Here is a 227,175-nt window from a genome sequence, read left to right as displayed (position 1 = left end):
CGTTCTCGCGCACGGTCATCGCGGTGCCGCGGTAGTCGCCGGTGACGGGGAAGAAGCGACGGACGAGGCGGACGACCGCCTGGTCGTCGATGCTGACCTGGTGGTCGTCGGAGCGGGCGTCCCGCAGCACCTTGACGGCGGTGACGGCCAGGATCAGCCCGAAGACGAGGAAGGCGGCGGAGAAGGTGGCGATCAGCGTCGCCCCGAGGGCGATCAGGAGGCCGCGCAGCACGAGCGCGCCGGCGATGCCGATGAGCAGCACCCGCTGCTGCAGCGCCTTGGGTACGGCGAAACCGGTCAGCAGCAGCATGAAGATGAACAGGTTGTCGATCGAGAGGGTCTTCTCGACCAGGTAGCCGGTGTAGTACTCGACGCCCAGCTCGCTGCCGTGGCGGCGCCATACCCAGGCGCCGAAGGCCACCGGGATGGCGACGTAGAACGCGGACCAGCCGAGCGCCTCGCGCATGCCCACGGCGTGGGGCCGGCGGGTGATCAGGAAGTCCAGGGCCAGCAGGGCCAGCATCCCGCCGATGGTGAGGGCCCACAGGGAGGGGGTGCCGATGGTGCCGAGGCTGTCGAGCGGATCGGCCGCGGCCAGGGTGGACGGGAAGGAGAGCGCAGGGCTCATCACGGCTCCTCGAGGGGTCAGACAGGCGGTGTCTGAGGTCTCCTTCACCCCTCGCGGGGCGCTCGCCCGAGGCGGTGAGGACCGCCGTCGTGACCGGGTCGAGACTTGGGAAGTACTCCCCTCGCATAACCGACAGTAATGGATAACTGCCAGATCCAGCAAGGCGAGCACGGGCGCCACGCCCCGCGCCGACCACGCCGGGCCGGGAGGGTGGCGCGGGCAGGGCACCACCGTCCGTCGTTCTGGGGCAGGACCTACGCTCCTGACAGCCTTCCGACAGGTCGGACACGCACCGTGGTCGTCGGCGGGACCACCCCGCTGGTGCCCACGGCACCTGACTCTCCAGGAGTGACCATGGCTGAGAACAACCGCATCCTCACCGCCGCAGCGGTGGCCGCTGCCGGGCTCGTGATCGCGGGCGGCGCGGCTGCCGCCAACGCCTCGACCACCCCCTCGCCCCGGGCCACGTCGAGCTCAAGCGCTCAGGCCGGGGCCCAGCCAGGGGACGACGCCCCCGGCGCCGGGACCCCGGACCAGGCCGACCCGGGCTGTCCGGGCGGTCCCGCCGCTCCGGGCGGTCCTGGCGGACGGGGACACCACGGCGGGGTGCACCGGCACACCGCGGTGACCGGCGACGAGCTCGCCAAGGTCCAGGCTGCCGTCCGGGCCACGGACTCGTCCGTCACCGTGCGCGAGGCGCGCAAGGACCCCGACGGCTCCTACGACGTGCTCGGCTCCAAGGCGGGGTCGCCCGTCAGGATCGAGGTCTCCCAGGACCTCAGGACCGTCGACGTCCGCACCGGCGGCCCCCGCGAGCACGACGGTCCCGGCCGGCACGGCCAGCACGGTCGCCCCGGCGAGCACGACGGTTCCGGCGAGCACGACGGTCCTGGCGCGGGGCCCGGTCGACCCGGTCGGCAGGCTCCCCAGGACCGGCCCACCGCCGCCGCGAGCGGCGCGGCCTGACCGGCGGGTGGCCGGTGGCGAGCCGCCCAGCCGCCGACGACACCGACCACCGGACCGCGAGGGCCCGGCGCCCCTCCCCCGGAGGCCGCCGGGCCCTCGGCCGTGCCGGCGCCGACCCGCACGATCCGGCCCACCCGGCACAGCCACCTGCACGTCACGTGAGGGGCTCACGAGAGGTGAGGGAACGGTCACCGACATACCATCGACGCCATGAGCTGGTCACCCCCCGCCATCCCGGTGTCCTGCGGTGCGATCCTGCTGGACGAGCGGGGTCGGCTGCTGATCCTGCGTCCGACCTACAAGTCCGGCTGGACGATCCCCGGCGGGATCATGGAGGCCGACGGCGAGACCCCCTGGGAGGGCTGCCGTCGTGAGGTGCGGGAGGAGACCGGGCTGGTCGTCGACCGCGGACGGCTCGTCGTCGTGGACACCAAGGCCGCCAAGGAGCACGAGCCGCTGGCGATCCGGTTCCTGTTCCACTGCGGCACCGTGCCGGCCAAGGACGCGAAGCGGATCCGGCTGCAGGAGGAGGAGATCAGCGATCACCGGTGGGCGCCGGTGGACGAGGCTCTGGACCTGCTGCGCAAGCGGGTGCGCCGCCGGGTGGCGGTGGGCCTGCGGGCCGACGGGTGCGTCTACCTCGAGGACGGGCGCCCGGTCGACGGCGTCCCCGCCTGACCGTGGGACCCGGCCGCGAGCAGCCGCTCACCCCCGAGCAGGCGCTGCAGCGGTATGACGCGCTGCCGCCCGTGACTCTCCCGGAGGTGCTCGGCCGGTGGCGCGGCAGCGAGGTGCGCACGGGTCACCCGCTGAACGGGGCGCTGACGCGACTGGGCTGGTGGGGCAAGGACCTTCGCTCCGCCGAGGACGTGCACCCCCTGCTCTGGGGCGGCCGCGACGACCTGTGGGAGCTGGACCCCTTGCGGCTGCCGGTGCCGGTGGCCCAGGCACTGCCCTGGACGCTGCGCCTGCCGCTCGCCCCGACGGCGTTGCGTCTGGCCCGGCCGCTGCTGGCCACGACCCGCCCGCGGGCGCGGCTGCGCCCGGTGGAGCACCGTGGCGTGGTCTCGACGGCCATCGCCTACGACCACCAGCCGATCGTGGACCACCTGCGACGGGTCGACGAGGACATCCTGCTCGGACTGATGGACCTGCGGGGCAGCCAGCCGCTGTACTTCCTCCTGCACCGCGAGCCGGACCCTGCCGGACGCCCCTGACCCCAGCCGGGCGGCCCTCGCCGACCACGCCCACCGACCAGCCCGCTGCCCGCGGCCGGGTCGTCGGTGACCGCCGCCTCCCGGGGACCGCCGGGCGGCGGCATCGAGTCGTCCTGCAACGGTTCTCGCCCGTACGACTCCCCTGTGCAAGGGTCGACCCACCCACGACAGGAGCTCGACGATGACGTCTGCCCGCCTCACCACCGGGGCCCTCGCCCTCGCCCTGACCCTGACCGCCGTCGCCGCCCCCACGGCCACCGCGTTCACCCCGGTCACCGACCGCGCCGCCGGCGCCCGGCCTGCCGCGGGCCCGGCCGACGAGGGCGGCTTCCTCGTGGGGCGCGCGATCGCGGACATCACCGGCCCTGCCGCCGAGAACGGGATGATGGGCTACTCCAGGACCGATCAGGTGGCGAGCGGCATCTGGCAGCGGCTGCGGGCGCGCACCTTCGTGGTGCAGGACCGGGCAGGCCACCGGATCGCCTACGTCGTCGCCGAGATGGGCATGGACTTCCGGTCGGTGGACGAGGAGGTCCAGCGGCGGCTGCGAGCCGCCGGGCTGGCCGACCGCTACGGTCGCGACAACGTCGTCATCAGCGGCACCCACACCCACGCGGGCCCCGGCGGCTACAGCGGCAACGTGGCCTACAACCTCGCGACCAACGGCTTCCAGGCCCAGCTCATGGACGCCATCGCCTCGGGCATCGTGGAGTCCCTGGTCGCCGCGGACAAGGACCTGCGCCCGGGTGGCATCACCATCTCCCGCAGCACCCTGGACGACGGCAACGTCAACCGGTCCAAGGTCGCCTTCGACCGCGACCCGGCCGGGGACCGCGCGCCCTTCCCCGACGGCCGCGCGCCGGAGAGCGTGACGCTGCGGTTCAGCCAGGGCGGGCGGGAGGTCGGCCTGCTCAACTGGTTCGCCGTGCACGCCACCTCGCTGCCCGGCACCAACACGCTGCTGTCGCCGGACAACAAGGGCTACGCGGCCTACCACGTCGAGCACGACCTGCACGGCGTGCGCTACCGCGACAAGGACCCCCAGGCCTACGTCGCGGCCTTCGCCGCCGGGGCCCAGGGCGACCAGTCCCCCAACCTCGACCTCCAGCCGGGCTCCGGACCCACGAAGGACCCGATCCGGAACACGCTGATCATGGGCCGGCGCCAGGCCGCCGCAGCCCTCGCCCCGGCCCCCGCCGTGCCGGTGACCGGGTCGATCGACCACCGCAAGCGGTACGTCGACCTGGGCGCGACCACGGTGGCGCCGCGCTGGACCGGGGACGGTCGCTCGCACACCACCTGCCGCGGCGCCGTGAGTGCCTCGATGGCGGCGGGCTCGACCGAGGACGGCCCGGCGCTCGCAGGGTTCACCGAGGGGCTCGTCTCCCCGATCCAGGCGGTCGCCGACGCCCTGCGGACACCCGTGCCGGAGGCGCTGAAAACCTGTCAGCACCCCAAGGCCTCGATCGTCGCCACCGGCGCGCTCGGCATCACGCCGGACGTGCTGCCGCTGCAGACGATCCGGCTCGGCCAGCTGGTCATCGCCACGGTGCCGGGCGAGATCTCCGCGGTCGCCGGGCTTCGCCTGCGCCGCAGCATCGCCGAGACGGTCGGTGCGGACCTGCAGGACGTGATCCTCCAGCCGTACGCCGGGGACTACAACGACTACACGGTCACCCCGGAGGAGTACGACTCCCAGCAGTACGAGGGCGGGTCGACGCTGAACGGGCGATGGCAGCTGCCGGCATACCAGCAGGAGCTGTCGGAGATCGCCGCCGCCATGCAGGCCGGTCGGCCGACGCCGGACAAGGCCCGACCCATGGCGCCACCCTTCGCCAAGGCCGACTGGCAGCCCCGGGTCCTGGCCGACGAGCCGCCCCCGGGGCGGGCCTTCGGCGACGTGGTGACCGACGCGCCCGCGACGGCTCGTCCCGGGCAGACGATCTCGGCGGTCTTCGTCACCGGGCACCCGAAGAACGCGCTGCGCCGCGGCGATACCTTCCTGGAGGTGCAGCGCCTGGTCGACGGGACGTGGCAGACCGTGGCCGACGACGGCGACGTGTCGACGACATACCGGTGGCGGCGGGTGCAGGGCGCCAGGTCGACCGCGACCGTCACCTGGCAGGTGCCGGCGGACACCCCGGCGGGGAGCTACCGACTCGTCCATCACGGCGACGCCCGATCGCTCCTGGGCGCCCGGACCTCCTTCACCGGCACCTCGCGGACCGTCACCGTCAGCTGACCGCTGCGGCTACCCTGCGGGCATGACCGCGCCCCACACCGCCGTCGTCGACGGCGTCATCACCGTGGCCGCCCTCGTGGTGCTCGACGAGGCCGGGCGGCCGCTCACGGCGCGCCAGGAGGGGACCGAGCGGTTCATGCTGCCGGGCGGCAAGCCGGAGCCCGGGCAGACCCCGGCACGGTGCGCCTCCCGCGAGGCCGCGGAGGAGGTCGGCATGGTCGTGCCCGCCGAGTCCCTCCTGCTGCTGGGCGCGTTCACGGCTGCTGCGGCGAACGAGCCCGGCCACCAGGTGCGCTCCACGGTGTATGCCGCGCCGCGCGACCACGGCCACCCCTCCTGGCCTGCGGCGGCGCGCGGCGAGGTCGCCGAGATCCGGTGGCTCGACCTGCGATCCACGCTGCCGGACGACCTGGCCCCGCTGCTGCGCGACGCCGTGGTGCCGGGGCTGCCGAGCCTGCCGGCCCCCGGGCCGCGGGCGTGAGCGGGGACGGCATGGACGTCCCCGGCCCGGGCTCCTTCGACCTCGCCGCGATCGGGGCGGGGCTGCCCTTCGCCGCGGCGCTGCCCGACCTGCAGACCGCGCTCGCGGGCGGAGCGGCCGTGGTCCAGGCGCCGCCCGGCACCGGCAAGACCACCCTCGTGCCCCCCGCGGTCGCGGAGCACTGCACCGCGCACGGCCTGGTCGGCCGCGTCGTCGTCGTGCAGCCGCGCCGCGTGGCGGCGCGGGCCGCGGCGGCCCGGCTGGCGACGCTGACCGGCACCACGGTGGGCGACCTGGTGGGGTGCACCGTCCGCGGCGAACGACGCCGCGGCGACAGCACGCTCGTCGAGGTGGTCACCCCCGGCATACTCCTGCGCCGGCTGCTGGCCGACGCCGCGCTGGAGGGGACCGCCGCCGTGGTCCTGGACGAGGTGCACGAGCGCGGCCTGGAGACCGACCTGCTCGTCGGCCTGCTCACCGACCTGCGCCAGCTGCGCGAGGACCTGGTGCTGGTGGCGATGTCGGCGACGGTGGACGCGGCGGCCTTCGCCGGGCTGCTGGGCGGGGACGAGCCGGCGCCCGTCGTCGACTGCCCGTCCGCGCTGCACCCGCTCACGGTGCGCTGGGCGCCCCCGGTCGGGCCCCGCACCGACGAGCGCGGGGTGTCCCGGGCGTTCCTGCGGCACCTGGCGACCCGGACGGCCGAGGAGCACGCAGCCGAGCTGGCCGTCGACCCGCGGGTGGACGCGCTCGTCTTCGTGCCCGGCGCGTGGGAGGTCGGTCAGGTCGCCGCCCACCTGCGCGAGATCGCCCACGGCACCGAGGTGCTCGAGCTGCACGGGCAGGTGGGCGCCAGGGAGCAGGACCGGGCGGTGGGCGGCCGGGGCCCGGGCGACCCGCCCCGCGTCGTGGTCAGCACCGCGCTGGCCGAGTCCTCGCTCACCGTGCCCGGGGTGCGGCTCGTCGTCGACGGCGGGCTGGCGCGCGAGCCACGCCGCGACGCCGCCCGCGGGATGTCCGGCCTGGTGACCGTCACCTGCTCGCGCGCTTCCGCGGACCAGCGCGCCGGTCGCGCCGCCCGGCTCGGCCCGGGAGTCGTGGTGCGCTGCTACGACGAGACGACGTATGCCGGGATGCCCACCCACGTCACCCCGCAGATCGCGACCAGCGACCTCACCGACGCGGCCCTGCAGCTCGCCTGCTGGGGGACGCCGGGCGGGGTGGGGCTGGCGCTGCCGACGCCGCCACCGGCTCGCGCGCTGGCCGACGCCGTCGCCACCCTGCGCCGCCTGGGCGCGGTGGACGCCTCGGGTGCGGCCACCGAGACCGGGCGCCGGCTCGGACGAGCCCCCGTGCCGGTGCGACTCGCCCGCGCCCTGCTCGACGGATCACCGCTCGTGGGCACCCGGCTCGCGGCCGAGGTGGTCGCCGCGCTGTCCGACGACCTGCGCGCACCCGGCGCCGACCTGACCGCGCTGCTGCGGGAGCTACGGTCCGGGCATCCCGCGTCCGCACGCTGGCGGTCCGAGGTGCGGCGGCTGGCCCGGACGGCCTCGTCAGGTGCCGCTGCGGGCGCCACCGGGGACGCCCCCGCCGCAGGCCCCACCGAGGTGCCGGCCGCCGGGTCTGGCCACCCCACGGGTCTGGTCGTGGCGCTCGCCCACCCCGAGCGGGTCGCCCGCCGCACCGGCGACGGCACCTATCTGCTGGCGAGCGGCACGAGAGCCGCGCTGCCCCAGGGCAGCCCGCTCGCGGGCGCGCCGTGGCTGGCCGTCGCCGAGGTGACCCGCGCGAGCGGGCGGGTCGCGTCGGGGACGGGAGCCGTGATCCGGTGCGCCGCCGCCCTGGACCAGGACGCCGCCGAGCTCGCGGCCGCCCACCTGCTCGTCGACGAGGTCCGCGCCACGCTCGGCAGCGGGACGGTCCGCGCCCGGTCGGTGCGGGCGATCGGCGCCATCGAGCTCACCTCGACCCCGGTGCCCCCGACGCCGGAGGCGGCGCATGCCGCCATAAGGGAGGACCTGCGGGACAAGGGGATCGCCGCGCTGTCCTGGTCCCCCGCCGCCGTCACGCTGCGAGATCGCCTGGCGCTGCTGCACGCCCATCTCGGCGACCCCTGGCCGGACCTGTCCGACGAGGCCCTGCTGGACCGGCTCGACGACTGGCTGGCCCCCGAGATCGACGCCGTCGCCCGCGGACGACGCCGGGACGCCGTGGATCTCGTCGACCCGCTGCGACGCCTGCTGCCCTGGCCGCAGGCCGCGCGCCTGGGCGAGCTGGTCCCCGAGCGCCTGCAGGTGGCGAGCGGCAACCACCCCCGGATCACCTATCCCCCGCACGACGACCCGACCGGTCGTCCGGTGGTGCGGGTCAAGCTGCAGGAGTGCTTCGGCTGGGCGGCGACGCCGACCGTCGTGGACGGCCGGGTGCCGATCACCTTCCACCTGCTGTCGCCCGCGCAGCGACCGCTCGCGATCACCGACGACCTGGCGTCCTTCTGGAGCGGCCCCTACCAGCAGGTGCGGGCCGAGATGCGTGGGCGCTACCCGCGCCACCCCTGGCCCGAGGATCCCTGGTCGGCCCCGGCGACCGCGCGCACCAAGCCCCGCGGCTGACCACGGGGGTCGGTGCGTCGGAGCCGTGCTCGGCCGGGTGGGTCGCCGGGCGCCGGGCTCAGTCGCAGCTGACGCAGACCCCGGACAGCGGCAGCTGCAGGAAGCACCGGGGGCAGAAGGCGTCCTCGCGCTCGGGGATGATCGCCCCGTCGCTCGCCCGCGGCTTGGGCGGCCTGGGCTTGGTCTCGCGGGGAGCCTTGGGCGGGCGCGGCTCGCGCACCGCCCGGGTGGCGGGACGGGTCGAGGCGCGGCCCGCCCTGCCGGACGTGGTGCGGGTCGACTCGAGCGAGGTGATCGGGTGCAGCAGCGGCTGCGCCTCCTCGGGCACGTCGTGCGCGTAGCGTCGGTTGCAGGCCAGGCGCGCCTCGGCGGCCGCCTGCTCGCGCCGCTCCTCGCCGTACGGCTCGGCGCCGCAGGCCGTGCGCACCGCGTCGTACGTCGGGCCGACCGCGCCACCGGGCAGGACCGCGAGCGCGACGAGGTCGGGCTCCCCGGCGGCGGTGGTGCGGTGGTGCACGATCGCGAGCACCTTGCCCAGCCAGCTGTGGGCGGGAACGTCGGTGTGGATGCCGGAGCGCTCCTGGACCTGGTGGGCGAGCTCACCGTAGGTGATGGCGGTCTGGTGCACCGCTGCGGTCTCGATCAGGACGGCGAGCGCGTGGTCGGCCCAGGTCTCGTAGCGCTGCTGGAGGCTCATCAGCCGGGGGTCACCCATGCGGCCATCATCCCAGGTGAGGAGCCCAGCACCGAACCCCGCACCCCCGGCCCCCTGAGTGGCCTAGCGATGATTACGACGCATGGTCGGAGAAATCGTTGAGTGATCAAGGACGCCCGAAACGGGACGGTATCGCCGCTTGATCACCCTCAGTGTCGAATAGAGCACACACTGGCGCGATCGTTGCTTGAACCCTCAAGGAGTTCACTCATGCGTCACCCTCAGCGCACCCTCCGTCGTGTCGGCGCGGCCGCCGCGGCCTTGTCCGCCCTGGCCCTCGCCACCGCCGCCCCCGCCCAGGCGGGCCACCGCGACTACGTCGCCCTCGGCGACTCGTACTCCTCCGGCGAGTCCCTCTCGCCGTACCACCGCGGCACGGACACCGCGATCAACCAGTGCCACCGGTCCGCGTCGGCCTACCCGCACGGCCTGGCCCGCTCCGTCCGCGCCACCTCGCTGACCTTCCGGGCCTGCTCGGGTGCCGTCACCGACGACCTCTACACCCCCGACCACAACGGCAACAAGGTCACCGTCGACGCCCTCGTGCCCGCCCAGCTGTCCCACGTCACCCGGGACACCGACCTGGTCACGCTGACCATCGGGGGCAACGACGTGGGCTTCGCGTCGGTCCTCGGGACCTGCGTGTACGGCGACGCCGGGCGCAGCACCCGCACCGACTGCTCCACCGACCCGGCACTCACCGCCGCCGTCACCGCCCGCCTGGACGCCCTCGCGGGCCGAGGCACCGCCACCACCCCGCACGGCCTGCCGATCACCCCCCTGGCCAAGGTGATCCGCGACGTCCGGGCCAAGGCACCCACCGCGCAGATCCTCCTCGGCACCTATCCGCGGCTCGTCTCCCGGGACCTGACGGGCGCCGAGTGCCGCGTGGGTGGGCTCACGGTCGTCGAGGACCCGAGCCGGACCGTGCCGCTCTACGTCTCCGCGGTCGACGCGGCCTGGTTCGACGACACCGTGACCAGGCTCGACCGGGTCATCCTGGACGCGCCGCGTCAGGCCGGCGTCGTGGGCGCCCGGGCTGCGGACGTGCGCCCGGCCTACGGCGCCCACGCGCTGTGCTCGCCCACCACGACCTCGTGGATCACCCCGGTCAAGGGCACCGTGTCGACCGCGACCGGCGCCGTGACCATGGACGCCTCGTCGATGCACCCCACCGCGCTCGGCCAGGACGCCTACCGGATCGCGTTCCGGGACGCGGTGCGCTGACCCACCGGCCGCCCCGTCCCTTCCACCCCCGGAGCGTCACCCGGCCGCGGCGCCCCCGCCCAGCGCGTCCAGACCGAGGGCGACGGCCCCGAGGACGCCGGCGTCGTCACCCAGACCGGGCGCCACGACGTACTCCCCCGCCCCGCCGAGGATCTCGGGCCGCCGCACGTAGCCACCCAGCCGGTCGACGAGCGCACTGCGCATGGCCTCCAGCGCACCGGCGAGGTGCGGCACCCCGCCACCGACGACGATCCGGTGCGGGGACAGGGTCAGGACGACGCCGGCGAGCAGCTGCCCCACGTAGTAGCCCGCGAGCCCGGCGGCCTGGCGCTGCCGGTCGGGATCGAGCGTCTCCAGCCGGGCCCCGAAGCGGTCGGCGAAGGCCGGGCCGCTCGCCATGCCCTCGACGCACCGCCCGTGGTACGGGCACCGGCCCGGGTAGTCGTCGGCGGGGTGCGGCTCGACCATCAGGTGACCCATCTCGGGGTGGAGCAGCCCGTGGACCGACCGGCCGCCGAGGACGGCACCGCCGCCGATCCCGGTGCCGACCGTCAGGTAGACCAGCGAGTCGACGTCCTGCGCCGCGCCCCAGCGCAGCTCGCCGACCGCGGCGCCGTTGACGTCGGTGTCCCAGGCGATCGGCACGTCCAGGTGGGCCCGCAGGGCGCCCACGACGTCGGTGTCCTGCCAGCCCGGCTTGGGCGTGGAGGTGATGTGGCCGTACGCCGGGTCGGTCGGGTCCAGGCACACCGGGCCGAAGGCCGCGACCCCCAGCGCGTCGATCTGCTCGCCGGCGTCCCGCTGCTCGCGCAGCCAGGTGCCGATCGCATCCAGGGTGGCCCCGGGCTCGGTGGTGGGGATCGAGGTCCGGGCGCGCAGGTCGTCGGGACCGCCGGCGAGCGCGCACACGACCTTGGTGCCGCCCATCTCGATGCCGGCGACGGTGCGCGGGGCGTCGGCGGCGGGACCTTCCGGCATACGTCCTGAAGCAGTCATGGGGACAACTGTGCCGCGCCTGAGCGCGGAACGCCCGTTCGGCGAGCGGGCGTCACGGTGGGCGACGACGCTGGGCCAGGTTCGTGCGCCCGGGGACTCTCTGCGTGTGGATCGTTCAAGGGGGCTTCCGCGGTCGCTACCGTTGAGTCGTGGACTGGACCCGATACGACGCTGCCCTCTTCGACCTCGACGGGGTCATCACCCCCACCGCGATCGTGCACATGCGCGCGTGGAGCGAGATGTTCAACGCCTTCCTCCTGGCTCGGGGAGTGGCCGAGCCCTACACCGACGCCGACTACTTCGCGCACGTGGACGGCAAGCCGCGGTATGACGGGGTGCGGTCCTTCCTCGCCTCACGCGGCATCGTGCTCCCCGAGGGCGACCCCACCGACGGCCCCGACGGCGAGACCGTCGCCGGCCTCGGCAACCGCAAGAACGCCGCCTTCATGGAGGTCCTGCACCGCGACGGCATGCAGGCCTACCCCGGCTCGCTGCGCCTGCTCGACCACCTGGCCGCCCTCGGCACCGCGGTCGCCGTGGTCTCCTCCTCCCAGAACGCCCGCCCCGTGCTCGAGGCCGCCGGCCTGAGCGAGCGGTTCCCGGTGATCGTCGACGGCCTCGTCGCCCGGCAGGAGGGCCTGCCCGGCAAGCCCGCCCCCGACACCTTCCTCGCCGCGGCCGCCCGCCTGGGGGTGGCCAGGGAACGCGCCGTCGTCCTCGAGGACGCCGAGTCCGGCGTCGCCGCCGGACGGGCCGGCGCCGTCGGTCTGGTCATCGGCGTGGACCGCGGCGCGGGCGTCGAGGCGCTCACCCGCAACGGTGCCGACCTGGTGGTCCGCGACCTCGACGAGCTGGTGCCGTGATCCCTCACGACCTCGGCGAGGACCCCCTCGACCGCACCCGCTTCCCGGTCGACCCCTGGCGCCTGGTGGAGACCGAGTACTCCGGCGAGGACCTGGGCACGACCGAGACCCTCTTCGCCGTCGGCAACGGCTACCTCGGCATGCGGGGCAACCCGCCCGAGGGGCGGGACGCCCACACCCACGGCACCTTCGTCAACGGTTTCCACGAGACCTGGGACATCCGGCACGCGGAGGCGGCCTTCGGCTTCGCCAAGGTGGGCCAGACGATCGTCAACGTCCCCGACAGCAAGCTGATGAAGCTCTACGTCGACGACGAGCCGCTGCTGCTGTCCGTGGCCGACCTGGTGGAGTACGAACGAGCCCTGGACTTCCGGACCGGGCGCCTGAGCCGGGATCTGGTGGTGCGCACCGCGTCCGGCAAGCGGGTGCGCGTCTCGGCGACCCGGATGGTGAGCTTCACCGAGCGCCACCTGGCGATCATGACCCTCGAGGTCGAGATGCTCGAGGGGGACGCCCCCGTCGTCATCTCCAGCCAGATCATCAACCGCCAGGACGGCAAGGACGAGTACCACGTCCCCGGCTCGGCGATGGGCGAGGGCCGGGACCCGCGCAAGGCCGCGGCGTTCACCGAGCGGGTCCTGCTGCCACAGTCCCACTGGCACAGCGACCGCCGGATCATCCTGGGCTACAAGACCGCTCGCTCCGGGATGACCCTCGCCGTCGGCGCCGACCACGTCATCGAGACCGAGGCGGCCTACGAGGAGCTCATCGACTCCGACCAGGACCGCGGCCGCAAGATCTACCGCGTCGACGCCCGCGAGGGGCACACGATCACGGTGACCAAGGCCGTGACCTACCACACCTCCCGCGGCGTGCCCGTGCGCGAGCTCGTCGACCGCTGCCGCCGCACCCTGGACCGGGTCCGTGAGCACGACGCGCAGCACTACGTCGACCAGCAGCGCGAGTGGCTGGACCGTTACTGGGCCAACACCGACGTCACCATCGAGGGGCAGCCGGCGCTGCAGCAGGCCGTCCGCTGGAGCCTGTTCCAGCTCGCCCAGGCCTCGGCGCGCGCCGACCAGCTCGGGATCGCCGCCAAGGGCGTGTCCGGGTCGGGCTACGAGGGCCACTACTTCTGGGACACCGAGGTCTACGTCATCCCCTTCCTGACGTACACCTCCCCCGAGGTCGCCCGCAACGCCCTGCGCTGCCGGGTGCAGATGCTGCCCAAGGCCCGTGAGCGCGCCCGCGAGCTCGCCCAGCGCGGCGCGCTGTTCCCCTGGCGGACCATCAACGGCGACGAGGCCTCCGCCTACTACGCCGCCGGCACCGCGCAGTACCACATCGACGCCGACGTGGCCTTCGCCTTCAGCAAGTTCGGCGACATCACCGGCGACGTGGGCTTCATGGCGCGCGACGGCATCGAGGTGCTCGTCGAGACCGCACGGATGTGGGCCGACCTCGGCTTCTGGCGCGAGAACGGCACCCGGTCCTTCCACATCCACGGGGTGACCGGGCCGGACGAGTACACCACCGTCGTCAACAACAACCTGTTCACCAACGTCATGGCCCGCGACAACCTCGAGCGGGCGGCTCACGCGGTGCGCGAGCTGGGGGCCGCCGATCCCGCGGCCTACCTGCGCCTGAGCCGCCGGCTCGACCTGGACCCGGCCGAGATCGACGAGTGGCAGGCCTGCGCCGACGGCATGCACATCCCGTACGACCAGACCCTGCAGATCCACCCGCAGGACGACCAGTTCCTGGACCGCGAGGTGTGGGACCTGGCCCGCACGGACCCGACCAAGCGGCCGCTGCTGCTGCACTACCACCCGCTGGTGATCTACCGCTTCCAGGTGCTCAAGCAGGCCGACGTGGTGCTCGCGCTCTTCCTGCAGGGCGACCGGTTCTCCCTGGAGGCCAAGCGGCGCGACTTCGACTACTACGACCCGATCACCACCGGTGACTCCACCCTGTCCGCGGTCGTGCAGTCGATCATCGCGGCCGAGGTGGGGTATGCCGAGATGGCGCTGCGCTACTTCCGCGCCGGCCTGTACGTCGACCTGGCCGACCTGCACCGCAACACCTCCGACGGGGTCCACATCGCGTCGGCCGGTGGCGTCTGGGCGGCGCTCGTCTACGGCTTCGCCGGGATGCGGGACTACCACGGGCAGATCACCTTCGACCCGCGACTGCCCGAGGCCTGGCCGGAGCTGTCGTTCCCGATCCGGGTGCGTGGCACCCGGGTGCGGGTGACCGTGCGGCAGGAGTCGATCGGGCTCGAGGTGGAGGAAGGCGACTCGCTCGAGGTGACCGTGCGCGGCGAGCGTCACGTGGTGCGCGCCGGCGACCCGGTGACCGTGCCGCTGGCCGGGCAGGGGCCGCGCCTGCGGTCGCTGGAGGGAACCCACCCGGTGATCGGCGACCTGCGGGCCGACGGCACCATCATCACGGCGGGCGTCCCCGACCCCGCCCTGCCGCGGCGCGAGAGCAGCGCGCCCGGCGACCCGCGGGTCAGCGACTGACGGGCCGCATCCGCGCCGCCCACGGGGCGCGCCGACCCGCACCGGGCGAGTCGGCGCGCCCCCGACGTCCTCGACGCGGCATACCGTGGGGTCATGCGCGTCGACTACCCCGCTGCCGGTGACCAGGGCCTGCCGGCCGCCGCGATGTACCGCCTGCTCACCTCGGTGGTCGTGCCCCGGCCCATCGCCTGGGTGACCACCCGCTCGGCGGCCGGGGTCGACAACCTCGCGCCGCACTCCTTCTACACCGTCTCGTGCGTGCGGCCGCCGATGGTGCAGTTCACCTCCGTCGGGGTCAAGGACACCCTGCGGAACGTGCGGGAGACCGGCGAGTTCGTGATCCACCTGCTCGGCGAGGGGCAGGTCGAGGCGGGCAACGCGACGGGCACCGACTATCCGCCCGAGGTGAGCGAGCTCGACGTCCTCGGCCTGACGCGCGAGCCCGCCGCGACCGTCTCCGTCCCCCGCCTGGCCGAGTCCCCCGTGGCCATCGAGTGCCACCTCCACCAGGAGCTCACCCTCGGCGACTCCACCGTCGTCATCGGCGCGGTCACGCACGTCGCCGTGGACGCCGCGGTGCTCGACCGCAGCGACCCGGACGCGCCCCACGCCCGGATCCGAGACCTGGCCCCGATGGCGCGGCTGGGGCGGGACGAGTGGTCCACCATCGGCGAGGTCTCCGAGCGTGCCCGCATCCCCTGGAGCGCCATACGTCCCGGATGACCTGCGCCGTCCCGCCCAGACGAGGTGTCCGCGGCACCGTCCGCCGTGGCGGGCACCGAGGTGACCGTGACGCCGGGTGCCGGCGGCTCAGCTCGGTGGGGCACGTGCGGGACGCGCGCCACGACTGCACGGCGGCGATCCTGTCCGACGGGTGGCGCTCGACCGGCACGGCATCCCCCGGCTCGACGCCGTGGGGTGGGCGGTCTGCCGGATGACCGGCCACCGACCCGGCCGCCTACCGCAGGGGGACCCAGGTGCGCATCGGGCGTTCGTCCAGGCGCGCCGTGGTGGGGATCAGCGGGTGAGGTCGGCGAGGAGGGCGTCGCGCTGCTCCGGCGGTATGGCGCCCGCCGGCACCGGGGTGCGGGTGTTGTCCTTGCGCTCCAGCACGAGCAGGTCGCCCACGAGCCGGGCTCGGCGGAAGCGGTCGAGCGGGTGCTCGGTCCCCGTCAGCGGGAACCGCACCACGCGCCCGTCGGTGTCATAGCGCACGGCCAGCCGCTCGATCCGGGACAGGCTGCGGACCAGGGTGCGGCGTCGGCCGAGGTCGGCGAGGACGAGCACGGCCGCCAGCACGATCGGGGTCACGGCGGCGCCCCACCCGATCGCGCCGTGGGTGACCGGCACCGCGACGGCAGCGATCGCGGCCAGCCCGACGAGGGCGGCCTCCAGGAGGCGCGCCTTGCGGCGGGTGGGCCCGTCGAGGGCTTCCGCCATGAGGCCGACGAGGTCGGGGGTCACGGTGACGACCGGGCCGCCGTCGTGATCGAGCGTCTCCATGGTCGGTCAGCGTAACCGGGCGCACGACGAGGGTGCGCCGCCCCACCACGGGACCAGGATCGTGTGCGTCAGCAGCCGGATTCCGGCGGCTGACGCACACGATCCGCCGAGGGTGAGGCGGGGTGGGGCGAGGGGGGCGCGGGACTGCTCAGTGCTCGAGCAGCGCCACCAGGTGGGTCAGCTCGGGCTTGGACCCGTGCCGCAGCGCGGCGACCTGGCGGCCGGGCTGCCGGTCGGTGACCAGCTCGACCGAGCCGGGCAGGAGCACCGGCTTGCGGAACCACACGTGCGACCGGCTCGCGTCCTCGCTCGCCGGGCCCAGGGCCGCCAGGGTGCGCGCGCCGGTCCACATGCCGTGCGCGATGGCACGCGGGAAGCCCATGGCCTTGGCCGTCCACGGGTGCAGGTGGATCGGGTTGACGTCCCCGCTGACCCCGGCGTACTGCCGACCGAGGTCACCGGCCAGCCGCCAGCGGGCGGACGCGACCCCGTCCGGTATGCCGGGGGCCTTCGCCCCGGGCTGCGCCTGCGGGTGGGAGCGGCCGCGCTGCAGATAGCTGCTGGACTCCTGCCACACCGTCTCGCCGTCGGCCTCGACCAGGGTGACCAGGTCGACGAGCTCGCCGCGCGGGTGGGGACGCTTGCCCTCGGCCCACACGGTGACGTCGAAGGTCTCGTCCGCGCCGAGGCGGCGGTGAAGGGTCGTGACGTTCTCCACGTGGACCAGCCCGGGCATCGGCATGGGGAAGTCCGGGTCGGACATGAGCCTGGCCGCGAACGGGAAGCCCAGCAGGTGGGGATACAGGTGCGGCAGGGTGTCGCCGACGGGGGCGCCGACGAGGCGCTGGTAGTCGGCGAGGTGGGCCCGGTCGACCGTCACCCCGCGGCGCACCAGGCGACGGGTGGTCAGGTCGCCGGAGCGGCCGCGGGCGGTCAGGGCGCCGCGCAGCAGGGAGCCGGCCAGCGACGGCGCCTGCTCCAGCTCCTGCGCGGGCACGGCGGCGCACGGGTCGGTGGCGTGGTCGGTCATCAGGCCCCCAGGAAGTTCTGGCCGCAGACCCGCACGACCTGGCCGGTGATGCCCGCCGAGCCGGGCTGCGCGAGCCAGGCGATGGTCTCGGCGACGTCGACCGGCTGGCCGCCCTGCTGCAGCGACGACAGCCGACGGCCCGCCTCGCGGGTGGCGAAGGGCATCTTGGCGGTCATCTCGGTCTCGATGAGGCCGGGGGCGACGCCGTTGACGGTGATCCCGCGGTCGCGCAGGCCGGGGGCCAGCGCCGACACCAGGCCGATGATCGCGCTCTTGGTGGCGGAGTAGTTGGTCTGCCCGCGGTTGCCTCCGAAGCCGGACTGCGAGGACAGGCAGACGATGCGGCCGCCGTCGGCCAGGCCGCCCTCGCCGAGCAGCGCCTCGTTGATCCGCAGGATCGACTCGAGGTTGACCGCCATGACCGAGTCCCAGCGGGCGTCGTCCATGTTGACGAAGAGCTTGTCCCGGGTGATCCCGGCGTTGTGCACCACGATGTCGAGGCTGCCGTGCCGGCCGCGCGCGTGCTCCACGATCCGGCGACCGGCGTCGGGCGCGGTGACGTCGAGCTGCAGCGCGGTGCCGCGGATCTCGGCGGCGACGGCGGCGAGCTGCTCGCCCGCGGCGGGGACGTCGACGCAGACCACGGTGGCGCCGTCGCGGTGCAGGGTGCGGGCGATGGCGGCGCCGATGCCGCGGGCGGCTCCGGTGACCACGGCGACCCTGCCCTCCAGCGGCCGGTCCGCCGAGGGGTTCACCGGCGCGGAGGTGGCGTCCACCCGCACGCTCTGACCGTCGACGAAGGCCGAGCGACCGGACAGGAAGAAGCGCACGGCCTCCCCCACATTGCGGTGCGCGGCCTGCGTCTCGGCACCCTGGGCGTCGTCCGCCAGCGGCGGGCCGTAGACCAGGTTGGCCGTGGCGCCGGCGCGCAGCTCCTTGGCGAGCGAGCGCACGAAGCCGTCCAGGGCCCGCTGGCTGGCGACCGCGACCGGGTCGCTCAGCACCGTGTGGTCGGTGCCGAGGACGACCACGCGGGCGTTCGGCGCCAGGCGCTTGACGGCCGGGGCGCCGAGCTCGCGCAGGCGGGCCAGCGCCGCGGGCTCGCGCACCGCGGAGAGGTCCAGGACGAGGCCGCCGAGGCGCTCGTCCCCCGCCTCCTCGAGCGAGGAGACGGCCCGGACGCCGGCCGCGGCGAGCATGGCGCGCAGGCCCTCGCCATACGGTCCGTCGCCGGCGACGAGGACGGGACCCTCGACCAGGCTGTCGCCCGGGGTATGCCGGCGCAGCCGCGCGGGGGCGGGCAGGCCGAGCTTCTTCGCGACATTCCTGCCGAAGGGCGAGTTGACGAAGTCGGTGTACTGGTCCGCCATCTCAGGCCTCCACGATCGCGACGACGCCCTGGCCGCCCGCGGCGCAGATGGAGATCAGGCCGCGACCGGAGCCGCGCTCGTGCAGCATCTTGGCGAGGCTGGCGACGATGCGCCCGCCGGTCGCGGCGAAGGGGTGACCCGCCGCCAGCGAGGAGCCGTTGACGTTGAGCCTGCTGCGGTCGATCGAGCCGAGCGGCGCGTCCAGGCCGAGCTGCTCGCGACAGAAGTCCTCGTCCTCCCAGGCCTTGAGGGTGGCGAGCACCGTGGCGGCGAAGGCCTCGTGGATCTCGTAGAAGTCGAAGTCCTGCAGGGTGAGGCCGTTGCGGGCCAGGAGCCGCGGGACGGCATACACCGGGGCCATCAGCAGACCCTCGTCGCCGTGCACGTAGTCGACGGCCGCGGTCTCGCCGTCGACGAACCAGGCCAGCGGCTCCAGGTGGTGCTCGCGGGCCCAGTCCTCGGAGCCGAGAAGGACGACGGACGCGCCGTCGGTCAGCGGCGTCGAGTTGCCGGCGGTCATGGTGGCGTCCTCGCCCTTGCCGAAGACCGGCTTGAGCCTGGCGAGCTTCGCCACGGAGGAGTCGGGGCGCAGGTTGTCGTCCTTGGTGACCCCGAGGTAAGGCGTCATCAGGTCGTCGAAGAAGCCGCGGTCGTAGGCGGCGGCGAGGTTCTGGTGGCTCCTGGCGGCCAGCTCGTCCTGCGCCTCCCGGGTGATGCCCCAGCGCTTGGCGGTGATCGCCATGTGGTCGCCCATGCCCAGGCCGGTGCGCGGCTCGCTCGTCGACGGCGGGACCGGCTGCAGGTGCTGCGGGCGCAGGGCGGTCAGCGCCTTGGCGCGGTCGATCGAGGTCTTGGCGCGGGTGGCCGCGAGGAGGGTCTTGCGCAGGCCCTCGGTCACCACGATCGGGGCGTCGGAGGTGGTGTCGACGCCACCGGCGATGCCCGACTCGATCTGCCCGAGGGCGATCTTGTTGGCGACCAGGATGCAGGCCTCCAGGCCGGTCCCGCAGGCCTGCTGCAGGTCGTACGCCGGGGTCTGCGGGGACAGGTGGGAGCCGAGAACCGACTCGCGCACCAGGTTGAAGTCGCGGGAGTGCTTGATGACGGCGCCGGCGGCGACCTCACCGATGCGCTCGCCGGCCAGGCCGCAGCGGGCCACGAGGCCGCCGAGGGCCGCGGTCAGCATGTCCTGGTTGGACGCCCTGGCGTACTTGCCGTTGGACCGGACGAAGGGGATGCGGTTGCCGCCGAGGATGGCGACGCGACGCGTGGTCGTCATGGATGCTCCTCGTTGATGGATCGTGACGCTGCGACCAATCTAACCGACACCTTCGGTATCCGATACTGGTTGGACCTGATATTTTCTCCGGTATGACGAGTGCCACCCCACCCCCCGCCGAGCCGGGGGACGCGCCGCGGGCAGCGCCGCCGGTCGACGGCCGCTCCGCCCGCTGGGAGACGCACCGCCGCGAGCGCCGGATCACCCTGGTGGACGACACGATCCGCGCGATCCGCAGGCACGGTGCGGGCGTGGGGCTGGACGACGTCGCCGCCCAGGCCGGCACGTCCAAGACGGTGCTCTACCGCCACTTCGAGGACCGCGCGGGGCTCTACCGCGCCGTCGCCGAGCGGGTGGCCTCGCGGATCGTGCGCCGCGTCGAGGAGTCGCTGAGCGGGGACGAGGCGCCGCAGGAGGTGCTGCGCTCCGTGGTCGATGCCTACCTGTCCCTGGTGGAGCGGGACCCCGAGCTCTACCGCTTCGTGGTGCGGCACCCGCTCGTCGAGGGCTCGCTGGACGAGGACCCGGTCCGCGGGATCTCCACGCAGGTGGCCGATCTCGTGACGGGGGCGCTCGCGGGCTCCGCCCCGGACCCGGAGGTGGCACGCACCTGGGCGATCGCGCTGGTGGGGGCGGTGCAGGCGAGCGCCGACGCGTGGCTGGCCACCGAGCCCGGCATACGTCCGTCTCGGACCGAGCTCACCGCCCGCCTGGTGTCCTTCGCCTGGCACGGAGCCTCCTACCGGCGGTAGTCGGATCCGCCGGGCTTCGTCGAGCAGGCGGATCCGACTACCGCCGGTAGGTCTCGCCGCTGGGCGGGCCGAAGCGTCTACGGTGTAGGCCCAGCCCCAGCCCGAGGAGCCCGATGCGCCGGCACACCGTGGTCGACTCCCCCGTCGGCCCCCTGACCGTGATCGCCGACGGCGACGCCCTGATCGCGATCTACTTCGCGGACCACGGCCGGACGCCGGTCGTCGCGGAGCACGGGCCGCGCCGCGACGAGGACCCCCTCCTCGCCCGCGCCCGCACCCAGCTCGGGGAGTACTTCGCCGGCCGGCGGCAAGACTTCGACCTGCCTCTTGCCCCTCCCGGCGACGCCTTCCAGCAGCGCGTATGGCGCGCGCTCCGCGCGATCCCCTACGGGCAGACCCGCTCCTACGGCGCGCTCGCGGCGCAGCTCGGACAGCCCGGAGCCGCCCAGGCCGTGGGCCACGCCAACGGCGCCAATCCCCTGTCGATCGTCGTGCCCTGCCACCGGGTCGTCGGCGCCGACGGCTCCCTCACGGGCTATGCCGGCGGCCTGGCGCGCAAGCGATGGCTGCTCGCCCACGAGGAGCCGGCCGCGGGTGACGCGGGCCGACTCTTCTGAGGGGGCGAGATGACGGACCACGGCGACCGGACGACGCGCCCCGCCGGCGATCTCGTGGTCGGCGACGACGGGCTCGCCCGCCCGCCGTGGGCCGCGCGGGACCCGTTGCTGCGCGACTACTACGACACCGAGTGGGGGATGCCGGTCCGCGACGAGCGGGGCCTGTTCGAGCGGCTCTCGCTGGAGGCCTTCCAGTCCGGGCTGTCCTGGGCCACGATCCTGCGCAAGCGTCCGGCCTTCCGGGCCGCGTTCGCCGGCTTCGACCCCGATCTCGTGGCGGCGTATGGCGAGTCCGACGTCGAACGGCTGCTCGGCGACGCCGGGATCGTCCGCAACCGCCGCAAGATCGAGGCCACCGTCACCAACGCCCGGGCCACGGTGGCGCTGCGCGCGGAGGGTGGCCTGGCCGAGCTGATCTGGTCGCACCGCCCGGACGCCACGCCGGCCCCGCGCTCCCACGCGGAGGTCCCCACCACCTCACCGGAGTCCGCTGCGCTCGCGACGGCGCTGAAGCGCAGGGGCTTTGCCTTCGTGGGCCCCACGACGACGTACGCCCTGATGGAGGCCGTCGGCGTCGTCGACACCCACCTCGTGGGCAGCCACCGCCGCGGCTCCTCCGGCGTGTGGTCCTAGCGCGCCACCTGGCGCCACCGAGCGCCCCTCGCGCCACCGAGCGCCCCTCGCGTCACCTCGAGACCGGCCCTCGGCCAGGTCAGGCGCCCGGCCAGGTCAGGCGCGCGGGCCCTCGATCACGGTGCGCGGCGCGTAGGCTCGTCCGCCGTCCGGCACGTCCCGGGTCACCACCGCGTTGGCCCCCACCTGGGCGCCCTCCCCGACGACGATGGGTCCGACGATCACGGCTCCCGCCCCGAGCGAGGCGCCCGCCCCGATCCGCGGGGCCACCTGGGCGTCCTGCGGCTCGTCGCCGCGCAGCCCGATGGTGACGCCCTGCCGCAACACCACCCCGTCCTCGACGACCGTCGCGTGGTGCAGCACGATGCCGCCCTGGTGGGCGAAGGTCACCCGCCGCCCCAGCTCGACCGAGCCGGGGATCTCGATGCCGTAGACCGCGCGCGCCACCCACTGCCCCACCGCAGCCGCCCCGCCGACCGGCCGACGCACCCACCCCGGCGCCGCTGCCTCGTCCCGGGCCCACCTGCTGAGCCGGTGCGCCGCCACGGCCTGGAAGCCCGGCGCCATGAGCCCCTCGTTGCACTGCCGGTCCTCGCGCAGCTGGTCCACGATCGACAGCCGGCGCGCCAGCAGCTCCACCCACCCTCGACGCGCGGACACGCGTGCCTCGGCAGAGGGGCGGACGTCACGGTCGCGGTCATCGCTGGGGGCGGGCATGCCTCACGCTAACCAGCAGGTCGCGTCCACGGCCAGACCCAGCCAGCCGGTATGACGCGATCACCGCTCCGCCGCACCCGGCTGCGCACCCAGCACCGCGTCGACCAGGGCCGGGAGCGCCTCGGCCGCGGTGGCGCGCCATACCTGCTCCACCTGGCCGCTCAGGTCCGTGACCGCGGGGTTGATCTCCACCGTCGGCACCCCCGCGTCCCGTGCCAGCAGCGGCAGGCCCGCCGCCGGCCAGACCAGCCCGCTCGTGCCCACCACCAGCACGAGATCGGCTGCACGACAGGCCTCCTCGGCCCGACGCAGCGGCCCCTCGGGCAGCATCTCGCCGAACCACACCACGCCCGGCCGCACCCGCCCACCGCACGAGCGGCACCGAGGGGGCGCCAGGCGCGCCACGGGCTCCACGGGCAGGTCACCGAGATCCCCCGGCCGCGAGCACGACTCGCACCGGGGCGCGAAGAGGCTGCCGTGGACGTGCGCCAGCACCCCGCTGCCCGCCCGCTCGTGCAGGTCGTCGACGTTCTGGGTGACGATCTCGACCGCCGTGCCCGACCCGTCGGCCCAGCGGGCGAGGGCCCGGTGCCCGGCGTTGGGCTTGACGGCCCGCACCAGGGCGGCTCGCCAGGCATACCACGCCCACACGAGCTCGGCATCGCGCGCCCAGGCGTCCGGCGTGGCCAGCTCGGCAGGGTCGAAGCGCTCCCACAGTCCGGACTGCGCGTCGCGGAAGGTCGGCACCCCCGACTCCGCGCTCATCCCCGCGCCGGTCAGCACGACGACGCGGCGGGCAGCGCGGGCGAGGTCCAGGACGGCCGGCGGGACAGGGATCTCGGTCACCCAGCCATCGTCCCACCGCACGGGCGGGCCCGGACCTGCGTGCAAGCAGGCCCGAGACCGTTTGTCTGGCGCCATCGTCACGTCGGTGCCACACTCGTCCGTGTCCTTCCCCCACGTCGCCACGGTCGCAGAGGATTGGGAGCGGATGGAGCGTCTGGCGGACGCGCCGCAGTGCCGCATCATCGACTTCATCCCCTATGTCCCCGTCGGCACCTCGTTCTCGCGCCTCGAGGACGACATGGAGGTGCACTACCGGCCGGCGCACGCCGACAAGATGGTCCTGCTGCTCCTCGTCCTGATGTACCGCTATCCCGACTGCGTCGTCTACGTCGAGGACGATCTCGGCCAGATCTACCAGGATCATCCCGGGCTGGAGCGGGATCGCGACGTGCGTGACTTCCCCCCGGAGCAGGTGGCGGCCTACGTGCGCGACATCATCGTCAACGAGCGCGCGAGCATGTCCTTCTTCTTCCCTGACATCGACTGCCTCCTGCGGCTCACGGGTGGTTTCCGCAACGAGATCTTCGGGAGCTCGCCGGAGTTCGACGAGCTGCTGGCAGCCCTGGTGCACCAGCACGGGCTCTACCTCAAGACCGTCACCGACGAGCGTCCAGACCCGCGGCCGTGCTGACCGCGCGGCCGTCACTGTCCGTACGAGAACCGGAGGTCCGCGAACAGGAGCTGGTTGAGCCGCCGCCTCAGGTGGCCGGTCCTGCTCGCGTCAGGCAGCGCGCCCGACGCCTCGAGGCGGAAGCGCAGCAGCGTGCCTCCAGCCCGTGCGGTCAGCTCGAGGTGGACGACGTCGTCAGGTCGCGAGGGCCACAGCGAGGACCAGCAGACGTATGACGCCTCGACGGCCTCCACGACCTGAGGCCGCACCTCGTCGGGAAGCAGCACCAGCCACGGACGGGTCCGCGGATCCTGCAGGTGCGTCAACGACCGCCACACCACGGCGGGCGGGGCCGGGAGCGGACGCGCCCGCTCCGCGAGCACGGCAGGCGGGACGGGCGGTGGCACCCCGCCATCATGGCACCACGTGCCGATCGCGGCGCCGCGAGGCGGGATCCCGGGCTCAGCCGGCCGTCCGCACCGGCGGCGCCGTCTCGGGGGCGCGCAGCCACGGCAGGATGGCCAGCAGCGTGATCAGCCCGGACAGCCCGAAGGCCCACGGGTAGCCCGCGTGGTCGACGATCACACCCGCGAGGACCGGCCCCACGATGGTCCCCGCGTCCTGCACCATCTGGAAGGCCGCCACCGCCTGCCCCGCGGACCGCTCGGTGCCCACGACGTCGGCGACGGCCGCCTGCTGGGCGGGGTTGAACATCCCCGCGCCCATGCCCGCGATCACCGACGCGGCAAAGAGCAGCCACAACGCGGGCGTGAGCCCCAGGACCAGCGTGAACGCGCCGTTCACGGCCAGCCCCGCGATCACGAGGGGGCGGCGGCCGCGGAGGTCCGTCAGCCGCCCCGCCACGGTGAGCGCCAGGGCGTTGCCGACGGCGAAGGCCGCGAGCGCCATACCGGCGATGCCCGGGGAGACACCCAGCACGGTGACGGCGAGCAGCGGCAGGAGCGCCACCCGGACCCCGAAGTTCGCCCACCCGTTCGCAAAGCCGGCGGCGAGGATCGCGCGATAGGTCGGGTGCCCGGCCGCCTCGCCGAGGGTCATCGGGGGCAGGGGCGTCGACCCGGGCGCCGGCCGCAGCGCCGCGTCCTTGAGGAAGACCGCGACGACCAGGGACGCGATCAGCAGGGCGACGGCATAGATCATGAAGGGCGTCCGATAGCCGAGCCCGGCGAGCAGTCCCCCGACGACCGGTCCGAGGATGTTGCCGACGAGGAAGGCCGAGGCGTAGGCCGACGAGGCCCGGCCGCGCATCGACGGGGGCGCCAGCCGCACGATCAGACCCGCCGCCGATACCGTGAACATCGTCGAGCCGATGCCCCCCAGCGCCCGGAAGACCAGCAGCTGCCAGTAGGACTGGGCGAAGGCGCAGGCCCCGGTGGACAGGGCGACGATGAGCAGCCCGGCGAGGTAGACGGGCCGCTCGCCCCAGCTGCCGATGAGCCGGCCGCCCACGGGCGCCCACAGGAGCCGCATGAGCGCGAACGAGCTGACCACGACCGAGGCGGCGGTGACGCTGACGTCGAAGGAGCGGGCGTAGGCCGGCAGGACCGGCGCGATCAGCCCGAAGCCGAGCGCGATGAACAGGGCGGCGGCGACCAGGACCCAGATCTCGCGAGGGATGTGGTCCGCGTCGGGGGCGGTGGGCAGGGTGGGCACGGCGGCGGGGGTCGATGGCATGACCAGGCAAGTATGACGGTTCGGCCACGACGACCGCCCTCACCGGGGGTCCTCGTCCGGACCGGTGGTCGGACCGTCTAAGGTCCACGGGTCCGACTCTCCGACGACGTAGGGACAGCCATGGCTGCACTCGTTCCCGCGGCGCTGGTGGGCAAGGAGACCCTGATCACGGCCACCTGGGTCGACTACCTGCTCATCGCGCTCTACTTCACCTTCGTCCTGGGCATCGGCTTCGCTGCGCGTCGCCAGGTGTCGAGCTCGATCGACTTCCTGCTCTCCGGCCGGTCCCTGCCCGCGTGGGTCACCGGTCTGGCCTTCATCTCGGCGAACCTCGGTGCCGTCGAGATCATGGGCATGAGCGCCACCGGCGCCCAGATGGGTATGCCGACCTTCCACTACTTCTGGATCGGCGCCGTCCCCGCGATGCTCTTCCTCGGCGTCGTGATGATGCCCTTCTACTACGGCTCCAAGGTCCGCTCGGTGCCGGAGTTCATGCTCCGCCGGTTCGGGCCGGGCGCCCACCTGGTCAACGCGATCTCCTTCGCCGCCGCCCAGCTGCTCATCGCCGGCGTCAACCTGCTGCTGCTCGCCAAGATCGTCGAGGCCCTCCTCGGCTGGCCCCAGTGGGTCTCCCTGGTGGTGGCCGCGGCGATCGTGCTGTCCTACATCACCTTCGGCGGCCTGTCCGCGGCGATCTACAACGAGGTCCTGCAGTTCTTCGTCATCGTCGCGGCCCTGCTGCCGCTGACCCTCATCGGCCTGCACCGGGTCGGCGGCTGGTCCGGCCTGGTGGACAAGGTGACCCACGGTCCCGGTGGCGCCGAGCAGCTGTCCAGCTGGCCCGGTCAGGCGCTGTCCGGCTTCGACAACCCCGTCCTGTCGGCCCTCGGCATCGTCTTCGGCCTCGGCTTCGTGCTGTCCTTCGGCTACTGGACGACGAACTTCGTCGAGGTCCAGCGCGCCATGGCCTCCAACTCGATCACCGCGGCCCGCAAGACGCCGATCATCGGGGCCTTCCCCAAGATGTTCATCCCCTTCATCGTGATCATCCCCGGCATGATCGCCGCGGTGCTGGTCAAGGAGATCGCGGCCGTCAAGGCCGTGGGCACCGGCGAGTTCACCTACAACGACTCGATGCTGCTGCTGATGCGCGACGTCCTGCCCAATGGTCTGCTCGGGCTGGCGATCACCGGCCTGCTGGCGGCCTTCATGGCCGGTATGGCGGCCAACATCTCCGCCTTCAACACCGTCTTCTCCTACGACCTGTGGCAGACCTACGTCGTCAAGGACCGCGACGACGCGTACTACCTGCGCATGGGCCGCATCGCCACCGTGATCGCCACGGTCGTCGCGATCTTCACCGCGCTGATCGCCGGTGGTTTCGGCAACGTCATGGACTATCTGCAGACGTTGTTCGGTTTCTTCAACGCCCCGCTGTTCGCGACCTTCATCCTCGGCATGTTCTGGCGCCGGATGACCCCGACGGCCGGCTGGGTGGGCCTGGTGGCGGGCACGCTGTCCGCGATCGGGCTGTGGTCCGCCTCGACCTTCGGCGGGGCGTTCACGCTCAAGGGCCAGGGGCTCGCCTTCCTGTGCGCGTCCACGGCCTTCGTCGTCGACATCGTCCTGAGCGTCCTGGTGTCGCTGGCGACCCGGCCCAAGCCGCGCGAGCAGCTGGTCGGGCTGGTCTACTCCGAGACGCCCAAGGAGCACCTCACCGACGCGGAGGCGGTCCACCTGCCGCTGCTCGCCAAGCCGGTCCCGCTGGCGGCGATCGCCCTGGTGCTCGTCATCGCCCTCAACACGATCTTCGCCTGAGGAGGCAGACATGAGCACCAGCACCTCCGCCCGCGACGGGCACGACGGGCGTCGCCGGGGCCGCGCCGGCCGCGGCCCCCGCAAGGCCGGCGCCTTCGACATCCGCAGCTTCATCGGCACCCTGCTCGGGCTCTACGGCGTGATCCTCACGCTCCTGGGCCTGTTCGGCGACAAGGAGCTCGCCAAGACCGGTGGCATCAACGCCAACCTCTGGGTGGGTCTGGCGCTGCTCGTCGTCTCGGCGGTCTTCCTCGGCTGGGCCAAGGCCCGTCCGATGATCGTCCCCGACGCCGTCGAGCAGACCGGGGAGGGCACGGGCCACGGCGTCCACTGATCTCCTCGCACGTCACGGAGCCTCGCACCCCGTCCTGGGGTGCGAGGCTCCGTGGCGTCCGGGCTGCAGGTCCTCAGACCCAGGTGCCGCCCTGCATGACCCGGGTGACGCACAGGTCGGCGTCGAGCACCGCCAGGTCGGCGCGTGCGCCCGGCACGAGCACCCCCCGGTCGTCGAGGCCGTGGACCCGGGCCGGGTGGGCCGTGGCCGCGAGCAGCGCCGTCTCCAGGGGGACCCCCGCCTCGGTCACGGCGTAGCGCACCGCCCGGTCCAGCGTCAGGGTGCTGCCGGCGATGGCGCCGCCCTCGCGCAGGCGGGCGACCCCGTCGACGACAGCCACGTCCAGCGGCCCGAGCAGGTAGTGCCCGTCCGGTGCCCCCGCTGCCGCCATCGCGTCGGTGACCAGCACGAGCCGCTCCGGGCAGGTTCGCGCCACCAGGTCGACCACGGTGGGGTGGACGTGCACGCCGTCGCAGATCAGCTCCACCGCGACGGCGTCGGACGTCAGGCAGGCCCCGATGATGCCGGGCTCGCGGTGGTGCAGCGGCCGCATCGCGTTGTACAGGTGGGTGGCGACGGTGGCGCCCCGCCCGATCGCGGCGCGTGCCACCTCGTCGGTGGCGTCGGAGTGCCCGATGGCGGCGATCACGCCGTGCTCCACGCAGGTCTCGACGGCCTCGAGCCCTCCCTCCAGCTCGGGGGCCAGGGTGACCATCTGCACCACGTCCGTATGCCGGGTCAGCAGCGCCGCCAGGTCCGCCCGCGTGGGCGCCCGCAGCAGGGCCGGGTCGTGGGCGCCCTGGTGGCAGGGGCTCAGCCAGGGACCCTCCAGGTGGACGCCGGCCAGCTCACCGGACGCCACCAACGGCGCGAGCACGTCCAGCAGCTCGCCGAGCCGCGCGACGGTGTCGGTCACCAGGCTGGCCACCATCGTCGTGGTGCCGTGGGCCCGGTGGGTGGCCAGGGCGGTGCGGGCGGCCTCGGCGGTGCCGTCGGTGAACGCCGCTCCCCCGCCGCCGTGCGAGTGGCTGTCGACGAACCCCGGGGCGAGCAGCACGTCCCCGAGGTCGACGTGCTCCTCCCCGGCGGCCGTGCCGGCCCGGGCAGCCTCGACGGCCGGGCCTGCGGAGGCGGCCTGGGCCACCTCGACGACGCGGTCGCCGGACACCCGGACCCACCCGGGCCCGCCGAGACCGGCGGGCCCGAGGAGGCGGGAGGCGGAGACGATCATCGGCGGTCGTCGTCGAGGACCATGCTGGACTCGCCCTCGTCCTCTCGGCCGGGGGTCCTGAGGTTCCAGCGGCGGATGACGAAGCGGAACAGTACGTAGTAGATCGCGGCATACACCAGCCCGATCAGCAGCAGCAGGTAGGGCTGGGTCGCGATGCCACGGTTGATGAACCAGTCGATGAAGCCCGCGGAGAAGCTGAAGCCGTCCTTGATGCCGAGCGCGTTGCAGATGGCCAGCGAGGTGCCGGTGAGGACCGCGTGCACGACGTAGAGCGGCCAGGCGACGAACATGAACGCGAACTCGAGGGGCTCGGTGATGCCGGTGAGGAAGGCGGTGAGGGCGACCGAGATCATGGCGCCACCGGTGACCTTGCGGGCGGCCGGCTTGGCCTCGTGCCAGATCGCCATGGCGGCGGCGGGCAGCGCGCACATCATGATCGGGAAGAACCCGGTCTGGAAGGCGCCGGCCGACTTGTCGCCCGCGAGGAAGCGCGGGATGTCGCCGTGGACGACCTTGCCGGCCGCGTTGGTGTAGTCCCCGAGGATGAACCACGGCACGGAGTTGAGGATGTGGTGCAGGCCGAGCGGAATCAGCAGACGGTTGAGCGTGCCGTAGACGAAGCCGCCGAGGACGGCGTTGCTGGCGACCCACCGGCCGACGGCGGTCAGCCCCGCGTCGAAGGTCGGGTAGACGAAGGCGGTGAGCACCGCGAGGACGATGCCGGCCAGGGCGGCGAGCATCGGCACGAACCTGCGGCCGCCGAAGAACGCGAGGTAGGGCGGGAGCGAGACGCGGTAGAACTTCTGCCACAGGGCCCCGGAGATCAGACCCATGAGGATGCCGCCCAGGACGCCGTAGTTGATCAGCGCCGGCTTGGCGGTCGGGTCGGTGGGCTGGGCAAGCACGATGAGGGACATGGCGTCGCCGACGCCCTTGAAGACGAGGTAGCCCACCACGGCGGCGAGGGCGGTGGAGCCGTCGGCCTTCTTGGCCCAGCCGATCGCGACGCCGACGGCGAAGAGCAGCGGCAGGTGGTCGAACAGCGCGCCACCGGCAGCGGCGACGACGGGCGCGACCTTGGTCCAGCCCAGGCCGGTCTTGCCGAGCATGTCGTCCTGGCCGAGCCGCAGGAGCAGGCCGGCTGCCGGGAGGGCGGCGATGGGCAGCATCAGGCTGCGACCGAACTTCTGGAGCGCGGCCAGGCCCTTGCGCTCCCGTGGCGGCGTTGCCGCGGTGCTGGTGCTCATGTGGGGTGTCGTCCTTCCGTGGCGTGCCGGCCCGGATGCCGACACGGTGGTGCGGTCAGGGGATCATGCTGCGGTCGAGGGACATGTGGATCTGGTAGCGGTCGCCGCGGTACCAGCTGCGCACCCGCTCCAGGGGACGTCCGCCGACACGCGACAGACGGTCGAACACCATGACCGGCGCGGTCGCCGGAAGATCCAGGTGGGCCGCCACGGCGCCCGCGTGGTCGGCCCAGGCGGTCTGCTCGGCGGTGTCCACGACCAGGCCGTAGGTCCGGGCCACGAGGTCGTAGAGCGACGAGGCCAGGTCGTGCTCGTCCAGGCCGGGCAGCAGGTCGAGGGGGTACCACGCCCGTTCGAAGGCCATGGGTCGGCCGTCGGCCAGCCGCACCCGCTCGACGAACCACGCGGCATCCCCCTCGGCAAGCCCCAGGTCGTCGGCGACCTCGACCGGGCACACCCGGCTCTCGACGCAGAGGACCCGCGTGGTGGGGGTCAGGCCGCGGCGCCGCATGTCGTTGGTGAAGGACGCGAGGTGCAGATGGGACTGCACGCGGGGGTGGGCGACGAAGGTGCCCTTCCCCTGGATGCGGTGCAGCACGCCGTCGGCGATGAGGGCCTCGATGGCGCGGCGCACGGTGGCGCGGCTGACGGCATACGCCTGCATGAGCTCACGCTCGGAGGCGATGGCGCTGCCGGGATCCGCGGAACGGGCGGCTCGGGCGAGGGCGTCGCGCAGCTGGGCGTGCTTGGGGACGGGCCCTTCGCTCAACCGCGGTGCGACACGCCTCGTCGCCATGGGCAACCCCCTCATCCGTTCGGGCTAGGCTCATTTGTGCTGGTCAGTACTGGTGGTCCGTACCAGTACGGACATGTATGATCCGCTGCTGAGGGATGGTCTGTCAACGAGTCCTGGGGGACGTTGTGGACTCGTGACCCGTCCATGCGCACGCGAGGAGAGCCATGACGTCGGAGCTGATCTGGACGGGCCGGAGCACCATGCTCCGGGAGATCCACGAGGGCCCGGAGGCCACGGCCCGGACCCTGGAGCGGCTCCTGCCGCTCCAGGACCAGATCGCCGGGATGGCCCGGGGTCGACGACACGTGCTGTTCTCCGCCCGCGGGTCCAGCGACAACGCCGCGATGTACGGTCGCTACCTGCTCGAGACCCGTGCCGGGCTGCCCGCCGCGATGCTCGCGCCCAGCGTCTTCACGCACTACGACGCCCGCCCGGACCTGTCCGACACCCTCGTGGTCTCGGTCTCCCAGTCCGGCGCGACCAGCGAGCTCGTCGACGTCCAGGAGCGCGTGCGTGCCTGCGGGGCGGCGACGATCGCCGTGACCAACGTCGCGGACTCTCCCCTCGCCGCGGCCGCCGACCTCGCCCTGGTCACCCAGGCCGGCCCCGAGGTGGCCGTCCCGGCCACCAAGACCTACCTGACCCAGACCGTCGCCATGGCGGTCCTGGGAACGGCCCTGTCCGCACGAGCTCCCTCCCTGGACGCCGACCTGCGCCGCGTGCCCGACCTGGTGCGCGACGCCCTGGGCCGGACCGCGGAGATCGACGAGGCGGCCTGCACCCTCGCCGGGGCGACCGGCGCCACCGTGGTCACCGGCCGCGGCATGATGCTGGGCACCGCCCTGGAGACCGCCCTCAAGATCGAGGAGACCTGCCTGCGGGCGGTCCGCGGATACTCGTACGCCGACCTGCGGCACGGCCCGATCGCGGTCGTCCGCCCCGGCACCGTCGCCGTGCTCGTCGCCGCGGCCGACGGCCCGATGGTCTCCGCGATCCACGAGCTCGCCACGGACCTGGCCGAGCGAGGCGCCGCCGTGGTCGCCATCGGCGGCGACGAGCAGCTCGCCCGCACCGTCCACGTCCACGTCCCGGCGCCTCCCCTGCCCGAGGCGCTGGCCCCCGTCGGGACCATCGTGCCGGCCCAGCTCATGGTCGAGCGGCTGGCCGCCCGACTCGATCTTGACCCGGATAGCCCACGTGGTCTGGCCAAGATCACCCAGACTGATGCCCATGGAGCCCAGTCAGCCAACGACGCGCCGGTCCCAGCTCAGGGGACGGCACCGACCCGAAGGATTGTCGAAAGTGAATAAGGCACAGAAGATCATCGCCGGGCTCGGCGGGTCGGCCAACATCGTCGAGATCGAGGCGTGCATCACCCGGCTGCGCACCCAGGTCGAGGACCCCTCCGCCGTCGACCAGGCCGCCCTCAAGGCTGCCGGGGCCCACGGGGTCATCGTCGCCGGCACGGTCGTGCAGGTCGTCGTCGGACCCGAGGCCGACAACATCTGCGACGACATCGAGGACCTCCTGTGACCGAGGTGCTCTCCCCGGCGTCCGGGACCGTCCGGCCCCTCGCCGAGGTCCCGGACCCCGTGTTCGCGGCCGAGATGGTCGGCCCTGGCCTGGCCGTCGACCCGACCCTGCAGGTCCAGACCGCGATCGCCCCGATCGCCGGCCGCATCGCCAAGCTGCACCCGCACGCCTACGCCATCGCCGGCGACGGTCTCGCGGTCCTGGTCCACCTCGGCATCGACACCGTCCAGCTGGCCGGCGCCGGGTTCGAGCTGCTCGCGGACGAGGGCGCCGAGGTCGTCGCCGGGCAGGAGCTCGTCCGCTGGGACCCGGCCGAGGTCGCCGCGGGCGGCCGCTCGGCGATGGTGATGGTGTGTGTCCTGGACCAGCCGGCCGGAGCGGTGCCCGCCGATCGGGCCGGCGACGCCGTCTCGGTCGGGCAGACCCTGCTCACGTGGTCGACCTGACCGGGCATACCTCGCCGGAGGACTACCCCCGACCCGGGCCGATCGGCCGGCCACCTGCGCCGGCCGGTCTGACCGGGCTGCGACCGGAGGTGGCCGGTCACCCGGCCGACGCACTCCTGCTCGACCTCGACGGCACCCTCGTGGACTCCGAGCCGATCCACCGTGAGGGCTACCGTCGTGCCTTCACCCGCCGGGGGTGGCCCTGCACCGACGAGGACCTGGCGGTCTTCACCGGCCGACGTGCCGACGACGTCTTCCGCACGATCCCGGGCCCGTGGGACGGACTGGACCCGCAGGCGCTCTACCAGGAGCTCGTCGCCGCCGTGCCCACCGACCTCACCCCTGAGCCGCTCACCGGCGCGGTCGACCTGCTCGACCAGGCCGACCGGCTGGGCATCCCCTTCGCCCTCGTCACCTCGGCCGGGCGCGCGTGGGCCGAGCCCGCGCTGGCCGCCCTGGGCGGCCTCGACCGGTTCGCCGCGGTGGTCACCCGCGACGACGTCGAGCGCGGCAAGCCCTCGCCCGACTGCTACCAGCTCGCTGCTCACCGCCTCGGTGTCGCTCCCGCCCGCTGCGTCGCGGTCGAGGACGCGCCCGCCGGCGTGAGGGCCGCCGTCGCCGCCGGGGTCGGGCGGGTGGTGGCCGTGCCGAGCACCCACACCCCCGGGCTGCTCCGTGAGGCGGGCGCCCACGAGGTGCTCCCCGACCGGTGACCCCGGCGTGTCCCGGCCGTACCACGGACGGCCCGCCACCCCACCGGGGTGACGGGCCGTCCGTCGTCGTGAGTCGGCCTCAGCCAAAGATCACTTCGGGTCGAGCGTGACGAGCACGTCCTTGACCGGGGCACCGGCGTTGCCCAGCGCCACGGCGCCCAGGTAGTGCTGGCCGGCCGTCAGGCCCTTCCAGTCCACCTTGACGGTCGCGGGCTTGCCGCTGGTCACGGCCTGGCTCGCCGGCGTGGCGGTGAGGTTGCCCTCCGCCTTGTCGGTGAGCACGAAGGAGTGCTGCTTCAGGGACAGGCTGGCCGCCGGGCCGGCGAAGTACTTCGCCTCGACGGTGTAGGAGCCCGCAGCCGGCTTGAGCAGCGTGACCGCCTCCTCGGCCGTGGCCTCCCCGCTGGTGCCGACCTCCTTGCCGTCCTTGAGGACGGTCAGGTCGATGTCGGTGCCGGCCGGGTAGTCCGCGTCGAAGGTCGCGAACCGGACGGCCTTGGCGCCCTCGGGCACCTGGACCGTGGTGCTCAAGGACTTGCCCTGCGCCACCTCACCGGCGTTGACCTGCGACGGGACGGCCCCCGCGGGCTTGGCGGTCAGCGTGCCCGAGAACCCAGGCTTGACCAGGAGGCTGGCCGAGCCGGAGGTGGTCGTGCCCTTGACCTCCCCCGGCGTCGCGGACAGCGCGACGGACCGGATCGCCAGGGGGCTGCGGACGACCTGACCGCGGTTGCCGGTCCAGGTCAGCGCGCCGAAGGCGTACTGGTCGAACTGCGCGGCGGTGCGGCGGAAGGTGACCTTGTAGGTCTTGCTCTCGCCCGGCTTGATGGTGAACATGTTCGGCTGGACCGACACGGCCACGCCGGTGGGCTGCTGGACACGGACCTTGTAGACCGAGGTCTTGTCCTCGACGTTGCGGACCGTGCGGGTGACCGTCTGCGTCCCGGCCAGGTCGCCGATGGCGATGCTGGGGTAGTTCAGGTCGCTCGGGTCGATGGTGCCGACCTTGGCGCAGGTGCCCGGGTCGGAGATCAGCTCGAGCTGGTTGATCCCGCAGAGATACTTCAGCCAGTCCGGGGCCGCCGAGTCGTAGACCAGACCGGGCGTGACCATCTTGGGAGGAGTGACGTGACCCGCGCCGAAGTCGAGCGGGGTGGCGTTCTCCGAGCCGCGCTGGATCGGCTGGCTGTGGTCGTCGAGCACCGACGCGGTGGTCATCATGGCGGACTTGACCGCCATCGGGGACCAGTCGGGGTGCAGCTGCTTGAGCAGGGCGCCCAGACCCGCGATGTGCGGCGCCGACATGGACGTGCCGGACATCGAGCCGAAGTTGTTGCCCTTGTACTCCTTCGGCGAGACCGCGGCGATGATGTCCACGCCGGGGGCGGTGATGTCGGGCTTCAGCAGGTCGCCGCCACCGGCGAGGGCCGGGCCGTACGACGAGAAGCCCGCCATCTGCGGGTGCCGGGCGTTGGGGTCCCGGAAGGGGTCGCTCAGCGTGGCGGTCGGGTTGGGGTCGCTCGCGACGTACGCCTTGACCTCGGCGCCCTGCTTGGCGTCCAGGTGCGCCATCGGCACGGTCATGAAGTCGGCGTTGGTCGACTGGGCGTCCGTCGTGTTGACCTGGATCATGCCGATCGCGCCGGCGTTCTTGGCCGCGTCACCCTTGTCGGTGCGGGCGTTGCCGCCGCGCTCGCAGAGCAGGATCTTGCCCTTGATCTTGGCGGCGTCCAGGACCGCGGTGACGCCGTTGGTCGGGTCGTTGTCCGCGTCGGAGTAGCACTGCCTGGCCTTGGTGGCGTCCGCGCCGGGCAGGGCCGCACCGGCGGCGCTGACGACAGGGGCCGGGCCGACCTTGGGGCCGGTGCCGACACCGGTGTAGACCTTGCCGTTGCCGAGGGTCACGGTCTTGGCGACCGCGTGCGGGGCGGTGCTGGCGGCCACGGTCATCTCCCAGGGGGAGTTGTGGGCGACCGAGGAGGTTCCGACCGTGTCGCCGGAGTTGCCGGCCGAGGCGGAGACGAAGACGCCGGCATCGGCGGCGTTGAAGAACGCGATCTCGTCCGGGGTCACCGAGTAGGTGCTCGAGCCGGAGACCGAGTAGTTGATCACGTCGACGCCGTCGGCAACGGCCTGGTCGATGGCCGCGACCAGGTCGACCGTGGCACCGCTGGCGCCGCTGTTGTCCGGCTTGGTCCACAGGGCCTTGTAGACCGCGATGCGCGCCGCGGGCGCCATACCGCTGATCTTGCCGACGGGCTGGCCGTTGACGACGGCGTCGACGCCGTAGTTGCCGGCCGCCGTGCCCGCGGTGTGGGTGCCGTGGGCGTTGTAGCCGCGCGGGTTCTTGAACTCGAAGTCCGGCACGGTCGCCGCGGAGTAGTAGGCCCGGGCCCCGATGAGCTTGTTGTTGCAGCTGACCTTGTCCGGGCCGGTGCCCCCGTCGCAGACGCCGTTCCAGTTGGCGTCGACGCGGTCCTGGCCGACCGGGTTGGCCAGCGGCGCGAAGGAGGGGTTCTCCGGCCAGATGCCGGAGTCGATGACGCCGACGATCATGCCGGCGCCCGACTTGGCGTTGCCGCCGAACTGCTTGCGCCAGACGCCGTTCGGGCCGTCGAGGCCGAGGAACTGCGGGGTGGTGTTGGTGTCGGCCTGGCGCTGCTCGTCCTTCCAGACCCGCACGACGGACTTGGACTTCTCGAGCTTGTCGGCCTGGGCCGGGGTGAGGCGCACCGCCATACCGTTGAAGGTGGTGGTGTAGTCACGGGTCTTGGCGGTGGCCGGGACCCCGATCTCGGCGAGCGCGTCCTTGTGCTCGGAGACCAGGTGGCGGGTGTAGGCCTGGCCGTTGGCGGAGCGGACCTTGACCTTGCCCCCCTTGGCGGGCTTGGTGGCCGGGATGCCCTTGACGCCACCGGTGTAGGTGCTCAGGGGGTTGCCCGCGACCTGGACGATGTAGAGCGCGGTCGAGCCCTCGCCCGCGGCCTGCGCGGGGGCGCCGGCCAGCGCGACGGGCGCCAGCACCAGCGACATCGCCGCGGTGGAGATGATGACCGATCGTCCTCGACCGGTCGGAGAGTGCTTGTGCACGATTCCTCCCAAAGATGGCTGCGGTCGATGGGTGACCGCATCGCGAGGATATGTCGGCTACGACCGGTCCGCTATGCGGGAGACCGAATGGAACCGATATGCCACGACTGCCGCCGCCGAACGCCCGGGAGATGACGATCGGCCGACCGTCGGTGGCGATACGCAACCGACCCGGAGGTCAGCGCGTCCCGGCAAGGAAGGCCTTGAGGATCGGCCCGGCGGTGCGCGATCCCCCCTCCCCCTCGTCCACGAAGACGGCGACCGCGAGGTCTCCCCGTGCTGCCACCATCCAGGCGTGGGTGCGCGGCGGTGCGGTCGTGCCGAACTCCGCCGTGCCCGTCTTTGCGATCGGCGCCCCCGGCAGGTCGGCGAGGAGCGCGCCGCTGCCGCCCGTGACGACGCCGCGCATGAGGGCGCGCAGGGCCATGGCCTCGGCCGGGGTGACCGGGCGGGCGGGCGGGGCAGCGGCGCTCGACGGCTTACCCGCGTCCGGCACCACCATCCGCGGCGCCACCGGGTGCCCCGCCACCACGCTCGCGATCACGGTGGCCATGCCGAGCGGGCTCGCCGTGATCGCGCTCTGGCCGATCATCTGGGCGGCGTGGTCGGTCTGGCCGGTGGCGGCAGGCACCCCGCCGAGAAAGACGGGCAGGCCGACGCGCGGCTCGGAGCTGAGCCCGAGGCCCGCCGCGGCGTCGGCGAGGGCGGCGGACGGGGTTTTGTCCCGCAGCCCGATGAAGGCCGTGTTGCAGCTCTTGGCGAAGGCCGTCGCGAGCGGGACCTGCCCGAGCCCCTCGTCCGGGTAGGCGTCGTAGTTCTCGAAGCGGCGACCGTCGACGACCACCTGGGCCGTGCACGGTGTCGGCGTGGCCGCGGTCACCCCGGCCCGCAGCAGGGCCAGGGTCGAGACGATCTTGAAGGTCGAGCCCGGGGCGTACGTGCCGAGGGTGGCCGTCGACTGCCCCTGTCCCCCGGGTCCGCTCGCAGCGACGAGCACGTCACCGGTGGACGGCCGTATGGCGACGACGGCGCTGGCCGGCTTCACCCCGGCGAGCAGCGCCTCGGCGCGCGTCTGGGCGGGGACGTCCAGCGTGGTCGCCAGGTCCCTCCCGGCGACCGGGGCGATCGTGTGCAGCTGCCGGGCCTCGCCGCCGCGGACCAGGGAGACCGTCATGCCCGGGGTCCCGCGCAGGGTCGCGTCGTGGACTCGCTGAAGTCCGCCCTGCCCCACCAGGTCTCCCGGGGCGACGGCCCCGCCGGACTGCTCGACGATCTCGGCGGTGGCCTCCCCCACGCCGCCCAGGACGGGCCGGGCGAAGGTCTTGGTGGGCGCGAGCGGCAGCTCCGCGGCCGCCCCGGCCACGGTGGGGTTGGCGGCCGCGACCTTCGGGATGGCTGCGACCTTGGGGTCCTCCCGCCGCAGGACCACGGCCTCGACGAAGGCCTTGGGGCCGGCGGCCTGCACCCGGGCGGTGTAGCCCGCCACGTCGGTGAGCCCGGCGAGCGCCGCGACCTGCGGTGCCGCGGACAGGGCCTGCGCGGGCGTCCCGTGCGACTTGTCGATCCCGAGCCGGACCACCTGGCGCAGCTGGACGATCGGCGTGCCACCCGCGCTGAGGATTCGACCGCGGACCGCCGGGGTGCGGGTGACCGTGACCGTGTCGCCCGCCTGCGCCCCGGGCAGCGCGGCCGCCGGGCTCCAGCGGGCCCGCCAGGACCCGTCCTTGCGCACCAGCGGGACGGAGGTGTCGTACTCCCAGAGCCGGCCCTCGGCGAGCGGCCAGCTGACGTGGTAGCGGGCAGTGGCGGCCCCCTGGTCGTCGGCCTTGGGCTCGGCCAGCAGCCGCACGGTGGGCCGGCGGTCGCCGAGGCCCGCGAGCAGCCCCTTGGCCTGCGCGGTGGCGGTGGCGGCGTCGATCCCGTCGAGCGGCACCCCGGTCAGGTCGGCCGAGGCGAGAGCCCGGCCCACCTGGTCCGCGGTCCCCTGCGGTCCCGGGTCACCCGTGCAGCCGGCCACGAGGGCGCCGGCCGCCAGCACCGCGCACGCCCGAATCGTCTTGCCGCTCATGGAGCCTCCTCGCTCGACGTCGCTCGATCCTAGGCGGTTGGGGCGCCCTCGCCGCGCCGGCCACGCCCAGCGCGCAGAGCCCGCCCCCGGAGACGATCGACTGCCACGGGCAGGCGACAAGAACGATCACGCATCCTGCCCGATGTGGTTCATTCCCCCTCGCCCTGCCCCCGCTCGCGACGTTCTCCGCCTGCGCGAGCGAACCGGGGGCTCCGCGGGAGCAGCAGGGTTCCGGTCAGGATGTTGGGTCCTTTGTGCGACGGTGAACAGCGCCGACCAGGACCGATCGGCCCGACGTAGGCGCTCGGGACGGTACGACGATCGCTGGTCAGGTGCGCACCACCGCAGGAGGGCGCCTGGACCGTCACCGAGATCCGTCCGCAGAGCACGCCACCGCAGATCTGGTTCGCCGACGTCGCTGTCCGACGGGGACAGGTCAGCCGTGACTGGAAGCTCCCCTTCGCGGTCGACGGGACCCATTCGTCTCACTGAAGCGTCCCGGGTTTCGTGCCGCTCCTATGCGGGTGCCAGGTCTCGGTTGAGGGTGGCGTAGCAGGCGGTCTCGTACTCGGCCGGGGTGGCCATGGCCAGGGACGAGTGGAGCCTTCGATTATTGTACCACTCGACCCATCCGGCGGTGGCGTACTCGACGTCGGCGATGGTCTTGTACGGCCCGTCGTGGAAGATCGCGGTGGTGATGCACTCGGTCTTGTACAAGCCGATGACGCACTCCATGAGCGCGTTGTCGTACGCGTCGGCGACGGTGCCGATCGACGCGGCGATGCCCTCGGCGGCCAGGTGCTCGGCGAAGCGAAGACTGGTGTACTGGGCGGGTTCAACCGGTCGATGCAACACCGGCTTGTTCCAGCGATCGTAAGTGCTCGCCGAGCACTTCTGCGGGTGTCTTCCATCCGAGGACCTTGCGGGGCCGGTTGTTCAGGGTGTACGCGATGGCCTGTAGGTCGGTCGCGGTCCAGCGGGACAGGTCGGTGCCCTTGGGGAAGTACTGGCGCAGCAGCCCGTTGGTGTTCTCGTTCGTGGGCCGCTGCCAGGGCGAGTGTGGGTCGGCGAAGAACACCCGGGTGCCGGTCGCCATCGTGAACGCGGCGTGCCCGGACAGCTCCTTGCCGCGGTCCCAGGTGATCGTCGTGCGCAGCTGCTGCGGCAGGTCGCTGATCGCGGCCGTGAGGGCCTGGTTCATCGCGACGGCGCCGTACCCGCCCAGTGAGGTGCCGTTCTTGGCCGGGGGCTGCTCGCCCCACCCTTCCAGCCGGGGTAGGTGGACCAGGATCGTGGCGCGACTGTGCCGCTCGACCAGCGTCCCGATCGCCGAGCGGCCCGTCCCGATGATCAGGTCGCCTTCCCAGTGCCCCGGCACGGCCCGGTCGGCGGCCTCAGGCGGCCGCTGGCTGAGGACGACGTCGGGGGTGACGTGTCCCTGGGCCTTGTTCCGGGACCGCTCGCGCGGGTGACGCAGCGCTCGGCCGGTACGCAGGCAGGCCACCAGCTCGCGTCTGAGCGCGCCACGACCCTCGATGTACAACGCCTGGTAGATCGCCTCGTGGCTGATGCGCATGCCTTCATCATCGGGGAAGTCGATCGACAACCGTTGGCTGATCTGCTCGGGGCTCCACGCCCTCGACCAGCGCCGGTCAGCGCGTCGGGGCTTGTTCAACCCTTTCCACTCGCCGGCGTCCGGGCCGGCCACGACCGTGCCGTCCGGGTGGCAGACCTGCCCGGCGAGCCGGTCCTGGACGTAGGCGCGCAGCCGCGGGTTCGTGACCATCTTCGCGACCTTCGGCCGCTTGGCCGCTTCCTGAGCCTTCCACTGCGCCACGACAGCCCGGTACTCCAACCGATGACCACGGGTAACGGCGTTGCGGCGCAGCTCACGACTGATCGTGCCCGGGTCGCGCTGAAGCTGTCGGGCGATCGAGCGCACCCCCGCCCCCTGGGCACGCAGGATCGCGATCTCCTCACGTTCCTCGAACGACAGATACCGCCCGGACGGGGCACCAAGACTCAGCGGTGGCATCCCCCCAGCGTGACGAAACCACCGCATCCCCACCGGCACGGACACGCCCACCACCAACGCGGCCTGCGCGGTCGTGACCCCCGTCGCGATCACCCGCCAGAACTCCCGCTGCACCGCCCGCGACGGCTGCGGACGGCCCGGGGAACGCATCGGCGGCCGCAACGCCCGATCAGCACGCCACTGCCGACGCACCCCCTCGGGCACATCGCCGGTCCTCATGCTCCAATGCCCGGTCGCCACGACCCGCACCACCCTCCTGCTCAGGGTGTTGCGACGACCAGTTGAATCCGCCCTGCGACCCGGCATCGCTGTGCGCGATCAGCTCCCCGGGCCGGACGGGATGCCCTGACCGGTCGCGATCCCACAAGGCGATTCGCAGCGGTGTCAGGACCAGCGGTGTCGTCTTGGTCGTCGCGGCGTGCCACGCCACGATCTTCTGCGAGTAGCAGTCCAGGACGAACGCGACTGGGGGCACCTCCCGCTTGCGGGGGAACACAAAGCCCGCCCACGTGCGCACATAGGTGAAGTCCGCGACCCACTTCGTGTTCGGCGCTGCCGCGGTGAAGTCCCGGTTGAGCAGGTCACCAGCCCGGCACCCGTCCTTGGCCGGGATCGTGGTGCGCACCGGCCGGCCGCGACGAACCCCGTTCATCCCCGCGACGCGCAGGAGTCGGTCCACGCGCCCGGCGCCGACCTGGTAACCCTGCCGGCGCAGCCACGCGGTCATCTTCCGCCGCCCGTACAACCCTTCCGGGGTGCCGGCCAGGTCGTGCAGGACGTTGAGCAGGACCGCGTCGGACGTGTCGCGAGTCGATGCCCCGCGGTGGCGCCACGCCCGGTAGGTGCGTGCGGCGATCTGACACCCCCTCCTGACGGAGGACCCGACAGACCGACTCGACCGCATGCCCCTCGGCGCGCATCTGATCGATGAATCCCATGATCATCGGTTGCGGGGGTCGAGCTCCCCCGCGAAGAAGATCGAGGCCTTGCGCAGGATCTCGTTGTCCTCGCGCAACCGCTTGACCTCGCTGCGCAGACGCCGCAGCTCGGCCAGGTCGTCGCTGGTCGGCCCGTCCTTCAGCCCGGCGTCGACGCGATGCTGCGAGACCCACCGGCGCAAGGTCTCACGACCCACATCGACCTTCGGCGATACCAACGCCACGGCCCTAGGGCGTGTCTCCCAAAGGTGAGCGTGGTGACACGCGATTGTCGGTGTCATGTCGCGGATGCAGGTGCTCTCGGATAGCGAGTGGGAGCTGATCGAGCCGTTCATGCCGTGCGCGGACGGAAAGCGGGGCAGGCGGTTTCGTGACCACCGGACCGTGGTCGAGGGGATCATCTACCGGTACCGGACCGGGATCGCGTGGCGGGACCTGCCGGGCGAGTTCGGGCCCTGGCAGACCGTGTGGAAGCGACACCGCCGGTTCGCCGGTGACGGGACCTGGGACCGGGTGCTGACGGCTCTGCTGGCCCGTGCGGACGCGGCGGGGGTCATCGACTGGGACGTCGCGGTCGACTCCACCATCACCCGCGCCCACCAGCACGCGACGAACACCACCCGCCTCGCGGGGGGATCGGTCGAATCACAAGAATCAGCGGATCGAGCCGGCTGACCACGCCATCGGCAGGTCACGCGGCGGGCTGTCGACCAAGGTCCACCAGCTGTGCGACGGCCAGGGCCGCCCGATCGTGGTGCTGCTCGGTCCCGGTCAGGGCAGCGACAGCCGGATGTTCACCAACCTGCTCGACGCCGTACGGGTCCCGCGCCCAGGCCCGGGCCGCCCACGCACGACACCGGACGCGGTCATGGCCGACAAGGCCTACTCCAGTCGAGCCCACCGCGCGCTGCTCCGGCGGCGCGGGATCACCACCGCGATCGCCGAGCCCCGCGACCAACGCGCCAACCGCACACGCCGCGGGTCCAAGGGCGGACGGCCCCCGAAGACCGACCCTGGCCTGTACGCCAAACGCCACGTCGTCGAGAACAGCTTCCAACAGCTCAAGCAATGGCGCGCCATCGCCACCCGCTACGACAAGCTCGCCCTCACCTACCGCGCCGCCATCCTCCTACGCGCCATCACCCTCTGGCTACCAGCATTAAGAGACACGCCCTAGTCGCGGCTGGTGAGGGCGGCCAGGGGGGTCCCGGTGGTGGCGCGGCGGGCGGTGAGGGTGGTGGTGGTGATGGTGAGGGCGCCGGCCAGGAGGGTGAGCAGCCCAAGGAGGGGCCAGGGGATGGCGATGACGGGGGTGCCGTAGGTGCGGTAGGTCGCGACCCACAGGCCGACGAGGGCGAGGGTGGCGGCCAGGGCTCCGAGGGCGATGCCGATCCCGGCGGCGGCCAGGGCTTCGAGGGTGGTGACCCGGGTGACCTGGGTGCGGGTGGTGCCGGTCAGGCGCAGGGTGGCCAGCTCGCGGCGTCGTCCGGTGGTGGCGATGGCCAGGGTGCCCAGGACGTTCAGGAGGGCGTAGACCGAGCCGAGGCCGACGATGGCGGCCATGACGCCGCGGTTCTCGCGGTCCTTGACGGCGTCGTCGGTGCGGGCGGCCTGGGCGGGGGTGGTGACGGTGGTCGCGCCGGCGGCGCGCAGGCCCTGCTCGACGACGTGGGGGTCTGCGGTGTGGTCGAGCTGGACGAGCAGGGTGGTGGGTCCGTCGAGCAGGTCGGCGGGGACCAGGGCCCGGTCGATGTAGGCGCCGTCGGTGCCGGCGAGGGTCTCGCCCAGGCGGGCGGCCTCGGTCAGGTGCGTGGTGGTGCCGCCGGTGGTGAGGGTGATGGTGTCGTAGCGGGGTTCGATCATGGTGGCGTCCAGGCCGGGGCCGAGGACGACGGTGGCGCGGGTGAACGCGGCCAGGGTCCCGGTGGTGGGGTGCTGGGTGTGGGTGGCGCGGAAGGCGTCGGGGTCGACGGCGACGACGGTGCCGGGCAGGGTGCTGCTCGCGCCGCGGGCGGTCAGGCTCAGCTGGACGGGGACGGTGGTCTCGGGGGCAGCCAGGCGCACGCCGGGGGTGCGGCGGGCGGCGTCGAGGTCGAGGCGGGTGCCGGTGGCGACCAGGTCGGCGCGCAGCAGGTGGGTGGCCTCGGCGGCGCCGGCGGCGGTCTGGGTGTCGAGGATGCCCTGCAGGCCCATGGTGAGGCTGACCAGGACGATCATGGGGGCGGCGCAGGAGGCGCTGCGGCGCACGTCGTCGCGCAGGTTCGCCACGGCCAGTGTCGCGACGGGCCCGCGGGCCAGCGGTGCGAGCAGGGCGGCGGCGAGGGGGACGAGCAGCGGGGCGAGGCGGCTCAGGGCGACCGAGGCGGTGATGACGATGCCCAGGCCCAGCAGGATAGCCAGGAGCATGCCGCCGGCGGTGGCGGCGAACCAGGTCTGCACCACGGTCAGGGCGCCCGCGACGAGGGCGGTGGCCCAGCGCGCGCGGGTCATGACTCGTGCCTGGGCCCCGGAGCGGCGGTGCGCGTCCAGGGGGCGGATGCCGGTCGCGGCGCGGGCGGCGCCCCAGGCACCGAGCAGGCACACCCCGGCCGCGGTGACGGCATCGACCGCGAGGACGACGGGCCGCTGCGGGGCGGCCAGGCCGGGCGGGTAGATCCCCAGGTGGGTGAGGATCGCCGCCTGCGCGTAGGTCAGGGCGACCCCGCACGCGGCGCCGAGCAGTGTGGACAGGACGGCGACGAGAGCGGCCTCGGCCAGCAGCAGCCCGCGGACCTGGCGGCCGGTGACCCCCGCGAGGCGCAGTGCGGCCAGGTCGGGGCGTCGTTCGTCGACGGCGAAACCGAACGTGGAGGAGACGACGAACACGGTGAGGAACGCGGCGAGCATCACCGTCATGCCGGTCAGGGTGGAGGCCCCGGACGCGGCCTGGGTGAACGCGTCGGCCTGCGCGCGGGTGGATCCGGCCGGGGGGTGGGCGTTCTCGACGCCGAGGACGATCGTCATCCCGGCGTGGACGAGGGCCACCCCGAGGGTGGTGGCGAGCAGGGTGCCGACGAACAACGGCCACCGGTCGGCGAAGGTGCGCGCGGCGAGGCGGATCATGCGCGCGCCCGCCCGTGCGTGCCCTGCCCGGACGGGTCAGAGCCGACGCGCCCGATGGCGACTTTCGCGTCCTCCAGGTGGGCGAGGGTGGCGGCGATGCCGGGCGCGTCGCCGCCGGTCGTGGTGGTGACGACGTGCCCGTCCTGGAGGAAGACGACGCGGTCGGCGCGGGCCGCGGCGGCAGGGTCGTGGGTGACCGTCAGCACGGTCTGGCCGCGATCGTCGACCAGGGTGCGCAGCAGGTCCAGGACGACGCCCGCGGAGCTGCTGTCCAGGGCGCCGGTGGGTTCGTCGGCGAAGAGCAGCTCGGGGCGGGTGGCCAGGGCCCGGGCGATCGCGACCCTCTGCTGCTGCCCACCGGACAGCTGGCGGGGCTTGTGGCCCAGGTACTCACCCAGCCCGAGGTCGCGCAGCGCCGCCGCGGCCGCGCCCTCGGCACCCCGCTGGCCGGCCAGGTGCAGGGGCAGGGCCACGTTCTGCACCGCGGTCAGGGCCGCGACGAGGTTGAAGTGCTGGAACACGAACCCGATGTCGGTGCGCCGCAACCGCGTCAGGGTGTCGTCGCTGAGCGCGGCGATGTCCCGCCCGCCCAGGACGACCTGACCGGCCTCGGGGCGGTCCAGACCGGCCGCGCACGCCAGCAGCGTGGACTTGCCCGACCCGGACGGGCCCATCACCGCCGTCCACGTCCCGGCGGCGCAGTCCAGGCTGACCGCGTCGAGGGCGGTCACCGTGGTCTGCCCCATCGGGTACGTGCGGGTGACCTCGCGCACCGACAACGCCACCCCGGCCGGTGGGACGCTGCCGGGTGCGTGGGCACCGGTGGGCCCGTCGGCAGCGTGGGGTGGCGGGCTGGACGTCCTCGTGGTTCTCGTCATGGTCCCAGCACACCCGCGCCGGGCGCGGTTCTCACGGGGTCTGGCCGCCGACCTCGAGGTAGGGCCAGCCCTACCGCGCCGGCCGCGCCGTCCCTTTACGCTGACGACGGTGAGCACACCGCTACCCGCCCCGACCGGCGCGCTGACCGGAGCCTGCGACCAGACGACGGCGCCGGCGCGACCGGCCCGGGCCGCTGCGACGGCCTACCTGGCGGGGCTGACGGTCCGGACCCTGATGGCCCTGACGGCCCTGGTGGTGGCGTGCACCCCGTTGACGGCGTGGGCCACCGGCCGACCCGGCGCGACCGACGGCCCGGCCGGGGTGGCGGGCCTGGTCGCCGGGTTCCTCGCCCTGCTCGGCGTCGCCCTGCCGGTCGTGGCCCTGGTCGTGGCCCGGGCGGACTGGTCCGCGGCCGCCCGACACACCCGCCGACAGCCTGCCGGCCAGCTCGTGGCGCGGTGGGACCGGCCCCGCACCTGGGCGCGGCCGCTGGCCTACGCGGCGGTCCAGCTCACCGCAGGAGGGGCAGCCGCCCTCACCGCGGCGCTGGTGGCCGTCGCCGCCGTCGTCGCGATGGCGTGCCCGGTGCTGGTCGCCACCGGTGACACGGCCACCGTCGGCCCGGTCGTGGTGCGCACCCTGCCGGCGGCGTGGGCGGCCGCCGCCGTTGCCGCACTGACCGTCACGGCCGCGGTCCTGACCAGCCCACGAGCCGCGGCATGGCACGCGCACCTGGTCTTCTCGCTGCTGAGCAGCCCAGAGCAACGCCTGCAGCGCGACCTGGCCGCCACCACCTTGTCCCGCCAACGCGTGGTCCAGGCCTTCGACCTGGAGCGGCGCCGTATCGAGCGGGACCTGCACGACGGCGTCCAACCCCAGCTCATGGCGGTGAGCATGACCCTCGGGCTGGCCCTGGCCGCCATCCCGGACGACACCCCGGGCCGCGACGACGTCGCCCGGGCCCAGCAGCAAGCCCGCGCCGCGGTGCAAGACCTGCGCCGCTTCGTGCGCGCCATCCACCCCCAGGTCCTGACCGACCACGGGCTGGGCGCGGCTACCGGCGAGCTCGTCGACAACCTGGCCCTCCCGGCCACCGTGACCGACCTGCTGACCACCCGGCCGGCAGCCCCGGTCGAGTCGAGCCTGTACTACTGCCTCGCCGAGCTGCTCACCAACGCCGTCAAGCACGCCCACGCCCGGACCGTGCACGTCACCCTTGCCCGACCCGCCACCGCCACGACCACCACCGTGATCGTCCAGGACGACGGCATCGGCGGCGCCGGCCTGCGCCCCGACGGGGGCCTGGCCGGTATCACCGACCGGGTCGCCGCCCTGGGCGGGACCCTCACCCTGTCCTCACCCGCCGGCGGACCCACCCGCGTCGAGATCACCGTCCCCGACCTGCCCACACACCCCGACCACGGCGCCAACCATGGTCTCCAGGAGTACCCATGAGCCCCCGCACGCCACCGGCCGCAACCCCCGGCCGCGACCCCCACGGTGAAGCAGACGGACCAGGAGACGGCCGGGTGGGCGCCCCCTCCTCCGCCGGGCCGCGGGTCGTCCTGGCGGAGGACAACGCGCTGCTTCGAGAAGGCCTGCAGATGGTCCTCGAGCGCAACGGGTTCGTCGTCGCAGCCACCGCCGGGAACGCTGAGGACCTGCTCGACGTCGTCCGCAGCCAGCGCATCGACCTCGTGGTCACGGACGTGCGCATGCCGCCCGGATACGCGGCCGAGGGCCTGGAGGCGGCGACCCGGCTGCGCACCGAGCAGCCCGGCCTGCCCATCGTCGTCCTGAGCCAGTACGTCGAGCAGAGCTACCTGGCGGACCTGCTCGACAGCGGCTCCGGCGCCGCGATCGGCTACCTGCTCAAGGACCGCGTCGCCGACGTCGCGGACTTCGTCGACACCCTGCACCGTGTCCTGGCCGGTGGCACCGCCGTCGACCCCGCCGTGATCGCCCAGCTCATCGCCCGACGACGCGACCCCCTCCAACGACTCACCCCCCGAGAGACCGACGTCCTGGCCACCATGGCCGAGGGCCACTCCAACGCCGCCATCGCCCGCAAGCTGTTCATCACCGAGGCAGCCGTGGTCAAGCACGTCGGGAACATCCTCATGAAGCTCGACCTGCCCCCCAACGACGAGCAGAACCGCCGGGTCGCGGCCGTCCTGGCCTACCTGCGAGGACGACCCGCCTGACCCGGTGGCCCTGCCCGCCCCTGCACCGGCTGGGGCCAGCGGTCTCAGCCGGCGTTGACCGGCTTGCCGTTGACCGACACCGACACCCCCTGGGGGACCGTGACGGTGAAGCTGCCCTCGCAGTACCCCACCCAGCCCTTCCCGCACGGGGACGCCAACGTCAACGTGTCCTTGGACAACGACCACGCTGGCGTCGACGCGGACTTGCCCATCGTCTGCGTCGTCACCGACACCTTCACCTCCTCTCCCTTGGGGGCGACACCGTCGCGAACAGACACCGACACCGGCATGTTCGCCGTCTCGCTGACCACCGACAACGACCGCCCCGAGTAGGAGAACGACTGCTCCTGGGCAGACTTGCCCGATCCGCACGCCGAGACCACCGACGCCGAGCCCAGGACCACGACAACAGCAGCACTACGAAGGAAAGAGTTCATGCCTCCATCCCACCGAGGTAAGCAGGTCCGATCGAGGCGTCTACCCACACACCTCAGGTAGGGCTACCCCCACCCACTCCTACGACGGGGACTGCTGTCGTTCTGGTTGACGGTGGTGGTGTGGTGTTTCAGGCCGTGTGAGCGGTCTGGTTGATGGTCTCAAACTCGATGGGGGTGAGCTTGCCGAGGGCTCGCTGCCGGCGTCGGCGGTGGTAGGTCTTCTCGATCCAGGTGACGATGGCCAGGCGTAGCTGGTCACGGGTAGCCCACCGCTGCTGGTTGAGGACGTTCTTCTGCAGCAGGGCGCAGAACGACTCCATGGCGGCGTTGTCCGCGCTCGTCCCGACCCGCCCCATCGACCCGGTCAGGCCGTGCGCTGTCAGCGCGGACACGTAGGTGCGGGCACGAAACTGGCTGCCGCGGTCCGAGTGGATGGTGCAGCCGGTCACGGCACGAGTGCCGCCCCTGCGCGTGACCGCCGTGGTCAGGGCGTCCACAGCGAGGCTGGTGGTCATGCGGTCGCTGATCGAGTACCCGACGATCCGGCGTGACCACACGTCCTTGACCGCGCACAGGTACAGCTTCCCCTCGCCGGTGGGGTGCTCAGTGATATCGGTGAGCCACAACCGGTTCGGGGCGTCCGCAGTGAAGTCACGCTCGACCAGGTCGTCATGGACCGGTGGTCCCGGACGGACCGCCCGGCCTCGCTTGCGCGAGTGCGCGCTGGTGATGCGCGCCTGGCTGCACAGGCGCCACACCCGTCGCTCGGACACCTGGTAGCCGGCCGCGGCGAGCTCGTCGGCGATGAACCGGTACCCGAGCCCCGGGTCGTCGGCGTGGACGTCCAGGGCCGCGTTGATCGCGTACGCGTCGACCAGGTCCCTGTCACTGACCGGGTCCGCGAGCCAGGCGTAGTAGGCCTGGCGGGAGAACTTCAGCACCCCGCAGGACACCGCGACCGGGACGCCATCGGCGGCGAGGTCGGTGACCAGCGGGAACATCATCTTGGGGACTGGCCCAGCCTCAGGTTCGCCTGTGACAGGTACGCGGCCGCGCGGCGCAGGACCTCGTTCTCCTGCTCCAGCAGGCGGATCTTGCGGCGGGCTTCCTTCAGCTCAGCGTTCTCCGCCGCGGTCGTACCGGGACGGACACCGGCCTCCACGTCGGCCTTCGCAAGCCACTGGCCTAGACATGACTCGCTGATCCCGAAGTCCTTCGCAATCTGAGCGATCGGCGCCTCGCCCCGACGCGCGACCGCGATCACGTCGTCACGGAACTCCTTGGGGTGTGGTGCCGGCATGCTGACATCCTTCCAGCAGGGCCCGAAGGCCCCACAAGTCGACTGTCAACCAAATCTTCAGCAGTCCCGGTACGCCAGCACCGGCACATCGAGAACCACCTGCACCGGGCCCGCGACGCCACCTTCGACGAAGACCGCTCCCAGGTCCGCACCGGCAACAGCCCCCACGTCATGGCCTCTTTACGAAACACCGCCATCACCCTCCTACGCCAGTCCGGACACACCAACATCGCCGCCGCCCTACGCCACCACGCACGCGACCCCAACCGGACAGCAGCCTGGCTCCTCACCCGCTGAAACACGACCTCTCCTCAGCCCTGCCTCGGCGACACGGCGTGGCAGCGCGATGCTCTGCATGCTCTCGGTGCGGGGCAGTCCAACTACATCAACCCTACGGTCGTAACCGTGAGCGACGGTGCCATCCAGACGCGAGCAGGGTACCCTACTGCCCCTGCTCGCGTCTGGATACTTCAGACGTACGGGCCACAAGTGCTGCCTACCCAGGCGGCCCAAGAGTGCGTCATTGGGTCGAGCGAGCGCATAGACGAGACATATATCAATCGACTCGATTGCCCTGGATGACGGGCCCGTTTGCGACTCCGCGCAAGAGCTTTGCCCTGGCACGACCCATGCGCGGGACGCAGACTCAGCGCCGGGTATTCGATACCCCCAAATCTCCCTTCCATCCACCTACCGGGGGTGGTCGGAATCGCCTGCGCCACCAGGCGCGGCGGATCCGACCACCCCCGGTAGGTCAGCGCTGCTGAGCGCGCAGGGCTCGCAGCACGTGGTCGCGCTGCTCGACCACCAGCCGACGCAGGCCGCCGGGCGCCGAGGGGTGCGCGTCGAGCCAGGCCTGCGCCGCGACCGGCACCGGGTGCTCCTGCGGCGTCTGCCCCTCGGCCAGGTCGGCGTCGCGGGGGAACATCCCGAGCACCATCCGGGAGGCGAGCTCCTGCGAGCGCGAGGACCACACGTGCTCCAGAGCCCCGAAGTAGTCCGGCACCAGGTCGGCGGTCAGCCCACCCTGCCCGGGCTGGGCATAGCCGGTGGTCCACGCGGACACCATGTCGTTGGTGAGCGAGGTGTCGTCGACGACGGTGCGGAAGGCCTCACGCTTCAGCTCGGCCCGCGGGAACGACGCGGACGCCGCCCGGTGGCGAACCGGCGCGAGGGAGGTGTGGTCCCGCTCCAGCTCGGCATCCAGGGTCGCCTGGTCCACCGCGTCCTGGGCGGCGAGCGCCTGCAGGAAGGCCCAGCGCAGCTCCGGGTCGAGGGTCAGACCGTCGACCTGCAGGCTGCCGTCGAGCAGGCGGGTGAGCTCTCCGGAGCGGGCGTCGGTGGCGGCGCTGGTCGAGGCGAGCACCCGGGCCCACACGAGCTGGTTGCCCGAGCCGGGCCGGGCGGCCTGCAGCTGGCGCCACACGCCGTCGAGGTAACGGCTGCGCAGGTCGGCGCGCTGGGCGACCGGGGCGTAGGCCTCCACGGCGGTCGAGGCGTTGGCCGTCACGTTGGCGAGCAGCGCGACGTCCTCCTCCTGCGGCGCGTGCCGCAGGACGACGTCGACGTAGTCGGCGGCGGGCAGCTCGCCGTCGCGGCAGGCGTTCCACAGCGCCGACCACAGCACCGCGCGGGTCAGCGACGAGGAGATCGTCGACAGGTGCTCGCGCACCGTCACGAGCGACCGCTCGTCGAGACGGACCTTGGCATAGGTGAGGTCGTCGTCGTTGACCACGACCAGGTCGGGCGTGGCCAGCCCCGCGGCGACGTCCACGGTGAGCGACGCGTCGGCGAGGTCGACCTCGAGCCGCTCGGTGCGCTCCAGCGATCCGTCCTGCAGGGAGTACAGACCCACGACCAGGCGGTGCGGGAGCGCGATCGGCTCGCCGGTCATCGCGTCGGTGCCGCTCTGGTGCACGACGAGTCGCTCGACGCGGCCGTCGCGCTCGACCACCTCGGGGGTCAGCGTCGAGATCCCGGCGGTCTGCAGCCACAGCCGGCTCCAGCCCCCCAGGTCGCGGCCGGACGACGACTCCAGCGCCGTCAGCAGGTCGACCAGCCCCGTCGAGGAGAAGGCGTGGTCCTTGAAGTACGCCCGGGCGCCGGCGAAGAACTCGTCCTGACCGACGTACGCCACGAGCTGCTTGAGCACGGACGCACCCTTGGCGTAGGTGATCCCGTCGAAGTTCTGCTTGGCCGCCTCGACGTCGGGGATGTCCGCGACGATCGGGTGCGTGGTGGGCAGCTGGTCCTGCAGGTAGGCCCAGGCCTTGCGACGCGCGCAGAAGGGGGTCCAGGCGTCGGTGAACTCGGTGGCCTTCGCGTTGGCCTCGGTGCCCATGTAGTCCGCGAAGGACTCCTTGAGCCACAGGTCGTCCCACCAGCGCGGCGTCACCAGGTCGCCGAACCACATGTGGGCCATCTCGTGCAGGATCGTGTTGGAGCGCAGCTCGTACTGCGAGCGGGTGGCGGCGGACTGGTAGACGTAGGCCGCGTCGTTGAAGGTGACCAGGCCCGGGTTCTCCATCGCGCCGAGGTTGTACTCCGGCACGAAGATCTGGTCGTACTTGCCCCAGGGGTACGGGAACTCGAAGGTCCGGTGGAAGTAGTCCAGACCGTTGCGGGTCGTCTCCAGGATCGTGTCCCCGTCGAAGGCCGGCACCAGGGACCGGCGGCACAGCACGCCGAGGGGGATCTCGACGCCGCTGCCGGACCACGAGCCCTCCTGCAGGTGATAGGGGCCGGCGGCGACGCAGGTGATGTAGGTCGACAGCGGCGGCGTCTCGGCGTGCACCTGACGGACCACGGCCTGGCCCGCGGCGTTGGTCCCGGCGTCCTCGCGGGACACGACCGGCTGGTTGGACCGCAGCTGCCAGTCGGCCGGCCCGGTGATGACGAAGGTGAAGCGCCCCTTGAGGTCGGGCTGGTCGAAGCCCGCGAAGACCCGCCGGGAGTCGGTCGGCTCGTAGTGCGTGTAGAGGTAGACCAGCTCGTCCACCGGGTCCTGGTAGCGATGCAGACCCTCGCCGGAGCGGGAATAGATCCCCTCGGCGCGCACGGTCACGACGTTGTCCCCGTCGGTGCGCAGCCCGTGCAGCTGCACCCGGTTGCCGTCGTGCTCGACCGGCACCTGCTCGCCGTTGACCTCGACCTCGTGCACCGTCTCGCCGAGGAAGTCCAGGAAGGTGTCCGCCGCGGTGGACGTGAAGGTCACGGTGGTCCGCGTCGGGAAGGTCGCGCGCGTCAGGTCGGCGGCGTCGGACAGGTCGAGCTCGACCTCGTAGGTCGCGATCTCGAGCTGGGCCGAGCGGAGCTGCGCCTCGCTGCGCAGGAGGTTGCGGGTGCTCATGCCGCGACCATATCCAACCTCCCGCCCAGGCCGTTCCCGGGGTGTGCAGGCTGTCACGGTCACCTAGCGTGGATAGGTGACCACCGCTCCCGAGACCCGCCCCGGCCGTCCCGACCCCACCACGCTGGACGCCGCGCCGTCCTGCTACTACAAGGCCCTGGGCGGGGGGCGCTACGAACCGACACTGCACGCCCAGGGCGCCTGGAACGACTGGGAGCAGCACATGGCTCCCGCCTCGGGCCTGCTCGCGCACGCCCTGGAGCGGCACGAGCCGCGCGCGGAGATGCAGCTCGCCCGCATCACCTTCGAGATCCTCGGCCTGATCCCTGCCTCCCCCGTCCGCGTCGAGTGCCGCACCGTGCGCCCTGGGCGCACCATCGAGCTGGTCGAGGCCACGATGGTCGCCGAGGAGCCGCAGCCGGACGGGTCATACGCCGGCGGCCAGGCCGTCGTCCGCGCCACGGCCTGGCGGCTGGTCACCCAGGACACCGCGGAGGTGGCCGGCGGCTTCCACCCGGACCTGCCCCACCCCGACGAGGCGGACCCCTGGGACGGGACCGCGCTGTGGGGCGGGGGCTTCATCCGGTCGCTGGAGTTCCGGTCGGTGGCGGGCGGCGAACCGGGGCGCGGCCAGGCCTGGCTCACCACGCGCACCGGTCTGGTCGACGGCGAGGAGTCCTCCGAGGTCGCCCGCTTCGTCGGTCTGGTGGACACCGCCAACGGCATCGCGGTGCGCGAGCACCCCGGTGAGTGGATGTTCCCGAACGTGGACCTGACGATCCACCTGTTCCGGCGGCCGCGGTTCGGCTGGCTGGGGCTCAGCACCGAGGTGACCTTCGGCGAGACGGGGCTGGGGATCACCAGCTCGGACCTGTACGACGAGCACGGACCGGTCGGTCGGGTCGAGCAGATCCTGACGGTGCGTCGGTTGCCCGGACGCTGAGCAGGGCCTCACCCCGACAACGGTCAGACCATATTTCATGCACCGTCGGTGACCCAATCAGCCTTCCGGCATACCCCCACCTGCACACTCATGCACCCCGCGTTGGTCGCTCCGTGGTGCCCGTGGTGCAATGACGACGATCCAGGGGAGGGCGCCTGCGCGGCCCCTCCCCACGGTCGTTACAGTGCGACGACGAGCCTCACGAGGGCTTCGTGCGCTGTCAACGACGACACACACATCGCGAAGGAGACGCAGCCATGGCGCTGGCCAACCGTCTGTCCCGACTCGGCACCGAGACGGCGTTCGCCGTCTCCGCGGCAGCCGCCGCGTGGGGGGCCGAGGGCAACACCATCTATCCCTTCCACCTGGGTGACATCGACCTGGCGACCCCCGGTCACATCACCGAGGCCATGAACAAGGCGATCGCGGACGGGCGCACGGGCTACTGCCCCGGCCCCGGCATCCCGCAGCTGCGCGAGGCCATGGCCGCCGACATCAACGGTGCCCGTGGCACCGACTACACCGCCGACAACGTCGCCATCCAGCCCGGCGGCAAGCCGGTCATCACCAAGTTCGTCCAGGCCGTGATGAACGAGGGCGACGAGGTGCTCTACCCCAACCCCGGGTTCCCGATCTACGAGTCCCAGATCGAGTACTTCGGCGGCATCGCCAAGCCCTACCGCTACGTCCCCACCGAGCGCGGCTTCGCCATCGACCTGGACCAGGTGCGTGCGCTGATCACGCCCAGGACCAAGGCGATCATCTACAACGACCTGCAGAACCCGATCTCGGCGGAGTCCACCCAGGCCGAGCGCGAGGCCGTCGCCCGGCTCGCCATCGAGCACGACCTGTGGGTGCTGTCCGACGAGGCCTACTTCGACATGCGCTACTCGGGCACGTCGACCTCCATCGCCTCCATCGATGGCATGAAGGACCGCACGGTCATCCTCTACACCTTCTCCAAGAAGTACGCCATGACCGGCTGGCGCCTCGGGGCGGGCATCGCGCCGCTCGAGATCGCCAAGGTGTTCTCGACCATGAACACCAACAACGAGTCGTGCACGACGCACTTCATCCAGTACGCCGGCGTCGCCGCCCTCACCGAGAGCCAGCAGCCCGTCGCCGACATGCTGCAGGTCCTGCGCGGTCGGCGAGACACCGCCTGCGAGATCACCAACTCGATCCCCGGCATGTCCGTCGCCGTCCCCGAGTCGACGTTCTACCTGTTCCCCGACGTCACCGAGGCCGTCCAGCGCGTGGGCGCCAAGGACGTCGACGACTTCGCGACGCAGGCGCTGCACGCCACGGGCGTGTCCTTCTGCACCCGCAACCACTTCGGGCGCCGTCAGGACGACGAGACCCGCGACTACATCCGCTTCGCCTACTCCGGCATCTCCGAGGACCGCATCCGCGAGGGCCTCGGCAAGCTCAAGGATTGGATCGAGAGCAAGTGAGCAAGGTCGTCATCACCAACAAGATCCCGCAGTCGGCCGTCGACGCCCTCGAGGCCGAGCACGACGTCGTCTTCTACCACGACGCCGACGAGTGCATCACCCGTGAGGCCATGCTCGAGGCCGTCAAGGGCGCCGACGCCGTCGTCACCCTGCTGACCGAGCGCGTGGACGACGAGTTCCTCGACGCCGCCGGCGACCAGCTCAAGGTCGTCGCCAACGTCGCCGTGGGCTACAACAACATCGACGTCCCGGCCCTGGAGAAGCGCGGTGTCACCGGCACCAACACCCCCAAGGTGCTCACCGAGACCACCGCGGACACGGCTTTCGGCCTGATGCTCATGGTGACCCGCCGGTTCGGCGAGGGCGAGCGGGTCATCCGCTCCCGCACCCCCTGGCAGTGGGGCATGTTCTACATGCTCGGCATGGGCCTGCAGGGCAAGACCCTCGGCATCGTGGGCATGGGCCAGATCGGCATCGCCATGGCTCGCCGCGCCAAGGCCTTCGGCATGGACGTCATCTACGCCGACGCCTACGAGCTGGACGCCGAGATCGCCAAGGAGCTCGGCGCCCGCAAGGTCGAGATGGACGAGCTGCTGGCCGAGTCCGACGTGGTCTCGCTGCACTGCCCGCTGCTCGACTCCACCAAGCACCTGATGGACGCCGACGCCTTCCGCAAGATGAAGAAGACCGCCTACCTGGTCAACTCCGCCCGCGGCCCGATCGTCGACGAGGGCGCCCTGGTGGCCGCGCTCGAGGCGGGAGAGATCGCCGGCGCCGGCCTCGACGTGTTCGAGGACGAGCCGACCGTGCACGAGGGTCTGCTCGAGCGCGACGACGTCGTCCTGCTGCCCCACCTGGGGTCCGCGACGATCGAGACGCGCACCGCCATGGCCGACCTGGCCGCCGAGAACGTCCTCAACGTGCTCGCCGGCAAGGCCCCCGTCACCCCGGTGACCAAGGCCTGATCCGCCGTACGCCGAGACCCCCGCCGCTCACCGCGGCCCGGGGGTCTCGGTGTGCCGGGGGTCGGGTGGCGGGGGCGCGAGATCTCGGCCTGCCGACCGGCCTGCGGTCAGACGCGGCCGTCCAGCAGGTCGCGGGTCACCAGCGCCGCGAGCTCCTGCAGCAGCGGCCCGGCCTCGGTCATGCAGCGCGCCGTGTCCGGCTCCAGGTGGGTGAGGGCGTAGACGCGCCGGATGCCGGCTGTCTCCGCCTGGCCCTCACCGAGCAGGCTGCGGCCGCAGACGGCGACCACGGGCACGCCCGCACGGGCCGAGGCATGGGCCACCCCCACCGGGGTCTTGCCCATGAGCGACTGCTCGTCCAGGGAGCCCTCCCCGGTGATCACCAGGTCGACGCCCCGCGCCAGCTCCGGGAAGCCCACCAGGTCCAGCACCAGCTCCACCCCGGGGCGCATCGTCGCCCCCAGCACCTGCAGCGCGGCGTAGCCGACGCCCCCGGCCGCACCGGCTCCCGGCCGGTCGCGCTCGTCACGCCCGGTCGCCCGGGTGAGCAGGTCGGCGAGGCGCTCCAGGCCGGCGTCGACGCGCGGCCGCAGCTGGGCGGTCACGCCCTTCTGCGGGCCGAAGACCGCCGTCGTGCCGCGATCACCCAGCAGCGGGTTGTTGACGTCGCAGGCCACGGTGACGGCCACCTCGTGGACCCGGGGGTGCAACCCGGACAGGTCCACCGACGCCAGGCTGTCGAGTCCCTCGGCCCCGTCGGGGATCTCGTGGCCGTCACGGTCGAGCAGGCGGACCCCGAGAGCGGCGAGCATCCCGGTGCCACCGTCGGTGCTGGCAGACCCCCCGATGCCGAGCACCAGCTCCGTGCATCCCTCGTCGAGCGCGATCCGCATGGCCTCGCCCAGGCCCCGGCTGGAGGCCGTGAGCGGGGCGAGCTCACCGCGCGGGAGGTGCACGATGCCGCAGGTCTCGGCCATCTCCACGACCGCTGTCCCACCACGGCGTGCGTAACGGGCACGCCGCGGGTCGCCCGTGGGCCCCGTGACGGTGATCTGGCAGGCCTCGAAGCCGGCCGCCAGGGCGGCGTCGACGGTCCCGTCGCCCCCGTCCGCCACCGGCACGCGCCGGACCTCTGCCCGAGGTGCCGCCGCCAGGACCCCGGCGTGGATCCGCTCGGCGACCTCCGTGGCGACCAGGGTGCTCTTGAACTTGTCGCACGCCACCAGCACCACCGGTGCCGTGACCTCGGGTGCGGTGCCACTCATGCCGGATGCTCCTTCGCGCGAGGGGAGGGATCCTCAACCTAGCACCGCAGATCACAGGCTCTCCGGGAGGGCGCGGTGCACCGGACCGGCGCTCGGCGAGGTCGCGAAGCGGGGCGGCCGGCGTCATCTCTCGCGGCGCCGCACGGGTTTTGGCAGGATGCACGGCGACGTTGCACCCACGCAGCGTGACGCCCCCACCCGATCGAGCCGTGCGTCGTTCCCTGACGCCGGGGCGGAGTCCGCATGTCCGAGCGCACCGACCGGCAGCCGCCCGCCGAGCTGGTCGAGCGCGCCTGGCAGCTGCGCAACCGCGACGGCGACACCGCGGCGCTCCTCGCCGCCGAGGCCTTGCGTCGCGAACCCGGGCTGACGGGCCCGGTGGCCGTCGTCCGGGCCTCGCTGGCGTTCGGTGAGCAGAACTTCGAGCACGCGCTGGCCACGGCCAACTCGGCCCTGCCCTCCCCGGGCGGTGGAGCCTGGCCAGCCAGGCTCCACCTGGTCCTGGCCAACGTCTTCGCCGAGCTGGGCGAGCCGCTGCGCGCCACCGGCCTGTTCGCCCAGGCCATCAGGGGGGCGGACGAGGCGGGCGACGAGCAGCTCGTGGCCCAGTGCCTGCTCGACGCAGCCCTGGACGAGGACGACGCGGAGGTGCAGCTGCGCACCTTCCACCGGGCGCTGAGGATCTTCGAGCGCCTCGGGGACGACGAGGGCATCGCCTACGCCCGCATCGACGTCGCCCACGCGCTGGCCGACCGTCAGGACCTGGTCGAGGCCGCTGAGCAGGCTCGCCTCGCCGGCACCGCAGCCGATCGGGCGGGCAGCACCGTGGTCCTCGCCCACGCCCGGGTGCTGGAGGCCCACGCCTGCGCCCAGCTCGGCCTGCGGCTGCAGGCCATGGCGCTGACGGGTGAGGTGGCCCGCCTGGTCCAGCACGACGCCCGCCCCGGCCTGGAGATCGACGTGACCGTGGAGACGGCACGCGTCTGGCAGGCCCTGGGCGACGCCGACCACATGGTCGCCCTCCTGGAGCCGCTCACGCCGCGGGCCGACCTGGCCGACCGTCAGCGCATCGCGATCACCGACCTGCTGGCCGAGGCCTACGCCTGGCGGGGAGACCTGGGCTCGGCATACTGGATGCTGCGTGCCCACGTGGCGCTGCGGGACGACCACGAGGACGCGCTGGCCCGTCGGCGCGCGGGTGCCCTGCTCGTGCTCCACCGGGTGCAGCAGGCCGAGCAGGAGGCGGCCGACGCCCTGGAGCGGGCGCGGCGGATCACCGAGCAGCTCGCCGACCTCAGCGCCGAGCACCGGGCGGCCAAAGAGAGCTCGATCCGTGACGAGCTCACCGGCCTGCACAACCGGCGCCTGCTGGACGAGCGGCTGCGCACCGACGTGGCGTCGGCGACCCCGGACCGGCCGGTGAGCCTGCTGCTGCTGGACCTCGACCGGTTCAAGGACGTGAACGACACCCACGGGCACGTCACCGGCGACCAGGTGCTGCGCGAGGTCGGCCGGATCCTGCTCACCCAGGTGCGGTCCACGGACGTGGCGGCCCGGTACGGCGGGGAGGAGCTCGCGGTGCTGCAGCCCGGGACCGACCTGGACGCGGCGTGCGCGCTGGCCGAGCGGCTGCGCGCCCACATCCGGGAGGCGGACTGGCAGGCGGTCCTCGGCACGTCCGCCCGGATCACCGTCAGCGTGGGGGCCGCCACGTCCCTGGGCGGCGAGTCCGCCCTGGACCTGCTGCGGCGGGCCGACGACGCGCTGTATGCCGCGAAGTCCGCCGGCCGCGACCAGGTCAGGCAGGCCGTGCCCGCGGGATGACCGGGCGGCATCGGCCACCCCGCCCCGAGCCCCCGGCACGCCGTTTGGCAGGATGAGGCCATGGCCACAGAGCAGCGACAGATCGGCGTGACGGAGCTGGCCCTGCGGGACGCCCACCAGAGTCTGATGGCGACCCGCATGGCCCTGGAAGACATGGTGGGTGCCTGCGAGGACATCGACCAGGCGGGCTACTGGTCCGTCGAGTGCTGGGGCGGGGCGACGTTCGACGCCTGCATCCGCTTCCTCAACGAGGACCCCTGGGAGCGGCTGCGCACCTTCCGCAAGCTCCTGCCCAACTCGCGGCTGCAGATGCTGCTGCGCGGGCAGAACCTCCTGGGCTACCGCCACTACGGCGACGACGTCGTCGACCACTTCGTGGAGAAGGCCGCGGAGAACGGGATGGACGTCTTCCGCACCTTCGACGCCCTCAACGACACCCGCAACGTGGAGCGGGCGATCGCGGCGGTCAAGAAGGCCGGCAAGCACGCGCAGGGCACCATCTGCTACACCACGAGCCCGATGCACGACGTCGACGTCTACCTGCGGCAGGCGCGCGAGCTGCGCGACGTGGGCGTCGACTCCATCGCCATCAAGGACATGGCTGCCCTCCTCAAGCCCCAGCCGGCCTTCGACCTGGTCCGGGCGATCAAGTCCGAGATGCCGGACATGCAGATCAACGTGCACTGCCACGCGACCACCGGCGTCACCCTCGTGTCGCTGATGAAGGCCATCGAGGGCGGGGCCGACGTCGTCGACACCGCGATCTCCTCGATGTCCCTCGGCCCGGGCCACAACCCGACCGAGTCGCTGCAGGAGATGCTCGAGGGCACCGGCTTCGTCGCCGACCTCGACAAGGTGCGCCTCGGCCACATCAAGGAGCACTTCGCCGAGATCAAGCCGCGATACACGCAGTTCATGTCGGCGTTCAACGTCGAGACGGACATCTTCGACAGCCAGATCCCCGGCGGCATGATCTCCAACATGGAGTCCCAGCTGAAGCAGCAGGGCGCCGGCGACAAGCTCAAGGAGGTCCTGGAGGAGGTGCCGCGCGTGCGCAAGGACGCGGGCTACCCTCCCCTGGTCACGCCGTCCTCCCAGATCGTCGGCACCCAGGCCGTGTTCAACGTCCTCATGGGCCGTTACAAGGTCCTGACCGCCGAGTTCGCCGACCTGATGCTCGGCTACTACGGCTCGGTCATGGGCGAGCTCGACCAGGAGGTCGTGGAGAAGGCCAAGGCTCAGACCGGCAAGGACCCGATCGACGTGCGCCCCGGCGACCTCATCGGCGACGAGTGGGACAACCTCCGCAAGGAGGCCGAGGGCATCGAGGGCTTCGACGGCACCGACGAGGACGTCCTCACCTACGCGATGTTCCCGAAGGTCGCTCCCGGCTTCTTCAAGACCCGCCCCGAGGGCCCCAAGAACGTCGGCAAGGACCCCGCCGAGCTCGAGGCCGAGAAGGCTGCTGCCGCCACGGGCGACAGCAAGACCGGCCCGGTCCGGGTGCCCATCAAGTACGAGATCACCATCGACGGCAAGAAGCACTCCGTCGCCGTCAAGCCGGCCTGAGCGGCCGAGAGGACTGGTCATCATGACTGACGCACCCAAGACGATGAAGGACCGGATCGCCGAGCTGCGCGAGCGTCGCGCCGCCGTCGAGGCCGGTGGTGGCGAGAAGCGCCACGCCAAGCAGCACGAGGCCGGCAAGAAGACCGCGCGCGAGCGTGTCGCCGACCTGTGCGACGAGGGCAGCTTCGAGGAGATCGGGCTCTTCACCGAGCACCGCACCACGCTGTTCGGGATGGACAAGGCCGTCATGCCGGCCGACGGTGTCGTGACCGGCACCGCGACGGTCTTCGGCCGTCCGGTCCACGTCGCCAGCCAGGACTTCTCGGTGGCGGGCGGCTCCGCCGGCGAGATGCACTCCACCAAGGTCGCCAAGACCCTGCACTCGGCGCTGGAGAACGGCACGCCGTTCGTCTTCATCAACGACTCGGGCGGCGCCCGCGTCCAGGAGGGCATCGACTCGCTGTCCGGCTACGGCAAGGTGTTCTTCCAGAACGTCGCGCTGTCCGGCGTCGTGCCGCAGATCTCCATCATCGCCGGCCCCTGCGCCGGTGGTGCGGCCTACTCTCCCGCCCTGACGGACTTCATCATCCAGACCAAGGGCTCGCGGATGTTCATCACCGGCCCGGACGTCATCAAGTCCGTCACCGGCGAGCAGGTCACCGCCGAGGAGCTGGGTGGCCCCCAGGCCCACATGAACCGCTCGGGCGTCACCCACTTCGTGGCCGACGACGACGAGCAGGCCGTGCTCATCGCGCAGAAGCTCTTGAGCTTCCTGCCGAGCAACAACACCGAAGAGCCCCCGATGGTCGAGGGCTTCGACGAGGTCGAGCCCGACGAGTCGCTGAACTCCGTCATCCCGGACGACCCGAAGAAGGGCTACGACGTCCGCGAGGTCATCGGCAAGCTCGTCGACGGCGCGGACTTCCTCGAGGTGCATGCGGGCTTCGCGCCCAACATCGTGGTCGGCTTCGCCCGCATCACGGGCCGCACGGTGGGCATCATCGCCAACCAGCCCAACGTCATGAGCGGTGTCCTGGACATCGACTCCTCCGACAAGGGCGCGCGCTTCGTGCGCTTCTGCAACGCCTTCAACATCCCGCTGGTGACCCTGGTGGACGTCCCCGGCTTCCTGCCTGGCGTGCAGCAGGAGTACGGCGGCATCATCCGCCACGGCGCGAAGATGCTGTTCGCCTACTCCTCCGCCACGGTCCCCAAGATCACGGTGGTGCTGCGCAAGGCCTACGGCGGTGCCTACCTGGCCATGTGCTCCAAGGACCTGGGCGCCGACCGCGTGTTCGCGTGGCCGACCGCCGAGATCGCCGTCATGGGCGCCGAGGGCGCGGCCGGCGTGGTCTTCCGCAAGGAGATCGCCGACGCCGAGGACCCCGCCGCCAAGCGCGCCGAGCTCGTGCAGCTCTACCGCGACGCCTTCTCCACGCCGTACGTCTCGGCCGCCCGCGGCCTGGTCGACGACATCATCGAGCCCGCCGAGACCCGTCGTCATGTCGCCCGGGCCCTGGAGATGCTCGCCGGCAAGCGCGACATGCGTCCCGCCAAGAAGCACGGCCTGATCCCGCTGTGATCTGCCGCGCTGCGAGGAAGGAACCATCATGAGCGAACCCACCGTCGCCGAGCTCCAGTCGCTCGTCGCAGACCTGACTGCGCGTCTGGAGGCTCTCGAGGCCGTCGTCGGCGCCAAGGCCGACGAGGTGCCCTCCGAGGTGCTCCTCGCGATCTCCGCTGCGGTCGCGGCCTACCTGGGCAAGCGGGCCACCGTGAAGCAGGTCCACCTGCGTCGCGGCTCCGCCTGGTCCTCCCAGGGCCGCTCCGACATCCAGCACTCCCACCAGATCCACCACGGCGTCCGCTGACCGCCGCCGGCAACCGAAAGGACTCTCATGTTGCTCAAGGTGACCGTCAACGGAACGGTCTACGACGTCGAGGTGGAGGTGCAGGAGGAGCCCAAGCCCACCCTGGGTGCGGTGCTCGTCGGCAGCATGTCCGCCCACGGCGTGACTCCCACCGCGGCCAAGGCCCCGGCCAGCTCCTCCAACGCCCTCACGGCCAACATCGCCGGCACCGTCGTCAAGGTGCTCGTCGAGGACGGCCAGGAGGTCAAGGAGGGCGAGACGCTCCTGGTCCTCGAGGCCATGAAGATGGAGACCGAGGTCACGGCCCCCAAGGACGGCACGATCAAGGCGGTCGACGTGGCCGTCGGCGACGCCGTCCAGGGCGGCCAGGTCCTCGTGGAGTGGGCGGACTGAGGTCCCCCACCGCCGAGAGGCGCTAAACGACACGGTGCGGTCCCCGCGGAGGCGGGGACCGCACCGTCGTCATACCTGCAGGTCGTCCCGTCACCCCCGGCTGCGCGGCCGGCCAGGCGTGACCTAGAGTCGGGGCGGAGGGAGCCGTACGACGACGTGCGGCACGCGAGCGGCGACGAGGAGCCACGATGATCGACGTCCAGGACACCGCCGGCCCCGACGCCCAGGAGCACTCGGAGCAGCAGGAGCACCCCGAGCAGCAGGAGCACCCGGAGCCCCGCGCCGACGGGCGCCCCCTGTCCGCGGGCACCACCGTCGACGGGACGGTCCTGGACGCGATCGCCCAGCGGGTGCTGTGGCTGTCCTCCGCGATCGTCGACCACGCGAACCGCGGGCGTCCCAACACCTCCGGGGTCAAGGTCGGGGGCCACCAGGCGTCGAGCGCCTCCATGGTCGGGATCATGACCGCGCTGTGGTTCGGCGAGCTGCGGGCCGAGGACCAGGTGAGCGTCAAGCCGCACGCCTCCCCCGTGCTGCACGCCATCAACTACCTGCTCGGCGACCTCGACGAGAGCTATCTGCCCCGGTTGCGCGACCTGGGCGGGCTGCAGAGCTACCCGAGCCGGATCAAGGATCCCGACCGGGTGGACTTCTCCACGGGCTCGGTCGGCATCGGGGCCACCGCTCCCCTGTGGGCGGCGATGTCCCACCGCTACCTGCGCGACCAGTTCCCCGAGACGCCGCCGGCCGGACGATTCATCTCATTGCTGGGCGACGCGGAGCTCGACGAGGGAGCCGTGTGGGAGGCGATCACCGACCCCGGTGCCCGGGCGCTCGGCGAGGTCGTCTGGATCGTCGACCTCAACCGCCAGTCCCTCGACCGGATCATCCCCGACGTCCAGATCGCCCGGCTGCAGGGGATGTTCGAGGCCGCCGACTGGCAGGTGCTGACCTGCACCTGGGGCTCCCAGGTCACCGAGCTCTTCGGCCGCGGCGAGGGCGGGGCCGACCTGCGCACCCGCCTGGAGGACATGCCCAACGAGGAGTACCAGCGGCTGCTGCGCTCCCGGCCGGAGGAGCTGCCCGACCGGGTCCTCGGCCCCACCCCCTCCGCCGCGCTGCGCGAGCTGGTGGGCTCCCTGTCCGAGCGCGAGCTCGCCACCGCGGTGCGTGACCTGGGCGGGCACGACCTCCCGCGGCTGCTCGAGACCTTCCGACAGATCGACGACACCCGGCCGACGGTGATCTTCGCCTACACCCTCAAGGGGCGCGGCCTGGCCACCGAGGGCCACCCCGGCAACCACTCCGCGCTGCTCACCGAGCAGCAGCTCGGGGACCTGGCCGAACTCTCCGGCATGACCCTGGACGACCCGTGGCACCGCTTCGCCCCGGAGACCCCGGAGGCCGAGCTGGTCGCGCAGACCGCCCGGCGACTGCGGCGGACCCCCCCCGAGCTGCGCCCGGTCGAGGCCGTCCCCACCGAGCTGCCCTGGGGCCACAAGGCCGTCACCTCGACCCAGGCCGCGCTGGGGCGGTTCCTCTCGGACCTGTCGCGGGCCGCGCCCGAGGTGGGCCGGCGCGTGGTCACGGTCAGCCCGGACGTGGCCTCGTCCACCAACCTCGGGGGGTGGATCAACAAGACCGGTGTGTGGTCGCCGGGCGAGCGGCACGACTGGTTCGCCGACGACACCGAGCGGCTCCTGCGCTGGACCGAGGGCTCCCGCGGCCAGCACATCGAGCTCGGGATCGCAGAGGTCAACCTGGTCAGCCTGCTCGGTGAGCTGGGCGCCACCTGGAGCCGTTGGGGCGAGCCGCTCGTGCCGATCGGCACGGTCTACGACCCCTTCGTGTCGCGCGCGCTCGAGCCCTGGTCCTACGGGATGTATGCCGGCGGACAGTCCATCCTCGTCGGCACCCCCTCCGGCATCACCCTCGCCCCGGAGGGCGGCGCGCACCAGTCCATCTCGACGCCGTCCATCGGCCTGGAGCAGCCCGGGTGCACCGCCTGGGAGCCGGCCTTCGCCCAGGACCTGGAGTGGTGCCTGCTGGACGCCGTCTCCCGGATCGGTCGACCCGGTGGCCGGTCGGCGTACCTGCGCCTCACGACCCGACCGGTCGAGCAGGCGCTGGCGGCCGTCCCCGCCGATCCTGCGCTGCGGGAGGAGCGGCGCCGTCAGGTCCTCGCGGGCGGCTACCGCCTGCGCTCGCACGACCAGGAGCGGGTGACGCTCGTGGGGGTCGGCGCGATCATGCCCGAGGTGCTCACCGCGGCCGACCGGCTGGCCGAGCTGGGGATCGCGGCCGGCGTGGTGTGCCTGACCAGCCCGGACCGGGTCTTCGAGGCGCTGCAGGCACGCGACGACCTGGACGCCGACCGGGGCAGCGCGATCCTGGACGTGCTCCTCCCCCGAGACCGGCCGGCTCCGCTGGTCACCGTGCACGACGGGCACCCGCACACCCTGTCCTTCCTGGCCGCCGTGCGAGGCGACCGGACCCGGCACCTGGGGGTCACGGAGTTCGGGCAGTCGAGCAGCGTCGAGCAGGCCTATGCCCTGCACGGCATCGACGTGGACTCGATCGTGCGGGCGGCAGCGGCCCTCGCCCGCTGACTCCGCCGAGCCCGACGCGGGCGGCGCGCTGCACGGCTCAGGCCTCGTCGAAGACCTGCAGCAGCGCCTCCCAGTGCCGCTCGGTCGCCCTGGCGTCGTAGGCCGGCAGGTCGGACATCGTGAAGCCGTGCCGGGCCCCCGGATAGACCTCGCCCTCGTAGTCGCAGCCGGCGTCCTCGGCCGCGAGGCGCAGGGTCTCGATCTCGGCGGCGGTCATCGTGGCGTCCTCGTCGGCGAACCCGAAGTAGAGCCGCGCCTCGACGTCCTCCAGCAGCAGGTGCGGGCTGTCCGCGTCGGCGGTGACCAGGTGCCCCGCGTGGAAGCCGCACACGACCGACACCTCGTCGGGGCAGCGCGCCGCCAGCCGCAGCGCCAGCGCCCCGCCCATGCAGTAGCCCACGACGCGCACGTCCTCGTCACCGATCTCGCCGAGCGCCCGCAGGTGGGCAAGGTAGACCGGCCCGTCCTCGTCCCAGTCCTCGGTGGTCAGGGTGCCCAGCAGCTCGACGATCCGGGCGTGCCGCTCCTCGGTGCGCGCGTCGGACATCAGCGCCGGGTCCAGCAGCGGCTGCCGCCCGACGCGGTGGTAGACGTTGGGCGCCAGCACGGCGTAGCCGTCGTCCGCGAGCCGCAGCGCGATCTCGGCGATCCGGGGCCGCAGCCCGATCGCGTCCATGATCAGCAGCACCGGCGCGTGGGGGCCGGGCTCGTCGGGGCGGGCGAGGTAGGCATCGCAGACCCCGTCGGGCATGGTCAGGTCGATCTCGCGGAGCGTCGCCATACGGCCACTCTCGCACGACCAGGACGGTCCGGCACCCCCACCCAGGGAGTGCCGGACCGTCGGTCCTGCGAGCCGCGCGGCGTCAGACCAGGGCGCCCCGCTCCTGCGCCAGGCGGGCGTTGCGGCGGCCGTAGGTGAGGTAGAGCAGCAGCCCCAGGGCCATCCAGACCACGAACCGGACCCAGGTCGCCAGGGACAGGCTGGCCATCAGGTAGGCGCAGGCGAGGACCGAGACGGCCGGCACGACCGGCGACAGCGGCACCCGGAAGGGCCGCTCCAGGTCGGGCCGGGTGCGCCGCAGCACCGGCACCGCCACGCTGACCACGAGGAAGGCGAACAGCGTGCCGATGGACACCATGTCCGCGAGGTCCTTCAGCGGCACCAGACCACCGAGCAGCATGATCAGGACGACCGTGGCGACGGTGACGCGGTACGGCGTGCCCCAGCGCGGGTGGATCGCGGACACGGAGGCGGGCAGCAGCCCGTCGCGACCCAGGGCGAAGGCGATCCGGCACATGCCGATGATGTCGATGAGGATGACCGAGGTGAGGCCGCACACCGCCGCCAGGGAGATGAGCGTGCCCGCCCAGCCGAGACCGACCTGGCTGAAGGCCGCGGCGATCGGGGCGCCCTCGTCGATCTTGTCGTAGGGCACCATCCCGGTGATGACCAGGCAGACGCCGACGTACAGCGCCATGCAGATCAGCAGCGAGCCGACGAGGCCGATGGGCAGGTCCCGCTCGGGGTTGCGGCTCTCCTCGCCCATGTTGGCCACCGACTCGAAGCCGGAGTAGGCGAAGAACACCACGGCCGTGGCGGTCAGCACCCCGCCGATGCCGAACTGCGTCGGGGTGATCCCGAAGGCCCACTGGGTGAGCGGCTGCTCCAGGCCACCGCCGGCGCCGCCCGCCGCGATCTGCCGCGTGGCCGGGACGAAGGGGTGCCAGTTCTCCGGGTGGACGAAGAACGCCCCGACGGCGATGACGAAGAGGCAGACGGCGACCTTGATGACCACCAGGGTGTTGGTGACCAGGGAGCTCTCGCGCACGCCGATCATCGCCACGACGCCGAGCAGGAGGGTGATCAGCATGGCGCCCACGTTGACGGTGGACCCCTCGCCGAACAGCGACGACGGCAGCCACGGGAACAGGTGCAGCATGTAGCCCGACCAGCCCCGGCTCACCACGGCCGCACCGAGCGCGAACTCCAGCACCAGGTCCCACCCGATGATCCAGGCGAAGACCTCCCCGATGGTCGCGTAGGCATAGGTGTAGGCCGAGCCCGCCGTCGGCACCGACGACGCCAGCTCGGCGTAGCACAGGGCCGCGAGCGCGCTCACGATCCCGGCGAGGAGATAGGCGATGGTGACGGCCGGGCCGGCGTGCTGCTTGGCCTCGATCCCGGTGAGGGTGAAGATCCCCGTCCCGATGATCATGCCGATGCCGAAGCCCATCAGGTCGCGGGCGCGCAGGTGGCGCTTGAAGTGACCGCCGCCCTCGCTGTCCTCGATCTGCTGGGCCCGGATGGTCTCGATCGGCTTGGTGCGCAGCATCGAGTGCCTGCGCCCTGCATGCATGGTCATGCTCCGACGCTAGACCGCATGCGATCCGGAGACGGGGAGGCAGCGGCGGTATGCCGCGACCGACATCACCCCGTGACCTGGCACCGCCGCGGCCCCGGGGGCGGTGCCGGGGCCCGGACGATCACCTCGACGCGTCGGCCTCCAGCTCCTCGATGGCGTCGTGCATCTGCAGCGCGCGCCGCGCCGACTCGACGTGGAGGTTCTCGATCATCCTCCCGTTGTAGGTCACCACGCCGGAGCCCTGGCCGTCCTCCCAGGCCTGCAGGATGCCGCGGGCCTCCTCGACCGCGGCCGGCGAGGGCCGGAACTCCTGGTTGGCGCCGGCGATCTGGCCGGGGTGGATCAGCGTCTTGCCGTCGAAGCCCAGCTGTCGGCCCTGCACGCACTCGGCGAGGAAGCCGTCGGCGTCCTTGACGTCGTTGTAGACCCCGTCGAGGATCGCCTTGCCCGCGGCCCGGGCGGCGAGCAGGGCCAGACCGAGGCCGGCGAGGAGCGGCTGACGGCCGGGCACGTGCTCGGCATACAGCTCCTTGACCAGGTCGTTGGTGCCCATCACGAGCACGCTGAGCCGCTCGGAGGCCGAGGCGATCTGCTCGCAGCGCAGCATCGCGACGGGTGTCTCCACCATGGCCCACAGGGTGGTCCGGTCCGGGGCACCGGCGGCCTCCATGGCGTCCACGAGCCGGCGGACGTCGTCGGCGGAGGTGACCTTGGGCACCACGATGGCGTCCGGGCCCGCCTGGGCGGCGGCGCGCAGGTCGTCGTCGTGCCAGGGCGTGCCGATGCCGTTGACCCGGATGGTGAGCTCGCGGCGCCCGTACTCGCCGGACTGCACCGCGACGCAGGCGGACTCGCGGGCCTCGGGCTTGGCGTCGGGCGCGACGGCGTCCTCGAGGTCGAGGATCAGCCCGTCACAGGCCAGCGTCTTGGCCTTCTCCAGCGCGCGGGCGTTGGAGGAGGGCATGTAGAGCACGGAACGGCGGGGACGGAAGGCGGTGTCGGTCATCGTGGTTCACTTCCCGGTCGAGGCGGTGGCGGCGGCCCGGACCTCGTCGTAGGCCGCCTTGAGCTCGGGATCGATCGCGGCGAGCTGCTCGGCGAGCTCGACCATGACGAGGCACTGCTTGAGCGAGGCGTCGTCCTCCATCTTGCCGTCGACCATGACCGCGCCGGTACCGTCGCCCATCGCCTCCTTGACGACGTAGGCGTGCCGCACGTCCTCGACCGACGGCGAGAAGACGCGGCGGGCGATCTCGATCTGCTTGGGGTGCAGCGTCCAGGTGCCCACGCAGCCGAGCAGGAAGGCGTTGCGGAACTGGTCCTCGCAGGCCACCACGTCGGTGATGTCGCCGAAGGGTCCGTAGTACGCGCAGATCCCGTGCATCGCGCAGGCGTCGACCATGCGGGCGATGGTGTAGTGCCACAGGTCCTGCTGGTAGGTCGGGCGCGCGCCGGTGATGTCGGCGCTGCCGTCGGGGCCCGGGGCCGGGTCCTGCCGCACGAGGTAGCCGGGGTGCCCGCCGCCGACCCGCGTGGTCTTCATCCGGCGGTCCGCCGCGAGGTCGGCCGGGCCGAGCGAGATGCCCTGCATGCGGGGGGAGGCGCCGCAGATCTCCTCGACGTTGGCCATGCCGCGGGCCGTCTCCAGGATGGCGTGGACGAGGATCGGGCGCTGCAGCCCGGCCTTGGCCTCGAGCTGGGCGAGGAGCCGGTCGACGTAGTGGATGTCCTCGGCGCCCTGCACCTTGGGGATCATCACGACGTCGAGCTGGTCGCCGATCTCCCCGACCAGCGTGATGATGTCGTCGAGGAACCACGGCGAGTCGAGGGCGTTGAGCCGGGTCCACAGCTGGGTGGGGCCGAAGTCCGTGGCCTTGGCGATGTCCACCAGGCCCTGCCGGGCGGCCTCCTTGTCGTCGGCCTTGACCGCGTCCTCGAGGTTGCCGAGCAGGACGTCCACGGTGCCGACCATGGCGGGCACCTTGGCCGCCATCTTGGCGTTGCTCGGGTCGAAGAAGTGGATCGCGCGCGACGGGCGGGCGGGCACCTCCCGCAGGGGCGTCGGGGCGCCCACGGCGAGGGGGGCGAAGAAGTCCTTGGCGCTGCGCATGCTGCTGCTCCTAGGGGCGCGGGGCGACGGGGGTCCGCTCGGACGCTAGCAGCGCAGACCGACCAGGCGGTATGACGGAGGCCACGCCCCCCGGACCCGGCGCGTCCGGAGCCCGGCGCGCCACCGCCTATCCTGGGCGCACAGCCACCTCGGGAGGATGCATGTCCAGCTCCACCACAGGGCGCGGCCGCAGCCGCGAGGTCACGATCCTCGCCGCCCTGCTCGCCGTCGCCGTCGCCATCATCGGGATGCTGCTCATGCGCCCCTCCGGCCAGCCGGCAGCCGCCCCCACGGCGACCCCGTCGAGCCGGGGCGCCGGGCAGCCGGGCGCCGCGCCCACGCAGGGCAAGGTCAAGGACACCGCCCGCCGCAAGGAGGGCGACCCCCTCGCGCTCGGCAAGATCGACGCCCCGGTCACGATGATCGAGTACGCCGACTACGCCTGTCCCTTCTGCGCCAAGTGGGCGCTGCAGACCCAGCCCGCGCTGATCAAGAAGTACGTCGACGCCGGGGTGCTCCGCATCGAGTGGCACGACCTGGTGATCTTCGGCGACAAGTCCCGCCGCGCCGCCATGGCCGCCCGCGCCGCCGGCGAGCAGGGCAAGTTCTGGGAGTACCACCACGCGCTGTTCGCCGCCTCCCCCACCTCGGGGCACCCGGACCTGACCGACGACAAGCTGCTGACCTTCGCCAAGCAGGCCGGTGTCGCCGACCTCGCGAAGTTCTCCAAGGACATGGAGTCCTCGACGATCGACGAGGCCATCGGCACCGAGACGGCCACCGCCCAGCAGCTGGGGGCCAACAGCACCCCGGTCTTCATCGTCAACGGCACCCCGCTGGTCGGCGCGCAGCCCGAGGAGGCCTTCGTCCAGGTCATCGAACGCGCCAAGGCAGCCAAGGGCTGAGCCGCGTCGATGGGTGAGATCGGGCTCCTGGGGGCGCTCCTCGGCGGGGTGCTGTCGCTGGTCAGCCCGTGCTCGGCGCTGCTGCTGCCGTCCTTCTTCGCGCTGGCCTTCGACCGGCCGCTGGTGCTGCTGCGCCAGGTGCTCGCGTTCTACCTCGGGCTGGTGCTGGTGCTCGCGCCCCTCGGCGCCGGGGTCGGGTCGGCGGGCGCCCTGCTCACCGTCCACCGGGAGGCCGCCACCCGCATCGGGGGGCTCGTGGTCGTCGCGCTCGGGCTGGTCGTGGCCCTCGGCGGGGGCTTCCACCTGGCGGCGGCCCAGCGCGCGCAGGGCCGGCTGCGGGTGGGCTCCACCCTGTCGGTGGTGGCGCTCGGCGCCCTCAACGGGCTTTCGGGCTTCTGCTCCGGGCCGGTGCTGGGGTCGATCCTCACCATCGCGATGGCAGGTGGGTCTGCCCCCTACGGCGCGCTGCTCATGGCGGTGTATGCCGCGGGCATGACCCTCCCCCTCGCCGTCCTGGCGCTGCTGTGGGACCGCGCGGGGCTGCGCGACCGGCGGTGGCTGCGCGGTCGGGAGGTGCGTCTCGGCCCGATCCGCACCCACTCCACCAGCTTGCTGACCGGCGCGATCATGATCGCCATCGGGCTGGTCTTCGTCCTCAGCGACGGCACCACGACCCTGCCCGCCCCGACCGACACGCAGACCCAGCTCGCCTGGCAGAGCCGGATCCAGGGGTGGCAGGCCCGGGTGAGCGACCTGCACGTGCTGCTCGCGGTGGTGCTGGTCGCGATCGCCGTGGTGGCCGCCCGGCTGCTGCGCCGCGAGCGCCCGACCAACCGCTGACGCACCCCTCCCCTGCGGTGACTTCAGGGCCAGGCTGGTCCCGAAGAGTACGTTGAGGCCCCTCTTCGAACGTGCTACGGGGCCAGCCTGGCCCCGGGTGGGTGGGAGCAGCGGGAGGGGCGGACGGGCTCGGCGCCTCGGGTCGGTCCGACGGGCTCGGCGCTCTGGTGGGCCGGGCGCTCGAGTCGGGTGGGGCGGGTAGCTTCAGCGGCGCTCGAGGACCTCGAAGGTCACGCAGACGATCTCGGTGTCGTCGGCAAGGACGAGGGGCGGGTCGCCGCGCTCCGCCACGCACTCCGGCGAGGTCCAGAAGCTCTCGTGCCCACGCCGCCAGGCGGCGGCATCGACGTGACCCTCCCCCTCGCGGTGCGCGTGCTCGTCGACGACGTCCCCCAGGCGCCGCACCACGACCGCGACATTGCGGGTGACGCAGACGACGCGGCCGGCCGAGTCGAGGACGACCTCCAGATCGCCGACCTGCGGCAGCGGTTCGCCCTCCCGCACGTAGTCCTCCACCAGGGAGGAGGTGGCCGTCTTGCGACCGTCGAGGATGGCGGCGACCAGCTGGTCCCGGAGCGGACCGGGGAAGGCATGCTCCCCGCGCGGCAGCCTGTCGATGTCGTATGCCGGGAGACTCATGAGGCCACCCTCCCCTGCCCGGGACGCGTGCGCGAGCGAGCTCGCCGGTGCGGTGGTGGCGCCCGTCAGGACGCCGGGCAGGGGCGCGCCACGGTGGGCTTGACCACCGGGGGCGGCGGCGGGATCGGCGGGATCTTGTCCCGGGCGATCAGACCCTTCCACTGCATGCCGAGCAACAGGTCCAGGGAGCCGTCCTTGCGACCGTCGAGCTGCAACGTCGACCCGGGCACCTGCTGCTGGAGCAGCTTGGCGTTCAGGTCGCCGTTCTCGCCGTACCGGATGACCGCGACCTCGCGGACCCAGCTCTTCTGCGGGTCGGCCGAGACGGCGCCGCGCCGGAAGCCGCGGGCCACCAGCTCGTTGCTGGTGTTGGTGGCGAGGTTCTCGTAGTACGTCGTGTTGTAGACGTTGACCAGGACCTGCTCGGGCCGGGCCGGCGGGCGCGGGGGCCGGGGAGCCAGGCCCGTGAAGGCCGTGCCCACGACGACGTCCACGGCGCTGTCGGTGCGGTCCGGGATGCGCATCATCTTGGCGCCCGGGACCTGCTGCTGGATCAGCAGCGCCTGGTCCAGACCCTTGGAGCCGTACCGGATCTCGCCCTGGGGTGCGGTGGCGCGCAGCACGGTGTCGTTGCCGAGCGTCGCCATCCGGAAGCCGCGCTTGCCGAGCTCCTGGTAGACCGGGCTGGCCGCGCCCGGGACCCCGCTGGAGTTGAGGACGTTGACGCTGAAGGAGGTGCGCGCCGGGGCGGCGACGACCGTCGGCGAGCACACCGGCTTGCTGTAGCCCTTGAGCCACCCGTTGCCCGCGGCGCTGCCGACGCCGGCTGTGGCGATCAGCACGGCGGGGAAGGTGATGAAGGCGGTGACCTGGCGACGGCGGCGACGGTGCAGCTTGTCTGCCTCGGACAGTGGCGCGGACATGTCGGAACCCCCCAGGATCGCTCACGGCCCGACGACTACCCTGAGTAACCACATCAGGGTGCGTCGGCCTGCCCATGATGGATGTCGGATGATGCCACGAGGAGTGGCACCACCAGTCTGCGGCCTGTCGGGCCTCCGGCGCGCGCTGATGACACCCGCGTGACCCATTCGTGTCCAACTCGTCACCCCTGCGTCAAGGGCCGACACGGCCTGACGTCACCCCTCTGCCCAGGAGACACCCAGGACGACTGCTGCACGCGCCGTCGGACGCCCCCTGCCCCAGGACGCCGGAGCGTCGTCCGACTGCACGACGTGATCACCGACGAGCGCGAGATCCTGCTCCAGAGCAGCGAACTCGTCCTCGAGTCCCCCAACTTCGCTCCTGACGGACGACACCTGGTCCTCAACGGTGGCGGCCGGTTGCGGGTGCTGCCTCTCGACCCCGGGCTGCGACCCGGTGGTCCCCTCGTCGAGGTGGCCACCGACCCGATCCGCGCCGCCGACAACGACCACCTGGTGACCCCGGACGGGTCCGCGCACCTGCTGACCGCGGACGGCCGGGTCTACCACGTCCCCTGGGCCGGAGGAACACCACGCTGCGTCACTCCAGATCCCGGAACTGAGCGGATCAGGTACTACCTGCACGGGCAGAGCGCGGACGGCCGGACCCTGGCGCTGACCGTGCTCACCGGTCGGCTGCACACCGACGACGTGATCCGCACCGACGTGGGCCTGCGGCGTGACGGCGAGGTCCGCCTGCTCACCGACACCGAGGCCTGCGACGGACCCGAGCTCGGCCCGGGTGCCCCCGGCGAGCCCCACGACGCCTGGGTGTGGTTCACCAGCGAGCTGGCGGCCGAGCGCCCCGGGCACAGCCAGGTCTTCCGGATCCGGCCGGACGGCGGGGGCCTGCAGCAGATCACGTACGACGACCGGGTGAGCTGGTTCCCGCACCCCTCGCCCGACGGCCGGTGGCTGGCCCATCTCGCCTACGAGCCCGGCACGCGTCAGCACCCGGCCGACGTGCCCGCGCAGATCAGGCTGATCGACCTGACCGACCCGGCCCTGGGGACCCACGACGTCCGGGTGCGGGTGCTCGCGGACGTCTTCGGCGGTCAGGGGGCCACCAATATCAACGGCTGGGCGCCCGACTTGCGTCGCCTGGCATACGTCGACTACCCGCTGGGTAGGGACCAAGCATGAGCGATGACAAGAAGATCAGCGTCCAGCGGACCATCGACGCCTCGGCCCAGGAGATCTTCGACGTGCTGACCCTGCCGTCCCGCCACGCGCAGATCGACGGCTCGGGCACGGTGCGCAGCGACTCCAAGGCCGACCGGATCACGGCCACCGGCCAGACCTTCACGATGAACATGCATGCCGAGCACATGGGCGGCGACTACCAGACCGACAACCACGTCACGGGCTACCTCGACAACAAGATGGTGGCCTGGCAGACGGCCCCTGCGGGCACCGAGCCCAAGGGCTGGGAGTGGCTGTGGGAGCTGGAGTCCCAGGGCGCCGGATCGACGCTGGTCACCCTGACCTACGACTGGAGCAAGGTCACCGACAAGCAGCTCCTCCAGCGCGTGACCTTCCCGATGATCAGCAAGGACCAGCTCGAGGACTCGCTGTCCCGTCTGGCCGACGCCGTCTCCGGCAGCTGATCCCGGCCCCGCCGCGACGCGGCACGACGAGGCCCCCGACCGATCCGGTCGGGGGCCTCGTCGTGCGGGCCTCGGGCCCGGCGGCGGGCCGTGGGGCCCGGCGCGTCAGTGTCGCTCGACGACCTTGATGATCCGGAAGGGCTTGCCCTGCATGCAGGTCGTCATGACGCCCTTGACGTCCTGCCCCTCCACGGTGACCTTGTCGCCGGGCTTGAGGTCACCGCCCATGGGCTGCAGGGTCTCCCCGATGTGGGTCACCAGGACCAGGCAGTTGGCCTCCACACCCTCCGAGACGGTGCCGGTGACCTTGCGGATCGGGCCGGCCTTGCCGGAGTCGCTAACGTCGGACGAGGGGACGAGAGGTGAGGTCACGGTGCCTCCTGGGGCCGCGGGGGTGGTGGTGGGCGACGCCGCCGGTGACGTCACGGTGGAGGTGGCCACGGCGGTGGTCGTCGCCGCGGTGTCGGTGGTGGCGCTGCCGCAGGCGGTCAGCACCCCGACGAGCGCGAGGGCGGCCAGCGCGCCGGCCGAGCGGGCAGGGAGAGGACGGGTGCTGGTGCTCATGTCCGTATGACGGACGGACGGTCCCGTTCGTTCCCGCCCGGCCCCGTTCGCCCCGCCGCCGCGGCCGGAGGTCACGCCGTCGGACCGTCGTGGGCGGCGTCGCCGGGCCGCGCGCCGCCGATCGGCTCGTCCTCCCAGGACACGCAGGACCATCCGACGGCCGGTCCCCCCTCCACGACGACCACCCCGGTGTTGCCGATGAGGCGGTCCCCCAGCTGGTCCGGCGTGAGGTTGCCGCACCGCACCAGGCTCCACAGCCGCAGGACCGCGCCGTGGCTGACGACGAGCACGTCCTCGTGCCCCGCGGCTGCCATCCGCGCGACGGCGTCGTCGAACCGCTCGAGGACCTGGTGGCCCGTCTCGGCCCCCGGCACACGCACGTCCAGGTCACCGGCACCCCAGGCGACCAGTGCGCCGACGTAGGCCCGGACCGCCTCGGCGTCACCGCGCATCTCCAGCTCGCCCGCCTGCACCTCGCGCAGGCCGCCGAGCTCGACGGGGGTCAGGCCCCGGGCCTGCGCGACGGGCGCCGCCGTCTGGTGGGTGCGGGCCAGGTCCGAGACGTAGATCGCGTCGACCCGCACACCTTCCAGGGCCGCGACGACCGCCCGGGCCTGCTCCTGGCCCCTCGCGGTGAGATCGGCACCCGGGCGAGCCGTGTCGAGCAGGGCGTCGACGTTGGAGGTGGTCTGTCCGTGCCGCAGCAGCAGGAGGCGCATGCTCGCAGGCTACCGACCCGACGAGCGGTCACGACCCGCTGGTGAGGGCGTCGTGCAGCGTCCACGCCTCCCGCGAGCCCGCCCCGTCACCCGCCAGGGTGAGCAACCGCGCCGCGGCCACGGCGTCGGCCTCGGCGCCGGCTCGGTCGCCCCGCCGCTCGCGCAGCCGGGCGCGCTCCAGGTGCAGCCGACCGAGAGGCGCCTCGGGGACGTCCGGGAGCGCGAGGGCCGCCTCCAGCGCGGCCGAGGCCTCGTCCAGGCGCCCTGCCTGCAGGTGCCACCGAACCTCGGTGGTCGCCAGCTCGGCCAGCTCGAAGCTGCTCGCCAGGTGCCCCAGGTGACGCCGGGCCTCGGGCAGCAGCTCCGCCAGCCCGTCGTCGATGCCGTGGCGCACCCGCTGCAGGATCGTCGCCGACACGAACCGCGACCACTGGCGGTGGTCGAGCTCGGGATTGACCTCGGTGGCGGCGACCTCGTGCCAGCGCAGACCCTCCTGGACGTCGTCGTCGTTGAAGGCCTCGTTGCCGAGGGTCCAGGCCACCAGCCCACCGAGGTGGGTGTCCGCCAGCCGGTGGTGCAGGGTCTCCAGCTCCAGCACGAGCGGCGCCGCCGGCAGCCGCCGGGTGGCGAGCGCGGCGATCAGCGCCTCCGCCCGCAGCCCCGCGTCCCCCGCCTCGCCGCTGGCGTCGAGGGCGGCATGCGCGTGGTGGGTCGCCGCCGCGAGGTCCAGCGCCCGGCGGTGGGTGCGGCTGGCGACGGTGTGCGCCTCGGCGGCCAGCGCCGGATGTGACTGGACCCAGGGATGACGGGACAGCGCCTCGGCGGCCGCTGCGGCGTCGGCATACCGCCCGGCCGTCATCAGCGCCGTGACCTGCACCAAGGACATGCCCCACCAGACCTCCGGCCGATCCTGGCGCAGGGCCAGCTCGGCGGTCTCCCGGGCCACGTCGGCCTGCTCCGCCGGGCTCGCGGCGAACCGCGACCGGACCACCCGGGAGGTGAGCGCGGCGAGGTCGCTGGTCCCCCGGTCCTCGCCGGTGTCGTGCGGCGTCCGCCCCCAGTCCCCGCCCGCGAGGTAGCCGCGGGGCAGCGCCAGCCGTCGCTCGAAGACGCTGATCACCCGGGGGCTCGGGTCCCGCCGTCCGGCCTCCAGGTGGGAGACGTAGGACACCGTGAACTCCTCGCCGCCCAGGTCCGCCTGGGACAGGCCGGCCTCGAGCCGGGCCTGCCGCAGCCGCGCGCCGAAGGTCGTGAACCCACCGTCGTCCATGTCCGCCCCTTCGTCATCTCTTCGGTGAACATTGCGGATTCGCCTGGTGCGACCATTGTGTCAAGCGACTTGACAGTGATATCAACTGACGTAGTGGCGCCGTCGCGGCGCGTCGTTGAGGGGCGATTCGCGGCGGCGGCGCCCAGTGCCGCGTATCCGCCCGGCGCGCCGAGATCCCCTGCACCACGCCTCGACCCGCCTCGGAGCAGCGGGTGGGGCCGGCGGCCCGCACCGGCGCGGCCCGGGCTCCCTGCGCGCGTCAGTCGCCGAGCCGCTCGTCCAGGAAACGACCCTGGTCCGAGAGCGTCTGCGCGTCGCCCGCCACCAGCGACCGCCGGACCCCGGCGACCCGTTCGCGCACCGCGCCGAGCTGGTGGACCAGCTCCTGGTCGGCGGTGCGCCCCTGCGGGCCGGGCACCGTCAGCTGGTCGCCCGACAGGTGCAGATAGCCCTCGATGGTGGTCGGGAGGTAGTCGTGGACGGTGCGCTCGACGACGTGCAGGTCGTCCGGGGAGACCGCGAGCCGGGCAGGGCGGGCGAGCACGTCGCGCAGGTCGTCCACGGTGTCCCGGAAGGCCCGGTACCCCGCGGCGGGCATCCGGTTGGCCGCCCGGTCGGTCGAGTCCACCAGCCGCTGCAGGTCGGTGCGCAGCCCCGCGACCAGCTGCTGGGTGCCCTGCGTACCGGTGCGCATGCTCCTGGGCTCGGGCATCACCGCGGCGCCGAGGGCATACACCCCCACCACGGCGGCCGGCCACCAGTCACCGGCCAGATGGGTCGGGACGGTCGCCGCGGCCGTGCCCGCCGCGAGCACGGCGCCCGTGATGTTCTTCCTCGACGCGAGATAGCGCGTCACTGCGTTGCCCGCCACGGTCGTCAGCCTAGCCGGGCGATGTCGCGCTCACCGCGCTGCTGGGCGGCCACGGTGTCGTCCAGCGCGGCGTACATCTCGCCGAAGGCCTCCTTCAGCCGGGCGACCGCCACCTCCGGGGTCTCGCCCGACGCCGCCTGCCGCACCGCGGCCGCCGAGCCGTCGAGCACCCCCGCGGCCGCCCGGTCCGCGCCCGCGACCCGGTCCAGCGCGGCCCGCTGGCCCTGCAGCGCGTCGGACACCACGACCGCGGTCCGCAACGCCGCCATCGTGGTCGTCGCCGCGCGATCGATGCCCGCGACGAGGAGCTCGTTGTTGCCGCGCACCAGGTCCAGCGCCAGATAGCCCTGGACGCACACGGCCAGGTGGGTGAGCAGGTCCTGACGCTTCTGCCGGCAGACGTGCAGGACCCGGTCGCGCAGCACCGCCGCGCGCCCCGGGTCGGTGGTGTCCAGGCCGGCGAGCGCTGCGGTGAGCTGCTCGTCGATGGCGCCGCACAGGACGACGTACTCCTGCAGCTGTCCCAGGAACCGCCACAGGTTGGCGCGCTCACCCGCGATGGCGGCGTTGTCCTTGCGCAGCTCGTCCTGCTGGGTGCGCAGGGCCAGGATCATCATCGTGATCCGGTCCTGGCTGGCGAGGTAGCGCTCGACGTAGTTCCGGACCCGGTCCCCCATCGGCAGGACCCCCAGCAGCTTGCGGGCGGGCCGGTCGAGCTCGGCGGGGTCCAGCTCCTCGACGACGCGGCGCAGCTGCACCAGCTGGTCCGCGGCGGCGCGCTCGGGGCCGCCCTGGATGCGCTCGGCGGACGTGGAGCGGGCCTGCCGGTCCAGCATCCGGCGGCTGAGCGCCGCCGACTCGGCGACCTCCCGGTCGGCCATCGTGCTGAGGTCCCGCACCCGGGCGTCCAGGTCCGGCGAGTGCGGGTCGAGGGCGAGCACCTGCTGCACGAAGCCAGCCGCGTTGGCCCGCAGCGCCTCCTGGACCTGCGGTGCCACGGGTATGTCGAGCCGCCCCGCGCCGGCAGGCTCGGTCTGCCCGCCCGGCTGCGCGGCGGGACGGGGAGCGGGCCGGGCGTCGGGTCCGGCGGGCGGGGTGAGCGCGGGCGGGGTGAGCGCGGGCGCGGCCGCGGCGGCGCCCGCGCCCTCGGGCGGGGTGAGCGGGGTCAGGTCGAGCGAGGACATCGGCGCCTCCCGGGAGCGTGCGTGGGCCCCCTGATCGTGGCACACGGGCCTGCGGGCACGGGACGCGACCAAGGGATGGTCCCTGGTGGCGAGGGTGCGCCATACGGGCTATGAAGGAGCCACACGACGTCTCGAGGAGGAGCCCCCGTGAGCGACCAGACCTTTGCGCCCGACCCGGAGTTCACCGCGCAGGCCAACGGCCGGGCCGAGCTGTTCGACGCGGCGGCGGCCGACCACGAGGGCTTCTGGGCGGACCAGGCCCGGCGCTACGTCACCTGGAGCAAGGACTTCACCCAGGTCCTGGACTGGAGCGAGGCGCCGTTCGCGCGCTGGTTCGCCGACGGCGAGCTCAACGTGGCGTGGAACTGCGTGGACCGCCACGTCGAGGCGGGCAACGGCGACCGGGTCGCGATCCACGTCGAGGGGGCCGACGGCGACCACGAGGCGATCACCTACGCCGACCTGCAGCGCCGGGTCTGCCAGGCGGCCAACGCGCTCACCGAGCTGGGCGTCGCCACCGGCGACCGGGTGGCGATCTACCTGCCCATGATCCCCGAGGCGATCGTGGCGATGCTCGCCTGCGCCCGGCTGGGCGCCCCGCACTCGGTGATCTTCGGCGGCTTCAGCGCCGACGCGATCCGCACCCGCGTCGCCGACGCCGAGGCGCGCGTCGTCATCACCGCCGACGGGCAGCTCCGCAAGGGCCGGGCAGTGCCGCTCAAGTCCGCCGTGGACCAGGCCGTCGCCGCCGAGGACTCCCCCGTCGAGCACGTCGTCGTGGTGCGACGCACCGGCGGCGAGGTCACCTGGGGCGACAAGGACGTGTGGTGGCACGAGCTGGTCGACCGCCAGGACGACCGGCACGAGGCGCAGCCGATGCCGGCCGAGCACCCGCTGTTCATCCTCTACACCTCCGGCACCACCGGGAAGCCCAAGGGCATCCTGCACACCTCCGGCGGCTACCTCACGCAGGTGGCCTACACCAACGCCGTCGTCCACGACCTGCACCCGGAGACCGACGTCTACTGGTGCACCGCCGACATCGGCTGGGTGACCGGCCACTCCTACCTCGTGTACGGGCCCCTCGCCAACGGCGCGACCCAGGTCGTCTTCGAGGGCACGCCCGACCACCCGCACCAGGGCCGCTGGTGGGAGCTCGTCGAGAAGCACAAGGTGACGATCCTCTACACCGCCCCCACCGCCATCCGCACCTGCATGAAGTGGGGCGCGGACATCCCGGCGAGGTACGACCTGTCCTCGCTGCGGGTCCTGGGGTCGGTGGGCGAGCCGATCAACCCCGAGGCCTGGCGGTGGTACCGCTCGACCATCGGCGGCGACCGCTGCCCGGTCGTCGACACCTGGTGGCAGACCGAGACCGGCGCGATCATGATCAGCCCGATGCCGGGCCTGACCACCCTGGAGCCCGGCTCCGCGCAGCGCCCGGTCCCGGGCATCAGCGCGGAGATCCTGGACGACCTGGGCGAGCCGTTCACCGAGCCGGAGAAGGTCGGCTACCTGGTGCTCACGAAGCCCTGGCCGTCGATGCTGCGCGGCATCTGGGGCGACCCCGAGCGCTACCGCGACACCTACTGGAGCCGGTTCGGCGAGAAGTACTACTTCGCCGGGGACGGCGCGAAATACGACGCCGAGGGCAACATCTGGCTGCTCGGGCGCGTGGACGACGTGATGAACGTGTCCGGGCACCGGCTGTCCACCGCCGAGATCGAGTCGGCCCTGGTGGCCCACCCGTCCGTGGCCGAGGCCGCGGTGGTCGGCGCCGCCGACGAGACCACCGGTCAGGCGGTGTGCGCCTTCGTGATCCTGCGCGAGGGGGTCGAGCCGACCGACCGGACGAGCGAGGAGCTGCGGGCCCACGTGGCCACGCAGATCAGCCCGATCGCCCGTCCCCGCTCGCTGACGATCGTCTCCGAGCTGCCGAAGACGCGGTCCGGCAAGATCATGCGGCGCCTGCTCAAGGACGTGGCCGAGGGCCGCGAGATCGGTGACGCGACCACGCTGACCGACGCGTCGGTCATGGACCTCATCAAGCAGGGCATGACCCCGCAGCCCCGCTGACCCCACCCTCGCCGCGCCCGGGCGTCCGGCGTCACAGGTTGCCCGAGAGCTCCTGCGGGTGCCCGTCGGACGCGCCGCGCGGCAGGCCGGTCATCGGGGTCCAGTCGCCCCGGGCGACGAGGACCTCCCGGAGCAGGTCGGGGCGGTCGGAGATGACACCGTCGACCCCGAGGGAGTAGAGCCGGTCCATGGCGACCGGGTCGTTGCAGGTCCAGGTGACGACCCGGACGCCGACGGAGTGCGCCAGGTGGACCACCTCCTCGACGAAGACCGGGACCCGTCCGAGCCGGATCGGCACGTGGGCGAAGTCGGCCGACGCGATCCACCGCGGCACCGGGACGCCGGCCCGGGAGCAGGCGATCAGGGTGGTCAGCGAACGCCACCCCAGGGAGGTCGCCACGCCGGGGACCTCGGCCCGCACCTGATGCAGCCAGCCGTCCCACGCCCCCGCGACGCAGACCCGCTCGCGGTAGCGGCGCTGCCGCAGCACCTGCACCAGCGGACCGATCGCGGCGGCGTCCTTGAGGTCGATGGAGAAGCACGCCTCGGGGAAGGCCTCCAGCGCCTCGACGAGGGTCGGTATGCCGCCCCGCCCGCAGACCCGCAGCCGGCGCACCTCCTCCAGCGTCAGCCGCGAGACCGGACCGGTGCCGTCGGTGACCCGGTCCACCGTCTCGTCGTGGAAGCACACGAGCTCGCCGTCGGCGGTGAGCCGGACGTCGGACTCCAGGTGGCGGACACCGAGCGCCACCGACATCTCGAAGGCCGCCAGGGTGTTCTCGGGTGCGAGCTGGGCCCCACCCCGGTGGGCCAGCGCGAGAGGGCCAGGACCGTCGCCGTACGCCATGCCTCCATGCTCCCCGCCGGACCGGCCGGACGGGCGCCGCGTGCCCGATGCCGCACCGGTGTTCACCCAGGTTTCGCAGCCAGGTCACACCGGGGTCATCCGCGCCCGGCGGGCCCTCCACCTGGGACTCCGGTAGACTCCGACCCTGGTGTGCCGGGAAGTCTGGTCGGCGATCCCCTTGCCGACCCCGCTCCCGAGAGTGAGTCCGTATGCCGCTGCCCGAGCAGCCCGACGCCCCCACCACCCGCGACCCCCACCCCGGCTCCTCCCCCCGGGCCCGCCGTGCCCCGCAGGTCCCGGCCCAGCGTCCCGAGCGCCCGCGGCTGTTCACCCGCGGCACCTGGCGCGAGGCCCAGCGGATCACCGCGGCCCTGCGCACCGAGACCGTCGGCGGCGCCTTGCTGCTGCTGGCCGCGCTGACCGCGATCGTCTGGGCCAACTCGCCCTGGCGCGAGGCGTATGCCGCCCTGCGCGACCTGCACCTGGCCGTTCCGCTGGTGGGGCTGGACCTGTCCCTCGGCCACTGGGCGGCCGACGGTCTGCTCGCGATCTTCTTCTTCGTCGCGGGGGTCGAGCTCAAGCACGAGTTCACCGAGGGCGACCTGTCCGACCGTCGGCGGGCCGCCGTCCCCGTGGCCGCCGCGTGCGCCGGGGTGGCGCTGCCCGCGCTGATCTTCGCCGCGACGGCCCTGCTGCACGGCGGCGACGGCGAGGTGCTGCGCGGGTGGGCGATCCCCACCGCGACCGACATCGCCTTCGCGCTCGCCGTGCTGGCCGTGATCGGCACCCACCTGCCGTCGGCCCTGCGGTCCTTCCTGCTGACCCTCGCGGTCGTGGACGACCTGATCGCGATCACCATCATCGCCGTCGGCTACACCTCCTCCCTGCAGCTGGTCCCCCTGGCCCTCGCCCTGCTCCCGCTGGGCGCCTTCGCCCTCGCCGCGCGTCGCGGCTGGACCTCCCCCTGGCTGCTGATCCCGCTCGCGGTGCTCACCTGGGGCCTGGTGCACGGCTCCGGGATCCACGCCACGGTGGCCGGCGTCCTGCTCGGCCTGGTCACCCCGGTCGACGTGGGCGGCCGGCTGGAGCACGTGGTCCGGCCGGTCTCGGCGGGCTTCGCCGTGCCGCTGTTCGCGTTCTTCGCGGCCGGGGTGACCGTCGTCGGCGGGGGCCTCGGCGAGGCCCTGCGCGACCCGGCCGCCCAGGGGGTGGTCCTGGCCCTCGTCCTCGGCAAGCTGCTCGGCGTCTTCGGTGCGACCTGGCTGCTCGCCCGCTTCACCAGGGCCGAGCTCGACAGCGACATCACCTGGTCCGACCTGCTCGGCCTGTCCCTGCTCGCCGGGATCGGCTTCACCGTGTCGCTGCTCGTGGGCGAGCTGGCCTACGGCACGGGCTCCCCGCGCGATGACCACGTCAAGCTCGCCGTGCTGGTCGGGTCCCTGCTCGCGGCCCTCCTCGCCGGGATCGTGCTGCGCCGCCGCAACCAGCACTACCGCGAGGTCGAGGCCCGGGAGAGCTCCGACGAGGACCAGGACGGTGTCCCGGACGTCTACCAGGCCGAGGGCTCGCACCTGGCGACCCCGCGGGCGGCCGGGCCCACCGCATGAGCCCCCGGGGCGGCCGGCGGCGCTCTCCCGGCTGGGTGCCCCAGCAGCACGGTGCCTGGGCCATGCTCGCCGTCCCCGCGGTCACGGGCACCACGCTGCTCGTCCGCGACCACGGCTGGCGGTGGGCGGCGCTGCCCGTCCTCGCCCTCACCCTGCTCGGCTACCTGCTGCTCAACGCCACGAGCCTGTGGCTCAGGTCCTGGCGCAAGGCCCGATACCTGCCTCCGGTGCGGGCCTACGCCTCCGCCACGGCGATCCTCGGGCTGATCACGCTGCTGCTCGCCCCCGCCCTGGCCGGATGGCTCGTGCCCGCGGCGCCGCTCGTCGGGGTCGCCCTCGTCCTCGCCGCACGACGCCAGGACCGGGCACTGGCGAGCGGGCTGGTCACCGTGACCGCGGCGTGCCTGGTCACCCCGGTCCTGTGGAGCGCCGGGCTGCCCGGCCGCGCCCCGCTGGGCGCGCTCACGGCCGTCGCCGACGCGGTGCGGGACCCGGCCCCGCGCCGGGCCGCCGGCGTGGCGGTCCTCACGACCGTGGCCCAGCTGACGTACTTCGTGGGGACCGTGGCCTACGTCAAGACGATGATCCGCGAGCGCGGCGACCGGGGCTGGCTCGTCGGCTCGGTCGCCTATCACGCGGCATGCACGCTCGCGCTGCTGACGGCGGCCGCGCTCGGCACACCGCCGCTGGTGCACCCGCTCGCCCGCTGGGCGCTGGTGGTGCTGATGGGGGTCACGACGGCACGAGCCGCCCTGATGCCGCGCCTGGCCGCGCGCCCCGGGCGCACCATCACCCCCCTGCAGGTGGGTCTGCTGGAGCTCGGTCTCAGCGCGGCGCTGCTCGCCTGCTGCCTGGCCCTGTGACCGGCGAGCCGGCTCCACGTCGCCGTCCCGAGGTCACGATGCGGACACCCGCGGCGAGCATCACGGCTGGTGGTCCAGCCCGTGGGTATGGTTTCCGGTGAATGTGTGCATGACAAGGTCAGAGCCTGACCTGACGGCGAGTGGCGAACCGGGCATCGGTCGCACCGGCGTCACCGAGCCCACCAGAGGAGCTATCTCCATGTCGACGTCATACAACGAGCAGGAGCACGAGGCCCGCCGCGCCGTCCGCGACCAGGAGGCCCGGTCCTACGCCGACACCCACCCGACCACCGCACGCACCATCGGCCAGCTCGTCGCCGACGCCACGCAGGACGTCTCGAGCATCATCCGCAACGAGATCCAGCTGGCCAAGTCGGAGATGAAGACCGACGTCACCAGGGCAGGCAAGGGCATCGCGATGTTCGCCGTCGCCGGCGTCATGGCCTTCCTGGGCCTGATCTTCCTGCTCCACACGCTGGCCTGGGCGCTCATCGGGCTGGGCCTGGCGGCCTGGCTGGCCTACCTCGTCGTCACGCTGATCCTGCTCGGCATCGCCGGCGCGCTCGCCATGGTGGGCAAGAAGTCGATGACCAAGCTCAACGTCAAGCCCGAGCGCACCATCCGCAACGCGCAGGAGACCGTGCAGGCGCTCAAGCCCGCCAAGCCCACCGCGACCGGCTCCGGGACCAACCCGGCGGCCTACACCGGGACCACCCGCACCACGGGTGCGAGCTCGGCGACGCACGGCACCACCGGCACCGGCTACGACACCCGCACCGACGACACCCAGGTCCTGGACTCCCGGTCCCCCGAGACGGCGGTCTACGACACCACCGGCCAGGACGGCGGAGCCCACCGCGCCGACGTCTGACCGGCATCTCTGCCGAAGGGCCGACCCCAGCACCGGGGCCGGCCCTTCGGCGTCGCCGGGCCCCTCCGGGCAATCACCCGGGTCCCGGCCGTCCTGACAGGATGGTCCTGATGACCGACGGCACCATGCGCGACGCCGCCAGCACCCTCGTGGAGGGCCCCTGGCGGCACCGCTTCGTCTCGGCCAACGGCGCCCGTTTCCACGTGGCCGAGCTGGGGGACGGCCCCCTGGTGGTGCTGCTGCACGACTTCCCCGAGTTCTGGTGGGCCTGGCGGCACCAGATGGTCCCCCTGGCCGAGGCCGGCTGGCGGGTCGCGGCGCTGGACCTGCGCGGCTTCGGCGCCAGCGACAAGCCTCCAGTGGGCTACGACACCTTCACCTCCGCCTCCGACGTGGCCTGCGTGATCCGGTCGCTGGGCGAGGACTCGGCCGCCGTCGTGGGCCAGGGGCTCGGCGCCTGGATCGCCTGGGCCCTGCCCTGCCTGGAGCCGGAGACCACGCGCGCGGTGGTCGCCCTGGGCTGCCCCCACCCGCTGGCGCTGCGGGCCGCGTCGTTGACCCTGCCCACCCAGCTCCAGGCCGGACGCACCTTCGCGGGTCTGCAGCGGCCCTTCGTGCCGGAGCGGCAGATGGGCGACCCCGCGTCGGGCTACGTCGCCCGGGTGCTGTCCGCGTGGTCCGCGCCCGGGGCGACCTGGCTCACCCCCGAGATCACCCGGCGGTATGCCGAGCAGATGGCCCTGCCCTTCGTGGCCCACTCGGCAGCGGAGTACTACCGGTGGATGGCGCGCTCGCAGCTGTGGATCTCGGGGCAGCGGTGGGCCCGGGCCCTGCGCCGCCCGATCCAGGTGCCGGTGCTGCACCTGCACGGAGCCGAGGACCGTGCGGTGCTCCCCGCGACGATCGGGGGCTCCGCGCGGCACACGGCCGCCGGGCTCGACGCGCACGTCCTGCCGGGGGCGGGCCACTTCCTGGCCGAGGAGGTCCCAGAGCCGGTCACCGCCCACCTGGTGGGCTGGCTGGCGCGGCGCGCCCGCTGAGCCCTCGACGGGGCGGGGTCAGCGGGTGGTGCAGGCACCGGTGTCGACCGGCTTGTGCGCCGTGACCGCGGCCGCGATGACCGCACGGGTGGCGGAGGTCGTCAGCGCGTAGCCGGTGCTCGGGTCGTCCACCGAGGTGGCGAAGACCGTGCCCGCGACGGCGCCATCGGTGGTCAGGAGCGGACCGCCGGAGTTGCCGGGGCGCACCGCGGCATACACCGAGTAGACCTGGCGGACCACTCCCGACCGCCCGTAGATGTCGGACCCGCTGGCCGCCATCACGGAGCGGACGCGCCCCGCCCCGAGGCGGTAGGGACCGCCGCCGGGGAAGCCGGCCACCACCACCGACTGCCGGGCCGGCAGCGCGGGCGCGGTCGACAGCGGCGGGGCGGGCAGGCCGGGCACGGCCAGGACGGCCAGGTCCAGCTTGGGGTCGAAGGCCACGACGGTGGCGAGGTAGCGCCGGCCGGTGCCCCCGATCCGCACCCGCACCCGGTCGGTGCCGGCGACGACGTGGGCGTTGGTGACGACCCGCTCGGGGGCCGGCACCCACCCGCTGCCGTCCTGCTCCCGACGGCAGTCGGCGGCGTCGCCGACCACCTGGACGATCGACCGGGCGGCGGCGGCCACCCCCGGGGTCTGGACGACGCGCGGGTCCGGCGGCTCGGCCGAGGCGATGGGCTCCGCCGCGATCCCGTCGAAGACGCGCGGGAACTCCGTCGCCTCCAGCTGCTGCCGGAAGCCGGTGAAGGCCCGGCTGGCCGCCGGGGGCATGACCTCGTCGATCGTGCGCAGCACCCGCGAGGCCGCGACCGTGCGGGCGAGCGCGCCGGGGGCGGCCACGCGCAGGGCGTCACCCGCGAACCACACGAGTCCGGCGACGACGACGAGCGCGGCCACCGCCCCGGCCAGGGCGTCCACCAGCTGCACGGGCCGCAGCCGCACCCGGTCCCGGAGCATCGAGCCGAGCACGGACAGGGCGACCTGGCCCACCGAGCCGAGCAGGAGCACTCCCAGCGACAGCGTGCCGATCCGCAGCGGGACGTTGCCGTGCAGCGCACCGACGTGATCGAGGAGCGGGGGCAGCGCCCACATCCCCACCACCGCGCCGAGGAGGAAGCCGATGGTCGCGCTGGCGGACAGCACCAGTCCGCTGCGCCACCCGGCGACGGCGGTGACCACGAGGAGCAGGACGACGAGCGCGTCGAGGACGAGCGGGTCCACCGGTCAGCCCCACATCCGCTCGGGCAGCGGCTCGTGGCGGGACCGGTCCCAGGGCCGGTCCAGCCCGGCGAGCGACAGCAGCCGGGTGAGCACCCCGGCGGTGAAGCCCCAGACGAGGAGCCCGTCGACCTCGAAGGCCGGGCCCCGGTAGCCGCTGGGGTGGGTGACGGTGAACCGGTTGGCCGGGTCGACCAGCTCGTCGAGGGGTGCGCGCAGCACCGCGGCCACCTCGCCCGGGTCGACCGCGGAGACCGGGTGCGGGTCGCGCCACCAGGCCACGACCGGGGTGACACCGAAGTCACGGTGCGGCAGGTAGAGCTCGGGGACGCTGGCCAGCACCTCCACCGTCTCCGGACGCAGGCCCACCTCCTCGCGGGACTCCCGCAGGGCGGCCGCCACCACGTCCTCGCCCGGCTCCAGCGAGCCGCCGGGGAAGGACACCTGCCCGGCGTGGGAGCGCATGGTGTGGGCGCGCTCGGTGAGCAGCACGTCCTGGCGCATGGGGTCGTCGGCGCAAGGCCCGACGAGCACGAGCACGCCGGCCCGGCGCCCGGCACCGGCCTCGGGCGGCAGGAAGCGGGAGTAGAAGGACGGCGGCGTCGCACCCATCCGGGCCACCAGGTGGTCGAGCCAGGCCGGTCGCGGCGCCGAGGGCTCCGCGCTCACCCGGTCACCTCGGCCCAGCGGGCGGCGAGCCCGGAGGGGGCGGCACCGAGCCGCTCGGGCCACGGGGCTCCCTCGGCCAGCTCGTACTTCGCCAGCCGGCGGGCCTTGACCGGGTCGGTCTCGCCCTCGCCGTAGGCCGGGCACAGGGAGGCGATCGGGCAGACCCCGCACGCGGGCTTGCGGGCGTGGCACAGTCGCCTGCCGTGATAGATGAGGACGTGCGAGAGCATCGTCCACTCCTTGCGCGGGATGAGCGCGGCGACCTCGTGCTCGACCTTGACCGGGTCGTCCTCGCCCGTCCACCCCAGGCGCCGCACGAGCCGCCCGACGTGGGTGTCGACCGTGATCCCGGGGACCCCGAAGGCATTGCCCAGCACGACGTTGGCGGTCTTGCGACCGACACCCGGCAGGGTCACGAGGTCCTCGAGCCGCCCGGGGACCTGGCCGTCGTACCGCTCGACGAGGGCCTGCCCGAGCTTGATCAGGGAGTCGGTCTTGGCGCGGTAGAAACCGGTCGGGCGGATCAGCTCCTCCAGCTCGCTCCGGTCGGCCGCGGCGTACGCCTGGGCCGTCGGGTAGCGACGGAACAGCTCGGGGGTGACCTTGTTGACCCCCACGTCGGTGGTCTGCGCGGAGAGCACGGTCGCCACCAGCAGCTCCAGCGGCGTGGTGAAGTCCAGCTCGCAGATCGCGTACGGATAGGTCTCGGCCAGCTCGCGGTAGGTCCGGCGGGCACGACGGGTCAGCGCCAGCGGCGTCTCCCCGGTCGGGGTCGGCTGCGAGGCGGTCTCCTGGGTGGGCACCGGGTCAGGCTACTCGTCCCGTCCGGGAGACCTCTGCGCGTGCAGCAGTCTGATCCGTCCGCGCCCCAGGGCGATCCGCGCAGGTCGACAGGCTCATCAGGTCGGGGTCACCAGGCACGCGGCGTGACAGATGGCACAATGGCGGCCGTGGACAACGACGTGGTGAGAAGGTCTCCGCTGTTCGCGGCTCTCGACGACGAGGCCGCCGGCGCCCTTCAGGCTCAGATGACCCCGGTGCACCTCGACCGAGGGGAGGTCCTGTTCCACGAGGGGGCGCAGGGCGACGCGCTCTACATCATCCGTGACGGCAAGGTGAAGCTCGGCCGGACCTCCGGCGACGGTCGCGAGAACCTCTTTGCCGTCCTCGGGCCGGGCGAGATGTTCGGCGAGCTGTCGCTGTTCGACCCGGGCCCGCGCACCCTGACCGCCACCGCGGTCGCCGAGACCGAGCTCGTCGGGCTGCGCCACGACAGCCTGCGTGGCTGGCTGCAGGGCCGCCCCGAGGTCTCCATGACCCTGCTCGCCGCGCTGGCCCGACGCCTGCGCCGCACCAACGAGTCGCTCGCCGACATGGTCTTCACCGACGTCCCGGGCCGCGTGGCCAAGGCGCTGGTCGACCTCTCCCGCCGGTTCGGGCGCCCTTGCGAGGACGGGGTGCTCGTCGCCCACGACCTGACCCAGGAGGAGCTGGCCCAGCTGGTCGGCGCCTCCCGCGAGACCGTCAACAAGTCGCTCGCCGACTTCGCGAGCCGAGGCTGGATCCGGCTCGAGGCGCGCGCGGTCGTGCTGATCGACATGGAGCGGCTCTACCGCCGCGCCCGCTGACCTGACCGCTCCCGAGCGGTCCTGCTGCGGGACCGTCCTGCTGCCGGGCCGGGCCCGACCCGGGCCGCATGCCCGGGCGGGCCAGGTCAGGACCCGCCAGCCAGGTGCTCCAGCTGGGCGAGCACGCTGAGCCGGGCCGCCGGCCACAGCTCGCGCGGCACCTCGGCGTAGACCCGCTCGACCACCTCGTCGGCCGTGGTGTCCCCGGCCGCGAGCGCCGCTCGCACCTGGCCGAGCCGCTCGCGACGGTGGTGCAGGTAGTACGCCACTGCCTGCTCGGCCGCCGTCACGGTGGGTCCGTGCCCGGGCAGGATCCGGGTGACCTCGCCCGAGCCGGTGAGCCGGTGCAGCCGCTCCAGCGAGGCGAGGTAGTCCCCGAGCACGCCGTCAGGGTGGGCGACCACGGTGGTCCCCCGGCCCAGCAGGGTGTCGCCGGTCAGCACCGCGGCGTCGGCCGGCAGCACGAAGGAGGTCGAGTCCGCGGTGTGCCCCGGTGTGGCGAGGACCGCCACCTCCAGGGCACCGACCTGAAGCTGGTCGCCCTCGTGCAGGTCCGCGGGCCCGTCACCGATCGCCCGCACGCAGGTGCCGGCCAGCTCGGCGAACCGCCCTGCCCCCTCGGCGTGGTCGGGGTGACCATGGGTCAGCAGGGTGTGGGTGACCCGTCGCCCGCCCGCCGTGGCGGCGGCGAGCACCGTCTGCAGGTGGGTCTCGTCGAGGGGCCCGGGGTCCACGACCGCGACGGCCTCGTCCCCGGGCTCGGCCAACAGCCAGGTGTTGGTGCCGTCCAGGGTCATCGGGCCGGGGTTGGGCGCGAGCACGCAGGTCGCGCGGGGCGTCACGGCTCCCCCGTGCCACTGCCCGAGCGCCGCGGTCGGGGCGGGGGGCCGGCCGGGGGCCGTCATGCCTGCTCCGGCCGTATGCCGGCTGCCCCGGGCGGCGCGGACCTGGTGGTCGCGGCGCCTCGGGCGGTGGCCGGGACCGGGGCGCGGAGCATCACGACGCCGGGCTCGACCTCGACCAGCTCGGGCGAGATCGTCCAGACCTCGGGCCGCTCGGCGACGAGGGCGGCGGCGGCGGTGGCCTCGGCGAGCTGCTCGACGGCGACGACGGTGGGCGGCAGCATCAGGACGCTGCCCTGCTCCAGGCGGGCGAGCACGTCTGCGGGGTACCACCAGCCGGCGGTGTCGGCCTCGGTGGTGCGGTCGTCGGGGTGCTGCCCGGCGGGCAGGAGCGCGGCGAAGAAGGCCGTGTCGTAGCGCCGCGACTCGAAGGCCGGGGTGATCCAGCGGGCGCGGTAGGCCAGCAGGTCCGAGCGCAGCACGAGCCCGCGGCGCAGGAGCAGGTCGGTGAGGCTGAGCTCGCGGGCCTCGAGGGCGACCCGGTCGGCGTGCCACTCGGGGGTCGCGAGGTCGCGGACGACGTCGTCGGGGCCGGTGCCGGCGAGCAGCACCCCGCACTCCTCGAAGACCTCGCGCACGGCGGTGACGACGAGCTGCCGGGCGACGGCGGCGGGTCGGCCCATGCGCTCGGCCCACTGCTGCGGGGTGGGCCCGGCCCAGTGGTCGCGGGCGAGGGCCTCGTCGGCGTCGCGCGGGTCGACCCCGCCGCCGGGGAAGACCATCATCCACGGCGCGAACTCCATGGTCGCGACGCGGCGCAGCATGAAGACCTCGACGCCGGCACCGTCCTCGGCGTCGCGCACGAGCTGGACGGTGGCGGCCTGCCGCACCGGGCGCTCGGCGCGGACCTCGGGGTCGCCGTCGAGCCACCGTCGGGCGCGCTCACCGAGCCCGCCCGACGGGAAGTCCCGCTCGACGCGGGTCATCGGCTCAGTCGTCCTCGCGCAGCGCGACGGTGATCTCGACCTCGACGGGGGCGTCGAGCGGCAGGACCGCGACGCCGACGGCGGAGCGGGCGTGGATCCCGGCGTCGCCGAAGGCCGTGCCGAGCAGCTCGCTGGCGCCGTTGATCACGCCGGGCTGGCCGGTGAAGGAGGGGTCGCTGGCCACGAAGCCGACGACCTTGACGACCTGGGCGACCTGGTCCAGGTCGCCGACGACGGACTTGACGGCGGCGATGGCGTTGAGCGCGCAGGTCTGGGCGAGCTCCTTGGCGCGGTCGGGGCTGACCAGGCCCTCCCCCTCGCCGACCTTGCCGGTGGCGGCGAGGGAGCCGGACACCATCGGCAGCTGGCCGGAGGTGTAGACGCGACGTCCGTCCCGCTGGGCGGGGACGTAGGCGGCCACGGGGGCGGCCACCTCGGGGACGGTGAGGCCGAGCTCGGCGAGACGGTCTTCGACAGCACTCATGGTGGGACTCCTGGTTGCGAGAGGTGGTGCGGCTCAGGCCTGGCGGGGCCGCTTGAGATAGGCCACGAGGTTGCCCTCGGGCGACTGCAGGACCTGCACGAGCTCCCAGCCGTCCTCGCCCCACTGGTCGAGGATCTGCTTGGTGGCGTGGACGATCAGCGGCACGGTGGCGTACTCCCAGGTGGTCATGGCGGCACTCTATCCACGTGTGGGCGAGCCCACCCGGCCGGATCGGCGCTCTGCGCCCCCCGGCGAGGTCCCCGCACTAGCATCGAGGTCATGGCTGCCCCCACGGACCCCCAGGCCTGGCGCTCGGCCCGCCTGCACGTGGTGACCGGCAAGGGGGGCACGGGCAAGTCCACGGTGGCGGCCGCGCTGGCGCTGGCCCTGGCCGACGCGGGCCGGCGGGTCCTGCTGGCCGAGGTGGAGCGGCGTCAGTCCCTGGCGCCGCTCCTGGGCTGCGCGCCCCTGGACGACCGGGAGCGGCTGGTCCGGGCGGGTGCGACCGGCGGGGAGCTGCACGCCGTCGCGGTCGACGCGCACCAGTCGCTGCGCGAGTACCTCGCCACCCACTACCGGCTGGGCGCCGCGGGCGCCGTGCTGGACCAGGTGGGGGCGGTGGAGCTCGCCACGAGCATCGCCCCGGGGCTGGGCGACGTGCTGCTCATGGGCAAGGTCTACGACGTCGCCCGGCGCACCCCCGCCCACCAGCGCCCCAGGGGCGCGCCCGACCACTACGACGCCGTCGTCCTGGACGCGCCGCCGACGGGCCGGGTGGTGCGCTTCCTCGACGCGAGCGGGCAGGTCGCGGACCTGGCCCGGGTCGGTCCGATCCGGCAGCAGGCCGACGCCGTGAGCGCACTGGTGCACTCCGCGCAGACGGCGGTGCACCTGGTGACCCTGCTCGAGGAGATGCCCGTGACCGAGACCGTCGAGGCGGTGGCCGAGCTGCGCCGGGAGGGGCTGAACCCCGGTCTCCTGGTCGTCGACCGGGTGCGCGACGACGGTATGACGGAGGACGACCTGGCCGGGTTCGACGCCGCCGTGGCCGGGGAGGTCACCGAGGCCGACGTGGCCGCGGAGCTGGCGGCCGCGGGGGTGCCGGGTCCCGCGCTGCTGGCCGGGGGGCTGCTCGAGCGGGCCCGGGTCCACGCGTCCCGCCTGCAGGTGGAGGGCGAGCAGCAGGAGGTCCTCGACCGCCTAGGGCTGCCCACCGTGCTGCTCCCTCAGCTCGTGGCCGGGGTGACGCCGCAGAGCCTGCCGGAGCTGGCGGCCCTGCTCACCGACCAGGTGGGCGGTCTGGCGTGAGCACCACCGACGCGCCCCGCCCGCTTCCCCGGCATACCGCCGCAGGCCTGGCCGGGCTCGCCCGCGACCCGGGCACCCGGGTGGTGCTGTGCTGCGGTGCGGGGGGCGTCGGCAAGACGACGACCTCTGCCGCGCTGGCGCTGGCCGCGGCCGAGTCGGGGCGCCGCGTCGTGGTCCTCACCATCGACCCGGCCCGCCGTCTGGCTCAGTCCCTCGGCCTGGTCGAGCTGGACGACGTGCCGCGGGAGGTGGCGGGCGTCGACCGGACGGGGGGCGGCCGCCTCGACGCGATGATGCTGGACATGAAGCGCACCTTCGACCAGGTGGTGGTGACCCACGCCTCGCCGCGGACCGCGGAGCAGATCCTGGCCAATCCGTTCTACCAGGCGGTCTCCAGCTCCTTCGCGGGCACGCAGGAGTACATGGCGATGGAGAAGCTCGGGCAGCTGCGCGAGCAGGCCGACCGCGAAGGCACCTGGGACCTGGTCGTCGTGGACACCCCGCCGAGCCGGTCCGCGCTGGACTTCCTGGACGCGCCCGCCCGGCTCGGGTCGTTCCTGGACGGGCGCCTGGTGCGGCTGCTGACGGCTCCGGCGCGGGTGGGTGGCCGGCTGGGCGCCCGCTCCCTCGTCGGCGGCATGTCGCTCGCGACGTCGGTGCTGAGCCGGCTGCTCGGCGGTGAGCTGCTGCGGGAGGTGCAGACCTTCGTGCTGGCGCTGGACTCGGTGTTCGGGGGTTTTCGCGAGCGGGCCGACCGGACCTACGCGATGCTCGCCGAGCCGGGCACCGCCTTCGTGGTCGTGACCACACCGGAGCCCGCGGCGGTGCGGGAGGCGGAGTTCTTCATGGACCGGCTGCGCGCGGAGGCGATGCCGCTCGCCGGTGTCGTCGTCAACAGGGTCGTGCGCCCGGTGACGGGGTCGCCGGGCGCACGGGAGGCGATGTCGGTCGCGCAGCGGCTGCCGGCACGGGGCCCCGCGGGAGCGACGAGGGCGCTGCTGCGTCTCGCGGCGGCCGACGGCGAGGTCGCCGAGCGCCAGGCCGCGGTGGTGGCGGGGCTGCGTCAGCGGGCGGGAGGGCTGCCGCTGAGCGAGGTGCCGGCCGCGGGGACGGACGTGCACGACCTGACCGGTCTGCGGACGGTGGCCGACTCGCTGTGAGCCGCCGCCGGCGACCCGCAGGTGGGGCCGACGAGCGGGTCAGGCGACCTTGCCGTCCTTGCCGCCGCCGCGCTTCATCATGGCCTCGAGCACCGGTCGCCAGGAGCGCACCTCGGGGCGCCGCTTGAGCAGGGCCCGCCGCTCGCGCTCGGTCATGCCACCCCACACGCCGAACTCGGTGTGGTTGTCCAGCGCGTCGGCGAGGCACTCGGCGATCACCGGGCAGCCCACGCAGATCTGCTTGGCCTGCTGCTGGGCGGCTCCCTGCACGAAGAGGGCGTCGGGGTCCTGCGTCACGCAGTTGCCGAGCGGCGCCCACTCCTGGACCCACTGCCCGGCCCGCTCACCCGCCTGCGTCGTCGGAACAGTCATGTCAATGCCTCCCAGTCTTCACCCAACAGGGTACGTGCCTCGCGATTCGTCTCCCATGGCCCGGTCGAGGGATCTACCGTCGACCTGTCGGACTAGTCAGTGGCAGCTTCCTCGCCGTTCTCGTGCTGTAAACGCGCGCCCGGCCCCTGGGTTACGGCTCTCAGGAAAAAAAGTAGGCTGGCGCCATGAAGCAGGGACGACTACGAGCCATACCCACGGTGATGAGCCTGCTGACGGCGTTCCTCGCCGTCGCCGTCGTGGGTGGTGTGCTCGGCGCGGGGCTGCTGATCCCCGCCACCGCACTCGTGGGCACCGTCGTCAAGTCGGGCACCGAGGTCTATGACTCGCTGCCGACCGAGTTCGCTCCCGTGGTGCCGCAGCAGCAGACCGAGATCCTCGCCTCCGACGGCCGCACCGTCATCGCGACGCTGTACGACCAGCGCCGGATCATCGTGCCGCTCAAGGCCATCTCGCCGTGGATGCAGAAGGCCCAGATCGCCATCGAGGACCACCGCTTCTACGAGCACGCGGGCGTCGACCTGCAGGGCATCGGGTCCGCGGTGGGTGGCGCGCTGGTCGGCGGGACCGCGCGAGGCGCCTCCACGCTCACCCAGCAGTACGTCAAGGTGACGCTGGAGACGGCTGCGCTCTACCGCGACGACTACGAGGCCGCCAAGGCCGCCAAGGCCGTCACCCCGGCGCGCAAGCTCCAGGAGCTGAAGTACGCCGTCCAGGTCGAGAAGCAGATGTCCAAGGAGCAGATCCTCACCAACTACCTCAACCTGGTCTACTACGGGGACAAGCAGTATGGCGTGGAGGCCGCGGCCCGCCACTACTTCGGGACCACCGCCGCCAAGCTGACGATCCCGCAGGCCGCGACCCTCGCGGGCATCGTGCAGTCGCCGGGCGCGAACGACCCGGTGCACAACCCCAAGGCCGCGCTGGACCGTCGTCAGCAGGTGCTGGCGGCCATGCACAAGTACGGCGCCATCGACGCCACGCAGTACGCCGCCGCCAAGAAGGCCCCGCTGGGCGTGGTCAAGACCGACCCGGCGAAGCGCAACTGCGACGGGTCCAGCGAGCCCTTCTGGTGCAACTACGTCCTGACCTGGCTCAAGATGCAGCCGGCCTTCGGCTCCCAGCCGGGCGAGCGGGAGGGCCGGATCGAGCGCGGGGGCTACCGCATCATCACCACTCTCGACCCGGCGCTGCAGTCCGCGGCCCGGGCCTCGATGGGCCGGATCATCTCCCCGCAGGACTACGACGCGGCCGGCAAGCGGTATGGCGCCGCCGCCACCACCGTGGAGACCGGGACCGGCAAGATCCGCTCGATGATCCAGTCGACGGCATACACCGCGACGGGCAAGCGGGAGACCGGCAAGACGCAGGTCAACTGGGCCGCCGACTTCAAGTTCGGCGCCTCGGGCGGGTTCAGCTCCGGCTCGACGATGAAGCTCTTCTCGGTGATCGAGGCGCTCAAGCAGGGCAAGGACGCCAACTACGTCATCCAGGGCATCCGTCCGGCCGGTGCGTCCTGGCGCAGCGGCGAGTTCCAGGAGCCCTGCACCTTCTACAGCCGCGACCCCTGGCAGCCGCGCAACGCCGAGGGAGACGACCCGAGCCCGACCGAGACCCTCGCGCACGCCACCCAGAACTCCATCAACACCGCCTTCGTCGCGCTCGCCCACGAGATCGGCACCTGCAACATCCGCAACACCGCGCTGCAGATGGGCATGCACACCTCGACCCGCAAGGCGCCCGAGGGCAAGGTCGACGGCAAGCCGCTGTCGCTCATCCCCAACCAGCTGCTCCTGAGCACCGACACCAGCCCCGAGACGATGGCGCAGATGTATGCCGTCATCGCCAACGGCGGCAAGCTGTGCCCCAACCTGCCCGTGGAGTCGGTGGTGGACGCCAACAGCAAGAAGGTCAACCTCAAGCTGCCCGGGTGCCGCCAGGTCCTGCCCAAGCACGTCGCCGATCAGGCGGCGGCGATCTTCCAGAGCGTGATGACGACCGGAACCGGTCGGGAGATGCAGTTCGGGCGCCCCTCGCTGGGCAAGACGGGCACCGACTCGGACAACGAGACCTGGTTCGTCGGCGCCTCCCCGCAGTACGCCACCGCGGTGTGGGCCGGCACCCCCGACACCAACGACTTCTCCTGGCAGCGGGTCACCCTGCACGACGTCCAGGGCAAGGCGCACTACTTCGCCAAGACCCAGGGCCGCCTGATCCCCGGGCCGATCTGGCGGGGGATCATGCAGGCCGCCCACGAGGACGAGCCGGTCCGGCACTTCGCGCTCGGCCCGGTGGTCAACCCGGCGCCCGCGCCCGGCAAGCCCGGGGACCCGGCCGCCCCCGGCACCCCGGCCACGCCGGGCACCCCGACCACGCGGCGCGGCTGACGGCTGAGCACCCCCGGCTGACCGCCGGGCCCCGGACCACCCGGTCCGGGGCCCGGCGTCGTCGTCCCGGCACCGGTGCCCGGGGACCACCGCCCGAGCGCGGCGTCTGCGAGCATGGGGGTGATGAACACTCTCGCACGCACCCTCACCGGACTCACGGCGGCCGGGGCCGCCACCGTCGCCTACGCCTCCCTGATCGAGCGGCAGGCCTTCACGCTGCGCCGGGTGACAGCGCCGGTGCTGCCTGCCGGGCAGGACCCGCTCACGGTCCTGCACCTGTCGGACATGCACCTGGTGCCCGGGCAGGAGCGCAAGATCGGGTGGATCCGCGACCTGGCCCGGCTCGAGCCGGACCTCGTGGTGAACACCGGCGACAACCTCGCCCACCAGGAGGCGGTGCCGCTCGCGATGCGGGCGATGGAGCCCTTCCTCGGCCTGCCGGGGGCCTTCGTCATGGGCAGCAACGACTACCTCGCCCCCCGGCCGAAGAATCCGCTGCGCTACCTCACGGCCGACTACGCCCGGTCCACCGGCGAGCGGCGGGCGCTGCCGACCGGCGACCTGATCGCCGGCTTCGAGACCGCCGGGTGGGTCAACCTCAACAACCGCCGCGGCGCGCTCACCGTCGCCGGACGCGAGCTGGAGCTGGTCGGCGTGGACGACCCGCACATCGCCCGGGACGCGTATGCCGAGGTGGCGGGCGCCGCGGACCCGGCGGCCGACCTCACCGTCGCGGTGGCGCACGCGCCCTACCTGCGGGTGCTGGACGCCTTCACCCGGGACGGGGCCGCGCTGGTCATCGCCGGGCACACCCACGGCGGCCAGGTGTGCGTCCCGTTCTACGGCGCGCTGGCGACCAACTGCGACCTCGGGCGCAAGCGGGTCAAGGGCCTCTCGCGCTGGTGGGACGGGTGCGACAACGCCCCCGACGCCCAGGCGCCGGACGAGGCGGCGTGGCTGCACGTGTCGGCCGGTCTGGGCACCTCGCCGTACGCCCCGGTGCGCCTGGCCTGCCGCCCGGAGGCGACCCTGCTGACGCTGGTCGCACGCTCCTGACCGGCGGATTGGTGGCCGAGGGCTCTTGTCGGCTATTCTCGGTCAGTCATCACGGGGTGTGGCGCAGCTTGGTAGCGCGCGTCGTTCGGGACGACGAGGCCGCAGGTTCAAATCCTGTCACCCCGACCAGATGAAGCAGACCGGCTCGGACCTGAGGGTCCGGGCCGGTCTGCTGCTGTCCCCGGACCCGGTCACCCGGCCAGACCCTCCATCGCCCGGGCGTAGGCCAGGCCCGTCGCGACCGCGCCGACCACCAGCCCCACGAGCACCTGCAGCGTCGTGTGCCGCCCGGCCCGCACCCGTGCCCACGCGCACAGGCCGAGCGCGGGCACGAGCACCAGCAGGGCCGGTCGCCCGAGGGTCTGCGCCAGCACGCAGGTCATGCCGGCGAGGGCTCCGACGTGGAAGGACGCCTTGTGCCAGCGGGACACGACGCTCATGGCGGTCAGCCCGGCCAGGATGGCGAGGACGAGAGCCACGACGGGAGCGGGTGCCCCGAGCAGCCACAGCAGGGTGAGCCCGCCGACGACGAAGGCCGCGGCCGCCAGCAGCGGACCGCCTCGCTGCTCGCGGACGACGAGCTGGTGGTCGAGGACCGCACCGGCCCGCACCTGGGCCCGCAGCCACAGCAGGGGCAGCGCGACACAGACCGCGACGGCCAGCGCGGCCCACAGCAGCCCCTGCCACCAGGGCCGGCCGGAGCGGACCGAGACGAGCAGCAGCGTCGCGGACACGCACCAGCCGGGGTGGCAGACGGCCGCGACCCGGTCGGCGGTGCGCGAGGGGCGGGCAGTCCGCAGGCGGATCACGTCCGGATGGTCGTCCCAGCAGGTCATTGCCCCAGTCTGCCCGGATGACAAGCACTTTCGCGCGGCGGCGTGCGGGAGGCCAGGGCCCCGGCGGCGGACGCACCCCCAGGTCGAGGTCCCCGGCACCCCACGGGATACCGCATGCCGGCACCCAGGCCCGCGGTAGGCATGTCCAGCCGGCCGCGCTATCGTGACCGCGGATCCTCTAAATCCTGCTAATGGCACCCTGCGAAGGAGTCCCCGTGCTGTCACCCGAGTCCACCGAGGTCGTCAAGGCCACCGCCGGCGTCGTCGCCGCCCACGCCGAGACCATCACCAGCCGCTTCTACCCCCACATGTTCGCGGCGCACCCCGAGCTGATGCGGGTCTTCAACAAGGCCAACCAGGCCGTCGGCGAGCAGCCCAAGGCACTGGCCGCCTCGGTCGTGGCGTACGCCGTCAACCTCATCGACCCGGACGCGCCCGACTTCAGGCCGGTCATGCGCCGCATCGCCCACAAGCACGTGTCGCTGGGCATCAAGGCGACGGAGTACACCATCGTCGGTCACCACCTGATGTGGGCCATCGGCGACGTCCTCGGCGACGCGGTCACCCCCGAGATCGCCGCCGCCTGGGACGAGGTCTACTGGCTGTTCGCCTGCCAGCTGATCGCCGAGGAGGCCAGGCTCTACGCCCTGGGCGGGGTCGACCCCGAGCAGCCCTGGCGCAGGTACGTGGTCCAGGAGCGCACCGAGGAGGGTCAGGACGCGTTCTCGCTGGTCATCCGCCCGCAGGAGGGCGAGCTGCCCGCCCACCGCACCGGCCAGTACGTCGCGCTCGGCGTCGACCTGCCCGGTGGCGAGCGACAGCCGCGGCAGTACACCATCTCCGGCGTGCCCGGCGGCACCGCCTTCCGCCTGACCATCAAGCGGGTCACCGGCGCCGAGGGCGTCCCGGACGGCCAGGTCTCCACCTGGCTGGCCGAGCACGCGCAGGTGGGCGCGGTCCTGGACGTCTCCCTGCCCTCGGGCGACGTGGTCCTGGACGACACCGACGCCCCGCTGGTGCTGGTCTCCGCGGGCATCGGCATCACCCCGATGGCGGCGATCATGGAGGACCTGTCGCAGCGCCAGCCGGGCCGCACCGTGCGCGCCTTCCACGCGGACAAGGGCCAGGACACGCACGCGCTCTTCACGACGCTGCGCGAGCATGCCGAGAAGATGTCCGACGTCCGGACGCAGATCTGGTACGAGACCGGCGCGCAGGCTCCCGCCCGAGATGGCCTCATGGACCTGACCGACGTCGAGATCCCCTCGGGCGCCAAGGTGTTCATGTGCGGGCCACTGCCCTTCATGCAGGCCATGCGCCGTCAGCTCATCGACAAGGGCGTGCCCGCGTCGGACATCGGCTACGAGGTCTTCGGCCCCGACCTGTGGGCGCAGAACCCCGACGCCGCCGACGTCGCCTGACCGGGTCGCGCCGACGCCCGTCGACCCCGCGTGGAGGATCTCCGCTCCCGTCCGGCCGCTGTCGGGCGGGCGCGGGGCGAGCAGGCCCGAGCCCCCCTCCTGGCCGGCGCACCGGGGGAAGGCACCTGCCCCGGTGCGCCCGCCCGTCCGCGGGCAGCGATGATGGCCCCATGACGATCCACGGCAGCGCCGACCCCGCCGAGGGCGGGCCCTCGCAGGACGAGGACGCAGGCTTGTCCCCGGCGCAGGACGAGGCGGACGAGCGCTTCCGCGCGGAGGGGGACGGCGCCGAGGCGCTGGCCGCTCTCGCTCGCGAACGGCTCGGGGCGGACCGCGCCGAGCGGTGGATCGCCTTGTGGCGCCCGGCGATCCGCCTGGTGCCCGCCCGTGACGACGAGCCCGTGGTAGCCCGCCTCGGTGGTCGCCCACGGGTGCCGGCCGACTTCGCGTGGCCGGCGTGGGAGGGGCATGGTCCGCTCAGCCTGGTCGCCGAGGTCGACCTGGACGCGGTGCACGCCTGCGGGCTGGACGCCGGACGCGAGCTGCCCACGACGGGGCGCTACCTCGCGTTCTGCTACGGGGAGCCCGAGGACCTCGACGGCCTCGTCTGGTCGTGGGATCCGTCCTCCCGTCCGGGCGCGCGGCTGCTGCACCTGCCGGCAGCGGGTCCGCGGGACGTGGAGACGCCCGCGCCGGGGGCGACCGAGTATCCCGGCATACCGCTGACGGGCCGACAGGTCACGACCTGGCCGTGGGACGTGCCCGAGGCCGGACCGATCCTCGGCTTCACGGGGGACGACCTCGACGACGAGCTGTACGACGAGGAGCTCGAGCTGGCCGCCATGGGCGACGACGAGGGCGTCCTGCACCAGCTCGGCGGGTGGAGCCGGGACGTCTCGGGCGACGTCCGGGAGGAGGCCGCGACCTGGACCGACGACGACCCCGCCGGTTGGGAACCCTTGCTGCAGATCGGGTCCGACGACCGGGCCGACATGCTGTGGGGCGACCTGGGCAGCCTCTACTGGCTCACCAAGGGCGACGAGTCCGCCTTCACCTGGCAGAACTACTGACGAGGAGCACCTGATGACTCTCGACGAACGCGTGGCCGCGGCCCGCACCGCCTGCACCGACGCGCTCGCCCACCCGCCCACCACGATGGCCGAGGAGCTGCGCGCGCTCGCCGCGCTGCCCGAGGCGGACTCCTGCGACCGTGACGTGTACGGCGACGGCGGCCCGGTCGCCGAGCTGGAGCGGCGGGTCGCGCAGCTGCTGGGCACCGACACGGCGGTGTTCTTCCTCTCCGGGATCATGGCGCAGCAGGCCGCCCTGCGGATCTGGTGCGACCGCACCGGGAGCCGCCGGGTGGCGCTGCCGGACCTGTCCCACCTGCTCGTCCACGAGGAGGACGGGCCGCGGCTGCTGCACGACCTGGAGGTGGTGCACCTGACGACCGGCGCGCGGACGCCCACGGCCGAGGACGTGCGGGCGGTGCCCGGCCACGTGGCCGCGGTCCTCGTCGAGGTGCCGCTGCGCGACGGCGGCTATCTGGTGCCGGATCTCGACGAGCTGCGGATGCTCTCCGCCGCCTGCCGCGAGCGCTCGATCGCCCTGCACCTGGACGGCGCCCGGCTGTGGGAGGCCGCGGCGGGTCTGGGCTGCGAGCCGAGCGACCTGGCCGCGCTGGCCCACTCCACCTATGTCTCGTTCTACAAGGGCCTGGGCGGGATGGCGGGCGCGGCGGTCGGCTGCGACGAGGACGTCGCTGACGAGCTGCGGCTGTGGCGCCGGCGGCTGGGCGGGACGATCTTCACGGCATACCCCCTGGCGCTGGCCGCGCTGCACGGGCTGGACACGCTGCTGCCGCGGATGGGCGAGCTGCACTCGTACGCCAAGGAGCTCGCCGTCGCGCTGGGCGACCGGGGGGTGCTCACCCGGCCGCAGGACGTGCGCTCGCCGGCCTTCCGCGCGTGGGTGCCGGGCGCACCGGACGAGGTGCGCGAGCGGGCGGCCGCGGTGATGGAGGAGACCAAGGTCCTGGTGCCCGACCGGTGGCGCGCTGCCGACGTGCCCGGCTGGTCGTGGACGGAGATCACGGTGACCGCCCACCTGGCGACCCGCCCGGTGGCGGAGGCGGCGGACCTGCTGGCGCGGCTGCTCCCCTGAGGCCCGGCCGCCGACCCGGCGGCAGCGCCAGATCCGCGCGGCGCGGTGGGACGCGCGCCCGAAGGTGAGACCCGGACCTGCCGCCCGGGGTCTGTCGGTCCGGCTCGCTAGGGTGCGGACCACGGACCTGGGAGGGCTCATGCACCGGATCGACGACCGCTTCGTGATCAGCGCCACCGACCTCACGCGGGCCTCGGCCTGCGAGCTGGCGCTGCTGCGGGACCTGGACGTGCGGCTCGGTCGGCTGCCCGCTCCCGAGGCCGTCCCCGATCCGATGCTGGCCCAGCTCGCGCGGCTCGGCGATGCTCACGAGCAGCTGGAGCTGGAGCGCTGGCGGCGGCTGCACGGCGCGGCGGGGGTGCGCGAGATCCCGCGCCCCCGGCCGACGCACGAGGAGCTGGTCCAGGCCCGGGAGGCGACCTTCGCGGCGATGCACGAGGGCGTGCCCGTGGTCTACCAGGGCTGCTTCTACGACGGCGAGCTGATGGGCTTCGCCGACTTCCTGGTCCGGGCGGACGGGTGGCGGCCGGACCGTCCGGCCTACGAGGTGCACGACATCAAGCTCGCCCGGCACGCCAAGGTGACGGCCCTGCTGCAGCTCGCGGCCTACGCCGACCAGCTCCGGCGCGGGGGCGTCGACCCGACGGACCGGGTGACCCTGGTGCTGGGTGACCGTTCCCGGCCCACCTATCCCGTGGCCGAGATCCTGGCGGTGTATGCCGAGCGGCGGCGCCACCTGCTCGGGCTCGTGGCCGACCGGGTGGCCGCCGACGCGCCGCTGGCCTGGGGCGAGCCGGGCGTGAGCGCCTGCGGCAGCTGCGAGGTCTGCTCGACCGAGGTCGCCGCGCACCGGGACGTGCTGCTCGTGGCCGGGGTGCGGGCGACGCAGCGCAAGCGGCTGCTGGCGGCCGGGGTGCGGACCATCGACGACCTGGCCCGCCACGAGGGGCCGGTCGAGGGGCTGGGTCGGGCGACGCTCGACAAGCTCCAGGCCCAGGCCCGCCTCCAGGTGCTGCAGTCGCCCCCGGACGGCTCGGCGGGGCAGATCTCGGTCGGGGTGCACACGCCGGAGGCGATCCGCGCGATCCCGGCCCCCGACGAGGGCGACATCTTCTTCGACTTCGAGGGCGACCCGCTGTGGGCCGGGGACGAGACCGACGCCCAGGGCCTGGAGTACCTCTTCGGCGTGGTCGAGACGGACGGCACCTTCCGACCCTTCTGGGCGCACGACCGCGCCCAGGAGAAGGCCGCCCTCCTCGCCTTCCTCGCGTACGTCGAGGAGCGCCGGGCCCGCCATCCCGGCCTGCACATCTACCACTACGCGCCCTACGAGCGGACCGCTCTCCTCAAGCTCGCCGGCCGGCACGGGGCGGGTGAGGAGTCGGTGGACCGGCTGCTGCGCGAGGGTGTCCTGGTCGATCTCTACCAGGTGGTCAAACGCTCCATCCGGGTGTCCCAGCCGTCCTACTCGATCAAGAAGCTCGAGCCGCTCTACATGGGCGACCAGCTGCGCGGTGGTGACGTGACGACGGCGGGCGACTCCATCGTGGAGTACCACAAGTGGTGCGAGGCGCGGGCCCGCGGCGACCAGGCCGAGGCCGACCGGCTGCTGCAGGCGATCGCGGACTACAACAAGTACGACTGCGTGTCGACGCTGCGGCTGCGGGACTGGCTGCTCGCGCTGATGCGCGACGCGGGGGTCGCCGCGCGGGAGCCCCGCCGGCCGGAGGAGCTGCCCGAGGACGAGGACGACACGCTCGTGGACCCGCGCACGCAGGTGGCCGAGGCGCTGGCCGCCCTGGCGGGGCCTGCCGAGGACCGCAGCGCCGACGACCACGCGATCGCGCTCGTCGGCGCGGCGGTGGGCTATCACCAGCGTGAGGGCAAGCCCTTCTGGTGGGCGCACTACGACCGGCTCCAGTCGCCGCCGGCCGACTGGCCGGTCTCCCGGGACGCCTTCGTGGTGGACCGGGTCGAGGTGGTCGAGGACTGGGGCAGGCCCCCGGGCAAGCGCTCGCTGCGCCGCGTGCTGTCCGCGGTGGGCCGCCACGAGCCGGGGATGCCCTTCAGGCAGGACGCGAGCGGCTACCTGCTCTATCCCCCGCCCGTCCCCGACGGGCTGCCGCAGCCGACCCCGGAGGCCATGGGAGCCACCTCCGCGCTGACCGTCACCGAGGCCGAGCCGGTGGCGGGTGGTCGGGTGCGGCTGACCCTGCAGGAGCGGCTGGCCAAGGGCTGCGAGGCGTACGACGAGCTGCCGGTCGCCCTCACCGTCGGCCCCCCGCCGCCGGTCAAGGCCGTGCAGGAGGCCCTGCTCGACCTCGCCCAGCGGGTGCGGCGCGAGGGGCTGCCCGAGCACCCCGGCATCGAGATCCTGCGCCGCCGCCCGCCGCGCCTGAGCGGGCTCGACGCCCTGCCCCCGGTCGTGGACGGTGATGCGGTCGCCGCGATCACCACGGCCGTGCAGGCGCTCGAGCACAGCTATCTCGCCGTGCAGGGTCCGCCCGGGACCGGCAAGACCTATGTCGCGTCGCGGGTGATCGCCGCCCTCGTCCGGCTCGGCTGGCGGATCGGCGTCGTCGCCCAGTCCCACGCCGTCGTCGAGAACGTCCTGGACCGGGTGGTCGCCGTCGGCGTCGACGCGAGCCAGGTCGGCAAGACCAAGACCCGCCAGGAGGACGCCCCCTGGACTCCGCTGAAGGACCCGCGCGCCCTGAGGGCCTTCCTCGACGAGCACCGTGACGCCTCGGCGGGCTGCGTGATCGGCGGGACCATGTGGGACTACTGCAATGTCAACGCCGTCGACGAGGGCGAGCTCGACCTGCTGGTGGTGGACGAGGCGGGGCAGTACTGCCTCGCCAACACCCTCGCCGTCGCCCGGGCCGCCCGGCGGCTGCTGCTCCTGGGCGATCCGCAGCAGCTGCCCCAGGTCTCCCAGGGCATCCACCCCGAGCCGATCGACGAGTCGGCCCTCGGCTGGCTGTCCGCCGGCCACGACACGCTACCGCCCGAGCTGGGCTACTTCCTGGAGCAGACCTGGCGGATGCACCCCGCCGTCTGCGAGCCCGTATCCCACCTGTCGTACGCCGGACGGCTGCGCTCGCAGGAGGCGGCCACGCTGGGCCGGTCGCTGGAGGGCGTCGAGCCCGGCCTGCGGGTCGTGACCGTCGACCATCACGACAACGCCGTCGCCTCGGTCGAGGAGGCCGACGAGGTCGTGCGGGTGGTGCGCTCCCTGCTGGGCCGGCCCTGGCGGCCTGCGCCGGCTGCCCCGGCGACCCCGCTGGCGGAGGACGGCTTCGTGGTCGTGGCGCCGTACAACGCACAGGTCGGGACCATCCGCGCCGCCCTGGACCGGGCCGGGCTGCGGGACGTGCGCGTGGGCACGGTCGACCTCTTCCAGGGGCAGGAGGCTCCGGTGGCGATCATGTCGATGACCGCGTCGGCGCTGGCCGACCTGCCGCGCGGGGCGGACTTCCTGCTCGACCGCAACCGCCTCAACGTCGCCATCAGCCGGGCCCAGTGGCTCGCGGTGGTGATCCGCTCGGCCAACCTCACGTCGCTCACCCCCACGACACCCGAGCAGCTGCTGCAGCTGGGCGGCTTCATCCGGCTGTGCGAGTCCGGGAGCAGGCCGTCGGCCTGAGTCGGCCGCGTCGTCCGGGCGCCGCGGCGCGGGGGCGCCGGGTGCCCGCCGCCGACGCGACTCAGTCCGGAGGCACCGCGGCCTGCGCTTCCGGGCCTCGCCGCAGCAGCCGCAGCCCGAGGGGCAGGCAGGGCAGCACCAGGAGCAGGGTGATCACTGCGCCCGCCCAGGGCAGGTCGCCCGCGGCCGGCTCCGCACCCCCGCCGGCCAGTGCGTCCCCCACGTCGCCGATCAGGTCGAAGACCGCGTGCAGCACCGCGACCCCGAGCAGGCTGCCCGTCCGCACGAGGACCGCCCCCAGCAGGACGCCGACCAGGGCGGTGTAGCCGACCTGGGTGAGCACGGCCACCGGCCGGTCCGGGGTCCCGGTGAGGTTCACCAGGTGGAACACCCCGAAGATCGCAGCCGACTGCAGCACGGGGGTCGTCGCGCGCGGCAGGTCGACACGTCCCCGCCCCAGGACGCCCGCCCGCTCCAGCAGGGCGACGAGCACCACCCCGCGGAAGAGCGTCTCCTCGGCGACCCCGGTGGCAGCCGCGTTCAGGACCATGGCCGGCCACCGGTGCACCGGCGGCCGGGTGAGCCCCGTGGTCACGCCCAGCAGGGTGAAGGCCCCGGCGACCAGACCGACCGCCAGCAGCCCCCAGCCCGCTCGCCACGCGCGGCCGACCCCCGCGGTGCGGGTCAGCCACGAGCCCTGGCCGAGCCGCGCCAGGAGCCCGACTCCCAGCACCGCGGCCACCAGGTGCTGCACCGCCGAGGCCCAGGACTGGTCACCGACCGGCCGTGCGACGAGGGCTCCGGCGACCAGCCCGAGGATCGCCATACCGAAGCCCACCGCCACCCGGGTCCGGGGGGAACGCAATGCGTGCGGCGGGTCGGCAGGCGGGATCAGGGGCGGGGTGTCGGCCATCAGGTGTCCCTTCACGATCGTTACGGGCAACCCTACTCTGAGTGACCGTGGCGGGGTGCCACCTCGTCCACCCACCAGGGGCGCTCCGAGATCGAGGCGCCGCTGATCGCGCTCGAATCGCCGCAGACTCTTGTCGCTGCTCCATACGGGGGATAACGTCTGGCTCCTCCCAGCACTGCGTCGAAGGACCCGTCATGACCTACCCCCGCCCCGCCCTGCTCGTCCTGGCCCTCGCCGGCAGCGCCGGCCTGCTCGCCGCCGGCAGCGCCGCCGCCCTGCCGCTCGCCCAGGAGACCGGCTCCCCCCACCCGGTCGCCACGTCGCAGGCCCCGGCCACCTATCTCGTCAGCGGTGATCGCACCGCGCTGCGCGCCGGCCTGTCCCGCTCCGGCGTGGACGTGCAGGGCCCCGTGGGCGACACCGCCACGGTGGCCGGCTCCCCGGCCGAGCTCGCCGTGCTGCGCGGCATGGGCCTGACGCTCACGCCGACCACCTCGTCCGCGGACCGGGCCAACGAGCGGGTGGCTGCGATCGCCGCCCAGCGCCGGGCCAAGGGCGTCGCGGTCCAGGCGGCGGGTGACTTCCCCGCGGGCGACGAGGCATATCACACCTACGCCGAGACGCTGTCGGCCATGGACAGGACCGTCTCGAGCCATCCCGAGCTGGCGAGCATCAAGTCCATCGGCAGCAGCACCGAGAACCGCGACCTGCGGATGCTCAGGCTCGGCAAGGGCGGCGCCGGGGCTCCCGAGGTCGTCATCACCTGCAACCAGCACGCCCGCGAGCACCTCACCACCGAGCAGTGCCTCTACCTGATCGACGAGCTCACCCAGAAGTACGCGACGGACGACCGGATCAAGAAGATCATGGACACCCGGGTGATCTGGGTGCTGCCGATGATGAACCCCGACGGCTCGACGTACGACATCTCCGGCGGCAAGTACCAGTCCTGGCGCAAGAACCGCACCAAGAACGCCGACGGCACGATCGGCATCGACCCCAACCGCAACTGGGGCTACAAGTGGGGCTGCTGCAACGGCTCCTCCGGCACCCCCTCGTCCGGGACCTACCGCGGGCCGTCCGCCTTCGCCGCGCCGGAGACCAAGGCCGTCGCCGACTTCATCAAGAGCCGCCGCGTCGGTGGGGTGCAGCAGATCAAGGCCTACATGGACATCCACACCTTCAGCGAGCTGATCATGTGGCCCTTCGGACACACGAACGACGCGGTCACGACCAACATGACGCAGGACCAGTACGACATGCACGTCGCGCTGGGCACGAAGCTCGCGCAGTCCAACACCTACAAGCCGGGCCAGAGCTCCGAGCTCTACATCACCGACGGCGACTCGATGGACTGGGTGTGGGGTGACCAGCAGATCCCCACCATCGGCATGGAGATGTACCCCAAGGGCTCCTCCGGTGGCGGTTTCTACCCGCCGGCGAGCGTGATCGGCCGCGAGACCACCCGCAACCGTGAGGCGCTGCTGACCTTCCTCGAGCTGGCCGACTGCCAGTACCGGCTGACCGGCAAGGAGGCGACGTACTGCAAGCAGACGCCCACGCCGACGCCGACCAGCACGCCGACGCCCACGCAAACCAGCACCCCCACGGCCACGCCCACCGCGACGCCCACCTCGACACCGACGGCCACGCCCACGTCGACCCCGACCCCGCAGCCCGGAGGCGACGTGATCGTCAACGGCGGCTTCGAGCAGGGTCGCACCGGGTGGACCGGCTCCAGCGGCGTGATCACCGACAACACCGGCCGCAAGGCCCGCACCGGCACCTGGAAGCTGTGGCTCGGCGGCAACGGCAAGACCACCAGCGAGTACGCCCAGCAGACCATCACCGTCCCCACCGGCACCCCCACGCTGACCTACTGGATCGCCATCGACACCGCCGAGACCAGCTCCTACAGCAAGTACGACAAGGCCACCGTCTCCATCGACGGCACCACCGTCGCGTCCTACTCCAACCTGGACAAGACCAACGGCTACGTCACCAAGACCGTCGACCTGACCGCCTACGCCGGCAAGACCGTCACCCTGAAGTTCGCCGCCACCGAGGACTCCGTCAACCAGACCTCCTTCGTCATCGACGACGTCACGGTCCGGTGACCCGCTGAGCGACCACTGCGGACGGCCCGGCCCTCGACACGAACGGCCGGGCCGTCCGTCGTCGGGACCGGAGGGAACACCGGCGTGCGGGACGCGGTTGTCGCCGGGGAGCCCCTCCCGCCATACGACCCCGGAGACCCGATGAGCATCCCCCTGTCGATCCTCGACCTCGCCCACGTGGCGCCCGGCCAGAGCACTCGGGAGGCGTTGCAGGAGTCGATCGCGTTGGCGCGCAAGGCGGATGAGCTGGGCGGCTTCGAACGGCTCTGGTATGCCGAGCACCACAACATGCGCACCATCGCCTCGGCCGCCACGAGCGTGCTGATCGGGCAGGTGCTCGCCGCGACCCGGACCATCCGGGTCGGGGCGGGCGGCGTGATGCTCCCCAACCACTCCCCGCTGGTGATCGCCGAGCAGTTCGGCACCCTCGCCGAGCTGTATCCCGACCGGGTCGACCTCGGTCTCGGCCGGGCCCCCGGCACCGACCAGCAGACCTGGCAGGCGCTGCGCCGCGACCCGCGCGCCTCCGACCGCTTCCCCCAGGACGTGCAGGAGCTGCAGGGCTACCTGGGCGAGCACACCGCCGTGCCCGGGATCCACGCCTATCCCGGGTGGGGGACGCGGGTGCCGCTCCACATCCTCGGGTCGTCGACGTTCGGCGCCCACCTGGCCGCGGCGCTCGGGCTGCCCTATGCCTTCGCCAGCCACTTCGCCCCGGACCAGCTGCGCCCGGCGATGCAGGCCTACCGGGAACGATTCCGGCCGAGCGAGCAGCTCGCCGAGCCCCGCGCCATCGCTGCGCTCAACGTGATCGTGACCGACGACCCGCAGTCCGCCCAGGAGGCGCACGGCCAGGTCATCCGGCAGCGGGTGCGCGCGATGGCCGGGCGGCGCGGAGCCGACCTCACCGAGGCCGAGGTGGACCTGGCCCTGGACTCGCCTTTCGGCGCCCAGGTGCGGCACATGATGCAGCACACGGCGGTCGGCACCGGGACCGAGGTCGCGGTCTACCTGCAGCGTTTCCAGGAGCTCTCGGGTGCCGACGAGCTCATGGTCACCAACGTGGTGCCCGGGCTGGAGCGGCGCGAACGAGCGCTGGAGATCCTCGCCGCCCTGTGACCGCGGCCCCCGCGCAGCAGGTGCGGTCCGGGACCGTCCCGGAGCCGGCGCGCAGCCCGGCGCGGTGCGGACGGTTCCCTAGTCATTTGGAGCTATGGGCCGGCGTGTCGCGGACCCCTAAGGTACTCGTCGGTAGGTGTCATCCGCCCTGCCGACCACCTCTACGAAAAGGTCTGTCAACCATGTCTGCTCATCGCGTCCGCGGGGTCCTGTCCGCGACCCTGGCCATTGCCTGCCTGGCTCTCCCCCAGGCGCCGACGGCGTCGGCGTACACCGCCCAGCCGGTCCGTGGGGTCGCTGCGGTCACGCCAGCGGTCTCGGGCACCGACACGGACAAGCCGCTCGTCCAGCTCCCCCACGAGCTCGTCGTCAAGCCCGGCGGCTGCCACAAGGTCCTGGTCACCAACCCCTTCGGCAACCCCACCGTCCAGCTCTCCTTCGGCTCCCCCGACGGCGAGACCACCGACCGCACCATCTCCATGCCCGCCGGCGCCACCGCCACCATCACCACCAGCCGACCCGCCATCTCCGTCATGGCCACCGTCCCCCAGGGCATCGGCTACCTCGACACCCACACCGTCGACCAGACCTGCGACGCCAAGCCCGCGCCCAAGCCGGCCCCCAAGCCCGCGCCCGCGCCCGCTCCCAAGCCGGCCCCCAAGCCCGCGCCCGCGCCCGCTCCCAAGCCGGCCCCCAAGCCCGCGCCGGGCGGCAACACGGACAAGCCGCTCGTCCAGCTCCCCCACGAGCTCGTCGTCAAGCCCGGCGGCTGCCACAAGGTCCTGGTCACCAACCCCTTCGGCAACCCCACCGTCCAGCTCTCCTTCGGCTCCCCCGACGGCGAGACCACCGACCGCACCATCTCCATGCCCGCCGGCGCCACCGCCACCATCACCACCAGCCGACCCGCCATCTCCGTCATGGCCACCGTCCCCCAGGGCATCGGCTACCTCGACACCCACACCGTCGACCAGACCTGCGACGCCAAGCCCGCGCCCGCGCCCGCTCCCAAGCCGGCCCCCAAGCCCGCGCCCGCGCCCGCTCCCAAGCCGGCCCCCAAGCCCGCGCCGGGCGGCAACACGGACAAGCCGCTCGTCCAGCTCCCCCACGAGCTCGTCGTCAAGCCCGGCGGCTGCCACAAGGTCCTGGTCACCAACCCCTTCGGCAACCCCACCGTCCAGCTCTCCTTCGGCTCCCCCGACGGCAAGACCACCGACCGCACCATCTCCATGCCCGCCGGCGCCACCGCCACCATCACCACCAGCCGACCCGCCATCTCCGTCATGGCCACCGTCCCCCAGGGCATCGGCTACCTCGACACCCACACCGTCGACCAGACCTGCGGCACCACCGCTCGTTGATCCTCGGCAGCACCACCTCGGACCCGGGGTCGCGCCTCCCTGCTCGGGAGGCGCGACCCCGGGTCTCGGGCTGTCGGTCGCCGGGCGCGTGACCGTTCAGGCCTTGCCGAGCTCCTGGGCGACGAGCTCGGCGATCTGCACGGCGTTCAGCGCGGCGCCCTTGCGCAGGTTGTCGTTGCTGATGAACAGCACCAGCCCACGGTCCCCGTCGACGGACTGGTCCTGCCGGATCCGCCCGACGTACGACGGGTCGGCGCCCGCGGCCATCAGGGGGGTGGGCACGTCGACGACCTCGACGCCGGGCGCCGCCGACAGCAGCTCGGTCGCCCGAGCCACGGTGATCGGCCGGGCGAACTCGGCGTTGATCGACAGCGAGTGGCCGCTGAAGACCGGCACCCGCACGCAGGTGCCGCAGACACGCAGCTCGGGAAGCTCGAGGATCTTGCGGGACTCGTGGCGGAGCTTCTGCTCCTCGTCGGTCTCGGCGGACCCGTCGTCGACGACGGACCCGGCGAGCGCGACGACGTTGTAGGCGATCGGCGCGACGTACTTCACCGGCTCGCCCAGGTCGACCGCGGACCCGTCGTGGGTGAGCCCCTCGATGCCACCCTCACCGGCGTCGGTGCCGCGTCGGACCTGACCGGCGAGTTCGTCGACGCCCGCGAGACCGGATCCGGACACGGCCTGGTAGCTGGACACGACCAGCCGCTCCAGGCCGGCCTCGTCGGACAGCGGCTTGAGCACGGGCATCGCCGCCATGGTGGTGCAGTTGGGGTTGGCGATGATGCCCTTGGGGCGGTCGGCGATCGCGTGCGGGTTGACCTCGGAGACGACCAGCGGCACCTGCGGGTCCTTGCGCCAGCCGGAGGAGTTGTCGACCACGACGACACCGGCCTCGGCGAACCGCGGCGCCTGCGCCTTCGAGGTCGTCGCCCCGGCGGAGAAGATCGCGATGTCCAGGCCGCTCGGGTCGGCGGTGGCGGCGTCCTCGACGGTGATCTCCTGGCCCTTGAAGGTCAAGGTCCTGCCCGCGGAACGCGCCGAGGCGAACAGCCGCAGCGAGGCGACCGGGAAGTCGCGCTCCTCGAGGATGCGCAGGACGACGGTGCCCACCTGGCCGGTGGCTCCGACGACGCCGAGGTTGACGCCAGTGCTCATGTCAGTCTCCTTGTGCTGCGTGCGTTTCAGGTATGGCGGCGGGTGCCGGGGTCAGCGGCCGGTGCCGCCATACACGACCGCCTCGCCGGAGGAGGAGTCGAGCCCGAAGGCCGTGTGGACCGAGCGGACCGCGTCGTCGAGCTGGTCGTCGCGGGTGATCACCGAGATGCGGATCTCGGAGGTGGAGATCATCTCGATGTTGATCCCGGCGTCGGCGAGCGCCTTGAAGAAGGTCGCGGACACCCCCGGGTTGGACTTCATCCCGGCGCCGATCAGCGAGAGCTTGCCGATCTGGTCGTCGTACTGCAGCGAGGCGAAGCCGACCCGCTCCTGGACCCGGCCGAGGAACTGCGCGGCGGTGGGGCCGTCGGTCTTGGGCAGGGTGAAGGAGATGTCGGTCAGGCCCGTCTGCACGGTGGAGACGTTCTGCACGATCATGTCGATGTTGACGCCGGCCTGGGACAGCGCCTCGAAGATCTCGGCGGCCTTGCCCGGGTGGTCGGGGACGCCGACGACGGTGATCTTGGCCTCGCTGCGGTCGTGCGCGACGCCGGAGATGAGGGACGCTTCCACGGCTTCTCCTTCGGGTGTGTCGATGACGAGGGTGCCCTCCTTGGGGGAGAACGACGACCGCACGTGGATGGGCAGGTCGTAGCGGCGGGCGTACTCCACGCACCGCAGCATGAGGATCTTGGCGCCGTTGGCGGCCATCTCGAGCATCTCCTCGCTGGAGATGCGGTCGATCTTGCGGGCGGACGGGACGATCCGCGGGTCGGCGGTGAAGACGCCGTCGACGTCGGAGTAGATCTCGCAGACGTCTGCGTGCAGCGCCGCGGCCAGGGCGACGGCGGTGGTGTCCGAGCCGCCACGACCGAGGGTGGTGATGTTCTTGCTCTCGTGCGAGACGCCCTGGAAGCCGGCGACGATCGCGATGTGGCCGCCGTCCATGGCGGCGCGGACCCGGCCGGGGGTGACGTCGAGGATCCGGGCCTTGCCGTGCTGCTCGTCGGTGATGATGCCGGCCTGGCTGCCGGTGAACGACTGCGCGGTGAAGCCGAGGTTGGCGATCGCCATGGCCATCACCGCCATCGAGATCCGCTCCCCGGCCGTGAGCAGCATGTCCATCTCGCGCAGCGGCGGCAGCGGGGAGATCTGCTGGGCGAGGTCGATCAGGTCGTCCGTCGTGTCGCCCATGGCCGAGACGACCACGCACACGTCGTTGCCGGCCTTCTTGGTCTCGACGATGCGTCGCGCGACGCGCTTGACGCTGTCCGCGTCGGCCACGGAGGAGCCGCCGAACTTCATGACCACGAGGCTCACGGGTGGGATCGCCTTCCGTCGGGGATGAGGGGTGCACGGCCGCGGGTGAGGCGGGGTGCGGGGCCCAGGTTACCGACCGGTGCGGGGCGGGATCTCCACCGCCGCTCCGCGAGACGTCCGCGGAGCCGTCCGAGGCGCCCGCGCAGCGGTGGCCTCCGGCGGGGACGGGCGCACCTGAACACCGTTCAGGACCCTTCGCTAGGCTCGGGACATGAGCCGTCCTGTCGTCACCTGGCCCGCCCCCGGAGCCTCCGCCCGCGAGGTGGTGGCCGACCTGTCCGTGCTCGAGGCCGCGATGGCCGGGACCGGCCCGGCCGTGGCGGCGCCCGGGGTCCTCGACCGTCCCGAGGAGGTGCGGGTCCCCGAGGAGACGGCGGTGGTCATCGCCACCTCCGGCACCACCGGCCGCCCCAAGCCGGCGCTGCTCACCGCCGACGCCCTGCGGCACGCGGTCCACGGCCTCGCCGACGTGCTCGGCACCGGTCAGTCGATGCTCGCGGTGCCCCCCACCCACATCACCGGGATCGCGGTGATCCTGCGCAACCTCGCGGCGGGGCGCAGTCCCCTCGCCGTGGCGCCGGGACACTTCGGGCCGGAGACCTTCGTGGAGGCCTGGGCGCGGCGGGACCGCTCGGCGCCCCGGCACTTCTGCACGCTCGTGCCCACCCAGCTGCGGCGACTGCTGGCGTCGTCCGCCGCGGTCGCGGCCGCACGGGAGCTGGACGCGATCATCGTCGGCGCGGCGCCGCTGCCGGCTGCGGATGCGGCGCTGGCGCGACGGCTAGGACTGCGGATCGTGGTCGGCTACGGCTGCAGCGAGACGGCCGGCGGCTGCCTGTACGACGGTCGCCTGCTGCCCGGCCTGTCCGCCGACCTCGACCCCGACGGCAGGCTCCGGATCGGGGGGCCGCAGGTGGCGCTGGGCTATCTCGGCCGACCGGGCTGCGAGGCGTTCACGCAGGACACGGTGGGGGTGCGGTGGTATCGCACGGACGACCTTGCCCGGCGCCGGCCGGACGGGTCGCTCCAGATCCTCGGCCGGGTCGACGACGTGATCAACACCGGTGGCCTCAAGGTCGCGCCCGTCGTGGTGGAGGACGCGTTGGGGCTGGCGCGGGTGCCGGGACTGGGTGCGGCCATGGTGGTGGGAGTGCCCGACCCGGAGTGGGGCGAGACGGTGGCGGTGCTGGCGGTCCCGGCGGGCGAGGCGCCTGGCGAAGCCCCTCGCGGGACGCCTGGCGGACTGCCGGGAACGGGAGCGCACCTGCCAGGAGCGCACCTGCTGGGACCGCGCCCGCCGGGAGCGGCGCTGCCCACCCTGGCGGACGTGCGCGCGGCCCTGGCCGACCACCTGCCGTCGCACGCGCTCCCCCGGGCCCTGCACCTGGTGGGCGAGCTGCCCGTGGTGGGACCGGGCAAGCCGGACCGGCGTCGGGCGCGCGAGCTGGTCAGCGCCCGCTGACCTGGCCGCCGGACCCGCGTCGCAGGAGCACCGCACCGCGACGGCTCGGCGAGGCCACGGCCCCGCTCACCGGACGGCTCGACGCCCGCTGACCTGGCAGAGCACCTCGATCGCCCGCGCGACCTGCGCTTCGGTCAGGTCGGCGTGGCCGGTCAGCCGCAGCCGGGACTCACCGTCGGGGCTCGACGGCGGGCGGAAGCACCCGATCCGCACCCCGGAGCGGCGGGCCGCCTCCACGGCGTCGACCGCTTCCCGTGGGCCCGGCATGGGGATGCTCAGCACCGCCCCCGCCGGCCGCGGCACCGACACCGCGTCCGCGACGGTGGCCATGACCTCACGCAACCGCCCTGGGCGCCAGGGCTCCTCGCGCAGCGCATCGAGCGCCCCGAGAGCTGCCCCGGCCGCCGCGGGGGCCAGGCCGGTGTCATAGATGAAAGGCCGGGCGGCGTTGACCAGGTGGTGGCGGACCGCCTCGGGCCCGAGCACCGCACCGCCCTGGGCGGCCAGCGACTTCGACAGCGTGGCGGTGACCACGACGTCGTCCCGACCCTTCATCCCGAGCGAGGCCACCAGGCCCTCGCCCCGCTCCCCCACGACGCCCAGCCCGTGGGCCTCGTCGACGAGGACGGTGGCCCCGGATCCCGCCGTGGCGGTGAGAATCTCGGCGAGTGGGGCGGCGTCACCCAGCACCGAGTAGACCGACTCCAGCAGCACCAGCACCCGCTCGGTGCGGGCGGAGCCGACGAGCTCGGCGAGGTGGGCGACGTCGTTGTGGCGGGCGACCACGACGGCGGCGCGCGAGAGCCGGGCGGCGTCGATCAGCGAGGCGTGGACGTGGGCGTCCGAGACGATCGTGGTGCCAGCGTCGGCGAGCGCCGTCACCGCGGACAGGTTCGCGTGATAGCCGGTCGAGAGCGCGAGACCGGTGGCTGCCCCGGTCAGCTCGGCGAGGCGGCGCTCCAGCTCGGCGTGGACCGCGAGGGTGCCGGACACGAGCCGGGAGGCACCCGCTCCTCCGCCATACGCCTCGACCGCCTCGATCGCACCCCGCACCACGAGCGGGTGGCGGAGCAGCCCGAGGTAGTCGTTGCCCGCGAGGTCCACGAGGTCGTCGGCGTCGCGATCACGCAGCCGGCGGGTCAGGCCCAGCGACTCGCGACGTGCGTCCTCGGCGGCCAGGTGCCGCAGCAGTGGGGTGCTCATTGCTCGAACCTACCGCCGGTAGTCGGATCCGCCTGGGCAACGTGAGCAGGCGGATCCGACTACCGGCGGTAGGTCTGCAGGGGCTGCGGGAGCGGGTCCGGTGCCTAGGCTGACGTCATGCGCATCCTTCTCGTCGCCTGGGGCTCGCGCGGCGACGTCCAGCCCTTCGTCGCGCTGGGCCTGGGACTGCGCGCCGCCGGCCACGAGGTGACCGTCGCCGCCACCCAGGACTTCGCCGAGTGGATCCGCGGGCTGGGGCTCGGCCACGCGCAGTTCCCCGTCTCGGTGGCGGAGCTGGTGCGCACCGACCTCGGCCGGCGGTGGCTCGGCGGGGCCAGCACCACGACGGTGGGTGAGCTGCGCCTCATGCGCCAGGTCAGCGAGCTGTCGGCCGACCCGCTGGTGACGACCCTGCTCGCCGCGGCGCCCGGCCACGACCTGGTGGTCTCCAGCACCCTGAGCTTCGACGCGTGCTGGTCGCTCGCCCGCGCCACCAGGGTCCGGCACGCCATCGCGCTGTTCGCGCCGGTCCTGCAGAGCCGGCTCGGCTCGTCCTACGTGTATGCCGTCCGGCCGCGACGTCGGTCGCTGGTCAACCTGGTCGCCGGGTCCCTCACCGCGACCGCCGTCCACCCGGTCGTCGCCCCCGTGGGCGCCGAGCTGCGACGACGACTCGGGCTGCCTCGGCCCACGCCCTGGCAGCTGGCCCAGGACATCCGCAGCACGCCGGTGCTCCTCGCGGCCAGCCCGCAGGTCGTCCCGCCCGCGCCGGACTGGCCGATGCCGGTGACCACAACGGGCTACTGGCGCCTGGCCGACGAGGACCGCCCGGCCGAGGAACGAACCCCGGACCCCGTGCTGACCGACTTCGTCACGGCCGGGCCGCCGCCCGTCTACGTCGGTTTCGGGTCCATGAGCACCGCGGCCCCTGAGCAGGACTCACGGCTCGTCGCCGAGGCGATCACCCGCGCCGGGGTGCGTGCGGTGGTGCTGCGCGGGCACGCCGACCTCGATCCCGCACCTCATCTCCCGGCCCAGACCCGCGACGACGTGCTCGTCGTGGACCGGGCGCCGCACGCCTGGCTGCTGCCTCGGTGCGCCGCCGTGGTCGGTCACGGAGGCGCAGGCACCACGGCGGCAGCGCTGCACGCAGGGGTGCCGCAGCTCGTCGTCCCGCACATGGGCGACCAGCCCTACTGGGGACGCCGGGTCCACGAGCTCGGGGTCGGCCCGCAGCCGGTGCCGCGCCGCGCGCTCACGGCGGACCGTCTGGCGGTGGGCATCCGCGCCACCGGGTTGCCGCACCACCGCCGCGCGGCCGCCGCGCTCGCCGCGACCCTGCGGCTGGAGGACGGGGTCGCGACCGCAGTCCGGCTGCTGGCGACCGGCCTGGGCTGACCCGGCACCGGCGAGGACGGGTCCACCCCACGGACCGGCGAGGGGCGTCAGGGGTGCGCCGCCGGGCGGGGGCGTCAGGTGTGCAGGGCGTCGAACTCCGCCTCGGCCACGGTCTCCTCGTCGGCGTCCAGACGGATGTGCGCGAGGATCGACTGCAGCACCCGCAGCGCCGCCGCGGCCCGGTCGCCCCAGGACGAGAGGTAGGAGAACTGCCACCACCACAGCGCCTCGGTCAGTCGGCCGGCGTCGTGGTGGCGCAGGCCGTGGACCAGGTCCACGCAGATCGTGGCCAGGTCGTTGGACAGCGACCCGGAGGCCAGCTCGCCCGTGGTGACCGGGTCGACCACGTCGGCGTAGTCGTCCAGCCCGTCGAAGAGCGTGGCCAGCCCGGCCCGGATGGGGTCCAGGTCGGCGTCCTCGCCCGGGTCTGCCTCGAACTTCTCCGCCGGGACCACGTCCTGGATCGCGCCGAGTCGGGCGCCGGTCATCAGGATCTGGGAGAGTCCCAGGAGCAGGAAGGGGATCGCCGAGTCGGGGGCGTCGCCCCGGGCGACGTCGGTCACCATGTCGCAGAAGGCGCGCACGTCGTGCGCCGTCTGTCGCTCCACCCCGGCGAGATCGTCGGCCATGGTCGGGTCAGACATTGAGCATCCTCCTGCCCTCGAACGCCCTTCCGAGCGTCACTTCGTCGGCGTACTCCAAGTCTCCCCCGACCGGAAGGCCGCTCGCGAGGCGAGAGACCGTGAGCCCCAGGGGGCCCAGCAGCCGGGCGAGGTAGCTGGCGGTGGCCTCGCCCTCGAGGTTGGGGTCGGTGGCGATGATGATCTCGGTGATCTCGGTGCTGCCCAGCCGCGCCATCAGCTCGGTGATCCGCAGGTCGTCCGGGCCCACCCCGTCGATGGGGCTGATCGCGCCACCGAGCACGTGGTAGCGCCCCCGGAACTCGCGCGTGCGCTCGATGGCGACGACGTCCTTGGGCTCCTCGACGACGCAGATGAGCCCCGGGTCGCGGCGCGGGTCGAGACAGATCCGGCACTGCTCGGCCTCGGCGACGTTGCCGCAGACCACGCAGAAGCGCACCTTGGCCTTGACCTGCTCCAGCGCCTGGACCAGCCGCTGCACGTCGGCCTGCTCGGACTGCAGGACGTGGAACGCGATGCGCTGGGCAGACTTCGGCCCGACCCCGGGGAGTCGTCCGAGCTCGTCGATGAGGTCCTGCACCGCGCCTTCGTACACACCCTGCACCCTAGGGCCTGCCACCGACATACCCCCTCGGCGACAGGCGACCACCGCTCACCTGGGTCAGGCTCGGCGGTATGACGACCCCCACGCGACCCGTCACCATCGGCGTCCAGCTCCAGCCCCAGCACGCGACCTACGCCCAGATCCGGGACGCCGCACGCCGCGCGGAGGACCTGGGCGTGGACGTGATCTACAACTGGGACCACTTCTACCCGTTGTACGGCGACCCCGACGGCGCCTACCTCGAGTGCTGGACCATGCTCGCAGCCTGGGCCGAGCAGACCTCGCGCGTGCGTCTCGCTCGCGGCGGCCGTGCCGCGCATCAAGGACCGGTGGAGCAGGCTCAACCCGAGGCCCGTCCAGGACCCGATCCCGCTGCTGGTCGGCGGCGGCGGCGAGGGCAAGACCCTGCGCATCGTGGCCGAGCACGCCCAGGTGTGGTACTCGTTCACGGCCGGCGAGGAGCTCGCCCACAAGATCGAGGTGCTGCGCCGGCACTGCGCGACCGTGGGCCGCGACCCGCAGGAGATCGAGATCTCGTGCGGCGTGGGTGGTCGCGGCCGCGAGGGACGCGAGCCGCTGGCCCCGGAGGAGGAGGGTCGCCCGTTGCTGGACCTCGGCGCGATGGCCTCCACGATGGGCGTCAGCGGCCCCGACCACGACCTGAGTCACATGGCGGCGTGGGTGCGCTGGCGCGACGAGGTCGACGCCGACCGCTGACCTCGGCTCCGCGCGCCTGGCTCCGGCGAGACCGGGGCTCAGGCGGGCGCGGCGGGCCACGGGCTCAGGCGGACGCCGAGCGGTCGTTGACCACACCGGCCAGCTCCTGGCCGGTCAGCGCATGGATCGCCGCCATCACCTCGTCGGTGATCTGGCGGCGGGCCTTGGCCGCGGGCACGCCGTCGAAGCGGCCCACCACCTGGACGGGCTTGCCGAACCGCACGGTCACGTCCGCGAGCCGGGGGAAGCGCGCGTCCACCGGCTGGATGTCCTGGGTGCCGAGCAGCCCGACCGGCACGATCGGGCACTGCGCCTCCAGGGCCAACCAGGCGACCCCGGTGCGGCCGGCGTACAACCGCCCGTCGCGCGAGCGCGTGCCCTCGGGATAGATGCCGGTGGCGCCGCCCGCGCGCAGGACGGCGAGCTGCGCGGCCAGGGAGTCCTGGGCCGCGCGCGGCGAGTCCCGGTCGACGGGGATCGCGCCGACGGCCTCGAAGAACTCCTTGCGCAGACGCCCGCCCAGGCTCGTGCCGGTGAAGTACTCCGCCTTGGCGAGGAAGCCCACCTGCCGCGGCGACGCCAGCGGGATCACCACGCTGTCGATGAACGACAGGTGGTTGCTCGCGAGGATCACCGCACCGGTCACCGGGACGTTCTCGATGCCCTCGACGGTCGGGCGGTAGATCGCGAACGACAGGGGCTTCAGGACGGAGTGGACGATCCGGTAGAGCATGGCGACCTCGAGGCGTCGGTGGGGCGAGGCAGGGCGAAGGGTCGGGCAGGCGACCCGGGCGCGTCAGCGCTGGGTGTCCGAGATGATCGTGCCCCCGAGGACACTAGCGATCACGGCCGGTCCTGCCGAGCCGCCCTCGTCGATCGACTCGTCGTCCTGGGAGACGTCGTCGTCGGACACCACGTGCCGGACCTGCGCCCGTGGGGCCTCCGCCCGGGTGCGCCGCATCGCCCGCTGGAAGGGCGACAGCCCGTCGTCCTCGGGCGGCACCGACTCCTCGTCGACGGGCTCGTCCTCGTCGCGCGGCCAGGGGACGTCCCCCGTCGGCGGCTGCGCGGTGCTGCTCTGCCGAGGTATGCCGGTGGGCGCCGCGGGGTCACCCGCGCGCAGGGGCGCGGCGGGCCGAGGGGCCGTGTCCGTGGCGGACATAGGGGAGGCCGTGTCCGGAGCCGGCCCGCCACGAGTCGTCCCCTCCGGACCTGCCGTGCCCTCGGGGCGGGGTGCCCGCTCGGGACCGGCTGCCCGCTCGGGACCGGCCGGGGCGGGGGCCGCCCAGTCGGGCGCAGGAGCGTCGGCGTCCCACCCTTCCCCGGAGCCACCATCCCCGACGTCGGTCATCCCGAGGGCGTCGCGCATCGCCTGGGAGGGCGCGGTCCGACCCGGCCCGCCCACGGGCCCGGCCTGCGCAGCTCGTGCCCGGGCCGGCGCCTGGCCGCGCGGCACCGCGACGTCGCCCGCCCGGTCCTCGCCCGACGGGGTGAGCGGCACGGACGGCCCGTCGTCGCCGGGCGCGTGCCCCTCGGGCTCGCGCCCGTCCCGCGGGTGCGCCATGACCCCGCTGCCGTCCCGCACGCGACCCGGGGCCTCGCGGCCGTCCGGCGTGGGTCCGCCGGGCCCGGGGTCGCCGGCGCCCGACCCGGTCCTGACGGAGCCGCCCGCGACGGGGTGGCCCGCCGTGCCGTCGGTGGCCCCGGGGCCGGGAGCCCCAGGGCCGGAGGATTCAGGGGCGGCGGCCCCGGTGGACTCCTGGGGGCCGTTGCCGCCACCCTGGCTCCCGCCCGGCCGGGGCTGGACCGCGGGGTGGGCCGCGGGGTGGGCCGGCTGTCGGGGGGCCTCGGCGGCGTGGGAGGCGAGCGGGACGCCCTCGATCCTGGCATCCACCCCGAGCACGTCGATGAGGGCCTGACGGACCACCTCGGGGTGGACCTTGCTGGTCGAGAAGTTGCGGGCCACTCCGGGGTTGTTGATCCCGAGCCGGACCGTACCCCCGTCGAAGTCGAGGATCTGGGCGTGCTCGGAGAGCATCGTCCAGGTCACGCGCTTCTCCTTGAACACCCTGGCCAGGACGTCGGGCCAGGCCCGCCGGAGCATGTCCGCGTCGACCCCGCCCGGGGCCGGCGCACCTGCCGGGGGAGACGCCGCTGGTCGGCCGGGGGGCTGCGCCGCGGGTCCACCTGGGGCCGATGCCGCGGGTCCACCTGGGGCCGATGCCGCGGGTCCGGCCGGGGGGTGCTGCCTCGGGGCCTGCGTGGGCGCCTGGGCAGGCGCCCCTGGATGGGGAGCCGAGCCGTCGACGTCCCCGGCTCGCGCCGGGCCACCGTGGGTGGCACCTGAGTCGGGGGCACCACCAGGGGCGGCGGCCCGGGCGTCAGGGCGCGCGGCCCGCTCGTCGATGCCGCGCTGCTGCACCGCCTCCCGCTCCACCGGACCGGGCCCGCCCGCCGCCGGCACCGGGCCCTCCTGGGGGTCGAGAGCGCCGTGGGTGGGCCGGGCTGCCTGCCGGGCCGCCCGCTCGTGGACGTCGTCCACCTGTCCCTCGCGCGTGGGCGCCGCACCGGCGGCGGCGGGGGCGAAGTCCGGGGCCACGGCGCCCGGGGACGGCGGCGCGGCGGTGGCGTGGCTTCCGGCATACGCCGGAGCACTGCCCGCAGCACCGAGCTCCATCCGCCGCTCGAGCCGGTCGAGCCGGGCGGCGTAGCCCTGCTCCCCCACCGCGCCGGGCAGCAGCAGCCGGGCGCAGATCAGCTCGAGCTGCAGGCGGGGGGAGGTGGTGCCGGTCATCGCGGTCAGCCCGGTGTTGACCACGTCCGCGGCCCGCGCCAGACCCCCGGCACCGAACGCCCCGGCCTGCCCGCGCATCCGCTCCAGCTGGTCCTCGGGCACCCCGCGCAGCACCGCGGCGGCGCCGTCCTCGGTGGCGAGCACCACGATCAGGTCGCGCAGCCGCTCGAGCAGGTCCTCCAGGAAGCGGCGCGGGTCCTGGCCGGACTCGATGACCCGGTCGACCTGGCGGAAGACCGCGGCCCCGTCCACGGCGGCGAGCGCGTCCACGGTGGCGTCGAGCAGCTCGACCTCGGTGAAGCCCAGCAGGGCCGCGGCCCGCTCGTAGGTCAGCCCCTCCTCGTCCGCTCCCGCCATGAGCTGGTCCAGGACCGACAACGAGTCACGCACCGAGCCGCCCCCCGCGCGCACCACGAAGGACAGGACGCCGGGCGCCACCTGCACACCCTCGGCGTCGCACAGCTGCTGGAGGTAGTCGGTCAGGCGGGCGGGTGGCACCAGCCGGAAGGGGTAGTGGTGGGTGCGCGAGCGGATCGTGCCGATGACCTTCTCCGGCTCGGTGGTCGCGAAGACGAACTTCACGTGCTCGGGCGGCTCCTCGACGATCTTGAGCAGCGCGTTGAAGCCCTGCGGCGTCACCATGTGCGCCTCGTCGATGATGTAGATCTTGTAGCGCGAGCGGGCCGGCCCGTAGGCGGCCTTCTCCCGCAGGTCGCGGGCGTCGTCCACGCCGCCGTGGGAGGCCGCGTCGATCTCGATGACGTCGACCGAGCCCGCGCCCCCGCGCGCCAGGGCCACGCACGACTCGCACTCGCCGCAGGGGGTGTCCGTGGGCCCCTGCTCGCAGTTGAGGCAGCGCGCCAGGATCCGCGCCGAGGTGGTCTTGCCGCACCCTCGCGGACCGCTGAACAGGTAGGCGTGGTTGATGCGGCCGTTGCGCAGGGCCTGCCTCAACGGCTCGGTCACGTGCTCCTGCCCGATGACATCGGCATACGTCTCGGGACGGTAGCGGCGGTAGAGGGCTGTGCTCACGGGACCGACCCTAGCCGCCAGGTCCGACAAGGGGTACGGCGTCGCGGCGTGCCGCGCCAGGGTGCGCGGCACGCCGCGCGAAGGGTCCTGCGGGGCACCGGATGCGCTCCCCGCGCCGTGCCGCGCGCATCCTCGCCCGGGCGGCAAAAGACCCCCCGCGCACCTGGAAGAGCTCTCTTACCCTTGCTGCATTCCTGCCCTGGGGGAGTTGGGAGAGGTACCACCACGCGGGGGGCCGACCCTCATCGTAGGACAGCCGGGCCGTCCGGTCCCAATCATCGCTGCGTCGTGATCGGTCCGAGGGGTATGTCGGCCGTCCGGCATACCCTGCGCCCCATGACGGAGCACGCGATGCGACGAGCCCTCGCCCGGGCCCGCGACGGCAAGGCCCTGGACGCCGCCGAGGCGGAGGTGCTGCTCGGCGCGCGCGGAGCCGACCTGGAGACGCTGTGCGCCGCGGCTACCCGGGTGCGCGACGCGGCCATGGAGCAGGCCGGGCGCCCGGCCACCGTCACCTGGTCCCGCAAGGTCTTCGTCCCGCTCACCCGGCTGTGCCGCGACCGGTGCCACTACTGCACCTTCGCGACGACACCGGGGCGGGTCGAGGCGCCCTACCTCTCCCCCGACGAGGTCCTCGCCGTCGCCCGTCAGGGCGCCGAGCAGGGCTGCAAGGAGGCGTTGTTCACCCTCGGGGACCGGCCCGAGGAACGCTGGCCCGCGGCCCGGCGGTGGCTGGACAGCAAGGGTTACGACGACACCCTCGCCTACCTGCGGGCCATGGCGATCGCGGTGCTGGAGGAGACCGGGCTGCTCCCGCACCTCAACCCCGGCGTCATGTCCTGGTCGGAGCTGCAGCGGCTGCGGCCGGTCGCCCCGTCGATGGGGCTGATGCTGGAGTCCACGGCGACGGCCCTGACCGAGCCGGGCGGCCCGCACTTCGGCTCCCCGGACAAGGACCCGGCCGTGCGGCTGCGGGTGATCGAGGACGCCGGCCGCATCGGCATCCCCTTCACCACCGGCATCCTCGTGGGCATCGGCGAGACGCCCGCGGACCGGGTCGAGTCGATCCTGGCGATCCGGCGCCTGGCCCGCGAGCACCACCACGTGCAGGAGGTGATCGTCCAGAACTTCCGGGCCAAGGAGGACACCGCCATGCGGTCGGCGCCGGACGCCGGCCTGGAGGACCATCTCGCCACCATCGCCGTGGCCCGGCTGCTGCTCGGCCCCGCCACCACGGTGCAGGCGCCGCCCAACCTCACCGGGATCGCCGACTGCGAGCGGCTGCTCGCCGCCGGGGTGGACGACTGGGGAGGGGTCTCCCCCGTCACCCCCGACCACGTCAACCCCGAGCGGCCCTGGCCCGGGGTCGAGGTGCTCCGCGCCGCCACCGAGCGGGCCGGGCTGCGGCTGCGCGAGCGCCTGACCGCGCATCCCCGCTATGTCCGCGGCGCCCTGCAGCAGGACCGGCTATGGCTCGACCCGCGGCTGCACCCGCACGTGCGGGCCCTCGCCGACGAGACCACCGGCCTGGCCCGGGAGGACGCCCGGCCCCGGGGCCTGACCTGGCAGGAGCCGGACGGCGGCCTCGCGGGCGGCAGCGCGGGCCGGCTCGGCGACGACCGCTCCGTCGGCAGCGGACTGGTCAGCAGCGGGCGCACCGACCTGCACCTGTCCGTCGACACCACCGGTCGCACCGGGGACCGCCGCGGCGACTTCGACGAGGTGTACGGCGACTGGGCGGCCGTCGGCGAGCGGGCGGCCGCGGCCGGGCACCCGGTGACGGCCGCGGGCGACCACCCGGGGGTCCGCGACGCAGGTGGTGAGGCTGCTTCCCCGGCATACGACCCGCAGGTCAGCCGCCCCAGCGAGGCGCGGGCCGCGCTCGCCCGCGCCGAGGCGGACCCGGCCGGCCTGTCCGACGAGGACTACCTCGCGCTGCTGACCTGTGACGGCGACGACCTCGAGCAGGTCACCCGCCTCGCGGACGACCTGCGCCGACAAGTGGTGGGCGACCCGGTCACCTACGTCGTCAACCGCAACATCAACTTCACCAACGTCTGCTACGTCGGGTGCCGGTTCTGCGCGTTCGCCCAGCGCAGGACCGACGCCGACGCGTTCACGCTCAGCCTGGACGACATCGCGCAGCGGGTGAGCGAGGCCGCGGCCCTGGGCGCCACCGAGGTGTGCCTGCAGGGTGGGATCAGCCCCGACCTGCGGCCCGGCGACTACGCCGCGATCGTGCGCGCCGTCAAGGTCGCCGCCCCCGACATCCACGTGCACGCCTTCTCCCCCATGGAGATCGCCACCGCCGCCGCCAAGGCCGGGCAGTCGCCCCGCGCCTGGCTGCAGGAGGTCAAGGACGCCGGGCTCGACTCGATCCCCGGCACCGCGGCCGAGATCCTCGACGACGAGGTCCGCTGGGTGCTCACCAAGGGCAAGCTGCCTGCCGCCCAGTGGCTCGAGATCGTCCAGACCGCCCACGAGCTCGGGATCCCCAGCTCCTCGACGATGATGTACGGCCACGTCGACCATCCCCGGCACTGGGTCGGGCACCTGCGCACCCTCGCGTCCCTGCAGGACCGCACGGGCGGGTTCACGGAGTTCGTGCCGCTGCCGTTCGTGCACACCAACGCGCCGGTCTATCTCGCCGGGATCGCCCGCCCCGGGCCGACCCTGCGCGACAACCGCGCCGTGCACGCCGTCGCCCGGATCCTGCTGCACGGCCGCGTCGACCACGTGCAGACGTCGTGGGTCAAGCTCGGCGTCGACGGCACCCGGCTCATGCTCACCGGCGGCGCCGACGACCTCGGCGGCACCCTGATGGAGGAGACCATCAGCCGCATGGCCGGCTCCGAGCACGGGTCGGCCAAGACGGTCGCGGAGCTCCGGGAGATCACCGACGGCATCGGACGGCCGCTGCGCGCGCGCACCACGACGTATGCCGTGCCGGTGACCGCGTCCGCCTGATGCCTCCGCGACGTGGTCGCCGGGGCGCCCCCGCATCGGCCCGACGCTCCGGCGACAGACCGGCCGGTCACCCCAGGACGAAGGGCAGGACGACCGAGCCCAGCACCAGCAGCACCGCGACGGCGTGGAAGACCTTGCCGAGAGGGGTGGCGAGGTTGACCGACGAGCCGAGGCCCACCCGTTTCGGGACGAAGGTGCGCGGGTCGTCGGGGTTGTCGTAGACGACACCCCGCCGCCACAGCCGGTCGTCGTCGGGCGAGTCGGCCCCGACCCGCTCGCCGCGCGCCCGCGCCGCCTTGGCCTGCCTGAGGTCCTCCAGCGCCTGGTCCTGCTCGATCGCGGAGGCACGGGCCACCAGCACCACCGCGGGGAGCAGCGTGCTGACGACGAAGGCGCCGAGCACCAGCTGCATGGCCTGCCCCTGCCAGGCGTTCCAGGTCGCTGCCTCCAAGGCGGTGACCCCGACGGCGGTCACCAGGTTGATCAGCCCCATCATCGACTGGACCAGTTGCTGCATCCGGACCGCACGCCGACGCGATCCCTCGACGTCGCCGTCGGGGCGCACCTGGACCGGGGCGCGCGACATCGCCCAGGCGACCCCGGCGAGGAACAGCACCATGGCGACGGCGAGGAGCTGGCCGGAGAGGACGTTCAGGTAGGTGCGCGGTCCCCACTCGTCCGGCATGCCGTCCGGCCCCGTGTGCACGGGGAAAGGGTCGGGCAGCCGGTCGACGACCGCCGCGCCGTACGCCAGTCCGCCGCCCGATACGAGCAGCGCGCCCGCGTGCCATGCCCACCCCACCCTGGCCGGACGCTCTGGGGTGACGTTGGCCGTCAGCCGCACCGGGAGCCCGGCATACCACTGCTGCTCCTGCTTGGCCGCGATGATCGGCCGGCGGTGCCAGACCACCGCGACCAGACCCGGAAGCAGCATGAGCAGCGGTCCTGCTGCGAGGCCCGCCGACTCCCGAACCTGCTCCAACGCGACGGTCAGGCCCAGCACGGCCACCGCACCGACCAGGACCGAACGGCGGTATCCCGCGAGGGCTGCCACGACCGCAGGGTCGGCCACGCGCTCGGCGGGGACCGACACCCCCAGCGGGACGGCCCGGCGCAAGAGGCGCGGGGTCAGGGCCAGCACGACCCCGACCATGAGGACGACGAGCAGTGCGGACCACAGCATGGCGGCCTCCTAGACCGACGGACGGGTGTCGACGGGATCGTCGACGGCGAGCTTGCGAGTGGTGGCGGTGGTCAGCCCGAGCACCCGATCGCCGGTGAGGCCCTGGGCGCGGCCCTCGGCGAGCAGGGTGTGCGGCCGGGCGGTCCAGTCCTCGACGAAGGCCTCGGAAGGTGTCGTCATGGTGACGTCTCGGGCCACGAAGGTCCCGGACTTGGCGTTGGTGGCGACCAGCCCCTCGGAGCGGAGCAGGTCGTAGGCCTTGGCCACGGTCGCCGGGTTGATGCCGAAGGCGCCCGCCACGGAACGCACCGAGGCCAGCGCGTCCCCCCGACGCAGCCGGCCGGAGCCGATCGCCTCGACGACCTGGTCACGGATCTGCTGATAGATCGGCGTGGCCGAGAGCGGGTCGATCTCGATCTCCATGACACCTCCTGCACTCCTTGTACTAGGTACAGCAGTACAGCGGGGTCACGCCGGCCACCCGTTCCCTCCACACGAGGCAGGTGGCGCTGCGCAGACGGGCGCGGACAGCACCCGGACATGCAGCGAGGCCCCGCACCGTGGTGCGGGGCCTCGCTCGTGGCGGAGGATGGGGGATTTGAACCCCCGAGGGTTTTATCCCAACACGATTTCCAATCGTGCGCACTAGGCCACTATGCGAATCCTCCGCCGGAGACCTTACCGGATCCGGGCCCTGGGTCCCAATCCGCCGGCCACCTGCCCGTCAGCGGGAGTTCACCCATCCCGCGGTCACAGGTGAGGTATGCCGCCGACGGCGCCCTCGAGGTCGGGAACGGCGCGGATCCCCGCACCGAGCAACAGGTGCGGGGATCCAGGCGTTCGAGCGCGAGCGAGACCTCAGCGACGGCGGGCGGTCCCGAAGATCGACCGGGTGATCTCGCGGCCGATCTGGGTGCCGGCGGAGCGCATCAACGACTTGAAGGCCGAGGACTGCACGACCTGCTCGAAGATGCCCGGGTCCTCCTTCAGGCTCTCCTGCCTGGCCTCGGGCTTGCCCTCCGCAGCCTTCGCCTCCGGCGCGGGCGCGGCTGGCTGCTGCGCCGTGAGCTTCTCGTACGCCGACTCGCGGTCCTGCGCCTGGACGTACTTCCCCGCCAGGGGCGAGGCCGCGACGAGCTGGTCCAGCGTCGCCGGGTCGCTCGGGCCCATGAGCGACTGCGGCGCCCGCATCCGGGTCCACGCCACCGGGGTCGGCGCGCCGGTCTCGGACAGCACCGTCACGATCGCCTCGCCGGTGCCGAGCTGGGTGAGCAGCTGCTCCAGGTCGTAGCCGGACCTCGGATAGGTCTTGACCGCGGCCCTGAGCGCCTTGGCGTCGTCGGGGGTGAAGGCGCGCAGCGCGTGCTGCACCCGGTTGCCGAGCTGGCCGAGGACGCCCGGGGGCACGTCCTTGGGCGTCTGGGTGACGAAGAAGACGCCGACGCCCTTGGAGCGGATGAGGCGGACGGTCTGCTCGATGGACGCGAGGAAGGCCTTGGACGCGCCCTCGAACAGCAGGTGCGCCTCGTCGAAGAAGAACACCAGCTTGGGCTTGTCGAGGTCGCCGACCTCGGGCAGGTCGTGGAAGAGGTCGGCCAGCAGCCACATCAGAAAGGTCGAGAACAGCTGCGGGCGGTCCTGCACCGCCGGCAGCTCCAGGCAGGAGATCGTCCCGCGCCCGTCCGCGGCGACCTGCAGGAAGTCGGTGGTGTCGCACTCGGGCAGCCCGAAGAACGCGTCGGCGCCCTGGTTCTGGAGGGTCACCAGCTCGCGCAGGATCACCCCGGCGGTCGCCGTCGACAGCCCGCCCACGGCCTTGAGCTCGGCCTTGCCCTCGTCGCTGGTGAGATGGGTGATGACCTCGCGCAGGTCCTTGAGGTCGTCGAGGAGCAGCCCCTGGGAGTCGGCGTAGTGGAAGATCAGCCCGAGGCTGGACTCCTGGGTGGCGTTCAGGCCCAGCACCTTGGCCAGCAGCGTCGGCCCGAAGGACGTCACCGACGCGCGCAGCGGGATCCCCGTGCCCTGGCCGCCGAGGGAGAACAGCTGCGTCGGGAAGCCCGCCCCCTCCCAGGTCTGGCCGACCTCGGTCGCGCGCGCCTGCACCTTGTCGCCGCCCTGACCGGCCGTGGCCAGCCCGGACAGGTCACCCTTGATGTCGGCGACGAAGACCGGCACCCCGCGGTGGGACAGCTGCTCGGCCAGGAGCTGCAGGGTCTTGGTCTTGCCGGTGCCGGTGGCGCCCGCGACCAGGCCGTGCCGGTTCATCACCGACAGGGGGATGCGGACGGGGGCGTCGGGGTGGGCCTGGCCGTCGGCCACGGCGGCGCCGAGCTCCAGGGCGGCCCCGTCGAAGGCATAGCCCTGGCGGATGACGTCGATCTGTGCGGTGCTGTCGGTCACGGTGGTGACTCTAGACGCGCGGCTGCGTCACGTCAGCACCTCCGCACGGGCTCGTCGGCTGGCTCCCGGCGCAGCCGCAGGCAGGGGGCCTAGAGTGCTCGCGTGATCTTCAGGCGCGTGGGCGAGGACCGGCCGTATCCCGAGCACGGCGTCACCGCGCCGCGCGACTGGGCGCGGATCCCCCCGACCCTCGTGCGCCTCGACCAGCTCGTGACCACGCGGAGCACCCTGGACCTGCACCAGCTGCTGTCGCAGGACTCGACGTTCTACGGCGACCTTTTCGCCCACGTCGTGCACTGGCACGGCGAGAGCTATCTCGAGGACGGGCTGCACCGCGCGCTGCGGGCCGCTCTGCAGCAACGTCCGCACCTGCACGCCCGGGTGCTCAACCTGGACTCCCCCGGCACCCCGATCGGCGAGCCGCTGCCGCCGCTGCGCCGCCCCTGATCCTGCCCGGGGGTAGGACGAGGCGGGCCGCCCCTTCGTCCGGGACGTCCCGCTCGCGCCGCGGCCGGCCCGGGAGCGCGGCCGCGGACCCGCCTGTCGCGCGTCAGCGCACCACCACCGAGCCGGTGGAGGTGGCGGCGAGGATCGCCGAACCGGGCACGGTGACCCGATAGGTGCCAGGGGTCACGCCCGTGGCGGTCACGGAGCCGGAGGGCGTGGTGGTCAGGCGCCGCGAGAGCGACCACGCACGGGCGGTGGTGTCGTAGCGCATCAGGTCGACGGTGGTCTGGCGGGGCCAGACGACCGCCGAGACCGAGCGGGTGCCCGCCCAGGCCTCGAGGTTGTATGCCGTCCGGAAGGTCACGACGGAGCTCGCGGCCCGGGCCACGGAGCTGCCCGCGTACCGCACCGTGACCGCCGTGATCCTGCGGGCGGCGAAGGTGGCGTCGATCCGACCGGCCGCGTCCGAGGTCTTGGCGTAGCAGGAGGGGGTGGCCGCGTCGACGTACCGGTAGCAGACCGAGACCGGGGCCTGGGCGATGGCGCCGCCGTTGGCGGTGCGCAGGGTGACGGTGGCGGGGGCGGTGGTTCCGGCGACGGGGGTCCACGAGGGGGTGGACCAGGCGAAGGCCGCCGGGCAGGCACCGAGGTAGCACAGGGCCCGGTTGGGGTTGACCAGGCCGGCGCCGTAGACGTCGTCGCGGCCGACGACACCGAGGTCCGTGGCGGTGGCCGCGAGGACGCCCTGCACGCCCGCGGAGGTCAGGGTGGGACGAACGGCCTTGAGACCGGCCGCGACCGCAGCGATCTGGGGGGTGGCCATCGAGGTGCCGCTCATGGGGACGTAGGAGCCGTACGACGTGCCGGTCCGATAGGTCGACATGATGCCGACGCCGGGTGCGGCGACGTCGACGTAGCGACCGGTGTTGGAGAAGCTCGCAGCGCGGCGGTAGCGGTCCACCGCCGCGACCCCGATCACGCCCGCGTAGTTGGCGGGGTAGGTGACCGGGTTGCCCTCCTGGCGCTCGTTGCCGCCGGCGGCGACCACGACCACGGACCTGCTGACGGCGTACTGCACGGCCTTCTCGACGTTGGCGTCGTAGGCCCCGCCGAGGGACATGTTGATGACCTTGGCGCCGTGGTCGGTCGCCCACACGATCCCTCGTGCCACGTCGGAGGACCACCCGACGCCGTCGCTCCTGAGCACGCGAACCGGCAGGATGCGCGCCCCGGGGGCCAGGCCGGCGACGCCCGTGGCGTTGTTGGCCGTCGCCGCGACGATGCCCGCGACGTGGGTGCCGTGGCCCTGCGGGTCGACCTGGCCGTTCCCGGTGATCGTGGACCGGCCGGACACGTACTCCACGCCGGGCAGCACCGTGCCCCTGAGGTCCGGGTGCGAGGCCTGCACGCCGGTATCGATGACGGCGACGGTCACCCCCGTCGTGCTGACGCGCGAGTGGAAGGTCTCGCCGCCGAGCATGGTCAGGTCCCACTTGTGGGAGCGCAGCGGGTCGTTGTAGGCCGTCGTCTTGACCGGGGTGTCGACGGAGACGGCCACGGCGCCGGGGGTGTCCTGCGCCCTGTCGACGGCAGCCATCGCCTGCCTGGCCGGGACGGTCGTGGTGCTGAGCCGGGGCTTGCCGGCGACCACGGTGGTGGTGACCACGCCGACGGTGGGGGCACCCGTCGACAGGGCCGGCGCGGCGACCGCGGCGGCCGGGGCCGTGACGGAGGGGGCGGGCACCGTGAGCGCGGCGCCCGCGGCCGGTGCCACGGCGGGGCTGGTGGGCACCCGGACCGCGGGGGCGAGGTCGACCGGGGCCGGGTCGACGGGGGCCGAGTCACCGCCCGTGACGTCCCCGACGGTGGGGCCCGGCGTGGCGGCGGGAGCGGCGTGCGCAGCCACCGTCGGGGCGAGCCCGGCCGCCAGGGAGGCGGCGAGGCTGGTGATCACGAAGGCGGAGCGGGGCGAGCGCATGGGGACGGGATCCTCACCGGTCGGGGGTCGGCCCTCGGCGGCGGGGGTCGAACGTTGACTTCTCAACGTGTCCTAGACGTTACGGAGGGTCGCTTCATGGTCCCTAGTGAATCGTGATCACTGACTACCCATAGTCACCTGAAGAGGGGAGACAACCACGGCGAATCTGGCGTGATACCGATGAGTAGCCCGGGATGACTAGGTCGGCCATCACCACCCGTGACCACCCCCGCGCCCGCTCCGCCCGGCGCGCACGTCCCGAGCCCACCGGGACGCCCCTCGTGCCACCGTCGACGGTCAGGGGGGCTCGCCACCCCTCACGCCTGGTGTCGCCACGGGAACAGCGGGGGGCGTCGCTCCTGGAAGGCCCGCACCCCCTCCTGCAGCTCGCCGCAGGCGATGGTCTCGAGACAGCGCGCCCGGGCCGCAGGTTCGGGGTCCTCGCCCTGCAGCAGCAGCCGCACGGTCTCCTTGACGGCCACCGCGGTGAGGGCCGAGCGGGCGCACAGGTCGGACAGCAGCGCCGCGACGACCCCGTCGAGCTCCTCCTCGGTCGCGAGGTGCTCGACCAGGCCCAGGCGCAACGCCTCCTCGGCCCCGATCAGCGCACCGGTCATCAGCAGGCGGCGCGTGGCCCCCGGCCCCACCAGGTCGAGCAGGGTGCGCACCCCCGTGGGTGCGTAGGCCACGCCGAGGCGGGCCGGGGTGATCCCGAGCCGGGCCGAGCTCGCGGCCACGCGCAGGTCGCAGGAGACCGCGATCTCCAGGCCACCACCGATGCAGCTGCCCCGGATGACGGCGACCGTGGGCTTGGGGCAGTCCAGCAGGGCCCGCTGCGCAGCCAGGTCCGCCTCCCGCACCGGCCGCATCGGGTCCTGCTCGTCCGGGCCCGCCAGGAGGTCGTCGATGTCGGCCCCGGCGCAGAAGTGACCACCGACCCCCGCCACCACGATCACGCGCACCTGCGGGTCGTCGACCAACGATCGCAGTGCTGTCGGGAGCCCTCGCCACATCGCCAGGCTCATCGCGTTGCGCTTGTCCGGGCGGTCCAGCAGCAGCCGGCCCACCCCCGCCTCGATCTCGGTACGCACGGTCATGGCCTCAGACCATCACAGACCGGCCCCGACCGCGCGCGCCGGGCCGCGCCGCCGGCTCACGACGCGGCTCGGCCGCCCCACCCGGGTGCGGGAGGAGCGGCCGAGGTATGCCGTCCGGCCGGCCTCAGCGGCCGACGTAGAGCAGCCGGTTCGGCGTTGCGTCGGTGATCCCCTTGAGCACGTCCTTCGTCGAGCTCTGGACCATCCAGTCCAGGACCTCGGCGGGCTTGGCCTGGGGGTGCAGACCGAGGTAGATCGCCGCCGCACCGGCGACCATCGGCGTCGACATCGAGGTGCCGGACTTGGTCGTGGTCTGGTTCTTGGTGTCGTTCTTGGCCGCCACGATGTTGACGCCGGGGGCCAGCAGGTCGATGCACTTGCCGTGACCGGTGAAGCCGGAGATCTTGTCCCCGGTGCTCGAGGCCCCGACGGTGATGACGCCGTCCACGTTGGCCGGGAAGAAGTCGCACGCGTCGTTGCCGTTGTTGCCGGCCGCCGCCGCGAAGGTGATGCCCTGCTCCATGGCCTTCTTGACCGCGACGTCCATCTCGCGCAGGTAGCTGCCGCCCCAGCTGGCGTTGATGACGGCGGGCTTCTCGGCGTTCGCCACGACCCAGTTCACCGCGTCGACCATGCCGGACATGCTCGCCTCGCCCTTGCAGTTGTAGACGCGGACCGCATGCAGGGTCGCCTCCTTGGCCACGCCGTACTGCGTGCCGCCCGCGATGCTCGCGACGTGGGTGCCGTGGGAGAAGCAGTCGCCGGTGCCCCGACCGTCGTCGATGGCCGTGAAGCCCTTGTCCGAGACGCGACCGCCGAAGTCCTCGTGGTCGGCCGTGATGCCGGAGTCGATGACGTAGATGTGGGTCCCCTTGCCGGTGCCCAGCGGGGCATAGCTGCCGTCCAGGGGCAGGGCCCGCTGGTCGACCCGGTCCAGGTGCCACTGCGGGCCACCCTGGCCGGGCGGCACGGGGGCCGGCGGCGTGGTGGGCTGCTGGGTGGGCGTCGCCGTGGGCCGCTGGGTGGGCGTCGCCGTCGGGGTGCTGGTCGGCGTCGCCGTGGGGGTGCTGGTCGGCGTCGCCGTGGGGGTGCTGGTCGGCGTCGCCGTGGGCCGCTGGGTGGGCGTCGCCGTGGGCGACCCGGTGGGCAGCGAGGTCGGCGTCACGGTCGGGACCGGGGTGGGCTGCTGCGTCGGCAGCGGCACCGGGCTCTGCGTGGGGCGAGGCGTCGGAGCGACTCCGCCGGTCATCTCGGTGACCCAGGCGCGCAGGGCGCGGCTGCTCGCGCGCGAGATGTCGAAGGTCCCGACGACCTTGCCGTCGCGATAGGCCACGATCGCCGTGCCCGTGATCCCCGCGGCCTGCCGCACGGTGGCCGCGGCCTGGGGGGCGGTGCGGTCCACCAGGCGGGCCAGGGTCCAGCTGCCGTTGTCCTGGACGTTGAGGTTGCGCAGCTCCATGTCGGCGCGCTGCCAGGCCATCGAGCCGATGTCGCCGACGTTGACCAGGACGGTCCGCCCGGCGCTGGCGTCCACGACGACCTGCTGGAGGTTGGCGTCGGTGACGGTGACGACCGAGGCCGCGAGCGCGGGAGCCTCGGGGGCGAGCACGACCCGGTCGGGCACCACGCGGGCGACACCGGGCTGGGCGGCCACGGCGCGCGCCTGCTCGGGCGTCATGGTGGCGGAGAAGGCACCGACCGAGGTCATCACCCGGTCGGGGACGACGCCGGCGCGCCGGGCGACGGTGGCGGCGGACCGGGTGGCCGTCATCGTGGCGGCGGCGGACGAGGCCGGGGTCAGCATGACGATGTAGCGGTCGGGCAGGATGTCGCCGGACCGGACCGGACGAGCCTGGGCGGCGACGCCGCCGCCGTCACCACCGCTCTGGAGGGCGAGGGCGGGGGTGGCCGAGCCGGCCACCGCGAGAGCTGCCGCGGTCGCGGCCGCGAGCCTGAAGGACGTGGACATGAGTGCCTCTCGGGGGGAGTGTGGGTCACACCTGGCGCAGGGGATGGCGCACCAGATAGATCGTGACCTGTTCGTCCCCGTTCGTCCACCCGTGTGCACTATCGATCTTGGCCGTGAGTAGCGAGCAGCGGAACGGCGTCGCCCGCAGCGGTCGATCCGTCGCAGGAGACGTCACTGCGAGCAACGGAGCGTGAGCACATCCTGACCACCGGCTGGTAACGCCCCGACCTGCGTCCCCGGCCCGCGGGACACCCGCCGGGAGGATCGAGCGACCCACACGAGAAGACCCCCGACCACGTCGTGGTCGGGGGTCTTCGCCGGCGGTGGCGGTGGGATTTGAACCCACGGAGGGCGTCAACCCTCATACGCTTTCGAGGCGTACTCCTTCGGCCGCTCGGACACGCCACCGCCGGACACCTTACACGGAGCGCCGCGACCCGAAGAAATTCGAGAGCACGCGCGAGCAGTCGGCCTCCAGCACCCCGCCGACGGCCTCGACCTGGTGCAGCGCCCGCCGGTCGCGCACCAGGTCCCACACCGAGCCGACGGCCCCGGCCTTCGCGTCGTAGGCCCCCCAGACGACGCGGGCGACGCGGGCGGCCACGAGGGCCCCGGCGCACATGGCGCACGGCTCCAGCGTGACCACCAGGGTGCAGCCCGTCAGCCGCCAGGACCCGACCGCCGCGGCGGCCGCCCGCAGCGCCTCCACCTCCGCGTGCGCCGTCGGGTCGCCCCGGCGCTCGCGCTCGTTGCGCCCCGTGCCGAGCAGGGCGCCGGTCTCGGCATACACGCAGGCCCCGACGGGGACGTCGGCCCCGCAGGACCGGGCCAGCTCCAGGGCGTGCCCCATCCACGACGCCCACCGCTCGTCGACGGGGAAGCCGTCCTGCGGCAGGCCGGTCGGCGGCCGAGGGCTGGTCACGGGATAACTTTGCCTCATGCAGGTTCACGTGGCAGACCACCCGCTCATCAAGCACAAGCTGACCTACCTGCGTGACGAGCGCACGGACAGCCCGACCTTCCGCCGCCTGGCCGAGGAGCTCGTCACCTTGCTGGCGTACGAGGCGACGCGGGAGGTGCGCACCGAGCCCTTCGAGATCCGCACGCCGGTCGCCGAGACCACCGGCGTCAAGCTCGCCAACCCCAAGCCCGTGATCGTGCCGATCCTGCGCGCCGGCCTCGGGATGCTCGAGGGCATGGTCCGCCTGCTGCCGTCCGCCGAGGTGGGCTTCCTCGGCATGGTGCGCGACGAGGAGACCCTGCAGGTCAGCGCCTACGCCAACCGTCTGCCCGAGACGCTGCGGGGCCGCCAGGTCTTCGTCGTCGACCCGATGCTCGCCACCGGCCACACCCTGGTGATGGCCTTCGAGTTCCTGCGCGACCTGGGCGCGGACGACATCACCGCCGTCTGCCTGCTCGCGGCCCCCGAGGGCATCGAGAACGTCCAGGAGGCGGTCAAGGACATCGGCATCCCGGTGACCCTCGTCGTCGGCAGCGTCGACGAGCGCCTGGACGAGCGCGGCTACATCGTGCCGGGCCTGGGCGACGCGGGCGACCGACTCTACGGCGTGGTCTGAGGCGGTATGCCGGGAGCCTGGCCCGGTCGGGTCGGCCGGGCCGCGCCTCCTCGCCCGGCCTGGCGTTACCCAATCTCGACCTGGGCGCGCGGCGAGCCGACACGCCGGACAGCACGACTCACTGGTTGACTGACGGCGACCCATGCCTCAGGCGAACCCTCCAGCAAGGAGCCCTGCACGTGAACCCGAAGGCCAAGAAGGTCCTGCTGTGGATCCTGGTGGCGTTCCTCGTCTACGCGATCATCGTCTCGCCCGATCGGGCCGCCGAGATCGTCCGGACGGTCTGGGACATCCTCGTCCAGGCGGTCGAGTCCCTCGGTCGCTTCTTCGACGCGCTGCTGCAGCACTGACCCCGGGGCGGGTGCCGTGATCCTCACCGACGAGCCGTCCCTGCCGGCCTCCGTCCGCAAGAAGTACGTCCTGGAGGGCGAGAAGCTGGTGATGGCCATCCACCAGCACCCGATCGTGGTGTCCGAGCCGGTGGTCACGGCGCTGGCGATCCTCGCCGGGGTCGTCGCGGTGGACGTCAACGTCGCCGGGTCGGCCTCGGCCCTCGTCGACGTCCTGTGGTGGGTGTGGTTCGCGGCCGTGGCCCGGGCCGCCGTCCTCGTCTTCGACTACCGCCAGCAGTGGATCATCGCCACGGACAAGCGCATCATGCGCACGCACGGCTTCTTCGTCCGCAAGGTCGCGATGATGCCGCTCAGCAAGGTCACCGACATGTCCTACCACCGGTCCATCACCGGACGGATCCTCGGCTGGGGCACCTTCGTCATGGAGTCGGCGGGCAACCAGCAGGCCCTGTCCACGATCCCCTACATCCCCGACCCGGACGACAACTACCGCGCCCTGTGCGCCCAGATCTTCGGGGTGGACGACGAGCGGGTGGCGGTGGCCGACCCGGAGGGACGCCAGGACTGGGTGGACGAGGACGGTGACGGCGTCGACGACCGGCAGAGCGCCTACCTCGTCGAGCCGGGCCCGATGAGCGGACGCTTCGTGTCGGTCCCCCGGCGGGCCCGCCCGCCCCGCGACGGGCACGACACGGCCGACCTGCCGGTGGTCGACCCCGTCGTCGCGGCCCGCGACGCGGAGGCCCGGGACCTGCTGTCCAGCTGGGAGCGGTTCGCCCAGCGGTACGACGAGGTGCGGGCCACCTCCGCCGCCGACTCCCGGGAGGTGCGCACCGCCGAGCACGCGCTCCCCGTGGAGCTGCCGTCCACCCCGGGCGTCCAGCAGGTCCCGCACGGTCGCGACACCGGCAGGACGAGCTATCGCAGCGGGGACGACCCGCTCACCTGACGCGCGCGCCCGGCACCGACAGCGGGTCGAAGCCGTAGGGCAGCTCGAGCCGGTGGGCGTGGAGCAGCTGCTCGTCGGCGAGGACCTCGCGGGTGGGTCCGTCGGCGACGATCCGGCCCTGGTCGAGCAGCACCGAGCGCGGGCACAGCTGCAGGGCGTAGGGCAGGTCGTGGGTGACCATCAGCAGCGCGACGTCCAGCTCGGTCAGGACCTGCGCGAGCTCGCGTCGGCTCGCCGGGTCCAGGTTGGAGCTCGGCTCGTCGAGGACCAGCACGTCGGGCTCCATGGCCAGGACGGTGGCGACGGCCACGCGGCGACGCTGGCCGAAGGACAGGTGGTGCGGGGGGCGGTCGACGACGTCCGTCATACCCACCTGGTGCAGCGCCCGTCGCACCCGCTCGTCGAGCTCCGCCCCGCGCAGGCCGAGCTGGTGCGGGCCGAAGGCCACGTCGTCGCCGACCGTCGGCATGAAGAGCTGGTCGTCGGGGTCCTGGAAGACCACGCCCACCCGGCGACGGACCTCGGCGAGGGTGCGGCGCTCCAGGAGGGTGCCCGCGACGAGGATCGTGCCGGTGCCGACGCCGCCGCTCACCGAGCCGAGGGTCCCGTTGAGGTGCAGCAGCAGGGTGGTCTTGCCGGCGCCGTTGGGACCGAGCAGGGCGACCCGCTCGCCCGCGTCGACGGTGAGGTCGACGCCGTACAGCACCTGCCGTCCGTCGGGATAGGCGAACGCGAGGCGGGAGACCGCCAGGGCGGGTGGGGTCATCGCAGCACCGTCCAGGTCAGCAGGGGTATGGCGGCTGCCGCGGGGAGGGCCAGGCCGTGGAGCCACTCCCCGGCGGTGGCGGCGCGGGCGGAGGAGGCGGAGGGCAGACGGCCGGTGTAGCCGCGGGCGAGCATGGCCTGGTGGACCCGCTCGCCGCGCTCGTAGGACCGCACGAACAACGCGCCCGCACCCCCGGCGACGGCGACGAGGTGTCCGGCCCGCCCGCCCGCGCAGCCCCGCGACTCGCGTGCCACCCGCATCCGGTGCAGGTCGGCCGAGACCACCGCGAGGTAGCGCACCATGAACGACAGGATCGCCACGAAGGTCGCGGGCAGCCGCAGCCGGTCCAGCCCCGCGACGATCTCGCGGGGCGAGGTCGTCGAGGCGAGGATCACGGCGGCGAGCACCCCCAGGGTGGCCTTGGCGAGCAGGGTCCCGCCCGCCAGCAGACCGGGACGGGACAGCGACAGGCCCAGCACGGCCACGCGCGGACCGGTGGCCACGAAGGGCGTCACCAGCGCGAAGACCACGAAGGGGGCCTCGACGAGCAGCCGCCGCAGGACGTGCCCCCAGGGCAGTCGGGCCAGGGCCACGACGCCGGCGAGCAGCAGGGCATCGGCCGCGAGGACCGGCCAGCCGCCCGCCGGGGTGGTGACGACGACCATGGTGAGCGCCACCAGCGCCACGACCTTCACCTGAGCGGGCAGCCGGTGCACGAGGGAGTCGCCGGGGATCACGAGCCCCTCCTCCGGTGCGCCCCCGCCGTGGACGTGTCCGTGCCCGCTCGGGTCCAGCCGGACGGGTTCCGGGTCCAGTCGGCGGATGCCGGTCGGCGCCCCCGCGTCCGACGGCCCGGGTCCGGCCGCGCCGGGAGGCGCCGCGAGCGCGGTCGCCGTCGCACCGTCCTCAGGCATCGGCGCCGGTCCGCCCGGCGAGCCGGGCGAGACCCAGGCCGACGGCGAGGGTGAGCAGCACCCCGATCACGCCGGCGAGGACCGTGGCCCAGGCGCTGCCGGGCAGCCAGGCCAGGGCGTAGTCCGCGAGCGGGGAGGCGGCCACGGCCGACTCGTGCGCCCGGGTCCCGAAGCCCAGGCGCTCGCCGACGTACTCCAGCCCGTCGGGGCGGCTGCTGGCCAGCAGGCTGAGTCCCCCGCCGACGGCCAGGCTGGCTGCGAGCAGCGCGGCCGCGGTCCGGGCGCCGAGCGGGGGTCGGGAGGTGGTGGCGCCCGCTCGGCCGTCGGCCCCGACGACGTGGCGGGTGCCGTCGGCGTCCACGAGCACGAGCTCGGGGGCCAGGTGCCGGGCCGCGTGGATCAGGTCCGGGCGGGAGGCCGCCACGGCCCCGACGACGGCCGCGGTGATCACGGCCTCCCCGATGCCGATGACCAGGTGCCAGCCGAGCATGGCGGTGGCGAGTGCGTCGAGCGGGACCGGCGCCGTCCCGCCGACGGCGTACAGGCCGGTGAAGGCGAGGGCAGCGGCCGGCACGGACAGGAAGCCCCCGACGGCCGCGGCCGGCACCACGCTGGAGGGGCGGCGCGGCAGCACGGCGAGGGTCCCCCGGACCGCGAGGTAGCCGACGAGGACGCCGACGACCCCCATGTCGGTGATGTTGGCCCCGAGGGCGGTCAGCCCGCCGTCGGCGAAGACGAGCCCCTGCACGAGGAGCACGGCGGTCATCACGAGGGTGGCGGTCCAGGGGCCGACGAGGGTGGCGGCCAGCGCGCCGCCCAGCAGGTGGCCGCTGGTGCCGGCCCCGACCGGGAAGTTCACCATCTGCACGGCGAAGACGAAGCACGCCACCAGGCCGGCCAGGGCGGGCCCGGTCTCCCCTAGCTCGGCGCGGGCCCGGCGCAGGGACACGCCGATCGCCCCGGCCGCGACGACCGCGGCGCCGGCGCTCGTGGTCAGGTCCAGGAAGCCGTCGGGGATGTGCATGACCTCATCATGACGGCTGGACCGGGCCGTCCGAAAGTCGTGGGTGGTCCGGCGACCTGGTCACCAGCGACGCACCGACGGCGCGTGGACGGGTGCGCAGTTCCGACATACGGACACTCTCTGCACGATCTGGTCACGGTGCGGCTTCATCGGTGCGATAGGGGTTCCTCGGAACCCCCTGATAAGGCACGCTGTGGGCCGCATCTCCATGCATTCGGACATGGTCTGCGGCTCGACGCCGCGCCGCACACCCCACAAGGAGACCGGATGAGCCTGTTCCGCACCAAGTCGATCGAGGCGTCCATCGCCGAGACGACCGAGGAGGAGTACCTCCTCAAGAAGAACCTCACGGCCCTGGACCTGACGGTCTTCGGCATCGGCGTGATCATCGGCGCCGGCATCTTCACCCTGACCGGCCGCGCCGCGGCCAACTACGCCGGGCCGGCCATCGTGATCTCCTTCGCGGTCGCCGCCCTGGCGTGCGGCCTCGCGGCCCTGTGCTACGCCGAGTTCGCCTCCACCGTGCCGGTGTCCGGCTCGGCCTACACCTTCTCCTACGCCACGCTCGGCGAGATCGTCGCCTGGATCATCGGCTGGGACCTGCTCCTGGAGATGATGCTGGGCGCCTCCGTCGTCGCCCAGGGCTGGTCGCAGTACTTCGTGACCTTCCTCAAGCACATCGGGATCACCTTCCCCGAGGCCGTGGCCCCGGGCGCCACCTTCGACCTGGCCGCCTTCCTGCTCGTCATGGTGATCACCGCGCTGATCGCCTACGGCATCAAGGAGTCCATGCGGGTCAACCTGGTCTTCGTGGCGGTCAAGCTGTTCATCGTCATGTTCGTGATCCTGATGGGCCTGCGCTTCGTCAACACCGCCAACTACTCCCCCTTCATCCCGCCCGCCCACGCCACCGAGGCCACGTCGGGTGCCCTGAAGGCTCCGCTCGTGCAGCTGCTCTTCGGCCTCAACCCGACGACCTACGGCTGGGGCGGCATCCTCGCCGGCGCCTCGCTGGTGTTCTTCGCGTACATCGGCTTCGACGTGGTCGCGACCACGGCCGAGGAGGCCCGCAACCCGCAGCGCGACCTGCCCATCGGCATCATCGGCTCGCTGGTCATCTGCACCATCCTGTACATCGCCGTCTCCCTGGTCATCACCGGGATGGTCCGCTACGACCAGATCAACCCCAAGGCCGCGCTCGCCTCGGCCTTCGAGTCGGTCGGGCAGACCTGGGCCGCCACGCTCATCTCCGCCGGCGCCGTCGCCGGTCTGTTCACCGTGGTGATGACCCTGATGATCGGTGGCACCCGGGTGATCTTCGCGATGTGCCGCGACTGGCTGCTGCCCGCCTCCTGGGGCAAGACCAACCCCCGGACCGGCACCCCGGTGCGGATCACCCTGGTCCTGGGCCTGATCGTCGCCCTCGTCGCCTCCCTCACCCCCATCGGCGAGCTGGAGGAGATGGTCAACATCGGCACCCTGTCCGCCTTCGTCCTGGTCTGCTGCGCGGTCCCGGTGCTGCGCAAGCGCCGCCCCGACCTGGAGCGGTCCTTCCAGGTCCCCGGCAACCCGGTGCTGCCCTACCTCGCGGCGGTCGCGTCGTTCTACCTGATGCTCAACCTGCCGCTGGAGACCTGGATCCGGTTCCTCGTCTGGATGGCCATCGGGTTCGTCATCTACTTCGCCTACTCCCGCAAGCACTCCCGCCTGCACGTGATGGGCGAGGCGGCCACCCCGTCCGCCCACATCGGCAACCCCGCCGTCGGCGGTCGCTACGACGCCCACGGGTCCACCCGGCAGGACTGACCGCCCCGGTCCGGCGGACGGTCCCGCCCCCACGAGGAGCCCCGTACCCGATCTCGGGTGCGGGGCTCCTCGCCGCTCCCGGCGGGGCCCGTGTGGGAGATTGGGGCATGACCTCCTGCCCGCGCGTCTTCGCCACCGACTTCGACGGGACCCTGCTGCGCAGCGACCACACCCTGTCCGCACGGTCGGTCGCCGCGATCGCCGCCGCGGAGGCCGCGGGCTGCCTCGTCGTGGTGGTCACCGCGCGACCGCCCCGCTGGATGGACGAGTTCCGGGCGCAGGTGGGCTCGCACGGGCTGGTGCTCTGCGGCAACGGCGCCTTCGTGTACGACGCGCACCTGGGCGCCGTGGTCGAGGAGCACCCGATCGACCGGGCGACCGTACTGGAGGTCGTCGGGCTGCTGCGGGCGACGCTGCCGGGCACGGCCTTCGCGCTGGAGGGACGCTCGGGGATGGCCGCGGAGGACGCCTTCGTCGCCATACCGGGGCCGGCCGGGGAGCCGGTGCGCGAGACCCGCCGCGTGGGGCCGCTGGAAGCGCTGCTCGACGAGGAGCTGCCCGGCAAGCTGCTGGCGCGGCACCCGGCGATGGCGCTGGACGAGTTCCTGGCGCGGGCGACGGAGGTCGTCGGGGACCGGGTGCAGCTGGCCTACTCCGGGGCGCCCGGCCTCGCCGAGATGACCGCCCGCGGGGTCACCAAGGCCGTCGCCCTGCAACGCTGGTGCGCCGAGCACGAGATCGAGGCGCCGGACGTGTGGGCCTTCGGCGACATGCCCAACGACGTCCCCATGCTCGCCTGGGCCGGACGTGGCTATGCCGTCGGCAACGCCCACCCGCAGGCCGTGGCCGCGGCGTCCCACCGGTGCGGACGCAACGACGAGGACGGCGTCGCCCAGGTCATCGAGGAGGCGCTGCGACAGCGGAGCGCACCCACCCGCTGAGCCGGTCCAGCACGGGCGAGTCCAGCCGCCAGCGCTGCCAGTGCAGGGGCACGCGCACGTCGTGCCCGGGGGCGACCGCGACAAGCCCCTGGTCCGCCAGGGCGTCCGGGCCGCCGCCCAGCTGCGGCACCGGGAGGGCGCCCCACCCGAGGCCGAGCCGCACCGCCCGGGCGAAGTCCTCGGTCGACGGGACCTGGTGCACCAGCGGCGGGTCCGTGAGCCCGAGCCGGCGCAGCACGTCGTGCTGCAACCGGTCCTTGTCGTTGAAGGTCACCATCGGCAGCCCCGACAGGGCCCGGCCGTGGCGCTCCCACAAGGTGGTGGCCGCCACCGGGACATAGCGGGCGGCGGGCAGCGGCTCCACCGAGCAGCCCTGCACGGCCACCGGATCCGCCGTCACCGCCGCGAGCACCCGCCCGGCGCGCAGCAGCTCGGCGCTGTGCCCCTGGTCCTCGACGTGCAGCTCCAGCGCCACGTCGCCCGCCTCCGCCACCAGCCGCAGCAGCTCCCGACCCCAGGTGGCCAGGGAGTCGGCGTTGATCGCGACCGGCAGGGTGGGCGTCCGGCCGTGAGGCTCCAGGGCGGCCCGGGTCTCCGCCTCCAGCAGGTCCAGCTGACGGGCGTGCCGCAGCAGCACCTCTCCGGTCGGGGTGGCCCGGCAGGGGCGGGTGCGCCGCACGACCACCTGCCCGATCCGGGACTCCAGCGCCTTGATCCGCTGGCTGACCGCGGACGGCGACACGCCCAGCTCGTCGGCGGCGCCCTCGAAGGAGCCCTCGGTCACCACCGCGAGCAGTGCTGCCAGCTGGGGCGGGTCGCCATACATGAAGGACTCCTCAGGCAGACGAAGAAAACATCGTTGGACTTCATCATGGCGTCTCCGTAGCGTTCCCGTCATGCTGGGACCCGCACTCACCGGCCTGCTCACCGGCCTCGGCCTCATCGTCGCCATCGGCGCGCAGAACGCCTTCGTGCTCCGCCAGGGGATCGTCCGGCGGTATGTCGGCGTGATCGTCGCGATCTGCGCGCTGTCCGACGCGGTGCTGATCCTGGCGGGCGTGGCGGGGGTGGGCGCTCTGGTCACGGCGCATCCCACGATCGTCACCGTGGCGCGGTGGGCGGGCGCGATCTATCTGGTGCAGTTCGGGATCCGCTCCGCGCTGGCCGCCCGGCACCCGCAGGCGCTGACCGCGGACGAGCGCGGGGTGGGGTCGCTGCGCGCGGCGGTGCTCACGACCCTGGCCTTCACCTGGCTCAACCCGCACGTCTACCTGGACACGGTGGTCATGCTCGGGTCGCTGTCGGCGACGCACGGCGCACGGGGGCGGTGGTGGTTCGGGGTGGGCGCGACGTGCGCGTCGGTCCTGTGGTTCGCGGGGCTGGGCCACGGCGCGCGGTGGCTGCGGCCCGTCTTCGCCCGCCCCCGGTCCTGGCAGGCGCTGGACCTGGTCATCGCCGCGGTCATGATCACCCTCGGCCTGTCCCTCCTCACCTGACCTACCGCCGGCGCTGACCTACCGCCGGTCGTCGGGTCAGCCGGGGTTCGTGGCCCAGGCGGATCCGACTACCGGCGGCGGTCGGATCCGCCTGCCCGACCTAGCCCGGCGAGACCGACCGCCCCCGGTAGGTTGGCAGCATGGAGAGGCTGCACGACACCGGACGGCGCGGGTTCGCGAGCGACAACCACGCGGGAGTCCACCCCGAGGTGCTCGACGCGCTCGCGACGGTCAACGGCGGTCACGTCGGGGCCTACGGCGCCGACCCCTACACCGCGCACCTGCAGACCGTGATGCACCGCCACTTCGGCGAGCAGGCCTCGTGCTGGCCGGTGTTCAACGGCACCGGCGCCAACGTCGTCGCCCTCTCGGCGATGACCGACCGCTGGGACGCGGTCATCGCGACCGGCCACGCCCACATCCACACCGACGAGTGCGGCGCCCCCGAGAAGGTCGCGGGCATCAAGGTCGTGACCGTCCCCACCGCCGACGCGATCATGACGCCGGCGCTGCTGGACCGCGAGGCCCGCGGCTTCGGCTTCGAGCACCACGCCCAGCCGCGCGTCGTCAGCCTGACCCAGTCCACGGAGGTCGGCACGGTCCACTCCCCCGACCAGGTCCGGGCGCTCGCCGACCATGCCCACGCGCTGGGGATGCTCGTCCACGTCGACGGCGCCCGCATCGCCAACGCCGCTGCCGCGCTGGGCGTCTCCCTGCGGGAGATCACCACCGACTGCGGCGTCGACGTGCTCTCCCTCGGCGGGACCAAGGCCGGTCTGATGGGCGCCGAGGCGGTCGTCGTGCTCGACCCCGGCGCGGTGCGGCGCCTGGACTTCGTGCGCAAGCTGTCGATGCAGCTCGGCTCCAAGATGCGATTCCTGTCGGCCCAGCTCGTCACGTTGTACGACGGGGACCTCTGGCTGCGGTCCGGGGAGCGCGCCAACGCGATGGCCCGCCGCCTCGGGGACGCCCTCGACGGGGTCGCCGAGGTGCGGGTGACCCAGCCGGTCGCGGCCAACGCGGTCTTCGCGACGATCCCGCCCGAGGTGACCGTGCGCCTGCAGGCCCGCTATCCCTTCTACGTCTGGGACGAGGCGACCGGCGAGGTGCGGCTGATGTGCTCGTGGGACACCACCGAGGCGGACGTCGACGGCTTCGTGGCGGCGCTGCGCGAGGAGCTCGGTCGTGGCTGAGCGGTCCGCGCCCGTCGACCAGGCCGACGTCCTCGTCGTCGGGGCCGGGCTCGCGGGCCTGGTCGCGGCCTGCGAGGCCGCCGACGGCGGGCGGCGGGTGATCCTGGTCGACCAGGAGGGCGAGCAGTCCCTCGGTGGTCAGGCCTACTGGTCCTTCGGAGGCCTCTTCCTCGTCGACTCCCCCGAGCAGCGGCGGCTGCGGGTCCGGGACAGCGAGGAGCTGGCCTGGCAGGACTGGGTGGGTACGGCGGGCTTCGACCGACCGCAGGACCGGTGGCCGCGCGAGTGGGCCCGGGCCTACGTGCACTTCGCGGCGGGCGAGAAACGAGCCTGGCTGCGGTCGCTGGGGCACCGGCTGTTCCCGGTGGTCGGGTGGGCCGAGCGCGGCGGTGACGACGCGCTGGGACCGGGCAACTCCGTGCCGCGGTTCCACGTGACCTGGGGCACCGGCCCGGGCATCGTGGAGCCCTTCGCCCGTCGGCTCGCGCAGCACCGGGCGTCCGGGCGGGTCGAGCTGCGGTGCCGGCACCGGATGGACGCCCTGGTCGTCCGCGGTGGTGAGGTCGTGGGCGCCCGGGTGTCCGAGCTGGCGCCCGACGACGCCCCCCGCGGGCGCCCCACCGTCCGGACGGTGCTGCGGGAGCGAGAGATCCACGCCCAGGCGGTCGTCCTGACGACCGGCGGGATCGGCGGGGACCACGAGCGGGTCCGTGCCACCTGGCCCGCGAGCCTGGGCACCCCGCCCGCGCGCATGCTCACCGGCGTCCCCGCCCACGTGGACGGCCGCGGCATCGCCGTGGCCCGCGACGCCGGCGCCAGCCTGGTCAACCCGGACCGGATGTGGCACTACACCGAGGGCGTCGGTCACTGGGACCCGGTCTGGCCCGGCCACGGCGTCCGCATCCTCCCCGGGCCGTCGTCGTTGTGGCTGGACGCGACCGGGCGCCGGCTGCCCGGGCCGCTCTACCCGGGGTTCGACACGCTCGGGACCCTGCGCCACCTGCGCGCGGTCGGCGCGGAGCACAGCTGGTTCGTGATGACCCGCACCATCGCGGGCAAGGAGCTGACGCTGTCCGGCCAGGAGCAGAACCTGGACCTGACGAACCGCTCCTGGCGGGAGGTCGCCCGACGTGTCACCACCGACGTGCCGCCCGCCGTGCAGGCCCTCCTCGACCACGGGGAGGATGCCGTGCAGGCCGGGAGCCTGGACGGGCTCGTCGGCCGCATGGCCGACCTGGAGCCCGCTGCCGGCCTGGACCTCGATCGGGTCCGCCGCGAGGTCCGGGCCCGCGACCGCGAGATCGCCAACCCCTTCACCAAGGACGCCCAGCTCACCCACGTCCGCGGGTCGCGGGCCTTCCTGGGCGACCGGCTGGTGCGCACGGCCGCGCCGCACCGGCTGGAGGACCCGCGGCACGGGCCGATGATCGCGGTGCGCCTGCGCACCCTCACCCGCAAGACCCTCGGTGGCCTGGAGACGGACCTGTCGGCGCGGGTGCTGCGGCCCGACGGCGAGGTCTTCCCCGGGCTGTATGCCGCCGGGGAGGCGGCGGGGTTCGGCGGCGGTGGGATGCACGGCTACCGGGCGCTGGAGGGAACCTTCCTCGGTGGCTGCCTGTTCAGCGGGCGGGTCGCCGGGCGAGCCGCAGCCGCCGCCACCGGGTGAGCGGGCCACCGCGTCGGGTCGGGCTCCCTGCGCCGGTCGGTCAGGACGCGAAGAGCGCCTGACCGATGTGCTCGCCCGGGCGCACACCGGGTGGGACGGCGAACAACGCGGACCCGCGGTGCTGGAGGTACTCCTGCAGGGCGTCCTGGCGGGCCATGCGGGTCTGCATCGGGACGTACTGCCGCAGCGGGTCGCGGACGTAGGCGATGAAGAACAGGCCGGCGTCGATGCGCCCGAGGTCGTCCGAACCGTCGGTGTAGTTGTAGCCTCGCCGCAGCATCTGCACCCCGCCGTTGCGGCTCGGGTGGGCGAGGGCGACGTGGGAGTCCGCGGGCACCAGCGGTCGTCCCCCGCGACCGGCCAGGGCGAGGTCGGGCTGCGAGTGCTCCGTGCCGCCGGACAGCGGTGCCCCCTCGCGGCGGTCCCGGCCGATGATCTGCTCCTGCTCGCGCAGCGAGGTGCGGTCCCAGGTCTCCAGGTTCATGGCGATGCGGCGGGCGACGAGGTAGGACCCCCCGGCGAGCCACGCGGCGCGCGGGTCGTCCCGAGGACCGACCCACAGGTGCGTGTCCAGGGCGGCGGGCTCCTCGGCCTTGAGGTTGGCCGTGCCGTCCTTGAACCCGAAGAGGTTGCGCGGGGTGGACTGGCTGGTGGAGGTGGCCGAGGTGCGGCCGTACCCGAGCTGGGACCAGCGCAGGGAGACCACCCCCATGCCGAGGCGGGCGAGGTTGCGGATGGCGTGCACCGCCACCTGCGGGTCGTCGGCGCAGGCCTGCACGCACAGGTCGCCGTCGCTGCGGCGGGGGTCGAGCGCGTCCCCGGGGAAGTGCGGGAGACGGCGCAGGGCGGCGGGCTGACGGGCGGCGAGCCCGAAGCGGTCGCGCCCGGCGGCGTCGCGGAACACGGTCGGCCCGAGGCCGAAGGTCAGCGTCAGCCGGGAGGCGTGCAGGTCCTGGGCCTCGCCCGAGTCGGCGGGCGGGGCGTCGTAGGACGTCGGGTCGCCCCCGACGGGACGACCTGCGGTCAGCTCGGCCGCCGCCGCGGTCCACGCGGTGAGCAGCGCCACCAGGTCCGCGCGGTCGGTGGTGACCACGTCGAAGGCGGCGAAGTGGAGCCGGTCCTGGGCCGGCGTGACGATGCCCGCCTGGTGGGCCCCGTGGAAGGGGTGGCAGTCCGGGGCCGTGGGGGCGGCGGCCGGGTCGGGGTCGTCGGCGCCGGAGGCGCTCGTCATACCTCCGGCGAAGCCCGCGGCCCCGACCGCCGCGGAGGCCGCGCCCCACCCGAGCAGCCCGCGGCGGGAGAGCTTCTCAGCCATCAGACCACCGCCGCCGTCAGCCGCGACAGCGGCTCGGAGAGCGCGTTGACCGCGTCGGAGAGTGCCTTGACCTGGGGGGTGGTGAGCTGGTCGTAGCCGCGGAAGCCGGCCCCGACCTTGTGCTTGTCCAGCTCGGCCTGCAAGGCCCTGAAACGCAGCTGCAGCGTGGCATCCAGGCCGGGGTCCTTGCGCTTCAGCAGCGGGCGCAGGCCCTCCCAGGCGACGCGGGCGCCGTCGACGTTGGCCTGGAAGTCCCACAGGTCGGTGCGGGACCAGATCTCCTCCTCGCCGGTGACCTTGCCGGTCGCGACCTCCTCGAGCAGGCCCTTGGCGCCGTTGGCGATCTGGTCGGCGGTGAAGGTCAGGGAGCGGGTGCGCCCGTGCAGGGTCTCGGTGTCCGTGACCAGCTGCGCGGCGACCTGGGCCCGGCGGGCGGGGGTGAGCGGGGTGTGGCCGGTGCGCGGCGGCCACAGGTCCTTCTCGGCGACGTGCCAGCCGGTCCACCGCTGCCCGGGCTCGAGGTCGGCCTCACGGGCGTCCATCCGCGGATCGAGGTCACCGAAGGACTCGGCGACCGTCTCGATCCGCTCCCAGTGGGTGCGGGTGGGGGCGTAGAGCGCCCGGGCCGTGGCCGCGTCGCCCCTGGCGAAGGCCGCGGCGAAGGCCCGGGTGCCTGCGAGCAGCTGGTCGGCCTGGTCCTTGACGTAGCCCGCGTACTGCTCGTCGGCCGCGGCGACGAGCTCCTTGTCCGCTCCCTGGGCCCCGAGGTCGGCGCCGGAGTCGGTGACCGTGAACGCCGACCGGATGCCCGCGCCCACCATGCCCGGCTTGCAGGCGGTCGAGTAGCTCCCGGCCGGGACCTTGGCGACCAGGTCGCGGGTCAGCCCCGGGCCGATGTTCTCCACCTCGGCGACGATGCGCAGGCCGTCCGACCCGAGCAGGTAGAACTCGGTGACCTTGGTCCCGGCGTTGGTCACGGTGAACCGCAGCGTGCCGCTGGGGGCCTGGTCCGCCGAGACGCGACACTCGCTGTCCGTGGCGGTGACGGTGAGGGTGCCCGGGGTCGTGGCGCCGGAGGTGCCGGAGGCACCGGCGGCCTGGCTCGCGCCGGGGTTGTCGGTGCACGCGGTGAGCGCGAGCGCGGACAGCGCGAGGACGGTGCCGGTGGCGGCGAGGCGGGTCATGCGCGGGCTCCTTGACGGATGGCGGACGGGGCGGGCACGCGCACCCGCAGGACGAACATCGCCATCACCGGCAGCACGTAGGCCAGCCAGGCGGCGACCTCCAGCACGGTCATGGCGGGCGCGAGGTTGAGGACGCCCTTGATCACGGTGGCGACCCAGCCCGAGGGCTCCAGGACGTGGCTCAGGTCGAAGGCCAGGGTGTGCAGCCCGGGCAGGATGCGGGCCTCCTGCAGGTCGTGGACGGCATAGGCCAGCACGCCACCGGCGACGAGCACCAGGAAGGCGCCCGTCCAGCGGAAGAACGCGCCGAGGTCCAGACGCAGGGTCCCGCGGTAGACCCCGACCGCGAGCGCCGCCGCGGTGAGCAGGCCCAGCAGGGCACCGAGCAGCGGGGCGGTGGTGGAGGCGGCGTCGCGGGCCGCCGCCTGGGTGGCCGCCCACAGGAACAGCGCGGTCTCCAGGCCTTCGCGACCGACGGCCAGCATCGCCACGAGCACCAGCCCGCCCCGGGGGCCCTCGGTGGCCTCGTCGACGGCGCCCTGCAGGACGCCGGACAGCGCCCTGCTGTGGGTCGCCATCCAGAAGATCATCCAGGTCACGAGGGCGACGGCGATGATCGACAGGCCCCCGCCGACGGCCTCCTGGGCCTCGAAGGTCAGCCCCTTGGGCCCGAAGGTGAGCAGCGCTCCGAAGGCCAGGGAGATGCCCACGGCCGCCGCCACGCCTGCCCAGATGCGACCGAGCAGGTGCTGGCGTCCGGAGCGCACGAGGTAGGCCACGAGGATGACCACGACGAGCGAGGCCTCCAGGCCCTCGCGCAGGCCGATGAGGTAGTTCGCGAGCATGACTTTCCCCTCGATAAGGCTGACCTAAGCAAGGGAAGGCTAACCTAGAGTGACGGAGGTGGCGAGTCGGGGGTCCCGCGATCCGGGCGCCCTCGGGCATCGCCCCGCAGCGAGCTCGAGCCCCGGGACAGCCGGCTGCCTCAGGACAGCCGGGCCAGTGCCGCCGCCAGCCCCACCTGGTCCAGGGTCGCCTCCCCCGCGGCCGCCGCCTCGACCTGCGCCCACTCCCGCGGCGCCGCCACGGTGGGCCACCGGTGCCTGGCCCGCAACGACCAGGGGCAGATGGTGGTCTTGGCCGTGGTGTTCTGGCTCCAGTCCACGAGGACCTTGCCGAGCCGCCTGGACCTGGCCATGGAGGACACCACCAGGTCGGCGTGCGACTCCTCCAGCGCGAGCGCCAGGCCGCGCGCCAGCTCGCGCACCTGCTCGGCGGGGTGGGTCCCCGGCAGGGCGGCATACAGCTGCATCCCCTTGGACCCGGACGTGACCGGCCGCACCTCGTGAAGGCCCATGCCCCCCAGCAGCTCTCGCGCTGCGAGCGCCACGACCGAGCACTCGCGCAGGCCGGTGCCGGGGCCGGGGTCGAGGTCGACGACGAGCCGGTCCGGCGGCAGGATCGCGCCGGCCTCGTCGACCCGCCACTGCGGGACGTGCAGCTCCAGCGCCGCCACCTGACCCAGCCAGGTGAGCCCGGCGACCGACTCGACGAGCGGATAAGTCACCCGCTCCCGGCCGCGGGAGGAGCCCGGCGTGTCCACGACGACGGTGCGGATCCAGTCCGGCATCCCGCGCGGCGCGTTCTTCTCGTAGAACGACTTCCCGCCCGTCCCGGACGGCCACCGCAGCCGGGTCAGCGGGCGCCCCGCCAGCTCGGGCAGCAGCAGCGGCGCCGCGGCGGCGTAGTAGGCCAGCACCTCGCCCTTGGTCGTCCCGGTCTCCGGATAGAGCACCTTGTCCAGCGAGGTCAGGCGCAGGCTGCGGCCGTCGACCTCCACGGTCACGTCGGCGGCGGGCACGTCAGTCCTCCTGCGCCGTCAGGTCGTCCGGGCCCAGGTCGGTGCGGACCCCGAGGTATGCCGGCTGCCGCAACCGCCCCCCGGCCCCCCGCCCGAGCGAGCGCACCTCGACGACCACCTCGGGTCGCACCCAGCGCGCCCCGGCCGCGTCCTCGCGCCCGAGCGGCCCGGTGAAGGGTGACTCGTCCGCCGCCAGCGGCTCGAGCAGGTCGCGGAGGGTGTCGCCCGCGGCACCCGCCAGCCCCGACCCGACCCGTCCGTCGAGGCGCAGGCCGCCCGCTGCCGGGGTGCCCACGAGCACGGCTCCGAGCCGGTCCCGGGTCCCCGTCTCGGGGCGCCACCCGCCGACGACCACCGAGCGGGCAGCCCGGTGCGGGGACTTGAGCCAGTCCCGGCTGCGCGTCCCCGGCCGGTAGGTCGAGGAGCGGCGCTTGGAGACCACGCCCTCCAGGCCCTGTACGCGCGTGGCCTCGTGCAGGGCCGCGCCGTCGGCATACACCTCGGGGACGATCCAGGGGCCGGCGACGGCGGGCAGGTCGAGCCGGTCCAGCAGCTCGCGGCGCACCGACCACGGCTGGTCGACGATCTCGTGACCCCCGAGCCGCAGCACGTCGAAGACGACGTAGGTGATCGGCCGGGTCGCCGCGAGCGCCGCCGCCGTGGCGGCCGAGGCGACGTGGATCCGTTCGGCGAGCAGCCCGAACGACGGCCGTCCCCCGTCCAGCGTCACGACCTCGCCGTCCAGGAGCACGTCCGCGCCGAGCCCGGCGAGGGCCCCCAGCTCGGGGAAGCGCACCGTGGCGTCGGCACCCGAGCGGGCACGCAGCCGGACGGCGCCCTCGGCCACGGAGGCGAGCACCCGCATGCCGTCCCACTTGACCTCGTGCACCCAGTCGGGGCCGGTCGGCACCTGGGTGGCCGCGGTGGCGAGCATCGGACGCATACCTCATCCTGCCTGGTGGGTATGTGTGACGCTGAGTAAACGTCCCATCACGTTGCGAGGAGACCACCATGCGGGCGATCTGGAAGGGTTCCGTGTCCTTCGGGCTGGTCACCGTGCCGGTGCGGCTCTACACCGCCACGGAGAACCACGACCTGAAGTTCCACCAGGTGCGCAGGTCCGACGGCAGCCGGGTGCGCTACAAGAAGGTCGCCGAGGCCGACGGCGAGGAGGTGCCCCACACCGAGATCGTCAAGGGCTACGACACCGCCGACGGCAGGACGGTGATCATCACCGAGGAGGAGCTCGCGGCGCTGGACTCCCGGAGCGCCAAGGAGATCTCGGTCGAGAAGTTCGTCCCCGCCGACCAGATCGACCCGCTGCTGCTGGACAAGTCCTACTACCTCGAGCCGGACAGGACCGCCGTCAAGCCCTATGCCCTGCTGCGCGAGGCGCTCGCCGCCACCGACCGGATGGCCGTGGTCACGGTGTCGGTGCGCACCCGGCTGTCGATGGCCGTGCTGCGCGTCCGCGAGGATGTCATCGTGATGCAGACGATGCTGTGGCCCGACGAGGTCCGCGAGCCGGCCTTCGACGTGCTCGACGAGATCCCCGAGCCCACCCCGCGCGAGGTCGCCATGGCCGACCTGCTCATCGAGTCCATGGTGGACGACTTCGAGCCCAACGACTACGAGGACGACTACCACGCGGCCGTGCAGGCGCTCGTGGAGCGCAAGCTCGCGGGCGGCGAGGTCCAGGCGGCACCCGCGGCCAAGGGCGAGAGCGATGGCGAGGTCGTGGACCTGCTCGCCGCGCTGCAGCGCTCGGTCGACCGGGCCAAGGCGGCGCGGGGCGAGCGGCCCGGCGCGACGGACGACGGGTCGGACAGCGACGGCGAGGGCGCGCCACCCGCCCGGACCTCGGCCCGGAAGTCCGCCAAGGCCAGTCCCGCCAAGAAGGCCCCGGCTACCAAGGCGTCTGCCAAGGCGCCGGCCAGGAAGACCGCGGCCAAGCGGGCCCCCCGCAAGGCCGGCTGAGGTGCCCGAGGGTCACACCATCCATGCGCTGGCCGGGCGGCTGTCCCGGGCGTATGCCGGCAAGCCGGTGCGGGTCACCAGCCCCCAGGGTCGGTTCGCCGAGTCGGCGGCCCTGCTGGACGGCGCCACCGTCGTGGGCGCCCAGGCGGCCGGCAAGCACCTGCTCGTCGAGCTGACCGGTGACCGCTGGCTGCACGTCCACCTCGGCCTCATCGGCAACTTCGCGGTGGAGGCGGTCGCTCCCGGCCTACCGCCGCAGGACCATCCGGTGCAGGGCGAGGTGCGGCTGCGGCTGGCCTCGGACACGCACGTCGCCGACCTGCGTGGGCCCATGGTGTGCGCGCTGGTCACCGCCGAGGAGGCCGCCGCCGTGGTCGCCCGCCTCGGACCCGACCCGCTGCGTCCCGACGCCGACCCCGAGCCCGCCTGGGCGCGGATCACCCGCTCCCGCAAGGCGATCGCCGAGCTGATCATGGACCAGGCGGTCGTCGCCGGGGTCGGGAACGTCTATCGCTGCGAGGTGCTGTGGCGGCTGCGGCTCGACCCCTTTCGCCCGGGCCGCGAGCTGCGGCGCACCTCCTGGGACGCCATCTGGGCCGACCTGGTGCGGCTGCTCCCGCTCGGCGTGGCCTACGGCCAGATCCTCACCCTGGAGGAGCAGGTGCTCGACGCCGAGGCCCGGCTCGCCGCGGGCGAGGTCCCGCCGGAGCTGACCGGCCGCCACCTCGGCGCGACCTTCCCGAGGGAGTTCGCGACGTACCAGCGCACGGGCGCGCCCTGCCTGCAGTGCGGTTCGCGCATCCGGCAGCAGCGGGTGGCCGGGCGCGAGCTGTACTGGTGCGGCCGCTGCCAGCGCCGCCGCTGACCTGCTCGGGCACCAGGCGCGGTCAGGGGTGGGCGTCCCCCTCGTCGAGCTGCTGCGCGTCGTCCTCGCCCCGCAGGAGCCACAGCGCCCCGGCGAGCGCCAGGACGAGCCCGACGAGCACCTGCACGAGCGAGCCGGGGCGGGTGTGCTCGCCGAGCAGCAGCACCCCGAACGCCGCCGGGAACACCGTCGCCATCCCGTAGTTGCACCCGAGGACGGGGGCGGCGTGCCCGCGGGCCAGGCCCTTGGTGAGGTGGATCTGGCCCAGCGCCATACCGCCGACCACCAGGAGGCCGGCCACCCAGCTGAGCAGCGGCAGCTCCCAGAACCGCCAGAGGGGGTGCGCGTGGTCGCCGACGAGCAGCCGCGCGCAGATCGCCGAGAACGAGAAGCCGAAGCCGGACAGCAGCCCGTTGAGGACCGGCCCGTCCGGCAGCAGCAGCGCCGCGGCACACCCAGCCGCGCACGCCACCAGCACCCCCACGTGCAGCGGACGTATGGCGGGCGGCGCGCCCGGCACCGTCACCAGGCCCAGCGCCGCGATCCCGGCCACGACCGCGACGATCGCGAGCGTGTCCTTGCCCCGGAGCCGGCGGGTGCCCTGCACGTGCTGGATCACGGCGGTCACGGCCAGCGCGGAGGTCACGCAGGCCTGGACGAGCAGCAGCGGCAGGAACCGGCGGGCGAAGAGGGTGAAGAAGAAACCCGCGCCCTGCAGCCCGGTGCCGATCCACCAGCTGGGCGAGCGCAGCGCACCCCCCTCGGCGCGCGAGCCCGTGTGCAGCCGCGCCCCCGACCAGCCGTAGGACAGGACCCCGAGGGCGAGCATGACGACGGCGAAGATCACCCCCGTACGGTACCGGCCCCCACCTGGGCACCCTGGCGACCACGGCGCCGCAGGCCGCCGACCCTGCCCTCGCGCCCACCGCTCGCCGGTTCGCCGATCAGGACGGACGTCGCCGGCGCCACCGTCGTCATGAGGACCTGGCGGGGGCCGACCCGGCGCGCCTCCTTCATGGACTCGCGGAGATGGTGACGACCTCCTCCCAGGAGGTGCTCCTGGACGATGAGCTGGCTCGCACTCGGGTGGACGTCGACGTGTCGCCCGGCGGGAACGGTACGGGCCAGGCTCCGGGGACCGCTCCGGCCCAGAGCTGCCAGACGGCCCGCCACGAGGTCCAGCCCGGTCTCCCGCCACGCGAGGAAGGGGCCCCAGGGGCGCAGGTTCAGGTCGATGACCAGAGGACGCCCGTCTGCGGTCGTGACCGGCTCCACGGAGGCCAGGCGATGTCCGCCGACGACCTGCCGGACCCGGCGGCCGACCGCCTCGAGGTGGGCGTCCGACGGCGACACGGCCCCCACGGGGATCCGACCCGGTGGTGGCCGCGGGAGACGCAGGTGCACTCCTGGACGACGGCGCCCCGGGGGAGAGATCCCGCCGCACCGGGCCACCGCGCGTGAGCCGGTAGGGTCACCGTCGTGGTCACCGTCCTGCACGTCAGCCAGCCCACCCAGGCCGGGGTCGCCAACGTGGTCCTGGGCCTGCTCGCCGATCAGGTTCGACGGGGCTGGGAGGTCCATCTCGCGGCCCCGGCGTCGGACGACCTGCTGGCCCGGGCCCGCACGCTCGGCGTCGTCGTCCACCGGTGGGAGGCCACTCGATCCCCCGGCCCGCGGTCGATCCTGGAGGCGCGCGCCCTGGGTCGCGTCGTCGAGCAGGTCCGGCCCGACATCACCCACCTGCACAGCGCCAAGGCGGGGCTGGCCGGCCGGATGGCCCTCAGGGGAGCGCGGCGCACGATCTTCCAGCCGCACGCCTGGTCGTACGAAGCCGTCGCGGGGCCCGTGGGCCACGCCTCGGCGATGTGGGAGGCCTGGGCGACCCGGTGGACCCATCTCACCATCTGCGTCAGCAAGGCCGAGCAGGACCTCGGACGACGCCGTCGCACCCTGCCCCCCCTCTCGGTCGTGATCCCGAACGGTGTCGACACCGCCCGCTGGACGCCGCAGGACCGCGGGGTCGCTCGGGCCCGGCTCGGTCTCGATGCCTCACCGATGGTGCTCTGCGTGGGCAGGCTGTGCCGGCAGAAGGGCCAGGACGTCCTCCTGTCGGCCTGGCCCGCCGTCCGGGCCGCCCACCCGACCGCGACGCTCCACCTGGTCGGTGACGGGCCTGATCGTGAGGCCATCCTGGACTCCTTGCCTGCCGGGGTCGTCGTGCACGGCAGCGGTGACGCCCAGGTCTGGATGGGAGCCGCCGACGTCGTCGTGGTTCCTTCGCGGTGGGAAGGGATGCCCCTGGTGGTGCTGGAGGCGATGGCCAGTGCGCGTCCGGTGGTGGCGACGGACGTCAACGGATCGCGGGAGGCTCTCGGCGGGGGGGATCTGGTGGCGCCGGAGGACGGCGTGGGGCTGAGCAACCAGATCACCCATCTGCTCCATGACACTACCGAGAGCGACCGCCAAGGACTGATGAATCGGGAGCGCGCAGTGGCCCACCTGGCCCTTGCACGCAGCACGTCGAGTGTCGCAGCCGCTTACGAGGACCTCCTCGCCGCCGGGACATGACCGCTGCCAACGGGTGCACTACGTAATCGATAACGCCCGAATGGCGCAATGGGGTCTAGGACGATCGGGCTAGTTACTGCCACTATGGCTCATCCCGACCCCCACGATGGAGCACCCCCATGACCTCCTTCCCCCACACCGACGCCGGCACGCGCCGCCGTACCCGCACGCGGCTGCTCAGCGCCGCCGCCCTCGCCTGGGCGATGGGCGCCGGCCCTGCCTGGTCGGCGCCCGCGGTCTCGTCCGCCCCCGTCTCGACGGCGTCGGTGCCCGCGCTCGACCTGATCCCACCCGGCTTCGACGCCTCGGGCGCCCCCCGCCCCGCGACCGCCTCGCGGGGACTCAGCCTCGGGGTCCAGACCAACGTCAGCTGGCGGGACTACGCCCACCTGACCCGAGAGCTGGACCTGATGCAGCAGGCCGGCGTCCCGTGGATGCGCCTGGACGTCTCCTGGGCCTCGCTCCAGGAGAGGGGCGCCGGCCAGTACTCGCAGTGGTACGTCGACCGACTGGACCGCATCACCTACGAGGCGTCCCGTCGCGGCATCCGCATCCTGGGGACCATCGCCGGGGCACCGTCCTGGTTGGCCGTCAAGAGCTTCACGCGCTACCGCATCCCGTACGACGGCGCCGCCCTCGAGTCTCCGGCCCGGTTCCTGGCCGCGAGGTATGCCGGGAAGATCCAGGCGTGGCAGATCTGGAACGAGCCCGACTGCGGCCTCGACGCGTGCTCCACCGTGGACCCTGCCGACTACCTGCCGCTCCTCAAGGCCGGATACCGCGGCGTGAAGGCCGGCAACACCGCGGCCACGGTGGTCTCGGCAGGCCTCAGCGGAATCGACCAGGCGTGGCTCAGGCGGTTCTACGCGGCGGGGGCCAAGGGCAACTTCGACGCCCTGGCCCTGCACCCGTACATCGCGCCCGCCAACGGCTCGCCCCGGCTCCAGCCGGCGGGCACCAACCCTTACCGCCTGACCAACACCCCCGCGGCCGTCCAGGTGATGCGGGAGAACGGCGACGGCGGCAAGCCCATCTGGTTCACGGAGTTCGGCTGGACCACGGGCCGCCAGGCAGGGGCCTACGACGGGGTGGACGAGAAGCTCCAGGCGTACTTCCTGCGCGACGCAGCCATCCTCGTGCACGACAACTATCCGCAGGTGACTCACATGTTCTGGTACGACATGCGGGACCGCACCGACAGCAACGTGTACGAGAACAACTTCGGCCTGCTGCGTGCCGACGGTGCCCCGAAGCCCGCCTACTGGTCCCTGAAGGAGGCCGAGGGCTTCCTGCGCTGAACGGTCGAGCGCGATGAGCCGGTCCCCGTGGGGGCCGGCTCATCGTCCGTGGCGAGGCCGGTACCGGATGATCGGGACGAGCCGGAGCAGGAGGAGGACGACCAGGAGGTGCACGCCGAGGGCGGTGCCCAGGGTGGCCCCCAGGAGGGGCGCTCCCACGGCGATGCCGTACGACGTGGCCGCGATCGAGGCCACGCTCGCGGCGACGGCGGACCACAGCATCCAGCGTTCGTGGTGCGTGACCAGCAACGCGGTCCAGATCACGTAGACCACCATGATCGCCGGAGCCGTGAGCGCCACCACCCGGACGGCGGGTGCCGCTGCTGCCCACCGGGGGCCGAAGGCGACCAGGGTGATGGGATCGGCGAAGGTGGCGCCGACCCCTCCGGCCACCAGGCCGACGGCGACACAACGACCCAGGTAACGCCACACGAGGCTGTTGAAGGCCGCCCGGGACTCCTCGTAGGCCGCCGCGAAACCGGGCAGGAGGCCGAAGCCGACGGTGCTGGAGAGAGTGGCCCCCGCGTCCTGGAACCGGGTCGCGACGATGTAGGCCGCGGCGACCGCCTCGGTGGCGTGAGATCCGGTCAGCATGGCGCCCTGACGCCACATGAGAACGATCGCCGTGCTGGCCACCGACAACGTGAAGCTGCTGCTGATCAGCTCGCGCGCCCGGATCATGCCTCGCCGGCGCCGGGGGCGCAGGATCACCAGGCTCGCGAGGAGGATGACCAGCTCCTTCCCCGCCACGACGGCGAGCAGGTCCGCGGTGGTGCCGCCTCGCATGGCGACGACCACGCCGGCCGAGACGAGGAGGACCGGTGACACCGCCTGCAGGATCGCCTCGGCGACCACGTGGCCGTCGGCGCGGATGAGCTCCGCCCAGAGGTTGACCAGTCCGTTGGCGGCCATGAAGGCGAGCGTGAAGACGAGGCTCATGGTGTCCACGCCCACAGGCTTGGCGACGACGACCAGGCCGGCCATCACGGCGCAGGCCCCCAGGATGGTGACTCCCTGGATCGGCAACGCAGCGGCGAGCGCGGCCGAGGCCGTCCACCGCCGGCGGGCGACCTCCCTGCCGGAGACGGCTGCCACCCCGAGGTCGCTGATCGTCAGGATGAGGGAGGACGTCCCCAGCAGGTAGCCGTAGCCGGCCACCGTCGCGTCCGGGCTGGTCCGCGCCAGGACGAAGGTGAACAGGACACCGACCACCCTTCCGAAGACCCGAGAGGCGAGAGCCGCCACCACCCCCAGCCGGGCCAGCCGGCCTGACCCCCGGACCTGGTCGGGCTTCCGGACCCGCGACCGGTCCTGGGGCGCCTGCTCCGGGGCCGACCCCGTCACCCGTCCCGCCCTGACGCGCGAGCGCACTCGGCGACCCAGACCCCGAGGACGTACATGGTCAGGAACCCCGTCGTGTAGCTGGCGAAGGATGCCCGACCCACCCAGTCCACGGCACACGTGAGCAGGAGTGCGAGGGCAGCCCAGGGAGCTGCTCCCTGGGGGAGACGGCGGACGAGCCAACCGGCGAGGGAGACGACGAACCCGACGAAGGCGACGAGTCCGGCGACGCCGGTGTCGGACTGCACCTGCAGGTAGGACGAGTCGAGAAAGGCGTTGCTGCCGGCGAACTGGGCCTTGGACTCAGCCTTGGGGTTGTACTTGCTGGCGGAGGTGATGAGCCCTTCGGCCCCCCGCGTGGATCCCGTCCCGACAGCCCCCACGCCGTTGCCCAGGAGCAGGGACGAGGGGCCCTTGACAGCCAGAGACCACGCGGTGGTTCGGCCGTTGAGCCCCAGCAGCAGAGGCTTACGCACGGCGCCCGGATACTCGGCGGTGCTGGTCGTCAGGCCCACGAAGAGCCCGGCACCGGCCGCTGCCAGGCAGGCCGCCACGGTCAGCGCCCGCCAGCCTCGGCGCCAGGCTGCCATGAGCAGGATGAGGGCGATCTGCACCAGGGCGGTGCGCACGCTCGTTGCCCAGGTGATCACGACGGCAGAGAGCAGCAGCGTCCAGCGCACCCGTCCACGGGCGAGGAAGACGCCGGCCACGGCCGCCACCACGGCCAGCGCCATGAGCTGGAAAGGGTCGTTGAACGTTCCGGACACCCGCAGACCGCCTCCCGACGTCTGCCGCACCTGGGACCCGTAGGCGTATCCCCACTGATAGACGAGCGCCTGAGGTCCCGCCAGCTGCTGGGCGGCGGCGAAGACCGCCTCGGCGGCCGTCATCACGGCCAGAGCGAGCACCATGTGTCGCGCGGTCCGGGCCGGCTGGGGGGCGGACAGCCCGATGATCAGGAGCAGCACGGCCTGGATGAAGAGCCGCGCCCCGAAGACCCAGCCCAGGAGCGGCGATCCCACCGGGTTGACCAGGTAGAGGGCCACGACGATCGCCAGGAAGGTGACGGGGACCCACAGGTCGAGCACGCGACGGCGGACCTCGCGGCTCCGCACGAGGTGGAGGGAGGCGAGGAGCACCAGGCCCATCGTGAGCGCGTCCTTGCTGGCCCCGGCGGACGACGTGACGCGCAGCTGCAGCTCAGCCGTGGTGCAGAAGAGTGGAAGCACGGCCCAGGGCGTGAGCCAGGGCAGGCGGGCGAGGAGCGCGACGCCGCCGGCGCCCACGACGCCGAGCACGAAGAGCGCGGGTGGAAGCAGACCGCGCCCGATCAGAGCGCCGAGCCCGGCAGCCGCAGCACCACCCGCAGCCACGAGGTGCCACGGCTGCCACCTCGGGACGGCATCCCGTGGGGGATCGAGGTGGTCGCCGGCGTAGGCCACGCTAGGACCCAGCCGCAGGACGGGGACTTCGCCCGGCACCGGCGCGTCGACCCCGCACGGCTGCCAGAGCGCTCCAGGCAGTGACCACCACGGCGGCCAGGGCCAGGCCGGTCACGAACCCGGCCGCGGCTGCCCTGGGCATCGAGGACCCGGACCTGGTAGGGGCGGTGGTGCGGTAGACCTGGACCGGTTCGGCGGCCTTGACCGCCAGGGCCCGCTGCCGGATCTCCTCGGTGGGGGCGTGCGCGGCGAGACGCTGCGCCAGCCCCAGGACACGCTGTGCGCTCACCCGGGCGAAGGCCTCGGTCACGGCCTGGGCGCGGCGATCTGCCACCTCCGGCTCGTCGCCCGTCGTCGAGATGGTGATGAAGTTGGAGCCGGGATCCAGCGCGGTCGTGGTCGCTCCCTTGAGATCGTCGGCGCTGCCCAGCTCGGGGTGGGCGACGCTCGCCGCCGTCATCACCTCGTAGGACGCAGCCACGGTCTGCGCGCTGACCCGGTCCTCGTCCGACAAGGGGGTGGGCTGTCCCGAGAGCACCAGCGCATCGACGTTCCAGGAACGGACCATGACGTCTCGCGAGGCAGTCCACACGGACTGCTGTCCCTGGGTCATCAGCAGGGACGCGGCGGCGGCCACCAGGCCGAGCAGCAGTGCCAGACCGAGAGCGGTGACCACGGTCGGCCCAGGTCGGCGGCTCATCGGCAGCCCTCCTTGTCCAGGTGCACGTCTGCCAGGAGGTCGACGGCCCGCCGCGACCAGTCCTCCATCGGGAAGCAGCGGGCGAGGCGCTCCCGGCCGGCTGCACCCATCCTGCGCAGGATGGCATCGTCGGCGACGGACAGCACCGCGTCACCCAGCGCAGCCGGGTCGCGGGGCGGAACCAGAACCCCGGTGACCCGATCCTCCACCATCTCGGGCAGCCCTCCGACGTCGGTGCTGATGACCGGCCGGCCCATGGACATCGCCTCCAGCGCCACGTAGGGGAAGCACTCGATGTTGTACGAGGCCAGCAGCAGCGCCTGAGATCGCGCCAGGAGCTCCATCGGATCGGCGACCTCCCCGAGAAGCTCGACGTTGTCCCCCAGTCCCCGCCTGCTCACCTCGTCCCGCACCCAGGCCAGGTGAGGGCCGTCGCCGGCCAGGAGCAACCGGGCGTCGGGGCGAGACCTCAGCACCCGCTCCCAGGCCGCGAGAGCGTCGGCGTGCCCCTTGTCGGGGCGCATGGCCGCCACCATGGCCACGGTCAACGGACCCTGCGGCCACGGCCCTTCCGGGCACGGCGCGACGGTGTTCGGCAGCACCGAGATCTTCGAGCTGGGGATGCCCAGGGTTCCGGTGAGGTAGCGGACCTGCGTGTGGCACACGGCGCCATACCTCGTGATCAGCCTCCCGCTGGCACGCTCGACGACCCGATCGCGCAGTCCTCGGTGCCCGATGTGCCCGTAGGTGTGCTTCCACACGAGGGTCGGCACGGCTCGGCGCAGCAGCGCCCCGCGCAACCCGAGCTCGACGTTGACGTCGTGCGCCGAGATGACGTCGGGCTGCGTCTCGGCGATGACGGCGGCCAGAGCCGTGGTGATCTGCGGCACCGCCCGGGCACCTCCAGGCAGGTCGAGGACCCGGGTCGGGATGCCGGCAGCGTCGAGCTCGCCGGTCAGGCCGCCACCCTGCAAGGAGACCACGTCCACCTCGTGACCTGCCGCGGCCGCGGCCGTGGCCAGGTATACCGCGTGCCGCTCGGCGCCTCCCCGTCGCAGGGAGGGCATCGCGATGAGCGCGCGCATCACTTGCCCCAGCCCTGGGTCCGGGCGAAGCCCTGACAGGCTCCCCACAGCTTGCCGAGGTCCTTGGTGGCCATGGCCAGCGGGATGGCGGCGACGGCGGCCACCGGCGCCTCCTGGCGGATGGCCCGGCGCACCGGGACGCTGAGGTACAGCAGTCCGCCGAGCGCCACGACCCGGCGGCCCCTCCGGGTGGCGGCGAGGACCGGTGCCAGGACGTAGGCGGCGCCCCGCGCACCGTCGCGCAGGAGCAACCTCCGGTCACCGCCGTCGACGCTGGCCCGCCCGTAGTTGCGGTACATCCTCCAGGTCGCACCCAAGGAGTCCCGCTGGTCCCAGACCAGGCGGGCGTCCGTCGTGCCGGCCACGGGAAACCTCTCCGCGATGGCCAGCCCGAAGGTGACGTCCTCACCCGTGGCGAGGTGCTCGGGGAAACCCCCCACCGCCTCCCATGCCTCCCGGGTGAAGGCCACGCAGCGGCCCACGCAGAAGCGGGGGTCGTAGGCCGTGCCGAAGACCGACGTGTAGAGGCGGGTCCACACGTCGCGGTGGCGGGCCTCGAACTCGTCGGGGTAGCAGGCCAGCGCCTGGGCGCGCTCCACGGCATCGCGGGCACCCACCTGGTAGGTCGCGGACACCAGCCCCGGTGCGTCCTGCGAGCCCAGGGCCGACCGCATGGCCTCCAGCCAGTCCTCGGCAGGGTGGCATCCCGCGTCGGTGCAGACGATGTGGTCGTGGCGGGCTCGCCGCACCCCGATGTTGCGCCCCTGGGAGATGCCTGCACCCTGGTGGACCTCGATGACGAAGCGCTCGTCACCGTGGACCCGTCGGCGTGCCTGGTCGACGCAGTCGTCGGTCGATCCCCCGTCGATGACGATGCACTCGTCGCCTGCCCGCAGCTGCGGGCGAAGGATCTCCAGCAGATCGGCCAGCGCACCCCCCTCGTCGAGGGTGGTGATCACCAGGGACACGTCCGGCCCTGGCTCCTGCGTCGACGCCCCGGCCCGGTTGGCAGCCAGCAGGATCCGGCGGACGCTGTCCGCATCCACGGTCTCGGCACCGTGCACCGGGGCACCGATGACGACGGGGGCGGCGCTGCCGACCCAGAGAACCGGTATCCCTCGGGCACCGGCGAGCAGCGCGCGCACGCGTCCGCCACGCTCTCGGGCGTCCACCACGAGGAAGTCCGGCAACGAGGCCTGGGCCGGGCGCGCCGTCGAGCCCCAGGTCTCGAGCCTCCATCCGGGACGGCTTGCCACCAGCGTCTCCACGGCTGCGCGGGTGTCGACGGGTGCCGCCTGGGACAGGGCGGGGCGGACGGGAGAGGGCATGCGCGATCCTCGTGGATGGGGGGAGGGGTGGCTGAGCCGTTTTGCACAATATCAGGGGGCCCGGTGGTGCACCGGGTGTTCCGGACAGCACGTGCCCCCCGTACGGCGCTGACTAGGATCGCTCACCATGGCTGATCCCGCTGATGCACCCGTCCCGCCGTGGCCCGAGCCGCGGCGGCGGTCCCCGCGTGAGCCGTGGCCGAGAAGGGCCTCCGCGACGACGGCCCTGCTCACGGTGCTGCTGCTCGTCGGGTGCTCCGAACCGGCCCCACGCCACGAGCCCACCGCTCCCGGTCGACGACTTCTCGCCGCCGGCCAGCAGTCAGGCTTCCGGGTGGCCGGGCTCGACCCCGACTCGCCCGATGCCCTGGCCGACTTCCGTCGTGACGTGGACCGGCTGGTCGCGCTGCACCAGCAGTGGATCCGGTATGACGTGCCGTCCTGGGTCATCGCACCCCGCGGGACCGCCACCACCATCGAGTGGGACGACGCGGCCGTCGAGGAGCAGCGCGAGGCGATCCGGTATGCGAAGAGCCGTGGCCTGAAGGTCATGATCGTCACGTCCGGGGCTCCGGACTGGTCGGCGCGGTTCACGACCGAGGAGTACGTCGCGGCGTCCCGCCGCTACTGGGCGGGCCTGCGGGAGGCTGTCGGCCCGTGGGTGGACGTGTGGCAGGTCTTCAACGAGGCCGACACCACCCACCACCGGACCTTCACCAAGGTCTCCCCCACCCCGGCCTATCTCGAGCAGCTGCGGACGCTGCTGGGCGTCGCCCGCGACGTGCTCGCCGGCGGTGACGGTGGTCGCCCGATCACCACGAACGTGACGGGATGGCCGTGCGACGCAGCCGCGGCCCGGCGCTGGCAGAGCTACTTCTCCGTGCTGGGGGAGTATCTCGACGTGGTGTCGGTCGATGCCTACCCCGGCACCGACAGCGCGCTCGTGGGGGCACTGCCGGGGCACCTGGCAGAGCTCGCGAGGGAAACCGGCAGACCCGTCTACCTCACCGAGTTCGGGCTGCAGACGGCACCGGGGACCTTCTCCGCGGCGCAGCAGGAGCGCGCCTATCTCGAGCTCCTGGCGGCGGTGGCGCACGCCGAGGTGCCCGTCGTGCTGGCCTACGAGCTCCGAGACACGGAGCGCCCTCACGCCCCGGCAGGCTTCGGCATCCTGACCGCCCAGGGTCAGCCCAAGCCCGGATACCCGGCCGTGGCCGCCGCCATGGGCGGTTGACGACGGCCGCTCCCGGGCGCAGGCCAGGATCGACGGCGCCCCTCAGAGGGCCCGGGCGGCGGAGTCGTCAGCACACCGCTGCGCTCCCAGCTCCTGGCGGAGCACGGACAGCGCGGTGCGACGGGAGGCCAGGGCGAGCAGGCTGTGGTCCAGAGCGGGCCAGCGTGTGGCTCGTACGAGGATTCCTCGGACCGCGAGGCGGTGGAGGGACTGCCTGCCCCGCGCCGCGAGGAAGTAGCCCGCGTCCTCGTCCCCGAAGTGCAGATGGAACTCGGTGGCAGGCGACGCTCGCCGCCACAGGTCTGCGGGGAACTGCACCAGCTGTGCTCGCGACAGGCTCCGCCAGGCGACGAGAGGAAGCCTCCTGCCCATGGGGACGGTCACCGACTTCACGATCCGCTTCACCGAGCCCCACCACGGCTTGCCCGCACCTGCGCCGGGGGCCTCCGTCGTCGAGCCCTTCTTGCCGTTGACGCGGGCCGTGAGCTGAGCCTTGCGCTCCAGCCGCTGGTAGAAGCCCAGCCCTGGCTGCCAGGCGGCGTTGTTGAAGGCGATCACGCGATCGAGGTCCTCGAGGGCAGACGCCATGGCGAACATCCAGCCGGCGATGCACAAGCCCGTTCCGGTGACCCGGCTGCCGGGCTGGCGCTCTCTGGCCCACCGGATCGCCTGCGCGACGTCGGTGGCGGCGTCCGACCGGTAGGGGTTCGGCTCCGCAGGCTCTCCGGGATCGCTCAGCTCCCCCGCACCCCTGCGCTCGCAGCGCAGCGTGGCGACACCCAGCGGCGCCAGCTCGACCGCCGCCCGCGCCCAGAGCCCACCCGGCCCGGTCTTGGACTCCGCCCCTCCCGCCGTGACGACGGCGGTCTCGCGGACGGCTCGTCCGACGGGGACGGTCCAGACGCCGGGCAATCGGTCGGGGCCTACCTCGACCCATTCCTCCTGCACCTCATCGCCGGTTCCGTCCGGTCGTCGACAGGTCGACAGCGGCGTCCAGACGGGGGACGGAAGGGCAGGATGCTGGACGTGGGGCTCCACAAGGTCGCAGATCTGCTGGATCTGCGACCTGGGGGTCTGGGCGAAGTGGGGCTCGCCGGCCCAGAAGGGTGCGTCCGTGGACGTCGGCTCGACGCTGCACCACCCGGCGTCCTCGTCCGGCAGCGCAAGCGCCCGCAGCGACGCGGCCTGGGCATGGCTGACGTCCCATCCCAGCACCTCGACCCGGTCGGCGTCCGCCGGTGGCAGGTGGCCACCCACCCGTCGCATGACCATCTCGGCGCGCAGCCACGTGGACCCCTTGACGGGGGCCCAGGCGATCTTGGCGCCGTCCCAGACGTCAGGGGTCTGCGCGGCCACCGAGGCACCCAGACGCAGGCCCACGACGCTCAGGGGGACCCCCGGGACCAGGTCGCGCAGCCACCGCGCCACCCCCTCCAGATCCGTCACCCACTGGCGTGCCAGGTCCTCCTCGGTCCGGACCGCGGCAGAGTCCCCGACCCCGCTGAGGTCGGGGCGGCACACCACCAGTCCCTGCCTCGTCAGGGAGACCGCCAAGGCACGCAGCGACCGGAAGGACACCGTCACCTCGCGTCCCGCCGAGGGGACGAGAACGACTGCTCCCCGTACCTCGCACGCCGGCAGATGCACCTGCACCGCGAGGTGTCGATCCGCCACCGGGATCCAGGTAGGGACGCTGCGAGCGGCATGGTCCACCGTCGACGCACCGTGCTGCTGCTGGTTGCTGCTCATTCCCCCGACTGACACGCGGTCAGGCTACACACAACCCGTAGGGCTGGCTGGAGGTAGACGGACATCAGCAGCCCGGAAGGCCGAGGGCCTTCACAAAGGCTCCGGTCTGGTAGAGATACATGTACGCGGCGTCATAGGAGTCGCCCGAATCAGTCATCCTCACGTCCCCGTCGTAGCACCTGGACACCAGGAGCCGCGCACGTGAGAGCTGGGGGCCGAAGGTCACCACCCGCACCGAGCTCCACCCGTGCCGCCGGGCCAGCTCCCTGACGGCCCGCGCCTCCCCCTGGGTGGTGGCCGGGACCGGGTCGAAGCAGAAGACGGGATAGCGGACGTGACGGTCGTCGCAGACGGCAGGACGCTCCCCTCCGAGGTCGGCGGGGTGCGCGGAGACCACCAGGGCTGATGCCTGGCCACGCCGGACGAGATCCTCTCCCAGCCGGACGCGACGGTCCGTCGAAGGTCCCAGCACCACGACGGCGTCCGTGCGCGACGGCCCGTCCACCCGAGGGTGGAAGATGGGGATCGCCGGAGCGGCGAGCACCAGCGCAGCGGCCAGCGCCACCAGCGCCCGCGACCGTCCGCGAGCGACCCGCCGGTCGTGAGGAGATCGGACCGACCCTCGCGCCACCTGCTCAGCCACCCGCGCCCGTCACGACGGCGCTGACCGTCCGCAGGATGATCTTCACGTCCAGCCACAAGGACCAGTTCTGGATGTAGTAGTTGTCGAACCGGGCACGGTCGGCGATCGAGGTGTCACCACGCAGACCGTTCACCGCGGCCCACCCGGTCAGCCCGCACGGCACGCGGTGACGAGCGCCGTACGACGGATACATCTCCTGGAACTGGCTGACGAAGTAGGGCCGCTCCGGCCGAGGGCCGACGACGCTCATCTCGCCACGCAGGATGTTGATCAGCTGGGGCAGCTCGTCCAGGGAGGTCTTGCGGATGAACTTCCCGAACCTGCTGACCCGCTTGTCGTTGGCGATGTTCCAGTTGGTCTGGGACTCGGCCTCGTTCACCGGACGCATGGACCGGAACTTCATGACCTGGACCGGTCGCCCGTCCACGCCCACCCGCTCCTGGCGGAAGATGATGCCCGGGCCGCCGTCGAGCCGGACGCCGAGGGCCAGCAGCGCCATGACCGGTGAGAGGACGAGGAGCGCCAGGCCGGACATCAGGATGTCCGCCAGCCGCTTCACCCGCCACATCGGGGAGCGGTATGCCGCCCGGCGCAGCCGCACCAGGGGGACGCCCCACACCGTGTCCATGTCGCCCTCGACGTGGTGCAGCTCGAACAGACGGGGCACCACGAACAGCTCGGCCTCGAGCCGGTCGCAGGTGCGGATGAGGGGCACCATGTCCGACTCCTTCATGGCGGAGAAGGCGACGATCACGACGTGGATCCGGTGCTCGACGAGGGTCTGCTCCAGCAGCTCGGGGTCACCCAGGACGGGCAGGGTGCTCACCGAGTCGACGACCTTGGGATCCGCGTCGAGGAAGCAGTAGGGGCGCAGACCGTACTGAGGGTGGTCCTGGAGGAGTCGGGCGAGCTCGTGGCCGACGACGCCGGCACCCAGGACGAGCACCCGGTGCCCCACCCGTCCGGACCGGCGCGCCCAGCGGATGACGGCGTAGGTCACGGCCCGGCCGAGGATGATCAGGGTGAGGACGAGCCCAGGCAGCAGGAGCAGCTCGGGCTCGGAGGTGACGTCGGAGATGGGCCGGTCCTCCAGCGCCGCTCCCGTGATGGCGACCAGAGAGCAGGCGATGACCCACCGACCCGCGATCGCCGGCAGGTCGTCCAGGACCGCCATGTTCAGCCGTGAGTCGTACAGCCTCGACCCGAGGAAGAGGCCCACGATCAGCAGGAGAAGCAGGAGCGCCGGTCGAGGTGAGGCGCCGCTGCCGAGCCACCCGAGCAGGCATGCGGTCACGTCCGCGGCGAGAGTCAGGGCACCGACACCACGCACCCGCGTCCACAGGGTGGGGCGGTAGGCGTTGAGCTCCGGGTCGCTGAGGATTCGCGGCCGTGGGCGAGGGTGGGGCTGAGGGTCGCCGGGCGTCGCAGCGCGTCGCCCGCGACCGTCCACAAGGTCAGTCATGGGTATCTCTTCTGGCCTGTCGTAGCCGTCCGTACGCCGAACCGCGCCGGATCCGAGTCCCCTCCCCGGTCCTCACGCCTAGCGTTCCGCACCCACCTGGACAGGGGGTGACGTTCCGTAGAACTCCTCCTACACACCGCCCTTTCGGAGGAACCTGATCACTGCGTGCAGCCGTGGTGCTCGCGTTCGCCCACGCGCTGGTCCGGCCCGGTCGACCACCTGGATCTCGGCCCCGCGGTCGACGCGACACCGCCGGTGAAGCCCTCGGCCGCGATCGCCGCCTCGGTCTCGTCACCTTCCCCGGGCGCCCTCGGCCGGGGACGCCGGCCCACCAGCGAGCTCGGAACCGGCCGGCGGGTCACCCACGTGGCTGCTCGGGAGCCACGTGGGAGCGGAGCCCGCGCGTCAGATCAGGCCAAGGGACCGCAGCGTCTCCCGGTGACGGCCGATTGTGGCCTCGACGACGTCGGGGTGCTCCTGCAGCCACGCCAGGTGGGCCTCGTGCACCACCTCGTGGTCCAGCGGCTCGCCCCGGTGGGTCCACGTCGGTCGCGGCTCCGCGTCGACCCCCAGGGCCGCGAGGACCTCCTCGTCGAGCGGGGCGAAGATCTCGCGCAGCAGGGTCCGCCCAGGCTCGCAGGCGTCGACGGGCACGCCGACGGCCTCCTGGAGGCGACGTGCGATGCCGACGAGGACCGTGTTGCCAGGGTGGTTGACGACGTGCGCGGCGTCCACGCCCGCGCCCGCGATCAGGTCGCTGGCGACGACGGTGCCGTGCTCCTGCTCCTTGGAGCGCAGGAACTCCACGGAGGCGCGGGCGATCTCGCGCACCCCCTCGGCGGGCACCAGGTGCCGGGGGCGCTCCCCCGTGGCGGCGGTGACCAGGGTGCGCAGGTCCAGGTAGGGGACGACGGGCGGGTCGCCGTACGGAGAGCGCGCCTCGACCTGCCAGGGATACAGCCCGTTGTAGCGGTAGGACGGAAACAGGACGACCTGGGCACCTCCCGGCACCAAGGACGCGAGCTGGGCCGTCCCGAGCGGCAGCTCGCGATAGTCGTCGCGCACCGGCTGCGCCACGAGGACGTCCGCGCGGGCGAGCAGGGAGCGCAGGTGGGGCAGGTCGTCCTGCTCGAGCTCGAAGATCGGCGGCACCCGCACGGCCTGCACCGCCTGGGAGGGCGCCTCGGCGAGCAGCACGCGGATCGACTCGGCCTGGCAGTTGCCCACGACGGCGACGACGGGTCGGTCGTCGGCCACGAGCTCCCGCTCGCCGTAGAACTCGCCGTAGTGCAGCCGCCGCCCGTCGACGGCGTCGACCGGGCGGGCCGAGTCGGGAGCGGGCTGGTCGGTCACGGGGGCCTGGGCTGCGTCGTCGCTCACGCGGCCAGCGTAGGGGCGTGGACCGACATACCGGCGCGTAACCAGGAGGCGATCGGTTCGGGGCAGGCGAAAGGCCCCGGTCGGGTGGCCCGGGGCCTTTGCTTCTGTCCCAACACAGAGCGCATCCGAAGGGATTCGAACCCCTCACCTTCTGATCCGTAGGCGGAACCTCCGCCCCGCACCCCTGCTCGTTGAGCACGACGGCGGCCCTTGTGTCTCTTCGCTGGCGTGGCTTTTGCGCCGGGCGGCGGACCGCGTTGCTGTCACCGCTGCTGTCAGGCCCGGAGGGGCGCCTGCCCCGCATGGCTCTCCCCGTGGGGCATCTCGTCGGGTCGGCGCGTCAGCCGTGATCGTGCCTGCCGCGGGGTGGCAAGCCCCTCGTGTCGAAAGGCCGGCTGTCGCATGTGCGGGAGCACGTACCCCGGCCCCGGATGCAGCTCGGGCTTGCCGCCCCGCGGTGGGTGCGATAGCCCGTAGGGGCCGAACCGATGGGGTGCCCCTGGTGAGCTCCTCCCCTATCTCAGAGGAGAGGCCGGGGGTTCGGGGGCGGAGCCCCTGAGTGGTGAGGACTTCTGGACGTTGAGCGGCCCTTCGGACCTGACCGGTTCCGGGGGCCGCTTCGTCATGTGTGGGCCCGGGGAGTCTGCGGTGGCCGAGCGCGAGAACGGCCGCCAGGCCGCAGCGCAGCGCCGGCCGCCGCAGGCGGACGGGCCCGCGCGCCGAAGGCACGCCTTGAAGCAGTACAGAAACTCCTCACTGGCGGCAGACGGATCACATCTGGCGAGGCGGACCAGATGTGGAGAGACCCGGTCGGCATGGCCTGTGACAGTGCATGGATGGGAAGCGGACGAGGACGGCGGCGACCCCCGCCCCGAAATCATAATCTCCACGCCTTGTAGGGCTGGGGCATGACCTCAGTAGCCCCAGCTAGGCATAAACCTCGGACGCCGCCTCCTTAGAACCCTCCGGTGGGGCGTAGCGGAGCTAGGCACCAGAAAGGAAACGTTCGCACTATGCATTTCCTCCCAGGCTTTCGATTCTCCCCAATTTGCTGGAGAGCACCAACCTTGATGACGCAACTCATATGCCAAGAGCCAGTCCTGTGAATCGAGAGCGTCGCTCCTCTCGGCCCGAGCCACGGCGCTATTCATGTCAACGTCACCCAAGAGCGAGGATCGCTCGAAGAGCGCCTCTGCAAGAAGAACAAGCGAGCAATTGTCAGACATTTCAGACACGGCCCTGGCCGTTCCTGCGTCCAATGGCAAGGATAAATCCCGAAGAATCGTCAGGATCCATGAAACTTCGTACCCATGATCGTACCTTGCGTGATATTCGCAGGAGAGATTCAGCGTCTCTGCAATTCGATCTTGGTCCAGCTTTAGGCCTCGCCCCATGGCAAAGAGGAGGATCTCGTAGGCATGCGCTAGCGTGCTCGACTCTTGCGACACGGCCGCGAGGACGAGGTCGCGATAGACAGGCCAACTCTTCTCTCCGGCAGGGAAGGGATCGCAACTCTTAATGGCGTAACTCAGTACGCCTTGCGTCGGATTGTCTCGTCTAAGTTGGAAGGCTTTGGCGAACAAGTCAACGACGTCATTGGCAAGTTTTTGATCACTGTCATCCCGGAGGCGCATCTGCCGAAGATCCGCTACCCAGGGAGTGTGTGGAGGGATTAAGCCGTCGTAAACAGAAACTTTCGCTGGATTGAGCGATAGTTCATAATCAGACAGGTACCGTTGATATGTTGCCAGAACATCGTGCGCCTCCGTTAGCGACTCACTATAGAACGTCATGTCATCAACAATTCTTAGGCCGCGCCTAGCTACGTTTGGGTACTCTTCACATAGCCTTGAATCGATGGGCGCGAGCAAGACCTCAGCGATGAGCCATGACGTATCGGGGCCGATTGATATCCCGACCGTCTGACCTGCCCTGGAGTTCCTCAAGCATTTATCTATGGACGCGCCGAGCCCCTTCCCTCGAATGTCCTTCTTGGCTGCCTCCTTTCCGCGAATCGCCCAATCTACGGCGTGTGTATATATGGATGCATAGAAGTGATTTATGTCCGTGAGAAGTGTAGCCCGCGCGCCTGGCATTTTCGCACTTGCGACAGACGGCTTCTCGCTTAGACGATGCAGTGGCTGCACCGCCCTCCCACTCTTAACGTGTCGAGCGCGAACCGGGCGAGAAAGGCTGATAGGACTTCTTCTCGTTAACCTCTGCAGCTCAGTCCAATTGTCTTCACACAGTTGCACGAGTGCTTTCTGTGCCAATGGGTTGGGTATCTCGGTGGATCTCCGAACACCCCCCGCGCGTGCGAGGCTGAAGCGGACGGGGCTGCACCAGTGGTTCTGCCTCTGATCGGTGAGACTCGCAGCAATTCGGGCGAATGGAGCTGAGGAAAACGAGGGGGGGATCTCCTGTGGAAGGTAGCCGTGACTCAGGGCCCTCTGTAGATGCATTTGCTCAGGTTAGGTGGGTTGGAACTGGCTGCCCGGCAGGCACACCGGAGACACGTGTCGCGGATGGATTCTGATGCAGAAGGCGCACTGCCGTGGTGGGGTGACATGCAGGGCTGAGGAAAGGTCGTCGGTCAAGGCTGTGACCTGGACCGGGGCGGTGTCGTGGTCGGCGTGTCGGGCCGGACGGGTGTGGCCTGTGGGGCTGGGATGGGAGTTCCTACACAACCGTGCCAGCCTGAAGACCACACCCGCCATCTTCCCCAACGCCGCTGCGGGACTGCTGTCGTTCTGGTTGACGGTGGTGGTGTGGTGTTTCAGGCCGTGTGAGCGGTCTGGTTGATGGTCTCAAACTCGATGGGGGTGAGCTTGCCGAGGGCTCGCTGCCGGCGTCGGCGGTGGTAGGTCTTCTCGATCCAGGTGACGATGGCCAGGCGTAGCTGGTCACGGGTAGCCCACCGCTGCTGGTTGAGGACGTTCTGCTGCAGCAGGGCGCAGAACGACTCCATGGCGGCGTTGTCCGCGCTCGTCCCGACCCGCCCCATCGACCCGGTCAGGCCGTGCGCTGTCAGCGCGGACACGTAGGTGCGGGCACGAAACTGGGCGGGTTCAACCGGTCGATGCAACACCGGCTTGTTCCAGCGATCGTAAGTGCTCGCCGAGCACTTCTGCGGGTGTCTTCCATCCGAGGACCTTGCGGGGCCGGTTGTTCAGGGTGTACGCGATGGCCTGTAGGTCGGTCGCGGTCCAGCGGGACAGGTCGGTGCCCTTGGGGAAGTACTGGCGCAGCAGCCCGTTGGTGTTCTCGTTCGTGGGCCGCTGCCAGGGCGAGTGTGGGTCGGCGAAGAACACCCGGGTGCCGGTCGCCATCGTGAACGCGGCGTGCCCGGACAGCTCCTTGCCGCGGTCCCAGGTGATCGTCGTGCGCAGCTGCTGCGGCAGGTCGCTGATCGCGGCCGTGAGGGCCTGGTTCATCGCGACGGCGCCGTACCCGCCCAGTGAGGTGCCGTTCTTGGCCGGGGGCTGCTCGCCCCACCCTTCCAGCCGGGGTAGGTGGACCAGGATCGTGGCGCGACTGTGCCGCTCGACCAGCGTCCCGATCGCCGAGCGGCCCGTCCCGATGATCAGGTCGCCTTCCCAGTGCCCCGGCACGGCCCGGTCGGCGGCCTCAGGCGGCCGCTGGCTGAGGACGACGTCGGGGGTGACGTGTCCCTGGGCCTTGTTCCGGGACCGCTCGCGCGGGTGACGCAGCGCTCGGCCGGTACGCAGGCAGGCCACCAGCTCGCGTCTGAGCGCGCCACGACCCTCGATGTACAACGCCTGGTAGATCGCCTCGTGGCTGATGCGCATGCCTTCATCATCGGGGAAGTCGATCGACAACCGTTGGCTGATCTGCTCGGGGCTCCACGCCCTCGACCAGCGCCGGTCAGCGCGTCGGGGCTTGTTCAACCCTTTCCACTCGCCGGCGTCCGGGCCGGCCACGACCGTGCCGTCCGGGTGGCAGACCTGCCCGGCGAGCCGGTCCTGGACGTAGGCGCGCAGCCGCGGGTTCGTGACCATCTTCGCGACCTTCGGCCGCTTGGCCGCTTCCTGAGCCTTCCACTGCGCCACGACAGCCCGGTACTCCAACCGATGACCACGGGTAACGGCGTTGCGGCGCAGCTCACGACTGATCGTGCCCGGGTCGCGCTGAAGCTGTCGGGCGATCGAGCGCACCCCCGCCCCCTGGGCACGCAGGATCGCGATCTCCTCACGTTCCTCGAACGACAGATACCGCCCGGACGGGGCACCAAGACTCAGCGGTGGCATCCCCCCAGCGTGACGAAACCACCGCATCCCCACCGGCACGGACACGCCCACCACCAACGCGGCCTGCGCGGTCGTGACCCCCGTCGCGATCACCCGCCAGAACTCCCGCTGCACCGCCCGCGACGGCTGCGGACGGCCCGGGGAACGCATCGGCGGCCGCAACGCCCGATCAGCACGCCACTGCCGACGCACCCCCTCGGGCACATCGCCGGTCCTCATGCTCCAATGCCCGGTCGCCACGACCCGCACCACCCTCCTGCTCAGGGTGTTGCGACGACCAGTTGAATCCGCCCTGGCTGCCGCGGTCCGAGTGGATGGTGCAGCCGGTCACGGCACGAGTGCCGCCCCTGCGCGTGACCGCCGTGGTCAGGGCGTCCACAGCGAGGCTGGTGGTCATGCGGTCGCTGATCGAGTACCCGACGATCCGGCGTGACCACACGTCCTTGACCGCGCACAGGTACAGCTTCCCCTCGCCGGTGGGGTGCTCAGTGATATCGGTGAGCCACAACCGGTTCGGGGCGTCCGCAGTGAAGTCACGCTCGACCAGGTCGTCATGGACCGGTGGTCCCGGACGGACCGCCCGGCCTCGCTTGCGCGAGTGCGCGCTGGTGATGCGCGCCTGGCTGCACAGGCGCCACACCCGTCGCTCGGACACCTCGTGGCCGGCCGCGGCGAGCTCGTCGGCGATGAACCGGTACCCGAGCCCCGGGTCGTCGGCGTGGACGTCCAGGGCCGCGTTGATCGCGTACGCGTCGACCAGGTCCCTGTCACTGACCGGGTCCGCGAGCCAGGCGTAGTAGGCCTGGCGGGAGAACTTCAGCACCCCGCAGGACACCGCGACCGGGACGCCATCGGCGGCGAGGTCGGTGACCAGCGGGAACATCATCTTGGGGACTGGCCCAGCCTCAGGTTCGCCTGTGACAGGTACGCGGCCGCGCGGCGCAGGACCTCGTTCTCCTGCTCCAGCAGGCGGATCTTGCGGCGGGCTTCCTTCAGCTCAGCGTTCTCCGCCGCGGTCGTACCGGGACGGACACCGGCCTCCACGTCGGCCTTCGCAAGCCACTGGCCTAGACATGACTCGCTGATCCCGAAGTCCTTCGCAATCTGAGCGATCGGCGCCTCGCCCCGACGCGCGACCGCGATCACGTCGTCACGGAACTCCTTGGGGTGTGGTGCCGGCATGCTGACATCCTTCCAGCAGGGCCCGAAGGCCCCACAAGTCGACTGTCAACCAAATCTTCAGCAGTCCCCACCACCACGTCCCCGAGCCCGCGCCCAACCGCTATCGATTCCGGGACCCCGCCCGGGACCGACGCCCACACATGCTTGCGGGTCCTGGCCCGCGCGGACGCGATCTTCTTCAACCGACCCGAGGTGACCTCGTCCAAGGTCCGCCAGGCCGTCGGCGCGGACGCCACCGGCCCCAGCACGTCCTCCTGGTGGCGTAGCACCGCGATGTCGCTGATCGCCTCGCCCCCATCGACGAGCATCGTCGCGACGTCCACCAGGACCCGCCCCCGGTCATGGACCGGCACGAACCCCCGCCGCGCCATCGCACCCGACAACCCGTCGGTCAGGCCCACCCTGTCCGCCAGCATGCGTACCGCCGCTGCGCCGGCGTGCCCCACGACACCGACACCATCACCGGTGACCACCAACCCCGTAGACCACGACGTACGCTTCACCTACCGAGTGCTTTCTGCTGGGCGACCTGGGACCTTAGACAAGCCCAAGTCTGCCCCGGTCAGGGAGCACTTCGGTGCATCCGGGCCACCTCACGCCCGCCCACACCATGAACGATCAGGGCTAAATGTGATCCGAGAGTCGCCAGAATAATTTCGTCGCCCGGGCTTCGCCTTGCTCGGTGTGATTCAGACAAGGACCCATATGCCCTGGAATAGGCTGCGCAACAACGCCGGCGGTATTTATATCTTCTTGCAGGCGGCATGGGCGCTCTTCTGGGCGCTTGCGTTCACGCTCTCCCTGGTCTTTCAGGTCGACGTGGCGCACCTGAGCCCGATGCAGCTGGTGCTAGTGGGTACCGTCCTAGAGGCCACCTGCTTCATCGCGGAGATCCCAACCGGCATCGTCGCCGACTTATACTCAAGACGCGCGTCGATCATCATCGGGCTCGCCATCCTCGGCGTCGGGATCAGCGTTGTCGGCGTCTTCCCCAGTTTCTGGCCAATCGTCGTGGCCCAGGTGGTATGGGGCGTCGGGTACACCTTCGTATCCGGTTCTTCCGAGGCATGGGTAACCGACGAGCTCGGCGAGGAGAATGTGCAGGCGGTGTTCACCCGGGGCCACCAACTTGCCCTTCTGTTCAACATCGTCGGAATCTTGGCGGCGGGCGCCGTGGCGCTGCTGACGGGTTCCATGCGGTGGTCGATCATTATCGGTGGTGCCGGATTCGTGGCCATGGCGCTACTTATGATCTTCATCATGCCGGAGACCGGCTTCCAGGCGACGCCGAAGGACGAACGTGAATCCTTTGCCCACATGGCCGACATCGCTCGCACCGGGCTGAACGCAGCGAGGAAACCCGGCGTGGTCCGCTCCTTCTTGCTCATCGGGCTGCTGACAGGGCTAACGAGCGAAGTCTTCGACCGGTTGTGGGTGGACCGACTGGCGCGCGACCTTACGCTGCCCCCCTGGTTCGGCGCCAACAGCCTAACCGTGTGGTTCACCGTGATCGCCCTCATCTCGTCCGCCGTCGGTCTGGTAGCGAGCGTGGCCGCGAACAAGCTCGCACCCAAGGCGATGACCGCGGAGCATCCGACCCGGGTGATGGCTCTGTTGTCCTTCTTCCAGGTGCTGGGCGTCGTGGTCTTCGCACTGGCAGGCAACGCCTGGATCGCGCTCGTCGGGCGGTGGGCACGAGCCGCTGCCACCTCCATCGGGACGCCGGTGCGCCGGGCCTGGCTGAATCGTCACGTCGACTCCAAGGCGCGCGCCACCACGGGCTCCATGATGAGCCAGGCTGACGCGCTCGGCCAGGTGGTCGGCGGCCCCGTCTTAGGCGCCCTCGCCGGAATCGCAGGGATCCCGGTCGCCTTGCTCGCCGCCAGCGCGGTGCAGTTGCCGACCGTCGCCAACTACCTGCGTTTGAAGCCCAACGCCACGGAGAAGGCTACCGACGCGGTCGAGGTAGAGACCTCCGGGGCAGAGACTCCTGGTGACGACCTGACCGATAGCCTCTCCGGTAGGGACTCCGAGCACCCCACGATCGATCCGCTGCGCCAGGAGTGAGGTAACTCCGCAGTTAGGAGTCGACCACCGGGGCGCCGGTGGTCGGCCTGCTGCGCTCCCGGTCGAGCACTATCGCAGCAACAACCAACTCGGATGTGGCGCTCCAACGGCCGACCAGCCGCCACAGGCGCACGTCATCCCCCTGTCGCCGGTCAACTAATAACCCGGCTGAGAATCGGCCGACAGCCTCGACGGTGACTATTGCGTCCTCGAAGCCTAGCCCCGGTCTTTCACTAGGGTCGTGAGCCGGTGCTCGGCTGGGGTTGAGGTTGTGATGCGGGGTCGGGGTGCGGCCAGGGGTCGGCTGGCGCTTCCGGGGCGACTCAGACCACGTGCGGGATCTGCTGGCTGCCACGGCTGCCAAGGGCGTCTCGGCCCGGACGGTGCAGCTCACGCGCGCCACGTTGCGGGTCATGCTTGCAGAGGCCGAGCGGGACCAGATCGTGCACCGCAACGTCGCGGCGCTTGTGCGCGGGCCTCGCGTCGAGCGGCAGGAGGTCGAGCCCTGGACGGCTGAGGAGGCCGGCCTCTTCCTGGGCTCGATGCGCGAGCACCGGCTGTATGCGCTGTTCGCGGTCGGGGTCTCCCTCGGGCTTCGCAAGGGCGAGCTGCTGGCGCTGCGGTGGGAGGACGTCGACCTGGTCGGGGGCACCGTGCGGATCCGTCGCACGGTCCAGCGGCTCGGGGCAGGGGCTGGCCTGGTCGTCGGGACCCCCAAGACGGCGCGGTCCCGTCGCACGATTCCCCTTCCGGCGGTGTGCGTGCAGGCGCTGCAACAGCACCGGGCGGCACAGGATGGGGAGCGTCGGGGCTCGGCGTCGTGGATGGATCCCGGGGTGGTGTTCGCGACGGGCAAGGGCACGATGATCGAGCCGCGTAACCTCAACCGGTTGTTCGACGAGCAGATCGCCAAGGCCGGGGTGCGTCGCATCCGCTTCCACGACCTGCGGCATACCTGCGCCTCGCTGCTGCTTGCTCAGGGGGTGCCGCCGCGGGTGGTCATGGAGGTGCTGGGGCACTCGCAGCTCGCCATCACGACGGACCCGTACGGGCATGTCCTGCCGACCGGACTGCGGGCCGCTGCCGATGCGATGGACGGCGTGCTGGGGGATGCGTCGTGATGGCCTACACGAGCCGCGTTGCTGTCATCGCTGCTGTCAGTGGCTCTTCCGCGGGCGGAACCACCGGGGCATGCGAAAAGCCCCGGTTCGCGTTTCCGCTGGCCGGGGCCTTTGCTTCTGTCTCAACACAGAGCGCACCCGAAGGGATTCGAACCCCTAACCTTCTGATCCGTAGTCAGATGCTCTATCCGTTGAGCTACGGGTGCAGTTCGTGCACTTCCCGAAGGGCCGTGCAACGAGGTACGACTCTACCGCAGGACTGGCGCACCCACGAAATCGGTAGGCCTGGTCGGCTAGCGGGCTGGTCGGTCGGTGTGCCGCACGAGCCGCAGCAGCGCCGGCGGCCCCTGCAGCAGATAGCGCCGTGCGAGGCGACGCGGCTCCCGCGAGAGGCGGTAGGCCCACTCCAGGTGGTGGTCCTGCCACCGCTGGGGAGCGCGCTCGACGGTGCCGGCGACGAAGTCCGCCGCCGCGCCGAAGGCCAGCAGCGCCCGGGCGCCCGACTCCACCCCGTGCTCGCGGATCCAGTCCTCCTGGCGCGGCTTGCCGAGGGCCACGACCACCACGTCGGTGCCGGCGTCCTTGACGATCCGCGCCCAGCGGGCGGCCCCCTCCGCGGTGGTGATCTCCGCCCGCTCCGGGGCCCAGGTGCCGGCGATCCGCAGGGTGGGGATGCGAGTGGCGAGCTGCTCACGGAGCGCGCGGTGCATGCCCGGCATACCGCCGAGGAAACCGACCGAGGCGCCCTCCTCCGCGGCCGCCCGCAGCATCGGCTCGAGCAGGTCGGCGCCGGTCAGGCGCTCGTGCCGACGACCGGTCACGCGCTGCGCGGTGAGGACGAAGGGGGCGCCGTCCATGAGGGTCAGCCAGCACAGGCCGCGGGCGGACCGGTCGTGCGACCCCGACGGGAACCAGTGCAGGTGATCGAGGTTCGCCGACTCGACGGCCAGCGGCTCCCCCTCACCGCGCAGCGCCCGGCGGTAGCGGTCCATCGTCTCCTGCTCGGTGGCGAGATCCACCTGGACCCCACCCATGCGCAGCTGCTGCACGTCCCGCACTCCCCTGGTCGTCGGCCGGCCCGGCAGAGCAACGGGCCGCTCCCCACTGTAGGCGCCAGGCGCCTGGTGTGAGGTTGCCCGCACCGGCCCGCCGCCACGTGGCCGGTGCCGGGGGCAGCGGATACGGTGACTGCACAATCTTGCCAACGACGGCATAGAAGGGATGGCCGGATCACGATGTCCACCACTCACCAGAAGCTTGCGGCCTGGGTCGACGAGATCGCCGCGCTCACCACCCCGGACGAGATCCACTGGGTCACCGGCACCGACGAGGAGGCCGAGCAGCTCAACCAGTCCCTCGTCCGGTCCGGCACCTTCGTCAAGCTGGACGACGCCAAGAAGCCCAACAGCTACTACGCCGCCTCGGACCCTAACGACGTCGCCCGCGTCGAGGACCGGACCTACATCTGCTGCAAGGACGAGAAGGACGCCGGGTTCACCAACAACTGGATGGACCCCGAGCAGATGAAGGCCATCATGCGCGACCTCTACCAGGGGTGCATGAAGGGCCGGACGATGTACGTCATCCCCTTCGTCATGGGCCACCTCGAGGCCGATCAGCCCATGTATGGCGTCGAGATCACCGACTCGGCCTACGTCGTCGCCTCCATGCGCGTCATGGCCCGCATCGGCGCGGAGGTGCTGCGGCAGATGGAGCAGACGCAGGCCGACTTCGTCGAGTGCCTCCACTCGGTCGGCGCCCCGATCGCCGACGGCGAGCAGGACGTGCCGTGGCCGTGCAACGACACGAAGTACATCGTGCACTTCCCCGAGGAGCGCGCGATCTGGTCCTTCGGCTCCGGCTACGGCGGCAACGCCCTGCTCGGCAAGAAGTGCTACGCCCTGCGCATCGCCTCCGCCATCGCCCACGACGAGGGCTGGATGGCCGAGCACATGCTGATCCTCAAGCTCACCAACCCCGAGGGCAGGACGCACTTCATCGCCGCGGCCTTCCCGTCGGCCTGCGGCAAGACCAACCTCGCCATGCTCGCCCCGACCATCCCGGGGTGGAAGGCCGAGATGGTCGGCGACGACATCGCCTGGATGCGCTTCGGGCCGGACGGCCGGCTGTATGCCGTCAACCCCGAGTTCGGCCTCTTCGGCGTGGCGCCCGGCACCGGCTGGAGCACCAACAAGTCCGCCATGGAGACCATCGAGCGCGGCAACTCCGTCTTCACCAACGTCGCGCGCACCCCGGACGGCGACGTCTGGTGGGAGGGCATGACCGACGAGAAGCCCGCCCGTCTCATCGACTGGAAGGGCAACGAGTGGACCCCCGAGTCCACCGACAAGGCGGCCCACCCCAACGCCCGCTTCTGCACGCCGATCTCGCAGTGCCCGATCGCCGCGCCGGAGTACGACTCCCCCAACGGCGTGCCGATCTCGGCGATCCTCTTCGGCGGACGTCGTCCCTCGACGATCCCGCTGGTCGCCCAGTCCCGCGACTGGGAGCACGGCACCTACATGGGCGCCACCCTCTCCTCGGAGACCACGGCGGCCCAGGCCGGCGCTGTGGGTGTCGTGCGGCGTGACCCGATGGCCATGCTGCCGTTCATCGGCTACGCCGCCGGTGACTACGTCAACCACTGGGTCGAGATGGGCAAGAAGGGCGACGCCGACAAGCTGCCCAAGATCTTCCAGGTCAACTGGTTCCGCAAGGACGACGAGGGCAACTTCGTGTGGCCCGGCTTCGGCGAGAACTCCCGCGTCATGGCGTGGATCGTCGACCGGCTCGAGGGCAAGGCCGAGGGCGTGGAGTCCCCGATCGGTGTCCTGCCCAGGCCCGAGGAGCTCGACACCGACGGCCTGGACCTGACCGACGAGCAGCTCAGGACCGCCCTCGCCTTCGACAAGGCCGGCTGGGAGGCCGAGATCCCGATGATCGAGGAGTGGTTCGCGCAGTTCGGCGACACCCTGCCCGCCGAGATGCGCACCCAGCTCGACGACCTCAAGGAGCGCATCGCCCAGGCGTGACACCACGCAGGGCCTGCACGGCGGCCCCTCCTTCGGGAGGGGCCGCCGTCCGTCATACCGGCGTCGGAGCACCCTGGGTGCTGGAGGTGTGCGTCATAGTGGTCGCACAGGATCACCACAGGATCACCCTGTGGCCCGCACAGGGAGGGCTCGCACGATGAGATCCATGAGCACGCACGCCCCCTCCGCCCCGGCCCTGCGCCGTCCGGACGGCTCCCCCGTCCGCGTCCTCGTCGTCGACGACGAGGCGAACATCGCCGAGCTGCTGGGCATGGCACTGCGCTACGAGGGCTGGGAGGTCCGCACGGCGGGCACCGGGCTCGAGGCGGTCCGGGCGGCGCGCGAGCTCAGGCCGGACGCGGTGGCGCTCGACCTGATGCTCCCGGACCTGGACGGCCTGGAGGTCCTGCGCAGGATGCGTCAGGAGGACCCGCACATCCCGGTGCTCTTCCTCACCGCCAAGGACGCCGTCGAGGACCGGGTGGCCGGCCTGACGGCGGGCGGCGACGACTACGTCACCAAGCCGTTCTCGCTGGAGGAGGTCGTGGCCCGCCTGCGCGCCCTCATGCGCCGCACCGCCGTGGCCGAGGAGGGGGGCTGCTCGGTGCTGACGGTGGGAGACCTGGTCATGGACGAAGACGCCCACGAGGTGCGCCGCAGCGGCGACGAGATCAGGCTCACGGCGACGGAGTTCGAGCTGCTCCGCTATCTCATGCGCAACCCTCGACGGGTGCTGTCCAAGGCCCAGATCCTGGACCGGGTGTGGAGCTACGACTTCGGCGGCCAGGCCAACGTCGTCGAGCTCTACATCTCCTACCTGCGCAAGAAGGTCGACCACGGCCGCGAGCCCATGATCCACACCATGCGCGGCGTGGGCTACGTGCTGAAGCCTGCCGGCTGATGCGCCCGCGCGACCGGTCCCTGGCGGCCACGCTGGTCGCCGGTGTCCTGGCGCTCTTCCTCGCCGTCACCCTGGCGATCGGAGCGGCGACGGTCCTCGTGATGGAGCGCCGGCTGACCGAGCAGGTCGACGGGCAGCTGGTCCAGCAGGCCCGGATGATCGACCACGGTCCCCGGGGCGGCCACGACGACGTCCCTCGCCAGTGCACCGACCGGCCGCCCGGCACCGGTGAGGGGATGCTGCGGGTGTGCCTGCAGGACGGGGTGGCTCGACCTGCGTACGTCATCAGCGAGGGTGGTTACTCCAGCCTGTCGGCCGACCAGGTGGCGGCGGTGAACCGGGCGGGGGTCGACGAGACGCCCCGCACCGTCTCCGTCGGCGCCCTCGGCGACTACCGCGTCGTCTCGACCTACCGCCCGGACCCGACCGGCGCCGGCACGACCATCGTCACCGGGATCCCGATGACCGGGGTGCGCCAGGCCCTCGGCGAGCTGCTGCGGACGATCACCCTCGCCTCGCTGACCGGGCTCGCGCTGACCGGGCTGCTGGGCACCTGGCTGGTCCGGCGCAACCTGTGGCCGCTGCGCCGGGTCGCCGAGACCGCCACCGCGGTCTCCCGGATGGACCTGGCCCAGGGCGAGGTGGCCCTTGCGGACCGGGTGCCCGCAGAGCTGACCAACCGGCGCACCGAGGTCGGCCAGGTCGGCCACGCCCTCAACACCATGCTCGACAACGTCGACGAGGCGCTGCAGGCGCGGCAGCGGTCGGAGACCCGGGTGCGTCAGTTCGTGGCGGACGCCTCCCACGAGCTGCGGACCCCGCTCGCCTCGATCCAGGGGTATGCCGAGCTGTCTCGCCGGGAGCGCGACCCCGTCCCGGCGGGGGTACGCCACGCCCTGGACCGGATCGAGTCCGAGGCCCGCCGGATGACCGGGCTCGTCGAGGACCTGCTCCTGCTCGCCCGCCTGGACGCGGGCCGCCCGCTCGAGCGGGCCGCCGTGGACGTCACCCTGCTCGTGATGGAGTGCGTGAGCGACGCCCAGGTCACCGCACCGGGTCACCGCTGGGAGCTGGCCCTGCCCGACGTGGCGGTCGAGACCGTGGGGGACGAGGCCCGGCTGCGGCAGGTGCTGGTCAATCTCCTGGCCAACGCGCACAAGTACACCCCGGCGGGCACCCGGGTGCTCACCTGCGTGAGGACCAGGGACGACGAGGTCCTGCTGCGTGTCCACGACGACGGGCCGGGCATTGCCCCCGAGCTGCAGCCCGAGCTCTTCCAGCGGTTCACCCGCGGCGACACCGCCCGCAACCGCGCCGCCGGCTCCTCCGGCCTGGGTCTGTCCATCGTCGACGCAGTCGTCCGCGCCCACGGCGGGGACGTGTCCCTGGCCTCCCGCCCCGGCGCGACGACGTTCACGGTGCGGCTGCCGCGCCACTGACCGGCCCCGGTCGGTGCCTCGCGCGTCGATGCGATAAGACTGGAGGACCACCGACCCTCCAGGAGGACCCATGGACATCGTCGACAACGGCCCCCGGCCCCACGCCTTCGACATCGAGACCGCCACCACCGAGAACGACACCTACCGCACCGTCGCCTGGACCGGCAAGTACCTCCAGGTCACCCTGATGTCCATCCCGGTGGGCGAGTCCATCGGCCTGGAGGCGCACCCCGAGACCGACCAGTTCCTGCGCGTCGACGCCGGCCGAGGCCGTTGCGTCATGGGCCCGGCCGAGGACGACCTGTCCTTCCAGCAGGAGGTCGAGGACGGCTGGTCGATCCAGGTCCCGGCGGGGACCTGGCACGACGTGATCAACACCGGCGACGAGCCGCTGCGGCTGTATGCCGTCTACGCCCCCACCCACCACGCGCAGGGCATCGTCCAGGCGACCGCTGCCGACGCCGAGCGGGACGAGGAGTCCGGCAAGGACGAGCCGCCGGCGTGGACCGTGCAGCCGGGGACCGGCGCAGAGGACCAGCACGCCTGACCGCCCGACGGGCGGGTGACGCAGGCGGTGAGGGCGGCGGCAGGGTCGATGACGGCCCAGCCGCCGCCTTCACCACGCCGGGGTCGAGCCCGACCCGGCGGGTCAGTCGCTGTAGCGGCTCAGCTCGTGGCGGGCCACGGCCAGGAGGTGGACCTCGTCGGGGCCGTCGGCGATGTGCATCTGACGGCAGTAGGCGTTGAGCTCGCCGAGGGGCAGGTCCTCGGACAACCCCATCCCGCCGTACGCCTGGATCGCGCGATCGACCACCGCCGTCGCCATCCGGGGCGCCACCACCTTGAGTGCGGACACCGCCGCGGCCGACTCCTGCTCGTCGGTGCGGTCCAGCGCCCACGCCGCGCGGTAGCCGAGCAGCCGAGCCTGGTCGATCGCCACCCGCGACTCGGCGATCCACTGCTGCACCAGGCCCTGCTGGGCGAGCGGCCGACCGAAGACGATGCGGCTCGGGACACGCAGCGCCATCAGGTCGTAGGCCCGCTCCGCCACGCCGATCAGCTTGAGGCAGTGCATGAGTCGCGTCGGGGCCATCCGCGCCTGGGCCAGGGCGAAGCCCCGGTGCAGCCCGCCCACGAGGTTGGTCATGGGCACCCGCACGTCGGTGAAGGTGATCTGCGCGTGCCCCCCGGTGACGGCGTCCGGATAGCCCAGGACGCTGGTGGATCGCACCACCTGCACGCCCGGCGTGTCCTTGGGGACGATCGCCAGCGAGTGCTGCTGGTGACGCTGGCCGCGCGGGTTGGAGCGGCCCATGACGAGCAGCATGCGGCAGTCGGGGGCCATGGCGCCGCTCGACCACCACTTGGTGCCGTTGATGACGAGCTCCTGCGAGCTCTGGTCCACCTCGATGGCGGTGGCGATGTTGCCGGCGTCCGAGGACGCGACGGACGGCTCGGTCATCGCGAACGACGAGCGCAGGTCGCCCGCCACCAGGGGGTCGAGCCACTGCTCGCGCTGCTGCGGGGTGCCGTGGCGCAGCAGCAGCTCGATGTTGCCGATGTCGGGGCTGCTCAGGTTGATGGCCTCGGGCGCCAGGTGGGGGGACCGGCCGGACAGCTCCACGACCGGTGCCACGTCGAGCAGGCTCAGCCCCGCGCCGTGGGGCTCGGGCAACGAGAGGTTCCACAGCCCGGCGCTGCGAGCCGCGGCGGCGAGCCGGGCCACGGCCGACGGCCGCTCCCAGGTGCCTGCCTGCGCGCTGCGCACCGCCTCGGCACGCGCCTGCTCCTCGACCGGGTAGACCTCCGCCTCGAGGAACTCCGCCATGCGCGTGTGCCACTGCTCCTGGGCAGGAGAAAAAGAAAAGTCCACCCCATCACGCTAGGTCATCGCTGGTCCGTCTCAGCAACCGGGGGGCGGTTAACGCGCGACAGCCCCTGACCTGCAGGTCAGGGGCTGTCGCGCACCGCCGGGACGGCGGCGGCTGCGGAGGTGGCGGGATTTGAACCCGCGAGAGGTTTTCAACCTCAACCCGCTTAGCAGGCGGGCGCACTAGGCCACTATGCGACACCTCCAGTGCAACCCGCACAGGCTACCGGTCGGCAGCGCGCGCGGGCAAAACGGCTGCCCACGGCGAGTCTCGCCCCGCGCACCGCCGGGGATCCCGGCCCGCGGTGCTCCCGCGGGGTCAGCCCGCGGCGCCCTTGGAGGTGTCGCTGCAGACGTCGTCCGCGGCGGACTTGGCCTGCAGGGTGGGCGCCTCGGTCGGCGCCGCGGGCGTACCGGCGCCCGAGCCCGTGGCCGGAGGCGCCTCGATGGGCTGCGCGGGCAAGGGGCCGGTGCCGAGCCGGTTCGGGACGGCGAGCACCGGCCGGGTGCCGCGTCCGACGACGACGCGCAGGGCGGCTCCCGGCGCCCCGTCGCTCTTGAGGGTCGCGCCGGGTAGCGCGAGCGCCAGCTCCTTGGCCTGGGCGAGCTGGGCGGGCGAGTGGTGGATGACGTAGCCGTCGGCGACCCGGCCGGCCGGTCCGGTCGCGGTGATCACGAAGCCCTGAGCTCGCAGCGCCTTGGCCACCTGGGTCGCGAGGCCGTCCGCGCCCGAGGCGTTCTCGACCGACAAGGACACCGTGCTCGGGGACAGCGTCGGGATGGCGGACGGCGTCGGGGTCGCCGACGGAGGGGTGCTCCCCGGGGTCCCCGGCCATGGCGCGTCGTTGCGCAGCAACGTCCACAGCTGGGTGGCGGCCGGGCTCAGCTGCAGGCGGTTGGGGTCGCGCGGGTAGGGCTCGGTGGGGGCGGTGAGGAAGCGGATGTCCGCGGGCTTCATCTCCCGCAGCTCCAGGGCCAGGCTCGACAGCCCACGCCCGCCCGCGAGCTCGGGGTCGGTGGACAACGCCTTGGTGGCCGCGTCCATCACGCCGTACATCTTGGCCGGATTCAGCAGCACCCCGGTCGACGTGGCCTTGCGGACCACGGCAGCGGCGAAGTCCTGCTGCAGCCGCATGCGCCCGATGTCGCTGCCGTCGCCAACGCCGTGGCGGGTGCGGACGAAGGCCAACGACTCCTCTCCGTTCAGCTCGTGCCACCCGGCGGTGAGCCTGAGCCCCGACAGGGGATCGCTCACGGGCTTGGTCACGCAGATCGGCACCGACCCCATGGCGTTGACGATCTGCTTGAAGCCGGAGAAGTCCACGGTCGCGACGTGGTCGATGCTCAGGCCGGTGTTCTGCATCACCGTGGCCACCACGCAGTCGATGCCCCCCAGGGTGATGTTCTCGTTGAACATCCGTCGCGAGTCCCACGTCGTCACCGGCGCATGGATGTCGCACCCGGGCGGGGCGGAGGGGCCGGTGGAGGAGGCCGAGGACCTGCCCCCGCTCGCGGACCGGAGCACCGGGGGACCCGGCATCACCGTGTCGCGGGGGATGGAGACCACGACGGCCGAGCGACGGTCCGCCGCGAGGTGCACCAGCATCGTGGTGTCCGACCGCATCCCCGACCGGGCGTCCGCGGCGTCGCCATACACCGCGTTGCTGCCGGCGCGGCTGTCGACCCCCATCAGCAGGATGTTGGCGGCGGCCTTGCCGGAGGTGGGGTCGGTGGAGACCTGGGCCTTCGGCCGGAGCAGGCCCGAGCTGATCTCCAGGGCCTTGATGTTGCCGTTGAGCTTGAACAGGGCGACCACGCTGCCGCCGGCCACCACCGACAGGACGCAGACCAGGGCGATGACGATCCCGCGCAGGATCGGGTGGCGGCGCCGCTCCGGCCCGATCGCGCGGATCTCACGACGCGTCAGGGCAGCCGCACCCTCGCCCTCCCCCCGGGGGCACTCCCCTGCGGGACCACGGGTTTCGTCCGACACGCGGGCGCCTTTCGTCCATGCCAACGGCCCGGTGACGCCACCGGGGTTTCTCCCGAGTGTAACGAGGCGACCCTGAGAAATCGGTCCGGGCGCGCGCGAGACCCCCGACAGGACACCTGTCGGGGGTCTCGCGGCTCGGTGCTCCTGGCCCGGAGGCCAGGGGTCCGATCAGCTCAGATCAGAGCGGGCGGACGGCGTCGGCCTGGGGGCCCTTGGGGCCCTGGGTGACCTCGAACTCGACGCGCTGCGCCTCGTCGAGGGAACGGTAGCCGTTGCTCTGGATGGCGGAGTAGTGGACGAAGACGTCCGGGCCGCCACCGTCCTGCGCGATGAAGCCGAAGCCCTTCTCGGCGTTGAACCACTTCACGGTGCCCTGTGCCATGGGTATAACTACTTTCGTCTAACTGGCGGTGGACCGGCCAGCAGGGTGCCCGCCGGTCTGATTGCCTTACGCCCCACTGCACGGGACATGCCCGTCCTTCGTGAACGCCCAGGCCCGCCCGCCGGGCGTGGCTGGGTGACATCTACGTCTTGCGAGGAACTGCTTCAGCAACCAGCAGCAACCTATCACCGGGACCGCCGGGTGCAGGCTCCCGGAGGTGAACTCTTGGTGACCCGCGTGGCGTCAGGCCGGCCTGCGGCCGCGACGCCCGAGGGCCGTCCTGGCGGAGGGCGTGGGATTCGAACCCACGATGACGTTGCCGCCATAGCGGTTTTCAAGACCGCCGCACTAGGCCGCTATGCGAGCCCTCCCGATCCCACCCGTCGCGCCGACCTGCTCGCCGACCCGACCGCGATGCGTGCTCCACCTTAACGGCCCGTCCGGGTGGCGCCCGGGGACGAAAGCCCCAAGTCGTTCGTTCTCACGGTCATAAGAACGCCCGTCGCGGGGCATGACTGACGGCAAGAGCGGGCCTGCGACGGGCCCCCGACCCCTATCGGAAGGACCTCCGATCATGATGAACAAGCTCAGCTTCTTCGCCGGTCTCGGCGCCGGCTACGTCCTCGGCGCCCGCGGCGGCAGCGGCCAGCTCGACCAGCTCCGGGCCCAGTCGACCAAGGCGCTGCAGAGCGACGCGGTCCAGGCCAAGGTCGCCCAGGCCGCCGACGCGGTCAAGGCGAAGGCCCCGGCCCCCGCCCACAAGATCGTCGACAAGGCCGTGGGCGCCGTGTCCGGCGGAACCCGTCCCGGCACCACGCAGACCGGCACCGGCTACGGCTCTGGCTACACCACCCCGGCGACCACCTCCATGACGGCCGGCTCGGCGACCGACGGTCGCAACGACGCCGACTACGCCGCCAACCCCGTCGGCATGCCCGGCATGCCCGCCGCCGGCGACACGAACCTCTGATCGGGGCCACGCCCCTCCACCGACCCCCGCGGGTCCGCACCCCAAGGAGCACCATGCAGAACCGTCTCATGTTCGTCGCCGGCGCCGGTCTCGGATACGTCCTCGGCGCGAGCGCCGGGCGCAGCCGCTACCACCAGATCAAGACCCAGGCCGACCAGATCTGGCACGACCCCCGCGTCCAGGAGAAGGTCGCGCTCGCGCAGACCAAGGTGCAGGAGAAGGCCCCGGTCGTCCAGGCCAAGGCCCAGGGCCTGGCCGCCACGGCGGGCTCCAAGCTGCAGGAGAAGGCCCCCGCGGTCCAGGAGCGCGCCCAGCAGCTCGCGACCACCGCCTCTGCCAAGGCCTCCGGCGCGGCCTCCACGGTCAAGGCCAAGCTGCCCGGCGCCCGCGCGGACCACACCGGCAGCCAGATCGGTGTCGAGCCCACGAGCGACGTCGAGCCCCACGAGGTGAAGTTCGAGTCCGGCTCCTGACCGGAGCCTGACCCTCGGCCCCCGGGCCGTGTGCCGGAGGGCGCCCTCCCCCTCGGGGTGGGCGCCCTCCGCGGCGCGTGCAGCCGCGTTCCCGCCGCCCCCGGTCAGATCCACACGGCCGGGTCGGCATACATCGCCTCGGCGGGGCTGACGCCGGGCTGTGGCACCCGCACCTGGGCGGGGATGCCGACGGCCACCGCCCCGGCCGGCACGTCCTTGACCACCACGGCGTTGGCCCCGACCTGGGCCCCGTCGCCCAGGGTGATGTCGCCGAGGACACGCGCGCCCGAGCCGACGGTGACGCCGTTGCCCAGGGTGGGGTGGCGCTTGCCCTTGGCGAGCGAGCGGCCGCCGAGGTTGACGGAGTTGTAGAGCATGCAGTCGTCACCGATCTCGGCGGTCTCGCCGATGACGACCCCCATGCCGTGGTCGATGAAGAAGCGGCGTCCGATCGTGGCGCCCGGGTGGATCTCCACCCCGGTGGCGGCCCGGGCGGCGTTGGACAGCAGGCGCGCCGGCAGCCGCAGTCCGGGCCGTTGCCACAGGCGGTGCGCCACCCGGTGCACCCAGATGGCGTGCAGGCCCGGTGACACCAGGGCCATCTGCACGCGCCCGGTCGCGGCGGGGTCGCGCTCGATCGCGGCGTCCACGTCCTCCAGGACGCCCTGGACCAGCCCGACGGGCCCCTCGCGGCGGGTGACCAGGGGCGGCAGGGGTAGCTCCCCCTGGAGACGATGTGCCTCGGCCGTGGTGAAGGTGGTCATGGCTCAGACCTCGACGCCCTCGAAGAGGATGGTGGACAGGTACCGCTCGCCGAAGTCGGGCAGGACGACGACGATGGTCTTGCCCGCGCTCTGCGGGCGGGCGGCGACCTGGGCGGCGGCGGCGAGGGCCGTGCCGGAGGAGATCCCCACGAACAGGCCCTCCTGGGTGGCGGCCCTGCGCGCCCACTCCACCGAGGCGGCCGCGTCGACGTCGAGGACCTCGTCGTAGACCGAGCGGTCGAGCACGTCGGGGACGAAGTTGGCGCCGATGCCCTGGATCTTGTGCGGGGCCGCCTGACCGCCGTTGAGGATCGGCGACTCGGCGGGCTCCACGCCGATGACCTGCAGGCCCGGCTTGCGCTCCTTGAGCACCTGACCGACGCCGGTCGTGGTGCCCCCGGTGCCGATTCCGCCGACGACGACGTCCACCGCTCCGTCGGTGTCGGCCCAGATCTCCTCGGCCGTGTGGGTGCGGTGGGTGCGCGGGTTGGCCTCGTTGGCGAACTGGCTGGCCAGGATGCCGCCACGCTCGCGGGCGATCTCCTCGGCCCGGGCGACCGCGCCCCGCATGCCCTCGGCCCCGGGGGTGAGGACGAGCTCCGCGCCGTACGCCCGGAGGAGCATGCGCCGCTCCCGCGACATCGAGTCGGGCATGGTGAGCACCACCTGGTAGCCGCGGGCCGCCCCCACCATCGCCAGGGCGATCCCGGTGTTGCCGGAGGTGGCCTCCACGATCGTCCCGCCGGGGCGCAGCTCCCCGGACTCCTGCGCCGCGTCGACGATGGCCACGCCGACGCGGTCCTTGACCGAGCTCGCGGGGTTGTAGAACTCGAGCTTCGCCGCGACGGTGACCCCCTCGGCCGCGGACCCCATGATCCGGTTGAGGCGGACGAGGGGGGTGCGCCCGACGAGGGCGGTGACGTCGTCGTGGATGGGCATGCGGGCGGCTCCGATCGATGAGGCTGCTGCGTCGAGGGGGTCAACACCGAGAGCGACCCAGGCATTCCCGACGTTATCCGTGAGGCAACATCAGGTTATGGATCACGAGGGTGCCACGCCAGTGATCCGGCCGAACTGCCGCAGATCCAGCGATCCCGGTCACACCCCGTGGTCGACACTCCCGGCCGGCGCATACCCACCCGTAGGATCTGCCCATGTCAGCGCTGCAGATCACGGCCCTCGTGCTGTGCTTCGTGATCCCCACCATCGGGTGGATCCTGCTCTTCCGGCAGGTCTTCAGGTTCGTGAAGCTGTTCCGGTCCGGGCGCCCGGACCCCACCCGCACCGACCAGCCCGCCCAGCGCACCATGACGCTGGTGCGGGAGTTCCTCGGGCACACCCGCATGGCCCGGCTGCCGTGGGTGTCCATCGCCCACTGGTTCACGGCGCTGTCCTTCCTCATCCTGTTCGCCACGCTGGTCAACGCGTTCTTCCAGCTCGTGTGGCCGGACTTCCGCCTGCCGGTCATCGGCACCTTCCCGCCCTTCGAGTGGCTCATCGAGCTCTTCAGCTGGGGCGGCTTCCTCGGCATCCTGCTGCTCATCGCCGTGCGCCAGCGCCAGCACCCGCGCAACGCCGCGGGGGCGCACGGGCGCCGGAGCCGGTTCTACGGATCCACCTGGTGGCAGGCCTACTACGTCGAGTTCACGATCCTCGCGGTCACCATCTGCATCGCCCTGCTGCGCACCCTGGAGGCCGCGCACGTCGAGCGCACCCATCCCGGCACGGACATCGCCCTCCACTTCCCGCTGACCGGGTGGATGCGCGGCATGTGGGGCGGGCTGTCCCTCGGGGCGATCGAGCAGACGATCTACCTCGTCGCCATGATCAAGATCCTGGTGTCCTTCGCGTGGATGATCACCATCTCCCTGCAGCCGACGATGGGCGTGGCCTGGCACCGCTTCCTCGCGTTCTTCAACATCTGGTTCAAGCGCCACGCCGACGGCCGCACCTCCCTCGGCGCCCTGCAGCCGATGACCATCGACGGGCAGCCCTTCTCCCTGGAGGCCATGGAGGAGATGGAGGAGGACTCCTCCCTGGGTGTCGCCAGGGCAGAGGACTTCACCTGGAAGCAGCTGATGGACTTCACCACCTGCACCGAGTGCGGGCGGTGCCAGTCCCAGTGCCCCGCGTGGAACACCGACAAGCCCCTCTCGCCCAAGATGCTCGTCATGACGATGCGCGACCATGCGCACGCCAAGGCGCCGTGGATGCAGGCCTCCGAGGAGGCCCGCCACGCTCTCCCCGAGCACACCAAGGCCCTCGCGACCGTCCCCCTCGTCGGCGAGACGGGGTACGACGAGGAGCACCCCCTCACGGCATACGACGCCCTCGGGCCGGAGGCCGTGATCGACCACGACGTCCTGTGGTCGTGCACCACCTGCGGCGCCTGCGTCGAGCAGTGCCCGGTGGACATCGAGCACGTGGACGCCATCGTCGACCTGCGCCGCAACCAGGTGCTCATCGAGTCGGCCTTCCCCGCCGAGCTCGGTGGCCTGTTCAAGAACATGGAGTCCAAGGGCAACCCCTGGGGCATGGCGCAGCGGGCCCGCCTCGACTGGGCCAAGGACCTGCCCTTCCCCGTCCGCCAGGTCGGCAAGGACGTCGCGGACCTGTCCGAGGTCGACTACCTGTTCTGGGTCGGCTGCGCGGGTGCCTTCGAGGACCGCGCCAAGAAGACCTCCCGCGCCGTGGCCGAGCTGCTGGACACCGCGGGCGTGTCGTTCGCCGTCCTCGGCGACGGCGAGACCTGCACTGGCGACTCCGCCCGGCGCGCGGGCAACGAGGTGCTCTTCCAGATGCTCGCCCAGCAGAACGTCGAGCAGCTCAACGAGGCCGGCGCCACGACGATCGTCGTGACCTGCGCCCATTGCTTCAACACGATCAAGAACGAGTACCCGCAGGTCGGCGGCAGCTACGAGGTGCTGCACCACACGCAGCTGCTCAACCGCCTGGTCCGCGAGAAGCGCCTCGTCCCGGTGACCCGCCCGGCGGACGCGCCCGGCAGGTCCACCGCCAAGAACCCGGCCTCCAGCGCCCCCGTGGTGACCTACCACGACCCCTGCTACCTCGGCCGGCACAACGACGTCTACGCCCCGCCGCGCGAGCTCATCGGGTCCCTGCCCGGCGTGGAGCTGCGTGAGATGCCCCGCCACGGGGAGAAGTCCTTCTGCTGCGGCGCCGGCGGCGCACGCATGTGGATGGAGGAGAAGCTCGGCACCCGCATCAACCTCAACCGCACCGAGGAGGCCCTCGCCACGGGCGCCGACCGGATCGCGGTGGGCTGCCCCTTCTGCCGCGTCATGCTGTCCGACGGCGTGACCGCCAAGGAGGCCGACGACGCGCGCATCGAGTCGGTCGAGGTCGTCGACGTCGCCCAGATGCTCCTCGCGGCGGTCCGTCGCGGCGAGGACACGGAGGTCGTCGAGACCGACGGTGGTACGACCGGCGCCTCCGACGCCACGAGCACCACCAGGCCCGCCGCCGACGCCACGAGCACCACCAGGCCCGCCGCCGACGCCACGAGCACCACCAGGCCCGCCGCCGGCGCCGCGGTCACGGGCCCCGCGGCGGAGCCGTCGGTCGCCGATCCGGGCCACGAGACCCAGGCAAGCGCGTCGGAGGACGCCACCGCCGCGGCCCATGAGGAGATCCGCGTCCCCGAGGTGGGAGCCAACCCGGACGCCGTCCACGCGGCCAACGTCGCCGACCCCTGGGACGACGACGCCCCGGCCACGCCGGCCCCGCCCGCCACCCAGGCGCCGGAGGCCGAGGTCGCCGACCCGTGGGACGACGACGCCCCTGCTGCCCCTGCTGCTACCACTCAGGCTGCCTCGGCCAAGCCGGCCGAGACCAAGGCGGCGGAGGTCGTGGACCCCTGGGACGACGAGGACGACACCCCCGCCGCACCGACAACCACCCCCACCGCCGAGGCCACCCCGGCCCCGATACCGCAGGCCACCCCCGCCCCGACACCCGCCGGCGAGGTCAAGGACCCCTGGGACGACGAGGACGACACCCCCGCCGCACCGACAACCACCCCCACCGCCGAGGCCACCCCGGCCCCGACACCGCAGGCCACCCCCGCCCCGACACCCGCCGGCGAGGTCAAGGACCCCTGGGACGACGAGGACGACACCCCCGCCGCACCGACAACCACCCCCACCGCCGAGGCCACCCCGGCCCCGACACCGCAGGCCACCCCCGCCCCGACACCCGCCGGCGAGGTCAAGGACCCCTGGGACGACGAGGACGACACCCCCGCCGCACCGACAACCACCCCCACCGCCGAGGCTCCAGCCCCGTCGCCGCAGACCGCCATACCCCCTGCTCAAGAGGTCCCCGACCCCTGGGACGAGTGATCCCGCAGGTCGCCGTCCGGAGGGCTGTCCCGCGCACCGGCGCGGGACAGCCCTCTATCGTTGTGCCCATGACCATCTGCCTGGCCTACGCACCGACGGCGCCCGGACGGGCGGCGCTGGCCTACTGCGCCGCCGAGGCGGCAGCCCGTGGCAGCGAGGTCCTCGTCGTCAACGTGACGCGGGATCGCAGCGACGGCGCGCCCGTGCCCCTGTCGGCCGACGAGGCGCAGGAGCTGGCGGCAGGGCTGGGCGACCTGACCTGGCGGTTGTACGACGGGCCCCATGGGCTCTCGGGCGCCGACGAGGTGCTGACGGCCGTCGAGGAGGAGCACGCCGAGCTGGTCGTCATCGGCGTGACGGGTCGCTCCCACGTCCAGAAGCGGATCGTCAGCAACACCACCCGGCAGGTGCTCCTCGACGCGCCGTGCGACGTGCTCGCGGTGCGGGCCGACCACCCGCTCCCGCGGCCCGCCTGACCGCGCTGCACCGGGTCCGACCGAGATCTCAGCCGCCGGTCGGCGCCCGGTGGAATCCCTGGAAGGAGCGGCTGGCCGTCGGGCCCCGCTGCCCCTGGTAGTGCGAGCCGTAGACCGCGCTGCCGTAAGGGTGCTCGGCCGCGGAGGTGAGGCGCATGAAGCACAGCTGACCGATCTTCATGCCCGGCCACAGCACGATCGGCAGCGTCGCGACGTTGGACAGCTCCAGGGTCACGTGCCCGGAGAAGCCGGGGTCGACGAAGCCGGCCGTGGCGTGGGTGAGCAGCCCGAGCCGTCCGAGCGAGGACTTGCCCTCGACGCGGGCCGCGAGGTCGTCGGGGAGGGTGACCGCCTCGAGGGTGGAGCCGAGCACGAACTCGCCGGGGTGCAGGACGAAGTGCTCGCCCTGCGCCACCTCGACCAGCCGGGTCAGGTCCGGCTGCTCCTGGGCGGGATCGATGACGGGGTACTTGTGGTTGTCGAAGAGCCGGAAGTACCGGTCGAGCCGCACGTCGATGCTGGACGGCTGCACCATGGCCTCGTCGTACGGCTCGAGAAGGACCCGCCCCTGGCTGATCTGGGCACGGATGTCACGGTCGGAGAGAAGCACGCCGTCACGCTATCGCGCGGCCGCGCCGGGGGGCGGGTGGCGGAACAGGCCTCAGGATTGGGTATGCTGACTGCTACGCGGACCAGATCCGTCCTGCGGGTGTAGTTCAATGGCAGAACAGCAGCTTCCCAAGCTGCCAGTGCGAGTTCGATTCTCGTCACCCGCTCCACAAGATGTCCGACCACGTGGTCGGACATCTTTCGTGTATGGACCGGCCAATATCGAGGTTCCTCTGGCTACCTGACGGGGGATGGCCCACGATGGGCCTATGCATCCACGGACGGGAGTCAACGTCGGCCTCGCCATCCTGGCCGTCATGGCTCCCCTGGCCACCGCGTGGCTCCGTCCCGACCTGCTCGGCGCCCTGACGTGGGCCGTGGCCGCCGTCGCGGCCCTGGTTGCCGTGGTCGCCGCCCTCCGCAGCACCGGATCCATGCGCGCCGGGTGGTTCTGCATGGCGCTCGCGATGCTCGCAGACGCCTACGGCAACCTGATGTTCACCCAGGGCGGAGGACCCGCGCCGGTCGGGGCTTCCGCCGCGTATGCCGGCTCGGCGCAGCTGTTGGTGCTGGGGCTGCTCACCTTCGGCGTCACGGGCCGCCGCGAGCTGCCGACCTCCGCGCTGCAGGCCGCCCTGGCCGGCTGCGCCCTGTGGCTGCTGCTGTGGCACCTGGACCCGCAGGCCCTGCTCACGGGCCACGTGACCCCCGGCACCCCTGCGGCCCTGATGGTGACGGCGGGGCTGGGCGGCACCATGATCGCGGCCTTCGTGTCGTGGCTGGTGGTCGTACCCGCCCACCTCGGGCGGTCCCGGGCCATCCAGGCCCTCCTCGGTCTGTCCATCCTGGCGGCGCTGGCCGGTGACGTCCTGACGCTCGCCGCCCACTCCGACGGCACCTGGACGCTGTGCCAGGTGCTGTGGGTGCTGCAGCCGGCGCTCGCCCTGGGCGCTGCCGCCCTGGTTGCCCTGCGCCCCGCCGCGCCGCCGACCCGCACCCTGCTCGCGCCTTATCGCGATCTCGTGGTCGTGAGCCTGTTCGTCGTCACCGTCGTCCTGCTCGTGATGGCGACCATGCGCCCCGCCGGCCTGGACACGCACGCCTCACAGGCGCTGTGCGTCAGCCTGCTCCTGCTGGTGGGTCTGCACGTGCACGAGCGGTGGCGCGGCCGTCAGCTGGCCTCCGAGGCGGAGGAGCAGGCCCGGCACATGAAGCTCCTGGTGAGCGAGACCCGCGACATCATCATCGAGCTCGACCCCGAGGGGCGGGTGCTCTTCGCCTCCGCCGCGATGAGCACCATCCTCGGTCTGCGTGGCAGCGAGCTGGGCGGCAAGCACATCAGCGACGTCCTGCCCGACGTCTCCCCCGACGTGCTCTCCCACCTCACCTACGCCCCCAGCGCCCGGATGCAGTCCACGCTGCGCCTGGAGTCGGCGATCACCACGGCGACGGCGGCCGTGGTGCACGTGGAGTCGGTCATCACCCCGATGGCCAGCGGCTTCCTGGTCGCCGTCCGTGACGTCACCGAGCGGGTGGGTCTGCAGTCCCGCCTGCAGCAGGTCACCTACCGCGACGTCGTGACCGGGCTGCCCAACCGCAGCAGCCTGGACCGGCAGGTCCGGCACCGGCTCTACGAGGCGGCGAGCGGCGAGATCTTCCTGCTGCTGGTGGACATCGCGCCCGCCGGGCTGGCCGACAACACGATCGGTGACGACTCGCGCGAGGAGCTGCTCCGCACGGTCGCCCGCACCATGCGGGGGACGCTGCGGCCGGACGACCTGCTGGCGAGGTTCAGCGACCAGAGGTTCGCGGTGCTGCTGGCCGAGGGGACCCCCGCGCACGAGGCGCTCGCCCAGGCCCATCGCCTGGTCGACGCCGTCAACCGACCGGACCTCGTCCCCGACGTCACGCTGCGCGCGTCCGGCGGCCTGACCCTGGGCGGGCACACCGGCCTGGAGCTGGTCCGCAACGCGGAGCTGGCGCTGCGCCAGGCCTCGCGCGAGGGGCCGGGAGCCGTCCAGATCTTCGAGCCCACCATGCTGGCCCAGTTCGCCCGCACCCGGAACCTGCGACGCCGACTCGCCCACACGCCGGGTACCGACCGGTGGACCGTGCTCTACCAGCCCATCGTCAACCTGCGGCTCGAGCAGGTCACCGGCGTCGAGGCGCTGCTGCGCTGGACCGACCCCGAGGGCGACTTCATCGGGATCGAGGAGGTCATCGGGCTGGCCGAGGAGTTCGGCTCGATCATCCCGATCGGCACCTGGGTGCTGGAGCAGGCGGTGGCCCAGGCCCGCGCGTGGAACGACGGAGGCCGGCGCCTCACCGTGGCGGTCAACATCAGCGTCCACCAGCTCGTGGCGCCCGGTTTCGCCGCCACCGTCCAGGAGATCCTCGACGCCTCCCAGCTGCCGCCCGAGCTGCTGATCCTGGAGATCACCGAGACCGTCGTCCTGGAGCAGACCGAGGAGACCATCGCCACCCTGGAGGAGCTGCGAACCCTCGGCATCCGGGTCGCGATCGACGACTTCGGCACCGGGTACTCCGGCCTGGCCAACCTGCGGTCGCTGCCGCTGGACATCCTCAAGATCGACCGCACCTTCGTGCAGGGGCTGGGTGAGTCCGGCGGTGACGAGGCCGTCGTCGCCGCCGTCTCCCGGCTGGGGCGTGAGCTGGGCCTCACCATCACGGCCGAGGGCATCGAGACCCGGGCGCAGGAGGCCCGGGCGCGGATGCTCGGCATCACGGCGGCTCAGGGCTACCTCTACGCCCGGCCGCTGCCGCCGGGTCAGATCGGCCCGCTCGCGGACCAGCTCGCCGGGGGCGGCGTCGCCCTCGAGCTGTGACCTGCCGGTGTGACCAGTCACTCCGGATCAGATCCCGACGAGACCTTGCGGGGCTTTACTCACGGGTAGCATCATGGACGTACCCGTGGGTAACCACGGCACGTCATACCTGCCATCGCCGACAGGCGAGACGTCACGGAAGGGGACCCCCGGTGGGCCACTACAAGAGCAACGTGCGGGACATCGAGTTCAACCTCTTCGAGGTCTTCGGCCGTCAAGACGTCCTGGGTCAGGGGCTGTACGAGGACGTCGACACCGACACGGCCAAGGAGATCCTCCACGAGGTCGCCCGCCTCGCCGAGAACGAGCTGGCCGACAGCCTGCTCGACTCCGACCGCAACCCGCCGGTCTACGACCCCCAGACCTGCTCGGTCACCATGCCCGAGTCCTTCAAGAGGTCCTACCAGGCCTACGTCGATGCCGACTGGGGCAACCTCGACGCCCCTGCCGAGCTCGGCGGCATGGTCATCCCGCCGTCCCTGCGCTGGTCGATCGCCGAGCTGGTGTGCGGCGCCAACCCCGCGGTCCACATGTTCGCGGCCAGCTATGCCTTCGCCAACCTGCTGTACTACCTGGGCACCGACGACCAGAAGAAGCTCGCCAAGCTCATCGTCGACAAGGGCTGGCACACGACCATGGTGCTGACCGAGCCCGACGCGGGCTCGGACGTCGGCGCCGGCCGCACCAAGGCCACCGACAACGGTGACGGCACCTGGAACATCGACGGCGTCAAGCGGTTCATCACCTCGGCCGAGTCCGACATGACCGACAACGTGGTGCACTTCGTGCTGGCCCGCCCCGAGGGCGCCGGTGCGGGGACCAAGGGGCTGTCGCTGTTCGTCGTCCCCAAGTTCCACGTCGACCTGCAGACCGGTGAGCTGGGCGAGCGCAACGGCGCCTACGTCACCAACGTCGAGCACAAGATGGGCCTGAAGGTCTCCACGACCTGCGAGGTGACCTTCGGCCAGAACGGCATCCCCGCCGTCGGCACCCTCCTCGGCGACGTCCACGACGGCATCGCCCAGATGTTCAAGGTGATCGAGAACGCCCGGATGTTCGTGGGCACCAAGGCCATCGCCACCCTCTCGACGGGTTACCTCAACGCGCTGGAGTACGCCAAGGAGCGCGTCCAGGGAGCCGACATGACCACCCCCGCCAAGGACGCCCCGCGCGTCACGATCACCCACCACCCCGACGTGCGCCGCTCGCTCATGCTGCAGAAGGCCTACGCCGAGGGCCTGCGGGCGCTCGTGATCTACACCGCCACCCAGCAGGACGTCGTGGCCCAGGCGCAGCGAGGCAACCCCGGGGCCGCGATCCCCGACGACGACCGCGAGGCCCGGATGGCCGTGCGCATCAACGACCTGCTGCTGCCCATCGTCAAGGGCGTCGGCTCCGAGCGCGCCTGGGTGCTGCTCGGCACCGAGTCGCTGCAGACCTTCGGCGGGTCCGGCTTCCTGCAGGACTACCCGGTGGAGCAGTACGTCCGGGACGCCAAGATCGACACCCTCTACGAGGGCACCACGGCGATCCAGGGTCTGGACTTCTTCTTCCGCAAGATCGTCCGCGACAAGGGCAAGGCCCTGCAGGTGGTCGCCGAGCAGATCCAGCAGCTGGTCGACGACGGTCCGCAGTCCCTGGCCGACGAGCGGGTCCAGCTGGGCAAGGCCATGGAGGCCGTGCAGGGGATCGGCGGCTACATGATCGGCGAGCTGATGGAGTCCGACCCGCGCCAGGACGGCGATGTCCGCAACCTCTACAAGGTCGGCCTGAACTCCACCCGGCTGCTCATGGCCGCGGGGGACCTCGTCATCGGGTGGCTGCTGCTGCGTCAGGCCGAGGTCGCGACCGCGGCCCTCGAGGCCGGCGCGTCCGGCAAGGACAAGGACTTCTACACCGGCAAGGTCGCCGCGGCGTCCTTCTTCGCCAAGAACGTCCTGCCGCGCCTGCGCTCCGAGATGGCCATGACGCAGATGACCGACCTGGCCCTGATGGACCTGCCCGAGTCGGCCTTCTGATCCTCCCGGTATGCCGGAAAGGCCCCCGCACCGCCCGTCGGCGGCGCGGGGGCCTGTGTCATACCCCGGTCAGGGGTGCCGGCGCAGGTCGGCGACGTGGTCGACCCCTTCGCTGACGAGCTGGACGAGGTGGGGGTCCTGCAGGGAGTAGATCTGGCGACGCCCCTCGGCCCGGTGCGCCACGACGCTCGCCATACGCAGTCGGCCCAGGTGGTGACTCGCGGTCGCCAGCGGGACCTGCGCGGCCTCCGCGAGGGTCGTGACGTCATGCTCGTGCTCCACCAGGTGCCACAGCAGTCGGACCCGCACAGGTGACCCCAGGAGGGCGAAGAGCTCGGCCGCTCGCTCGAAGTCGACCGGGCGGACGTCGTCGCGATCGGGCAGGGCGGCACGTCGGGGGTCCATGTCTGGACTCTAACCTTTCAATAATCTTAGAAGTGTTTGACGGTTGCCCGGGTGCTTGCGACGCTGTCCCCGTCCCCCGGTCCTCCCCCATCTCGTCCCCGGCAGGAGCCTCGTATGGCGCAGGTTGCTTCGCCCTCCCCGCACGCCGCCGACGGCTCCGGGAGCCTCGGCGCCCGGCTCAACTGGCTGCGCGCCGGCGTCCTCGGCGCCAACGACGGCATCGTGTCCGGCTCCGGGCTGATGATCGGCGTCGCAGCCGCCGACCCGGGCAAGACCCACGTGATCGTCGCCGCAGGCCTGGCGGGGCTGTGCGCCGGGGCGGCCGCCATGGCGATGGGCGAGTACGTCTCGGTCTCCAGCCAGCGCGACACCGAGAAGGCCGCCGTCGCCCTGGAGCGCCAGGAGCTCGCCGCCGACCCCGAGGCCGAGCTGGAGGAGCTGACCCAGACCTACCGCACGCAGGGCCTGAGCGAGCCGACCGCGCGCCAGGTGGCCGCGGAGCTCACCGCGCACGACGCCCTGGGCGCCCACCTGCGGGCGGAGTTCGGGCTGCCCGAGGACGAGCTCGTCAGTCCCTGGCACGCGGCCCTCGCGTCGGCCGTGGCCTTCTTCGTCGGGAGCGTGCTCCCGCTGCTCACCATGCTGCTCGCCCCCGCGGGGCTGCGAATCCCCGCCACCATCGCGGTGGCCGTCCTCGGGCTGCTGGCCACCGGCTGGACCAGCGCCGCCCTGTCCGGCTCCCCCGCGCTGCCCCTGATCCTGCGCAACGTCGTGGGAGGTTGCCTCGCGATGGCGCTCACCTGGTCCATCGGTCACCTCTTCGGCGTGACCGCCGCCTGATCCTCCCCATCCCCACCCCTTCCTCCTGGAGGACCCACCATGTTCGACCTCTTCGACGGCCTGCCCGTCCACGTCCTCGTCGTCCACGCGGTCGTGGTGCTCGCGCCCCTCACCGCGCTCCTCGCCGTGATCTACGCCCTCGCGCCCCGCACCCGCCTCGGCCTGCGCCGGCCGCTCGCGGCCCTCGCGATCGTCACCGGCATCACCGGCTTCGTCGCCGGCGAGTCCGGGGAGAAGCTCGAGCACCGGCTCGGCAACGGTGGCGAGGCGGCCGTGCACGCCCACGCCGAGGCCGGCGACCTCCTCAAGGTCCTCTGCCTGCTGTTCATGCTGCTGGTGCTGGCCTCGGTCCTCGCGCTGCTCAAGCCGGGCCGCCCCGAGGCCGTAACCGACGGTCACGACGGCGGGCGCCGTGGCAGGGACGGCAGCACCCGCGCCGACTCCCGCGAGGCCGGTCGCGCCAAGCAGGGACCGCTCGCCCTGATCACCGCCGCGGTGCTGACGCTCGCGTCGCTGGGCGTGGCCTACCAGACCTTCGCCACCGGCCACAGCGGCGCCAAGGCCGTCTGGAGCGACCAGATCACCCCCTGAGCTCGCCCTACCCACCCCACCCACCCCACCCACCCCAGGATCGTGTGCGTCTGCCGCCGGTTTCCGGCCGCAGACGCACACGATCCTGGGGCGGCGTCATACAGGGGACTCAGGCGCACCGTGGACAGGCGCGCACCGCGCCCGCCCACCCACGGTTCGCCAGGCACGCCGCCCACAGCCGCGCCGTGCGGCACGGGTCCACGGTCACGGCAGCCCAGTCGGCGCGGAAGGTGCCGTAGCCCGCCGCCAGGTGCCGCGCATCCAGCGCCAGGTCCCGGAAGCCCGCCTCGCCGGCGTGGAACGCCCGCCCGTCCAGCTCCAGCAGGCTGCGCGTCGCCAGGTGCGCCCCGTCAGCCGGGTGCCCGGTCTCCGGGACGACCCACTGCCGCGCCAGGGTGGGCAGCCCGTGGCCGCGCTCGACGTCGTCCACCCATCGCTTCTCCAGGTGCGAGTGGACCCCGGCGGCGACGTCGAGGAGCAGGTCCTTGGTCAGGGCCCGGTGCCGCACCCTCCTGCGCCCGCGGGCCCGTTCGAGGATCCGGTCGGCGGTCGTGAGTCGCCGCTGGCAGGCCCGGCTGAGCCAGGTCAGGCAGGCCCGCTCACCGCCTTCGTCACACAGGTCCAGGACGGTGTCCTCTATCCGGGTGGTCGGCGTCTGACCCGGAAGCGACGCCAGCCGCACCCCCGGACGCTCGCGCACCACCCGGATGCCCGGACACCGGGCACGCGGCAGGGTGGTCCAGGGCACGAGCACCTCCACCGTGGCGGGTTCCTCGTCCACCAGTCCCTGCAGCCGTCCGGCCGTGGCGCCCCGCAGCCTGGCACCGGGACCGCCGTGGAGCAGACCGGCCCGGATCCGCTGGTCGAACGACAAGCGCCGCGCCGTCGGTACCGCGGCATACACCCCGGGGAAGACGTGCTGCCACCGGCTGGTGAGGCGCCGCACCGTGGTGTCGGGCAGGCCGAGCGCCAGCAGCTGAGACCTGCTCACGACCGCGTCCTGGGTGGCGAGGAGCTGGTCGAGAGCGGTGGTGGCGCGTGCGCGAGCAGTCATCGGGCGATCATGTCCGCGGGCACGGACCGGGGCCGGCGACCACGGGTGGGCTGTGGACGACGCCGCCCCGACCGCGACGCGCGGTGGACAACGCTGCCCCGCACCGCGATCGTGTGCGTCTGCCGCCGGAAACCGGCGGTAGACGCACACGATCCTGCGAAGGGGGGAGCGAAGGGGGGGAGCGGGAGGGGGCGGTCAGCCCAACGAGCTCGCCTTGAGCCAGTCGGCCGCCACCTCGGCGGGCTTCTGGTGGTCCACGGTGACCTGCTTGAGCATCGTGGTCAGGGCGGCGGTGTCGAGCTTCGCCGAGACGGCGTCGAGCGCCCCCTTGCCCGTGGCGTCGAGCCGACCCGTCACGGCGAGCGGCACCACCTGCTGGGCGGGGAAGAAGTTCTTGGGATCCTCCAGCACCACGAAGTCGTTGACCTGGATCGCCGGGTCGGTGGTGAAGATGTTGGCCAGGTCGACCTGGCCGTTCTTCAGGCCCTGGACGGCGAGCGGCCCTCCGGCGTCGAGCTTGCGGAAGCCCTTGAAGGTCAGCCCGTAGGTCTGCGTGATCCCGGGGATGCCGTAGGAGCGGGACTGCCACTCCGCAGGCCCGCCGATGGTGAGGTCCTGGGACTTGCCCGCGAGATCCGTGATCGACTTCACCCCCAGCTCGGAGGCGCGGGCGCGGGTCATCACCACGGCGTCCTTGTCCTCGGCCTTGGCGGGCGCGAGGACCTCGAGCTGCCGGGGCAGGCCGGCGCGCAGCTCGGCAAGGATGCCGGCGGGGTCGGAGGCCTTGGCGTCCTTGTTCAGGTAGCGGTCCAGCGCGCCGGTGTACTCCGGGATCACGTCGATCGAGCCGTCCTTGAGAGCCGGGATGTACGTCTCCCGCGAGCCGATCCCGAGCTTGGTGTCGACGGCCACGCCCTTGGCCCGCAGGGCCCCGGCATACACCTCGGCCAGGAGCTTGGACTCCGGGAAGTCCGCGGAGCCGACGACGACCTTGGCGCCACCGGCGGCCGAGCCCGAGCCGGCGCCCGCGGAGGTGGTGGCCAGGGGGTCGCTGCCTCCGCCGCACGCCGTCAGGGCGAGGGCGAGGACGACTCCGGTCGCGAGGGTCAGGGTCGTGCGCATGGGCTCTCCTCCAGGGGTTGTCACGCCGCGGACGCGGACGTGCGGTCGGGGTGCATGGGCTGAGCGGGTATGCCGTCAGGATCGTCCGTGCCCGGCCGCCGGTGCCGACGCCGCGGACCGGTCCCGCCGGTGAGGCCGCGGGACACCACGAGCCGCTGGACGAGGCCGAGGAGCAGATCGACGACGAGGGCCAGGACGGCGACCAGCACACCGCCACCCGCCATCCGGGCGTAGTCGTGGGCGGCCTGGCCGTCGATGAGGTAGCGCCCCAGTCCGCCGATGGACACGGTGGCCGCCACGGTTGCCGTGGCGATGACCTGCATCGTCGCGGACCGCAGCCCGGACACGAGCAGCGGCATGGCGCACGGGATCTCGACCTGGCGCAGCACCTGCAGCCCGGTCATGCCCATTCCCTTGGCGGCGTCGCGGGCGGCGGGGTCGACCTGCTCGACACCGCTGACGGTGCCCGCGAGGATCGGGGGGACGGCGAGCACGACCAGCACGAGCACCACGGGCACGAGGAAGGCCGCGTCCCCGCTCAGGTGGGGCCCGAGGAGCAGGATCGCCAGGAAGAGCAGCCCTAGCGTGGGGATGGAGCGCGCGCCGTTGAGCAGGTTGACGACCACGCGCTTGCCGCGGCCGGTGTGACCGACCCACAGGCCGGCGGGCACCGCGATCAGCGCGGCGAGGGTGACCGTCAGCGCGGTGCAGGCCAGGTGCTCGACGACGCGCGTCGGGATGCCCTCGGGGCCCGACCAGCTGGCGGGGTCGGACAGCCAGTGCAGCAGCGAGGAGATCATGCGCCGGCTCCCGTCCCGCGCCGCCAGGGGGTGAGGGCCTGCTCGGCGAGGGTGATGACGGCGTCGAAGGCCAGCGCGAGCAGCACGCACGCGACGATGCCGACGACGATCGGGGTCAGGAACCCCACGGCGAAGCCGTCGGTGAACAGCACGCCCAGCTGGGGCTGGCCGATGAGGGCGGCGACGCTGAGGATCGACACGTTGGAGACAGCGGCGACGCGCAGCCCGGCGGCGATCACGGGTATGGCGAGCGGCAGCTCGACGGTGAGCAGTCTGCGCACCCGGCCGATGCCCATCGCGGTCGCCGCCTGGCGGGTGTCCTCGGGCACCGAGCCGAGCCCGTCGACGACGGTGCGCACGAGGAGGGCGACGGTGTAGATCGTCATCGCGACGACGACGTTGAGAGGGTCGACGATGCGGGTGCCCAGCACCAGCGGCATGAGGATGAACAATGCGAGCGAGGGGATGGTGTAGAGCAGCCCGGACCCGAGCACCAGCGGCTGCCGCAGCCACGGCAGGCGGGTGGCGACCCAGCCGAGGGGCAGGGCGATCAGCAGCCCGACGACCAGCGGGACGGCCGCCAGCCAGGCGTGGGTGAGCAGCAGGTGCAGGACGTCGGAGAGGTTGTCCTGGAGCCAGGTCACGTGGGCTCCCCTGCTGCGCGCTCGATCTCGGCGAGGATCTGCGGACCCCGGACGGTTCCGACGAACCTGCCGGCCTCGTCGACGAGCACGCCCTTGCGGGTGGGTGAGGACAGCGCGGCGTCCAGGGCGGCCCGCAACGACCCGTCGGCCCGGGCCACGGTGCCGCCGCGGTGCAGCAGGCCTGGTTCGACCCGGTCCCTGAGCGCGGCCACCCGCGCCCAGCCCTGCGGGCGCCCGGTCTCGTCCAGGGCGAGCACCCAGCCGGCGTCGCCGGCGACCCGTCGCACCTCGTCCAGCCCGTCGCCGAGCCGCACGGTGGGCTCGGGGTGCAGCGGCATCCGGCCGGCAGGGGCGAAGGCCAGGCCGCGGTAGCCGCGGTCCCGTCCGACGAAGTCCGCGACGAAGTCGTCGTGCGGGTCGTGCAGCAGCCGCTCCGGGGTCCCCACCTGCGCGAGCTGCCCGCCGACGCGCATGACGGCGATCTGGTCGCCGAGCTTGACGGCCTCGTCGATGTCGTGGGTGACCATGACGATGGTCTTGCCGAGGTCGCCCTGCAGGCGCAGGAACTCGTCTTGCAGCTGGTCGCGCACCACCGGGTCGACGGCCGAGAAGGGCTCGTCCATGAGCATCACCGGCGGGTCCGCCGCGAGCGCCCGCGCCACCCCGACCCGCTGCTGCTGGCCGCCGGACAGCTGCGCCGGGTAGCGCCGGGCGAGTGCCGGGTCCAGGCCGACGACCTCGAGCAGCTCCATCGCGCGGGCGCGGGCGCGGGCCTTGTCCTGCCCGAGCAGCCGCGGAACGGTGGTGACGTTGTCCAGGATGGTGCGGTGCGGGAAGAGCCCGGCGTGCTGGATGACGTAGCCGATGCCGCGGCGCAGCTCGTCGGGGTCCAGCGACGCCGAGTCGACCCCGTCGATGGTGATCGTGCCGCTGGTGGGCTCGATCATCCGGTTGATCATCCGCAGGCTGGTCGTCTTGCCGCAGCCGGAGGGTCCGACGAAGACCGTGATCTGCCCGGTCGGGCACTCCAGGGTGAGGCCGCCGACGGCGGTCGTGCCGTCCGGATAGGTCTTGGTCACGTCGTCGAAACGGATCATCCCGTGAGGTCTCCTGGCCCTGGCGGTGGTCACGCCCGTGGGCGCCGGCTCGTACCCGAGCCACCGTACCCACCAATCGACCGACGGTGGCGACTGCGCAACGGCCCGTCACCGATCGTTGCCCTTCGCGGGAGGTGACCCCGGCGGGTGACTGACCGGCGCCCCTCGGCGGCGGCCCGACAGGTTCGGCCTAGGCTCGGGGGCATGACTGCTCGGGTGATCGCCTTCGACCTGGACGTGCTCGTGGAGCCGGGGACGAGCCGGCCGTATGCCGACAGCCGGGGCGTCCTGGACCGGGTCCTGGCGGTCGGCTCCCGTCCGCTCGTGGTGGCGGAGGCCGCCGACCGGGGGCGCGCGGACGAGACCCTGCACGCGCTCGGGGCGGACACCGCCCGGGTGGCGGTCGCGGACCCCGCCGAGCTGCCCGCCGCGGACGGGCTCACCCTGGTGACGCACCGCCCCGGCGCCGCGACCGCCGCCGTGGGGGACGGTGCGGCCACCGGGGCCGTGTGGGTCAACCGCCACGACCGGCGCGAGCTGGAGGACGTGCTCACCCTGTCGACGCTGGACGGCGTGCCGGACGCGCTGGCTCCCTGAGCCCAGGGAGTCGGACCCGGCACGTCTCGGAGCCTGGGCGGCGCGCCCCGGGCCTGGACCTGCGCGCCCGGGGCCTGGGCGGGGCGACGCGGGTTCGTCGGAGCGTGGTCGGTCGGCGCCTCGCCGGTCAGCTCCTGCTGCTGCCCTTGCGGGTCGTGGTCCCCCGGCTCTGCGCGCCGCGCCCCGTGGCGCTCTTGCCCTTGCCCTGACGCTTCGTGCCCCGCGCGCCGTCACCCGTGCCGTCGTCCTCGATCAGGGTGGACGCCCAGTCGGCGACATACCGCTGCTGGTCCCGCGGTGGCCGCACGTAGCCCTGGGCGGCCGGCCGCTGCGGGATCTGCACGGTCGGCGGCTCGATGTGCAGGTAGGGGATCGAGTCGAGCAGGTGCTTGATGACGTTGAGGCGGGAGCGCTTCTTGTCCTCGGACTCCACGACGAACCACGGCGAGCTGGGCAGGTCGGTGTGCGCGAACATCTCGTCCTTGGCGCGGGAGTAGTCCTCCCAGCGGGTGATCGACTCGACGTCCATCGGCGAGAGCTTCCAGCGGCGCATCGGGTCCTTCAGGCGGGAGCGGAAGCGCTTCTCCTGCTCCACGTCGGAGACGCTGAACCAGTACTTGCGCAGGATGATCCCGTCGTCGATGAGCATCTGCTCGAAGACCGGGACCTGGCGCAGGAAGCGGGCGTACTCCTCGTCGGTGCAGAAGCCCATGACCCGCTCGACGCCGGCGCGGTTGTACCAGCTGCGGTCGAAGATCACGATCTCCCCGGCGGCCGGCAGGTGCTCGACGTACCGCTGGAAGTACCACTGGGTCCGCTGCCGCTCGGTCGGTGCGGGCAGGGCGGCGACGCGGACCGATCGGGGGTTGAGGTATTGCGTGATCCGCTTGATGGCCGAGCCCTTGCCCGCGGCGTCCCGGCCCTCGCAGATGACCACGACGCGCCTGCCGGTCTCCTTGACCCACTGCTGCATGGTGACGAGCTCGGCCTGGAGCCGCTCCAGCTCGGCCTCGTAGGCGTCCTTGGGGATCTTGGGCAGGCGCACGTGCTCAGCCTCGGGGCCGGGGCGGGGTGCGGGGGTCTGTGTGGGTCGGGCCATCGGACCATTGTGCCTTCCTGTCCGCGCTGCACCCCACGGCATGCCGATCGCGCGCCAACCGCGAAGGCTGACGCGCGATCGGGGCCGGAGGGTGGTGGTGCGGTGGCCTCAGTAGCGTTCGCGGGGCAGACCGGTGTCCCGGTGCTCGACGAGCGTCTCGTGGGTGGTGTGGCGACGGGCGTTCTGCATGATCAGCGCGAGAACGAGCGAGAGCGCGCCGGCGACCATGAGGATGGTGCCGATCATCTGCAGATCGACCCCCTGGATCGGGTCGGCCACCGCGAACCTGAGGATGGCTCCCACGACGAGCAGAAAGATGCCGAGTCCGATACCCATGGGACACTCCGTTCGGTCACGCCCGCGGGGTGACGGGCTGCTGCCTCAAGTCATACCCATCGTGATTCTTCAAGCCGCCTTTGGTGAGGATGTTCACTCACTCGGCGCAACTAGACGCCCCGGAGGTCCAAGGGGAGGACATCAGGGGCACCTGCGCGTAGCACCACGGGTAGGCCCCAGTCCTGCTGGTAGAGGTGGCAGGCGGCGTGCTCGGGGATCTCCCCGGTCACCGGGTCGCCGTCGCAGGCGGCCGCCCGCACGCCGATGTGCAGGATCCCGTCGCCCACCCGCTCGTCGAGCACCAGCCGCCGCGTGAGCCCCTGGGCGGTACCGGCGCCCTCGCGCAGCAGGGCGGGCGGGGAGGCCGAGACCATGAGCTGGGTGGGGTCGCCCCACCGGGTGTCGAGCTTCTGGCCGGTGGGCGGGACGAAACTCACCTCCAGTGCGACCTCGCCCGCGGCCAGCTCGGTCGGCGGGCGACGGGTGGTGTGCGACGACCCGTCGACCTGCTGGCCGTCCAGCCGTATGCCGAGCCGGCGCACCTCGTGCCCCGCGGACTCCACGACGGTGACCACCAGGACGCCGTCCTGCGGCGCCGCGGCCGGATCACCCGCCACCGTCACGTCGCTCGGCTCCCGCAGCCCGGTCGCGACCGTGGAGACCGTCCGCGTCGCCGGGTCGTAGCGTCGCAGCGCGCCGTTGTAGGTGTCGGCGACCAGGACGCTGCCGTCGGCCAGCGCGCACAGCCCCAGCGGATGCTGCAGCAGGGCCTGGTCGGCGGCGCCGTCCACGTGCCCGAAGTCGAAGAGCCCCTGCCCGACCGGCGTCCGCAGCACCACGCCACCCGCGAGCCCGGCGCTCTCGTCGGCCAGGACGACCTGCCGGATCGCGGAGGTCTCGGCATCGGCGACCCACAGGGTGCGGCCGTCCACGGAGGTGGCCAGGCCGCTGGGCTGCGCCAGCCAGGCCTCCACGCCGCGCCCGTCGCGGATGCCCTCCGCGGAGGTGCCCGCCAGCACGCGGATCTCGTTGTCCGCCGGGTCGGCCCGCAGCTGCAGCGCCCACAGCTGGTGGGTGCCCGCCATCGCGACGACGAGGACCCCCTGCCACCAGGCGACGTCCCAGGGGGTCGACAGCTCCTGCTCCAGGGCCGGGCCCTCCCCGGAGCGCTCGCGCAGCTGCGCCCCGGTGCCGGCGAGGGTGGTCCAGCGGCCGCTGCTCGTGTCCAGCCCCCGCACCCGGTGGCCCACGCTGTCGGCCACGACCAGGTCGTAGCCCACCTGCTCGGCCACCTCTCGGGGCAGCCGGCAGATCCCCTGCGGCTCGGTGAGCGCAGGCTCCGCCGCCCAGCGCGCGACCTCGGTCGTCAGGTCCTCGGCGAGGCGGACCACCTGGTGGTGGGCGGTGTCGGTGACCACGACCCCGCCGTCGTCGGTCTCGACCGCCTTGCCGGGGAAGCGCAAGGTGGTGGCCGGGGCGGGCGGTGCGACATACGGCCCGTCGCCGCGACGCAGGGTGCCCTTGGCCTCGTGCTCCTCGAGGAGCTCGCGCACCAGGGAGGTGAGCCCCGGACCGTGCCCCTCCCCCGACAGCGAGGCGACGACATAGCCCTCGGGGTCGATGACGACCAGGGTGGGCCAGGCGCGGGCGGTGTAGGCCTGCCAGGTGACCAGCTCGGGGTCGTCGAGGACGGGGTGGTGGACGGCATACCGCTCGACGGCCGCCGCGAGCGCCTCCGGGTCGGCCTCGTGGACGAACTTGGGCGAGTGGACCCCGATCAGCACCAGGGAGTCGGCGAACTCCTCCTCCAGCGGCCGCAGCTCGTCCAGGACGTGCAGGCAGTTGACGCAGCAGAAGGTCCAGAAGTCGAGCACCACGACCTTGCCGCGCAGCTCGGCCAGGGTGACGTCGTGACCGCCGGTGTTGAGCCAGCCGCGGCCGGCCAGCTCGGGGGCGCGCAGGCGTGGTCGTCTCATCGCTGGACCTCCAGGTCCTTGTCGTGGGCGGCGATCCGGGCGAGCCGCTCGTTGTAGGCGCGCAGCTGCGCGTCCTCGTCACGGTCGGCCTCACGGTCGTAGCGACGGGTCTCGCGCGAGTCCGACCGCACCCAGTCCAGGACGACGAGCAGCGCGAGCAGCATGGTCGGGAACTCCCCGACGCCCCAGGCGATCCCGCCGCCGTCCTGCTGGTCCTGGAGCAGCCTCCAGCCCCAGCCCAGGTGCAGCGTCTCGTAGAACTCGCGGGCCAGGACGCCGGTGCCGCTCATCAGCGAGATGCCGAACCACGTGTGGAAGCCGATCGTCCCGAGGAGCAGCACGAGCCGCATCGGCGGGGTCCACTTGCGGGGGCCGGGGTCGATGCCGATGAGCACCCAGGCGAATCCGTACCCCGCGAGGATGAAGTGGACCACCATGAGCACGTGCCCGGTGTGGGTGCGCAGCGCCAGCTCGAACAGCGGCGAGTAGTAGAAGACGATCAGGCTGAAGAAGAAGTTGACGGCGGCCACGATCGGGTTGGCCATGAAGCCCAGCCACCGCGACTGCAGGCAGGCCAGGAGCAGCTCGCGCAGACCGAAGGAGCCGTCCCGGCGCGGCCGCAGCACCCGCAGCGCCAGGGTCGACGGCGCCGCCATGACGAGGAACATGGGGACCGCCATCGACAGCGCCATGTGCATCGACATGTGCCAGGAGAAGGACACCTTGCCGTAGACCCCGGGGGCGCCCTGGGTGGTGTGCAGGAAGATCAGGTGCCCGACCAGCCAGGCGACGGTGCGCAGGACCGGCCACCGGTCGCCGCGTCGGCGCAGGACGCGCACCCCGTGCAGGTAGAGCCCCACGGCGACGAGCGACAGGGACAGCCACAGCCAGTCCACGCGCCAGGTCGTCAGCCAGGACCAGGCGTGCGGCTCGGGCGGGGCGGGATAGCCGGTCAGCGACTCGGTCGCGGAGATGCCCGGGCGGGACTGCGGGACCGGCGGGGCGGACCGGGACAGCGCCACCCCGAGCCCGAGGGCCAGGCCCATGACGGCCGTCTCGATCGCGGCGAACCTCGCGAAACCTCCTCCCACCTCGGGGTGCTCGCGCAGCCTGGCGACATACGACCGACGCTGCTGCAGCCCGATCAGGGCCAGGGTCACGAGCAGGCCCACCTTGACCAGCAGGACCAGGCCGTACGCCGAGCCCAGGGCGCCGAGGGAGCCGACCCGGATGGCGGCGTTGAGCACCCCGGACAGGGTGACGAAGGCCAGCGACCAGGTCGCCACCGCGCTGTAGCGCTCGACGGTCGTCGCCAGCGCGGGGGCGTCCAGGCGCGGGCGCAGCACCAGGATGCCGATGAGCCCGCCGAGCCACAGGACCGCGCCGACGAGGTGGTACTGCAGGGAGGTGACGGCCGTGTCGTGGGCGGTGCCGCCCGCGGCGTGGCCGGCCAGCCCGAGGGGGAAGCACGCGACCAGGCCCAGGACCAGCATCCAGGCGAGGGTGAAGCGGGAGCGCCCGACCGCCGCGCCGGTGGTCACCGCGATGGCGAGCAGCGACGCGACGACCATCGCCTTGAGCGCGTCGAAGGTCATCGCGACGGCGCCGAACTGGTCCCCGAAGCCCGGGTCCAGCGGCGACATGCCGGCTGCCGCGGCGAAGGTCAGGACCACGCCCAGCAGCCCGGTGACCGCCCACACCATCCCGGTGGCGCCGGCCGCGCGGGCCGCGGCGATGCGTCGGCCGCCCTCGGCGTCGTCGGGCACCAGCATCGTGCCCACGAGCAGCAGCCCCACGGTGGCGGCGAAGGCCACGTCGTGCAGCACCCGGACCACCGGGAGCCCCCACCGCACCAGCGCCCCGGGGTCGGCGAGCCGGTCGACGGCGAAGGCGCCGCCCACCAGGCCACCCAGCACCACCGCGACCAGGCCCGCCAGCACGGGGATCGTCAGGACGGAGCGCCGCAGCGCGGGGGCGGGGTGGGCGAGACCGGTCACCGCTCCAGGCTAGTCCCCGGCGGACGAGATGCCCCGCCGTGGCCCCGCCACGGCGCCGTGCCCGCCCTGCCGCCACCTCGCCGGCCGCCCGCCCGCGGCCGACCCCCGGCGGACCGTTTCAGGCTGCGCGGGCCCTTGTCGGTGGGCGCCCCTAGGGTGGGGCCATGCCCATCCACCCGGCACCTCCGACCGATCTGCCCGGCCTCGTCGCGGCCTTCACCCGCACGGTGCAGGCGGTGATCGACCTCGGCCGACGGCTGACCGACGAGCAGCTGGCGCTCCCGACCGACTGCCCCGGCTGGACGGTCAAGGACCAGATCAGTCACGTGGTCGCCCTGGAGGCTCACCTGGAGGGCCTGCCGGAGGCCGAGGTCGTGGTCCCCGACGGCGACCACGTGCGCAACGAGCTGGGTCGGTTCACCGAGCGGGGTGTCGAGGCCCGCCGGTCCCGGTCGGGGCAGGACGTGGTCCGCGAGCTGGAGTACGTCCTCGGTCGCCGGGTCGCCGCGCTCGGCTCCCCCGGCCTCGAGCTCGACTCCGTGGTGCCCACGCTGCGCCCCGAGGGCGGACCGGTCGGCGACCTGCTGCGGCTGCGGTGCCTGGACGTCTGGGTCCACGAGCAGGACATCCGCACCGCCGTCGACGAGCCCGGCAACCTCGACTCCCCCGCGGCCGCGATCTTCGTCGCCGAGGCGGTGCGGACCCTCCCGGCGGCCATCGCCCGTCGCGCCCAGGTGCCCGTGGGTGACACCGTGATGCTCGAGCTCACCGGCCCGGTGACCACCCGGATCGGTGTCCGCGTCGACCCGGGCACCGAGCAGGACCCGCGCCCCGTGGGCACGGTGCTGTTCGGCGGCGGCGCGGAGGCCTCGGGCACCGGCAGCACCACGACCTCGCTGCGGGCGATCGACCCGGCGACGCAGGTCACCGTCGTCAAGCTGTCCACCCGGGCCTTCGAGCGGCTCGCGGCCGGCCGCCGCGGGGTCGACGCCGTGCCCTTCACCGTCGCGGGCGGGGACGAGGACGTGGCCCGGCGGGTGCTCGGTCAGCTGTCCTTCCTGCCCTGACCGGCGGCCGGGGCACCGCGGGGGCTGATCGGGGCGGATCGCCACCATTGTCCGGTGCCGCGCGTCCGGTCGCCATACGGGCAGATGTCGCCCCGGAACGGGCCTGAGCAGAGCCTGAGGATGTTGCTTCCCTACCGTTTTTTAGTTGTATGCTGCAAGCAAATGAATGACTCCGATCCTCGCCACGAGGCCGCCTCACGGCTCGCCGCGGCCCTCAGCGGCGTCATCCGCGCCGGCTTCCTGGTCAAGCAGACCGTCCCCCTCACGACCACCGGGATCGACCACGGCGCCCTCCCGGTGCTGTTCACCGTCCACGAGCAGGAGCGGCGGGTCTCCGACATCGCCGGCATCTGTCACACCGACGTCTCCACCACCAGTCGCTACGTCACCGCCCTCGCCCAGCAGGGGCTGGTGACCAAGGAGCCCGACGAGCACGACCGTAGGGTCTCCGTCGTCCGGATCACCGACACCGGCCGCAAGTCCGTCGAGGTGCTGCGGCGCGGGCGCTCCCAGATGTTCGCCCGGATCCTGCACGACTGGGAGCTGGCCGAGATCGAGTCGCTCACCCGGTCGCTGGACCACCTCGTCGCCAGCGTCGACACCTACCTGCAGACCACCCGCACCACCACCAAGGGAGCCTGATGGCCACCGCCGCCACCCCCGCCGCCCCCGCGCGACACGACGGGGAGCTGTCCCACCAGCAGATCCTCACCATCATCCTGGGCCTGATGGCCGGGATGTTCCTCGCGGCCCTCGACCAGAACGTCGTGGGCACCGCCATCAAGACCATCGCCGACGACCTGCACGGCCTCGACCAGCAGGTCTGGGTCACCACGGCCTATCTCATCACGTCGACGATCTCCACCCCGATCTACGGCAAGCTGTCCGACATCTACGGCCGCAAGACGTTCTACCTGGCGGCCATCACGATCTTCATCATCGGCTCGGCGCTGTGCGCCTTTGCCGGCTCGATGTACCAGCTCGCCGGTTTCCGCGCCGTCCAGGGCCTCGGCGCCGGTGGCCTGATGTCCCTCGCCCTCGCCATCATCGGCGACATCGTCCCGCCCCGGGAGCGCGCCAAGTACCAGGGCTACTTCCTCGCGGTCTTCGGCACGTCCGCGGTCCTCGGGCCCGTCCTCGGGGGCTTCTTCTCCGAGCGGTCCGACATCCTGGGCCTCAAGGGCTGGCAGTGGATCTTCTTCATGAACGTGCCGATCGGCCTGATCGCCTTCGCCGCCGTCACCGCGACCCTGCATCTGCACCACGTCCCGCGCAAGGCCCGGATCGACTGGGCGGGCGCCACCACGATCGTCGTGGGCCTGGTCCCCCTGCTCCTGGTCGCCGAGCAGGGCCGCACCTGGGGCTGGACCTCGCCGAGCTCGCTGCTGTGCTTCGGCATCGGGCTGATCGGCCTGGCCGCCTTCGTCTGGTCCGAGGCCCGCGCCGGCGACGACGCGCTCATCCCGCTGCGCATCTTCCGCAACCGCACCATCGTGATCGCCCTGTCCGGCGGCTTCGTGATCGGCGCCGGGATGTTCGGCGGCATGATGACCATCCCGCTCTACCTGCAGATCGTCCACGGCTCGCGACCGATGGAGTCGGGCCTGCAGATGCTGCCGATGGTCGTCGGCATGATGATCTCCTCGATCGTCTCCGGCCAGCTGATGACCCGCACCGGCAAGGTGCGCATCTACCCGATCATCGGCGTCGCGCTGATGACGATCGTGCTCTTCCTGCTCTCCCGCATCGGGGCGGACACCAGCCTCAGCCTGGTCATGGTCTACATGTTCTTCTTCGGCCTCGGCCTGGGCCTGACGATGCAGCCGCTCACCCTCGCGGTGCAGGCGGCGGTCAGCTCCTGCGAGATCGGTATGGCGACCAGTTCGGCGACGTTCTTCCGCCAGATCGGTGGCACGCTGGGCGTGGCGATCTTCCTGTCGGTGCTGTTCAACTCGCTGCAGGACAAGATCGGTGCCGCCTTCACGGCCGCGGCCACCGACCCGTCCTTCGTCAAGGCGCTGCGCGACCCGGCCGTGGCGGGCTACTCCCCCGAGTCGGCGTCCTTCGTCAAGGCCATGGCCGCAGGCAGGGGCGGCGGCGCGCTCGGGGACGTGGGCAGCGACTCCTCCGTCATCGGCACGCTGCACCCGACGCTGTCGCACCCGATCAAGGTGGGCTTCTCGCAGTCCATGGACACGGTCTTCCTGCTCGGCTCCGTCGTCTGCGCGCTCGGCGTGGTCGTGCTGCTCTTCCTGCCCGATATGACCCTGTCGAACCGCTCGGCCATGGCCACGGCGGCCGACGAGCGGGCCCGGTCCCTGGACCCCCTCCCCGAGGACGCCTCGGACGAGGACCGCGAGCTGCACGCCGGCCTGCAGAAGTTCCTGCTCGACGCGGCCGCCGCGGAGACCGGCGGCCACACCCTGGAGGAGATCCCCTCCCGGCAGTGGCAGGAGGACACGGCAGGCAGCGCCCGCCGCTCCTGATCCCCGGCCCGGCAGGTGCCGATCGTGACACCCGCCGGGCCGGGCCGTCGGCATACCCCCGGTCGATCCTGGGTGGGCCCCGGTGGCGCGGGATAGGTTGGCCGTCATGAGCGACGACAGCACGACTGCCCGGACCCGCTGGGCCGAGCTGGTCGGGGACGACGGCGGCGCGGACTACGAGCGCCGGATCCGTGAGTCCCTCGGTCAGATGGCCGACCGCGGCGAGAACCCGCACGGCGAGGCCGACCTGGTCCTCTCCCTGCTTCCCGAGGGTGGTCGCGTCCTCGACGCGGGCTGCGGGACCGGGCGGGTCGCCCTGCGCCTGGCCGCGCTGGGCGTCCCCGTCGTCGGGGTCGACGCCGACCTGTCCATGCTGCGCGTGGCGGCCGAGCAGGACCCGCGGATCCCCTTCTGGCTCAGCGACCTCGCCGACCTGGACCTGCCGCAGGGCATCGTCGGCGCGGGATTCGACATGGTGCTGATGGCGGGCAACGTGGTCCCGCTGCTCGCCCCCGGCACCCTGGAGCAGGTCATGCACCACCTCGCCGGTGTCCTGCGGCCGGGCGGCGTGCTCGTCGCGGGCTTCGGCCTGGACCGGGACCACCTGCCCGGGGCCTTCGAGCCCACCTCGCTGGCCGACTACGACCGGGCGTGCGCGGCCGCCGGGCTCACGCCGAGCGAGCGATATGCCACCTGGCAGCGGGACACGTTCACCGGCGAGGGCTATGCCGTGAGCGTGCACCGGCACGCGCCGGCTCCGGCACCGAGCGTCACCTCGCGGCTGCGCGGCCTGCTGCGCCGCTGAGCGCGGCGCCAGGGGCCCGTCGTCCCTGCGAGGGCGTCGCCGTGGGCACGGACAGGCGGGGCCGGTGCACCAGCACCGGCCCCGCCTGCGTCATACCCGTGAGAGAGCCTCAGCCCCAGACCAGCCCGCGGGACGGGTCCTCGAGCACCTTGGCGATGTCCGACAGGAACTTCGACCCCAGCTCGCCGTCGATCAGGCGGTGGTCGAAGGACAGCGCCAGGCGGGTGATCCACCGCGGCTCGATCGTCTCGGTGCCGTGGACGCCCTTGACCACCCACGGCTCGCGGCGCACCGCACCGAAGCACAGGATCGCGGCCTCGCCGGGGTTGATGATCGGGGTGCCGCTGTCGACGCCGAAGACGCCGACGTTGGTGATGGTGATCGTGCCCTGCGACATGTCGGCCGGCTGGGTCTTGCCGGACCGGGCCGTCTCGACGAGCTGCCCCATGGCCTGGGCCAGCTCGAGCATCGTCATCCGGTCGGCGTCCTTGATGTTGGGGACGATCAGACCGCGCGGGGTGGCCGCGGCGATGCCGAGGTTGACGTAGTGCTTGTGCACGATCTCCTGGGCCTGCTCGTCCCAGGTGGCGTTGACACCAGGGTTGCGACGGCAGGCGACCATCAGGGCCTTGGCGACGACGAGCAGCGGGGAGACACGCACGTCCTTGAACTCGCGGTCGGCCTTCAGCCGGTCGACGAGCGCCATGGTCTCGGTGACGTCGACGGTGATGAACTCCGTGACGTGGGGGGCCGTGAACGCCGAGCCGACCATCGCCTGGGCCGTCATCTTGCGGACACCCTTGATCGGGATGCGGGTCTCGCGCTCACCGGTCCGGCCGTATGCCGGGGACGGCGCCGCGGCCGCCGCAGGGGTGCCCTGGCCCTCGGCCCCGCCGTGCCCGCCCGAGAGGTAGGCGTCCACGTCGGCCCGGCTGATGATGCCGGTGTCGGCGGACGGCCGCACCTGGGTGAGGTCGACGCCCTTGTCCTTGGCGTACTTGCGCACCGGAGGCTTGGCCAGGACCTTGCCGCCGCCCTGGGGCGCGACCGGCTCGGCCGGCGCGTCCGCCACGTCGATGTCCACGCCGGAGGGGTCGACGACCGTGGGCTGGCTCATCTCGGTGACCGCCGCGACCTGGGCGTGGCCGCCCCAGGACTCGGGGTTCTTGGTCTCCTCGGGCGTCGGCAGCGGACCGTGCTGGTGCTTGCGCGGGCGGCGCTTGGCGTCGGTGACCTTGGGACCGTAGCCGACGAGCACGGCGATGCGCTCCTCCTTGGCACCCTCGGGCGCGGCGCCGCCGGCCCCGGAGGCCTCCGCGAGCTGCTGCTGCGCGGTGGCGGCGGAGGCGTCCTGCGGGACGGCCGCGGCGTCGTCCGGGCCGCCCTGGCCGTCGTCGATCGCCACGATCGGGGTGCCTACGTCCACGGTCTCGCCCTCGGGCGCAAGGATCTGGGCGACGGTGCCCGCCCACGGGATGGGCAGCTCGACGAGCGACTTGGCGGTCTCGATCTCGACGACGATGTCGTTGACCTTGACCTCGTCGCCCTCCTTGACCTTCCAGGTGACGATCTCGGCCTCGAGCAGGCCCTCACCCGGGTCCGGGAGGTTGAACTTCTTGATGGCCATGTGAATTCAGCTCCTCTCGGGTCAGTGGGACCGGACGCGGTCGACGCCGTCGAGCACGCGGTCCAGGTCGGGCAGGAAGTGCTCCTCGTACTTCGACGGCGGGTAGGGCAGGTAGTAGCCCGTCACCCGCTGCACCGGAGCCTCGAGGTGGTAGAAGCAGCGCTCCTGGACCTGGGCGGCGATCTCGGCACCCAGGCCGAGGAAGCCCACGGCCTCGTGCACGACGACGAGCCGGCCGGTCTTGCGGACCGAGTCGCAGATCGTGTCGATGTCCAGGGGGCTGGTGCCGCGCAGGTCGATGACCTCCAGCGAGATGCCCTCCTCGGCGGCCGCGGCGGCGGCCTGGATGCAGGTCTTGACCATCGGGCCGTAGCACGCCACGGTCACGTCGGTGCCGGGCACGATCACGTTGGCCTCGAAGAGCCCTCGCGGGGCCTCGGGGGCCTCGAGGTCGACCTCGCCCTTCTCGTGGTAGCGCCGCTTGGGCTCGTAGAAGATGACCGGGTCGTCCGAGGCGATGGCCTGCTGGATGCCCCAGTAGGCGTCCTCGGGGTTGGAGACGAAGACGGTGCGCAGGCCCGAGGTGTGGGCGAAGTAGGCCTCGTTGGACTCCGAGTGGTGCTCGACCGCGCCGATGCCGCCACCCATGGGGATCCGGATGACCATGGGCAGCCGCAGCTTGCCGCGCGAGCGGTAGTGCATCTTGGAGACCTGGCTGATGATCTGGTCGAAGGCGGGGTAGACGAAGCCGTCGAACTGGATCTCGGCCACGGGACGGTATCCGCGCAGGGCCAGCCCCACGCTGGTGCCGACGATGCCCGACTCCGCGAGGGCCGAGTCCATGACCCGGTGCTCGCCGAAGTCCTTCTGCAGGTGCTCGGTGATGCGGAAGACGCCGCCGAGCTTGCCGATGTCCTCGCCGCACAGGACGACCTTGGGGTCGCGCTCCATGGCGGCCCGCAGGCCGGCGTTGATGGCCTTGGCGATGGTGATCTTGGTCATGGGTGATCAGTCCTCGAAGCTCGCGGCGTAGGCAGCGAACTCCTGGCGCTGCTCCTCGACCAGGGGGAAGTCGTCGACGTAGAGGTGGTCGAACATGCCGTGCGGGTCCGGGTCGGTCATGCCGACCGTGCCGGCGCGGACCTCCTCGGCCAGCGCGTCGGCCTCGGCGTCGATCGCGTCGAAGAACACCTGGTCGGCGGCTCCGGTGCGGGTGAGGTAGGCGCGCAGGCGCTGGATCGGGTCGCGGTGCTTCCAGACCTCGACCTCGGCGTCCACGCGGTACTTCGTCGGGTCGTCGGACGTGGTGTGGGCCGACATGCGGTAGGTGTAGGCCTCGATGAAGGAGGGCCCCTGGCCGTCGCGGGCGCGGTCGAGCATCGCCTTGGAGACGGCGTAGGACGCCAGGACGTCGTTGCCGTCGACGCGGACGCCGGGGAATCCGAAGCCGTTGGCGCGCTGGTAGAGCGGGCCGCGGGTCTGCCGCTCGTTGGGCTCGGAGATGGCCCACTGGTTGTTCTGGCAGAAGAACACGATCGGCGCGTTGTTGACGCCGGCGAAGACGAAGGACTCGTTGACGTCGCCCTGCGCGGTCGCCCCGTCGCCGAAGAACGCGACCACCGCGGCGTCCCGGTCCGGGTCGCCGGTGCCCACGTCGCCGTCGAGGGTGATGCCCATGGCGTAGCCGGTGCCCATGAGCACCTGGTTGCCGATGACGATGGTGTAGAGGTGCATGCCCACCTCGGCCGGGTCCCAGCCACCGTGGTCGACGCCGCGGAACTGCGACATCACCTGCAGGGGCTTGACGCCCCGGCACCAGCCCACGCCGTGCTCGCGGTAGCCGGGGAAGGCGTGGTCCTGCTTGCGCATCGCGCGGCCGACCCCGATCTGGGCGGCCTCCTGGCCGAGCAGCGAGACCCACAGGCCGAGCTGGCCCTGGCGCTGGAGCGCGGTGCCCTCGGTGTCCACGCGGCGGATGAGCACCATGTCGCGGTAGAACCCGCGCAGGTCCTCGTCGGTCAGGTGCTCCAGGTAGCGGGAGTACTCCGGGTGATCGATGCGCTCGCCCTCGGGCGTGAGCAGCTGGATCATCTCCGGCCCGCCATACGCACCACCGCCGGACGGCGGGGCGACGACGATGTCGCTCATGTCAGATCTCCTTCGATCCGTCGTGACGTGCAGGGTCGCTGCTCGTCACGGCTCGGGCCACGCGGGGCAGGGTCACCACCCAGGCGGGACGGGTGCGGGTCGCGCACGGACGTCCCGCCGCTCGATCGTGGCGGTCGACGCGCCCTGGTGGACGCTTGGGGCCTAGCGAGGTGCAGCGTACCCGCCGGGTGGGGGCATGTCTGCAGGCACCGTCCCCTCAGCCTTCGGGCAGGAGCGTGACCTGCGCGTATGACGGTTCGCGTCGCCGCGGGCCAAGGGCCGGGTCAGCGGGTCGGGGTGTCCGCGGCGGTGACGGCCGCCCGGACGGGCTCGGGGCGGGCCAGGGCGGTGCGGGTGGTGGAGGTGCGGGCCCCGTCGGCGACCGACCGGGGCGGGGAGACCCTCGGGTCGGGGTCGGCGGTGTTGGGGCGAGGCGTGGCCGGCGGAGGCGCGGGCCGGGGCGCCGGGCTGGCCGTGGTCGCCCTCGGCGCGGGGCTGGAGGTCCGGGGTGCGGACGGCGGGTCCGCGGGGGCGGTGGGTGACGGGGGGACACCCGGGCCGGTGGGACCGGGCGGCGCGCTCGGGCCGGCGCTCGCCCCGGCCGCGGTCCCGGACGAGCCGGGCTGCGGGGAGGACTGGGCCGATCCGTCCGAGGCCGGGGCGCCGCTCTCGGTCGTGGCCGGGTCGGACGTCTGGTCGGTGGCCGTGCCGTGGGGCGCGCGGGCGTCTGTGCCGGAGCCGGCCGGGGCCGACGACCCGCCATGGGCGACCGGCCCGCCGACCGCGAGGGTCTGCCCCGCGTCGGCGGGGGCCTTGACCGCGGGGGTGACCATCGTGAGCGTGGGGATGCCGGAGGGGTCCGCGGGCACCCCGGCGCCGGCCTGGGCGATGGCCTCGACCAGCTCGGTGCCGTCGACCCCCAGCAGCGGCCCGGCGACCTGGAGGACGGGCGCCGCGGCGCGCATCAGCAGCAGCTGGCGCTCGGCGGGCGCGACGACGGTCTGCTCCAGCACCTGACCGCGGGGGGCGGCCAGGAGGATGGCGGGCAGACCCAGGTCGACCTTGTCGCGCAGGCCCGGCTCGGGCCGGACCGGCAGCTGGGTCAGGATCGGCTGCCGGGCGAACCGCACACCGCCGCGTCCGGTCGCGGTGGCGCTGACGGGCGCCATGCCGCCCTCGAGGACCGCGGCGGATTCCGAGACCAGGCCCGCGGTGCGGGTGGGACCGGGGTCGGCGGACGGGACGGAGCACACGCTCAGGCAGGTCAGGGCGGCGGTGCTGAGGACGCCGAGCGCCGCGAGCGCGAGGGTCGGCCGCCATCCCGACCCCCCGCCGCTCGGGTCGCCCCGGCCCGGAGGCACCGTCATCCTCATGCCTCCATGGTCGGTCACGGGTGGGTCACCAACAAGTGACGCGAGGACAAACCGCCCTGCCTGACTAGTCAGGCGACCGAGGCCCCTCAGGGCTGCAGCAGCTCTCGCAGCCCGGCGGTGACCTCCAGCAGCCGGGTGCTGGCCTCGTCCTCGCCGATGGTCACGCGCACCCCGTCGTCGCCGTACTGCCGCACCACCAGGCCGGCGTCCCGACAGGCGTCGGCGAAGGCGGTGCAGTGCTCGCCCAGGGGGAAGTAGACGAAGTTGGCCTGGGTCTCGGGCAGTCGCCAGCCCTGCTCGGCCAGGCCTGTGGTGACCCGGTCACGCTCCGCGACCAGGGCCGCCACGCGCTCGGCGAGCTCGTCGTACAGCCCCAGGGAGGCGACGGCCGCGTCCTCGGCGATCGTGCTGACGCCGAAGGGGATGGCCGTCTTGCGCAGGGCGGCGGCGATCTCCGCCGGGGCCACGGCGTAGCCGACGCGCAGGCCGGCCAGTCCGTAGGCCTTGGAGAAGGTCCGCAGCACCGCGACGTTGTCGTGCGCGCGGTAGACCTCGAGCGCGTCGGGGGTCTGCGGGTCCCGCACGAACTCCAGGTAGGCCTCGTCCAGGACCACGAGGACGTCCCTGGGCACCCTCGCGAGGAAGGCGTCGAGCTCCTCGCGGTGGACGACGGTGCCGGTGGGGTTGTTGGGCGAGCACACGATGACCAGACGGGTCCTGTCGGTGATGGCGGCGGCCATGGCGTCCAGGTCGTGCCGCTGGTCCGCGGTGAGCGGCACCTGCACCGAGACCGCGCCGGCGAGGGCCACCGCGATCGGGTAGAGCTCGAAGGACCGCCAGGCGTAGACC

Annotated in this window: 192 protein-coding genes, 7 tRNA genes, 1 other RNA gene, 6 pseudogenes and 1 other annotated feature (2 of these 207 running past the window's edge); of the genes and pseudogenes, 94 read left to right on the top strand and 112 right to left on the bottom strand. The window is 72.8% G+C overall.

All coding sequences use genetic code 11. The features are described 5' to 3' along the window. Positions 1–628 carry the 5' portion of a TerC/Alx family metal homeostasis membrane protein gene (locus tag ACK2IS_RS02700; protein ID WP_409484622.1) on the bottom strand. 404 nt of this gene lie to the left of the window's left edge, so only the first 628 of its 1,032 coding nucleotides appear in the window; the start codon lies at positions 626–628; its stop codon lies off the left edge, out of view. 354 nt (positions 629–982) lie between these two features. Between ACK2IS_RS02700 and ACK2IS_RS02695 the strand changes: the two genes are divergently transcribed. The 6 genes from ACK2IS_RS02695 (at position 983) to hrpB (ending at position 8,149) form a co-directional block, all read left to right on the top strand. Next, entirely contained in the window at positions 983–1,594 is a 612-nt protein-coding gene (locus ACK2IS_RS02695) for a hypothetical protein (protein ID WP_409484621.1), read from the top strand. Positions 1,595–1,804: 210 nt separating this feature from the next. Next, a complete protein-coding gene (locus tag ACK2IS_RS02690) occupies positions 1,805–2,272 on the top strand; it encodes an NUDIX domain-containing protein (protein WP_409484620.1) in 468 nt (155 codons plus the stop codon). A 2-nt stretch (positions 2,273–2,274) separates the two neighbouring features. Beyond that, a complete protein-coding gene (locus tag ACK2IS_RS02685; RefSeq protein ID WP_409484619.1) occupies positions 2,275–2,811 on the top strand; it encodes a DUF4334 domain-containing protein in 537 nt (178 codons plus the stop codon). Between the two features lie 181 nt (positions 2,812–2,992). Beyond that, positions 2,993–5,053: a neutral/alkaline non-lysosomal ceramidase N-terminal domain-containing protein gene (locus ACK2IS_RS02680; RefSeq protein WP_409484618.1), complete on the top strand. Its 2,061-nt coding sequence runs from the start codon at positions 2,993–2,995 to the stop codon at positions 5,051–5,053. Between the two features lie 22 nt (positions 5,054–5,075). Next, a complete protein-coding gene (locus tag ACK2IS_RS02675) occupies positions 5,076–5,534 on the top strand; it encodes an NUDIX hydrolase (RefSeq protein ID WP_409484617.1) in 459 nt (152 codons plus the stop codon). An 11-nt stretch (positions 5,535–5,545) separates the two neighbouring features. Then, positions 5,546–8,149 (top strand): ATP-dependent helicase HrpB, encoded by a 2,604-nt coding sequence (hrpB, locus tag ACK2IS_RS02670; RefSeq protein WP_409484616.1) that lies wholly within the window; start codon positions 5,546–5,548, stop codon positions 8,147–8,149. 58 nt (positions 8,150–8,207) lie between these two features. On the opposite strand, the gene ACK2IS_RS02665 is transcribed toward hrpB, so the two are convergent. After that, positions 8,208–8,864, bottom strand: coding sequence for a hypothetical protein (locus tag ACK2IS_RS02665; RefSeq protein WP_409484615.1), 657 nt, complete (start codon positions 8,862–8,864; stop codon positions 8,208–8,210). 210 nt (positions 8,865–9,074) lie between these two features. On the opposite strand from ACK2IS_RS02665, the gene ACK2IS_RS02660 reads away from it, so the two are divergent. Next, positions 9,075–10,091, top strand: coding sequence for an SGNH/GDSL hydrolase family protein (locus ACK2IS_RS02660; RefSeq protein ID WP_409484614.1), 1,017 nt, complete (start codon positions 9,075–9,077; stop codon positions 10,089–10,091). 36 nt (positions 10,092–10,127) lie between these two features. Here ACK2IS_RS02660 and ACK2IS_RS02655 read toward each other — a convergent pair whose 3' ends face one another. Beyond that, on the bottom strand, positions 10,128–11,087 hold the full coding sequence (locus tag ACK2IS_RS02655) for an ROK family protein (RefSeq protein ID WP_409484613.1): 960 nt from the start codon (positions 11,085–11,087) through the stop codon (positions 10,128–10,130). Between the two features lie 149 nt (positions 11,088–11,236). On the opposite strand from ACK2IS_RS02655, the gene ACK2IS_RS02650 reads away from it, so the two are divergent. From ACK2IS_RS02650 to ACK2IS_RS02640, 3 genes are all read left to right on the top strand, one after another. Beyond that, a complete protein-coding gene (locus ACK2IS_RS02650) occupies positions 11,237–11,950 on the top strand; it encodes an HAD family hydrolase (RefSeq protein WP_409484612.1) in 714 nt (237 codons plus the stop codon). Further along, positions 11,947–14,472 carry a glycoside hydrolase family 65 protein gene (locus ACK2IS_RS02645; protein WP_409484611.1) on the top strand — a complete coding sequence of 842 codons (2,526 nt, stop codon included), beginning with the start codon at positions 11,947–11,949 and terminating at the stop codon, positions 14,470–14,472. Before ACK2IS_RS02650 ends, ACK2IS_RS02645 begins: the two co-directional genes overlap by 4 nt. Before the next feature lie 93 nt (positions 14,473–14,565). Beyond that, positions 14,566–15,195, top strand: a complete 630-nt coding sequence (locus tag ACK2IS_RS02640) for a flavin reductase family protein (RefSeq protein WP_409484610.1) — start codon at positions 14,566–14,568, stop codon at positions 15,193–15,195. A gap of 294 nt (positions 15,196–15,489) precedes the next feature. Here ACK2IS_RS02640 and ACK2IS_RS02635 read toward each other — a convergent pair whose 3' ends face one another. The 4 genes from ACK2IS_RS02635 to ACK2IS_RS02620 form a co-directional block, all read right to left on the bottom strand. Next, positions 15,490–15,975 (bottom strand): hypothetical protein, encoded by a 486-nt coding sequence (locus tag ACK2IS_RS02635; RefSeq protein WP_409484609.1) that lies wholly within the window; start codon positions 15,973–15,975, stop codon positions 15,490–15,492. A gap of 148 nt (positions 15,976–16,123) precedes the next feature. Next, positions 16,124–17,005, bottom strand: a complete 882-nt coding sequence (locus ACK2IS_RS02630; protein WP_409484608.1) for a MaoC family dehydratase — start codon at positions 17,003–17,005, stop codon at positions 16,124–16,126. Next, positions 17,005–18,375: a 3-oxoacyl-ACP reductase gene (locus ACK2IS_RS02625; protein ID WP_409484607.1), complete on the bottom strand. Its 1,371-nt coding sequence runs from the start codon at positions 18,373–18,375 to the stop codon at positions 17,005–17,007. The genes ACK2IS_RS02630 and ACK2IS_RS02625 overlap by 1 nt, the downstream gene beginning before the upstream one ends. Before the next feature lies 1 nt (position 18,376). Further along, positions 18,377–19,654 (bottom strand): acetyl-CoA C-acetyltransferase, encoded by a 1,278-nt coding sequence (locus tag ACK2IS_RS02620; protein WP_409484606.1) that lies wholly within the window; start codon positions 19,652–19,654, stop codon positions 18,377–18,379. A 92-nt stretch (positions 19,655–19,746) separates the two neighbouring features. Between ACK2IS_RS02620 and ACK2IS_RS02615 the strand changes: the two genes are divergently transcribed. From ACK2IS_RS02615 to ACK2IS_RS02605, 3 genes are all read left to right on the top strand, one after another. Beyond that, on the top strand, positions 19,747–20,406 hold the full coding sequence (locus ACK2IS_RS02615) for a TetR/AcrR family transcriptional regulator (protein WP_409484605.1): 660 nt from the start codon (positions 19,747–19,749) through the stop codon (positions 20,404–20,406). A gap of 113 nt (positions 20,407–20,519) precedes the next feature. Then, positions 20,520–21,023 (top strand): methylated-DNA--[protein]-cysteine S-methyltransferase, encoded by a 504-nt coding sequence (locus ACK2IS_RS02610; protein WP_409484604.1) that lies wholly within the window; start codon positions 20,520–20,522, stop codon positions 21,021–21,023. 9 nt (positions 21,024–21,032) lie between these two features. Further along, a complete protein-coding gene (locus tag ACK2IS_RS02605) occupies positions 21,033–21,656 on the top strand; it encodes a DNA-3-methyladenine glycosylase I (protein ID WP_409484603.1) in 624 nt (207 codons plus the stop codon). Positions 21,657–21,752: 96 nt separating this feature from the next. Here ACK2IS_RS02605 and ACK2IS_RS02600 read toward each other — a convergent pair whose 3' ends face one another. Together ACK2IS_RS02600 and ACK2IS_RS02595 are read right to left on the bottom strand one after the other, a co-directional pair. Then, on the bottom strand, positions 21,753–22,373 hold the full coding sequence (locus ACK2IS_RS02600; protein WP_409484602.1) for a serine O-acetyltransferase: 621 nt from the start codon (positions 22,371–22,373) through the stop codon (positions 21,753–21,755). 60 nt (positions 22,374–22,433) lie between these two features. Then, a complete protein-coding gene (locus tag ACK2IS_RS02595) occupies positions 22,434–23,219 on the bottom strand; it encodes an SIR2 family NAD-dependent protein deacylase (RefSeq protein WP_409484601.1) in 786 nt (261 codons plus the stop codon). 145 nt (positions 23,220–23,364) lie between these two features. On the opposite strand from ACK2IS_RS02595, the gene ACK2IS_RS02590 reads away from it, so the two are divergent. Next, positions 23,365–23,850 carry a hypothetical protein gene (locus ACK2IS_RS02590; protein ID WP_409484600.1) on the top strand — a complete coding sequence of 162 codons (486 nt, stop codon included), beginning with the start codon at positions 23,365–23,367 and terminating at the stop codon, positions 23,848–23,850. An 11-nt stretch (positions 23,851–23,861) separates the two neighbouring features. On the opposite strand, the gene ACK2IS_RS02585 is transcribed toward ACK2IS_RS02590, so the two are convergent. Both ACK2IS_RS02585 and ACK2IS_RS02580 read right to left on the bottom strand, forming a co-directional pair. Further along, positions 23,862–24,236, bottom strand: a complete 375-nt coding sequence (locus tag ACK2IS_RS02585) for a hypothetical protein (protein WP_409484599.1) — start codon at positions 24,234–24,236, stop codon at positions 23,862–23,864. A gap of 55 nt (positions 24,237–24,291) precedes the next feature. Further along, positions 24,292–25,524: an MFS transporter gene (locus ACK2IS_RS02580; protein WP_409484598.1), complete on the bottom strand. Its 1,233-nt coding sequence runs from the start codon at positions 25,522–25,524 to the stop codon at positions 24,292–24,294. 120 nt (positions 25,525–25,644) lie between these two features. Between ACK2IS_RS02580 and ACK2IS_RS02575 the strand changes: the two genes are divergently transcribed. Both ACK2IS_RS02575 and ACK2IS_RS02570 read left to right on the top strand, forming a co-directional pair. Next, complete coding sequence (locus ACK2IS_RS02575) at positions 25,645–27,342, top strand: sodium:solute symporter family protein (RefSeq protein ID WP_409484597.1); 1,698 nt, start codon at positions 25,645–25,647, stop codon at positions 27,340–27,342. 10 nt (positions 27,343–27,352) lie between these two features. Then, positions 27,353–27,676: a hypothetical protein gene (locus tag ACK2IS_RS02570; RefSeq protein ID WP_409484596.1), complete on the top strand. Its 324-nt coding sequence runs from the start codon at positions 27,353–27,355 to the stop codon at positions 27,674–27,676. Positions 27,677–27,749: 73 nt separating this feature from the next. On the opposite strand, the gene nagA is transcribed toward ACK2IS_RS02570, so the two are convergent. From nagA to ACK2IS_RS02555, 3 genes are read right to left on the bottom strand one after another with little or no spacing between them, the layout of a single operon-like run. Next, positions 27,750–28,907 carry an N-acetylglucosamine-6-phosphate deacetylase gene (nagA, locus tag ACK2IS_RS02565; RefSeq protein ID WP_409484595.1) on the bottom strand — a complete coding sequence of 386 codons (1,158 nt, stop codon included), beginning with the start codon at positions 28,905–28,907 and terminating at the stop codon, positions 27,750–27,752. Beyond that, positions 28,904–30,154, bottom strand: coding sequence for a PTS transporter subunit EIIC (locus ACK2IS_RS02560; protein WP_409484594.1), 1,251 nt, complete (start codon positions 30,152–30,154; stop codon positions 28,904–28,906). The genes nagA and ACK2IS_RS02560 overlap by 4 nt, the downstream gene beginning before the upstream one ends. 55 nt (positions 30,155–30,209) lie before the next feature. Then, entirely contained in the window at positions 30,210–30,950 is a 741-nt protein-coding gene (locus tag ACK2IS_RS02555) for a GntR family transcriptional regulator (RefSeq protein ID WP_409484593.1), read from the bottom strand. A 164-nt stretch (positions 30,951–31,114) separates the two neighbouring features. Between ACK2IS_RS02555 and ACK2IS_RS02550 the strand changes: the two genes are divergently transcribed. Genes ACK2IS_RS02550 through ACK2IS_RS02535 form a run of 4 tightly spaced genes read left to right on the top strand, consistent with a single transcriptional unit; the run spans position 31,115 to position 33,642 of the window. Then, the gene (locus ACK2IS_RS02550; protein WP_409484592.1) at positions 31,115–32,260 is read left to right on the top strand and encodes an SIS domain-containing protein; all 1,146 of its coding nucleotides are present in this window, start codon (positions 31,115–31,117) and stop codon (positions 32,258–32,260) included. Next, a complete protein-coding gene (locus tag ACK2IS_RS02545) occupies positions 32,253–32,483 on the top strand; it encodes a glucose PTS transporter subunit EIIB (RefSeq protein ID WP_409484591.1) in 231 nt (76 codons plus the stop codon). The genes ACK2IS_RS02550 and ACK2IS_RS02545 overlap by 8 nt, the downstream gene beginning before the upstream one ends. Next, complete coding sequence (locus tag ACK2IS_RS02540; RefSeq protein WP_409484590.1) at positions 32,480–32,929, top strand: PTS glucose transporter subunit IIA; 450 nt, start codon at positions 32,480–32,482, stop codon at positions 32,927–32,929. Before ACK2IS_RS02545 ends, ACK2IS_RS02540 begins: the two co-directional genes overlap by 4 nt. Beyond that, complete coding sequence (locus ACK2IS_RS02535; RefSeq protein ID WP_409484589.1) at positions 32,917–33,642, top strand: HAD family hydrolase; 726 nt, start codon at positions 32,917–32,919, stop codon at positions 33,640–33,642. The genes ACK2IS_RS02540 and ACK2IS_RS02535 overlap by 13 nt, the downstream gene beginning before the upstream one ends. A gap of 90 nt (positions 33,643–33,732) precedes the next feature. Here ACK2IS_RS02535 and ACK2IS_RS02530 read toward each other — a convergent pair whose 3' ends face one another. From ACK2IS_RS02530 to ACK2IS_RS02505, 6 genes and pseudogenes are all read right to left on the bottom strand, one after another. Continuing rightward, the gene (locus ACK2IS_RS02530; protein WP_409484588.1) at positions 33,733–36,732 is read right to left on the bottom strand and encodes a S8 family peptidase; all 3,000 of its coding nucleotides are present in this window, start codon (positions 36,730–36,732) and stop codon (positions 33,733–33,735) included. A 178-nt stretch (positions 36,733–36,910) separates the two neighbouring features. Further along, entirely contained in the window at positions 36,911–38,800 is a 1,890-nt protein-coding gene (locus ACK2IS_RS02525; protein WP_409484587.1) for a penicillin-binding transpeptidase domain-containing protein, read from the bottom strand. Positions 38,801–39,316: 516 nt separating this feature from the next. Continuing rightward, a pseudogene (locus ACK2IS_RS02520) lies at positions 39,317–39,634 on the bottom strand (transposase); the annotation flags it as partial. 1 nt (position 39,635) lies between these two features. Next, positions 39,636–41,054, bottom strand: a complete 1,419-nt coding sequence (locus ACK2IS_RS02515) for an IS30 family transposase (protein ID WP_241450126.1) — start codon at positions 41,052–41,054, stop codon at positions 39,636–39,638. A gap of 67 nt (positions 41,055–41,121) precedes the next feature. Beyond that, positions 41,122–41,739: pseudogene (locus ACK2IS_RS02510) on the bottom strand (DDE-type integrase/transposase/recombinase); the annotation flags it as partial. Then, positions 41,683–41,815, bottom strand: a sequence feature (AL1L pseudoknot). It overlaps the preceding pseudogene by 57 nt. Beyond that, the gene (locus ACK2IS_RS02505) at positions 41,776–41,970 is read right to left on the bottom strand and encodes a transposase (protein ID WP_409484586.1); all 195 of its coding nucleotides are present in this window, start codon (positions 41,968–41,970) and stop codon (positions 41,776–41,778) included. Its footprint overlaps the feature before it by 40 nt. An 82-nt stretch (positions 41,971–42,052) precedes the next feature. On the opposite strand from ACK2IS_RS02505, the gene ACK2IS_RS02500 reads away from it, so the two are divergent. Further along, positions 42,053–42,950, top strand: a protein-coding gene (locus tag ACK2IS_RS02500; RefSeq protein WP_409483857.1) for an IS5 family transposase whose coding sequence is annotated in 2 segments (ribosomal slippage) — positions 42,053–42,412 and positions 42,414–42,950 — 897 coding nt in all. Because the reading frame shifts where the segments join, the coding sequence is not laid out codon by codon here. Here ACK2IS_RS02500 and ACK2IS_RS02495 read toward each other — a convergent pair. Together ACK2IS_RS02495 and ACK2IS_RS02490 are read right to left on the bottom strand one after the other, a co-directional pair. Next, positions 42,947–44,875 carry an FtsX-like permease family protein gene (locus ACK2IS_RS02495; protein WP_409484585.1) on the bottom strand — a complete coding sequence of 643 codons (1,929 nt, stop codon included), beginning with the start codon at positions 44,873–44,875 and terminating at the stop codon, positions 42,947–42,949. The genes ACK2IS_RS02500 and ACK2IS_RS02495 overlap by 4 nt on opposite strands. Beyond that, positions 44,872–45,753: an ABC transporter ATP-binding protein gene (locus ACK2IS_RS02490; protein ID WP_409484584.1), complete on the bottom strand. Its 882-nt coding sequence runs from the start codon at positions 45,751–45,753 to the stop codon at positions 44,872–44,874. The genes ACK2IS_RS02495 and ACK2IS_RS02490 overlap by 4 nt, the downstream gene beginning before the upstream one ends. A gap of 109 nt (positions 45,754–45,862) precedes the next feature. Between ACK2IS_RS02490 and ACK2IS_RS02485 the strand changes: the two genes are divergently transcribed. Further along, positions 45,863–47,209: a sensor histidine kinase gene (locus ACK2IS_RS02485; protein ID WP_409484583.1), complete on the top strand. Its 1,347-nt coding sequence runs from the start codon at positions 45,863–45,865 to the stop codon at positions 47,207–47,209. Between the two features lie 74 nt (positions 47,210–47,283). Further along, positions 47,284–47,958, top strand: coding sequence for a response regulator transcription factor (locus tag ACK2IS_RS02480; protein ID WP_409484582.1), 675 nt, complete (start codon positions 47,284–47,286; stop codon positions 47,956–47,958). A gap of 44 nt (positions 47,959–48,002) precedes the next feature. Here ACK2IS_RS02480 and ACK2IS_RS02475 read toward each other — a convergent pair whose 3' ends face one another. Next, complete coding sequence (locus ACK2IS_RS02475; RefSeq protein WP_409484581.1) at positions 48,003–48,395, bottom strand: hypothetical protein; 393 nt, start codon at positions 48,393–48,395, stop codon at positions 48,003–48,005. Positions 48,396–48,523: 128 nt separating this feature from the next. After that, positions 48,524–49,695: pseudogene (locus tag ACK2IS_RS02470) on the bottom strand (IS3 family transposase). A 171-nt stretch (positions 49,696–49,866) separates the two neighbouring features. Between ACK2IS_RS02470 and ACK2IS_RS02465 the strand changes: the two are divergent. Then, entirely contained in the window at positions 49,867–49,992 is a 126-nt protein-coding gene (locus tag ACK2IS_RS02465) for a hypothetical protein (protein WP_409484580.1), read from the top strand. Positions 49,993–50,449: 457 nt separating this feature from the next. On the opposite strand, the gene pepN is transcribed toward ACK2IS_RS02465, so the two are convergent. Beyond that, positions 50,450–53,044 carry an aminopeptidase N gene (gene pepN, locus ACK2IS_RS02460; RefSeq protein ID WP_409484579.1) on the bottom strand — a complete coding sequence of 865 codons (2,595 nt, stop codon included), beginning with the start codon at positions 53,042–53,044 and terminating at the stop codon, positions 50,450–50,452. 76 nt (positions 53,045–53,120) lie between these two features. Between pepN and ACK2IS_RS02455 the strand changes: the two genes are divergently transcribed. The 3 genes from ACK2IS_RS02455 (at position 53,121) to ACK2IS_RS02445 (ending at position 56,406) form a co-directional block, all read left to right on the top strand. Beyond that, positions 53,121–53,987, top strand: a complete 867-nt coding sequence (locus ACK2IS_RS02455; RefSeq protein WP_409484578.1) for a thioesterase family protein — start codon at positions 53,121–53,123, stop codon at positions 53,985–53,987. A gap of 257 nt (positions 53,988–54,244) precedes the next feature. After that, on the top strand, positions 54,245–55,441 hold the full coding sequence (locus ACK2IS_RS02450; protein ID WP_409484577.1) for a pyridoxal phosphate-dependent aminotransferase: 1,197 nt from the start codon (positions 54,245–54,247) through the stop codon (positions 55,439–55,441). Further along, positions 55,438–56,406, top strand: coding sequence for a 2-hydroxyacid dehydrogenase (locus ACK2IS_RS02445; protein WP_409484576.1), 969 nt, complete (start codon positions 55,438–55,440; stop codon positions 56,404–56,406). Before ACK2IS_RS02450 ends, ACK2IS_RS02445 begins: the two co-directional genes overlap by 4 nt. 107 nt (positions 56,407–56,513) lie before the next feature. Here ACK2IS_RS02445 and ACK2IS_RS02440 read toward each other — a convergent pair whose 3' ends face one another. After that, positions 56,514–57,671: a glycerate kinase gene (locus ACK2IS_RS02440; RefSeq protein WP_409484575.1), complete on the bottom strand. Its 1,158-nt coding sequence runs from the start codon at positions 57,669–57,671 to the stop codon at positions 56,514–56,516. 243 nt (positions 57,672–57,914) lie between these two features. Here ACK2IS_RS02440 and ACK2IS_RS02435 point away from each other — a divergent pair, with 243 nt between their 5' ends. The 6 genes from ACK2IS_RS02435 (at position 57,915) to ACK2IS_RS02410 (ending at position 65,937) form a co-directional block, all read left to right on the top strand. Then, positions 57,915–59,495: a diguanylate cyclase gene (locus tag ACK2IS_RS02435; RefSeq protein WP_409484574.1), complete on the top strand. Its 1,581-nt coding sequence runs from the start codon at positions 57,915–57,917 to the stop codon at positions 59,493–59,495. Between the two features lie 60 nt (positions 59,496–59,555). Further along, on the top strand, positions 59,556–61,064 hold the full coding sequence (locus ACK2IS_RS02430) for a methylmalonyl-CoA carboxytransferase subunit 5S (RefSeq protein WP_409484573.1): 1,509 nt from the start codon (positions 59,556–59,558) through the stop codon (positions 61,062–61,064). 22 nt (positions 61,065–61,086) lie between these two features. Next, a complete protein-coding gene (locus ACK2IS_RS02425; protein WP_409484572.1) occupies positions 61,087–62,646 on the top strand; it encodes an acyl-CoA carboxylase subunit beta in 1,560 nt (519 codons plus the stop codon). Positions 62,647–62,674: 28 nt separating this feature from the next. After that, the gene (locus ACK2IS_RS02420) at positions 62,675–62,935 is read left to right on the top strand and encodes a hypothetical protein (protein WP_409484571.1); all 261 of its coding nucleotides are present in this window, start codon (positions 62,675–62,677) and stop codon (positions 62,933–62,935) included. A gap of 27 nt (positions 62,936–62,962) precedes the next feature. After that, entirely contained in the window at positions 62,963–63,328 is a 366-nt protein-coding gene (locus ACK2IS_RS02415) for a biotin/lipoyl-containing protein (RefSeq protein WP_409484570.1), read from the top strand. 188 nt (positions 63,329–63,516) lie between these two features. Further along, positions 63,517–65,937, top strand: a complete 2,421-nt coding sequence (locus ACK2IS_RS02410) for a transketolase-like TK C-terminal-containing protein (RefSeq protein ID WP_409484569.1) — start codon at positions 63,517–63,519, stop codon at positions 65,935–65,937. A 37-nt stretch (positions 65,938–65,974) separates the two neighbouring features. Here ACK2IS_RS02410 and ACK2IS_RS02405 read toward each other — a convergent pair whose 3' ends face one another. From ACK2IS_RS02405 to ACK2IS_RS02390, 4 genes are all read right to left on the bottom strand, one after another. Further along, positions 65,975–66,718 carry a dienelactone hydrolase family protein gene (locus ACK2IS_RS02405; protein WP_409484568.1) on the bottom strand — a complete coding sequence of 248 codons (744 nt, stop codon included), beginning with the start codon at positions 66,716–66,718 and terminating at the stop codon, positions 65,975–65,977. Between the two features lie 82 nt (positions 66,719–66,800). Further along, the gene (locus ACK2IS_RS02400; protein WP_409484567.1) at positions 66,801–68,300 is read right to left on the bottom strand and encodes an amino acid permease; all 1,500 of its coding nucleotides are present in this window, start codon (positions 68,298–68,300) and stop codon (positions 66,801–66,803) included. Between the two features lie 121 nt (positions 68,301–68,421). Next, positions 68,422–69,306 (bottom strand): HpcH/HpaI aldolase/citrate lyase family protein, encoded by an 885-nt coding sequence (locus ACK2IS_RS02395; protein ID WP_409484566.1) that lies wholly within the window; start codon positions 69,304–69,306, stop codon positions 68,422–68,424. A gap of 6 nt (positions 69,307–69,312) precedes the next feature. Continuing rightward, complete coding sequence (locus ACK2IS_RS02390) at positions 69,313–70,410, bottom strand: HpcH/HpaI aldolase/citrate lyase family protein (RefSeq protein ID WP_409484565.1); 1,098 nt, start codon at positions 70,408–70,410, stop codon at positions 69,313–69,315. Between the two features lie 161 nt (positions 70,411–70,571). Here ACK2IS_RS02390 and ACK2IS_RS02385 point away from each other — a divergent pair, with 161 nt between their 5' ends. Both ACK2IS_RS02385 and ACK2IS_RS02380 read left to right on the top strand, forming a co-directional pair. Beyond that, positions 70,572–71,315, top strand: a complete 744-nt coding sequence (locus ACK2IS_RS02385) for a DsbA family protein (protein ID WP_409484564.1) — start codon at positions 70,572–70,574, stop codon at positions 71,313–71,315. Between the two features lie 9 nt (positions 71,316–71,324). Beyond that, positions 71,325–72,155 carry a cytochrome c biogenesis CcdA family protein gene (locus tag ACK2IS_RS02380; RefSeq protein ID WP_409484563.1) on the top strand — a complete coding sequence of 277 codons (831 nt, stop codon included), beginning with the start codon at positions 71,325–71,327 and terminating at the stop codon, positions 72,153–72,155. Positions 72,156–72,359: 204 nt separating this feature from the next. On the opposite strand, the gene ACK2IS_RS02375 is transcribed toward ACK2IS_RS02380, so the two are convergent. Together ACK2IS_RS02375 and ACK2IS_RS02370 are read right to left on the bottom strand one after the other, a co-directional pair. Then, on the bottom strand, positions 72,360–72,794 hold the full coding sequence (locus tag ACK2IS_RS02375) for an ASCH domain-containing protein (protein ID WP_409484562.1): 435 nt from the start codon (positions 72,792–72,794) through the stop codon (positions 72,360–72,362). A gap of 65 nt (positions 72,795–72,859) precedes the next feature. After that, positions 72,860–73,717, bottom strand: coding sequence for a LytR C-terminal domain-containing protein (locus ACK2IS_RS02370; protein WP_409484561.1), 858 nt, complete (start codon positions 73,715–73,717; stop codon positions 72,860–72,862). A 312-nt stretch (positions 73,718–74,029) separates the two neighbouring features. Between ACK2IS_RS02370 and ACK2IS_RS02365 the strand changes: the two genes are divergently transcribed. Together ACK2IS_RS02365 and ACK2IS_RS02360 are read left to right on the top strand one after the other, a co-directional pair. Continuing rightward, positions 74,030–74,920 (top strand): biopolymer transporter Tol, encoded by an 891-nt coding sequence (locus ACK2IS_RS02365; protein WP_409484560.1) that lies wholly within the window; start codon positions 74,030–74,032, stop codon positions 74,918–74,920. Then, positions 74,917–75,384 carry an SRPBCC family protein gene (locus ACK2IS_RS02360; RefSeq protein ID WP_409484559.1) on the top strand — a complete coding sequence of 156 codons (468 nt, stop codon included), beginning with the start codon at positions 74,917–74,919 and terminating at the stop codon, positions 75,382–75,384. Before ACK2IS_RS02365 ends, ACK2IS_RS02360 begins: the two co-directional genes overlap by 4 nt. A gap of 105 nt (positions 75,385–75,489) precedes the next feature. On the opposite strand, the gene ACK2IS_RS02355 is transcribed toward ACK2IS_RS02360, so the two are convergent. From ACK2IS_RS02355 to ACK2IS_RS02335, 5 genes are all read right to left on the bottom strand, one after another. Beyond that, positions 75,490–75,948, bottom strand: coding sequence for a hypothetical protein (locus ACK2IS_RS02355; RefSeq protein WP_409484558.1), 459 nt, complete (start codon positions 75,946–75,948; stop codon positions 75,490–75,492). Positions 75,949–76,019: 71 nt separating this feature from the next. Continuing rightward, entirely contained in the window at positions 76,020–76,667 is a 648-nt protein-coding gene (locus ACK2IS_RS02350) for a histidine phosphatase family protein (RefSeq protein WP_409484557.1), read from the bottom strand. 28 nt (positions 76,668–76,695) lie between these two features. Then, positions 76,696–77,937 (bottom strand): multiprotein-bridging factor 1 family protein, encoded by a 1,242-nt coding sequence (locus ACK2IS_RS02345; RefSeq protein ID WP_409484556.1) that lies wholly within the window; start codon positions 77,935–77,937, stop codon positions 76,696–76,698. Positions 77,938–78,196: 259 nt separating this feature from the next. Beyond that, positions 78,197–78,808 carry a hypothetical protein gene (locus ACK2IS_RS02340; protein WP_409484555.1) on the bottom strand — a complete coding sequence of 204 codons (612 nt, stop codon included), beginning with the start codon at positions 78,806–78,808 and terminating at the stop codon, positions 78,197–78,199. Positions 78,809–78,813: 5 nt separating this feature from the next. Next, complete coding sequence (locus ACK2IS_RS02335) at positions 78,814–79,992, bottom strand: toxic anion resistance protein (RefSeq protein ID WP_409484554.1); 1,179 nt, start codon at positions 79,990–79,992, stop codon at positions 78,814–78,816. A 147-nt stretch (positions 79,993–80,139) separates the two neighbouring features. On the opposite strand from ACK2IS_RS02335, the gene acs reads away from it, so the two are divergent. Continuing rightward, entirely contained in the window at positions 80,140–82,068 is a 1,929-nt protein-coding gene (gene acs, locus ACK2IS_RS02330) for an acetate--CoA ligase (RefSeq protein ID WP_409484553.1), read from the top strand. Positions 82,069–82,099: 31 nt separating this feature from the next. Here the strand turns inward: acs and ACK2IS_RS02325 are convergent, their stop codons facing one another. Beyond that, entirely contained in the window at positions 82,100–82,915 is an 816-nt protein-coding gene (locus ACK2IS_RS02325; protein WP_409484552.1) for a glycerophosphodiester phosphodiesterase family protein, read from the bottom strand. A 209-nt stretch (positions 82,916–83,124) separates the two neighbouring features. Here ACK2IS_RS02325 and nhaA point away from each other — a divergent pair, with 209 nt between their 5' ends. From nhaA to ACK2IS_RS02305, 4 genes are all read left to right on the top strand, one after another. After that, positions 83,125–84,522 (top strand): Na+/H+ antiporter NhaA, encoded by a 1,398-nt coding sequence (gene nhaA, locus ACK2IS_RS02320; RefSeq protein ID WP_409484551.1) that lies wholly within the window; start codon positions 83,125–83,127, stop codon positions 84,520–84,522. A 35-nt stretch (positions 84,523–84,557) separates the two neighbouring features. Continuing rightward, entirely contained in the window at positions 84,558–85,385 is an 828-nt protein-coding gene (locus ACK2IS_RS02315; RefSeq protein ID WP_409484550.1) for a YwiC-like family protein, read from the top strand. Positions 85,386–85,584: 199 nt separating this feature from the next. Next, positions 85,585–86,256: a phage holin family protein gene (locus tag ACK2IS_RS02310; RefSeq protein ID WP_409484549.1), complete on the top strand. Its 672-nt coding sequence runs from the start codon at positions 85,585–85,587 to the stop codon at positions 86,254–86,256. A 110-nt stretch (positions 86,257–86,366) separates the two neighbouring features. Continuing rightward, positions 86,367–87,296, top strand: a complete 930-nt coding sequence (locus ACK2IS_RS02305; RefSeq protein ID WP_409484548.1) for an alpha/beta fold hydrolase — start codon at positions 86,367–86,369, stop codon at positions 87,294–87,296. 18 nt (positions 87,297–87,314) lie between these two features. On the opposite strand, the gene ACK2IS_RS02300 is transcribed toward ACK2IS_RS02305, so the two are convergent. The 3 genes from ACK2IS_RS02300 to nth are packed head-to-tail and all read right to left on the bottom strand — an operon-like array spanning position 87,315 to position 89,989. Next, positions 87,315–88,520: a MarP family serine protease gene (locus tag ACK2IS_RS02300; protein ID WP_409484547.1), complete on the bottom strand. Its 1,206-nt coding sequence runs from the start codon at positions 88,518–88,520 to the stop codon at positions 87,315–87,317. A gap of 3 nt (positions 88,521–88,523) precedes the next feature. Next, a complete protein-coding gene (locus ACK2IS_RS02295; protein WP_409484546.1) occupies positions 88,524–89,186 on the bottom strand; it encodes an NUDIX hydrolase in 663 nt (220 codons plus the stop codon). After that, on the bottom strand, positions 89,183–89,989 hold the full coding sequence (gene nth, locus ACK2IS_RS02290; protein ID WP_409484545.1) for an endonuclease III: 807 nt from the start codon (positions 89,987–89,989) through the stop codon (positions 89,183–89,185). Before nth ends, ACK2IS_RS02295 begins: the two co-directional genes overlap by 4 nt. Before the next feature lie 147 nt (positions 89,990–90,136). Here nth and ACK2IS_RS02285 point away from each other — a divergent pair, with 147 nt between their 5' ends. After that, entirely contained in the window at positions 90,137–90,814 is a 678-nt protein-coding gene (locus tag ACK2IS_RS02285; RefSeq protein WP_241449824.1) for a Crp/Fnr family transcriptional regulator, read from the top strand. 86 nt (positions 90,815–90,900) lie between these two features. Here ACK2IS_RS02285 and ACK2IS_RS02280 read toward each other — a convergent pair whose 3' ends face one another. Genes ACK2IS_RS02280 through ACK2IS_RS02265 form a run of 4 tightly spaced genes read right to left on the bottom strand, consistent with a single transcriptional unit; the run spans position 90,901 to position 93,315 of the window. Further along, positions 90,901–91,719 carry an MBL fold metallo-hydrolase gene (locus ACK2IS_RS02280; RefSeq protein WP_409484544.1) on the bottom strand — a complete coding sequence of 273 codons (819 nt, stop codon included), beginning with the start codon at positions 91,717–91,719 and terminating at the stop codon, positions 90,901–90,903. Next, positions 91,716–92,642, bottom strand: coding sequence for an NUDIX hydrolase (locus tag ACK2IS_RS02275; RefSeq protein ID WP_409484543.1), 927 nt, complete (start codon positions 92,640–92,642; stop codon positions 91,716–91,718). The genes ACK2IS_RS02280 and ACK2IS_RS02275 overlap by 4 nt, the downstream gene beginning before the upstream one ends. Positions 92,643–92,646: 4 nt before the next feature. After that, positions 92,647–93,126 (bottom strand): RidA family protein, encoded by a 480-nt coding sequence (locus tag ACK2IS_RS02270; protein WP_409484542.1) that lies wholly within the window; start codon positions 93,124–93,126, stop codon positions 92,647–92,649. Positions 93,127–93,159: 33 nt separating this feature from the next. Then, complete coding sequence (locus ACK2IS_RS02265; protein ID WP_409484541.1) at positions 93,160–93,315, bottom strand: hypothetical protein; 156 nt, start codon at positions 93,313–93,315, stop codon at positions 93,160–93,162. A gap of 90 nt (positions 93,316–93,405) precedes the next feature. On the opposite strand from ACK2IS_RS02265, the gene ACK2IS_RS02260 reads away from it, so the two are divergent. After that, on the top strand, positions 93,406–94,434 hold the full coding sequence (locus ACK2IS_RS02260; RefSeq protein WP_409484540.1) for an ArsA family ATPase: 1,029 nt from the start codon (positions 93,406–93,408) through the stop codon (positions 94,432–94,434). Beyond that, positions 94,431–95,594: an ArsA family ATPase gene (locus tag ACK2IS_RS02255; protein WP_409484539.1), complete on the top strand. Its 1,164-nt coding sequence runs from the start codon at positions 94,431–94,433 to the stop codon at positions 95,592–95,594. The genes ACK2IS_RS02260 and ACK2IS_RS02255 overlap by 4 nt, the downstream gene beginning before the upstream one ends. A gap of 39 nt (positions 95,595–95,633) precedes the next feature. On the opposite strand, the gene ACK2IS_RS02250 is transcribed toward ACK2IS_RS02255, so the two are convergent. Continuing rightward, a complete protein-coding gene (locus ACK2IS_RS02250; protein ID WP_409484538.1) occupies positions 95,634–95,966 on the bottom strand; it encodes a WhiB family transcriptional regulator in 333 nt (110 codons plus the stop codon). A gap of 185 nt (positions 95,967–96,151) precedes the next feature. Here ACK2IS_RS02250 and ACK2IS_RS02245 point away from each other — a divergent pair, with 185 nt between their 5' ends. The 3 genes from ACK2IS_RS02245 (at position 96,152) to ACK2IS_RS02235 (ending at position 99,556) form a co-directional block, all read left to right on the top strand. Beyond that, positions 96,152–98,371 (top strand): transglycosylase domain-containing protein, encoded by a 2,220-nt coding sequence (locus ACK2IS_RS02245; RefSeq protein ID WP_409484537.1) that lies wholly within the window; start codon positions 96,152–96,154, stop codon positions 98,369–98,371. A gap of 123 nt (positions 98,372–98,494) precedes the next feature. Beyond that, positions 98,495–99,427, top strand: coding sequence for a metallophosphoesterase (locus ACK2IS_RS02240; protein ID WP_409484536.1), 933 nt, complete (start codon positions 98,495–98,497; stop codon positions 99,425–99,427). A 52-nt stretch (positions 99,428–99,479) separates the two neighbouring features. Beyond that, a tRNA-Pro gene (locus ACK2IS_RS02235) sits at positions 99,480–99,556 on the top strand. A 62-nt stretch (positions 99,557–99,618) separates the two neighbouring features. On the opposite strand, the gene ACK2IS_RS02230 is transcribed toward ACK2IS_RS02235, so the two are convergent. Continuing rightward, positions 99,619–100,263 carry a hypothetical protein gene (locus ACK2IS_RS02230; RefSeq protein WP_409484535.1) on the bottom strand — a complete coding sequence of 215 codons (645 nt, stop codon included), beginning with the start codon at positions 100,261–100,263 and terminating at the stop codon, positions 99,619–99,621. A 215-nt stretch (positions 100,264–100,478) separates the two neighbouring features. Between ACK2IS_RS02230 and ACK2IS_RS02225 the strand changes: the two genes are divergently transcribed. The 4 genes from ACK2IS_RS02225 to ACK2IS_RS02210 all read left to right on the top strand — a co-directional run bounded on the left by ACK2IS_RS02225 (position 100,479) and on the right by ACK2IS_RS02210 (position 107,493). Then, on the top strand, positions 100,479–101,684 hold the full coding sequence (locus tag ACK2IS_RS02225; protein WP_409484534.1) for a globin domain-containing protein: 1,206 nt from the start codon (positions 100,479–100,481) through the stop codon (positions 101,682–101,684). Positions 101,685–101,854: 170 nt separating this feature from the next. After that, positions 101,855–102,754: a DUF1963 domain-containing protein gene (locus ACK2IS_RS02220; RefSeq protein ID WP_409484533.1), complete on the top strand. Its 900-nt coding sequence runs from the start codon at positions 101,855–101,857 to the stop codon at positions 102,752–102,754. A 13-nt stretch (positions 102,755–102,767) separates the two neighbouring features. Continuing rightward, entirely contained in the window at positions 102,768–103,847 is a 1,080-nt protein-coding gene (locus ACK2IS_RS02215) for a threonine aldolase family protein (protein ID WP_409484532.1), read from the top strand. A 139-nt stretch (positions 103,848–103,986) separates the two neighbouring features. Beyond that, complete coding sequence (locus ACK2IS_RS02210) at positions 103,987–107,493, top strand: TM0106 family RecB-like putative nuclease (protein WP_409484531.1); 3,507 nt, start codon at positions 103,987–103,989, stop codon at positions 107,491–107,493. Positions 107,494–107,554: 61 nt separating this feature from the next. Here ACK2IS_RS02210 and ACK2IS_RS02205 read toward each other — a convergent pair whose 3' ends face one another. Beyond that, complete coding sequence (locus tag ACK2IS_RS02205; protein ID WP_409484530.1) at positions 107,555–108,406, bottom strand: CPBP family intramembrane glutamic endopeptidase; 852 nt, start codon at positions 108,404–108,406, stop codon at positions 107,555–107,557. A gap of 194 nt (positions 108,407–108,600) precedes the next feature. Between ACK2IS_RS02205 and ACK2IS_RS02200 the strand changes: the two genes are divergently transcribed. From ACK2IS_RS02200 to ACK2IS_RS02190, 3 genes are all read left to right on the top strand, one after another. Beyond that, a complete protein-coding gene (locus ACK2IS_RS02200) occupies positions 108,601–110,523 on the top strand; it encodes a M14 family zinc carboxypeptidase (protein WP_409484529.1) in 1,923 nt (640 codons plus the stop codon). Between the two features lie 141 nt (positions 110,524–110,664). Continuing rightward, on the top strand, positions 110,665–111,642 hold the full coding sequence (locus ACK2IS_RS02195; protein WP_409484528.1) for an LLM class flavin-dependent oxidoreductase: 978 nt from the start codon (positions 110,665–110,667) through the stop codon (positions 111,640–111,642). Between the two features lie 182 nt (positions 111,643–111,824). Then, the gene (locus ACK2IS_RS02190; RefSeq protein ID WP_409484527.1) at positions 111,825–113,003 is read left to right on the top strand and encodes a hypothetical protein; all 1,179 of its coding nucleotides are present in this window, start codon (positions 111,825–111,827) and stop codon (positions 113,001–113,003) included. Positions 113,004–113,099: 96 nt separating this feature from the next. Here the strand turns inward: ACK2IS_RS02190 and ACK2IS_RS02185 are convergent, their stop codons facing one another. Further along, the gene (locus ACK2IS_RS02185; protein ID WP_409484526.1) at positions 113,100–114,161 is read right to left on the bottom strand and encodes an aspartate-semialdehyde dehydrogenase; all 1,062 of its coding nucleotides are present in this window, start codon (positions 114,159–114,161) and stop codon (positions 113,100–113,102) included. 51 nt (positions 114,162–114,212) lie between these two features. Continuing rightward, positions 114,213–115,481 carry an aspartate kinase gene (locus tag ACK2IS_RS02180; RefSeq protein ID WP_409484525.1) on the bottom strand — a complete coding sequence of 423 codons (1,269 nt, stop codon included), beginning with the start codon at positions 115,479–115,481 and terminating at the stop codon, positions 114,213–114,215. 211 nt (positions 115,482–115,692) lie between these two features. On the opposite strand from ACK2IS_RS02180, the gene ACK2IS_RS02175 reads away from it, so the two are divergent. After that, complete coding sequence (locus ACK2IS_RS02175) at positions 115,693–116,943, top strand: AMP-binding protein (protein ID WP_409484524.1); 1,251 nt, start codon at positions 115,693–115,695, stop codon at positions 116,941–116,943. Positions 116,944–117,009: 66 nt separating this feature from the next. Here ACK2IS_RS02175 and ACK2IS_RS02170 read toward each other — a convergent pair whose 3' ends face one another. Beyond that, complete coding sequence (locus ACK2IS_RS02170) at positions 117,010–118,146, bottom strand: 8-amino-7-oxononanoate synthase (RefSeq protein WP_409484523.1); 1,137 nt, start codon at positions 118,144–118,146, stop codon at positions 117,010–117,012. A 117-nt stretch (positions 118,147–118,263) separates the two neighbouring features. On the opposite strand from ACK2IS_RS02170, the gene ACK2IS_RS02165 reads away from it, so the two are divergent. After that, positions 118,264–119,544 (top strand): glycosyltransferase, encoded by a 1,281-nt coding sequence (locus ACK2IS_RS02165; RefSeq protein ID WP_409484522.1) that lies wholly within the window; start codon positions 118,264–118,266, stop codon positions 119,542–119,544. A gap of 74 nt (positions 119,545–119,618) precedes the next feature. On the opposite strand, the gene ACK2IS_RS02160 is transcribed toward ACK2IS_RS02165, so the two are convergent. Then, positions 119,619–120,188 carry a DUF5063 domain-containing protein gene (locus tag ACK2IS_RS02160; protein ID WP_409484521.1) on the bottom strand — a complete coding sequence of 190 codons (570 nt, stop codon included), beginning with the start codon at positions 120,186–120,188 and terminating at the stop codon, positions 119,619–119,621. Beyond that, on the bottom strand, positions 120,181–120,780 hold the full coding sequence (gene recR, locus ACK2IS_RS02155; protein WP_409484520.1) for a recombination mediator RecR: 600 nt from the start codon (positions 120,778–120,780) through the stop codon (positions 120,181–120,183). Before recR ends, ACK2IS_RS02160 begins: the two co-directional genes overlap by 8 nt. 80 nt (positions 120,781–120,860) lie before the next feature. On the opposite strand from recR, the pseudogene ACK2IS_RS02150 reads away from it, so the two are divergent. Together ACK2IS_RS02150 and ACK2IS_RS02145 are read left to right on the top strand one after the other, a co-directional pair. Continuing rightward, positions 120,861–121,070 (top strand): annotated as a pseudogene (locus tag ACK2IS_RS02150) (LLM class F420-dependent oxidoreductase); the annotation flags it as partial. Between the two features lie 28 nt (positions 121,071–121,098). Continuing rightward, positions 121,099–121,506 carry an LLM class flavin-dependent oxidoreductase gene (locus tag ACK2IS_RS02145; protein WP_409484519.1) on the top strand — a complete coding sequence of 136 codons (408 nt, stop codon included), beginning with the start codon at positions 121,099–121,101 and terminating at the stop codon, positions 121,504–121,506. Positions 121,507–121,570: 64 nt separating this feature from the next. On the opposite strand, the gene ACK2IS_RS02140 is transcribed toward ACK2IS_RS02145, so the two are convergent. From ACK2IS_RS02140 to ffs, 3 genes are all read right to left on the bottom strand, one after another. After that, positions 121,571–122,239: a lysophospholipid acyltransferase family protein gene (locus ACK2IS_RS02140; protein WP_409484518.1), complete on the bottom strand. Its 669-nt coding sequence runs from the start codon at positions 122,237–122,239 to the stop codon at positions 121,571–121,573. A 63-nt stretch (positions 122,240–122,302) separates the two neighbouring features. Continuing rightward, positions 122,303–125,332 (bottom strand): DNA polymerase III subunit gamma and tau, encoded by a 3,030-nt coding sequence (locus ACK2IS_RS02135; protein ID WP_409484517.1) that lies wholly within the window; start codon positions 125,330–125,332, stop codon positions 122,303–122,305. A 143-nt stretch (positions 125,333–125,475) separates the two neighbouring features. After that, positions 125,476–125,572, bottom strand: an RNA gene (ffs, locus tag ACK2IS_RS02130) — signal recognition particle sRNA small type. Between the two features lie 96 nt (positions 125,573–125,668). Here ffs and ACK2IS_RS02125 point away from each other — a divergent pair. Then, entirely contained in the window at positions 125,669–128,299 is a 2,631-nt protein-coding gene (locus ACK2IS_RS02125; RefSeq protein WP_409484516.1) for a bifunctional FO biosynthesis protein CofGH, read from the top strand. Between the two features lie 67 nt (positions 128,300–128,366). Here the strand turns inward: ACK2IS_RS02125 and ACK2IS_RS02120 are convergent, their stop codons facing one another. The 4 genes from ACK2IS_RS02120 to ACK2IS_RS02105 form a co-directional block, all read right to left on the bottom strand. Beyond that, positions 128,367–129,482: a DUF5808 domain-containing protein gene (locus tag ACK2IS_RS02120; RefSeq protein WP_409484515.1), complete on the bottom strand. Its 1,116-nt coding sequence runs from the start codon at positions 129,480–129,482 to the stop codon at positions 128,367–128,369. A 9-nt stretch (positions 129,483–129,491) separates the two neighbouring features. Continuing rightward, positions 129,492–129,905 (bottom strand): GntR family transcriptional regulator, encoded by a 414-nt coding sequence (locus tag ACK2IS_RS02115; protein ID WP_409484514.1) that lies wholly within the window; start codon positions 129,903–129,905, stop codon positions 129,492–129,494. Between the two features lie 157 nt (positions 129,906–130,062). Beyond that, positions 130,063–130,150 (bottom strand) — tRNA-Ser (locus ACK2IS_RS02110). 190 nt (positions 130,151–130,340) lie between these two features. Then, positions 130,341–131,882, bottom strand: a complete 1,542-nt coding sequence (locus ACK2IS_RS02105; protein WP_409484513.1) for a helicase HerA-like domain-containing protein — start codon at positions 131,880–131,882, stop codon at positions 130,341–130,343. A 102-nt stretch (positions 131,883–131,984) separates the two neighbouring features. Between ACK2IS_RS02105 and ACK2IS_RS02100 the strand changes: the two genes are divergently transcribed. Then, positions 131,985–132,329, top strand: a complete 345-nt coding sequence (locus ACK2IS_RS02100) for a type II toxin-antitoxin system VapB family antitoxin (RefSeq protein ID WP_409484512.1) — start codon at positions 131,985–131,987, stop codon at positions 132,327–132,329. A gap of 103 nt (positions 132,330–132,432) precedes the next feature. On the opposite strand, the gene ACK2IS_RS02095 is transcribed toward ACK2IS_RS02100, so the two are convergent. From ACK2IS_RS02095 to ACK2IS_RS02075, 5 genes are all read right to left on the bottom strand, one after another. After that, on the bottom strand, positions 132,433–134,307 hold the full coding sequence (locus ACK2IS_RS02095; protein ID WP_409484511.1) for a S8 family serine peptidase: 1,875 nt from the start codon (positions 134,305–134,307) through the stop codon (positions 132,433–132,435). A gap of 317 nt (positions 134,308–134,624) precedes the next feature. After that, positions 134,625–135,404 carry an enoyl-CoA hydratase/isomerase family protein gene (locus ACK2IS_RS02090; protein ID WP_409484510.1) on the bottom strand — a complete coding sequence of 260 codons (780 nt, stop codon included), beginning with the start codon at positions 135,402–135,404 and terminating at the stop codon, positions 134,625–134,627. 124 nt (positions 135,405–135,528) lie between these two features. Further along, the gene (locus ACK2IS_RS02085) at positions 135,529–137,373 is read right to left on the bottom strand and encodes a S8 family serine peptidase (protein WP_409484509.1); all 1,845 of its coding nucleotides are present in this window, start codon (positions 137,371–137,373) and stop codon (positions 135,529–135,531) included. Between the two features lie 321 nt (positions 137,374–137,694). Next, positions 137,695–137,781, bottom strand: a tRNA-Ser gene (locus tag ACK2IS_RS02080). A 10-nt stretch (positions 137,782–137,791) separates the two neighbouring features. Next, on the bottom strand, positions 137,792–138,295 hold the full coding sequence (locus tag ACK2IS_RS02075) for a nucleoside deaminase (protein ID WP_409484508.1): 504 nt from the start codon (positions 138,293–138,295) through the stop codon (positions 137,792–137,794). Between the two features lie 16 nt (positions 138,296–138,311). Between ACK2IS_RS02075 and upp the strand changes: the two genes are divergently transcribed. The 3 genes from upp to ACK2IS_RS02060 all read left to right on the top strand — a co-directional run bounded on the left by upp (position 138,312) and on the right by ACK2IS_RS02060 (position 140,252). Then, entirely contained in the window at positions 138,312–138,950 is a 639-nt protein-coding gene (gene upp, locus ACK2IS_RS02070; protein WP_409484507.1) for a uracil phosphoribosyltransferase, read from the top strand. A 179-nt stretch (positions 138,951–139,129) separates the two neighbouring features. Continuing rightward, positions 139,130–139,300 carry a hypothetical protein gene (locus ACK2IS_RS02065; RefSeq protein ID WP_409484506.1) on the top strand — a complete coding sequence of 57 codons (171 nt, stop codon included), beginning with the start codon at positions 139,130–139,132 and terminating at the stop codon, positions 139,298–139,300. Positions 139,301–139,316: 16 nt separating this feature from the next. Further along, positions 139,317–140,252 (top strand): PH domain-containing protein, encoded by a 936-nt coding sequence (locus ACK2IS_RS02060; RefSeq protein WP_409484505.1) that lies wholly within the window; start codon positions 139,317–139,319, stop codon positions 140,250–140,252. Here the strand turns inward: ACK2IS_RS02060 and ACK2IS_RS02055 are convergent. Genes ACK2IS_RS02055 through ACK2IS_RS02045 form a run of 3 tightly spaced genes read right to left on the bottom strand, consistent with a single transcriptional unit; the run spans position 140,245 to position 142,956 of the window. Continuing rightward, positions 140,245–141,018, bottom strand: a complete 774-nt coding sequence (locus ACK2IS_RS02055; protein ID WP_409484504.1) for an energy-coupling factor ABC transporter ATP-binding protein — start codon at positions 141,016–141,018, stop codon at positions 140,245–140,247. The two genes, ACK2IS_RS02060 and ACK2IS_RS02055, sit on opposite strands and share 8 nt — an antisense overlap. After that, positions 141,015–141,932, bottom strand: coding sequence for a cobalt ECF transporter T component CbiQ (cbiQ, locus tag ACK2IS_RS02050; protein ID WP_409484503.1), 918 nt, complete (start codon positions 141,930–141,932; stop codon positions 141,015–141,017). Before cbiQ ends, ACK2IS_RS02055 begins: the two co-directional genes overlap by 4 nt. Continuing rightward, positions 141,925–142,956: an energy-coupling factor ABC transporter permease gene (locus ACK2IS_RS02045; RefSeq protein ID WP_409484502.1), complete on the bottom strand. Its 1,032-nt coding sequence runs from the start codon at positions 142,954–142,956 to the stop codon at positions 141,925–141,927. Before ACK2IS_RS02045 ends, cbiQ begins: the two co-directional genes overlap by 8 nt. Before the next feature lie 267 nt (positions 142,957–143,223). Here ACK2IS_RS02045 and ACK2IS_RS02040 point away from each other — a divergent pair, with 267 nt between their 5' ends. After that, a complete protein-coding gene (locus ACK2IS_RS02040) occupies positions 143,224–144,762 on the top strand; it encodes an amino acid permease (protein ID WP_409484501.1) in 1,539 nt (512 codons plus the stop codon). Positions 144,763–144,869: 107 nt separating this feature from the next. After that, positions 144,870–145,703 (top strand): HAD family hydrolase, encoded by an 834-nt coding sequence (locus tag ACK2IS_RS02035; RefSeq protein WP_409484500.1) that lies wholly within the window; start codon positions 144,870–144,872, stop codon positions 145,701–145,703. Here ACK2IS_RS02035 and ACK2IS_RS02030 read toward each other — a convergent pair. Beyond that, positions 145,660–146,529, bottom strand: coding sequence for a LysR family transcriptional regulator ArgP (locus ACK2IS_RS02030; RefSeq protein WP_409484499.1), 870 nt, complete (start codon positions 146,527–146,529; stop codon positions 145,660–145,662). The two genes, ACK2IS_RS02035 and ACK2IS_RS02030, sit on opposite strands and share 44 nt — an antisense overlap. A gap of 70 nt (positions 146,530–146,599) precedes the next feature. Between ACK2IS_RS02030 and ACK2IS_RS02025 the strand changes: the two genes are divergently transcribed. The 3 genes from ACK2IS_RS02025 to ACK2IS_RS02015 all read left to right on the top strand — a co-directional run bounded on the left by ACK2IS_RS02025 (position 146,600) and on the right by ACK2IS_RS02015 (position 150,058). Continuing rightward, positions 146,600–147,199, top strand: a complete 600-nt coding sequence (locus ACK2IS_RS02025; protein WP_409484498.1) for a LysE/ArgO family amino acid transporter — start codon at positions 146,600–146,602, stop codon at positions 147,197–147,199. Between the two features lie 140 nt (positions 147,200–147,339). After that, entirely contained in the window at positions 147,340–148,392 is a 1,053-nt protein-coding gene (locus tag ACK2IS_RS02020) for a threonine aldolase family protein (protein WP_409484497.1), read from the top strand. Further along, complete coding sequence (locus ACK2IS_RS02015; protein WP_409484496.1) at positions 148,385–150,058, top strand: FAD-binding dehydrogenase; 1,674 nt, start codon at positions 148,385–148,387, stop codon at positions 150,056–150,058. Before ACK2IS_RS02020 ends, ACK2IS_RS02015 begins: the two co-directional genes overlap by 8 nt. A gap of 40 nt (positions 150,059–150,098) precedes the next feature. Here the strand turns inward: ACK2IS_RS02015 and efeB are convergent, their stop codons facing one another. The 5 genes from efeB to ligD (ACK2IS_RS01990) all read right to left on the bottom strand — a co-directional run bounded on the left by efeB (position 150,099) and on the right by ligD (ACK2IS_RS01990) (position 155,361). Next, positions 150,099–151,373, bottom strand: a complete 1,275-nt coding sequence (gene efeB, locus ACK2IS_RS02010) for an iron uptake transporter deferrochelatase/peroxidase subunit (protein ID WP_409484495.1) — start codon at positions 151,371–151,373, stop codon at positions 150,099–150,101. Further along, positions 151,373–152,557 carry an iron uptake system protein EfeO gene (efeO, locus tag ACK2IS_RS02005; protein ID WP_409484494.1) on the bottom strand — a complete coding sequence of 395 codons (1,185 nt, stop codon included), beginning with the start codon at positions 152,555–152,557 and terminating at the stop codon, positions 151,373–151,375. The genes efeB and efeO overlap by 1 nt, the downstream gene beginning before the upstream one ends. Beyond that, the gene (gene efeU / locus ACK2IS_RS02000) at positions 152,554–153,402 is read right to left on the bottom strand and encodes an iron uptake transporter permease EfeU (protein WP_409484493.1); all 849 of its coding nucleotides are present in this window, start codon (positions 153,400–153,402) and stop codon (positions 152,554–152,556) included. The genes efeO and efeU overlap by 4 nt, the downstream gene beginning before the upstream one ends. A gap of 140 nt (positions 153,403–153,542) precedes the next feature. Beyond that, positions 153,543–154,418, bottom strand: a complete 876-nt coding sequence (ligD, locus tag ACK2IS_RS01995; protein ID WP_409484492.1) for a non-homologous end-joining DNA ligase — start codon at positions 154,416–154,418, stop codon at positions 153,543–153,545. Position 154,419: 1 nt separating this feature from the next. Next, positions 154,420–155,361 (bottom strand): non-homologous end-joining DNA ligase, encoded by a 942-nt coding sequence (gene ligD / locus ACK2IS_RS01990; protein ID WP_409484491.1) that lies wholly within the window; start codon positions 155,359–155,361, stop codon positions 154,420–154,422. Between the two features lie 68 nt (positions 155,362–155,429). Here ligD (ACK2IS_RS01990) and ACK2IS_RS01985 point away from each other — a divergent pair, with 68 nt between their 5' ends. Further along, entirely contained in the window at positions 155,430–156,395 is a 966-nt protein-coding gene (locus tag ACK2IS_RS01985) for a Ku protein (protein ID WP_409484490.1), read from the top strand. Between the two features lies 1 nt (position 156,396). Then, positions 156,397–157,260, top strand: coding sequence for an Fpg/Nei family DNA glycosylase (locus tag ACK2IS_RS01980; RefSeq protein ID WP_409484489.1), 864 nt, complete (start codon positions 156,397–156,399; stop codon positions 157,258–157,260). Between the two features lie 22 nt (positions 157,261–157,282). Here the strand turns inward: ACK2IS_RS01980 and ACK2IS_RS01975 are convergent, their stop codons facing one another. After that, positions 157,283–158,107 carry a hypothetical protein gene (locus tag ACK2IS_RS01975; RefSeq protein ID WP_409484488.1) on the bottom strand — a complete coding sequence of 275 codons (825 nt, stop codon included), beginning with the start codon at positions 158,105–158,107 and terminating at the stop codon, positions 157,283–157,285. 632 nt (positions 158,108–158,739) lie between these two features. Between ACK2IS_RS01975 and ACK2IS_RS01970 the strand changes: the two genes are divergently transcribed. Continuing rightward, on the top strand, positions 158,740–159,828 hold the full coding sequence (locus ACK2IS_RS01970) for a glycosyltransferase (RefSeq protein WP_409484487.1): 1,089 nt from the start codon (positions 158,740–158,742) through the stop codon (positions 159,826–159,828). 119 nt (positions 159,829–159,947) lie between these two features. Beyond that, a complete protein-coding gene (locus ACK2IS_RS01965; protein ID WP_409484486.1) occupies positions 159,948–161,126 on the top strand; it encodes a glycosyl hydrolase in 1,179 nt (392 codons plus the stop codon). A gap of 39 nt (positions 161,127–161,165) precedes the next feature. On the opposite strand, the gene ACK2IS_RS01960 is transcribed toward ACK2IS_RS01965, so the two are convergent. From ACK2IS_RS01960 to ACK2IS_RS01940, 5 genes are read right to left on the bottom strand one after another with little or no spacing between them, the layout of a single operon-like run. Next, positions 161,166–162,470: a lipopolysaccharide biosynthesis protein gene (locus tag ACK2IS_RS01960; protein ID WP_409484485.1), complete on the bottom strand. Its 1,305-nt coding sequence runs from the start codon at positions 162,468–162,470 to the stop codon at positions 161,166–161,168. Continuing rightward, on the bottom strand, positions 162,467–163,909 hold the full coding sequence (locus tag ACK2IS_RS01955) for a hypothetical protein (protein ID WP_409484484.1): 1,443 nt from the start codon (positions 163,907–163,909) through the stop codon (positions 162,467–162,469). Before ACK2IS_RS01955 ends, ACK2IS_RS01960 begins: the two co-directional genes overlap by 4 nt. A gap of 1 nt (position 163,910) precedes the next feature. Beyond that, positions 163,911–164,609, bottom strand: coding sequence for a hypothetical protein (locus ACK2IS_RS01950; protein ID WP_409484483.1), 699 nt, complete (start codon positions 164,607–164,609; stop codon positions 163,911–163,913). Next, positions 164,606–165,694: a glycosyltransferase family 4 protein gene (locus tag ACK2IS_RS01945; protein WP_409484482.1), complete on the bottom strand. Its 1,089-nt coding sequence runs from the start codon at positions 165,692–165,694 to the stop codon at positions 164,606–164,608. Before ACK2IS_RS01945 ends, ACK2IS_RS01950 begins: the two co-directional genes overlap by 4 nt. Further along, on the bottom strand, positions 165,694–167,022 hold the full coding sequence (locus ACK2IS_RS01940) for a glycosyltransferase (protein WP_409484481.1): 1,329 nt from the start codon (positions 167,020–167,022) through the stop codon (positions 165,694–165,696). Before ACK2IS_RS01940 ends, ACK2IS_RS01945 begins: the two co-directional genes overlap by 1 nt. A gap of 127 nt (positions 167,023–167,149) precedes the next feature. Here ACK2IS_RS01940 and ACK2IS_RS01935 point away from each other — a divergent pair, with 127 nt between their 5' ends. Further along, a complete protein-coding gene (locus tag ACK2IS_RS01935; protein ID WP_409484480.1) occupies positions 167,150–168,256 on the top strand; it encodes a hypothetical protein in 1,107 nt (368 codons plus the stop codon). Between the two features lie 42 nt (positions 168,257–168,298). Here ACK2IS_RS01935 and ACK2IS_RS01930 read toward each other — a convergent pair whose 3' ends face one another. The 7 genes and pseudogenes from ACK2IS_RS01930 to ACK2IS_RS01900 form a co-directional block, all read right to left on the bottom strand. Next, complete coding sequence (locus tag ACK2IS_RS01930) at positions 168,299–170,020, bottom strand: alpha/beta hydrolase (protein ID WP_409484479.1); 1,722 nt, start codon at positions 170,018–170,020, stop codon at positions 168,299–168,301. A gap of 49 nt (positions 170,021–170,069) precedes the next feature. Next, positions 170,070–170,648: a YdcF family protein gene (locus ACK2IS_RS01925; protein ID WP_409484478.1), complete on the bottom strand. Its 579-nt coding sequence runs from the start codon at positions 170,646–170,648 to the stop codon at positions 170,070–170,072. Beyond that, positions 170,641–172,110 (bottom strand): sugar transferase, encoded by a 1,470-nt coding sequence (locus tag ACK2IS_RS01920; RefSeq protein WP_409484477.1) that lies wholly within the window; start codon positions 172,108–172,110, stop codon positions 170,641–170,643. The genes ACK2IS_RS01925 and ACK2IS_RS01920 overlap by 8 nt, the downstream gene beginning before the upstream one ends. Before the next feature lie 405 nt (positions 172,111–172,515). After that, positions 172,516–173,490 carry a WcbI family polysaccharide biosynthesis putative acetyltransferase gene (locus ACK2IS_RS01915; protein ID WP_409484476.1) on the bottom strand — a complete coding sequence of 325 codons (975 nt, stop codon included), beginning with the start codon at positions 173,488–173,490 and terminating at the stop codon, positions 172,516–172,518. Positions 173,491–176,266: 2,776 nt separating this feature from the next. Then, positions 176,267–176,554: pseudogene (locus ACK2IS_RS01910) on the bottom strand (integrase core domain-containing protein); the annotation flags it as partial. A 4-nt stretch (positions 176,555–176,558) separates the two neighbouring features. Further along, the gene (locus ACK2IS_RS01905; RefSeq protein ID WP_241450126.1) at positions 176,559–177,977 is read right to left on the bottom strand and encodes an IS30 family transposase; all 1,419 of its coding nucleotides are present in this window, start codon (positions 177,975–177,977) and stop codon (positions 176,559–176,561) included. 73 nt (positions 177,978–178,050) lie between these two features. After that, positions 178,051–178,940: pseudogene (locus tag ACK2IS_RS01900) on the bottom strand (IS3 family transposase); the annotation flags it as partial. Between the two features lie 705 nt (positions 178,941–179,645). Between ACK2IS_RS01900 and ACK2IS_RS01895 the strand changes: the two are divergent. Further along, entirely contained in the window at positions 179,646–181,007 is a 1,362-nt protein-coding gene (locus ACK2IS_RS01895) for an MFS transporter (protein WP_409484475.1), read from the top strand. Between the two features lie 332 nt (positions 181,008–181,339). Next, a complete protein-coding gene (locus ACK2IS_RS01890) occupies positions 181,340–182,128 on the top strand; it encodes a tyrosine-type recombinase/integrase (protein WP_409484474.1) in 789 nt (262 codons plus the stop codon). Positions 182,129–182,261: 133 nt separating this feature from the next. Here the strand turns inward: ACK2IS_RS01890 and ACK2IS_RS01885 are convergent. After that, positions 182,262–182,334: transfer RNA gene (locus tag ACK2IS_RS01885), tRNA-Arg, on the bottom strand. Positions 182,335–182,421: 87 nt separating this feature from the next. Continuing rightward, positions 182,422–183,177, bottom strand: coding sequence for a WecB/TagA/CpsF family glycosyltransferase (locus ACK2IS_RS01880; protein WP_409484473.1), 756 nt, complete (start codon positions 183,175–183,177; stop codon positions 182,422–182,424). 186 nt (positions 183,178–183,363) lie between these two features. Between ACK2IS_RS01880 and ACK2IS_RS01875 the strand changes: the two genes are divergently transcribed. The 4 genes from ACK2IS_RS01875 to ACK2IS_RS01860 all read left to right on the top strand — a co-directional run bounded on the left by ACK2IS_RS01875 (position 183,364) and on the right by ACK2IS_RS01860 (position 188,047). Next, positions 183,364–185,160 (top strand): phosphoenolpyruvate carboxykinase (GTP), encoded by a 1,797-nt coding sequence (locus tag ACK2IS_RS01875; RefSeq protein WP_409484472.1) that lies wholly within the window; start codon positions 183,364–183,366, stop codon positions 185,158–185,160. 166 nt (positions 185,161–185,326) lie between these two features. Beyond that, positions 185,327–186,061: a response regulator transcription factor gene (locus tag ACK2IS_RS01870; RefSeq protein ID WP_409484471.1), complete on the top strand. Its 735-nt coding sequence runs from the start codon at positions 185,327–185,329 to the stop codon at positions 186,059–186,061. Next, a complete protein-coding gene (locus ACK2IS_RS01865) occupies positions 186,061–187,500 on the top strand; it encodes a sensor histidine kinase (protein ID WP_409484470.1) in 1,440 nt (479 codons plus the stop codon). The genes ACK2IS_RS01870 and ACK2IS_RS01865 overlap by 1 nt, the downstream gene beginning before the upstream one ends. Before the next feature lie 70 nt (positions 187,501–187,570). Further along, positions 187,571–188,047 carry a cupin domain-containing protein gene (locus ACK2IS_RS01860; protein WP_409484469.1) on the top strand — a complete coding sequence of 159 codons (477 nt, stop codon included), beginning with the start codon at positions 187,571–187,573 and terminating at the stop codon, positions 188,045–188,047. Between the two features lie 102 nt (positions 188,048–188,149). On the opposite strand, the gene ACK2IS_RS01855 is transcribed toward ACK2IS_RS01860, so the two are convergent. From ACK2IS_RS01855 to ACK2IS_RS01835, 5 genes are all read right to left on the bottom strand, one after another. Further along, a complete protein-coding gene (locus tag ACK2IS_RS01855) occupies positions 188,150–189,373 on the bottom strand; it encodes an acyl-CoA dehydrogenase family protein (RefSeq protein ID WP_409484468.1) in 1,224 nt (407 codons plus the stop codon). A gap of 115 nt (positions 189,374–189,488) precedes the next feature. Next, positions 189,489–189,576: transfer RNA gene (locus ACK2IS_RS01850), tRNA-Ser, on the bottom strand. Positions 189,577–189,689: 113 nt separating this feature from the next. Beyond that, entirely contained in the window at positions 189,690–191,363 is a 1,674-nt protein-coding gene (locus tag ACK2IS_RS01845; RefSeq protein WP_409484467.1) for an LCP family protein, read from the bottom strand. A 178-nt stretch (positions 191,364–191,541) separates the two neighbouring features. Next, on the bottom strand, positions 191,542–191,745 hold the full coding sequence (locus tag ACK2IS_RS01840; RefSeq protein ID WP_013491183.1) for a cold-shock protein: 204 nt from the start codon (positions 191,743–191,745) through the stop codon (positions 191,542–191,544). A 281-nt stretch (positions 191,746–192,026) separates the two neighbouring features. Further along, positions 192,027–192,116: transfer RNA gene (locus tag ACK2IS_RS01835), tRNA-Ser, on the bottom strand. A gap of 203 nt (positions 192,117–192,319) precedes the next feature. Here ACK2IS_RS01835 and ACK2IS_RS01830 point away from each other — a divergent pair. Beyond that, complete coding sequence (locus tag ACK2IS_RS01830; protein WP_409484466.1) at positions 192,320–192,715, top strand: YtxH domain-containing protein; 396 nt, start codon at positions 192,320–192,322, stop codon at positions 192,713–192,715. A gap of 53 nt (positions 192,716–192,768) precedes the next feature. Continuing rightward, positions 192,769–193,188 carry a YtxH domain-containing protein gene (locus ACK2IS_RS01825; protein WP_409484465.1) on the top strand — a complete coding sequence of 140 codons (420 nt, stop codon included), beginning with the start codon at positions 192,769–192,771 and terminating at the stop codon, positions 193,186–193,188. A 104-nt stretch (positions 193,189–193,292) separates the two neighbouring features. Here ACK2IS_RS01825 and epsC read toward each other — a convergent pair whose 3' ends face one another. Both epsC and cysK read right to left on the bottom strand, forming a co-directional pair. Then, positions 193,293–193,952: a serine O-acetyltransferase EpsC gene (epsC, locus tag ACK2IS_RS01820; RefSeq protein ID WP_409484464.1), complete on the bottom strand. Its 660-nt coding sequence runs from the start codon at positions 193,950–193,952 to the stop codon at positions 193,293–193,295. Between the two features lie 3 nt (positions 193,953–193,955). Next, positions 193,956–194,891, bottom strand: coding sequence for a cysteine synthase A (gene cysK / locus ACK2IS_RS01815; RefSeq protein WP_409484463.1), 936 nt, complete (start codon positions 194,889–194,891; stop codon positions 193,956–193,958). Between the two features lie 215 nt (positions 194,892–195,106). Between cysK and ACK2IS_RS01810 the strand changes: the two genes are divergently transcribed. After that, positions 195,107–198,313, top strand: a complete 3,207-nt coding sequence (locus ACK2IS_RS01810) for a heterodisulfide reductase-related iron-sulfur binding cluster (RefSeq protein ID WP_409484462.1) — start codon at positions 195,107–195,109, stop codon at positions 198,311–198,313. 68 nt (positions 198,314–198,381) lie between these two features. After that, positions 198,382–198,789: a universal stress protein gene (locus ACK2IS_RS01805; RefSeq protein ID WP_409484461.1), complete on the top strand. Its 408-nt coding sequence runs from the start codon at positions 198,382–198,384 to the stop codon at positions 198,787–198,789. A 28-nt stretch (positions 198,790–198,817) separates the two neighbouring features. Here the strand turns inward: ACK2IS_RS01805 and dcd are convergent, their stop codons facing one another. Further along, positions 198,818–199,399: a dCTP deaminase gene (gene dcd / locus ACK2IS_RS01800; protein WP_409484460.1), complete on the bottom strand. Its 582-nt coding sequence runs from the start codon at positions 199,397–199,399 to the stop codon at positions 198,818–198,820. Positions 199,400–199,494: 95 nt separating this feature from the next. Between dcd and ACK2IS_RS01795 the strand changes: the two genes are divergently transcribed. The 3 genes from ACK2IS_RS01795 to ACK2IS_RS01785 all read left to right on the top strand — a co-directional run bounded on the left by ACK2IS_RS01795 (position 199,495) and on the right by ACK2IS_RS01785 (position 204,262). Beyond that, positions 199,495–199,568: transfer RNA gene (locus tag ACK2IS_RS01795), tRNA-Gly, on the top strand. Between the two features lie 99 nt (positions 199,569–199,667). After that, positions 199,668–202,244, top strand: a complete 2,577-nt coding sequence (locus ACK2IS_RS01790) for a putative bifunctional diguanylate cyclase/phosphodiesterase (RefSeq protein WP_409484459.1) — start codon at positions 199,668–199,670, stop codon at positions 202,242–202,244. A gap of 152 nt (positions 202,245–202,396) precedes the next feature. Beyond that, positions 202,397–204,262 (top strand): acyl-CoA dehydrogenase, encoded by a 1,866-nt coding sequence (locus tag ACK2IS_RS01785; RefSeq protein WP_409484458.1) that lies wholly within the window; start codon positions 202,397–202,399, stop codon positions 204,260–204,262. Between the two features lie 69 nt (positions 204,263–204,331). On the opposite strand, the gene ACK2IS_RS01780 is transcribed toward ACK2IS_RS01785, so the two are convergent. After that, positions 204,332–204,667, bottom strand: coding sequence for an ArsR/SmtB family transcription factor (locus ACK2IS_RS01780; protein WP_409484457.1), 336 nt, complete (start codon positions 204,665–204,667; stop codon positions 204,332–204,334). 114 nt (positions 204,668–204,781) lie between these two features. Between ACK2IS_RS01780 and ACK2IS_RS01775 the strand changes: the two genes are divergently transcribed. Both ACK2IS_RS01775 and ACK2IS_RS01770 read left to right on the top strand, forming a co-directional pair. Further along, positions 204,782–205,507: a VIT family protein gene (locus ACK2IS_RS01775; protein ID WP_409484456.1), complete on the top strand. Its 726-nt coding sequence runs from the start codon at positions 204,782–204,784 to the stop codon at positions 205,505–205,507. 39 nt (positions 205,508–205,546) lie between these two features. Continuing rightward, the gene (locus ACK2IS_RS01770; RefSeq protein ID WP_409484455.1) at positions 205,547–206,098 is read left to right on the top strand and encodes a DUF2231 domain-containing protein; all 552 of its coding nucleotides are present in this window, start codon (positions 205,547–205,549) and stop codon (positions 206,096–206,098) included. A gap of 109 nt (positions 206,099–206,207) precedes the next feature. Here the strand turns inward: ACK2IS_RS01770 and ACK2IS_RS01765 are convergent, their stop codons facing one another. The 5 genes from ACK2IS_RS01765 to ACK2IS_RS01745 all read right to left on the bottom strand — a co-directional run bounded on the left by ACK2IS_RS01765 (position 206,208) and on the right by ACK2IS_RS01745 (position 210,815). After that, positions 206,208–207,152 carry a hypothetical protein gene (locus ACK2IS_RS01765; protein WP_409484454.1) on the bottom strand — a complete coding sequence of 315 codons (945 nt, stop codon included), beginning with the start codon at positions 207,150–207,152 and terminating at the stop codon, positions 206,208–206,210. A 195-nt stretch (positions 207,153–207,347) separates the two neighbouring features. Continuing rightward, on the bottom strand, positions 207,348–208,274 hold the full coding sequence (locus ACK2IS_RS01760) for an ABC transporter substrate-binding protein (RefSeq protein WP_409484453.1): 927 nt from the start codon (positions 208,272–208,274) through the stop codon (positions 207,348–207,350). Between the two features lie 20 nt (positions 208,275–208,294). Beyond that, positions 208,295–209,074 carry an ABC transporter permease gene (locus ACK2IS_RS01755; RefSeq protein ID WP_409484452.1) on the bottom strand — a complete coding sequence of 260 codons (780 nt, stop codon included), beginning with the start codon at positions 209,072–209,074 and terminating at the stop codon, positions 208,295–208,297. Then, complete coding sequence (locus tag ACK2IS_RS01750; RefSeq protein ID WP_409484451.1) at positions 209,071–209,718, bottom strand: ABC transporter permease; 648 nt, start codon at positions 209,716–209,718, stop codon at positions 209,071–209,073. Before ACK2IS_RS01750 ends, ACK2IS_RS01755 begins: the two co-directional genes overlap by 4 nt. Then, positions 209,715–210,815, bottom strand: coding sequence for an ABC transporter ATP-binding protein (locus ACK2IS_RS01745; RefSeq protein WP_409484450.1), 1,101 nt, complete (start codon positions 210,813–210,815; stop codon positions 209,715–209,717). The genes ACK2IS_RS01750 and ACK2IS_RS01745 overlap by 4 nt, the downstream gene beginning before the upstream one ends. Before the next feature lie 204 nt (positions 210,816–211,019). On the opposite strand from ACK2IS_RS01745, the gene ACK2IS_RS01740 reads away from it, so the two are divergent. Further along, positions 211,020–211,412 carry a hypothetical protein gene (locus ACK2IS_RS01740; RefSeq protein WP_409484449.1) on the top strand — a complete coding sequence of 131 codons (393 nt, stop codon included), beginning with the start codon at positions 211,020–211,022 and terminating at the stop codon, positions 211,410–211,412. Positions 211,413–211,539: 127 nt separating this feature from the next. Here the strand turns inward: ACK2IS_RS01740 and ppk2 are convergent, their stop codons facing one another. The 4 genes from ppk2 to ACK2IS_RS01720 all read right to left on the bottom strand — a co-directional run bounded on the left by ppk2 (position 211,540) and on the right by ACK2IS_RS01720 (position 216,820). Beyond that, a complete protein-coding gene (gene ppk2 / locus ACK2IS_RS01735; protein ID WP_409485624.1) occupies positions 211,540–212,385 on the bottom strand; it encodes a polyphosphate kinase 2 in 846 nt (281 codons plus the stop codon). Between the two features lie 234 nt (positions 212,386–212,619). Then, complete coding sequence (locus tag ACK2IS_RS01730; protein ID WP_409484448.1) at positions 212,620–212,847, bottom strand: DUF6458 family protein; 228 nt, start codon at positions 212,845–212,847, stop codon at positions 212,620–212,622. Positions 212,848–212,957: 110 nt separating this feature from the next. After that, positions 212,958–214,823 carry an NHL domain-containing thioredoxin family protein gene (locus tag ACK2IS_RS01725; RefSeq protein ID WP_409484447.1) on the bottom strand — a complete coding sequence of 622 codons (1,866 nt, stop codon included), beginning with the start codon at positions 214,821–214,823 and terminating at the stop codon, positions 212,958–212,960. Next, positions 214,820–216,820, bottom strand: a complete 2,001-nt coding sequence (locus ACK2IS_RS01720; RefSeq protein WP_409484446.1) for a cytochrome c oxidase assembly protein — start codon at positions 216,818–216,820, stop codon at positions 214,820–214,822. The genes ACK2IS_RS01725 and ACK2IS_RS01720 overlap by 4 nt, the downstream gene beginning before the upstream one ends. Positions 216,821–216,984: 164 nt before the next feature. Here ACK2IS_RS01720 and ACK2IS_RS01715 point away from each other — a divergent pair, with 164 nt between their 5' ends. From ACK2IS_RS01715 to ACK2IS_RS01700, 4 genes are all read left to right on the top strand, one after another. Next, on the top strand, positions 216,985–217,887 hold the full coding sequence (locus ACK2IS_RS01715) for a maleylpyruvate isomerase family mycothiol-dependent enzyme (protein WP_409484445.1): 903 nt from the start codon (positions 216,985–216,987) through the stop codon (positions 217,885–217,887). Positions 217,888–218,049: 162 nt separating this feature from the next. Then, on the top strand, positions 218,050–218,529 hold the full coding sequence (locus ACK2IS_RS01710; RefSeq protein ID WP_409484444.1) for a MarR family winged helix-turn-helix transcriptional regulator: 480 nt from the start codon (positions 218,050–218,052) through the stop codon (positions 218,527–218,529). Then, entirely contained in the window at positions 218,529–220,373 is a 1,845-nt protein-coding gene (locus tag ACK2IS_RS01705) for an MDR family MFS transporter (protein WP_409484443.1), read from the top strand. The genes ACK2IS_RS01710 and ACK2IS_RS01705 overlap by 1 nt, the downstream gene beginning before the upstream one ends. Before the next feature lie 106 nt (positions 220,374–220,479). Beyond that, the gene (locus ACK2IS_RS01700) at positions 220,480–221,178 is read left to right on the top strand and encodes a class I SAM-dependent methyltransferase (RefSeq protein WP_409484442.1); all 699 of its coding nucleotides are present in this window, start codon (positions 220,480–220,482) and stop codon (positions 221,176–221,178) included. A 109-nt stretch (positions 221,179–221,287) separates the two neighbouring features. Here ACK2IS_RS01700 and ACK2IS_RS01695 read toward each other — a convergent pair whose 3' ends face one another. From ACK2IS_RS01695 to hisC, 5 genes are all read right to left on the bottom strand, one after another. Further along, positions 221,288–222,805, bottom strand: a complete 1,518-nt coding sequence (locus ACK2IS_RS01695; RefSeq protein ID WP_409484441.1) for a dihydrolipoamide acetyltransferase family protein — start codon at positions 222,803–222,805, stop codon at positions 221,288–221,290. Between the two features lie 21 nt (positions 222,806–222,826). Then, entirely contained in the window at positions 222,827–223,807 is a 981-nt protein-coding gene (locus ACK2IS_RS01690) for an alpha-ketoacid dehydrogenase subunit beta (RefSeq protein WP_409484440.1), read from the bottom strand. 6 nt (positions 223,808–223,813) lie between these two features. Then, entirely contained in the window at positions 223,814–224,953 is a 1,140-nt protein-coding gene (gene pdhA / locus ACK2IS_RS01685; protein WP_409484439.1) for a pyruvate dehydrogenase (acetyl-transferring) E1 component subunit alpha, read from the bottom strand. 284 nt (positions 224,954–225,237) lie between these two features. Continuing rightward, on the bottom strand, positions 225,238–226,320 hold the full coding sequence (locus ACK2IS_RS01680; RefSeq protein WP_409484438.1) for a hypothetical protein: 1,083 nt from the start codon (positions 226,318–226,320) through the stop codon (positions 225,238–225,240). Between the two features lie 92 nt (positions 226,321–226,412). Then, positions 226,413–227,175: the 3' portion of a histidinol-phosphate transaminase gene (gene hisC / locus ACK2IS_RS01675; RefSeq protein WP_409484437.1), read on the bottom strand. It continues 365 nt past the right edge of the window; 763 of the gene's 1,128 nt are visible here — the last part of the coding sequence; its start codon lies beyond the right edge, outside the window — the gene reads right to left on this strand; it ends in the stop codon at positions 226,413–226,415.

It is taken from the genome of Arsenicicoccus dermatophilus, from assembly GCF_046267915.1.
Lineage (GTDB): Bacteria > Actinomycetota > Actinomycetes > Actinomycetales > Dermatophilaceae > Arsenicicoccus > Arsenicicoccus dermatophilus_A.
Note: the sequence above shows the minus strand (reverse complement) of the source record. Positions and strands in the feature narration are given on the sequence as shown.

Coding starts and splice junctions, on each gene's coding strand:
- upp (WP_409484507.1), top strand. CDS start 138,312: ATGCAGGTTCACGTGGCAGACCACCCGCTCATCAAGCACAAGCTGACC.
- ACK2IS_RS02555 (WP_409484593.1), bottom strand. CDS start 30,950: ATGGCGACGAGGCGTGTCGCACCGCGGTTGAGCGAAGGGCCCGTCCCC.
- ACK2IS_RS02665 (WP_409484615.1), bottom strand. CDS start 8,864: ATGGGTGACCCCCGGCTGATGAGCCTCCAGCAGCGCTACGAGACCTGG.
- ACK2IS_RS02085 (WP_409484509.1), bottom strand. CDS start 137,373: ATGTCCACGTCCTTCAGGCTCGCGGCCGCGACCGCGGCAGCTCTCGCG.
- ACK2IS_RS02030 (WP_409484499.1), bottom strand. CDS start 146,529: ATGTATGGCGACCCGCCCCAGCTGGCAGCACTGCTCGCGGTGGTGACC.
- ACK2IS_RS02495 (WP_409484585.1), bottom strand. CDS start 44,875: ATGATCCGCCTCGCCGCGCGCACCTTCGCCGACCGGTGGCCGTTGTTC.
- ACK2IS_RS01710 (WP_409484444.1), top strand. CDS start 218,050: ATGAATGACTCCGATCCTCGCCACGAGGCCGCCTCACGGCTCGCCGCG.
- ACK2IS_RS01870 (WP_409484471.1), top strand. CDS start 185,327: ATGAGCACGCACGCCCCCTCCGCCCCGGCCCTGCGCCGTCCGGACGGC.
- ACK2IS_RS01840 (WP_013491183.1), bottom strand. CDS start 191,745: ATGGCACAGGGCACCGTGAAGTGGTTCAACGCCGAGAAGGGCTTCGGC.
- cbiQ (WP_409484503.1), bottom strand. CDS start 141,932: ATGCCTGAGGACGGTGCGACGGCGACCGCGCTCGCGGCGCCTCCCGGC.
- ACK2IS_RS02360 (WP_409484559.1), top strand. CDS start 74,917: ATGAGCGATGACAAGAAGATCAGCGTCCAGCGGACCATCGACGCCTCG.
- ACK2IS_RS02240 (WP_409484536.1), top strand. CDS start 98,495: ATGAACACTCTCGCACGCACCCTCACCGGACTCACGGCGGCCGGGGCC.
- ACK2IS_RS02115 (WP_409484514.1), bottom strand. CDS start 129,905: ATGGAGATCGAGATCGACCCGCTCTCGGCCACGCCGATCTATCAGCAG.
- ACK2IS_RS02580 (WP_409484598.1), bottom strand. CDS start 25,524: ATGCCATCGACCCCCGCCGCCGTGCCCACCCTGCCCACCGCCCCCGAC.
- ACK2IS_RS02475 (WP_409484581.1), bottom strand. CDS start 48,395: ATGAACTCTTTCCTTCGTAGTGCTGCTGTTGTCGTGGTCCTGGGCTCG.
- ACK2IS_RS02610 (WP_409484604.1), top strand. CDS start 20,520: ATGCGCCGGCACACCGTGGTCGACTCCCCCGTCGGCCCCCTGACCGTG.
- ACK2IS_RS02635 (WP_409484609.1), bottom strand. CDS start 15,975: ATGGAGACGCTCGATCACGACGGCGGCCCGGTCGTCACCGTGACCCCC.
- efeO (WP_409484494.1), bottom strand. CDS start 152,557: ATGACCCGCCTCGCCGCCACCGGCACCGTCCTCGCGCTGTCCGCGCTC.
- ACK2IS_RS02215 (WP_409484532.1), top strand. CDS start 102,768: ATGACTCTCGACGAACGCGTGGCCGCGGCCCGCACCGCCTGCACCGAC.
- ACK2IS_RS02170 (WP_409484523.1), bottom strand. CDS start 118,146: ATGAGCACCCCACTGCTGCGGCACCTGGCCGCCGAGGACGCACGTCGC.
- ACK2IS_RS01775 (WP_409484456.1), top strand. CDS start 204,782: ATGGCGCAGGTTGCTTCGCCCTCCCCGCACGCCGCCGACGGCTCCGGG.
- ACK2IS_RS02570 (WP_409484596.1), top strand. CDS start 27,353: ATGAGCACCAGCACCTCCGCCCGCGACGGGCACGACGGGCGTCGCCGG.
- ACK2IS_RS01945 (WP_409484482.1), bottom strand. CDS start 165,694: ATGCGCGCGCTCATCGCGATGCCCTCCCTGCGACGGGGAGGCGCCGAG.
- ACK2IS_RS01895 (WP_409484475.1), top strand. CDS start 179,646: ATGCCCTGGAATAGGCTGCGCAACAACGCCGGCGGTATTTATATCTTC.
- ACK2IS_RS02055 (WP_409484504.1), bottom strand. CDS start 141,018: ATGACCCCACCCGCCCTGGCGGTCTCCCGCCTCGCGTTCGCCTATCCC.
- ACK2IS_RS02185 (WP_409484526.1), bottom strand. CDS start 114,161: ATGAGCACTGGCGTCAACCTCGGCGTCGTCGGAGCCACCGGCCAGGTG.
- ACK2IS_RS02575 (WP_409484597.1), top strand. CDS start 25,645: ATGGCTGCACTCGTTCCCGCGGCGCTGGTGGGCAAGGAGACCCTGATC.
- ACK2IS_RS02165 (WP_409484522.1), top strand. CDS start 118,264: ATGCGCATCCTTCTCGTCGCCTGGGGCTCGCGCGGCGACGTCCAGCCC.
- ACK2IS_RS02020 (WP_409484497.1), top strand. CDS start 147,340: ATGGAGAGGCTGCACGACACCGGACGGCGCGGGTTCGCGAGCGACAAC.
- ACK2IS_RS02250 (WP_409484538.1), bottom strand. CDS start 95,966: ATGACTGTTCCGACGACGCAGGCGGGTGAGCGGGCCGGGCAGTGGGTC.
- ACK2IS_RS02430 (WP_409484573.1), top strand. CDS start 59,556: ATGGCCACAGAGCAGCGACAGATCGGCGTGACGGAGCTGGCCCTGCGG.
- ACK2IS_RS02465 (WP_409484580.1), top strand. CDS start 49,867: ATGGCCTCTTTACGAAACACCGCCATCACCCTCCTACGCCAGTCCGGA.
- ACK2IS_RS02120 (WP_409484515.1), bottom strand. CDS start 129,482: ATGCTGTGGTCCGCACTGCTCGTCGTCCTCATGGTCGGGGTCGTGCTG.
- ACK2IS_RS01935 (WP_409484480.1), top strand. CDS start 167,150: ATGGCTGATCCCGCTGATGCACCCGTCCCGCCGTGGCCCGAGCCGCGG.
- ACK2IS_RS02405 (WP_409484568.1), bottom strand. CDS start 66,718: ATGGCGACGCTCCGCGAGATCGACCTGACCATGCCCGACGGGGTCTGC.
- ACK2IS_RS01680 (WP_409484438.1), bottom strand. CDS start 226,320: ATGACGGTGCCTCCGGGCCGGGGCGACCCGAGCGGCGGGGGGTCGGGA.
- ACK2IS_RS02515 (WP_241450126.1), bottom strand. CDS start 41,054: ATGAGGACCGGCGATGTGCCCGAGGGGGTGCGTCGGCAGTGGCGTGCT.
- ACK2IS_RS02140 (WP_409484518.1), bottom strand. CDS start 122,239: ATGCTCTACCGGATCGTCCACTCCGTCCTGAAGCCCCTGTCGTTCGCG.
- ACK2IS_RS01730 (WP_409484448.1), bottom strand. CDS start 212,847: ATGGGTATCGGACTCGGCATCTTTCTGCTCGTCGTGGGAGCCATCCTC.
- ACK2IS_RS01780 (WP_409484457.1), bottom strand. CDS start 204,667: ATGGACCCCCGACGTGCCGCCCTGCCCGATCGCGACGACGTCCGCCCG.
- ACK2IS_RS01695 (WP_409484441.1), bottom strand. CDS start 222,805: ATGGCCATCAAGAAGTTCAACCTCCCGGACCCGGGTGAGGGCCTGCTC.
- ACK2IS_RS02195 (WP_409484528.1), top strand. CDS start 110,665: ATGAGCATCCCCCTGTCGATCCTCGACCTCGCCCACGTGGCGCCCGGC.
- ACK2IS_RS01920 (WP_409484477.1), bottom strand. CDS start 172,110: ATGACTGACCTTGTGGACGGTCGCGGGCGACGCGCTGCGACGCCCGGC.
- ACK2IS_RS02035 (WP_409484500.1), top strand. CDS start 144,870: ATGACCTCCTGCCCGCGCGTCTTCGCCACCGACTTCGACGGGACCCTG.
- ACK2IS_RS02695 (WP_409484621.1), top strand. CDS start 983: ATGGCTGAGAACAACCGCATCCTCACCGCCGCAGCGGTGGCCGCTGCC.
- ACK2IS_RS02335 (WP_409484554.1), bottom strand. CDS start 79,992: ATGTCCTCGCTCGACCTGACCCCGCTCACCCCGCCCGAGGGCGCGGGC.
- ACK2IS_RS01740 (WP_409484449.1), top strand. CDS start 211,020: ATGACTGCTCGGGTGATCGCCTTCGACCTGGACGTGCTCGTGGAGCCG.
- ACK2IS_RS02620 (WP_409484606.1), bottom strand. CDS start 19,654: ATGACGACCACGCGTCGCGTCGCCATCCTCGGCGGCAACCGCATCCCC.
- ACK2IS_RS01715 (WP_409484445.1), top strand. CDS start 216,985: ATGCCCATCCACCCGGCACCTCCGACCGATCTGCCCGGCCTCGTCGCG.
- ACK2IS_RS02375 (WP_409484562.1), bottom strand. CDS start 72,794: ATGAGTCTCCCGGCATACGACATCGACAGGCTGCCGCGCGGGGAGCAT.
- ACK2IS_RS02395 (WP_409484566.1), bottom strand. CDS start 69,306: ATGACCGACACCGCCTTCCGTCCCCGCCGTTCCGTGCTCTACATGCCC.
- ACK2IS_RS02655 (WP_409484613.1), bottom strand. CDS start 11,087: ATGACTGCTTCAGGACGTATGCCGGAAGGTCCCGCCGCCGACGCCCCG.
- ACK2IS_RS02160 (WP_409484521.1), bottom strand. CDS start 120,188: ATGTCTGACCCGACCATGGCCGACGATCTCGCCGGGGTGGAGCGACAG.
- ACK2IS_RS02260 (WP_409484540.1), top strand. CDS start 93,406: ATGGCTGCCCCCACGGACCCCCAGGCCTGGCGCTCGGCCCGCCTGCAC.
- ACK2IS_RS02305 (WP_409484548.1), top strand. CDS start 86,367: ATGACCGACGGCACCATGCGCGACGCCGCCAGCACCCTCGTGGAGGGC.
- ACK2IS_RS02275 (WP_409484543.1), bottom strand. CDS start 92,642: ATGACCCGCGTCGAGCGGGACTTCCCGTCGGGCGGGCTCGGTGAGCGC.
- ACK2IS_RS01770 (WP_409484455.1), top strand. CDS start 205,547: ATGTTCGACCTCTTCGACGGCCTGCCCGTCCACGTCCTCGTCGTCCAC.
- ACK2IS_RS02380 (WP_409484563.1), top strand. CDS start 71,325: ATGGGTGAGATCGGGCTCCTGGGGGCGCTCCTCGGCGGGGTGCTGTCG.
- ACK2IS_RS02310 (WP_409484549.1), top strand. CDS start 85,585: ATGTCGACGTCATACAACGAGCAGGAGCACGAGGCCCGCCGCGCCGTC.
- ACK2IS_RS02045 (WP_409484502.1), bottom strand. CDS start 142,956: ATGCACATCCCCGACGGCTTCCTGGACCTGACCACGAGCGCCGGCGCC.
- ACK2IS_RS02625 (WP_409484607.1), bottom strand. CDS start 18,375: ATGGCGGACCAGTACACCGACTTCGTCAACTCGCCCTTCGGCAGGAAT.
- ACK2IS_RS01865 (WP_409484470.1), top strand. CDS start 186,061: ATGCGCCCGCGCGACCGGTCCCTGGCGGCCACGCTGGTCGCCGGTGTC.
- cysK (WP_409484463.1), bottom strand. CDS start 194,891: ATGCCCATCCACGACGACGTCACCGCCCTCGTCGGGCGCACCCCCCTC.
- ACK2IS_RS02370 (WP_409484561.1), bottom strand. CDS start 73,717: ATGTCCGCGCCACTGTCCGAGGCAGACAAGCTGCACCGTCGCCGCCGT.
- ACK2IS_RS02355 (WP_409484558.1), bottom strand. CDS start 75,948: ATGAGCACCAGCACCCGTCCTCTCCCTGCCCGCTCGGCCGGCGCGCTG.
- ACK2IS_RS01745 (WP_409484450.1), bottom strand. CDS start 210,815: ATGATCCGTTTCGACGACGTGACCAAGACCTATCCGGACGGCACGACC.
- ACK2IS_RS02230 (WP_409484535.1), bottom strand. CDS start 100,263: ATGACCTGCTGGGACGACCATCCGGACGTGATCCGCCTGCGGACTGCC.
- ACK2IS_RS02440 (WP_409484575.1), bottom strand. CDS start 57,671: ATGAGTGGCACCGCACCCGAGGTCACGGCACCGGTGGTGCTGGTGGCG.
- ACK2IS_RS02190 (WP_409484527.1), top strand. CDS start 111,825: ATGTCTGCTCATCGCGTCCGCGGGGTCCTGTCCGCGACCCTGGCCATT.
- ACK2IS_RS02605 (WP_409484603.1), top strand. CDS start 21,033: ATGACGGACCACGGCGACCGGACGACGCGCCCCGCCGGCGATCTCGTG.
- ACK2IS_RS01760 (WP_409484453.1), bottom strand. CDS start 208,274: ATGCGCACGACCCTGACCCTCGCGACCGGAGTCGTCCTCGCCCTCGCC.
- ACK2IS_RS01790 (WP_409484459.1), top strand. CDS start 199,668: ATGCATCCACGGACGGGAGTCAACGTCGGCCTCGCCATCCTGGCCGTC.
- ACK2IS_RS02435 (WP_409484574.1), top strand. CDS start 57,915: ATGTCCGAGCGCACCGACCGGCAGCCGCCCGCCGAGCTGGTCGAGCGC.
- ACK2IS_RS02640 (WP_409484610.1), top strand. CDS start 14,566: ATGCGCGTCGACTACCCCGCTGCCGGTGACCAGGGCCTGCCGGCCGCC.
- ACK2IS_RS01940 (WP_409484481.1), bottom strand. CDS start 167,022: ATGCCCTCTCCCGTCCGCCCCGCCCTGTCCCAGGCGGCACCCGTCGAC.
- pdhA (WP_409484439.1), bottom strand. CDS start 224,953: ATGAGCGACATCGTCGTCGCCCCGCCGTCCGGCGGTGGTGCGTATGGC.
- ACK2IS_RS01950 (WP_409484483.1), bottom strand. CDS start 164,609: ATGAGCCGCCGACCTGGGCCGACCGTGGTCACCGCTCTCGGTCTGGCA.
- ACK2IS_RS01860 (WP_409484469.1), top strand. CDS start 187,571: ATGGACATCGTCGACAACGGCCCCCGGCCCCACGCCTTCGACATCGAG.
- ACK2IS_RS02675 (WP_409484617.1), top strand. CDS start 5,076: ATGACCGCGCCCCACACCGCCGTCGTCGACGGCGTCATCACCGTGGCC.
- ACK2IS_RS02410 (WP_409484569.1), top strand. CDS start 63,517: ATGATCGACGTCCAGGACACCGCCGGCCCCGACGCCCAGGAGCACTCG.
- ACK2IS_RS02660 (WP_409484614.1), top strand. CDS start 9,075: ATGCGTCACCCTCAGCGCACCCTCCGTCGTGTCGGCGCGGCCGCCGCG.
- efeU (WP_409484493.1), bottom strand. CDS start 153,402: ATGCTCGCGAACTACCTCATCGGCCTGCGCGAGGGCCTGGAGGCCTCG.
- ligD (WP_409484491.1), bottom strand. CDS start 155,361: ATGCGTCCGATGCTCGCCACCGCGGCCACCCAGGTGCCGACCGGCCCC.
- ACK2IS_RS02615 (WP_409484605.1), top strand. CDS start 19,747: ATGACGAGTGCCACCCCACCCCCCGCCGAGCCGGGGGACGCGCCGCGG.
- ACK2IS_RS02210 (WP_409484531.1), top strand. CDS start 103,987: ATGCACCGGATCGACGACCGCTTCGTGATCAGCGCCACCGACCTCACG.
- ACK2IS_RS02690 (WP_409484620.1), top strand. CDS start 1,805: ATGAGCTGGTCACCCCCCGCCATCCCGGTGTCCTGCGGTGCGATCCTG.
- ACK2IS_RS02415 (WP_409484570.1), top strand. CDS start 62,963: ATGTTGCTCAAGGTGACCGTCAACGGAACGGTCTACGACGTCGAGGTG.
- ACK2IS_RS02590 (WP_409484600.1), top strand. CDS start 23,365: ATGGAGCGTCTGGCGGACGCGCCGCAGTGCCGCATCATCGACTTCATC.
- ACK2IS_RS02600 (WP_409484602.1), bottom strand. CDS start 22,373: ATGCCCGCCCCCAGCGATGACCGCGACCGTGACGTCCGCCCCTCTGCC.
- ACK2IS_RS02175 (WP_409484524.1), top strand. CDS start 115,693: ATGAGCCGTCCTGTCGTCACCTGGCCCGCCCCCGGAGCCTCCGCCCGC.
- ACK2IS_RS01875 (WP_409484472.1), top strand. CDS start 183,364: ATGTCCACCACTCACCAGAAGCTTGCGGCCTGGGTCGACGAGATCGCC.
- ACK2IS_RS02095 (WP_409484511.1), bottom strand. CDS start 134,307: ATGCGCTCGCCCCGCTCCGCCTTCGTGATCACCAGCCTCGCCGCCTCC.
- ACK2IS_RS01805 (WP_409484461.1), top strand. CDS start 198,382: ATGACCATCTGCCTGGCCTACGCACCGACGGCGCCCGGACGGGCGGCG.
- ACK2IS_RS02630 (WP_409484608.1), bottom strand. CDS start 17,005: ATGACCGACCACGCCACCGACCCGTGCGCCGCCGTGCCCGCGCAGGAG.
- ACK2IS_RS02525 (WP_409484587.1), bottom strand. CDS start 38,800: ATGAGCGGCAAGACGATTCGGGCGTGCGCGGTGCTGGCGGCCGGCGCC.
- ACK2IS_RS02090 (WP_409484510.1), bottom strand. CDS start 135,404: ATGACCGTGCGTACCGAGATCGAGGCGGGGGTGGGCCGGCTGCTGCTG.
- ACK2IS_RS01725 (WP_409484447.1), bottom strand. CDS start 214,823: ATGAGACGACCACGCCTGCGCGCCCCCGAGCTGGCCGGCCGCGGCTGG.
- hrpB (WP_409484616.1), top strand. CDS start 5,546: ATGGACGTCCCCGGCCCGGGCTCCTTCGACCTCGCCGCGATCGGGGCG.
- ACK2IS_RS01830 (WP_409484466.1), top strand. CDS start 192,320: ATGATGAACAAGCTCAGCTTCTTCGCCGGTCTCGGCGCCGGCTACGTC.
- ACK2IS_RS02680 (WP_409484618.1), top strand. CDS start 2,993: ATGACGTCTGCCCGCCTCACCACCGGGGCCCTCGCCCTCGCCCTGACC.
- ACK2IS_RS02245 (WP_409484537.1), top strand. CDS start 96,152: ATGAAGCAGGGACGACTACGAGCCATACCCACGGTGATGAGCCTGCTG.
- efeB (WP_409484495.1), bottom strand. CDS start 151,373: ATGGCTGAGAAGCTCTCCCGCCGCGGGCTGCTCGGGTGGGGCGCGGCC.
- ACK2IS_RS02425 (WP_409484572.1), top strand. CDS start 61,087: ATGACTGACGCACCCAAGACGATGAAGGACCGGATCGCCGAGCTGCGC.
- ACK2IS_RS02345 (WP_409484556.1), bottom strand. CDS start 77,937: ATGGACGACGGTGGGTTCACGACCTTCGGCGCGCGGCTGCGGCAGGCC.
- ACK2IS_RS02550 (WP_409484592.1), top strand. CDS start 31,115: ATGACGTCGGAGCTGATCTGGACGGGCCGGAGCACCATGCTCCGGGAG.
- ACK2IS_RS02350 (WP_409484557.1), bottom strand. CDS start 76,667: ATGCGCCTCCTGCTGCTGCGGCACGGACAGACCACCTCCAACGTCGAC.
- ACK2IS_RS01965 (WP_409484486.1), top strand. CDS start 159,948: ATGACCTCCTTCCCCCACACCGACGCCGGCACGCGCCGCCGTACCCGC.
- ppk2 (WP_409485624.1), bottom strand. CDS start 212,385: ATGCAGCAGTGGGTCAAGGAGACCGGCAGGCGCGTCGTGGTCATCTGC.
- ACK2IS_RS01810 (WP_409484462.1), top strand. CDS start 195,107: ATGTCAGCGCTGCAGATCACGGCCCTCGTGCTGTGCTTCGTGATCCCC.
- pepN (WP_409484579.1), bottom strand. CDS start 53,044: ATGAGCACCCGCAACCTCCTGCGCAGCGAGGCGCAGCTCCGCTCGGCC.
- ACK2IS_RS01825 (WP_409484465.1), top strand. CDS start 192,769: ATGCAGAACCGTCTCATGTTCGTCGCCGGCGCCGGTCTCGGATACGTC.
- ACK2IS_RS02270 (WP_409484542.1), bottom strand. CDS start 93,126: ATGAGTGCTGTCGAAGACCGTCTCGCCGAGCTCGGCCTCACCGTCCCC.
- ACK2IS_RS01700 (WP_409484442.1), top strand. CDS start 220,480: ATGAGCGACGACAGCACGACTGCCCGGACCCGCTGGGCCGAGCTGGTC.
- ACK2IS_RS02420 (WP_409484571.1), top strand. CDS start 62,675: ATGAGCGAACCCACCGTCGCCGAGCTCCAGTCGCTCGTCGCAGACCTG.
- ACK2IS_RS01765 (WP_409484454.1), bottom strand. CDS start 207,152: ATGACTGCTCGCGCACGCGCCACCACCGCTCTCGACCAGCTCCTCGCC.
- nhaA (WP_409484551.1), top strand. CDS start 83,125: ATGCCGCTGCCCGAGCAGCCCGACGCCCCCACCACCCGCGACCCCCAC.
- ACK2IS_RS02200 (WP_409484529.1), top strand. CDS start 108,601: ATGACCTACCCCCGCCCCGCCCTGCTCGTCCTGGCCCTCGCCGGCAGC.
- ACK2IS_RS02220 (WP_409484533.1), top strand. CDS start 101,855: ATGACGATCCACGGCAGCGCCGACCCCGCCGAGGGCGGGCCCTCGCAG.
- ACK2IS_RS02040 (WP_409484501.1), top strand. CDS start 143,224: ATGAGCCTGTTCCGCACCAAGTCGATCGAGGCGTCCATCGCCGAGACG.
- nagA (WP_409484595.1), bottom strand. CDS start 28,907: ATGATCGTCTCCGCCTCCCGCCTCCTCGGGCCCGCCGGTCTCGGCGGG.
- ACK2IS_RS02450 (WP_409484577.1), top strand. CDS start 54,245: ATGGCGCTGGCCAACCGTCTGTCCCGACTCGGCACCGAGACGGCGTTC.
- ACK2IS_RS01705 (WP_409484443.1), top strand. CDS start 218,529: ATGGCCACCGCCGCCACCCCCGCCGCCCCCGCGCGACACGACGGGGAG.
- ACK2IS_RS02385 (WP_409484564.1), top strand. CDS start 70,572: ATGTCCAGCTCCACCACAGGGCGCGGCCGCAGCCGCGAGGTCACGATC.
- ACK2IS_RS02325 (WP_409484552.1), bottom strand. CDS start 82,915: ATGGCGTACGGCGACGGTCCTGGCCCTCTCGCGCTGGCCCACCGGGGT.
- ACK2IS_RS02205 (WP_409484530.1), bottom strand. CDS start 108,406: ATGGCCGACACCCCGCCCCTGATCCCGCCTGCCGACCCGCCGCACGCA.
- ACK2IS_RS02560 (WP_409484594.1), bottom strand. CDS start 30,154: ATGAGCACCAGCACCGCGGCAACGCCGCCACGGGAGCGCAAGGGCCTG.
- ACK2IS_RS01755 (WP_409484452.1), bottom strand. CDS start 209,074: ATGATCTCCTCGCTGCTGCACTGGCTGTCCGACCCCGCCAGCTGGTCG.
- ACK2IS_RS02265 (WP_409484541.1), bottom strand. CDS start 93,315: ATGACCACCTGGGAGTACGCCACCGTGCCGCTGATCGTCCACGCCACC.
- ACK2IS_RS02390 (WP_409484565.1), bottom strand. CDS start 70,410: ATGCGCAGCGCCAAGGACTTCTTCGCCCCCCTCGCCGTGGGCGCCCCG.
- ACK2IS_RS01690 (WP_409484440.1), bottom strand. CDS start 223,807: ATGACCAAGATCACCATCGCCAAGGCCATCAACGCCGGCCTGCGGGCC.
- ACK2IS_RS02490 (WP_409484584.1), bottom strand. CDS start 45,753: ATGACGAGAACCACGAGGACGTCCAGCCCGCCACCCCACGCTGCCGAC.
- ACK2IS_RS02125 (WP_409484516.1), top strand. CDS start 125,669: ATGACGGAGCACGCGATGCGACGAGCCCTCGCCCGGGCCCGCGACGGC.
- ACK2IS_RS02400 (WP_409484567.1), bottom strand. CDS start 68,300: ATGACCATGCATGCAGGGCGCAGGCACTCGATGCTGCGCACCAAGCCG.
- ACK2IS_RS02025 (WP_409484498.1), top strand. CDS start 146,600: ATGCTGGGACCCGCACTCACCGGCCTGCTCACCGGCCTCGGCCTCATC.
- epsC (WP_409484464.1), bottom strand. CDS start 193,952: ATGACCACCTTCACCACGGCCGAGGCACATCGTCTCCAGGGGGAGCTA.
- ACK2IS_RS01985 (WP_409484490.1), top strand. CDS start 155,430: ATGCGGGCGATCTGGAAGGGTTCCGTGTCCTTCGGGCTGGTCACCGTG.
- ACK2IS_RS01905 (WP_241450126.1), bottom strand. CDS start 177,977: ATGAGGACCGGCGATGTGCCCGAGGGGGTGCGTCGGCAGTGGCGTGCT.
- ACK2IS_RS02280 (WP_409484544.1), bottom strand. CDS start 91,719: ATGACGGCCCCCGGCCGGCCCCCCGCCCCGACCGCGGCGCTCGGGCAG.